225 protein-coding genes (2 of these 225 cut by a window edge) are annotated in these 226,785 nt (G+C 58.9%); 87 read left to right on the top strand and 138 right to left on the bottom strand.

Annotation, left to right across the window (positions count from 1 at the left end):
* Together ACZ500_RS16100 and ACZ500_RS16095 are read left to right on the top strand one after the other, a co-directional pair.
* Window positions 1–593, top strand: partial view of a PAS domain-containing protein gene (locus tag ACZ500_RS16100; protein ID WP_464228400.1) — the final stretch only. The gene continues 892 nt to the left of window position 1, outside the view; the window shows 593 of its 1,485 coding nt (coding positions 893–1,485); its start codon lies beyond the left edge, outside the window; its stop codon occupies window positions 591–593.
* Window positions 590–1,996, top strand: coding sequence for a sigma-54-dependent transcriptional regulator (locus ACZ500_RS16095; protein WP_464228399.1), 1,407 nt, complete (start codon window positions 590–592; stop codon window positions 1,994–1,996). The genes ACZ500_RS16100 and ACZ500_RS16095 overlap by 4 nt, the downstream gene beginning before the upstream one ends.
* 93 nt (window positions 1,997–2,089) lie before the next feature.
* On the opposite strand, the gene ACZ500_RS16090 is transcribed toward ACZ500_RS16095, so the two are convergent.
* Window positions 2,090–2,296: a type II toxin-antitoxin system RelE family toxin gene (locus ACZ500_RS16090; protein ID WP_464228398.1), complete on the bottom strand. Its 207-nt coding sequence runs from the start codon at window positions 2,294–2,296 to the stop codon at window positions 2,090–2,092.
* Between ACZ500_RS16090 and ACZ500_RS16085 the strand changes: the two genes are divergently transcribed.
* Window positions 2,280–2,600, top strand: a complete 321-nt coding sequence (locus ACZ500_RS16085; protein WP_464228397.1) for a hypothetical protein — start codon at window positions 2,280–2,282, stop codon at window positions 2,598–2,600. The genes ACZ500_RS16090 and ACZ500_RS16085 overlap by 17 nt on opposite strands.
* Window positions 2,601–2,697: 97 nt before the next feature.
* Here ACZ500_RS16085 and ACZ500_RS16080 read toward each other — a convergent pair whose 3' ends face one another.
* Window positions 2,698–2,931, bottom strand: coding sequence for a CopG family transcriptional regulator (locus ACZ500_RS16080; RefSeq protein WP_464228396.1), 234 nt, complete (start codon window positions 2,929–2,931; stop codon window positions 2,698–2,700).
* Window positions 2,932–3,008: 77 nt separating this feature from the next.
* Entirely contained in the window at window positions 3,009–3,311 is a 303-nt protein-coding gene (locus ACZ500_RS16075) for a hypothetical protein (protein WP_464228395.1), read from the bottom strand.
* Window positions 3,312–3,327: 16 nt separating this feature from the next.
* Between ACZ500_RS16075 and ACZ500_RS16070 the strand changes: the two genes are divergently transcribed.
* The 8 genes from ACZ500_RS16070 to ACZ500_RS16035 all read left to right on the top strand — a co-directional run bounded on the left by ACZ500_RS16070 (window position 3,328) and on the right by ACZ500_RS16035 (window position 12,361).
* Entirely contained in the window at window positions 3,328–4,329 is a 1,002-nt protein-coding gene (locus ACZ500_RS16070) for an FAD binding domain-containing protein (protein ID WP_464228394.1), read from the top strand.
* Between the two features lie 12 nt (window positions 4,330–4,341).
* Complete coding sequence (locus ACZ500_RS16065) at window positions 4,342–4,833, top strand: (2Fe-2S)-binding protein (protein WP_464228392.1); 492 nt, start codon at window positions 4,342–4,344, stop codon at window positions 4,831–4,833.
* A gap of 22 nt (window positions 4,834–4,855) precedes the next feature.
* Window positions 4,856–7,183, top strand: coding sequence for a xanthine dehydrogenase family protein molybdopterin-binding subunit (locus ACZ500_RS16060; RefSeq protein ID WP_464228391.1), 2,328 nt, complete (start codon window positions 4,856–4,858; stop codon window positions 7,181–7,183).
* Between the two features lie 112 nt (window positions 7,184–7,295).
* A complete protein-coding gene (locus ACZ500_RS16055) occupies window positions 7,296–8,618 on the top strand; it encodes a phenylacetate--CoA ligase family protein (protein ID WP_464228390.1) in 1,323 nt (440 codons plus the stop codon).
* 85 nt (window positions 8,619–8,703) lie between these two features.
* Complete coding sequence (locus ACZ500_RS16050; RefSeq protein WP_464228389.1) at window positions 8,704–9,792, top strand: TRAP transporter substrate-binding protein; 1,089 nt, start codon at window positions 8,704–8,706, stop codon at window positions 9,790–9,792.
* 208 nt (window positions 9,793–10,000) lie between these two features.
* Window positions 10,001–10,477, top strand: coding sequence for a TRAP transporter small permease (locus ACZ500_RS16045; protein WP_464228388.1), 477 nt, complete (start codon window positions 10,001–10,003; stop codon window positions 10,475–10,477).
* Window positions 10,470–11,774 (top strand): TRAP transporter large permease, encoded by a 1,305-nt coding sequence (locus ACZ500_RS16040; RefSeq protein WP_464228387.1) that lies wholly within the window; start codon window positions 10,470–10,472, stop codon window positions 11,772–11,774. Before ACZ500_RS16045 ends, ACZ500_RS16040 begins: the two co-directional genes overlap by 8 nt.
* Window positions 11,775–11,848: 74 nt before the next feature.
* Window positions 11,849–12,361 (top strand): response regulator, encoded by a 513-nt coding sequence (locus ACZ500_RS16035; RefSeq protein WP_464228386.1) that lies wholly within the window; start codon window positions 11,849–11,851, stop codon window positions 12,359–12,361.
* A 94-nt stretch (window positions 12,362–12,455) separates the two neighbouring features.
* Here the strand turns inward: ACZ500_RS16035 and ACZ500_RS16030 are convergent, their stop codons facing one another.
* The 5 genes from ACZ500_RS16030 to ACZ500_RS16010 form a co-directional block, all read right to left on the bottom strand.
* Window positions 12,456–12,782, bottom strand: coding sequence for a hypothetical protein (locus ACZ500_RS16030; RefSeq protein ID WP_464228385.1), 327 nt, complete (start codon window positions 12,780–12,782; stop codon window positions 12,456–12,458).
* Window positions 12,783–12,804: 22 nt separating this feature from the next.
* The gene (locus ACZ500_RS16025; protein WP_464228384.1) at window positions 12,805–14,088 is read right to left on the bottom strand and encodes a TRAP transporter large permease; all 1,284 of its coding nucleotides are present in this window, start codon (window positions 14,086–14,088) and stop codon (window positions 12,805–12,807) included.
* Window positions 14,085–14,588: a TRAP transporter small permease gene (locus tag ACZ500_RS16020; RefSeq protein WP_464228383.1), complete on the bottom strand. Its 504-nt coding sequence runs from the start codon at window positions 14,586–14,588 to the stop codon at window positions 14,085–14,087. Before ACZ500_RS16020 ends, ACZ500_RS16025 begins: the two co-directional genes overlap by 4 nt.
* A 20-nt stretch (window positions 14,589–14,608) precedes the next feature.
* On the bottom strand, window positions 14,609–15,703 hold the full coding sequence (gene dctP, locus ACZ500_RS16015) for a TRAP transporter substrate-binding protein DctP (RefSeq protein ID WP_464228380.1): 1,095 nt from the start codon (window positions 15,701–15,703) through the stop codon (window positions 14,609–14,611).
* A gap of 168 nt (window positions 15,704–15,871) precedes the next feature.
* Window positions 15,872–16,408 carry a hypothetical protein gene (locus ACZ500_RS16010; RefSeq protein WP_464228379.1) on the bottom strand — a complete coding sequence of 179 codons (537 nt, stop codon included), beginning with the start codon at window positions 16,406–16,408 and terminating at the stop codon, window positions 15,872–15,874.
* A gap of 429 nt (window positions 16,409–16,837) precedes the next feature.
* Here ACZ500_RS16010 and ACZ500_RS16005 point away from each other — a divergent pair, with 429 nt between their 5' ends.
* Window positions 16,838–17,737 (top strand): protoglobin domain-containing protein, encoded by a 900-nt coding sequence (locus ACZ500_RS16005; RefSeq protein ID WP_464228378.1) that lies wholly within the window; start codon window positions 16,838–16,840, stop codon window positions 17,735–17,737.
* 267 nt (window positions 17,738–18,004) lie between these two features.
* Here the strand turns inward: ACZ500_RS16005 and ligA are convergent, their stop codons facing one another.
* The 4 genes from ligA to ACZ500_RS15985 form a co-directional block, all read right to left on the bottom strand.
* Window positions 18,005–20,020: an NAD-dependent DNA ligase LigA gene (ligA, locus tag ACZ500_RS16000; protein WP_464228376.1), complete on the bottom strand. Its 2,016-nt coding sequence runs from the start codon at window positions 20,018–20,020 to the stop codon at window positions 18,005–18,007.
* A 58-nt stretch (window positions 20,021–20,078) separates the two neighbouring features.
* A complete protein-coding gene (locus ACZ500_RS15995) occupies window positions 20,079–20,216 on the bottom strand; it encodes an entericidin A/B family lipoprotein (RefSeq protein WP_464228375.1) in 138 nt (45 codons plus the stop codon).
* 480 nt (window positions 20,217–20,696) lie between these two features.
* Window positions 20,697–21,776, bottom strand: a complete 1,080-nt coding sequence (locus ACZ500_RS15990; RefSeq protein WP_464228374.1) for a DUF1786 family protein — start codon at window positions 21,774–21,776, stop codon at window positions 20,697–20,699.
* 25 nt (window positions 21,777–21,801) lie between these two features.
* Window positions 21,802–23,100 carry an MFS transporter gene (locus tag ACZ500_RS15985; RefSeq protein WP_464228373.1) on the bottom strand — a complete coding sequence of 433 codons (1,299 nt, stop codon included), beginning with the start codon at window positions 23,098–23,100 and terminating at the stop codon, window positions 21,802–21,804.
* Between the two features lie 95 nt (window positions 23,101–23,195).
* Between ACZ500_RS15985 and ACZ500_RS15980 the strand changes: the two genes are divergently transcribed.
* From ACZ500_RS15980 to ACZ500_RS15970, 3 genes are read left to right on the top strand one after another with little or no spacing between them, the layout of a single operon-like run.
* A complete protein-coding gene (locus tag ACZ500_RS15980) occupies window positions 23,196–23,501 on the top strand; it encodes a hypothetical protein (protein WP_464228372.1) in 306 nt (101 codons plus the stop codon).
* Window positions 23,498–23,950, top strand: coding sequence for a GNAT family N-acetyltransferase (locus tag ACZ500_RS15975; protein ID WP_464228371.1), 453 nt, complete (start codon window positions 23,498–23,500; stop codon window positions 23,948–23,950). Before ACZ500_RS15980 ends, ACZ500_RS15975 begins: the two co-directional genes overlap by 4 nt.
* A gap of 13 nt (window positions 23,951–23,963) precedes the next feature.
* Window positions 23,964–24,113 (top strand): hypothetical protein, encoded by a 150-nt coding sequence (locus ACZ500_RS15970; RefSeq protein WP_464228370.1) that lies wholly within the window; start codon window positions 23,964–23,966, stop codon window positions 24,111–24,113.
* Between the two features lie 69 nt (window positions 24,114–24,182).
* Here the strand turns inward: ACZ500_RS15970 and ACZ500_RS15965 are convergent, their stop codons facing one another.
* The 5 genes from ACZ500_RS15965 to ACZ500_RS15945 all read right to left on the bottom strand — a co-directional run bounded on the left by ACZ500_RS15965 (window position 24,183) and on the right by ACZ500_RS15945 (window position 30,309).
* Window positions 24,183–25,673: a helicase HerA-like domain-containing protein gene (locus ACZ500_RS15965; RefSeq protein WP_464228369.1), complete on the bottom strand. Its 1,491-nt coding sequence runs from the start codon at window positions 25,671–25,673 to the stop codon at window positions 24,183–24,185.
* 184 nt (window positions 25,674–25,857) lie between these two features.
* Complete coding sequence (locus ACZ500_RS15960; protein ID WP_464228368.1) at window positions 25,858–27,036, bottom strand: hypothetical protein; 1,179 nt, start codon at window positions 27,034–27,036, stop codon at window positions 25,858–25,860.
* 233 nt (window positions 27,037–27,269) lie between these two features.
* Window positions 27,270–28,454, bottom strand: a complete 1,185-nt coding sequence (locus ACZ500_RS15955) for a cation:proton antiporter (protein ID WP_464228367.1) — start codon at window positions 28,452–28,454, stop codon at window positions 27,270–27,272.
* Window positions 28,455–28,503: 49 nt separating this feature from the next.
* Complete coding sequence (locus ACZ500_RS15950) at window positions 28,504–28,986, bottom strand: cation:proton antiporter regulatory subunit (protein ID WP_464228366.1); 483 nt, start codon at window positions 28,984–28,986, stop codon at window positions 28,504–28,506.
* Between the two features lie 213 nt (window positions 28,987–29,199).
* Window positions 29,200–30,309, bottom strand: a complete 1,110-nt coding sequence (locus tag ACZ500_RS15945; protein WP_464228365.1) for a hypothetical protein — start codon at window positions 30,307–30,309, stop codon at window positions 29,200–29,202.
* A 122-nt stretch (window positions 30,310–30,431) separates the two neighbouring features.
* Between ACZ500_RS15945 and ACZ500_RS15940 the strand changes: the two genes are divergently transcribed.
* Complete coding sequence (locus ACZ500_RS15940; protein ID WP_464233068.1) at window positions 30,432–31,208, top strand: ADP-ribosylglycohydrolase family protein; 777 nt, start codon at window positions 30,432–30,434, stop codon at window positions 31,206–31,208.
* A 1-nt stretch (window position 31,209) separates the two neighbouring features.
* On the opposite strand, the gene ACZ500_RS15935 is transcribed toward ACZ500_RS15940, so the two are convergent.
* Window positions 31,210–31,362 (bottom strand): hypothetical protein, encoded by a 153-nt coding sequence (locus ACZ500_RS15935; RefSeq protein ID WP_464228363.1) that lies wholly within the window; start codon window positions 31,360–31,362, stop codon window positions 31,210–31,212.
* Between the two features lie 438 nt (window positions 31,363–31,800).
* On the opposite strand from ACZ500_RS15935, the gene ACZ500_RS15930 reads away from it, so the two are divergent.
* Entirely contained in the window at window positions 31,801–32,187 is a 387-nt protein-coding gene (locus ACZ500_RS15930; protein ID WP_464228362.1) for a RidA family protein, read from the top strand.
* A gap of 204 nt (window positions 32,188–32,391) precedes the next feature.
* Window positions 32,392–33,171 carry an enoyl-CoA hydratase/isomerase family protein gene (locus ACZ500_RS15925; protein ID WP_464228361.1) on the top strand — a complete coding sequence of 260 codons (780 nt, stop codon included), beginning with the start codon at window positions 32,392–32,394 and terminating at the stop codon, window positions 33,169–33,171.
* 92 nt (window positions 33,172–33,263) lie between these two features.
* Here ACZ500_RS15925 and ACZ500_RS15920 read toward each other — a convergent pair whose 3' ends face one another.
* Complete coding sequence (locus tag ACZ500_RS15920; protein WP_464228360.1) at window positions 33,264–34,193, bottom strand: cache domain-containing protein; 930 nt, start codon at window positions 34,191–34,193, stop codon at window positions 33,264–33,266.
* Window positions 34,194–34,408: 215 nt separating this feature from the next.
* Here ACZ500_RS15920 and ACZ500_RS15915 point away from each other — a divergent pair, with 215 nt between their 5' ends.
* The 5 genes from ACZ500_RS15915 (at window position 34,409) to lon (ending at window position 40,845) form a co-directional block, all read left to right on the top strand.
* The gene (locus ACZ500_RS15915; protein WP_464228359.1) at window positions 34,409–34,966 is read left to right on the top strand and encodes a class I SAM-dependent methyltransferase; all 558 of its coding nucleotides are present in this window, start codon (window positions 34,409–34,411) and stop codon (window positions 34,964–34,966) included.
* Window positions 34,967–35,023: 57 nt separating this feature from the next.
* Window positions 35,024–35,557 (top strand): LEA/WHy family protein, encoded by a 534-nt coding sequence (locus ACZ500_RS15910; protein ID WP_464228358.1) that lies wholly within the window; start codon window positions 35,024–35,026, stop codon window positions 35,555–35,557.
* On the top strand, window positions 35,554–36,099 hold the full coding sequence (locus ACZ500_RS15905; protein ID WP_464228357.1) for a shikimate kinase: 546 nt from the start codon (window positions 35,554–35,556) through the stop codon (window positions 36,097–36,099). The genes ACZ500_RS15910 and ACZ500_RS15905 overlap by 4 nt, the downstream gene beginning before the upstream one ends.
* Before the next feature lie 5 nt (window positions 36,100–36,104).
* Window positions 36,105–38,012: an ATP-binding cassette domain-containing protein gene (locus ACZ500_RS15900; RefSeq protein ID WP_464228356.1), complete on the top strand. Its 1,908-nt coding sequence runs from the start codon at window positions 36,105–36,107 to the stop codon at window positions 38,010–38,012.
* Between the two features lie 406 nt (window positions 38,013–38,418).
* Complete coding sequence (lon, locus tag ACZ500_RS15895; protein ID WP_464228355.1) at window positions 38,419–40,845, top strand: endopeptidase La; 2,427 nt, start codon at window positions 38,419–38,421, stop codon at window positions 40,843–40,845.
* An 82-nt stretch (window positions 40,846–40,927) separates the two neighbouring features.
* Here the strand turns inward: lon and uvrA are convergent, their stop codons facing one another.
* Window positions 40,928–46,243, bottom strand: coding sequence for an excinuclease ABC subunit UvrA (gene uvrA / locus ACZ500_RS15890; protein ID WP_464228354.1), 5,316 nt, complete (start codon window positions 46,241–46,243; stop codon window positions 40,928–40,930).
* 286 nt (window positions 46,244–46,529) lie between these two features.
* Window positions 46,530–47,366: a DnaJ domain-containing protein gene (locus tag ACZ500_RS15885; protein ID WP_464228353.1), complete on the bottom strand. Its 837-nt coding sequence runs from the start codon at window positions 47,364–47,366 to the stop codon at window positions 46,530–46,532.
* A gap of 264 nt (window positions 47,367–47,630) precedes the next feature.
* Between ACZ500_RS15885 and ACZ500_RS15880 the strand changes: the two genes are divergently transcribed.
* The 5 genes from ACZ500_RS15880 to ACZ500_RS15860 all read left to right on the top strand — a co-directional run bounded on the left by ACZ500_RS15880 (window position 47,631) and on the right by ACZ500_RS15860 (window position 49,715).
* On the top strand, window positions 47,631–47,981 hold the full coding sequence (locus ACZ500_RS15880; protein ID WP_464228352.1) for a hypothetical protein: 351 nt from the start codon (window positions 47,631–47,633) through the stop codon (window positions 47,979–47,981).
* Between the two features lie 13 nt (window positions 47,982–47,994).
* Window positions 47,995–48,189 carry a hypothetical protein gene (locus ACZ500_RS15875; RefSeq protein ID WP_464228350.1) on the top strand — a complete coding sequence of 65 codons (195 nt, stop codon included), beginning with the start codon at window positions 47,995–47,997 and terminating at the stop codon, window positions 48,187–48,189.
* A 141-nt stretch (window positions 48,190–48,330) separates the two neighbouring features.
* Window positions 48,331–49,053 carry a uracil-DNA glycosylase family protein gene (locus ACZ500_RS15870; protein ID WP_464233067.1) on the top strand — a complete coding sequence of 241 codons (723 nt, stop codon included), beginning with the start codon at window positions 48,331–48,333 and terminating at the stop codon, window positions 49,051–49,053.
* A gap of 88 nt (window positions 49,054–49,141) precedes the next feature.
* Window positions 49,142–49,312 (top strand): hypothetical protein, encoded by a 171-nt coding sequence (locus tag ACZ500_RS15865; protein WP_464228349.1) that lies wholly within the window; start codon window positions 49,142–49,144, stop codon window positions 49,310–49,312.
* Window positions 49,305–49,715: a thioesterase family protein gene (locus tag ACZ500_RS15860; protein WP_464228348.1), complete on the top strand. Its 411-nt coding sequence runs from the start codon at window positions 49,305–49,307 to the stop codon at window positions 49,713–49,715. Before ACZ500_RS15865 ends, ACZ500_RS15860 begins: the two co-directional genes overlap by 8 nt.
* A 36-nt stretch (window positions 49,716–49,751) precedes the next feature.
* On the opposite strand, the gene ACZ500_RS15855 is transcribed toward ACZ500_RS15860, so the two are convergent.
* The 11 genes from ACZ500_RS15855 to ACZ500_RS15805 all read right to left on the bottom strand — a co-directional run bounded on the left by ACZ500_RS15855 (window position 49,752) and on the right by ACZ500_RS15805 (window position 60,123).
* Complete coding sequence (locus ACZ500_RS15855) at window positions 49,752–50,252, bottom strand: tetratricopeptide repeat protein (RefSeq protein ID WP_464228347.1); 501 nt, start codon at window positions 50,250–50,252, stop codon at window positions 49,752–49,754.
* Entirely contained in the window at window positions 50,233–52,593 is a 2,361-nt protein-coding gene (locus ACZ500_RS15850) for a PBP1A family penicillin-binding protein (protein WP_464228346.1), read from the bottom strand. Before ACZ500_RS15850 ends, ACZ500_RS15855 begins: the two co-directional genes overlap by 20 nt.
* Window positions 52,594–52,803: 210 nt before the next feature.
* On the bottom strand, window positions 52,804–54,036 hold the full coding sequence (locus ACZ500_RS15845) for a 3-hydroxyacyl-CoA dehydrogenase (protein ID WP_464228345.1): 1,233 nt from the start codon (window positions 54,034–54,036) through the stop codon (window positions 52,804–52,806).
* Window positions 54,033–54,959: an ACP S-malonyltransferase gene (locus tag ACZ500_RS15840; RefSeq protein WP_464228343.1), complete on the bottom strand. Its 927-nt coding sequence runs from the start codon at window positions 54,957–54,959 to the stop codon at window positions 54,033–54,035. The genes ACZ500_RS15845 and ACZ500_RS15840 overlap by 4 nt, the downstream gene beginning before the upstream one ends.
* Complete coding sequence (locus tag ACZ500_RS15835) at window positions 54,952–55,392, bottom strand: acyl-CoA thioesterase (RefSeq protein WP_464228342.1); 441 nt, start codon at window positions 55,390–55,392, stop codon at window positions 54,952–54,954. Before ACZ500_RS15835 ends, ACZ500_RS15840 begins: the two co-directional genes overlap by 8 nt.
* A 186-nt stretch (window positions 55,393–55,578) precedes the next feature.
* Window positions 55,579–56,844 carry a beta-ketoacyl-[acyl-carrier-protein] synthase family protein gene (locus ACZ500_RS15830; RefSeq protein ID WP_464228341.1) on the bottom strand — a complete coding sequence of 422 codons (1,266 nt, stop codon included), beginning with the start codon at window positions 56,842–56,844 and terminating at the stop codon, window positions 55,579–55,581.
* A gap of 12 nt (window positions 56,845–56,856) precedes the next feature.
* Window positions 56,857–57,192, bottom strand: a complete 336-nt coding sequence (locus tag ACZ500_RS15825) for an acyl carrier protein (RefSeq protein ID WP_464228339.1) — start codon at window positions 57,190–57,192, stop codon at window positions 56,857–56,859.
* A gap of 105 nt (window positions 57,193–57,297) precedes the next feature.
* A complete protein-coding gene (locus ACZ500_RS15820) occupies window positions 57,298–57,945 on the bottom strand; it encodes a 4'-phosphopantetheinyl transferase family protein (RefSeq protein ID WP_464228337.1) in 648 nt (215 codons plus the stop codon).
* 54 nt (window positions 57,946–57,999) lie between these two features.
* Window positions 58,000–58,641 carry an enoyl-CoA hydratase/isomerase family protein gene (locus ACZ500_RS15815; RefSeq protein WP_464228336.1) on the bottom strand — a complete coding sequence of 214 codons (642 nt, stop codon included), beginning with the start codon at window positions 58,639–58,641 and terminating at the stop codon, window positions 58,000–58,002.
* Entirely contained in the window at window positions 58,619–58,759 is a 141-nt protein-coding gene (locus tag ACZ500_RS15810) for a hypothetical protein (protein WP_464228335.1), read from the bottom strand. Before ACZ500_RS15810 ends, ACZ500_RS15815 begins: the two co-directional genes overlap by 23 nt.
* A gap of 263 nt (window positions 58,760–59,022) precedes the next feature.
* Entirely contained in the window at window positions 59,023–60,123 is a 1,101-nt protein-coding gene (locus ACZ500_RS15805; RefSeq protein ID WP_464228334.1) for a hypothetical protein, read from the bottom strand.
* 53 nt (window positions 60,124–60,176) lie between these two features.
* On the opposite strand from ACZ500_RS15805, the gene ACZ500_RS15800 reads away from it, so the two are divergent.
* The gene (locus tag ACZ500_RS15800) at window positions 60,177–60,350 is read left to right on the top strand and encodes a hypothetical protein (RefSeq protein ID WP_464228333.1); all 174 of its coding nucleotides are present in this window, start codon (window positions 60,177–60,179) and stop codon (window positions 60,348–60,350) included.
* Here the strand turns inward: ACZ500_RS15800 and ACZ500_RS15795 are convergent.
* The 6 genes from ACZ500_RS15795 to ACZ500_RS15770 all read right to left on the bottom strand — a co-directional run bounded on the left by ACZ500_RS15795 (window position 60,342) and on the right by ACZ500_RS15770 (window position 65,008).
* Window positions 60,342–60,464 carry a hypothetical protein gene (locus ACZ500_RS15795; protein WP_464228332.1) on the bottom strand — a complete coding sequence of 41 codons (123 nt, stop codon included), beginning with the start codon at window positions 60,462–60,464 and terminating at the stop codon, window positions 60,342–60,344. The two genes, ACZ500_RS15800 and ACZ500_RS15795, sit on opposite strands and share 9 nt — an antisense overlap.
* A 6-nt stretch (window positions 60,465–60,470) precedes the next feature.
* Window positions 60,471–61,739: a beta-ketoacyl-[acyl-carrier-protein] synthase family protein gene (locus tag ACZ500_RS15790; RefSeq protein ID WP_464228331.1), complete on the bottom strand. Its 1,269-nt coding sequence runs from the start codon at window positions 61,737–61,739 to the stop codon at window positions 60,471–60,473.
* 6 nt (window positions 61,740–61,745) lie between these two features.
* Window positions 61,746–61,970 (bottom strand): hypothetical protein, encoded by a 225-nt coding sequence (locus ACZ500_RS15785; protein WP_464228330.1) that lies wholly within the window; start codon window positions 61,968–61,970, stop codon window positions 61,746–61,748.
* Window positions 61,970–62,218, bottom strand: coding sequence for a hypothetical protein (locus ACZ500_RS15780; RefSeq protein ID WP_464228328.1), 249 nt, complete (start codon window positions 62,216–62,218; stop codon window positions 61,970–61,972). Before ACZ500_RS15780 ends, ACZ500_RS15785 begins: the two co-directional genes overlap by 1 nt.
* Window positions 62,219–62,704: 486 nt before the next feature.
* Entirely contained in the window at window positions 62,705–63,973 is a 1,269-nt protein-coding gene (gene eno / locus ACZ500_RS15775) for a phosphopyruvate hydratase (RefSeq protein ID WP_464228327.1), read from the bottom strand.
* Window positions 63,974–64,078: 105 nt separating this feature from the next.
* Complete coding sequence (locus ACZ500_RS15770) at window positions 64,079–65,008, bottom strand: glycosyltransferase family 9 protein (protein ID WP_464228326.1); 930 nt, start codon at window positions 65,006–65,008, stop codon at window positions 64,079–64,081.
* Window positions 65,009–65,562: 554 nt separating this feature from the next.
* Here ACZ500_RS15770 and ACZ500_RS15765 point away from each other — a divergent pair.
* From ACZ500_RS15765 to ACZ500_RS15745, 5 genes are all read left to right on the top strand, one after another.
* A complete protein-coding gene (locus tag ACZ500_RS15765; protein ID WP_464228324.1) occupies window positions 65,563–66,858 on the top strand; it encodes a phosphoglycerate kinase in 1,296 nt (431 codons plus the stop codon).
* A 38-nt stretch (window positions 66,859–66,896) separates the two neighbouring features.
* Window positions 66,897–67,688 (top strand): formyltransferase family protein, encoded by a 792-nt coding sequence (locus tag ACZ500_RS15760; RefSeq protein WP_464228323.1) that lies wholly within the window; start codon window positions 66,897–66,899, stop codon window positions 67,686–67,688.
* A gap of 149 nt (window positions 67,689–67,837) precedes the next feature.
* Window positions 67,838–68,665 (top strand): enoyl-ACP reductase FabI, encoded by an 828-nt coding sequence (locus ACZ500_RS15755; RefSeq protein ID WP_464228322.1) that lies wholly within the window; start codon window positions 67,838–67,840, stop codon window positions 68,663–68,665.
* Window positions 68,658–69,524 (top strand): SDR family oxidoreductase, encoded by an 867-nt coding sequence (locus ACZ500_RS15750; RefSeq protein ID WP_464228320.1) that lies wholly within the window; start codon window positions 68,658–68,660, stop codon window positions 69,522–69,524. Before ACZ500_RS15755 ends, ACZ500_RS15750 begins: the two co-directional genes overlap by 8 nt.
* 126 nt (window positions 69,525–69,650) lie before the next feature.
* The gene (locus ACZ500_RS15745; protein ID WP_464228319.1) at window positions 69,651–70,487 is read left to right on the top strand and encodes a methyltransferase domain-containing protein; all 837 of its coding nucleotides are present in this window, start codon (window positions 69,651–69,653) and stop codon (window positions 70,485–70,487) included.
* Window positions 70,488–70,537: 50 nt separating this feature from the next.
* Here the strand turns inward: ACZ500_RS15745 and ACZ500_RS15740 are convergent, their stop codons facing one another.
* Window positions 70,538–71,500, bottom strand: a complete 963-nt coding sequence (locus ACZ500_RS15740) for a sulfotransferase (RefSeq protein WP_464233066.1) — start codon at window positions 71,498–71,500, stop codon at window positions 70,538–70,540.
* A 342-nt stretch (window positions 71,501–71,842) separates the two neighbouring features.
* Here ACZ500_RS15740 and ACZ500_RS15735 point away from each other — a divergent pair, with 342 nt between their 5' ends.
* On the top strand, window positions 71,843–72,058 hold the full coding sequence (locus ACZ500_RS15735) for a hypothetical protein (protein ID WP_464228318.1): 216 nt from the start codon (window positions 71,843–71,845) through the stop codon (window positions 72,056–72,058).
* Between the two features lie 84 nt (window positions 72,059–72,142).
* Window positions 72,143–74,050: a hypothetical protein gene (locus tag ACZ500_RS15730; RefSeq protein WP_464228317.1), complete on the top strand. Its 1,908-nt coding sequence runs from the start codon at window positions 72,143–72,145 to the stop codon at window positions 74,048–74,050.
* A 153-nt stretch (window positions 74,051–74,203) separates the two neighbouring features.
* Here ACZ500_RS15730 and ACZ500_RS15725 read toward each other — a convergent pair whose 3' ends face one another.
* A complete protein-coding gene (locus ACZ500_RS15725; protein ID WP_464228316.1) occupies window positions 74,204–74,683 on the bottom strand; it encodes a hypothetical protein in 480 nt (159 codons plus the stop codon).
* A gap of 347 nt (window positions 74,684–75,030) precedes the next feature.
* Complete coding sequence (locus tag ACZ500_RS15720; protein ID WP_464228315.1) at window positions 75,031–75,318, bottom strand: hypothetical protein; 288 nt, start codon at window positions 75,316–75,318, stop codon at window positions 75,031–75,033.
* 44 nt (window positions 75,319–75,362) lie between these two features.
* On the opposite strand from ACZ500_RS15720, the gene ACZ500_RS15715 reads away from it, so the two are divergent.
* The gene (locus tag ACZ500_RS15715; protein ID WP_464228314.1) at window positions 75,363–75,779 is read left to right on the top strand and encodes a hypothetical protein; all 417 of its coding nucleotides are present in this window, start codon (window positions 75,363–75,365) and stop codon (window positions 75,777–75,779) included.
* A complete protein-coding gene (locus ACZ500_RS15710) occupies window positions 75,769–76,650 on the top strand; it encodes an SDR family oxidoreductase (RefSeq protein ID WP_464228313.1) in 882 nt (293 codons plus the stop codon). Before ACZ500_RS15715 ends, ACZ500_RS15710 begins: the two co-directional genes overlap by 11 nt.
* A gap of 41 nt (window positions 76,651–76,691) precedes the next feature.
* Here the strand turns inward: ACZ500_RS15710 and ACZ500_RS15705 are convergent, their stop codons facing one another.
* From ACZ500_RS15705 to ACZ500_RS15675, 7 genes are all read right to left on the bottom strand, one after another.
* Window positions 76,692–77,594: a C1 family peptidase gene (locus tag ACZ500_RS15705; protein WP_464228311.1), complete on the bottom strand. Its 903-nt coding sequence runs from the start codon at window positions 77,592–77,594 to the stop codon at window positions 76,692–76,694.
* Between the two features lie 468 nt (window positions 77,595–78,062).
* The gene (locus tag ACZ500_RS15700) at window positions 78,063–79,814 is read right to left on the bottom strand and encodes a hypothetical protein (RefSeq protein ID WP_464228310.1); all 1,752 of its coding nucleotides are present in this window, start codon (window positions 79,812–79,814) and stop codon (window positions 78,063–78,065) included.
* 325 nt (window positions 79,815–80,139) lie between these two features.
* A complete protein-coding gene (locus tag ACZ500_RS15695; RefSeq protein WP_464228309.1) occupies window positions 80,140–80,874 on the bottom strand; it encodes an SDR family oxidoreductase in 735 nt (244 codons plus the stop codon).
* A gap of 2 nt (window positions 80,875–80,876) precedes the next feature.
* On the bottom strand, window positions 80,877–82,106 hold the full coding sequence (locus ACZ500_RS15690; RefSeq protein WP_464228308.1) for an FAD-binding oxidoreductase: 1,230 nt from the start codon (window positions 82,104–82,106) through the stop codon (window positions 80,877–80,879).
* A gap of 241 nt (window positions 82,107–82,347) precedes the next feature.
* The gene (locus ACZ500_RS15685) at window positions 82,348–82,497 is read right to left on the bottom strand and encodes a hypothetical protein (RefSeq protein WP_464228307.1); all 150 of its coding nucleotides are present in this window, start codon (window positions 82,495–82,497) and stop codon (window positions 82,348–82,350) included.
* Between the two features lie 281 nt (window positions 82,498–82,778).
* On the bottom strand, window positions 82,779–83,744 hold the full coding sequence (locus ACZ500_RS15680; RefSeq protein WP_464228306.1) for a decaprenyl-phosphate phosphoribosyltransferase: 966 nt from the start codon (window positions 83,742–83,744) through the stop codon (window positions 82,779–82,781).
* A gap of 207 nt (window positions 83,745–83,951) precedes the next feature.
* A complete protein-coding gene (locus ACZ500_RS15675; RefSeq protein WP_464228305.1) occupies window positions 83,952–84,131 on the bottom strand; it encodes a hypothetical protein in 180 nt (59 codons plus the stop codon).
* Between the two features lie 317 nt (window positions 84,132–84,448).
* Between ACZ500_RS15675 and ACZ500_RS15670 the strand changes: the two genes are divergently transcribed.
* Complete coding sequence (locus tag ACZ500_RS15670) at window positions 84,449–85,255, top strand: enoyl-CoA hydratase-related protein (protein ID WP_464228304.1); 807 nt, start codon at window positions 84,449–84,451, stop codon at window positions 85,253–85,255.
* Window positions 85,256–85,371: 116 nt separating this feature from the next.
* On the opposite strand, the gene ACZ500_RS15665 is transcribed toward ACZ500_RS15670, so the two are convergent.
* From ACZ500_RS15665 to ACZ500_RS15575, 19 genes are all read right to left on the bottom strand, one after another.
* Window positions 85,372–87,057, bottom strand: a complete 1,686-nt coding sequence (locus tag ACZ500_RS15665; RefSeq protein ID WP_464228303.1) for a L,D-transpeptidase family protein — start codon at window positions 87,055–87,057, stop codon at window positions 85,372–85,374.
* 28 nt (window positions 87,058–87,085) lie between these two features.
* Complete coding sequence (locus tag ACZ500_RS15660; RefSeq protein WP_464228302.1) at window positions 87,086–87,526, bottom strand: ATP-binding protein; 441 nt, start codon at window positions 87,524–87,526, stop codon at window positions 87,086–87,088.
* A 143-nt stretch (window positions 87,527–87,669) separates the two neighbouring features.
* Window positions 87,670–88,002, bottom strand: a complete 333-nt coding sequence (locus ACZ500_RS15655; RefSeq protein WP_464228300.1) for an STAS domain-containing protein — start codon at window positions 88,000–88,002, stop codon at window positions 87,670–87,672.
* Between the two features lie 147 nt (window positions 88,003–88,149).
* Window positions 88,150–88,368, bottom strand: a complete 219-nt coding sequence (locus tag ACZ500_RS15650; RefSeq protein WP_464228299.1) for a hypothetical protein — start codon at window positions 88,366–88,368, stop codon at window positions 88,150–88,152.
* Between the two features lie 178 nt (window positions 88,369–88,546).
* Window positions 88,547–89,281 (bottom strand): ABC transporter ATP-binding protein, encoded by a 735-nt coding sequence (locus tag ACZ500_RS15645; RefSeq protein ID WP_464228298.1) that lies wholly within the window; start codon window positions 89,279–89,281, stop codon window positions 88,547–88,549.
* Window positions 89,278–90,096: an ABC transporter ATP-binding protein gene (locus ACZ500_RS15640; RefSeq protein WP_464228297.1), complete on the bottom strand. Its 819-nt coding sequence runs from the start codon at window positions 90,094–90,096 to the stop codon at window positions 89,278–89,280. The genes ACZ500_RS15645 and ACZ500_RS15640 overlap by 4 nt, the downstream gene beginning before the upstream one ends.
* Window positions 90,093–91,073, bottom strand: a complete 981-nt coding sequence (locus ACZ500_RS15635) for a branched-chain amino acid ABC transporter permease (protein ID WP_464228296.1) — start codon at window positions 91,071–91,073, stop codon at window positions 90,093–90,095. The genes ACZ500_RS15640 and ACZ500_RS15635 overlap by 4 nt, the downstream gene beginning before the upstream one ends.
* Before the next feature lie 4 nt (window positions 91,074–91,077).
* The gene (locus ACZ500_RS15630) at window positions 91,078–92,004 is read right to left on the bottom strand and encodes a branched-chain amino acid ABC transporter permease (protein ID WP_464228295.1); all 927 of its coding nucleotides are present in this window, start codon (window positions 92,002–92,004) and stop codon (window positions 91,078–91,080) included.
* A gap of 15 nt (window positions 92,005–92,019) precedes the next feature.
* Complete coding sequence (locus tag ACZ500_RS15625) at window positions 92,020–93,180, bottom strand: branched-chain amino acid ABC transporter substrate-binding protein (protein WP_464228294.1); 1,161 nt, start codon at window positions 93,178–93,180, stop codon at window positions 92,020–92,022.
* A 253-nt stretch (window positions 93,181–93,433) separates the two neighbouring features.
* On the bottom strand, window positions 93,434–93,583 hold the full coding sequence (locus tag ACZ500_RS15620; RefSeq protein ID WP_464228293.1) for a hypothetical protein: 150 nt from the start codon (window positions 93,581–93,583) through the stop codon (window positions 93,434–93,436).
* Window positions 93,584–93,726: 143 nt separating this feature from the next.
* A complete protein-coding gene (locus ACZ500_RS15615) occupies window positions 93,727–94,509 on the bottom strand; it encodes an N-formylglutamate amidohydrolase (RefSeq protein ID WP_464228292.1) in 783 nt (260 codons plus the stop codon).
* A complete protein-coding gene (locus tag ACZ500_RS15610; protein WP_464228291.1) occupies window positions 94,506–95,948 on the bottom strand; it encodes an ATP-grasp domain-containing protein in 1,443 nt (480 codons plus the stop codon). The genes ACZ500_RS15615 and ACZ500_RS15610 overlap by 4 nt, the downstream gene beginning before the upstream one ends.
* Complete coding sequence (locus ACZ500_RS15605; RefSeq protein ID WP_464228290.1) at window positions 95,945–96,958, bottom strand: oligopeptide/dipeptide ABC transporter ATP-binding protein; 1,014 nt, start codon at window positions 96,956–96,958, stop codon at window positions 95,945–95,947. Before ACZ500_RS15605 ends, ACZ500_RS15610 begins: the two co-directional genes overlap by 4 nt.
* A 31-nt stretch (window positions 96,959–96,989) precedes the next feature.
* Window positions 96,990–97,946: an ABC transporter ATP-binding protein gene (locus tag ACZ500_RS15600; protein ID WP_464228289.1), complete on the bottom strand. Its 957-nt coding sequence runs from the start codon at window positions 97,944–97,946 to the stop codon at window positions 96,990–96,992.
* 1 nt (window position 97,947) lies between these two features.
* Complete coding sequence (locus ACZ500_RS15595; protein WP_464228288.1) at window positions 97,948–98,886, bottom strand: ABC transporter permease; 939 nt, start codon at window positions 98,884–98,886, stop codon at window positions 97,948–97,950.
* Between the two features lie 26 nt (window positions 98,887–98,912).
* Window positions 98,913–99,890, bottom strand: coding sequence for an ABC transporter permease (locus ACZ500_RS15590; protein WP_464228286.1), 978 nt, complete (start codon window positions 99,888–99,890; stop codon window positions 98,913–98,915).
* Between the two features lie 189 nt (window positions 99,891–100,079).
* Window positions 100,080–101,807: an ABC transporter substrate-binding protein gene (locus ACZ500_RS15585; protein WP_464228285.1), complete on the bottom strand. Its 1,728-nt coding sequence runs from the start codon at window positions 101,805–101,807 to the stop codon at window positions 100,080–100,082.
* A gap of 261 nt (window positions 101,808–102,068) precedes the next feature.
* Entirely contained in the window at window positions 102,069–103,067 is a 999-nt protein-coding gene (gene gshB, locus ACZ500_RS15580) for a glutathione synthase (protein ID WP_464228284.1), read from the bottom strand.
* On the bottom strand, window positions 103,067–103,909 hold the full coding sequence (locus ACZ500_RS15575) for an ATP-grasp domain-containing protein (protein ID WP_464228283.1): 843 nt from the start codon (window positions 103,907–103,909) through the stop codon (window positions 103,067–103,069). Before ACZ500_RS15575 ends, gshB begins: the two co-directional genes overlap by 1 nt.
* A 177-nt stretch (window positions 103,910–104,086) precedes the next feature.
* Between ACZ500_RS15575 and ACZ500_RS15570 the strand changes: the two genes are divergently transcribed.
* Window positions 104,087–106,366: a GNAT family N-acetyltransferase gene (locus ACZ500_RS15570; RefSeq protein WP_464228281.1), complete on the top strand. Its 2,280-nt coding sequence runs from the start codon at window positions 104,087–104,089 to the stop codon at window positions 106,364–106,366.
* Complete coding sequence (locus tag ACZ500_RS15565; RefSeq protein WP_464228280.1) at window positions 106,329–107,426, top strand: radical SAM protein; 1,098 nt, start codon at window positions 106,329–106,331, stop codon at window positions 107,424–107,426. The genes ACZ500_RS15570 and ACZ500_RS15565 overlap by 38 nt, the downstream gene beginning before the upstream one ends.
* A 91-nt stretch (window positions 107,427–107,517) precedes the next feature.
* On the opposite strand, the gene ACZ500_RS15560 is transcribed toward ACZ500_RS15565, so the two are convergent.
* The 6 genes from ACZ500_RS15560 to ACZ500_RS15535 form a co-directional block, all read right to left on the bottom strand.
* Window positions 107,518–110,748, bottom strand: a complete 3,231-nt coding sequence (locus ACZ500_RS15560) for an Npt1/Npt2 family nucleotide transporter (RefSeq protein ID WP_464228279.1) — start codon at window positions 110,746–110,748, stop codon at window positions 107,518–107,520.
* Window positions 110,749–110,825: 77 nt separating this feature from the next.
* Window positions 110,826–112,556 carry an adenylate/guanylate cyclase domain-containing protein gene (locus tag ACZ500_RS15555; RefSeq protein ID WP_464228278.1) on the bottom strand — a complete coding sequence of 577 codons (1,731 nt, stop codon included), beginning with the start codon at window positions 112,554–112,556 and terminating at the stop codon, window positions 110,826–110,828.
* A 112-nt stretch (window positions 112,557–112,668) separates the two neighbouring features.
* Window positions 112,669–113,991 (bottom strand): sigma-54-dependent transcriptional regulator, encoded by a 1,323-nt coding sequence (locus ACZ500_RS15550; RefSeq protein WP_464233065.1) that lies wholly within the window; start codon window positions 113,989–113,991, stop codon window positions 112,669–112,671.
* 164 nt (window positions 113,992–114,155) lie between these two features.
* Window positions 114,156–115,970: an ATP-binding protein gene (locus tag ACZ500_RS15545; protein ID WP_464228277.1), complete on the bottom strand. Its 1,815-nt coding sequence runs from the start codon at window positions 115,968–115,970 to the stop codon at window positions 114,156–114,158.
* Entirely contained in the window at window positions 115,971–116,252 is a 282-nt protein-coding gene (locus ACZ500_RS15540; protein ID WP_464228276.1) for a hypothetical protein, read from the bottom strand. It lies immediately after the preceding gene.
* 285 nt (window positions 116,253–116,537) lie between these two features.
* Entirely contained in the window at window positions 116,538–116,687 is a 150-nt protein-coding gene (locus ACZ500_RS15535; RefSeq protein ID WP_464228275.1) for a hypothetical protein, read from the bottom strand.
* Window positions 116,688–116,978: 291 nt separating this feature from the next.
* On the opposite strand from ACZ500_RS15535, the gene ACZ500_RS15530 reads away from it, so the two are divergent.
* A complete protein-coding gene (locus ACZ500_RS15530; protein WP_028321153.1) occupies window positions 116,979–117,323 on the top strand; it encodes a CGGC domain-containing protein in 345 nt (114 codons plus the stop codon).
* 353 nt (window positions 117,324–117,676) lie between these two features.
* Here ACZ500_RS15530 and ACZ500_RS15525 read toward each other — a convergent pair whose 3' ends face one another.
* Both ACZ500_RS15525 and ACZ500_RS15520 read right to left on the bottom strand, forming a co-directional pair.
* Window positions 117,677–118,591 (bottom strand): phosphoribosylanthranilate isomerase, encoded by a 915-nt coding sequence (locus ACZ500_RS15525; RefSeq protein ID WP_464228274.1) that lies wholly within the window; start codon window positions 118,589–118,591, stop codon window positions 117,677–117,679.
* The gene (locus ACZ500_RS15520) at window positions 118,588–118,902 is read right to left on the bottom strand and encodes a hypothetical protein (RefSeq protein WP_464228273.1); all 315 of its coding nucleotides are present in this window, start codon (window positions 118,900–118,902) and stop codon (window positions 118,588–118,590) included. The genes ACZ500_RS15525 and ACZ500_RS15520 overlap by 4 nt, the downstream gene beginning before the upstream one ends.
* Before the next feature lie 262 nt (window positions 118,903–119,164).
* Between ACZ500_RS15520 and ACZ500_RS15515 the strand changes: the two genes are divergently transcribed.
* The 4 genes from ACZ500_RS15515 (at window position 119,165) to ACZ500_RS15500 (ending at window position 123,672) form a co-directional block, all read left to right on the top strand.
* On the top strand, window positions 119,165–119,335 hold the full coding sequence (locus tag ACZ500_RS15515) for a hypothetical protein (RefSeq protein WP_464228272.1): 171 nt from the start codon (window positions 119,165–119,167) through the stop codon (window positions 119,333–119,335).
* 230 nt (window positions 119,336–119,565) lie between these two features.
* Window positions 119,566–121,398 (top strand): translational GTPase TypA, encoded by a 1,833-nt coding sequence (gene typA / locus ACZ500_RS15510; RefSeq protein WP_464228271.1) that lies wholly within the window; start codon window positions 119,566–119,568, stop codon window positions 121,396–121,398.
* A 153-nt stretch (window positions 121,399–121,551) separates the two neighbouring features.
* A complete protein-coding gene (locus ACZ500_RS15505; protein WP_464228270.1) occupies window positions 121,552–122,520 on the top strand; it encodes a rhomboid family intramembrane serine protease in 969 nt (322 codons plus the stop codon).
* Window positions 122,521–122,724: 204 nt separating this feature from the next.
* Window positions 122,725–123,672 (top strand): MBL fold metallo-hydrolase, encoded by a 948-nt coding sequence (locus ACZ500_RS15500; protein WP_464228269.1) that lies wholly within the window; start codon window positions 122,725–122,727, stop codon window positions 123,670–123,672.
* Between the two features lie 64 nt (window positions 123,673–123,736).
* On the opposite strand, the gene ACZ500_RS15495 is transcribed toward ACZ500_RS15500, so the two are convergent.
* The gene (locus ACZ500_RS15495) at window positions 123,737–124,312 is read right to left on the bottom strand and encodes an MBL fold metallo-hydrolase (protein ID WP_464228267.1); all 576 of its coding nucleotides are present in this window, start codon (window positions 124,310–124,312) and stop codon (window positions 123,737–123,739) included.
* A 347-nt stretch (window positions 124,313–124,659) separates the two neighbouring features.
* Complete coding sequence (locus tag ACZ500_RS15490) at window positions 124,660–124,815, bottom strand: hypothetical protein (protein WP_464228266.1); 156 nt, start codon at window positions 124,813–124,815, stop codon at window positions 124,660–124,662.
* Window positions 124,816–124,873: 58 nt separating this feature from the next.
* Between ACZ500_RS15490 and ACZ500_RS15485 the strand changes: the two genes are divergently transcribed.
* Window positions 124,874–125,677: a hypothetical protein gene (locus ACZ500_RS15485; protein WP_464228265.1), complete on the top strand. Its 804-nt coding sequence runs from the start codon at window positions 124,874–124,876 to the stop codon at window positions 125,675–125,677.
* A gap of 101 nt (window positions 125,678–125,778) precedes the next feature.
* A complete protein-coding gene (locus ACZ500_RS15480; protein WP_464228264.1) occupies window positions 125,779–125,943 on the top strand; it encodes a hypothetical protein in 165 nt (54 codons plus the stop codon).
* Here the strand turns inward: ACZ500_RS15480 and ACZ500_RS15475 are convergent.
* Window positions 125,940–126,107 carry a hypothetical protein gene (locus ACZ500_RS15475; RefSeq protein WP_464228263.1) on the bottom strand — a complete coding sequence of 56 codons (168 nt, stop codon included), beginning with the start codon at window positions 126,105–126,107 and terminating at the stop codon, window positions 125,940–125,942. The genes ACZ500_RS15480 and ACZ500_RS15475 overlap by 4 nt on opposite strands.
* Before the next feature lie 73 nt (window positions 126,108–126,180).
* On the opposite strand from ACZ500_RS15475, the gene tssJ reads away from it, so the two are divergent.
* Window positions 126,181–126,723: a type VI secretion system lipoprotein TssJ gene (tssJ, locus tag ACZ500_RS15470; RefSeq protein WP_464228262.1), complete on the top strand. Its 543-nt coding sequence runs from the start codon at window positions 126,181–126,183 to the stop codon at window positions 126,721–126,723.
* A gap of 39 nt (window positions 126,724–126,762) precedes the next feature.
* On the opposite strand, the gene ACZ500_RS15465 is transcribed toward tssJ, so the two are convergent.
* The 19 genes from ACZ500_RS15465 to ACZ500_RS15375 form a co-directional block, all read right to left on the bottom strand.
* Complete coding sequence (locus tag ACZ500_RS15465) at window positions 126,763–128,517, bottom strand: radical SAM protein (protein WP_464228261.1); 1,755 nt, start codon at window positions 128,515–128,517, stop codon at window positions 126,763–126,765.
* Window positions 128,518–128,562: 45 nt separating this feature from the next.
* The gene (ftsZ, locus tag ACZ500_RS15460) at window positions 128,563–129,828 is read right to left on the bottom strand and encodes a cell division protein FtsZ (RefSeq protein WP_464228260.1); all 1,266 of its coding nucleotides are present in this window, start codon (window positions 129,826–129,828) and stop codon (window positions 128,563–128,565) included.
* A 247-nt stretch (window positions 129,829–130,075) separates the two neighbouring features.
* Complete coding sequence (gene ftsA / locus ACZ500_RS15455) at window positions 130,076–131,299, bottom strand: cell division protein FtsA (RefSeq protein ID WP_464228259.1); 1,224 nt, start codon at window positions 131,297–131,299, stop codon at window positions 130,076–130,078.
* A gap of 29 nt (window positions 131,300–131,328) precedes the next feature.
* Window positions 131,329–132,129, bottom strand: a complete 801-nt coding sequence (locus tag ACZ500_RS15450; protein WP_464228258.1) for a cell division protein FtsQ/DivIB — start codon at window positions 132,127–132,129, stop codon at window positions 131,329–131,331.
* On the bottom strand, window positions 132,129–133,043 hold the full coding sequence (gene murB / locus ACZ500_RS15445; RefSeq protein ID WP_464228257.1) for a UDP-N-acetylmuramate dehydrogenase: 915 nt from the start codon (window positions 133,041–133,043) through the stop codon (window positions 132,129–132,131). The genes ACZ500_RS15450 and murB overlap by 1 nt, the downstream gene beginning before the upstream one ends.
* A 2-nt stretch (window positions 133,044–133,045) precedes the next feature.
* Window positions 133,046–134,434 carry a UDP-N-acetylmuramate--L-alanine ligase gene (gene murC, locus ACZ500_RS15440; RefSeq protein ID WP_464228255.1) on the bottom strand — a complete coding sequence of 463 codons (1,389 nt, stop codon included), beginning with the start codon at window positions 134,432–134,434 and terminating at the stop codon, window positions 133,046–133,048.
* 77 nt (window positions 134,435–134,511) lie between these two features.
* Entirely contained in the window at window positions 134,512–135,630 is a 1,119-nt protein-coding gene (gene murG / locus ACZ500_RS15435) for an undecaprenyldiphospho-muramoylpentapeptide beta-N-acetylglucosaminyltransferase (protein ID WP_464228254.1), read from the bottom strand.
* A gap of 21 nt (window positions 135,631–135,651) precedes the next feature.
* A complete protein-coding gene (ftsW, locus tag ACZ500_RS15430; RefSeq protein WP_464228253.1) occupies window positions 135,652–136,755 on the bottom strand; it encodes a putative lipid II flippase FtsW in 1,104 nt (367 codons plus the stop codon).
* Complete coding sequence (gene murD / locus ACZ500_RS15425) at window positions 136,748–138,190, bottom strand: UDP-N-acetylmuramoyl-L-alanine--D-glutamate ligase (protein ID WP_464228252.1); 1,443 nt, start codon at window positions 138,188–138,190, stop codon at window positions 136,748–136,750. The genes ftsW and murD overlap by 8 nt, the downstream gene beginning before the upstream one ends.
* Window positions 138,191–138,279: 89 nt before the next feature.
* Complete coding sequence (gene mraY / locus ACZ500_RS15420) at window positions 138,280–139,359, bottom strand: phospho-N-acetylmuramoyl-pentapeptide-transferase (protein WP_464233064.1); 1,080 nt, start codon at window positions 139,357–139,359, stop codon at window positions 138,280–138,282.
* A gap of 16 nt (window positions 139,360–139,375) precedes the next feature.
* On the bottom strand, window positions 139,376–139,792 hold the full coding sequence (locus tag ACZ500_RS15415; RefSeq protein ID WP_464228251.1) for a response regulator: 417 nt from the start codon (window positions 139,790–139,792) through the stop codon (window positions 139,376–139,378).
* The gene (locus ACZ500_RS15410) at window positions 139,789–141,216 is read right to left on the bottom strand and encodes a UDP-N-acetylmuramoyl-tripeptide--D-alanyl-D-alanine ligase (RefSeq protein ID WP_464228250.1); all 1,428 of its coding nucleotides are present in this window, start codon (window positions 141,214–141,216) and stop codon (window positions 139,789–139,791) included. The genes ACZ500_RS15415 and ACZ500_RS15410 overlap by 4 nt, the downstream gene beginning before the upstream one ends.
* A complete protein-coding gene (locus ACZ500_RS15405; RefSeq protein ID WP_464228249.1) occupies window positions 141,217–142,944 on the bottom strand; it encodes a UDP-N-acetylmuramoyl-L-alanyl-D-glutamate--2,6-diaminopimelate ligase in 1,728 nt (575 codons plus the stop codon). It lies immediately after the preceding gene.
* Between the two features lie 175 nt (window positions 142,945–143,119).
* The gene (locus ACZ500_RS15400; protein WP_464228247.1) at window positions 143,120–145,081 is read right to left on the bottom strand and encodes a penicillin-binding protein; all 1,962 of its coding nucleotides are present in this window, start codon (window positions 145,079–145,081) and stop codon (window positions 143,120–143,122) included.
* Window positions 145,078–145,446: a cell division protein FtsL gene (ftsL, locus tag ACZ500_RS15395; RefSeq protein ID WP_464228246.1), complete on the bottom strand. Its 369-nt coding sequence runs from the start codon at window positions 145,444–145,446 to the stop codon at window positions 145,078–145,080. The genes ACZ500_RS15400 and ftsL overlap by 4 nt, the downstream gene beginning before the upstream one ends.
* Window positions 145,443–146,384: a 16S rRNA (cytosine(1402)-N(4))-methyltransferase RsmH gene (gene rsmH, locus ACZ500_RS15390; RefSeq protein WP_464228245.1), complete on the bottom strand. Its 942-nt coding sequence runs from the start codon at window positions 146,382–146,384 to the stop codon at window positions 145,443–145,445. Before rsmH ends, ftsL begins: the two co-directional genes overlap by 4 nt.
* A 10-nt stretch (window positions 146,385–146,394) precedes the next feature.
* Complete coding sequence (gene mraZ / locus ACZ500_RS15385; RefSeq protein WP_464228243.1) at window positions 146,395–146,832, bottom strand: division/cell wall cluster transcriptional repressor MraZ; 438 nt, start codon at window positions 146,830–146,832, stop codon at window positions 146,395–146,397.
* 116 nt (window positions 146,833–146,948) lie between these two features.
* Entirely contained in the window at window positions 146,949–147,257 is a 309-nt protein-coding gene (locus ACZ500_RS15380; RefSeq protein ID WP_464228242.1) for a hypothetical protein, read from the bottom strand.
* A gap of 125 nt (window positions 147,258–147,382) precedes the next feature.
* Entirely contained in the window at window positions 147,383–147,838 is a 456-nt protein-coding gene (locus tag ACZ500_RS15375; protein ID WP_464228241.1) for a hypothetical protein, read from the bottom strand.
* 64 nt (window positions 147,839–147,902) lie between these two features.
* On the opposite strand from ACZ500_RS15375, the gene ACZ500_RS15370 reads away from it, so the two are divergent.
* The 13 genes from ACZ500_RS15370 to ACZ500_RS15310 all read left to right on the top strand — a co-directional run bounded on the left by ACZ500_RS15370 (window position 147,903) and on the right by ACZ500_RS15310 (window position 159,536).
* Window positions 147,903–148,046, top strand: coding sequence for a hypothetical protein (locus tag ACZ500_RS15370; protein WP_464228239.1), 144 nt, complete (start codon window positions 147,903–147,905; stop codon window positions 148,044–148,046).
* Window positions 148,047–148,466: 420 nt separating this feature from the next.
* The gene (gene coaBC, locus ACZ500_RS15365; protein ID WP_464228238.1) at window positions 148,467–149,708 is read left to right on the top strand and encodes a bifunctional phosphopantothenoylcysteine decarboxylase/phosphopantothenate--cysteine ligase CoaBC; all 1,242 of its coding nucleotides are present in this window, start codon (window positions 148,467–148,469) and stop codon (window positions 149,706–149,708) included.
* A gap of 54 nt (window positions 149,709–149,762) precedes the next feature.
* Window positions 149,763–150,494: a uracil-DNA glycosylase gene (locus tag ACZ500_RS15360; protein ID WP_464233063.1), complete on the top strand. Its 732-nt coding sequence runs from the start codon at window positions 149,763–149,765 to the stop codon at window positions 150,492–150,494.
* On the top strand, window positions 150,487–151,794 hold the full coding sequence (locus ACZ500_RS15355; RefSeq protein ID WP_464228237.1) for an NfeD family protein: 1,308 nt from the start codon (window positions 150,487–150,489) through the stop codon (window positions 151,792–151,794). The genes ACZ500_RS15360 and ACZ500_RS15355 overlap by 8 nt, the downstream gene beginning before the upstream one ends.
* Window positions 151,795–151,818: 24 nt before the next feature.
* Complete coding sequence (locus ACZ500_RS15350) at window positions 151,819–152,556, top strand: slipin family protein (protein WP_464228235.1); 738 nt, start codon at window positions 151,819–151,821, stop codon at window positions 152,554–152,556.
* Between the two features lie 65 nt (window positions 152,557–152,621).
* Entirely contained in the window at window positions 152,622–152,999 is a 378-nt protein-coding gene (locus ACZ500_RS15345; protein WP_464228234.1) for a transcription termination factor Rho, read from the top strand.
* A gap of 98 nt (window positions 153,000–153,097) precedes the next feature.
* Window positions 153,098–153,853, top strand: coding sequence for a 2-C-methyl-D-erythritol 4-phosphate cytidylyltransferase (gene ispD, locus ACZ500_RS15340; protein ID WP_464228232.1), 756 nt, complete (start codon window positions 153,098–153,100; stop codon window positions 153,851–153,853).
* A gap of 170 nt (window positions 153,854–154,023) precedes the next feature.
* Entirely contained in the window at window positions 154,024–154,968 is a 945-nt protein-coding gene (hemC, locus tag ACZ500_RS15335) for a hydroxymethylbilane synthase (protein ID WP_464228231.1), read from the top strand.
* A 31-nt stretch (window positions 154,969–154,999) separates the two neighbouring features.
* Window positions 155,000–156,553 (top strand): uroporphyrinogen-III C-methyltransferase, encoded by a 1,554-nt coding sequence (cobA, locus tag ACZ500_RS15330; RefSeq protein WP_464228230.1) that lies wholly within the window; start codon window positions 155,000–155,002, stop codon window positions 156,551–156,553.
* A gap of 111 nt (window positions 156,554–156,664) precedes the next feature.
* Window positions 156,665–156,919, top strand: coding sequence for a glutaredoxin family protein (locus ACZ500_RS15325; RefSeq protein WP_464228229.1), 255 nt, complete (start codon window positions 156,665–156,667; stop codon window positions 156,917–156,919).
* A 223-nt stretch (window positions 156,920–157,142) separates the two neighbouring features.
* Window positions 157,143–158,441, top strand: a complete 1,299-nt coding sequence (locus ACZ500_RS15320; protein ID WP_464228228.1) for a DUF401 family protein — start codon at window positions 157,143–157,145, stop codon at window positions 158,439–158,441.
* 96 nt (window positions 158,442–158,537) lie between these two features.
* Entirely contained in the window at window positions 158,538–158,807 is a 270-nt protein-coding gene (locus tag ACZ500_RS15315; protein ID WP_464228227.1) for a hypothetical protein, read from the top strand.
* A gap of 300 nt (window positions 158,808–159,107) precedes the next feature.
* A complete protein-coding gene (locus ACZ500_RS15310) occupies window positions 159,108–159,536 on the top strand; it encodes a hypothetical protein (protein ID WP_464233141.1) in 429 nt (142 codons plus the stop codon).
* On the opposite strand, the gene ACZ500_RS15305 is transcribed toward ACZ500_RS15310, so the two are convergent.
* Window positions 159,448–159,666 carry a zinc-ribbon domain containing protein gene (locus tag ACZ500_RS15305; RefSeq protein WP_464228226.1) on the bottom strand — a complete coding sequence of 73 codons (219 nt, stop codon included), beginning with the start codon at window positions 159,664–159,666 and terminating at the stop codon, window positions 159,448–159,450. The two genes, ACZ500_RS15310 and ACZ500_RS15305, sit on opposite strands and share 89 nt — an antisense overlap.
* Window positions 159,667–159,854: 188 nt before the next feature.
* Complete coding sequence (locus ACZ500_RS15300; protein ID WP_464228225.1) at window positions 159,855–161,246, bottom strand: sigma 54-interacting transcriptional regulator; 1,392 nt, start codon at window positions 161,244–161,246, stop codon at window positions 159,855–159,857.
* A gap of 967 nt (window positions 161,247–162,213) precedes the next feature.
* Between ACZ500_RS15300 and ACZ500_RS15295 the strand changes: the two genes are divergently transcribed.
* From ACZ500_RS15295 to ACZ500_RS15265, 7 genes are all read left to right on the top strand, one after another.
* On the top strand, window positions 162,214–162,477 hold the full coding sequence (locus ACZ500_RS15295; protein ID WP_464228224.1) for a hypothetical protein: 264 nt from the start codon (window positions 162,214–162,216) through the stop codon (window positions 162,475–162,477).
* Between the two features lie 23 nt (window positions 162,478–162,500).
* Window positions 162,501–163,814, top strand: coding sequence for a KamA family radical SAM protein (locus ACZ500_RS15290; protein WP_464228223.1), 1,314 nt, complete (start codon window positions 162,501–162,503; stop codon window positions 163,812–163,814).
* 9 nt (window positions 163,815–163,823) lie between these two features.
* Window positions 163,824–164,864 (top strand): D-alanine--D-alanine ligase family protein, encoded by a 1,041-nt coding sequence (locus ACZ500_RS15285; protein ID WP_464228222.1) that lies wholly within the window; start codon window positions 163,824–163,826, stop codon window positions 164,862–164,864.
* A 13-nt stretch (window positions 164,865–164,877) separates the two neighbouring features.
* Complete coding sequence (locus tag ACZ500_RS15280) at window positions 164,878–165,894, top strand: D-alanine--D-alanine ligase family protein (protein WP_464228221.1); 1,017 nt, start codon at window positions 164,878–164,880, stop codon at window positions 165,892–165,894.
* 197 nt (window positions 165,895–166,091) lie between these two features.
* A complete protein-coding gene (locus tag ACZ500_RS15275) occupies window positions 166,092–167,903 on the top strand; it encodes a GNAT family N-acetyltransferase (protein ID WP_464228220.1) in 1,812 nt (603 codons plus the stop codon).
* On the top strand, window positions 167,890–168,459 hold the full coding sequence (locus ACZ500_RS15270) for an N-acetyltransferase family protein (protein WP_464228219.1): 570 nt from the start codon (window positions 167,890–167,892) through the stop codon (window positions 168,457–168,459). The genes ACZ500_RS15275 and ACZ500_RS15270 overlap by 14 nt, the downstream gene beginning before the upstream one ends.
* Before the next feature lie 67 nt (window positions 168,460–168,526).
* A complete protein-coding gene (locus ACZ500_RS15265; protein WP_464228218.1) occupies window positions 168,527–169,402 on the top strand; it encodes a YitT family protein in 876 nt (291 codons plus the stop codon).
* Window positions 169,403–169,617: 215 nt separating this feature from the next.
* Here the strand turns inward: ACZ500_RS15265 and ACZ500_RS15260 are convergent, their stop codons facing one another.
* Window positions 169,618–169,920, bottom strand: a complete 303-nt coding sequence (locus ACZ500_RS15260) for a hypothetical protein (protein ID WP_464228217.1) — start codon at window positions 169,918–169,920, stop codon at window positions 169,618–169,620.
* Between the two features lie 63 nt (window positions 169,921–169,983).
* On the opposite strand from ACZ500_RS15260, the gene ACZ500_RS15255 reads away from it, so the two are divergent.
* Window positions 169,984–170,565, top strand: a complete 582-nt coding sequence (locus tag ACZ500_RS15255; protein ID WP_464228216.1) for an HD domain-containing protein — start codon at window positions 169,984–169,986, stop codon at window positions 170,563–170,565.
* A 50-nt stretch (window positions 170,566–170,615) separates the two neighbouring features.
* On the opposite strand, the gene ACZ500_RS15250 is transcribed toward ACZ500_RS15255, so the two are convergent.
* From ACZ500_RS15250 to ACZ500_RS15235, 4 genes are all read right to left on the bottom strand, one after another.
* Window positions 170,616–170,867 carry an FmdB family zinc ribbon protein gene (locus ACZ500_RS15250; RefSeq protein ID WP_464228215.1) on the bottom strand — a complete coding sequence of 84 codons (252 nt, stop codon included), beginning with the start codon at window positions 170,865–170,867 and terminating at the stop codon, window positions 170,616–170,618.
* Between the two features lie 91 nt (window positions 170,868–170,958).
* The gene (locus ACZ500_RS15245) at window positions 170,959–171,288 is read right to left on the bottom strand and encodes a hypothetical protein (protein WP_464228214.1); all 330 of its coding nucleotides are present in this window, start codon (window positions 171,286–171,288) and stop codon (window positions 170,959–170,961) included.
* Between the two features lie 112 nt (window positions 171,289–171,400).
* A complete protein-coding gene (locus ACZ500_RS15240; RefSeq protein ID WP_464228213.1) occupies window positions 171,401–171,859 on the bottom strand; it encodes a universal stress protein in 459 nt (152 codons plus the stop codon).
* A gap of 757 nt (window positions 171,860–172,616) precedes the next feature.
* Window positions 172,617–172,952 (bottom strand): hypothetical protein, encoded by a 336-nt coding sequence (locus ACZ500_RS15235; RefSeq protein ID WP_464228212.1) that lies wholly within the window; start codon window positions 172,950–172,952, stop codon window positions 172,617–172,619.
* On the opposite strand from ACZ500_RS15235, the gene ACZ500_RS15230 reads away from it, so the two are divergent.
* Together ACZ500_RS15230 and ACZ500_RS15225 are read left to right on the top strand one after the other, a co-directional pair.
* On the top strand, window positions 172,939–173,517 hold the full coding sequence (locus ACZ500_RS15230) for a YiaD family glycine zipper/OmpA-like lipoprotein (protein WP_464228211.1): 579 nt from the start codon (window positions 172,939–172,941) through the stop codon (window positions 173,515–173,517). The two genes, ACZ500_RS15235 and ACZ500_RS15230, sit on opposite strands and share 14 nt — an antisense overlap.
* Window positions 173,518–173,750: 233 nt before the next feature.
* A complete protein-coding gene (locus tag ACZ500_RS15225) occupies window positions 173,751–174,650 on the top strand; it encodes a universal stress protein (RefSeq protein ID WP_464228209.1) in 900 nt (299 codons plus the stop codon).
* A gap of 230 nt (window positions 174,651–174,880) precedes the next feature.
* Here ACZ500_RS15225 and cdaA read toward each other — a convergent pair whose 3' ends face one another.
* From cdaA to ACZ500_RS15200, 5 genes are all read right to left on the bottom strand, one after another.
* Window positions 174,881–176,083, bottom strand: coding sequence for a diadenylate cyclase CdaA (cdaA, locus tag ACZ500_RS15220; RefSeq protein ID WP_464228208.1), 1,203 nt, complete (start codon window positions 176,081–176,083; stop codon window positions 174,881–174,883).
* Window positions 176,084–176,473: 390 nt separating this feature from the next.
* Entirely contained in the window at window positions 176,474–177,955 is a 1,482-nt protein-coding gene (gene glgA / locus ACZ500_RS15215) for a glycogen synthase GlgA (protein ID WP_464228207.1), read from the bottom strand.
* Between the two features lie 73 nt (window positions 177,956–178,028).
* Window positions 178,029–178,178 carry a hypothetical protein gene (locus ACZ500_RS15210; RefSeq protein ID WP_464228206.1) on the bottom strand — a complete coding sequence of 50 codons (150 nt, stop codon included), beginning with the start codon at window positions 178,176–178,178 and terminating at the stop codon, window positions 178,029–178,031.
* 47 nt (window positions 178,179–178,225) lie between these two features.
* Entirely contained in the window at window positions 178,226–179,488 is a 1,263-nt protein-coding gene (locus ACZ500_RS15205) for a glycosyltransferase family protein (protein WP_464228205.1), read from the bottom strand.
* Between the two features lie 145 nt (window positions 179,489–179,633).
* Complete coding sequence (locus ACZ500_RS15200; protein WP_464228204.1) at window positions 179,634–180,875, bottom strand: glycosyltransferase; 1,242 nt, start codon at window positions 180,873–180,875, stop codon at window positions 179,634–179,636.
* Between the two features lie 177 nt (window positions 180,876–181,052).
* Between ACZ500_RS15200 and ACZ500_RS15195 the strand changes: the two genes are divergently transcribed.
* The 14 genes from ACZ500_RS15195 to glgC all read left to right on the top strand — a co-directional run bounded on the left by ACZ500_RS15195 (window position 181,053) and on the right by glgC (window position 191,508).
* Window positions 181,053–181,217, top strand: a complete 165-nt coding sequence (locus tag ACZ500_RS15195; RefSeq protein WP_464228203.1) for a hypothetical protein — start codon at window positions 181,053–181,055, stop codon at window positions 181,215–181,217.
* A gap of 54 nt (window positions 181,218–181,271) precedes the next feature.
* Window positions 181,272–181,493, top strand: a complete 222-nt coding sequence (locus tag ACZ500_RS15190; protein WP_464228201.1) for a LapA family protein — start codon at window positions 181,272–181,274, stop codon at window positions 181,491–181,493.
* 86 nt (window positions 181,494–181,579) lie between these two features.
* Complete coding sequence (gene atpD, locus ACZ500_RS15185) at window positions 181,580–183,007, top strand: F0F1 ATP synthase subunit beta (RefSeq protein WP_464233062.1); 1,428 nt, start codon at window positions 181,580–181,582, stop codon at window positions 183,005–183,007.
* A 26-nt stretch (window positions 183,008–183,033) separates the two neighbouring features.
* Window positions 183,034–183,438 (top strand): F0F1 ATP synthase subunit epsilon, encoded by a 405-nt coding sequence (locus tag ACZ500_RS15180; protein WP_464228200.1) that lies wholly within the window; start codon window positions 183,034–183,036, stop codon window positions 183,436–183,438.
* Complete coding sequence (locus tag ACZ500_RS15175; protein ID WP_464228199.1) at window positions 183,431–183,757, top strand: AtpZ/AtpI family protein; 327 nt, start codon at window positions 183,431–183,433, stop codon at window positions 183,755–183,757. The genes ACZ500_RS15180 and ACZ500_RS15175 overlap by 8 nt, the downstream gene beginning before the upstream one ends.
* Window positions 183,744–184,049 (top strand): N-ATPase subunit AtpR, encoded by a 306-nt coding sequence (locus ACZ500_RS15170; RefSeq protein ID WP_464228198.1) that lies wholly within the window; start codon window positions 183,744–183,746, stop codon window positions 184,047–184,049. Before ACZ500_RS15175 ends, ACZ500_RS15170 begins: the two co-directional genes overlap by 14 nt.
* On the top strand, window positions 184,033–184,719 hold the full coding sequence (locus ACZ500_RS15165) for a F0F1 ATP synthase subunit A (protein ID WP_464228197.1): 687 nt from the start codon (window positions 184,033–184,035) through the stop codon (window positions 184,717–184,719). Before ACZ500_RS15170 ends, ACZ500_RS15165 begins: the two co-directional genes overlap by 17 nt.
* A 2-nt stretch (window positions 184,720–184,721) precedes the next feature.
* Window positions 184,722–185,000: a F0F1 ATP synthase subunit C gene (locus ACZ500_RS15160; RefSeq protein WP_028321101.1), complete on the top strand. Its 279-nt coding sequence runs from the start codon at window positions 184,722–184,724 to the stop codon at window positions 184,998–185,000.
* 3 nt (window positions 185,001–185,003) lie between these two features.
* Window positions 185,004–185,750 carry a F0F1 ATP synthase subunit B gene (gene atpF / locus ACZ500_RS15155; RefSeq protein ID WP_464228196.1) on the top strand — a complete coding sequence of 249 codons (747 nt, stop codon included), beginning with the start codon at window positions 185,004–185,006 and terminating at the stop codon, window positions 185,748–185,750.
* Entirely contained in the window at window positions 185,747–187,294 is a 1,548-nt protein-coding gene (locus ACZ500_RS15150; protein WP_464228195.1) for an alternate F1F0 ATPase, F1 subunit alpha, read from the top strand. The genes atpF and ACZ500_RS15150 overlap by 4 nt, the downstream gene beginning before the upstream one ends.
* Complete coding sequence (locus tag ACZ500_RS15145; protein WP_464228194.1) at window positions 187,269–188,153, top strand: F0F1 ATP synthase subunit gamma; 885 nt, start codon at window positions 187,269–187,271, stop codon at window positions 188,151–188,153. The genes ACZ500_RS15150 and ACZ500_RS15145 overlap by 26 nt, the downstream gene beginning before the upstream one ends.
* A gap of 330 nt (window positions 188,154–188,483) precedes the next feature.
* Window positions 188,484–188,669 (top strand): hypothetical protein, encoded by a 186-nt coding sequence (locus ACZ500_RS15140; protein ID WP_464228193.1) that lies wholly within the window; start codon window positions 188,484–188,486, stop codon window positions 188,667–188,669.
* Entirely contained in the window at window positions 188,642–190,075 is a 1,434-nt protein-coding gene (gene cls, locus ACZ500_RS15135) for a cardiolipin synthase (protein WP_464228192.1), read from the top strand. The genes ACZ500_RS15140 and cls overlap by 28 nt, the downstream gene beginning before the upstream one ends.
* Before the next feature lie 146 nt (window positions 190,076–190,221).
* Window positions 190,222–191,508, top strand: coding sequence for a glucose-1-phosphate adenylyltransferase (gene glgC, locus ACZ500_RS15130; RefSeq protein ID WP_464228191.1), 1,287 nt, complete (start codon window positions 190,222–190,224; stop codon window positions 191,506–191,508).
* Between the two features lie 225 nt (window positions 191,509–191,733).
* Here glgC and ACZ500_RS15125 read toward each other — a convergent pair whose 3' ends face one another.
* Together ACZ500_RS15125 and ACZ500_RS15120 are read right to left on the bottom strand one after the other, a co-directional pair.
* A complete protein-coding gene (locus ACZ500_RS15125) occupies window positions 191,734–192,573 on the bottom strand; it encodes a histidinol-phosphatase HisJ family protein (protein ID WP_464228190.1) in 840 nt (279 codons plus the stop codon).
* 97 nt (window positions 192,574–192,670) lie between these two features.
* On the bottom strand, window positions 192,671–194,134 hold the full coding sequence (locus ACZ500_RS15120) for a 30S ribosomal protein S1 (protein ID WP_464228188.1): 1,464 nt from the start codon (window positions 194,132–194,134) through the stop codon (window positions 192,671–192,673).
* Between the two features lie 598 nt (window positions 194,135–194,732).
* Between ACZ500_RS15120 and ACZ500_RS15115 the strand changes: the two genes are divergently transcribed.
* Window positions 194,733–195,608 carry a universal stress protein gene (locus ACZ500_RS15115; protein WP_464228187.1) on the top strand — a complete coding sequence of 292 codons (876 nt, stop codon included), beginning with the start codon at window positions 194,733–194,735 and terminating at the stop codon, window positions 195,606–195,608.
* A 36-nt stretch (window positions 195,609–195,644) separates the two neighbouring features.
* Here ACZ500_RS15115 and ACZ500_RS15110 read toward each other — a convergent pair whose 3' ends face one another.
* From ACZ500_RS15110 to lpdA (ACZ500_RS14980), 27 genes are all read right to left on the bottom strand, one after another.
* Complete coding sequence (locus tag ACZ500_RS15110) at window positions 195,645–196,334, bottom strand: acetate--CoA ligase family protein (RefSeq protein ID WP_464228186.1); 690 nt, start codon at window positions 196,332–196,334, stop codon at window positions 195,645–195,647.
* The gene (locus ACZ500_RS15105; protein ID WP_464228185.1) at window positions 196,328–197,695 is read right to left on the bottom strand and encodes a CoA-binding protein; all 1,368 of its coding nucleotides are present in this window, start codon (window positions 197,693–197,695) and stop codon (window positions 196,328–196,330) included. Before ACZ500_RS15105 ends, ACZ500_RS15110 begins: the two co-directional genes overlap by 7 nt.
* 247 nt (window positions 197,696–197,942) lie before the next feature.
* Window positions 197,943–199,418 carry an acyl-CoA carboxylase subunit beta gene (locus ACZ500_RS15100; RefSeq protein ID WP_464228184.1) on the bottom strand — a complete coding sequence of 492 codons (1,476 nt, stop codon included), beginning with the start codon at window positions 199,416–199,418 and terminating at the stop codon, window positions 197,943–197,945.
* 117 nt (window positions 199,419–199,535) lie between these two features.
* On the bottom strand, window positions 199,536–199,685 hold the full coding sequence (locus ACZ500_RS15095) for a hypothetical protein (protein ID WP_464228183.1): 150 nt from the start codon (window positions 199,683–199,685) through the stop codon (window positions 199,536–199,538).
* Between the two features lie 17 nt (window positions 199,686–199,702).
* Window positions 199,703–201,232, bottom strand: coding sequence for a class I adenylate-forming enzyme family protein (locus ACZ500_RS15090; RefSeq protein WP_464228182.1), 1,530 nt, complete (start codon window positions 201,230–201,232; stop codon window positions 199,703–199,705).
* Between the two features lie 45 nt (window positions 201,233–201,277).
* The gene (locus ACZ500_RS15085; RefSeq protein ID WP_464228181.1) at window positions 201,278–202,354 is read right to left on the bottom strand and encodes an acyl-CoA dehydrogenase family protein; all 1,077 of its coding nucleotides are present in this window, start codon (window positions 202,352–202,354) and stop codon (window positions 201,278–201,280) included.
* A complete protein-coding gene (locus ACZ500_RS15080) occupies window positions 202,338–203,882 on the bottom strand; it encodes a long-chain-fatty-acid--CoA ligase (RefSeq protein ID WP_464228180.1) in 1,545 nt (514 codons plus the stop codon). Before ACZ500_RS15080 ends, ACZ500_RS15085 begins: the two co-directional genes overlap by 17 nt.
* Complete coding sequence (locus tag ACZ500_RS15075) at window positions 203,879–205,156, bottom strand: 3-hydroxyacyl-CoA dehydrogenase (RefSeq protein WP_464228179.1); 1,278 nt, start codon at window positions 205,154–205,156, stop codon at window positions 203,879–203,881. Before ACZ500_RS15075 ends, ACZ500_RS15080 begins: the two co-directional genes overlap by 4 nt.
* Window positions 205,153–205,839 (bottom strand): TetR/AcrR family transcriptional regulator, encoded by a 687-nt coding sequence (locus ACZ500_RS15070; protein WP_464228177.1) that lies wholly within the window; start codon window positions 205,837–205,839, stop codon window positions 205,153–205,155. Before ACZ500_RS15070 ends, ACZ500_RS15075 begins: the two co-directional genes overlap by 4 nt.
* A 22-nt stretch (window positions 205,840–205,861) precedes the next feature.
* Entirely contained in the window at window positions 205,862–206,548 is a 687-nt protein-coding gene (locus tag ACZ500_RS15065) for an ABC transporter ATP-binding protein (RefSeq protein WP_464233061.1), read from the bottom strand.
* 46 nt (window positions 206,549–206,594) lie between these two features.
* Window positions 206,595–207,362, bottom strand: coding sequence for an ABC transporter ATP-binding protein (locus ACZ500_RS15060; RefSeq protein WP_464228176.1), 768 nt, complete (start codon window positions 207,360–207,362; stop codon window positions 206,595–206,597).
* An 85-nt stretch (window positions 207,363–207,447) separates the two neighbouring features.
* Window positions 207,448–208,437, bottom strand: a complete 990-nt coding sequence (locus tag ACZ500_RS15055; protein ID WP_464228175.1) for a branched-chain amino acid ABC transporter permease — start codon at window positions 208,435–208,437, stop codon at window positions 207,448–207,450.
* A gap of 5 nt (window positions 208,438–208,442) precedes the next feature.
* On the bottom strand, window positions 208,443–209,318 hold the full coding sequence (locus tag ACZ500_RS15050) for a branched-chain amino acid ABC transporter permease (protein ID WP_464228174.1): 876 nt from the start codon (window positions 209,316–209,318) through the stop codon (window positions 208,443–208,445).
* Between the two features lie 138 nt (window positions 209,319–209,456).
* The gene (locus tag ACZ500_RS15045; protein ID WP_464228173.1) at window positions 209,457–210,602 is read right to left on the bottom strand and encodes an ABC transporter substrate-binding protein; all 1,146 of its coding nucleotides are present in this window, start codon (window positions 210,600–210,602) and stop codon (window positions 209,457–209,459) included.
* Between the two features lie 74 nt (window positions 210,603–210,676).
* Entirely contained in the window at window positions 210,677–211,858 is a 1,182-nt protein-coding gene (locus ACZ500_RS15040; RefSeq protein ID WP_464228171.1) for a thiolase family protein, read from the bottom strand.
* A 61-nt stretch (window positions 211,859–211,919) separates the two neighbouring features.
* Window positions 211,920–213,053, bottom strand: coding sequence for an acyl-CoA dehydrogenase family protein (locus ACZ500_RS15035; protein WP_464228169.1), 1,134 nt, complete (start codon window positions 213,051–213,053; stop codon window positions 211,920–211,922).
* A gap of 273 nt (window positions 213,054–213,326) precedes the next feature.
* Window positions 213,327–214,727 (bottom strand): dihydrolipoyl dehydrogenase, encoded by a 1,401-nt coding sequence (gene lpdA, locus ACZ500_RS15030; protein WP_464228168.1) that lies wholly within the window; start codon window positions 214,725–214,727, stop codon window positions 213,327–213,329.
* A 38-nt stretch (window positions 214,728–214,765) separates the two neighbouring features.
* Window positions 214,766–215,911 (bottom strand): dihydrolipoamide acetyltransferase family protein, encoded by a 1,146-nt coding sequence (locus ACZ500_RS15025; protein ID WP_464228167.1) that lies wholly within the window; start codon window positions 215,909–215,911, stop codon window positions 214,766–214,768.
* A 91-nt stretch (window positions 215,912–216,002) separates the two neighbouring features.
* Window positions 216,003–216,152 (bottom strand): hypothetical protein, encoded by a 150-nt coding sequence (locus tag ACZ500_RS15020; RefSeq protein ID WP_464228165.1) that lies wholly within the window; start codon window positions 216,150–216,152, stop codon window positions 216,003–216,005.
* A 13-nt stretch (window positions 216,153–216,165) separates the two neighbouring features.
* Window positions 216,166–217,632 (bottom strand): DUF1329 domain-containing protein, encoded by a 1,467-nt coding sequence (locus ACZ500_RS15015; RefSeq protein ID WP_464228164.1) that lies wholly within the window; start codon window positions 217,630–217,632, stop codon window positions 216,166–216,168.
* 87 nt (window positions 217,633–217,719) lie between these two features.
* Window positions 217,720–219,291 carry a DUF1302 family protein gene (locus tag ACZ500_RS15010; RefSeq protein WP_464228163.1) on the bottom strand — a complete coding sequence of 524 codons (1,572 nt, stop codon included), beginning with the start codon at window positions 219,289–219,291 and terminating at the stop codon, window positions 217,720–217,722.
* A 71-nt stretch (window positions 219,292–219,362) separates the two neighbouring features.
* The gene (locus tag ACZ500_RS15005) at window positions 219,363–219,818 is read right to left on the bottom strand and encodes a hypothetical protein (RefSeq protein WP_464228162.1); all 456 of its coding nucleotides are present in this window, start codon (window positions 219,816–219,818) and stop codon (window positions 219,363–219,365) included.
* Window positions 219,815–222,235 carry an efflux RND transporter permease subunit gene (locus ACZ500_RS15000; protein ID WP_464228161.1) on the bottom strand — a complete coding sequence of 807 codons (2,421 nt, stop codon included), beginning with the start codon at window positions 222,233–222,235 and terminating at the stop codon, window positions 219,815–219,817. The genes ACZ500_RS15005 and ACZ500_RS15000 overlap by 4 nt, the downstream gene beginning before the upstream one ends.
* A gap of 324 nt (window positions 222,236–222,559) precedes the next feature.
* A complete protein-coding gene (locus tag ACZ500_RS14995) occupies window positions 222,560–223,495 on the bottom strand; it encodes a WD40/YVTN/BNR-like repeat-containing protein (protein ID WP_464228159.1) in 936 nt (311 codons plus the stop codon).
* A 690-nt stretch (window positions 223,496–224,185) separates the two neighbouring features.
* Entirely contained in the window at window positions 224,186–225,064 is an 879-nt protein-coding gene (gene lipA, locus ACZ500_RS14990; RefSeq protein ID WP_464228157.1) for a lipoyl synthase, read from the bottom strand.
* A gap of 11 nt (window positions 225,065–225,075) precedes the next feature.
* Entirely contained in the window at window positions 225,076–225,729 is a 654-nt protein-coding gene (gene lipB, locus ACZ500_RS14985; protein WP_464228156.1) for a lipoyl(octanoyl) transferase LipB, read from the bottom strand.
* 34 nt (window positions 225,730–225,763) lie between these two features.
* Window positions 225,764–226,785: the 3' portion of a dihydrolipoyl dehydrogenase gene (gene lpdA, locus ACZ500_RS14980; protein ID WP_464228155.1), read on the bottom strand. It continues 382 nt past the right edge of the window; the window shows 1,022 of its 1,404 coding nt (coding positions 383–1,404); its start codon lies off the right edge, out of view; it ends in the stop codon at window positions 225,764–225,766.

The raw sequence follows: 226,785 nt of genomic DNA, 5'->3' as shown, positions 1-226,785 counted from the left end.
TGGCGCTCGAGGAACTCGTGGATATGGAAAACGATGCGCGCCGGTGCAAGAAAATCACGCAGAAGCTTCTGGACTTCTCCCGCAGTATTCCGGAAGAGCGGAAACCCCTCGGCATTACGAGGGTGATCGACGACAGCCTGATGCTCGTGCAGCGTCAAGCCGAGATCGAAAACATTGAAATCGTCAAGCGGTACCGGGAAAACCTCCCCTCCGTCAGGGGCAATTCCAACAGTCTTCAGCAGGTCATCATGAACGTCGTCAAGAACGCACGGGACGCGTTGATTCAAGGAGGGCGAATCACCATTTCAGCCGAGCCTTACCGGTTCCCTGGAGATGCCAGAAACTGGGTGCGTTTGTCCGTAGCCGACAATGGCCCCGGGATCCCTTCGGATCTGATGGATCGTGTCTTCAAACCGTTTTTCACCACCAAGCAGGACGGGAAGGGAACCGGTCTGGGGCTTGCGGTCAGCAAGAGGATCGTGGAAGAGCACGGAGGGCGGATGATGGTGGAAGACACGCGAGGCGGCGAGGGTTCCGTGTTCCGCATCCTCTTGCCGGCCCTGGAAGCAAGCAAGGAGGGAGGCATCCGTTGAAGGAGCATTTTCGCATACTGGTGGTGGACGACGAGGTGTCCATCCGCAAACGCTGCATCAGGCTGCTTTCGAGGCAGGGCTACCAGGTGATGGGGGCGTCGGACAGCACGGCTGCGTTGGATCTCATCGAGAAAAACGGGCATCTGTTCGACCTCCTGCTGGTGGATATACGGATGCCCGGGATGGACGGCATCACCCTGATGGGGAAGGTCAAGACGGTGAGCCCGGCACTGGAGATCATCATCATGACGGGCTATGCGACCGTGGAAACCGCTGTAAAGGCGATGAAATACGGCGCTTACGACTATCTTTCGAAACCCTTCGATGCAGATGAGCTGCTCCATGTGGTGGACAAGGTCCATGAGAAAAAGACGTTGCAGGAGGAGATCGAGGACCTTCGCAATCAGTTGAAGGACAGTCGGGAGCGGTCTTTCGTGTTCGGATCTTCCGTGGCCATGAACCGGGTCATGAATGCGATCGAAAAGATAGCGCCCGTCGACTGCAACCTTCTGATCTACGGCGAGAGCGGGACAGGTAAGGAACTGGCTGCAAAGGCCATCCACGACCGGAGCGGCCGCAGGGATCAGCCCTTTGTCGTAGCCGACTGCGCGGCCCTGTCAGCAGGTATCCTCGAGAGCGAGCTCTTCGGACACGTCAAAGGGGCCTTTACCGGGGCCCACACCGACCGTAAGGGCTTTTTCGAGAAGGCCCACAAAGGCACGCTTTTCCTGGACGAGGTGAGCGAAATCCCTATGGATCTTCAAGGCAAACTGCTGCGGGCCGTCCAGGAGCAGACCATCGTCAGGCTGGGATCCGTCGAACCCGTGAAGGTCAATGTCCGAATCATCGCCGCCACCAACCGCGATCTCGAAGAAAGGGTCAAGGAGAATGCATTCAGGCAGGATCTTTTTTTTCGCCTCAATGTCGTTGCCCTGATCATGCCGCCTCTGAGGGAGCGGTGCGAGGATATCCCCGTCCTGGCCGGCCATTTTCTGAAATATTACACGGCGCGGCTGAACCTCGACCAACGCCTTCATATCCCGGATGAGATCCTGAGCATGATGTGTGCGTACGATTGGCCCGGGAACGTAAGGGAACTCGAAAACGCCGTTCAGCGGGCAGCCGTACTGGCGGAAAACGGAAACATTCGAATCGAACATATCCTGCCGTCCGGGCTAATGAAAGCCGGATTTCCGCATGTTCAAGCGGACCAGGAGATCACTTTTCAGGAAATGCGCCGGAAGATTGTGGACGATTTCACCCGCCAGTATCTTGCCCGGTGCCTTGCGCTCAACGAGGGCAATATCACGAAAACCGCCCAGGCGATGAATATGCGCCGCACCTCTCTTCAACGGCTCATGAAGCAATTCGGGATATGCGGAAAATCGTTCAAAAGGGCATAACCAGCCCGCAGAGGCTGTCGAACGCCACGTTTAAGCTTGCAAGGAAAGAAGTCCAGCGGATTTGCCGATCTATCTTCAACCGCTTGGCCGCTATCAGCGATAGATATCCTTCCTGTGTCCGACTTTCACCACGGTGACAATGCGCTCTTCGTCCTGAACCGAGTATACCATGCGGTACCGCCCTTGTCGCAGTCGGTAGCGGTCCGGGCCAGTGAGTTTTTCGCATCCTGCAGGGCGCGGATTAGTAGCAAGGGATTCGATTCTACTTAGTTTCCATCCGGAAATGGTCTTTTTGGCCAATCTCGGCGTCAATCTGCACGTTTGCTTGTGCGGCGACCCACAGGTCGCCTCCGCGCAACCGCTTGATTTCCTTGATATTGGCCAAAAATCCTCATTTCCGGATTGGAAACTGGGTTCTATAGGGAAATCATTTCCGGATGGATACTACTTAGTTTCCATCCGGAAATGGTCTTTTTGGCCAATCTCGGCGTCAATCTGCACGTTTGCTTGTGCGGCGACCCACAGGTCGCCTCCGCGCAAACGCTTGATTTCCTTGATATTGACCAAAAATCCTCATTGCCGGATTGGAAACTGGGTTCTATAGGGAAATCATCTCCGGATGGACACTGCTTAGGATTCTCTTCAAATCCTTTCTGGGGATGCCATCGAGATCCTTTTGAACGGATTCCTTAAAAAAGAGACTATATTCGGCCATCTTTTCTGAGTCTCATGACCATTTCGTCGTAGGGGATAGCAGTCTCTTCCGCTCGCTCGTCAAAGGCGGCCAGGTCTTCGGCATCCTCGGCAAGCGCCTCTCTGACGGCATCGTTTACAAGCTCAGACAAGGATTGGTTTGTCTCTACGGCCTTAAGCCGCAGCGCCTTATGCAGATCGGGCTCGAAGTAGATGGTGGCTCTTTTGCTCAGTGCTGCCATAACGTTCCCTCCTTGTGTTAACCCGGGAACACTGTAACCACTTGTCGCTATAGCGTCAAAGCGTTCGTTCAACAAATTCAGTGTGCATCTGTTTCATCCAAGGAGACGTTCCTGCCTCTTATCAGGAGACATTTAATCAGCTTTTCATTAGGAAGAAACCCCAATTTCCCTGTGTTTTCAGCTAAATGATCCGCTGGAGATTTTTCGGCACGCCTCTTGCTCAAAATCCATCTCAAACTCCACCAACCAAAGATGCACGTGTGTGCATCCAATGCGCAACCCGCTTCAGAGAATCGATTGGGGGCGACCGCAGGTCCAGGTTCCATTTGGAGGGACGGGTCGTCCCGATGGTGCGTTTTTGCAGAGAAAACCTTTTTCATTCACGGAGGGATGGACATGTACCTTCCCAGATTTGCATTCGAGAAACCGGCCAGCTTTCAGGAGGCCTCGACCCTCTTGAGGGAAAACGCTGGCAAAAGTGCCCTGCTGGCCGGAGGAACGGATCTGCTGCCCCGCATGAAATACGGGGTGGCCGATCCAGAGCGCCTGATCAGCCTGAAAGGCCTCGGGGCTTCAGCTCCAAAGGTCCTCCCGGAAGGGGATTTGATCCTGGACGGCACCTTGACCCTGGCGGCCGTAGCATCCTCCCAAGAGGTGGCGGAAAAGGCGCCGCTTCTGGCCGCAGCCGCCGCCAAGGTGGCAACGCGGGAGATCAGGAATGTCGCCACCCTGGCGGGAAACCTCTGCCAGGATACCCGATGTCTCTATTTCAACCAGCGACACACCTTTCAGTTTGTAGAGCCCTGTTTCAAACGGGGAGGAGATTTCTGCTATTTCATACCGAAGGGAAAAAAGTGCTGGGCTGTTTACATGTCGGATACGGCACCGGCCCTCATTTGCCTAGGCGCGAAGATCCGGGTCGAAGGGGCCGGGGGCGGCGAGTTGCTGGATCTCGAAGCGCTTTATAGCGGCGATTCCCTGAGCCCTTTGGCAATCGACTCCGATGCGATCATTTCCGGCATCCGGGTGCCTCCGGCAGGAGGCACCCGGGGGTGGGCCTTCTCCAAACTGACCTTGAGGGACGGAATTGAATTTGGGGCCTTGAACGTGGCGGTGCTTCTGGAGACCGGCGAGGATTCGAGAACCTGCAGCCGGGCGCGGATTGCCGTTGGAGCGTTGTCTCCGGCCCCTGTACGGGCGCTGAAAAGCGAGGGATCGCTGGTGGGAGAGCGATTTTCGCCGCCGCTACTGGCCGAAACAGCGCGGCGCGTGGCAGAGGAGGTGACGGTGATCCCGCATCACGGTTATTCCAAATGGTATTTGACCGAGGCCCTCAAGGTCGAAACACTGAATGCTCTGACCCGCGCGGTTGATCAGTTTACAGGCGGCGGTCGATAACAGGAGTGCGTCATGAGAACGAAGCTATTGAGACGATTGTTGGAACTGACGGTCAATGGTGAGACCTATGAACTTGCCGTGGAGCCCCAGGAGACCCTGCTGGAAGTCCTGCGCAACCGGATCGGTTTGACGGGGGGCAAGGAGGGCTGCGGAACGGGCGAGTGCGGTTCCTGCACGGTGCTGGTGGAGGGGGAGCCGGTTCTTGGGTGTCTGCTGCTGGCCGTGGAATGCGAGAAAAAGCGGATCGAAACGATAGAGGGGCAGGCCCACGAAGGTGTTCTGACACCTGTCCAGCAGGCCTTTCTGGAAAAAGGCGCCGTTCAGTGCGGGTTTTGCACCCCGGGCATGGTTTTGGCCTCGACCGCCTTGCTCAAACGGAACCCCGCCCCGAGCGGGGAAGAGATCCAGGAGGCGCTGGAAGGTCATTTATGCCGGTGCACCGGCTACAACAAGATCATGGAGGCCGTGCTGCATGCGGCTTCTCTGCCGGCCGGCAAGTGCTGAGCCATCTCAAGGAGCATCAATCATGGGCGATCTGGAATATGTGGGAAAACGGATTCTAAGGAAGGACGGTCCGGAGAAAGTGACCGGACAGGCCGTTTATACGGTGGATCTTCAGCTGAAGAACATGCTGGTGGGGAGGATACTGAGGAGCCCTCATGCCCACGCGCGCATCCTCCATGTCGATACGACACGAGCACGGCAGGTCCCGGGGGTCAAGGCGATCATCACCGGGAAAGACACCCTGGGCATCAAACACGGCTTTGTGGAGACCCCCAGATATCCTGCGGACCAGTATCCCCTGGCCATGGATAAGGTGAGGTTTATCGGGGAGGAAGTCGCGGCGGTGGCGGCCACGGACGTCTACGCGGCGGACGAGGCCCTGAGGCTGATCGAGGTGGAATATGAGCCGCTTCCGGCGGTTTTCGATCCGGAGGAGGCGATGAAGTCCGGTGCGCCGGAGATTCACCCGACGCATCCGAAGGTGAAAGAGCCTCTGATGAACATCGGTGGAAAGACCACCTCGGAGTGGGGGGATATCGAAGCCGGTTTTCAGGAGGCGGACTATGTCCGGGAAGATCGGTTCGAAAGTCATCTTCGGACCCATGGGTATCTGGAGCCCCAGGCGACGGTCGCCAGCTTCGAGCCCGATGGGAAACTCAACGTCTGGACGTCGTCTCAGGGGCCTTTTCTCAAGCGGGCGAAACTCGCCAAGACCCTCGGGTTGCCTTTTTCGTCCGTGCGGGTCCTGAAGACTTACGTCGGAGGGGCCTTTGGCGGCAAGATCGATCTCTTCTCCCACGAATTCTGCGCGGCGCTCCTCTCCATGAAGGCCGCCAGGCCGGTCAAGATCGTGGCGACCAGGGAAGAGGTATTCACCGCGTTCAGGCACGGTCAGCCCCTGATCGTGACCGTGAAGACAGGCGTCAAGAAAGACGGGACCCTCGTGGCTCAGCAGTACCGCGTGATCAACAACGCCGGTGCCTACCGCGGCAGCGGTGTGGTGGTCATATTCCTGGCGTGGGGTTTTGCCATGGCACCTTACCGGGTCCCGCATTTCAAGTACGAGGGCTACTCGGTATTCACCAACAACCCGGTCAGAACCCCCCAGCGGGGGCATGGTGCGCCACAGCTGCGGTTCGCGGTGGAATCCCAGCTGGATATGATCGCGGAGGAACTGGGGATCGATCCCATCGAGATCCGCCTGATGAACTCCCGGGAATCCGGGGAGCAGCTTCCCAATGGGGACAATGTCCACAACTGCGGACTGAAGGACTGCATCAAGGAAATTGCGAAGCACACGGATTTCCATAATGCCCGGGGCAAGCGCGGAGGGAATTCCGGCCAGAGATACAAAAAGGGCATCGGGATCGGCGTCAGTTCTTACTTCGGGGGGTCTCTGATCTATCCGAACAGTTCCTCGGTCATCGTCAAGATGAACGATGACGGGAGTGTGACGCTCCTTACCGGTGCGCTGGATATCGGGCAGGGGGCCGAAACGATTCATTCTCAGATCGTGGCCGAGGAGTTGAAGATTCCGATGGAGGAGATCCAGGTGATCGCCGCGGACACGGAAACCACCCCTGTGGATATCGGCTCGTGGATCAGCGGCAATGCCTATGTGTGCGGCAATGCCACCCGGGTGGCCGCCGGCAATGTCCGGAAACAGCTGCTCGAACTGGCGTCGCAGGAGCTGGAGGCGAGCATCGACGACCTGGTGTTTAAAGACAAAAAAGTTTATGTCGCAGGGTCCCCCAGCAAGAGTCTGACTTACGGGGAACTGGTTGCGTTGAGCATCCGGACACGCAGGGGCGATCCGATCATCGGGGAAGGCCACTGGCGGACCATGCGGGACGAACCGACGCATCCGAGCCTTGCAACGACCAAGGGCAGATGGACCGAGAACTACGCCTTCGATACACAGACAGCGGAGGTGGAGGTGGATACCCAGACCGGAAAGATCAGGCTTCTGAGGGCGGTCACGGCCCACGATTGCGGGTTTCCGATCAACCCGCTCCTGGTGGAAGGCCAGATCGACGGGCAGGTATCCATGGCGCTCGGTCACGCCTTCATGGAAGAGATCATGATGGAAGAGGGGCGGACCCTCAACCCGAACTGGCTCGACTACCGTATGCCCTGCATCCGGAACCTCGCCCCCTCGGAGCATATCGACGTGATCACGGAGCAGTACAGGGTCGGACAGCCCTACCGCACCAAGGAGGTCGGGGAAGGCTATGTATCCGCCATATTGGCGGCTATCGCCAATGCCATTTACGATGCTGTGGGTGTCAGGCTCTTCTCTACACCGTTTACGCCCGAGAAGATTCTGAAAGGCCTCGGCAGGCTCGGCTAGGTTTTCATCCGGCCGGTTCCGGGAATGGACCCTGCCGGTGGAAAGGTCGCAATATGGTGCCGCGCCGGCAATCTCGGCGCGCACGGGGAAACATCAATCGGGGAGGCTCTGAATGGATCAGGTGAGCTATTGGAACAAGCCGTTGGAAACGCTGCCGCGCGACCAGCTTGGGGAACACCAGCTGAAGCGTTTCCAGGAGCGTATGGCTTATGTGTATGAACGAAGCCCCATGTACCGGAGAAAATTCGATGAAGCCGGTATTAAACCTGCAGATATCCGGAGCTTGGAGGATATCTCGAGAGTCCCGTTTACGGTCAAAGAGGAGCTGCGGGAGAGCCAGGCGCAACATCCCCCTTGGGGCGACTTCATGTGCGTGCCCCCGGAAGAGGGCGTACGCGTCTTCCAGACGACCGGCACCACCGGTATCCCGGTCAGGGTGATGCTCAACAAAAAGGACTGGACGGTTCACTTCTACGAGCAGTTCATGTATTTTATGCATGCCTACGGCATCAAGACCTCCGATATCCTTTTCGTTCCCTTCGGGTATAGTCTTTATATCGCCTGGTGGGGGTTTCAGGCGGCGCTGGAGCAGGCGGGGGTCATGATCGTCCCTGGTGGAGGTCAGTCTTCCAAGGACAGGGTCCGAAATATCTTCAACTGGGAGGCGACGGTGGTGTGCGGAACGCCCACCTATCTGCTCTACCTGGGTGAAACTGCGAAGAAGATGGGGGTGTCCCTGCGGGATTCGAAGGTTTCGATCGTTGTGGCGGCAGGCGAGCCCGGGGCCAACGTCCTGTCGACCAAGCAGGCTATCGAAGAGACCTGGGGTGCCAAATGCTATGACGACATCGGCTCGAGCGAGATCTCGAACTTCGGCTTCGAGTGCATTCGTCAGAAAGGCACCCATGTGAACGAGGCCATGTTCTATGCCGAGTGCCTTGATCCGGAGACACTGCAGCCGGTCGAGAACGGGCAGGTCGGTGAGCTGGTTTTGTCCAATTTGTGCTGCGAGACCATGCCCCTTCTCAGATATCGCATAAAGGACCTGGTAAAGTTCAACCGGGAGGGGTGCGATTGCGGCAGGACCTTTTTGAGGCTCGAAGGAGGGATCCTGGGACGTTCGGACGACATGTTCCAGTTTGCCGGGGTAAACGTATTTCCCTCGGCTATCGAAAACCTTATCAGGGAGGTGGACGCCTTCTCCAATGAGTACCAGATCGTGGTGCCGAAGATGGGAAGCGGAAAACGCATTCGGATCCGCGTCGAACCGGTCTCGGAAGGCATCTCGGAGGAAAAACTGAAACGGGCTGTCCATGATTTCATCGAGCACTTCAAATATGTCGTGACCTTTACACCGGACGTCGAGATTGTAGGCGTGGGGGAATTGCCCCGATTCGAGCTGAAAGCCAAAAGGGTCATCCGGGAGACGTCATAACGCGTGTCAATGGAACTCTGAAGTAAAAAGACGGGGTTCCACTTTCTTCAATATCGGTTTTTCAACAGAAAGGGAGGGGTTGGAGATGAAAAAGTTATCGATCGAGCGTCGGTTTTCGCTGGGTGCCGCGTTTTTGTGCCTGTCTTTCCTCGTCATGCTCCTGACGGGCTTTGTGATCCCGGGTGGGGCGGATGCCGAAGATGTCATCCACCTCACTTACAGTGGCTTCATGCCCCCTACCCACTCACAGAGCAAGGTGGAGGCGGCCTGGTGCAGAGAGGTCGAGAAAAGGACCGACGGACGGGTGAAGATCGCCCATTACCCAGGCCAGACCCTGACGGATGCCTCGCAGTGTTATCAGGGGGTGAAAGAGGGCCTTTCGGATATCGGGTGTTCCGTTTTGCAGTACACCAGGGGACGTTTCCCCCTCATGGACTTCATCAATCTGCCTTTAGGGTTCCCAAGCGGGCAGGTGGCCACGGCTATCATCAACGAGGTGTATGAGAAGTTCCAACCCACCGAACTGGATGAGGTGAAGCTGCTGTACCTCCACGCCCATGGGCCCGGCTTCATCCACACCAAGGACAAGCCCGTCCACAAGATGGAGGATCTCAAGGGATTGAAGATCCGTTCCCACGGCCCGACAGCCAGTATGATCCAGGCGCTTGGCGGGACACCGGCCGCTTTTCCCATGAACGAACTCTATCAGGCCCTTCAAAAGGGCGTGGTCGATGGTGGATTGTACCCGCTCGAATCCAACAAGGGCTGGAAGATGGCCGAGGTGACGAATTACGTCATCGCATGCTATCCGACCGCCTACTCCCTCGGGTTTTTCGTCGCCATGAACAAGGACAAATGGAATGCCCTTCCAGACGACATCAAGGCGATTATCGAGGAGATCGACGGCGAGTGGGTATTCAGGCATGGCAAGGCCTGGGAGGCGGGGGCCTTCGAAGGCATCAACTTTCTCCTGGATTACGGGAACACCATGATCGGCATCGGGCCGAAGGAATCGGCGCGGTGGACCAAGGCTGTCGAGCCGGTGCTGGACGAGTATATCACTGAAACCAAAGGGAAGAACCTTCCGGGAGACGAGGTGCTCGAATTCGTGCAGAAAAGGCTCGAAGACGCCAAAAAGGGAGAGTTCAAGAGCAAATATAAAGAGGCGGAATGAGGTTTAATGGAGGTTCGTGGGAAAACATCTGATAATTTTTTACAAGCGAGCCTTTTTCGAGTAGATCGACTAGTCCAAAAAATGTCATGACTGCCGAATATTACGATATATTCATGCACTTTTTAGAAACGTATTGAAATCTGAACGGCAACTAGCGGGGGGATCGAGAACTGTCTTTTCGATCCCCCACGAGTCAGGAGCGCGGTACATGAAGATCGCAAAAGCGCTTTCGGATTTTCTGGTTAAGTTGGGGGGAATTTGCCTCTTGGGAATGATGCTTCTCACGTGTGCAGATGTTGTAAGCAGTCTCTTCGGATATCCTCTGTTAGGTTCGGAGGAACTCGTCGGTATGATGGCCTTTCTGCTGCTGTCCTTTGCGTTGCCGTATACGGAGATCGAGAAAGGCCATGCAGGGGTGGATCTTCTCTATATGCGGTTTCCGAAAAAAGTCAAAAGGATCAATGACAGCGTGGTGACCTTGGTCACCACGCTGTTCTTTTGCCTGGTCGGATGGCAATGCTATTTGTATGCCCGCGAGATGGGCCAGGCGGGGCAGGTCTCCCCGACGCTTCAATTCCCTACGTTTTACCTCATTTACGGTGTCTCCTTCGCCTGCTTCAATTTGGCGTTGATCATGTTTATTGAATTTTTGGTGTTCGTAAGGGGAGGCGATCAGGATGAGTGATTTTACGCTTGTAGGAATCATCGGCATCGTGCTCCTGCTGTTCCTGTTTTTTACACGGATGGCAGTCGCGTACGTCATGGCCATTGTGGGGTTCCTCGGGTACAGTTATCTGACGAGCCTGAAGGCGGGAATGAAGCTTCTGGCCGTGGACGTCTTCAGCGTGTTTTCCTCTTACGGTCTCACCCTGATTCCCCTATTCGTCTTCATGGGGTATATCGCGTTTTATGCCGGGGTCAGCCGTTTCCTGTACGACGTGGCCTATAAATTCATCGGCAGGGTTCGGGGGGGGTTGGCCATGGCAACGGTCATGGCCTGCGCGGCCTTTGGAGCGGTCTGTGGATCGGCCACCGCCACTTCGGCCACTATGGGTACCATCGGCCTTCCGGAGATGAAACGATACGAATACGGCCCGCAGCTTGCGACCGGCTGTGTGGCTTCGGGCGGGGGTTTGGGTTCCCTGATCCCTCCGAGCGTGGTCCTGATCATCTATGGAATCTTGACCGAGCAGTCCATCGGGAGCCTGTTCATCGCAGGCATTGTACCCGGCATATTCCTCACGTTTCTTTTTATGGTCGCCATTTGGGTCTACTGTCTGTGGAAGCCGGAGCAAGGTCCCAAGGGGGAAAAGTTCAGCATCAAGGAGATGGTGTATTCCCTGAAGGACTTGTGGGAGACGGTCGCTGTCTTTACGTTCGTGATGGGAGGTCTGGTGATGGGCCTGTTTACCCCCACGAAATCCGGGGCCGTGGGTGCGATGCTGATTCTCACCATCGTGGTGGCGCAGAGGAAACTTTCATGGGAAAATTTTCTGAATTCCATTTACGGGACCTTGAAGATATCCTGTATGGTCATCATGTTGATTGCTGGAGCTACCATCTTCGGACACTTTCTGGCCTTGACCCGCATCCCGATGGATATGGCCACCTCCGTCGCCATGATCCACTGGCCCCCATGGGCCATCATGGCCTTGATATGCCTCATTTTTCTTGTTGGAGGCTTCTTCATCGACTCGATGGCGCTTATCATGCTGACGATACCCATCTTTTATCCCATTGTGGTGAATCTGGGATATGACCCGATCTGGTTCGGCATTGTCATCGTGCTCGTCACGCATATGGGCACCATCACCCCTCCGGTGGGCATATGTGTGTACATCGTGAGGGGTATTGCGGGGGACGTTCCCCTGATGACGATATTCAGGGGGTCGGTTCCTTTTCTCCTGGCCCTGATTGTGGGTACGGCGGTTATCATTGCGTTTCCCGCCATCGCGACCTTTTTGCCGGAGTTGATCGAGTAGAATTTGCGCGAAAAATCGTTGAGACAACATCTTCCTGTCTGAAAGGGTGCACATTTTTTATTGGAGATGAACCCATGGACAAAAAGGGGTCTGAGAACACCGGCAAGTCATCGAGATTGAAGGGTAAGAGGATCCTTATCGTCGATGACGAACCGGATGTGCTCGAAAGCCTGGAGGACCTGCTTCCCATGTCCTCCGTCACGGCCGCTTCCAGTTTCGATGAGGCCGCGGAGTTGCTGAATACCAGGCATTACGATCTGGCGGTCCTGGACATCATGGGGGTGGACGGCTTCAATCTGCTTCAAATTGCCAGAAGCAGAGGCGTGCCTGCCGTGATGCTCACGGCGCATGCCTTGTCTCCCGAAAACACCATGAAGTCTTTGCAGGAAGGCGCGGCATCCTATGTCCCCAAGGAAAAGCTGAGCGATATCGCCCTGTTTTTGGAGGATGTCCTGGAGGCTGCAGAAAAGGGTCGGAGTCCGTGGTGGCGCTGGCTCGATAGACTAGGTTCCTATTACGAGAGGAAGTTCGGAAAGGAGTGGAAAAGGGAGCACGAGGATTTTATCCATAAGCACATTTCATATTGAAGGGTGTCTCGCAGTTGCCCCTGATCGCCGAAGCACATGAGTGAATACCTGGGGACGCTGGTAATGGAGTAGATCAATTTCTCCGGGGATTCGTTCACTCCGTTATCAGCGTCCCCTGAAGGTCTCGCGAAAAGGGCTTCACGCGGCTGCTTAGCCGCCTGCAGCAAGGATGACCAGGCGGGTGGTTGACCAAGGATATTCGGTTGATTTCGTTGGCGTTTATCCTGGAATGATCGTTCAGCACGACCCGGTTTCCAATCCGGAAGTGATGCTTTATTCTTCGCACCCTTCGGGGGCTCAGTCCCACCGCTTTGCAGCGGGTCCCGGTATGGACAATGTCAATGAAATCAAGCGCTTGCGCGGAGGCGACCTGTGGGTCGCCGCACAAGCAAACGTGCAGATTGACGCCGAGATTGGCCAAAAAGACCCTTTCCGGATGGAAACTAGTTGGTGTAGCCGAGCAGGTGCGGCAGCCAAAGAGAAAGAGCGGGGAAATAGGTTACGAGCAGCAGGATGCCTATTTCGGCCGCAATGAACCAGCCTGCGTCCTTCATACAGGATTCGTAAGGGATGTGTGCGATGCGCGAAGCGGTCATCAGGCTCATCCCCATGGGCGGTGTGGCGTTGCCGATATTCAAGCCGAGCATCATGACCATCGCGAAGTGGATCGGGTCGATACCGAGCTGCGTCATGGCGGGCGAGAGCACCGGGCCCAGCACCAGAGCGGCTGGAATGACGTCGATGAACATGCAGACGATCAGGATGAATACATCCACGAGTGTCAGGACGACATAAGGGCTTGCATCCAGTGAAGCCACCCACCCGCCGGTCTTTTCCACAATGCCCGAAAGGGTGATGAACCAGCCAAGGGCCGCAGCCGCACCAATGAGAAGGAAGATCACGCCCGAAAGCACGACGGTGTTCTGCATGGCCGCCCAAATTTCCCGCAGACCCAGGGTCCGGTAACCCAGCCAGCCGAGAAGGATCGCATAAAGAACTCCGCCGGCGGCGGCCTCGGAGACATCCGTGATCCCGAAGAGGATGCAGCCGAGGATGAAGATCCCCACGCCCATGGGCGGGAAGGCGCTAATGGCCGTTTGGCAAACCGCCCGGAAGGGAGCGCGGTTCGATTGGGGGTAGTTGCGCCGCACGCTGAGGATCCAGCTCTGCACCAGAAGGCCCGCCCCGCAAAGGAGGCCGGGGATGAGGGCTGCGGCGAAAAGGGCCGGGACCGAAAGCCGCAGGATGCTGGCGTAGATCACCATCACGACGCTTGGGGGTATCACGGGGCCGATGACCGAGGACGCGGCGGTGACGGCGGCGGCGTAGCCGGCGGTGTAACCCTGTTTTTTCATGGCAGGGATGAGGATGCCGCCCACGGCTACGGTATCGGTGACCGCGGTGCCGGTCAAACCGGCAAACAGGATGCTGACGAAGATATTGACATGGCTCAGGCCACCGCGCAGATGACCGAAGAGGCTGTTGGCGAAGGCCACGAGCCTGGTGGTCATGCCGGAGCGGTTGAGGATCTCCGCAGTCAGAACGAAGAAGGGGATCGCTACGAGAATGTAGCTGGAGGTGCCGGAGTGGAGCGATGTGGCCACGGGCTCGAGGTATTCCCAGCCGCCCATCCGGAACAGGCCGACCAGGGAGGAAATCCCCATGATGTAGCCGATGGGGACTGCCAGAATCAGCAGCAGGAAGAAGAAGAGGAAGACGATCGTCATGGGCGGTCCTCGCCCCTTTGTTTCAAGGCTGTATCGATGATCGCGGGGCAGGCGAGGATGTGGATGAGTTGGACGGCGGCGCTGGCCGGCACGGCCGCCAGCCGCCACTTGAAGGAGATCTGGAGCTTCGACGAGATCATCATAAGCTGATCGGCCGCGGCGGTCGCGAGCCAGCCATGCCAGAGGACCACTGCCAGCCAGACACCCGTGACGCCATAACCGGCGATCCTGACATATCTTTCGTATTTCAGAGGCAGGGCACGAACGGCCCCTTCGACGGCAACGTGTTCACCCGCCTTGAGGGCGACACTGATCCCGAGGAGTGCGATCCAAACGAGCAGGATGCGTGAAATGGGCAGGGGCCAAGGCAGGGGATCGTTCAGGGCATAGCGGAAGAAGACTCCGTAGACATTGATGGCAAGCAGCACCGCCACCATGGCTCCGCAGACGCGGAGCACGATGCCGTTCAGTTTGTCGCTGAGGGAGACGAGCAAGTCCATGGCGGCGGGTACGGCTCGTGCTAAAGGCCCCACTTGTCGCGATATTCCCGGTCGAGCCCCTTGCTGATATCGTCTACCGTGGTCCAGACCTCGTTGAGCAGTTCCGGCGTCAGGCCAAAATCCTCTGTCGCCCACTTGAAAAAGGCCGGCCGCATGAGCTTTTTGAAGGCCTCTTTTTCCTGGCTGCTGGGGATGTAATGGCCCTTGTATTTCCGGGTGCCTTCCTTCCAGCCCAGGTAGCAGAGGTGGGCCGCGACCCCTCTGGCATACCCGACGGCCTGGCGAGCGGCGCGCAGGATGATTTGTTGATAATTTTCAGGGAGATTCTTGAACCACTGGTCGTTGACTACCCAGTTGCCGGTGTTGTAGATGTGGCCTGTCCAGGTGGTGTAATCGCAGGTGTCCCAGAAGCGCATGGCGGTGTTCAGGCCGGGCGCGTTGAACTGTCCGTCGGCGACCCCGGTCTGAAGGGCGGTCGGGACCTGCCCCCACTCGAGTGGAACGGCCTTTGCGCCGAGCGATTCCATCACTGCGATGTGGGCGGGGTTCTCTTCGACGCGGATTCTCAGCCCTTTCATGTCTTCAGGCGTCTTGATGAGGCGCTTGTCGTTGGTAAACGCCACGAACCCGCCGCCTTCGTCGAAGGTCCCCAGCCAGCGCAGGCCGGTCGCCTCCCGCATCTCGCGCATGAAGCGTGCATACCATTCGCTGTCGAAAAAGGCCCAGGCGGTGTTGTAGTCGTCGAAAAGGAAAGGCGTCGTAATGATCTGGTACTTCGGGAAAAAGGAGGAAAAGGCTCCGGAGGAGAGCACCGCCGCCTGTACGGTTTTGCCCTGCTGGACCTTGGCGGTGTATTCGACTTCCGTCCCCAGCTGCAATGCACCGAAGATCTTGACCTTCACCGCACCTCCGCTTTGGGTCTGGACGATGTCGGCGAACCGGACGAGGGCCGGATGCACCTCGTTGCTCTCCATGTCGGCAGGATACAGATGAGCGATCACCATGGAGTATTGGGCCTTTTCCGCCGAGACAGGGGCTGCCGCAAAGAAAAGCAGCACGGCCGACAAGAAGACCGGGAGGTGGTGGTGCAGGCATCGCAACGGGTTTTTCGTCATTACAGAGTTCTCCTTTGTGCGTAGTCATCCCTCCAGTCGTTCGCGCGGTTGGGGTGACTGGAGAGGACTGGAACGGGTTTGGCGGGGCGGGGTCCTTTCGCTGCCGAATGTGTCAGGGGACAAGATGAGGCAGGGCCTAGTACGCTGTCAAGTGGAAAGAATGAAGGATCAGTCTTCTTCGAGCCCGAAATCATGGATCTCGAGACGCACCTGATCGAACGTCGCTTTGGTTTTCCTTTCGTGTTGAAAGGCGACGAAGCCCCCGGGTGGTATCCGTTCGATTTGAGAGAAAAAAAAGCTCTCCTGCCGGACGGCGTCCTGCAGCAGGGTGGCCTTGATGCCATAACCGGTCAGGGTCCGGTCGCCCGAGTTGAGCACCCTGGCCGAAAGGGACACCCCCGCGTCCGTCTTCTCCCACACCACCGCTTCGAAAAGGAGGTGGCGCCGGTAGGCATCCTTTTCGGTGCGGTCGCGGTCGATCGCGATGGTTTCGAGCAGCACCATGAGCGTAAGCTTGTCCGTCGCAAAGTGCTCGCGCGCTTTCGCAGCGGCCTCATCGAAACGTCCGGCCTTTGCATCCTCCCGTATTTCCTGTTTCAGCCGTTCATCGTCGGAGCAGCCTGAAAACAGCGCCAGCCATGCCGCCGCAGCGATGCAGGCCAGGAACCGCCTGGTGATCTTTTTCCGGAAGGGGCGATTCTTCATGACGGAGGCCTTTCGGTGTTCAGGTCATGCTTTGCCCCGCGGCGCTGCGGTTTGCCTCGAATCGAGCGATTCGATGCCGCGGGCGGGGCCGAAAAACCGCTTTCCCGAATGGGGGCATCTGATGCGCCGAGCCTCTTTCCCAGCCGCCTGCTTTACTGCCGGCCCGTCCCGAAGGGGTGGACGGGCCATCCAGCGGTATGGCAGGCCTGGGTTGTGCCGGGAAATCATTTCCGGATGGAGACTGGCTAAGCCAATTTTTCCAATAGATGAATGCTCGCGCTGTCCATGATCCTGCCGCTTCTACCGCAAGAAGGAGGCCGGAAAGGGCTCGATCGGGCTTTGGGTTGACAATGAGAAAATAGCAAGTAGAATCCGATAGCGACCGTTTCCTCATGGTTGACCGGCAGATTGTGGGATGGAGACCGCTCGATGGAAAACATGCAGGATATTCGCAGGCACTACCGCTTTTCCTCTCTCGACGAGAAAAATCTTGAGGAACTTGCGGCGATCCTGCTGCCGTATGAAGACCAGCTGGCGGAGGATTTTTACGCCTATCTTCTGGAAAACCCCCAGACCGCCGCCTACTTCACCACGGAGGCGGCGGTCGCCAAGCGCAAGCACACCATCAAGACCTGGCTCCGGGATCTCTTCACGGCGGATTACGATCACCGCTATCTGCTCCGCCTCCAGCGGATCGGCAAGATCCATGTCAAGATTGGATTGAACGGGCATTATGTCAACGCCGCCATGAATTTCATCCGAACCTTTTGCGTCAGCCACCTCGTCGCCGGGGTGCAGGATGCCTCACGCCGCCAGGACCTGTTGGAGACGATGGACAAGGTCCTCGATATCAGTCTGGATGTCATGACGAGTTCCTATCGGGAGGCCGAACTCAAGAATGTGTTCATCTCGCACCGGGCTGAACTCTGGCTGGTGCGCTGGGCCGAGCGGCTGCTTCACGGCCTGAACCTGGTCCTCATGGTCGGTCTGGTGCTTATGGCCGCCGCTGTGGCGGGGCTCCTCGTCTCGGACATCCTTTATGCGCTCCGGGAGACCCTCGAGACGGGCATCATCCGCGCCCTCGGTTCGCTCCTGGTTCTCTGGATGATGATCGAACTCCTTCACACCCAGGTGGAGCACTTGCGCGGGGGGGTGTTCCGTGTCCAGGTCTTTGTGGAACTGGCGCTGGTCGCCTTCATCCGCAAGCTGTTCGTGGCGGCCATCGACGAGAAGGATGCCATCACCTTCGCTCTCTTGATCGGCGGCCTGCTGGTCCTCGGCATCGTCTTCTATCTGACGGCCAAGGTCGAGCCCCGCAGCCGGTCTTGAAGCATGCAGGCCTTCCCCTCCGACGGGCTTTCCCTGTAAAGGGCCTCCGGCTGTTGGAGGGGCTTTCGGGTCCTGGGGTGCACCGGCGGTTTTGTGTCGATGCCTTTCCAGGTGCACGTTTCCTTTCGTTTCTGCAGACACCGCTATGGGATGGCTGCAAATGGGAAGGATCATCTGCGGGGAAGCTTTCTCATCCATCCCTTCGGCCGGGGCACCTCCGCCCACTTACTCGGATCAAGCCACCAGGGCCGGAGTTCGCCGGGATTTTCAACCGCCTGTCATGTTGCGGAAGGCCGCTTCGTCCAGGATCGTGATCCCCAGCCGTTGCGCTTGGTCGTATTTCGAACCCGGGTCGCGTCCGACCACCACGTAATCCGTCTTGCGGCTGACCGATCCGGTCACCCTGCCGCCGAGCTTTTCGATCAGCTCCCGCGCCTCGTCCCGCGTGTACCCGTTCAAACCGCCAGTCAGTACGAAGGTCTTCCCGGCAAGGGATGCATTCCGTGACCCCGCATTTTCCACGGGAAAGGTCAGCCCGCCCCGCTCAAGTTTTTCGAGGAAGGCGATGTTTTTGGGGTTTTGAAAAAAGTTGGTGACGCTCAGGGCGATGATGGGCCCGATCTCGTGCACCTGCTCGAGATCTTCCTGGTTTTGCCGGGCGAGGTTTTCGATGGAATGGAAACGCTGGGCAAGCACACCGGCCAAATGCCTCCCGACGTTTCGGATCCCCAGGGCGTAAATGAGGCTCGTGAGCGTAGGATTCCGGCTGTTTTCAATGGCCGCCAGGAGGTTTTCAGCCAGTTTGTCCCCCATGCGGTCCATCTTCATGAGGTCCTCCCTGGTGAGGAAGTAAAGATCGGCCGGATCGGTGACAATCCCTCTGTCCACCATCTGCTCGATAAACTTGTAGCCGAGTCCTTCCATGTCCATGGCCCCTTTGGAGACGAAATGGGCCAGATGCTCTTTGATCTGCGCGGGGCAGGCAATGCCCGTGCAGCGATGGATCGCCTCTCCAGGCAGCCGCTCGACCTTGGAGCCGCATACCGGGCAGGTCTCCGGCATCGCAAAGGGCGGCGGGTCGCCCCGGCGTTTGGAGTGGATGACCTTCACCACCTCGGGGATGACATCCCCTGCCCTCTGGATGACCACCGTATCCCCCACCCGCACGTCTTTCTTGTGGACCTCGTCTTCGTTATGGAGGGTGGCGCGGCTCACCTCCACGCCGCCGACCCGGACCGGCTCGAGCAGTGCGACGGGTGTCAGTGCCCCGGTGCGCCCCACGCTGATGATGATGTCCCTCACCACGGTATGCTCCTGCTGCGGGGGAAACTTCCATGCGATGGCCCAGCGGGGGCTCCGGCTGAGTTCCCCGAGGCGCTGCTGAAAATCGAAGGCGTCGACCTTGATGACGATACCGTCGATTTCGTAGGGGAGGTTGTCGCGGGTTGCCAGGATTTCGTGATAGAAGGCTTGCACCTCGACGGCGCTCCTACAGAGGCGGATGTGAGGGCTGACCCTGAAACCCAGTTTTTTCAAGACCTCGAGCGTCTCCCACTGGGTCGCCGGCTGGTGAGATTTGATCCGGCCGATGCCGTAAGCGAACATCCCCAAGGGGCGGGAGGCGGTGATGCGCGGGTCCAGCTGTCGCACGGAGCCGGCCGCGGCGTTTCGCGGGTTGGCGAAAAGGGGTTCTCCGCGTTCCGCACGGTCGCGGTTGAGCGTTGCGAAATCCTCCTTGCTCATGATGATTTCACCCCGCACCTCGATCGCTGCGGGCACCGGGTTCCCCATGAGCCTCAGCGGGATCGACTTGACGGTCTTGAGGTTCTGCGTTACGTCTTCCCCCACCGTCCCGTCTCCGCGGGTGGCCCCGAGGGAATAGACCCCATTCTCGTACAGGACTTCGACCGCCAGTCCGTCGAATTTCGGCTCGACGGTGTAATGGATATCCGTTTCAGGGACCTTCAGGAGATCCTTGACCCGGCGGTGAAAATCCCGGAATTCGCCCTCGGAGGTGCACTTGTTGAGGCTGAGCATCGGGATGGTATGCCGGAGGGTCCTGAATTTTTCGAGCGGAGCCGCCCCCACCCGCTGGGTGGGGGAATCGGGACGGACCAGTTCGGGGTGCTTCGCCTCGAGCGCTGTCAGTTCATCGAAGAGCCGGTCGTATTCCGCGTCCGAGATTTCGGGATTGTCGAGGACGTAGTAGAGATGGTTGTGCCGCCGGATTTCGTCTCGCAAGTGCCTGACACGCTCGATTTCCCGGGGGGTGGGTTTGGTCATGACGCTGTCCTCGGGTTTTTCAGCCGATCGATTTTGCGCGATATTTCGGATATCCCGGCTATTTGGCGACGTCCTGAATGGTTTCTCCGGTCCGCTCGACGTCTCTTCCGAAGCCCTTGATGGTGTTGCAGGCGCTGACGGAAAAAAAAATGAGGCCGGCCAAGACCAAGATCAAAATCTTTTGCGTCGCAGACATGATTTTCTGACTCCTTCTCTGGCTGTGGTTTAAGCGCCTCATACCGGGTCCTGAAGGAAGGGCGGGGCTGTAAATCGAGGCGCAGGCTGCACACTGTCCGTTTAAACGATTTTTTATCATATCATATCCATTGTGATGGATACACCCTGGAAACCGGGTTGCGTTGGATAATGATTTCCGGATGGATCTAGATGATATCCATCCGGAAATGATTTCCCGGTAGAACCCAGTTTCCACCCCGGAAATGAGGATTTTTCTTTACACGCTGCGCGTGCTCAGTCCCACCCCTGCGGGGTGGGTCCCGGTTTCTTCACACCCTTCGGGTGCGCAGTCCCACCGCTTCGCGGAGGGTCCCTGTTTGTCAAATATCAATTAAATCAATATTTTAAGCGGTGTGCGGGCCGATTTGCGAATGGGCGCCCGTTCGTTTATTCGGCAGGGATTCTCCCGGGAAGCCTTCTGAAGCAACGCAGCGGTGCGTCAGACGATCCCGGCCGGATCGAGCCCCTGTCTGCGCCGGATGGCTTCGAGCAGCCCCCCGCAGCCGGTCATCATATTGTCCCCGAAAGGCGCCCCAAAGACGACGGAGAGGCTGGAATCCTTCAACAACGACCTTTTGGGGCCTGTGACGATGATCGCCTCGACGCTTTTATAGGGGAAACGCCGCCGGGTATAGGCCCCGTGCCCACCTTCGCGGAGGATTTCCTGGTGGGTGATCTTTCCCTCGGGCAGGTCCTGCAGCAGCCGTTCGAGCCTGCCGGCCGTGATGTCGCTCGTGTGGTACTCGAAAAATCCGGCGATCTCGTCTTTTTCGAGCGCAGCTCCCACGGTATGGGAGGTGGCCACGTCCAGCACCAGGATCCTTTCTTTACCGAAGGCGGCGCTGTCACGAGAGGCCCCCAGGATGGCCGCCATGCCGCTGTCCATGACGTAGATTCCTTCTGTCACCGGCAGCTTCCCAGCGGAGCCCGCAAGGGACTTCAAACGGTTCATGGCGTCCGGCACCTCTTCGGCACGGTAGAGAAGCGCGTAAGGGGATGGGTCGAGATCCAGGATCTCCCTGAAGTGGCGATGGCGGAAATCGAGGTGCGACACCCCTGGGGGCGCCATCCCGTGGTCCTGGGCACAGAGGCCGACGCAATCGAAGGCGAAGGGTACCCCGAAGCTCTCGATGAGCTTCCGGATGCGCTCCGGGTCGACGTCCGCCAGTTCGAGGTGTGTAAACCCGGGGTCTTCCGCCAGTTCCGCGGCTCGGGTTGCGTCCACGATCTCGATTCCCCAGGAGCGGACCTTTCCCGGGTCATGATTGAGGGTTGCAGCCGCCTGGGTGGTGATGACCACGCGGGCCGCACCGGCCTTCCGGCGCAGAATGCCTCCGAGAGCCCCGCCGCCCATCTCGCAGCCCGTTACGAGGATGTCCCCCTCGATGGCCGCCGCCTCCTCGGCCAGCCGCTGGACCGGTGACTTGACGACAGCCTTGTAGTGGATGCCGAGTGAGGCGTCATAGTAGAGCACGTCCATCGTGCCCGCGCCGACATCGATCAAGAGATAACGTCCCATATTCGGATTGTCTTCCTCCTCCTCGTCAATCGGTTTCACCCATGACCGGTTTTCTCACGAACGACACCAGGGCGACCGCCAGGACGGCCGTGAGGGTGCAGATCACGAAGGCCGAGTTGTACCGGCCGGTTGTGTCCCGCAGAAAGCCTGTCACCCAGTTGGCCACGATGGCCCCCAGCCCGTAAAACGGCGTCCACATCCCGATGACGCTCCCCATGTACTCCTTCGGAAAGTAATCGCCTGCCGATGCCCCGTAAATCGGAAAGGTGACGCCGTAAAAGACGGCCATCGTACCCACGAACAGATAGAGCCATTGCCACGAGGGGCCGCTCAACAGGATCCCTGCCAGGCTGGCGGCGATCATGCTGTTGGAGATGATGATCGTCCGTTTTCTGCCTAAATAGTCCGAAAGGGGCAGCATCGTAAGAACGCCGATCACCTGGCAGGATCCGTGCACCGTCGCGAGCAGACTCGCCTTTTCGATGGGCAGCCCGAGTTGGTCCTTGGCATAGTCCACCATGAAGGTGGTGATGCCGTAAAGGCCGTAGGAGGCGCAGAAGTAACTGCACCCGATGAGCCAGAAGTTCCGGTGTTTGAAGACCTTCCGGAGCGGGATCTTCCGCCTCGAATTCCCCGTCGTCAATGGGATGCCGATATCCTCGAGGCCCCAAGGCACGGCGCCTGCCGCCTCGGGGCTGCTCCGGAGGAGTCCACCGTTCAGAAAGACCATGCCAAGGGCCCCGGCGGCCATAAAATACCAGGCATGCCGCCAGGTGAAGTTGGCGACGATCCATGGGAAGGCCGCTCCCATGGTCGCAAATCCCAGGCCGTAGCCCGTCGAAAGGATTCCCAGGGCGAGTCCGCGCCGGTGAGGGGCGAACCAGCGCTGCACCACTGTGATGACCGGCGTCCACATGCCTGTCGCTCCGAGTCCCACGACGGCATAGGACAACATGACCGTCCAGAGCGAATGGGACCGTCCCATGGAGAAGAGCCCGGCCGCCAGGATGAAGGCGCAGGCGGTGATGATGCGTCTTGCCCCCAGGCGGTCGGTGAGATAACCCGTCAGGGGCGTGAGGGCGATATAGGCAAAAAGATAGGCATTGAAGATGGAGCCGCTCGCGGTGCGGCTGAGGTCCAGATCCTTGATGATTTCGGGTAAGACGACGCCGTAGCCGAGGCGGGCGGAGTAGTTGACGAAGAGGTCCAGGAAGCAGGTCCCCAGAATGACCCAGGCCCAGTGAAAGGATTGCCGTTTCAGCGCCGGTCCTCCCTGTATTGAAGGTTCCAGGTTTTTTCCCGGAAAGATATAGAATGCCCCCACTTTTACCAGAAATTCATGCTCCAGGCCAGAGGCTAATACAACATGGCCGATCGATCTTCCTGAAGCGCCGGGCCGTAAGGGACCTGGCGGAGGGTATGCAGACGTCAAATGAAGGAACTTTCTTCGGCTCAGGGCAACTGCGCGGCCAGAACTTGCGGGGTGATTCCCGCTCGAGGCTTGAACCGACAGGGTTGACTTTCAAGGAACCCTCAATGACATTGGAGCAACAGGGAGAGTGTGATATACTTTCACCTGAAGAGGCTGAAACCCTTTTCGAATCAGGAATTGGCTGTGAAGATACGGGAAGCGCTTGGGAGATGATCCGTCCGGTCTACAGCTTCAGGCCAAAAAAACGGGGAAAGCGACAGCAGACCATCTTGGCTAGAAATGAGACCTTATGAAAGACGATGCCATGAATATCAGACTCATGAAGGCCGATGACTTCGACGCCGTCGTCAGAATCGATGAAAAGGTCCTGAAGGATTCGCGTCACGATTACTATAAAGCGAAATTCGAAAAGCTCTTCGATTCGAAGGATTATGTCCCGGTGTCGCTGGTGGCCGAAAAAGAGGATGGCACCGTCGTCGGTTTTGTCATGGGGGAACTCTACATGGGGCAGTATGGCATCTTCCAGGAGGAGGCGACGCTGGACACCATCGGCGTCGACCCCGATTGTCAGCATCAGGGGATCGGTGCCCGGCTGATTACGGAATTTGTCGATCACCTGAAGCGGATGGGTGTCAAGAAAATCAACACGCTGGTTACCTGGAACGACTCCAGGTTGATCCAATTTTTCAGCGCCAACCGGTTTTATCCGTCCATGACGATCAACCTGGAGCGGAGTATTTAGGTTCCACCCGGAAATGGCCTTTTTGGCCAATCTCGGCGTCAGTCTGCACGTTTGCTTGTGCGGCAACCACCAAGTCCCCTCCTTGCAAACGCTTGATTTCCTTGATATTGGCCAAACCGGGACCCGCCGCGAAGCGGTGGGACTGAGCACCCGAAGGGTGTGAAGAAAAATCCTCATTTCCGGATTGGAAACTGGGCCGTGCTGGATAATCATTCCCGGATGGGCAGAGTATTTAGCGGCGGCTGGATCCGCCCAGAATGCCCCCCAACACGCCCCGGAGGATCTGTCGGCCGATCTGGCTTCCGATGGTGCGTGCAGCCTGTTTCGCCATGGTCTCCAGCATGCCCTGCCGCCGCTTGGTCCCCCACAGGAGCCCGCCGAGCCCGCTGCGGTCTTCACTGGGGGCTTCCGCCCGGCGCCCGGGAGTCTGCGGCTCGGATGCCTCTGTTGCAGCTGTCCGGCGGGCAAGGATCTCGTGGGCGGATTCGCGGTTCAGCCGCGTGTCGTACTTCCCGCCGAGCGGACTGCGCGCCCTTACAGTCAGACGTTCTTCAGGGGTGATCGCTCCCATGCGGCAGCGCGGCGGACAGATCAGGGTGCGCTCCACCGGCATGGGCAGCCCCTTTTCCTGAAGCGTCGAGACCAGGGCCTCTCCGACGCCAAGTTCGGAAATGACGCGGGCGACATCGAGCTTGGGATTGACGGCGAAGGTCTCGGCGGCTGAGCGAACCGCCTTCTGATCGCGCGGGGTAAAGGCCCGCAGGGTGTGCTGGATGCGGTTGCCGAGCTGGCCGAGGATGTCATTGGGCAGGTCGTCCGGGTACTGGGAGCAGAAATAGAGCCCCACGCCTTTGGAGCGGATGAGCCGGACGGCCTGTTCGACCCGGCGGCGCAGGACCGGAGGTGCATCGTCGAAGAGGAGATGAGCCTCGTCCAGGAAGCAGACCAGCTTCGGTCCGTCGAGGTCGCCTGCTTCGGGCAGGTTTTCGAACAGCTCCGACAGGATCCAGAGGAGCAGACTCGAGTAAAGGCGCGGTTTCAGGATCAGCCGGTCTGCGGTGAGGATGTGGATGATTCCGCGTCCGCTCAGGTCCGTGCGCATCAGATCCGGGAGTTCGAGGGCCGGTTCGCCGAAAAGGGCTTCCGCTTCCCGGTCGCCAAGGGAAAGGAGGGCGCGTTGAATGGCGGCCACGGATTGGGCGCTGACCAGGCCGTAAGCCGCCGAAACCTCTTTGCGGCTGGCTGCAACGAGCCCTAGCAGGGCCCGCAGGTCGTCCAGATCGAGCAGCAGCAGACCCTGCTCGTCCGCCAGCCTGAACACGATTTCGAGCACGCCCATCTGGACCTCGGTCAGTTCGAGGATCCGGCCGAGCAGGGTCGGTCCCATCTCGCTGATGGTCGCTTTGACCGGATGGCCGCACTGACCGTAGACATCCCAGAAAATGACGGGATTGCCTTCCTGCGTGTAATCGGAGATGCCGATCCGGTCAACGCGCTCCCGGATCTTTTCGTTCATCACTCCCGGCACGGCAAGACCGGCGATGTCGCCTTTGACGTCGGCGATGAAAACGGGCACGCCGAGGCGTGAAAAACCCTCTGCCAGCACGAGGAGCGAGACGCTCTTGCCGGTGCCTGTTGCGCCGGCCACGAGGCCGTGACGGTTGGCATAGCGTGTGAGCAGGTGAACGGGCCGCTCCCCCTTGCCGATCAAGATCCGATTCACGGATGACCTCCTTTCAGATCCCGGGATGGGCAACATGCCCCGAAACGGCCGCGTCCGCCGCCCGCCAGGAGCCGGTAAGTCGCCGTACAAGTAAATATATAGATCGAGGCCGGGATCGGGCAAAAAACCCCTTTTGGGATGGACGTCAGGTCGTCGACTGAACTATCAAGGGATCGGCAGAGCCCTAAATGTTCAGGTACCCATCCGGGGCCAGGCTTGTAGCGAGCATCACCCGGTTGATATCGAGATGTTCTTTCCATGTGAGGGTTTCCTGATGGGCGGGATCGAGCCAGAATCCCTCGATTTCTCTACCGAGCGGCGCGTATTTCATCAGGCGGTTGACCAGTCCCTGGAGTTTCCGGGTTTTGAGCGGCAGATCGGTTTCATGCAGCAACAGCCGTTCTGCACGCTCGAGCCCGTGCAGGCCGATGGAAAGACCCAACTCCCTGAAGGCCAGTCTTTGTTCGGCTGGTTGTTTCATCGGGGTGCTTTTGGTAAAAATCTTGAGGCCTTGGAGCGATGCATCCAGGATGGCCTCGAGCAGCCCGTTTCCCAGGAAATCCCCTCGGGCCGTCAGCTGGGCCAGGCGGAGGCTATCGCTCAGAAGCCCGCCGATCCCCAGTGGATCGTCGGTTGCCCAGTTTTTCGCGGCGCACAGGTCGGCCAGTTCGGCGATCTCGGTTTCGAGGTCGGGCCATTCGTCCCTGGCAGTCTGTCGACCGGGATTGGAATCGAGCTGCATGAAGGTGATGAAGCCATCCAGAGGGTCGTGGTGCCCCATGGCTTTTACGAGGGGATAGCAAAGATCGATGCTCATCTTCCAGTACATGCGTTTTTCCAGGCCATGCGCCGCGGCATAGGTAAATCGGGCGTAGGCGATCTTGGCCAGCTCCGCGGCCCATCTTCCGTAATGGTTTTCTTGGAGGAGACGGCCGGCGCGGTCGAGGGCGTGCATCCACTTGGTCAGATAATGGAAGTACTGTCCGTCCCGATTCCACTCCAGACGTTCGTCGAAGGGTGCGGATGGGCCTCTCTCGTTCAACTTCTTTCCGATGCGAAGTCCGCCCGCCGTAGGATGGTCTTCACCCTTCCGGTGGCTGAGACCGCTGATCCAGCCCTTACGGGAATCGTCCTCGCGGTGTCGGCCCAGGACGTGGTGAACCTGGTCGATCAGGTTCACGGCGAGCTGCCGGTGTGAGGGACTGCCGGTCGCCTGGTAAAGGCCCAGGAAATTGCACACGGCAAAGGCGTCCGTCCAGAGATAGCGCACCGGAGGGTGGTCGCCGGCAGGCGGGATCCCCGTTTCCGTGGCGAATTCCGCCATGGTCGCTCGCGCTTTTGCAACGGCTTCGGTTTCGGGCATGAGTGGTTCCATTCGAAAGAGGTGATTCCATTTGGGCGGATGCATATCCTGCGATTCGGACCGGATCCTACAGTATTTCTAACTCGTTATCAACCAGTTCGAACAGCTCCTGTCTCCATGTCCTGAAACGGAAGGTCTCGTTCGAGCCGAGTCATCGCTCTGGAGAGGGTTCCACAGGCTGCGCGGAGCTGTATTCCGGTAGCTCGTGTGGATCTGCCGTCGTGATCGGGGCTTCAAGGGGTTGCTCGAGGCCGGTCCTTGATCTCTTTTTTCTTGTCCGGCCAACGCTCCATGTACCAGTTGGCAGTGGCTGGCGCCTTCTGGAACAACACGACTCCGATGACTGCGGTTGCAAAGATGTAAATACCGCTGAAAATCCGCAGTTGGGGTAAGGCCAAGCTGGCAATGACGGCGGAAAACTCTCCGCGGTGGACCATGGAAAAGGCCGCTCGGCAGGCCGTTTTGCGGCTCAATCCGAAGAGGCGCCCCCCGAAAAAGGCGGTCAAGATCTTTCCTGCGACGGCCCACCATGTCATAGCCGCCATCAGGGCGATATACGGCACGCCCTCACCCAGCGTGATGGTGGTTCCGAACCAGAAAAAGAAGAAGGGAAGGGTGATGTCCCGGATGGGCGCGATCAGGTGCTCGAACTCGGTGGATTTCCCGGTTTCGGAAAGCATCATGCCGGCCAGAAAGGCCCCCAGAATTTCGGAAAGCCCCAAAGTCATGGCCACGCCGGCGTAGGCAAGTGCGATACCGGTGGCCAGGAGTGGCATGAAGTCCTGCTGCATGTGACTGGCCAGAAAGCCTTCCATCCGTTTGAAGGCATAATGGCCGATCAGGATGGCCCCCGTCATGAGCAGGATGATTTTGAGGAGGAGTGCTCCGAGAAAGCCGAGGGTCATTTCTTCGCCCGTCCGCGCAGCAGCGATGAAAGAGACCAGGATCGGGGAGACCAGGTCTTCGAAGATCAGCAGGGCCAGGATGAACTCCGTCTCCGGGTTGGCAAGGCGTTTCTGTTCCTCGAGCAGTTTAGCCGAGATGGAGGAACTGGTCGCATAGGCGACGGATCCCAACACGAAGGCCGCCAGAGGATTCAGTCCGAACAGGAGGGCCAGCAGCATGGCGCCGCCGATGTTCAGCAAGACATCCAGCATACCCGCCGGCCAGATCCGCTGGGAGATCTCGATCATACGGGCTAGCGGGAACTCGAGCCCGAGGATGAAGAACAGGAGGACGATCCCCACTTCGCCGGCCAGGTGGATGGCTTCGATTTGGCGGAAAAAAGACGTCAGTGCAATCCCGAGCACGATATAGATCAGAACGGACGGAAGGCGCAGCTTCTGAGAACTGAAACTGACGAGAAAAAAACTGCAGAGGATCAGTCCTGCGAGGAGCAGAAAGGGCAGTTGGGGCATGGCTTTCTCCCTACGGGACTGGGTGTCGTTGCGGCCTTGCAGGCTCCGCTCAGCCCTGACACAGGGACTCCAGGCTCTTGGTCTGGTCGCGCGTACCAATGGACATCAGGATATCCCCGGGCTGGATCACCTCGTCCACATCGGGGCTGCCGATCATCGTCTCGGCGCGCTGGATGGCAATGATGGTTGCGCCCGTTCGCTTCCGAACTTGAGACTGCAGGATCGACTTGCCTGCCAGGCAGCTCGCGGGGGCGACCTTGAGCCAGTCCACCCGCAGGTTTTTCATCAGGAATTCCATCCGGTCGTCGGTTATCGGCTGATAGTCCACTCCCAGGAGGATGGTCCCGAGCTGGCGGGCCTCCTCGTCGGTCAACAGGAACGTTTGATTGGGGTCGTCCTGGTCCGGGTCCTCGAAATAGTAAATCTCCCGGTTGCCCTGGTGATGGACGATAACAACCAGACGTGCACCTTCGGCTGTCTCGAAAGAATAGCTCTTGCCGATGCCCGGCAGCTCACTGGTTTTGACCTTCATAAGGGCTCCTTTCATTCAGGGGCATGGTGCGGGATAGCATACGCGCAAAAAAAACCGCTGCTGCACCGGTCAGGCCTTCATTCGGGCCAATGTCCGGGGCTGCTCACCGGCCGCCCATTTTGAGCGGGGGGTTCGGGCCGATGGAAAGCATAGACCTGATCTTCTCCACCGGAAGATAACATATGCGGGTGCCCTCGAAAACATGAAAACATCCTACTCGTTCCGGGTCCGCTCCTCCGGTTCCATCCACGCTTCGGCGACAGCCGCGCACGTCAGGCCGAAGGGCAGATACCCGGCATATCCGAGGACCGGCATGGCGAAGATCCTGGAACCCTGGACAAAAGGCACGGTGTATTCCCAGCGGGCAAGGCTTCCTACGTTCCACATCTCCCAAAAAAAACCACACAGAAGGGCGGCCAGGGCCCAGCTGACGACTTCCCGCCAGTTCCCCTTGGGGATCCCTTCGAGGGGGTGCCGGCTGCCCGTCAGGGACTGCAGGGCGACCATGATCAGGAGCGGTGCTACCCAGAGGCCCGCAAAGAGGATGTCCGGCCAGACGCCGATGCCGGCGAGAACAGCAGTGGACAGAAGCATCGTCGCTGCGGCGAGGCATGCAGGGTGTCGGGGTCGGATGGGCATGACTCCTTCAAAGGCCCTGCGGATCCATGGAAGGGTGCGCAGCCAGCGCTGTGTGGAGAGAACAGCCGGCAGAACGGTCGAAAAGGAGAGGGTGGCGTACAGGGCATAGCGCCAGGCGTCGTATTCGCTGCCGATATAATGCCAGTTCTGGACAAATCGGTTGAGGTATTCGAAAAACCACCAGAACACCGCACTCAGAAAGAAAAGGAGCAGAAACCGCCCGGGCCGCTCGCAAAACGGGCAGCGGCCTTCCTGCTTGAAGATCAGGGCGTTTATCGTGACAATAAAACCGAGCCAGAGGGGGAAGAAGGTATGCGGCTGAAAGGGCTCGAACCATGGGAAGCGCGTCCAGGCGAGCAGCCAGGTGACGGCTCCCCAGCCGATGCCCGCCCAGCCCCACCAGGGAAAGGGGCGTTTCGTAGAACGGGAGCGGGCCGAGCCGCTTCTGGACCGGGCCCACAGAAAGAGGATGAAGGCAAGCGCGGCCGTCCCGATGAGGGTGTAGACGCAGAAGACCATCCATGAAAAGGGTGCGTGCGCCACGAAATCCGTCCGCGGCGGGAAAGCGAGATAGGGCTCGATCGGATGCCCGGCCAGCATGACACCCGCCGGTGGAAGCCCCAGGAGCATACCGGCCCCCAGGGCCCATTTCAGTGTACGGAAGAGGGGTGATTGCGGTATCATGCCAAGACAGTACCGTAATTTTGAAACAGGGTCAATTCGCTCCGATCCGCTTGCGCAGCCAGGCGCGCCGGGGCATGACCGAGTTCGAGGATCATGCGGACTTCGGCCGGGAGGGGGAGGTCATGATCGGTGCCATAGCGGGTGATATCATAGGGTCGGTCTATGAGGGAACGCGCATGAAGACCAAGAACTTCGTTCTGTTTTCGGACCTGTGCGTCTACACCGACGATACGGTGCAGACCGTCGCTCTGGCAGACACGATCCTGACGGGAACGCCCTACGTGAAAAATCTGAAGACCTTCTACCGGTGGTATCCAGATGCCGGATACGGCGGAAGCTTCCATCGTTGGGCCCGGGGCGAAGACTCCGAGCCTTACGGCAGTTGGGGAAACGGGGCCGCCATGCGCATCAGCCCGGTCGGGTATGCCTGCGACGATCTGGCGACCGTTCTTGAAAAGGCACGTGGGTTTACGGCAGTGACCCACAACCACCCCGAAGGAATCAAGGGGGGGCAGGCAGTCGCCGCCGCGGTTTTCCTGGCTAGAACCGGGCGATCGAAGGAGGAAATCCGGACGTTTGTCGAGACGCGGTTCCAGTACGATCTGAGCCGGTCGACAGGCGAGATCCGCCCGGGCTACGCCTTCGACGTGTCGTGCCAGGGGACCGTTCCCCCTGCGATCCGGGCCTTCCTGGATTCCACGGACTTCGAGGACGCGATCCGGACGGCCGTCTCCCTCGGAGGCGATACCGATACACTGGCCTGTATCACGGGCGGCATCGCACAGGCCTTTTACGGCGGGGTCCCCGAGGCGCTCGAGAGAAAGGTTTACGCAATCCTCGATGAGCGGCTGGGAACGATCACCGGAACGTTCATGGGTCGCTATTGCGAATCCCGTTGATTTAAGGCCTTTGCGCGGGCACGTCGCTGGGTTCCATCCGGAAATGGCCTTTTGAGGCGATTTCGGCGTCGATCTGCCCATCTGTTTGTGCGCCGATCTGCAGACGCCCTAGCGCAAACGTTTGAGTTTCTTGATATTGGTCGAAAATCCTCATCTCCGGATTGGAAATTGGGTTGTGCTGGATAAGCTTCTGGATGGACACTTGATCGTGGCAAAGAATCCTCTTTTCGGTTCGAGATGGGTCGGGGTGAAGGTTTACGTTCCGATGCGCGTCTGAAAGATCAGGGGGAAAAGGCATATTGTGTTGCACTCTGTTTTCTGGCACATTACGCAGAAGTATCGAAGGCCTTGGTTCGACAGATGGATTCGATTCGGGAGGGGGGCGATAGGGAGGTAATCCTGTAGGGGTGAAGATGGGAGAAATGTTTTCCCGCCAACCGCTCGTTGCGCTGATGGATCTCCGGTGAAAGATGTGCCCGGGTGGTTCCGGCACGGCTACGGGAAGATGGTTTCAAGATGGATGCCACGCGAGTGGTCTGTTTGGCCTCCGGCCGTGCAGTGCGGGAGGGGCCGCCGAGAAAGTGGAGGATGCATGGAGAGGATTGCGACCGACAAGGCACCTGCGGCCGTGGGGCCTTACGCTCAGGCGGTGAGATCGGGGGGGCTGCTTTTCTGTTCGGGGCAGGTCGGGATCGACCCGCGCACGGGAAAGCTCGCCGGTGAGGACATCGAGGCGCAGGCGGAACAGGCGCTGAAAAACGTGGAAGAGGTCCTGCGGGCGGCAGGCCTGGGGATGAAGGACGTGTTGAAGACGACGGTCTTTCTTGTGGACATGCAGGAGTTTGCCGTGGTGAACGCCTTGTACGCCAGGGCGTTCGGGGACCACCGGCCGGCGCGCTCCACGGTGCAGGTCGCCGGACTGCCGCTCGGCGCCAGGATCGAGATCGAGTGCATCGCCGACGTCGGTCTTGCCGATTGACTGCCGGAATGAGCGGGATGATCCATTCATCCCGGGCTGATTTTCCGGCCTTGGCGGAAGAAGGCTCGAGGGCGACGGCCGCCGCCGAGCGTCTTTTTCCGCTATCGAGGGAATCAAGACGTCGGATAGACGCTGCGGGCCGCCCGTTTCATGCGGGCGGTGCCGATTGGGAACACGGGTTTCGATGGGGTAAGGAGCAGGGGCATGGGATACGGGACAATCATCGTGGAGATCGGGGATGATTTTGTCGCAGATGTGACGCTCAATCGTCCAGACAACCTCAACACCTTTAACGTGGCGCTTGCCACGGAACTCGGGCAGGCGCTTCAGGAACTGGATTCGGATCGGCGGGTGCGCGTGATTGTTGTGAAGGGCGCCGGAAAGGCCTTTTGTGCGGGCATCGATGTCGGTGATTTTCACGGCAAGAGCGCGCTCGAATACCGGGAGTGGATCGGGTGCATGGAGCGCCCCCTAGCCGCGATCAGCGGCATGTACAAGCCCGTCATCGCCCAGGTTCATGGAGTCGCTGCGGCGAACGGCGCGGGCCTGGTGGCTGCCGCCGACCTGGCTGTCGCGGGCGAGTCGGCGCGTTTTGGCTTGACGGCCATCAATGTCGGGCTGAACTGCATTGGGCCCGTTGTGCCGGTCGCACGGTCCGTCGGCAGGAAGCGGGCCCTCGAGATGCTTTTTTTCGGGGACCTCATCCCGGCGCGGGAGGCCCTGGCGATGGGGCTCGTAAACCGGGTCTACCCCGAAGAGGTCCTTGAAACGGAAACCCGCCGATGGGCCGCCGTTCTGGCCCAGAAAAGTCCGGTTGCCCTGCAGATCGCCAAAAAGGCCTTTTATACGGCGGAGGACATGGGATATCACCAGGCCTTCGAATACATGAACGAGGCGTTTGCCCGCCTGTGCTGCACCGAGGATGCCCCTGAAGGCATCCGGGCCTTCAAGGAGAAGCGGACGCCTGTCTGGAAAGGGAGATGACCGTTTGCCGGGGGTGGGCCGGGTGGCCTTGGGTTGCCCCCGGGCTCGTCGCCCGGGTTTTTGAAGAGGGCCGTTTCCGGATCGAGGCCGAATCAGCGATGCAGTTTGGGCCGGTGCACGGGGTTCAGGTTCGCATGGGCGATCCATTGCCAACTGGTGCCGCTTTGAAGCCAGACGCTCTGGCGCATCGAGGCCCGCCTGGGCTGGCGCTGGCCCCCGAGGGTTTCGCCCACGGCGGCCTTGTAGGAGACCACGATGACAGGGCCTGACCGGGTGACGGCAAATTCCGTCAGTTCGTATTCATCCAGGTCCAGTTTTCGGAGCAGGTCTTTTTCGTCCTCGGCCAGGCTGGCGCCGTCCTGGTGGACCGATTGGAAGGCCGCAGCGATTCGGGGATCGACCCGGTCCCAGCGTTCGTTCCGGATATCTTCCCACAGGGTCCGTTCGAGTTTTTCCCCAAGCGCGGCATCTTGCGCGGCGCCGCCTTCCGTGGGGGCCCCCTCGTACACACCGGTGCCGATGAAATAATCCGTCCCTGAGATCGGTTCAACGTAGCCCAGCTTCAGCTTGTCCCCCTCGGAGCCGGGCTTGATCCAGTGATAGGTGACGAATCCGCCGCCTTTCCGTGCCGCCTCGGCGAGCTCCCGGATCACGTACTTGCCTTTTGTATCCTGGTAGTCGTAGAGATTCCTGCCGACCAGATCCTTCTGGGTGGCGTGCGCGATGTTGCGGCAATCGAAATCATAGACGTAAAAATAGCCGGATCGATCCGGGTAGAATCGGATCGGCTCGATGTAAGTGCGGATCGAGGCGATGCGTTGTGCGGGATCTTCCTGGGCCCGGCAGAGCGCACCGAGCCCTTCGGCCGCGCAATGTACGGCGATTACCGCCCCCTGGGCCTCGCCGGTATCCGAGCGGTCGTCGGCTTTTGCCGTCCGCGTCATCGGAGCATGCATCAGGATGAGATACGTTAGCGCGATCAGGCACATAGGCAGCGGGATTTTTTTCTTTGCTGAGATCATTTCCGAAACCTCCCTCTTGAATGGTATACTAAAGACTGAAGTCTTTGCTTCGCATTAAAGGGCGGCCCTCCGCGCGATATCTTTTGACCAGCCGACTTGGGCTACGTAACATATTTCCAGGAAGAGGCCAAGGGTAAATCTGTTCTTTGCCTGGAAGCGTCACGAAGAGCCGCGCTTCGAAAGAAACCGGGCCGCGGCCTGATGGGAGGTTCATGATGGCTGGAAGAGTCTGTCCGCCTTTTATTGGTTATATCCTTTTGAATCCTCTGAGGCGCCTGATCGAGAACCCTGAAACGATGCTGGGCGGTCTCGTTCAGCAGGGGATGACCGTTCTCGAGCCCGGGTGCGCGATGGGGTATTTCACGCTTCCGCTTGCGCGCATGGTCGGCCCTACAGGCAGGGTCGTGGCAGTCGATATTCAGCCCAAAATGCTCTCGGCCCTCTCGCGGCGGGCCCGGAAGGCCGGGCTGGTGGGGCGGATCGACATCCGTCAGGGCGGACCCGGGGGGATGGGGCTTGCGGATCTCGCTGGAAAGGTGGACCGGGTGGCGGCGATTCATGTGGTCCATGAAGTGCCGGAGCCGGCGCGGTTTTTCGAAGAAGTGACAGCCGTCATGAAGCCGGGCGCGAAGATTCTGATCATCGAACCGAAGGGTCATGTTTCGGCGGCTCGGTTCCGCGAGACCGCCGCACTTGCCGAGGCCGCCGGTTTGGCGGCGGTCGAAGGTTTTCTGGATATTCGGGCGCGGAGGGCGCTGCTGCGCAAACCGTGAAAAGGTGCGGTTTACGTCAGTGAGCGGAGAGTGTTTAGAGGGGTGAAAACAATGCGGATGCTGCCAAAGTGGATAGGGTATGCGGTGTTTGCGGCCGCATCGATGTGCGGGTGTGCAGGGCTCCTGCGCTCCGTCGAGTCGCCGCGGATCACGCTTTCCGACCTTCGCATCCAGGAAATCCGGCATTTCGAGACCCTGTTGGAGGTGGATCTCAGGGTGGTGAATCCGAATGACTTTCCTTTGATTGTCCGGGGTGTTGCCTGCGATCTTGTATTGAACGGGCAGCATTTTGGTGCGGGTGTCGGCAAAGAAGAGGCGACCATCCCTGCTTTCGATACGGGGATAGTCTCGATCGTGGTCTACTCTTCGATGATCGATCTTTTCAGGGGATTTCTGAGAATGCCTGAGCGCGAGGAACTGGCCTACAGCGTGAAGGGTTCTGTACGCGTTGCCACGGAAGGCGATGGAACGGTGAAGGTCCCCTTTGAGAGCGAAGGCCGTTTCAGGATGCAGCCTTCTGCCTCCGAGAAGGTGCGTACGGAGCGTGGACTTTCCCGCAGCTCTTTTGAAGCGCGTCATTCTGCAGGATGAAAGAAGGCACCGACTGCATGGCACTGAACCAATCGAACCGGAATATCGTCCTCATCGGCATGCCTGGCGCCGGGAAGAGCACTGTGGGAGTTATTCTCGCCAAAATGACGGCTATGCGCTTCGTGGATACGGACGTCCTGCTGCAGGCCTCCGAGGGCCGGTCGCTCCAGGAGATCGTCGACAGCGAGGGGTTCATGGCGCTGCGAGCGATCGAGGAGCGGGTCCTGCTCGGACTCGACCTGCAGGGCCATGTCCTCGCTACGGGGGGAAGCGTGGTCTACAGCGCGGCCGCGATGGCGCATCTCAAGATGTCGGGGATTGTGGTGTTTCTCGATGCGGCGGCTGAGACGCTCGAGCGGCGCATCGGGGACCACGCGACGCGGGGGATCGCCAAGCGGCCGGATCAGAGCTTCACTGAACTGTACGGCGAGCGGCTCGCCCTCTACAACCGCTATGCAGACATCCGGATCGACTGCGCCGATTTGACGCAGGAAGCCGTCTGTGTTTGGATCATGAATGCCCTCGATGGGAGGAAGATGTGAGTCATATGAGGCCATCCCCTCTCGTCACGTTGACCCGGGTCACCCTCGCCTTCGGAGGGTTGCCGCTGCTTGCGGACGTGGATCTCCAGGTCGAGCGCGGCGAGCGGATCTGTCTGATCGGGCGCAACGGCACGGGGAAGTCGACGCTGCTCAGGCTGATCCACGAAGAGCTGCAGCCTGACAGCGGCACGACCACGCGCGCTTCGGGTCTCAGGACCGCGCTTCTTCCCCAGGAGGTGCCCCTGGACATGGAGGGAAGCGTCTATGACGTCGTCGCTTCCGGGCAGGGACCTCATGCGCCCCCGCTGCAGGAGTACCATCACCTCGCCCTTGCCCTGCGCGGACATCCGAAGGAAGTGGATTCCGCTCGCCTCGAACAGATCCGGCAGGCCCTGGAGGCTGAAGGCGCCTGGGAACGCCATCAGCGGGTGCAGGAGGTCATCTCGCGCATGGACCTCGATGAGGCGGCCGCCTGCGGGACGCTCTCAGCCGGGCTCAAACGGCGGGTCTATCTGGCTCGTGCCCTGGCGAACGACCCGGATATCCTGCTTCTGGACGAGCCCACCAATCATATGGATCTGGACGCCATCCTCTGGATGGAACAGTTTTTGCTTCGCTCGGTCAGGACGATGCTGTTCGTGACCCACGACAGGGTCTTCCTCGATCGTCTGGCCACCCGCATCGTCGAACTGGATCGGGGGATGCTTACGTCTTTTTCCGGCCGCTACGAGGATTACCTGAGCCGCAAGCAGACGGTGCTCGAGGTCGAGGCCAACCGGAACGCGGCTTTCGACAAACAGTTGAAACGTGAGGAGGAGTGGCTCAGGCAGGGGATCAAGGCCCGGAGGACCCGCAACGAAGGGCGGGTGCGGGCCCTCATGGAGATGCGGGGCGAAGTCGCCAGGAGGCGTTCCCTGAGCGGCTCTGTCCGCCTGGCTCAGAACGAGGCGGAGCGATCCGGTAAACTGGTCGTCGAGGCCCGCGGCGTCTCGTTCGGCTATGGGGGGGCTCCCGTGGTTCGGGACGTTTCCACCACCATCCTGAGGGGTGACAAGGTGGGGATCATCGGGCCCAACGGCTGCGGCAAGACGACCCTGCTCCGTATCCTGGTCGGGGATCTGGAACCCGAAGCCGGCCGGGTGCGTCAGGGGGTGAACCTCGATGTGGCCTATTTCGATCAACTGCGCGCCCAACTGGATCCGCACAAGACGGTCCAGCAGAATGTGGCCGGGGACAGCGACAAGGTCATCGTGGGCGGCAAGGTCCGGCACGTCATCGGATACCTGCAGGATTTCCTGTTCACCCCCGAGCAGGCGCGTGCGCCCATTACGCGGCTGTCCGGCGGGGAGCGGAATCGCCTGCTGCTGGCCAAACTCTTCACGCGCCCGGCCAACCTGCTGGTGCTGGACGAACCGACCAACGACCTGGACATCGAGACCCTCGAACTTTTGGAGGCGATGCTGGTGGAATTCCCCGGGACGGTGTTGATCGTGAGCCATGACCGGGCGTTCCTGAATCATGTCGTCACCTCCGTGCTGGCTTTCGAGGGTGGAGGAAGGGTGAGCGAGTATGTGGGCGGGTATGACGACTGGATGAGGCAGCGTCCCCAGGATGGGGCGGCCTCGGGCCCGGAGAAGGGGAAGCATCCGAAGCCCCGTCCACGCAAAGAGGGCCCGCGAAAGCTCACGTTCAAGGAGCAGCGTGAGCTGGAACTTCTGCCTGACCATATCGAAGGCCTCGAGGCGGAAAGGCGCGACCTCTTCGCCACCATGGCCGATCCCGAACTCTATCGATCGGCTGGGACCGAGGTGACGCGGCTCCAGTCCCGGCTCCACGCCCTCGAGGAGGAGATCGAGGCGGCCATGGCCCGGTGGGAGGAACTGGAGGAGGTGCATCTCCAATCGGATCAATGAGCCATTTTCCCTGAACGGGCCGTACGTGCAACCATGGCGGGAAAAGAGGCGCCCACAGCCGCCGTTGCTGGACAGATCGACCTTTCTGCACAGACCTCTTATACGCCCTGACTCTTGATCCGGGGCGGACAGCCGCCTGCCTGTTTGCCCCTTCTTCGGGCGATGATGATCCGATCGCGGCTAGCCGACCACCCCTTCTATCTTCCAACCGCCGGTCTTTACAAATCTTCGACAGGTCTTATTTTATAATCGTGATCTTCGTTGGGGTTCCTTCAGAAACAATGAACGAGCGCCGGCGGATCTCGGTTGGACAGGAAGAAGATTTACCGGATGCACTGGCCGATGCTTGCAGCATATCGGGCGGAGGACAGTCCTGAAACATTTGAATACAAGGAGTCTTGAAACGATGGAACATGAAAAGGAAAAACAGGGTGCGGTGAATCTGCCCCGCGAGCTTGCGATCCTGCCCTTGCGCAACACGGTCGCCTATCCTTTCATGGTGATTCCGTTGGTCGTTGGCATCAAACGCTCCGTGAAGCTGGTGGAAGACGCGCTGCAGGGGGACCGGATCATTGGTCTCGTCACTATGAAGGACGGCAATATCGAGGAGCCTCAGCCGGGCGAGATCTATGAGGTCGGGACCCTCGCGAAGATCGACCGGGTCCTGCGGGCGCCGAACGAGAACACCCTTCAGATTGTGGTGCAGGGGCTCGAGCGCTTCCGCGTGACCCAGTGGATCGGTTCGGACCCCTATCTTCGCGCCCAGGTGGAGTCGGCCTCCGACATCATCGAGAAGGATGTGGAGATGGATGCCCTGGAGCGCAGCCTGCGTGAACTGGCGCAGGAGGTGATCCATCTGTCCCCCAACCTGCCGAAGGAGGCCGCGGCGCTTCTGAATCAGGTTCATGACCCGCAATATTTGGGTTATCTCGTCGCGGGCAACCTGAGGCTGGAGGTTGCCGAGGGTCAGTTGGTCCTCGAACTGGATCGGGTCAAGGAGAAGTTCCGCCACCTGATCGCGTATCTGGCACGGGAGCGGGATATCCTGAGCCTAGGCAAGAAGATCAAGAACGACGCCCAGGAGGAGATGGACAAGGCCCAGCGTGATTATTACCTGCGCCAGCAGCTGAAAGCCATCCGCAAGGAACTGGGCGAAGACGAGGCCCCCGAATCGCCAGCTAACGAGTACCGGGAGAAGATCGATAAGGCCGGCCTCCCGGAGGAGGCCGAAAAAGAGGCCCTGAGGGAGCTGAAGCGGCTCTCCACCATGTCTCCCCACTCGGCCGAGTATCCCGTGATCCAGACCTACCTCGACTGGCTGTGTGATCTTCCCTGGAACGAGGTGAGCGTGGACGAGACGGATATCACGGGCGCGCGCCGGGTGCTGGACGACGACCATTACGACCTGGAGGAGGTCAAAGACCGGATCATTGAATACTTGGCCGTGCACCAGTTGGTGAAGGAACGCGGTGCGGGGTTCGATGCGGCGGAAGGGAAGGAAGGGTCGGACGGGACCGGGGTGATCCTCTGCTTTGCGGGGCCTCCGGGAGTCGGCAAGACGAGCCTCGGGCAGAGCATCGCGCGGGCCCTTGGCCGCAAGTTCACCCGCATGAGTCTTGGCGGTATGCGGGACGAGGCCGAGATCCGCGGCCATCGCAGGACCTACATCGGCGCCATGCCGGGGCGGATCATCCAGGCGATCAAGCGTGCCGGGACCCGGAACCCGGTCTTCATGCTGGACGAGGTGGACAAGATCGGCACCGATTGGCGCGGCGACCCGAGCAGCGCTTTGCTGGAGGTGCTCGATCCGGCGCAGAACCACGCCTTCCGGGACCATTACCTGGACCTGGACTTCGACCTGAGCGATGTCATCTTCATCACGACCGCGAATCAGCTCGAGACCATCCCGGGACCCCTGCGGGACCGCATGGAGATCCTCCACTTGGACGGCTACACGGAGTACGAAAAACTCCATATCGCCAAGCGGCACCTGGTGGACCGGCAGCTTCGGGCCAACGGACTGCGCCTGGAGGAGGTTACCTTCACGGACGAGGCCCTGTTGAAGATTATCCAGGACTACACCCGGGAGGCCGGTGTGAGGAACCTGGAGCGCCAGATCGGTGGGGTGTGTCGCAAGGCGGTGGTCCGGATCGCGGGCCGTGAGGCGGATCACATCACCATCACCCCGGAAATCGTCAGGCAATACCTGAAGAAGGAAAAGTTCGATTCTGAGACCTCGGAGATCATCGAGATCCCTGGTATCGCCACAGGCCTGGCGGTGACTGCCGTCGGCGGGGATATCCTCTTCATCGAGGCCACCCAGATGCGCGGGAAAGGGCAGCTGACCCTGACCGGCCAACTGGGTGACGTGATGCGGGAGAGCGCGCAGATCGCCCACAGCTTTGTGCGATCCAAGGCCGACCGCCTGGGGATCGCGCCGGAGCTGTTCGAGCAGACCGATGTGCATGTGCACGTGCCGGCAGGTGCCATCCCGAAGGACGGCCCCTCGGCTGGTGTCGCCATGGTGATGGCGATGGCGAGCCTCTTCAGCGGGCGGTCCGTCCGCGGGGATGTCGGTATGACCGGGGAGGTGACCCTGCGGGGCCGTGTCATGCCGGTCGGCGGGGTCAAGATGAAGGTCCTGGCTGCCCACAGGGCCGGCCTGAAAACGGTGATCCTTCCGAAGCGGAACGAACGTGATTTAGAGGAGCTTCCCGATGAAGTTCGCAAGGCCATGCGTTTCGTGTTGGTCGAGCGGATCGACGAGGCCCTGAGCGTTGGGCTTGAACCCGCGGAGGGCGCGGGAGAGGTGCAGCGGGCCGCCCACGCGTGAGGGTCGGATAGACGGTGATCATGGTTGACATGGGGCCGCCGCCCGGCAGGAAAACCCTGCCGGACGGCGGCCCCTCTCTTTTTCAAGAGGGATTCGTTTTGCGTCCGTCCAGATAGCGCTCGAGCCATGCGGCTGTGTGCGAGATCTCGGTATGGTCGAGGATCTCCAACGGAGAGCCCGCAGCCACGACCTGCCCCCCGGCCTCCCCGCCCTCCGGCCCGAGATCGATGATGTAGTCCGCCGCCGCGATGACCTCCATGTTGTGCTCGATCACGGCTACGGTGTTCCCCTGGTCTACCAGGGCCTGCAGGACCCCGACCAGGCGCTGGACGTCATGGAAGTGCAGCCCCGTGGTAGGCTCGTCCAGGATGTAGAGGGTGCGGCCGCGGGAGGCCTTGCCCAGCTCCTCGGCCAGCTTCATGCGCTGCGCCTCCCCGCCCGAAAGGGTGGGGCTCGCCTGGCCCAGCCTGAGATACCCGAGACCGATATCTTCCACCGCCTGGATGGCGCGTCGTATGGCGGGCACCGCCTCGAAGAAGGGTGTGGCCTCGCTGAACGTCAGGTCCAGGATCTCGGCGATATTTTTTCCCTTGTAAGTGATGTCGAGCGTTTCGGGTTCGAAGCGCCGTCCGCCGCAGACCTCGCAGTGCACATAGACGTCCGGCAGGAAGCTCATGACCACCTTGACGGAGCCCTGCCCCTTGCATGCCTCGCAGCGCCCTCCCTGTACGTTGAAGGAAAAACGGCCGGGGCCGTAGCCCCGGGCGCGCGCCTTGGGGGTCATGGAGAGCAGCCGCCGGATCTCGGTCAGGCACCCGATGTAGGAGGCGGGCACCGAACGCGGGGTTCTGCCGATCGGGGTGTGGTCCACTTCGAGGACGCGTTCGATCGCCTCCCAGCCTTCGATCCCGCGGCACAGCCCGCCGCCGCCCCCTTTGCCCTGCAGCCGGGCGTGCAGTTCACGGTGAAGCGTTTCCTTCAGGAGCGTGGACTTCCCCGATCCCGAGACCCCGGTGACGGCGATGAGCGTTCCCAGGGGAAACACGGCGTCGATGTGCTTGAGGTTGTTCGCGGAAGCCCCGCGGACGGTGAGTGCCGGTGCATCCCTGTAAGGCCGGAGGCGCGAGGTCAGCTCCCGCCTCCGGCCGCCGAAGGCCCGTCCGGTCAGGGACTCCGGGACGCGGTTCAATTCTGCCAGGGTCCCGCTCGCCACGATCCGCCCTCCCGCCTCTCCGCCGCCCGGCCCGAGGTCGATGATGTGGTCGGCGGCCCGGATGGTCTCCTCGTCGTGCTCCACGATCAGGATGGAGTTGCCGCGCCCCTTGAGGGAGTCCAGGGCGTCGAGCAGGAGACGGTTGTCTCGGGCATGGAGACCGATCGTCGGTTCGTCCAGGATGTAGCATACCCCGGTCAGGTTGGATCCCAGTTGCGCCGCGAGGCGAATCCGCTGAGCCTCGCCCCCTGAGAGGGTGTCGCCGCTCCGGCTGAGGGCCAGATAGCCGAGCCCGAGCCGGTCGAGGAAGGCGATGCGGGTGAGTACCTCCGCCATGATCGGGTCGGCGATCGGGGCTTCGGCCGACGAAAAGGAGAGCCCCTGCAGGAGGCTGCGGATCTCAGATGCCGGCCGCTGAACGATGTCCCAGATGGAAAGCCCCGCGATGCGGGCGCTCAGCGCCTCCGGTTTCAGGCGGCTCCCGCCGCAGTCGGGGCAGATTCGCCCCGCCGCCGTGTCTTCCCCGCCGATGGAGCCCAATCCGTCACAGCGGGGGCAGGCGCCCTGGGGGCTGTTGAAGGAGAAGAGCCTCGGGTCGGACTCCTGCAGCCCGATCCCGCAGGCCGGGCACACGCCCCGGCGGCTCAGGGTCTCCTCACGGCCGGCCCTGTCCACGATGATCAGGGTGCCGTTCCCCTCCTCCAGGGCCGTCAGGACGAGGGCTTCGAGGTTGGAATGGGGGATTTCGCCAACGACCAGTTCGATGGTATGTTCGTGGTAGCGGCTCAGGCTCAGACCGCGTTCGATGGGCGTGAAGCGGCCGTCGATGCGCGCCTCGCGGAAGCCCTTCTGGTAGGACCGTTCGAAGAGGATCTTGTGGAAACCTTTGCGGCCGAAGACCTTGGGCGCCAGGATCCTGGCGTGTGTACCGCCGAAGCGCCGTGCCATGGCGGCGATGATCTCTTCGAGTGCAAGGGCCTTGAGCTGCCGGCCGCAGGCGGGGCAGGACTGCCCGCCGAGTTTGCTGAAGAGCAGGCGCAGGAAATGGTAGACCTCCGTCAGGGTGGCGACGGTGGAGCGGCGGCTGCTCCGGCTGGTGCGCTGCTGGATGGCGACGGTGGGGGGAATGCCGGTGACGGCGTCGACGGCAGGCCGTTCGAGGATTTTCACGTATTGGCGCACGTACGGCGCAAGGCTTTCCAGGTAACGCCGCTGCCCTTCGGCAAAGACGATGTCGAAGACGAGCGTCGACTTCCCCGAGCCCGATACCCCTGTCACAACGACCATCTGCTGGCGCGGGATCTTCAGGTGCAAGTCTTTCAGGTTGTGCTCCCGGGCGCCGCGCACCTCGATGGCCCCGCCCCCGGGAGCGGGAGGGGCCTCCGCCCAGCGGGCGGCCTGTTCCCGGACGCCCGGGGTCAAGCGGTCGTGCCCGCCGAGGTACTCCGAGAGGAATCGGCCCGTGTGTGAATCCGGGCAGCCGGCCACGGCCTCGGGGGTCCCGGCGGCCACCACGCGCCCGCCCTCGGATCCACCTTCCGGCCCGAGGTCGATGACCCAGTCCGCGGCCTTGACGATGTCCATGTTATGTTCGATGACGAGGACGGTGTTGCCCGCGTTGACCACACGTCTCAACACCTTCAGCAGGGTGTCGATGTCCGCGAAGTGGAGGCCCGTGGTCGGTTCGTCGAAGATGAACAGTCGATGGCCGGACCCGGTTTCCTTCAGATGCCGGGAAAGCTTCAACCGCTGTGCCTCGCCGCCCGACAGGGTGTTGAGTGGCTGCCCGAGTTCCATGTAGCCGAGGCCCACCTCCTGAAGCGGTAGAAGCGCATCGGCGATGGCGGTGTGGCCCTGAAAGAAGACCAGGGCCTGATCGACAGTCATGCACAGGATGTCGTCAATGTTTTTCCCTTCATACGTGATCTCCAGGATCTCGGGTTTGAAGCGTTTGCCGCCGCACTCCGGGCACGAGACGAAGACATCCGACAGAAACTGCATCTCGACCTTTTCGAACCCGGCGCCCTGGCAGGTCTCGCACCGGCCCCCGGCGACATTGAAGGAGAAGTGGCGCGGTTCGAGGCGCGCCGCCTTCGCGCTGCGCGTCCTGGCGAGGAGGCTGCGGATGGGGTCCATGGCCTTCGTGTAGGTCAGGCAATTAGCCCGCGGCGTGCGTCCGATCGGCCTCTGGTCCACCAGCACGACATCGCTCACCCGATCGGCCCCTTGGATGGCGCGGTGGGCGCCGGGGCGGCCTTCCGACTGCCCCTTGAGGCGCTTTATCCCCTTGTAGAGGATCTCTTCCACCAGGGTGGATTTGCCGGACCCGGAAACCCCGGTCAGGCAGGTAAGGCAGTTGAGCGGGAGGCGGATATCGATGTCCTTCAGGTTGTTCTCCGCGGCGCCCTCCACGGTGAGCCAGCCGTTTTCGGTCGGGCGGCGCTTCGAAGGGAGGGGGATGAATCGCTCGCCTCTCAGGTATTGGGCGGTGGCGGTGTCACGGGCATCGGCGGTGGGTCCGAAATACATGATCTGCCCGCCATTTTTGCCGGCGCCCGGTCCGAGGTCCAGGAGAAAGTCACTGCGAGCGATGATTTCAGGGTCATGCTCGACCACGACGAGGGTGTTCCCGAGGTTTCTGAGCCGGTGGAGGATCCGTGACAGTCGGTGGTTGTCGCGGGGGTGGAGCCCGATGCTCGGTTCGTCCAGGACGTAGAGAGTGTTGACGAGGGACGAGCCCAAGGCCGATGTGAGGGCCACGCGCTGCACCTCCCCGCCCGACAAGGTGCGTGACTGCCGGTCGAGGGTGAGGTAGTCAAGCCCGACATCTTTCAGGTATTTCAATCGGCTACGGACTTCGCCGAGGACCATGAGCGCGGCCTTGTCTACGTCCGAAACGGGCAGGGCATCGAAAAAAACGGTGGATTCCTTGACAGAGAGGGCATAGATCTCCGCGATGCTCAGCCCGTTCAACCGGTATTGCAGGGCGGCTTCCTTGAAGCGCGTCCCGCCGCAGGCGGGGCAGGGAGTGTAGCTGCGGAAACGCGAGAGGTAGACGCGGACATGCATCTTGTAGGTTTTGGTCTCCAGCCAGTCGAAAAAGCCCCGGATGCCGTACCAGTCCTTGCCGCCCTCGACGATGAGGCGTTGCTGTGCGGGGCTGAGCGCCTCGAAGGGGACCGTCGTAGGAATCCGTTCCCTCAGGCAGAAGGCCATCAGGTCCTCGAACTCCATGCGGCCGTCCACCGCACGGCCCCAGGGTTTGATTGCTCCCTCCTCCAGGGACAGGCCGCGGTCCGGTATGATGAGGTCGAGATCGATGTCGATGATGCGCCCGAACCCGCGGCAGGTGTCGCAGGCGCCCAGAGGGCTGTTGAAGGAGAAGAGGTTGGGGGTGGGGGCGGGATAGGTGATGTTGCACTCCGGGCAGGTGAGCGAAGAGGCGAAGGGAAGCGGCCGCCCGCGTTCGACAACGACGCTCAGACGACCGCCGCCGAGGCGGAAGGCCTGCTCCACCGAATCGAGGACGCGCTGGCGCTCCGAGGCCTTGAAGGGAAGCCGGTCCCCGATGACGAAAAGCTCGGACTCCCCCGGCTGGGGCACCCATTCCTCGATGGGCAGGATCTCCTGGTTACGAAGGAAGCGCGTATACCCCATACGGCGGAGTTCGGCGGCCGCCTTGGCAGGGTCGCCGTTGTTCAGGAGGATCGGAAAGGCGACCAGTACCTCGCTCCCTGCCGGTGTTCCGGCGAGGGCTTGCCATACCTCCTCGGGGCTTTGGCTGTGCACCGGGCGGCCGCACACGCGGCAATGGAGGATGCCGAGGCGGCCGAAAAGGAGCTTGACGAGGTCGGTCAATTCCGTCATGGTGCCGACCGTGGAGCGTGAGGTTCGCACCGGGTCCTTCCGGTCGATGGCGATGGCCGGCGGGATGTTCTCGATCCGATCCACCAGCGGGCGGTCCATCCGGTCCATGAATTGCCGCGCGTACGGGGAAAACGTTTCCACGTAGCGCCGCTGTCCCTCGGCGTAGAGGGTGTCGAAGGCGAGGGACGACTTCCCGGACCCGCTCACGCCCGTTACCACGGTGATCCGGTTGAGGGGGATTTGGAGATCCAGATTTTTCAGGTTGTTCTGACGCGCGCCGAAGATCTGGAGGGTGGGTTGGCCGGATGCTCTCTGCAAGGGCGGTGATTTCTTCAAGGCACTCAGGGTTCAGGATCTCCCGGCCCTATCGGGCATGCGTCTAACCGTTTGATTTTTGCGGTCACGATCAACTGTTTGGCAAACAGAGCTTCGCAGGGTCTTGGCGTCGCGCGGTTCACGCCCTTCTGCTCTTCAGGGCGTCGCCGGTTTGACACCTCAAGGTCCCAAGGCCTGTTGGCGGATTGGTCCGGGCGAATGCCGCGGCTTTATCCTGAAAGGAGTTTCCGATGGCTCCAGGGCCTCGATGTAACAGCGCGACGGCTTTTTAAGACGTACCGTCTTTTGGGTTGATCGCGCCGAGGAAACGCTGGACTGCCCCGCTGATTTTTTGCATCAGGGGTTTTCTGAAACGGACCTTCAGGTAAAGGTCGCCCGGTTCGCCCCCGCCCTTGCCGAGGCCCCCCATGCCCTTGAGGCGCAGTTGCCCCCCTTCCGGAAAACCGGCGGGGATGTTGACCAGGAGCGTCTTGGAAAACTCTCTCAGGTTGTACGGTACCTTACTGCCGTGTTCAGCTTCCTCGGGTGGCAGGGTGATGGTGTCGTGGCGGTCAGGGCCGCGCTCGGGGATGTTGACCCCGAACGTTTTTCGAAGCCCGTAGGACAGCATTTTGCCGATCCCCCGGTTCAGCAGCGGCGATGAAGGTCCGCGGTTTCGCCCCGGCCGGGAGGTGAAGACATATCCCTTTCCGCGGTAGCCCGGGCCCCCGAATTCGAAACTGCGGCCGCCGGAATGGCTGAATTCCGTGAAAAGATCTTCAAAGCTCCGGTAGCCGAAGGTCCGGCTCATCTCATCGAAAATGGTTTGAATATCCGAACCGCGGAAGATGTCTTCCTGCGAATAGTGTTGACGGAACCGGCCGTAGGCCTCGGGGCCGAATCGGCTTCGGATCTCGTCGTATTCTTGGCGCTTCACCGGGTCCGAGAGGACCGCGTAGGCCTCGTTGACGGCCGCCATCCGAGAGGTCGCCTCCGGATTGTCCTGGTTCCGGTCCGGATGGTGCTCCAGGGCCAACCGACGAAAGGCCTCCTTGATCTGCTGCGAGGAGGCGCCGGGGTCGACTCCCAGGATCTTGTAGTAATCTCTGGATCCGTTCTGGTTCATCGGGATGTCGGGATGGGTTGCGTCGGTGTTGACAGGGGACTCGAGAGCAGGCGGCTTCGATCGGGCGGGTCGCGCTGATCGGGGACTGTTCAGAGAGCCTTATCATCAACGGTGAAAAAATACGATCTGTGTATCAGAATATAGAATAACGGGAGCGGCGGCAAGTGCAAAACCGGAGCGGGCCGGGGTTGGAAAAGCGTGCACGGCGGGAGATAGTCCAGGGGCTTGCAATGGGCCTGCATTTGAGATAGTTTCCATCCGGAAATGGTCTTTTTGGCCAATCTCGGCGTCAATCTGCACGTTTGCTTGTGCGGCGACCCACAGGTCGCCTCCGCGCAAACGCTGGATTTCCTTGATATTGGCCAAAAATCCTCATTTCCGGATTGGAAACTTAGTCGTGGCGGATGTTCTTTTTCGGATGGACACGAGATAGTTTCCATCCGGAAATGGTCTTTTTGGCCAATCTCGGCGTCAATCTGCACGTTTGCTTGTGCGGCGACCCACAGGTCGCCTCCGCGCAAACGCTGGATTTCCTTGATATTGGCCAAAAATCCTCATTTCCGAATTGGAAACTTAGTCGTGGCGGATGTTCTTTTTCGGATGGACATGAGATAGTTTCCATCGGGAAATGGTCTTTTTGGCCAATCTCGGCGTCAATCTGCACGTTTGCTTGTGCGGCGACCTACAGGTCGCCTCCGCGCAAACGCTGGATTTCCTTGATATTGGCCAAACCGGGACCCACCGCTTCGGGGCAGGTCACGGGTTCATTTCCGGATCAGCCGCATCCGTATGGAATGTACGGGGCGGCGCCCTGCCGGGTTGATTGGGATAAACGATGTCGTCATGACGTCGGATCGAGCGGGCTGCCGCGTTCCGGCAAATGTCGGCGGAGTGGTGCAGGTCCGGTGTTTCGGAGCGATAAAAGGAGAGAAAGGGGGGTAGGTTGCTCACTGGATCAGAGAAGATGCGGGGCGCCGAGGATTGGCGGAACCTGAACGATACACTGGTTTCAGCTCTGAGCGCCCTCCGGTTCAGCGCGCCGGTCACCCATGTATACAACCCGCTGGTCTATGCCAGGGCCCCCTACGACCTCTATCTGGAGCGCTACGGCATGGGGCTGAAGGAAGTGCTCCTGTTGGGGATGAATCCGGGGCCTTGGGGCATGGCCCAGACCGGCGTCCCGTTCGGAGAGGTGGGTGCAGTGCGGGATTGGCTGAAGATCCATGCGCCGGTTGGGCGGCCGCGGCTGGAGCATCCCAAACGTCCGGTTGAAGGCTTCGGCTGCAGGCGGAGCGAGGTGAGCGGGCGGAGGCTCTGGGGATGGGCACGCTCGCGCTTCGGCGAGCCCGAACTGTTTTTCAGTCGGTTTTTCGTGGCGAACTATTGTCCCTTGCTCTTTATGGAAGAGAGCGGCCGGAACCTCACGCCGGACAAGTTGCCCGCGGCGGAGCGGAAGCCCCTGCTGGCCGCCTGTGATCGTGCCCTGCGCGAGACGGTGGGCCTGGTTCGTCCGAGGTTCGTGATGGGTGTGGGCAAGTTTGCGGCGCACAGGGCCGGCGAGGCCCTGCGGGGAACGGCCGTTATCGTCGGCGCCCTGAGCCATCCGAGCCCCGCGAATCCGAAGGCGAACCGAGGTTGGGAAGCCCTGATCGAGGCGGAGCTGGCAGACATGGGAATCGGGTTGTGAAGCAGGCCGCAGGTTTGGCGATTCTGCAATGGGGTGGTGGTTGTTCGGCTTGCGGGATTCATGGTCGTGATGGTATGAGGTGGATGCGGTGCCCGAACCCGTGCCGTCGGGGCGGCAGGTGGGATGGCAGATATTCCGGAGACAGGAGGTGGACGCCCCGCTGCTCGGTTTCAAGGCCATGATGGAATGGTTTTTGGTCGATGGCGATCAGCCGGGCGGTGTTGTTTCAGGGGTTGAAAGGAGTACAGCCGATGATTGAGCCTGGTTTGAGGGGTTTTGCGGAGTTGGTGGTTTCAAGGCAGAATCTGGCTAGTTTCACCGGGAATCTGGGCGCCGAGGTCCTCTCCACTCATCAGGTCGTTCTGCTCATGGAGCAGGCCTCTCGCAACGCGATTGCCGGCCGTTTGCCGGAAGGCCGCATCAGTGTCGGGACGGAGATTCATGTGCACCATTTTGCGGCGACCCCCATCGGCGTGAGCGTGCGTGCCGAATCCGAGCTGACTGTCTTTGAAGAAGGCAGAATGGTTTTTCAGGTGGTGGTGCGGGACGAGTTCCAGAAGATCGCCGAGGGGGAAAACACCCAGATCCTGGTCTCGGTGAAATCCTTTCTGGACAGGGTCCGGCGCAAGATGAAACCGCAGCGGGACTGGGGGCCCGGCTGAGGATCCGATGTTTTTTTCTCAATACCCAGGGCGTTCTCACCGCTCTATACGCCGCCGCTGCGCGTCGACCCGCGCCCGCCATTCCCGGTCTTTTTGCAGATGGATGCCGGCCAGGCGGTTGAACGATTTGGCCTGCCGCCTGTTCCCTTTCACCATCCAGGCCTCCGCCAGGTAGTAGCAGGCCTGGCCGTTGCTCGGATTCAGATTGAGGGCCCGTTCGAGGACGGTGATGGCTTCGTCGGTCTGCCCGTCTTTTAGAAGCATGCGCCCCTCTTCCGTGATCTCGAGGGCGGCGACCGCCCTGGGATCGACTTTGGGGGTCGCTGTGGCCCGGGGCGGCGGAACGCTGTCGATCGAGCGTTGCTGCGGCGGAGGGGACGGGGCGCGAGGGGGCGCTTGGGCGGTCGGTGCCGGCTTAGGCACGGATGCCTTTACCGGTTTCGCCGCCGGCTGCGGGGCGGTTGCACAGGAGGTGATGAACAGCAGAAGGCCGCTCACCATCACGAGGATCCGTGTTTTAGAGGTTTTCGAATACATCTGTGAACCACTCCAGGATTCCGGTTTTTTTCTTGGGCGTGTGCAGCGGGCAGGTCTCTCGGGGGGTGTTTTCCACCAGGAAGATTTCGTCCTGCGGCGATGGACACGCGCCCGGCAGGGCAAGAAGCCCGCTTGCCGGGCAGATCTTTTTCGTCGTGACGCCCTCCGGGGGCGTGAACCAGTTGCCGGCCGCGAACTGCGGCAGGGATCGCATGAGATCGGCCCAGATAGGGAGGGCGATCGAAGACCCCGTCCCGTGCAGTGTGCCTCCTTCATCGAACCCCACCCAAACCAGGGCCAGGATATCCGGCGTATAGCCCACGAACCAGGCATCGCGTGAATCATTGGTCGTGCCGGTCTTGCCGGCTGTGGGAAACGGAATGCCGAGAGCAGGGAGTCTCCGGGCCGTGCCGTCCTGCACCACGCTTTGCAGGAGGGACGTCATGAGGTAGGCCTTCGCCGGGCTGGTGACCTCGGTGATGTCCATGTGGCGTCTTTCGAGCGTTTCCCCACCCTCGTCGATGACTTCCCGCAGGGAAAGCGGCTGGGGCAGGATGCCGTCCCCCGCGAAGACGCAGTAGGCGCGGGCCAGCTCCAGCGGGACGACCTCGGCGGCGCCCAGGGCGAGGGATGGATAGGGTGGAAGCGGGGTCGAAAACCCGAAGCGTTTCGCCGTTTCCACCACCTTGCTCAGACCGACCTGCATCGCCAGGTCCACGGAGGCCCGGTTGACGGATTTGGCGAGGGCCGTTCGCAGGGTGACCTGATCGGCCTGCAGCGGGGCGTAGTTTTTGGGCTCCCAGGCCTGACCGTCGATCGTGTAGGTCTTGGGCTGGTTCGATAGGAGACTGGCGGGTGTGAAACGGTCGAGGGCGCTCAGAAAAACGAACGGCTTGAAGGCACTGCCGGGTTGGCGCCGTGCATGGGTGATACGGTTGAACTGGCTGTCGCCGTAATGGCGTCCTCCGACCATGGCCAGGATGGACCCCGTGCGGGGCTGCATGACCACGATGGCGCCCTGGACCTGCCTTTCCGGGGAGGAGCGCTTCAAATCGGGATGGTGTGATTCGATCCGTTCAAGTCCCTTCTTGAGGGCCTTTTCGGCCGCCTCCTGGACCTGGGTGTCGAGGGTAGTCTGGATGGAGAGGCCGAGGCTCGCCAGGTCGTCCGGCGAATAGAGGGTTTTCAGCTGCGAGACGACGAAGTCCAGGAAATAGGGTGCGGTTCGACCGTAGGCCTGGTAGCCGATGGCATCGAGCGCTGTGCCTGAGGCCGAGGCCCTTTCGTCTTCGGAGATCCATCCCCGTTTGTGCATGGCCAGCAGGACGTGATTGCGCCGCTCCACGCAACGCTTCGGGTCTTTGTAGGGGGAGTAATGGTTGGGAGCACGGATCAGACCGGCGAGGGTGGCGGCCTCCGGAAGGGAAATCGCCTTGACCGGTTTCCCGAAATAGAACCAGGACGCCTCGCCGATGCCGTGGATGGCGACGGACCCCTTCTGCCCGAAGTAGATCTCGTTCAGGTAGATTTCGAGGATCTCGTCTTTGTCGTAAATCATCTCCATGGTGACGGCCAGCAGCCCTTCCTTGAGTTTGCGTTGAAAGGTCTTTTCAGGGGTCAGAAAATAATTTTTCGCCAGCTGCTGCGTGATCGTGGATCCCCCCTGGCGCAGTTCGCCGTGTTTGAGGTCTGTGTAGACCGCGCGCAGGATTCCCTTGATGTCCATGCCCGGATGGTCATAATAGCGGGCGTCCTCCGCGGCGAGCACGGCCTGGATGACGTGCAGCGGGATCTCGTCGATGGAGACGAGTTGACGGTCTTCGCGTTCGAGGCCGAAAAAGAGCATCAACTCTTCGGGTTCGAGTTCCAGGAACTTCAAAGCAGCGGGCTGATCCGTCCTCCGGATGGCGCTGATACGCCCTTTTTGGAGTTGGATCTCGACGGGATAGCCGGTTCTGACCCTGCCGGGGATGTCGATGTCGTGCAGGAAGATTCGCAGGGTCGTCCCGCTGAAGAACAGTTCGCCTTTTTGCCGGGGAGGTCGGTGCACCAGCCGGTATTGGAGACGCTTCAGCTTGTTCCTGAGGGCATCGAGGTTTATGGGTTCTCCGGGGTAGAGGAGGGTAGTGTCCGAATAGATCTTGGAAGGCACCGTCCAGCGACGACCTGAAAAGCGGTGCTGGATGTCCTGGGCCAGAAAAACCCCATAGAGGGCCAGGCCGGCGGCGATGAGCAGCAGGGCGGTGAAGCCCCAGGTGAGCAGGCGCCGCCTGACGGATTTTTTTCGTTCAATCCTTCGGCGCTTCGGGGTGGTTTTTTTTGGGCTGGTTTTCTTGCGCATGCTTAAAGTTGGCCTAACATATCGATCTTTATGGTGAATACAGTTCTGTGATCCGGAAAAGCCGCAAGAGGTTGAGGGGTGTCGAGAGCAGGGCCGAGAAATCGGTTCTGCTCGCGCGTAGCTCTACCACCATGGAAGCATAGACAATTCAGGGCGAGAGTGCAACGGCCTTCGGGCGCGATATCCAGCGTAAACGAGAGATAAACGCGCTCATCGTTGCGGAGCGTGAGAGAGGGCGAAGGTCAGCAGATCCAGGTCTGTGATCTCGAAGCGCTTTCCTACTCGGGTTGCCAGAAGAGAAAAGTCCCACAGGACCGTTTCCAGGCCCATCTCTTTCATCATTTCGAACGGGCCTTGCTTCATCAGCAGGACTTCCTTGACGGCAAGATCCAGGTCCTCGAGCGAGGCCTTTTTCTGCTGCAGGCTGTAAAGGGTGCCATTCAATACGGCATAAAGAAGTCTTTTGGCCAGCGGTTCATCCTGCGCAGGGTGTCCGGCCGCCGCTTCGGCGTCAGGCGGATGCCTATAAAAGCCTGGCGCGTCATCCAGGGCCCTGTGGCCGTCATAGAGGTATATCCCGCGCGAGACCTTCTTGCCGGTCCGTCCCTGAGAGAGCAGTCTTTCAAATAGTACCGGTGCCCGCAGTCCTTGTTTTTCGTACGGCAGGCGGCCTTGCCCGTCCCAATCGACCGGGAGCAGACTTCCCGGTTGACCGGCGCGTCGCATGGCGGCGAGAAGAAAATCGATACCGATGACGTCTATCGATTCACACGGGCCGACATAGAACAATGCGCGGGCAGCGGCATCCACCGCACTCGGCAGGGCCAGGCCTTCTTCCAGGATGTAAAGCGCCTCGAGGTAATAATAACTGAGGATGGCATTGACAACGGAACCTTGTGCATCCTTTGCGAGGATGGCGTTTTTGCCCAAATCGCGGCACCAGGACTTGAGGTAGGCGGGCAGTTCAGGGGATGTTTCAGGCCCTTCCAGGATTTCGATCAGATTGATCAGTTCGACGGGGTAAAAAAAATGCAGGCCGCAAAATCGCTCCGGATAGCGGAGGTGTTCGGCCAGAGAAGCAATGGAGATGGAAGACGTGTTGGATAGCAGCAGGGCCCTTGGTGAAAGAAAGGATTCCAGTTGTTTGAAGAGCGTTGTTTTGACCACAGGATCTTCGTAGATGGCTTCGACGACGACATCCGATCCGGCGAGATCTTGCACGCGCCAGGTGAAGCGGACGCATTCCTTACAGGTCTTGTAGGCCGCTTCGGTCAGTTGTCCGCTTCTTGAGGCCCGTTCGAGGCGTTTTGTGTGCTTCTTGCCGGCGGTGTGCGCCTCTGTTTCATCGATGCAGAGCACGGTTATGGGGTGCGGCGTTCCGGAAAGCAACCGGAAGATGGACGCGCCCATTTTGCCATAGCCTGCCAATCCGATTTTCATCATCGATCCTCCTTTTGGAAGGAATGGACGATCAGTTTCCGGTCGATGTAATTGGTCAGCCGCGCCATTGATTTCGGCGGTCCGGTTTCATGACAGGCTGAGACACCGTGAATCCGGACGGCGTTCTGAATGGCCCAATCGAAATGAAGAGGCGTATGTATCGACTGCACGACGACATCGGCTGCGTGTCCTCGATCGATTGGTCGGCCGTCGATCAAAGAGAGCACCGTTCTCTTCGGGGGGAGCATCCTGCAACCTTTGACGAATGCGATAAACTCACAGGCAATGGGCTGCAGGTGAGAGCTGTGATAGGGATGCGCCGTGTGAATCGGCCTTGTGCCCAGTGCCCCCAAGTGCAGCGCCTTTTCGAGACACGACTCGAGGGCGGCACGCTCACCCGCTATGACGAAGTTCCGCTTGCCATTGTGCATGGCAATCTCCAGCCGGCTTTCGGCCGTGGATAGGAGAAGGTCGCGGATTTCAGGAAGGGTCAAGCCCAGGATCAGGGTCATACCATAGGCTCTACCGCTCTTGAGGCACCATTCCGAGGCCAGTTCGTGGGCTTTTTCAAGGATGGAAAGGCCGGTTTCGAACGAGTAAAATCCGCCGTGGTAAAGGGCTGCATAAATCCCCATGCTGTATCCGATAACCAGTTCTGCGGTTATCCCTCGGGCGGCGTAAAGATCGCACATGGTGCAGTTGATGGCGTAGGAAAGCCTTTGGTTGTCGAGGGTGTCCATCAGCGCCGGGCCATGGTCTTCCGATTCGGGGTCCATTTGTTCGACGATCTGCGTGATGCGGGCTTTCTCGCAGTTTTCCCGGAAAAGCGGACTTTTCGAGACGAGCGGAAGGGCCTTCAGATAAGAGGTGCCGATGCCCGGAACGAGGATGCAGGCCCGACGATTTTGTGCCGTGGGATCAGTCATGATGATGTTGGGGTGCCGTTACATCGAGTTCCGATAATCGCTCTAGCAGGATTTCTGGAAGGGGTACCGGATAGCCCGCATTGCTGACGGCCGCAAGCGCGGAGCCTCCTTTGGCGATGACCCGGTCTTCCTTTTTGATCAGAAATAGAAAAGAAAGCCTGAATTTGTTCCATCTTTCTAAAATGATATGCACTTGGAGGAGATCGTCGAAAGTTGCCGGTGCGCGATAGGTGCAGGAGACCTCCGTGATCATGAGTTGGGTGTCCCCGCCTTCGATCCGGGTAAAAGGGCACCCGAGAGCGTCCAGCCAGGCCATACGCGCGACTTCCATGTAGCGGATGTAATTGGAATGGTGGACGACCCCCATCTTGTCCGTTTCATGGTACCTCACGCGGATGGGTACTTCCAGATCTGGAAAACAGGGTCCTTTCATCCCGTCATCCTTTCCAGGGATGTTCCGTCCCCGGCGCCCGCCTTTGGCAACCCTTCGGCTTGGGGTCTCGATGCGGCGCCTGATCGGTCGCGTGCTGCCTGCGAAACGGTTCTAGAAGAAAAGAAGAGACCGCCGTAAGTCCCGTATTTCGATTGCACCCGGTGGGCTGTTCCACAAGGTGGCCGCTCATTCCGGGGCCGTCTGATGGTGGCTCAGGACCGCCGCGGCGTTATGACCCCCGATACTGAATACGTTGACCATGGCACCTTCCACCCCGTTCAATTTTCGCATGACGTTCGGTATATAGTCGAGATCGCATGCCGGATCCGGAAAGGCATAGTTGATGGTTGGCGGCGCCATCTGGGTTTCGAGGGCCAGGGCGGTTGTGGATAACGCAATGAGACCCGAGGCGGCCATGGTGTGACCGATCATGGATTGGACGGCGCTGATGCCCAGTGCTTCGGCGTGGTCTCCGAAAACCTTTCGAATGGCCTGCGATTCAAGCGCATCGTCGATGACGGTCGATGTGGCGGAAGCGCTCAGATACCCAATGGATTCTTTGCCCATCCCGGAGTCCTGAAGGCCCATCTCCATCGTCCGAGCCATTTCCTTCTCTCCGGGTCGGGGTGCCGCATGGGGTTTGTAAGACTCCGAACAGGTGGCATATCCTTGTATCAACGCATAGATGTGCGCGTTTCGGGATTGGGCGTGGGGAAGAGATTCCAAGACGACGGCGCAGGCCCCGTCCGAGAGCAGACATCCGTCCCTCCTGGCATCGAAGGGGCGCAGGGCTTTTTCGGGTTCGGCGTTGCGGGTGGAGAGCATCTTGAAATAGTTGCCTTTGATGAGGCTGTTCTTTGTCAGAACAGTGTCTACGCCGCCGACAATGACCACATCCGCCCATCCATGACGGATGAGATCGACGCCTGCGGCCGCTGCGTAAATACCGGATGCGGCTGCGGCGGAAAGGGTGAAGGCCGGCCCTTTGAACCCGAACTCGATGCTGAGCCAGGCTGCCGGAGCGTTGGCCATATCTCGGATGATCCTGAAGCGTTCTGTTTCGGCATCCGCCAGGTCCAAAGGGCTTCCGACGCTTGAACCGCTGGTGCCGACGATGATGGCGCAACGGGTTGTATCCAGACCCCCGACGTCGACGCCGCTGTCCGCCATGGCGTCTTGAGCGCACAGACGTATCAGACGGCTGGGACGGATCGTCTGTTTGAAGAGCCGCTTTGGTGTCCGTGCCTTTTCTATCCGGGAGGCCGCCTCAGGGAGTTGCCCACCGATCGTCGTCGTGCAACCGGATGTATCGAATGCTGTGATGGGGTGAATACCGGACTTCCCTTGCAGCATGTTCTCCCAGCATTCATGAACCGTCACACCGAGCGGGCATATCATACCCATGCCGGTCACAGCGATCGGTGGGCGGGCGCTTGGCGAGATGGATGGCATACCCCGCAACGGCTAATCCCCGAGATTAAGTTCTTCCAACAGTTGTTCACCTTTTTCGATGATGGTGTAGATGGCCTTGATGGTTTCCCCGACGGTGTAGATGGGATTTTTCAGCATATATTGACCGATCGTTCTCACTTCAAGTTCAATATTATATTTTTCTTTAAACTCCTCGATCATTTCGAGGAATAAGATGGAGTCTCCACCCAGATCATCGATGATATTTGTATCAAGCGTGATTTCACCAACGTCAATTTCAAATTCATCAGCCAAAAAATCAAAAATTTCTTGTGAAATTTTCTTCTTTTCCTCATCGCTAAGCACCCGTGTCACGCCTTTTTCCTCCAATATTCCACTTTACGTCAACAAGTGATTAACACACAGGTCAAAGGGAACGCCCTTGCTCCCGGTCGCAATCATTATGCCCGCGCCGTTGGCAGAGTTTCCGCGAAATCAGGCTGATAAGGCATTCCTTTTCATAAGCGGGCGGCAGGAACGGCAACATACGACTACCGCATCTTCCAGATGCACAACCGTCCCTTCCATCTCTACCTGGCCGTTGAAATCGATGCGGATACGCCCTGCATCGTCGACCACGACGACCATTTTTTTGTAATCGACAAGAAGCCCCAGACCCAGGACCTTCGAGGCGGCCTCCTTGCAGCTCCAAAGCAGGGTATACCTCCTTTTGGCATCCTCGATGCCCGCCGCGCAATCCTTTTCGTGGATAAAGGCGCGGGCCAGCCGAACGGGTCTTTCGGAAACGGTCTCGATGTCGATTCCCACCGCCGTTACGCCGTCCTCTGCAAGGCAGACGGCGACCCTTCCCCCCTTGTGTGAGATCGAGCACCCGATGTCATGGCATATCCCCTGCTTGACCACCCGAACAGTGGGCCGACCATACCGATCCTTGACGATTTTCGCGTCGAGAGGGCGATCCGCCGATGCTGTCAGGGCTACCAGCGCTCTCAAAGCGGCCCGGGATGCCATCCACTCCCGTCTTCTTGTGCATGATTGCATCCGCCGAAGCACGGCCCATTCCTCGGGGTGCGGGAAAAGGGCATACTCCGAGATGGTGCCGACTTTGCCTAGCGCTGCCAAGATTGGATGCTGTGTCGTGCGGGTAAGGAATGGATAATAAACTATCAACATAGCCTATTTCGTTCTATTGCGCACCAAATTTGTGAAACGTCGAGCGGTTTCGAGAGTCTGCCTGGTGTTGGTCTGTTCGCGTAACCCCGCCGCGAGTTCAAGCACCGCGGCGATGGCTTCCTTTGAACCAGCGAGGATCGTCTTGGTGAAGAGGAGGACCCGTTCGAAAAAGGTTTCTTTCGGAAGGATGCGGTTGATGAGATTCCAGTCCAAGGCCCGTTCCGCGGAAATCATGTCCCCGAGCAGGACCATCTCGAGGGCCTTGGCTTCGCCTGCAAGCCGAATCAGTCGCTGCAGGCCGCCAAGTCCCGGCACCAGTCCGATGGAGGTTTCAGGCAGTCCAAGGCGGGTTTTCGGGACGGAGAGTCTCAAGTGACAAGCAAGGGCCAACTCGAGCCCCCCCCCAAGGCAGGCACCGTTGATGGCGGCGATGACAGGTTTGTCCAGACGCGAAATGGCATTGATGAGGTCATTCGCGAAAACAAGCCTTTCTTCACTCGATGCCGTTTCGTCGGCATGCATCTCCGTAAGATCGGCGCCTTTGGAGAAGACATTTCCTTCCCCGGTAAAGATCACGGCGCTGACCTCGGGTAAGATCATGCGCCGGTAATGATAGTCGAGTTCATTGAAGAAGGCTGGCGGCATGAGATTGTTCGGAGGGTTTGTGATAGTCAACACGAGGATGTTGTGCTGCATCGAGGAAACAATCAAATTTTTCGACTTCTCTGACATGGCGAACGGCGCTTTCGGTGGAGACAATCATGTTTCCGAATGTTGTAAAGGCCTTGAAAGGAAAATTACCAGGCAGTTCCTTCGCGGGTCCATCCTTTGGGCCGCGGTGTCTTCGATGCGGAGTGCAAAGGAAGGAGAAGGCCTGAAAACTCCATGGACCCCTTTCGGCAAACGCCGAGCTGTGATTGCCGATAAGCAGTTTTCTCGTGGAGCTTCTTCGAGATACGCGATAAAATGCTTAAGAACATAAAAATCACTGTCTGATGTCGACTTCCCGGTTTCTAAATGCAGCCTTCAGCAGTATTTCAATATGAATCCAGCATGCATCCACTTGCTCGATTCGGTTACGAAGCTGACGAGGGTGTCTCCGTGCTTGAGGTCTTCAGTCTGAAAATAATCATCCAGTGCGACGACGATAGCAGGGGCGCCCTGGTAGCCGCGTGTGCTCAACTTGGTATAGAAAGGGAGTTCGGCGCACCAGTGCTTTCGGAGGTAATTTATCGTGAGATCCATTAGATGTTTGGTTGGGATATTGACAAAAAAACACTTGACATCCCTTACATCGAGCCCCGTCCGATCGATCATTCGTTTGAAGCCCTTTTCGCCGAAAGCGGGGGCGAGTCTGGTGACGGTCATGAGATCCTGTTCGAGGTGGTGCCACCCGTTTTCAAAGACCTGCAAAGGATGGTAATGGACGGCTCCCATCATGACTCGCATGGGAGGTTCGTGTCCCATCCCTACCGATTCCAGATAGGTATCCACAACCTCCAACGCGGGGCGCGTGTTTTTTTCCGCGGTCAGAACCAGGGCCCCGGCACCGTCGCTCAGAAACCAGCGTAGCACAACCTGTTGCTCGGTCAGGACCTTCTGATTGAATATCTCCGCCTTGAGGAAAGGCGAGGACATCTGGGAAGCTACCAGCAGCGCGTTTTTGTATCGCCCGTTGGCGATCAGGTCACTGCCGACCTGCAGGGCCTTATAGATGGACGTGCAGTTGGAATGGATCGATATTTCTGCACAGCAAGGGATGTTCAGGGCATCTTGGACCAGAACACTCGATGGGGGGCAAAGATAATCGTAGAGGATGCCTGCATAGATGATCAGATCGACGTCGGCGGCCTCGATGCCGGCCATCTGCAGGGCCTTTTGGGCCGCTTTTACACTCATGGAAACATTGGTTTCCGTCGCTTTCCGCGTTGTTCGGTCGATGGCGTAATAGGAATACTCGATTCCCAGAAGGTCACGCATGACCTTGCGCATTCGGTCCAGGCGCTTCATCAATTTGGGTGGACCATCGGTAAGCGGGCCCAGAACTTCTTCGATTTCGTCAAAAGGGACCGGGTCTCCAGGAGAAAACGATCCAATTCCAGTGATGTAGACATTTCTCCCCTGCATGTTTCCTCCAACAAGAGTTTGAATCCCTATTACAAGTCAGTTTCCATCCGGAAATGGTCTTTTTGGCCAATCTCGGCGTCAATCTGCACGCTTGCTTGTGCGGCGACCCACAGGTCGCCTCCGCGCAAGCGCTTGATTTCCTTGATATTGGCCAAAAATCCTCATTTCCGGATTGGAAACTTTGCCGCGCCGGATGTTCTTTTTCGGATGGACACAAGTTAGCTTGATTCCATCCGGAAATGGTCTTTTTGGCCAATCTCGGCGTCAATCTGCACGTTTGCTTGTGCGGCGACCCACAGGTCGCCTCCGCGCAAACGCTTGATTTCCTTGATATTGACCAAGAATCCTCATTTCCGGATTGGAAACTGGGTTGTACCGGAAAAGGGTGCCGAATATCTTTCCAGGACGATACAGGAATTATGGCCGCCAAAGCCAAAAGAATTGCTGATGGCCGCTTCGAGACCCGTGACCTCTCTTGCTTGGTTGGGCACATAATCGAGATCACATTCGGGGTCCGGCTCTTCATAATTGATCGTCGGCGTCAAGATCCGATGCCGAAGGCTGAGCGCTGTCACAGCGAACTCGATGGCTCCAGCGGCGCCGATCGTATGGCCGATCATGGATTTCTGGGAGCTGACAGGGATTTGCCAGGCTCTTTTACCGAACAGCTTCTTGATAGCTCTGGTTTCAGCGCGATCGTTGTGCACCGTAGACGTTCCATGGGCGTTGATGTAGCCGATCCGGTCCTTCTCAATCCCTGCATTGACGAGGGCCTTCTCCATCGTTTCGGCCATCCCCAGACCGTCGGGTTCCGGGGCGATGATATTGAAAGCCTCTGAAGTCATTGCATGCCCCGACATAACCGCATAAATAGACGCAGCACGGTTGATGGCATGCGGCAGTGATTCCAGAATAACCGCGCAAGCACCCTCTGACAGGACAAAGCCCGTCCGTTTTCGGTCAAATGGACGGCTGGCTTTTTCCGGGGATTCGTTCAGCTCAGAAAGCGCCATCAGTCTGCTGAAACCCTGGAGGGTCTCCTCTGAAAGCATGGTGTCGACACCCACAGCGACACAGACCTCTCCATGACGTCGCACATAATCGTAACCCAGGCCCACGGCATAAGCGCCGGATGCGCAGGCCGTTGCAACATTGAAGGAAGGCCCTTTGAAGCCGAAGGTCATACGGATAGCGGCGGCGGGGGCATTCAGCATGCCATGAGCGAAAGGCTGCCGATTGCTGCCCTCATCGACCGGAGTCAGGGCATCGCCAACCGTCGAGCCGCCGCAGCCCGTAATGACTCCGACACGGTTCGCATCCAGCTTGGCCGGTTCCAACGCTGCATCTCTCAAGGCCTCCATGCTGCTGAGGAGGGCCAGACGGGTCGACACGGTCCCATGCCTGAAAAAGGGACGCGGCAGGCGGGCCCGTTCATAATCCGGGTAGGCCTCGGGCAACTGCCCTCCCATACGACTGAGGCAGCGGACAGGATCGAATTTCGTAATGGCTTTTATCCCGGCTGCACCTTGAAGCATATTTTTCCAGCACGTAGACGTGTCGACGCCCAATGGGCAAATCATACCGATCCCGGTGATGGCTACCGCATTCGGGTTCATCCTTCGTCATCTCCGATCAATGAAAAGGCCGTCCTTGGCTGTGATCCGAAAAGGTATCGTTGCTGTCCCTTGGAACCGGTCGGGATAATGCTCAGTGAAGGTAAGTTTCCGGTTTGCGCCGGAACGCATGCCTGATCTTCTGGTCGATATGAAGACCAGCAGGGCCAGGTTGGAAAATCGCCTGAATGAAAAACGCCATTCGTGCTGGATAGCAGACAGGATCTGCTGCATTATTGCTGGATGTAGACATTCAGTTTTTCCTGGATATCGTCGATGATTTCGCGAAGCCAGGCTACATCCTCCGCTGTCAGACGTCCCGATTTCATCGTTCCTTTGGTGCCGTCCCTTTTCGTGAAGGTTCGGGGCCCGATCTGCAGTTTGGGTTCACCATCTCCGTAGCGGTTGATCGATATGAGCAACCCCGTTTCTTCGTTTTCCCAGGTGTCGAGCACCTGATCCTTCGATGCGTCATAGGGCATAAAATAATCCTTCCTTACAGGGATTCTTCTGCATGGTTTCTGCTGAAGGGCGTTATATGAGAAGGACCTCCGCATTCAGGGGTAACTGTTTCCATAAGTCCGGACGGTCAATATCCTCAAGGAGAGAAATAGGACCGGTATGCAGGCTACCCTCCGGGCGCATTTCTGAAAAGATACGGACTGTTTTTCATGAAATGTGCAGACGCAGCGATGTCCCAACGAGGTGTGCCCTTCACTCTGTGGCGATAGCGGGTTGCGATGTGGTCCATGCGCGTTCGGACATCGCTTCATGGCGGCTGCGGAACGCTGTCAGAAGGATGACCTGCATGACACCTGCAGCCGATTCCTCAGAGCGACGGACAGGCCGACAAGATGTTCACTCAAAGAATCAAGCCTCGCTTGTATCCGGAAATCACCTCTGGATAGGCATGGGTGATGCCTATCCAGAAAAAGGTCATCAGGATGAGGGGTTTTCTTCCAAGACAACTAAACCGGCCAACCGAACCGGGCCATATCCTCGAGTTCCTCTTCGATGCGCAATAGCTGATTATACTTGCAGATCCGTTCGGACCGGCAGAGGGATCCGGTTTTGATCTGTCCTGTCCCAGCCGCGACCGCCAGATCGGCAATAAACGTATCCTCCGTTTCACCGGACCGATGGCTGATGACGGTGTTCCATCCGGCGCGATGGGCCATTTCAACGGCGTCGAGTGTTTCCGTAAGGGTGCCGATCTGATTGAGCTTGATCAGCACGGCGTTGGCGGCGTTTTCCTGGATACCTCGAGCAATGCGCTCGGTGTTCGTCACGAAGAGGTCATCGCCGACAATCTGGATCCGATCGCCTATTTGACTGTTCAGGCTGCGCCAGCCGTCCCAGTCGTCTTCGGCCAGCCCGTCTTCGATGGAGAAGATAGGATAGCGATTTACCCAGTCCTCGTAAAAAGTGACCATTTCTTCCGCGGTTCGCTCGGAATGGTCTGATTTGCTGAAGATATATTTACCCCCTTTGAAAAAAGACGAAGAGGCAGGGTCCAGGGCCAGAACCACATCCTCTCCTGGTTCATAGCCGGCCTTGCGGATACCGGCAAGCACCATCTCTATCGCTTCTTCGTTGTTTTTCAGATCGGGTGCGAAACCCCCTTCATCTCCGACGGCCGTAGAGAGGTTCTTTCCCTTGAGCACGTCCGCGAGGGCATGAAACACTTCGGCGCCCATCCGCAGGGCGTCGCGAAAGGTCCTTCCACCGACCGGCATGATCATGAATTCCTGAAAATCTACGTTGTTCGCGGCATGAACTCCTCCATTGAGGATGTTCATCATCGGCATGGGGAGACGCGAGGCATTGGTCCCGCCGATATAGCGGTACAACGGCATGTAGACCGAATCGGCGGCCGCCCTTGCCACGGCGAGAGAAACGCCCAAGATGGCGTTGGCTCCAAGGCGATTCTTGTTGGGGGTTCCATCCAGTTCGATCAACGTCTGATCCACGGCCCTCTGATCGAGGGCGTACATGCCTTCGAGTTCTGGCGCAATGATGTCGTTGACGTTTTGAACCGCTCTTTCAACGCCTTTGCCGCGATACCTGCGCTTGTCCTGATCGCGAAGTTCCACGGCCTCGAATTCGCCGGTGGAGGCGCCTGACGGGACCGCAGCACGGCCGAAGCTTCCATCCGTAAGGCCTACTTCCACTTCTACCGTAGGGTTGCCTCTTGAATCCAGTATCTCTCTGGCGACAATGACCTCGATCTGCTCCATGATATCTGCCCCCCGATTGTTCGGTGCATGTGCCCGGAACGATGTTAGTTCCCCACGCAGGGATAGGAAGTGAGACAATGAAATTGTTCTTATATAATGATCCGATCATGGCTGACAAGACAAAACAGGAAGTCCGGCTCTCGCTGACAGATCGGCAACCGCTTTGAGCGTTTTGGAAAGGAGGCATTTTTCTGAGGCCTCCTTCGAAAGGATGGTTACATAAGGCCCCAAAGGACGCCATAGAGTCAGGTTGGGCCATTGAAAGAAGGCCACGGTCGGTAGGCCCATCATAGCCGCCAGATGGGTAACTCCACTGTCGTGGCCCAAGTACAGGCATGCGCTTGAAAGGACCGCCTCCATAGGCTCAGAGTCGTGACACAAGATGGTTTCAATGCCGTCCGGGGGGGTACACAGGAAAGGGTGTCGGGCGGCGAATTCGGCCGGACCCAGAAGGCAGGCGGGTTTTGCGGCTTCAAAGGCCGGGAGAGACGACAGTTCTCTGGCAAGATCGACCCAAAAGGATAAAGGGAGATTCTTTTTGGGGCTTCCGGATCCGGGATGAAAAACGAGTCGCTTCCGAGCTTCGCCTGAAAGGGCCGGTTTGAGAAGGGCATGGCTCAGTGTACGTTCCATCGCGCGTGGCGGGTCGATCATCAGGCCCGCTTGCGCGAGGCACGTGGCTATATGTTCCGCTACGTGCATAGGGGCATTTTCGGGCGGTAAGGATGGCCTGATGCACAGATCCGCTTTCGGGAAATAGAACCGTAGGTTTTTCTCGAGACAGGGGTGGGGGTTGTTGAAAAGGGCGAGCACGAGATCGGGTTTCAGTTTCAACGGAAGCGCATCGTGGGAGGGGGTATCCGCGAAGAGTCGGTGCCATCCAGCCCCTTCCATATCCTGGATTTCAGATGCCCATCGCCTGACAAAAAAAAGCCCGGGGCCCCGCCCGGTCAAAGCGACTTCAGCCTTTCCGGACAGTTCGGTCAGCGCCGGTATCGTCAGGAGGGTGTCGCCGAGGGCCCCCGGCCGAATCATGAGGACTCTTTTCGGTGGTTGGCGGGAGGCATTTCCGTTTAATCTTGATTCAGGGGAAAACATAAGTTTATAAGATAAGGCCACCGAAGATACATTTTGCATGGTACGATCGGATTACCGTCAAATCATTTCCATCGGGAAAGGGTCTTCCTGGCCGATCTCGGCGTCGCCCGCACATTCGCTTGTGCGGCGGGCCTGCAGGTTGCCGCGGTGCAGCCGTTCGATTTTCTTGATATTGGCCGAAAAACCCTCCTGTCCGGATTGGAAACGCGGTTTTGCTCGATCCTCATTTCCGGATGGACACCAGGTAAGGCGATCGATCCCCAGCGGTTTAGGGCGCCGAAGATGTCCAGGTTGCCAGGCTTGGACGAAACACCGGATGGAAGCCAGGCGAGCCGGTCGGTCCTGTGCGCGATCGACCCTATTCTTGCCTGGTTTTTGAGAGGCGGCCGGTTTTTAGGCGGAACGGGATCGATGATCGCCGGAAACGGCGTAATATACTACCATGGAAAATCCGTGAAAGAAAGAACCTCACGAACGAAGGAGGGCAGGGTATGCGGACAGTAAAGTTGGATCCCGGGCTACGGATCCTGCAGAACGCCGAGATGAGCGGCAAGGTGGTCCTCTTGCGTGTAGACCACAATGTGGTGAAAAAAGGTGAAATAAAAGACCCCTATCGTATCGATGCCACCTTCCCGACCCTTTACGCCATTGCCGCAAGGGGAGGACGGCCGATTCTCATGACGCATGTGGGTCGTCCCAAAGACAAGAAGAGCGGGAAAATCGTCTGTCAGCAGGGCGATGCCGTCAATGCGATTGTGAAATACCTGGAGCAAAAACTGCCCGTCCGGATCCATGTGCCCGAGTTTCCGATCGATCCCGAAAGAGGGATCCTGCACCTCGACCGCGAGAGGGTTGCCCCGGCTGTCGAAGACCTGAAACGTGGGCGTTTCGACATGATCTATCTGCCGAACAGCCGATGGTTTGCCGGGGAGCAGGCGAAAGGAGAGGGTCGGGAAACCTTTGCTCAGGAAATGGCTTCGATTGCGGATCTCTATATCAATGATGCCTTCGGTTCCTGGCGTCCCCATGCAAGCACCTTCGATATCGCTGCACAACTACCCAGTTTCGCCGGCATCCTCCTGCAGCGCGAAATCAGCAACCTGCACCGGGCGCTGGAGCCTGAAAAGCCGTTTGTGGCCGTGGTTGCGGGCTCCAAGTACGACACGAAGATAGGCCCGATCAAGGCCCTGTACGATAAGGTCGACCATCTGATTCTGGGCGGGCTCATCTACAATACCTTCCTTGCAGCCAAGTACGGCGCGCGTATCGCCGGTGTTGCCGATGAGGATGTCGCTCTTGCCCGCGAACTCGTTGAGATGGACAGCGGGCAAGGCAGGATTGTGGAGATGCCTTTTCTGGTCGAGGTCGACACCATGGACGAAAACGGCCGCGAGGGGGCCCGGAAGGTGTCGATGGCCGATATCAGAAAGGGGGGTGCTTTCGGTTATATCGTCGATATTCATCCCGATTCACTGGCGCAGTCGGAGACGGTGAAGGTCATTGCCTCGGCGATGACGGTGTTCATCAACGCCGTCATGGGCTATATGCCTCTCTACCCCGAGGGTACGCGCGCATTGTATGAACTGATCGGGCGCAATCAGCAAAGTCAGAAGCTCTTTGCGGGCGGAGACACGCTGCAGGAATTGAGGAATCTTTGCCCCGGTGTGTATCTTTCGGGTTTGAACGATCCGGACACCTACTATTTCACGGGCGGCGGCACCGTCCTGACCGCCATTGAAATGGGCGGCGCCTATCGCCTGGAGCCGGTCTCCGCCCTGATGGGTTGATTTGGACCCCCGCTGGAATTCAGAGGTATGCTGTGGTGATGAGTCCGATATTCGATCCCCGAAAGGCTGGACGGCCGATGCGCGTGGCCGCTTTCATGTCCGGTTCGGGGACGAACATACGCCGTCTTCTCGAGTACGAAAAGCGCCTGCACGAAAAAGAGGGACTTTCACCTTACCAGGTAGTCTTTGTTTTCAGTGATCGTTCCGACGGGTGTGCCGCAGGGGAGAAAATCGCCCTGGAGCATGTGCTCCCCTATGTGAGCTACGATATCCGTGCGTACCATTCCGCAAAGGGGGCACGCCGCTCTGTCCGGACTCCGGAAGGTCTGGCCTTGAGACAGGCCTATGATCAGGTGGCAAAAAGACTCATGACTGCCTTTGAGGTCGACTTGATCGCGCTGGGAGGCTACATGAGTTTTATCACGTTACGAGGCTGTGTCAATGTCCATCCAGCGGATCTTTCCATCCTGGATGACGATGGTCGGCGCAAGTATGTAGGAGACGATGCCGTTCGTGATGCGATCCTCGGAGGTGAGACGCACCTGAGGGCTTCTACCCTGTGGACTGATCAAGGGGTGGACAGTGGGCCGCTTCTCATGGTTTCAGATCCGTTGCCGGTGGAATTGCCCGTGCCTGTCGAGGTTCTCAGAAAAGATCCCGCCTTGCTCGGTCAAGTGGCAAAAGTTCATCAGGAGCGGTTGAAAGAGATCGGTGACTGGAAGATTTTCCCGCGCACCATAGAGCTGATTGCCCGGGGGCGTTTCAGTTTCGATCATGCCGGGGGGGTGCATCTGGACGGAAGCCCGGTCCCCGCGGGTTTCCGGGAATAGCTCTGTTCCCGGAGGATTTATTGACGTGTTTACCGGATCACCCTTCGGGCAGGAAGACCCGTCAGTGATCTGGACAGCCCGTGAAGGTTCTTCAGGACTCTGCATTTATGGTGCAGTGAAAAATGGCTTTGAGGGAGGGAGACCGCTGAATGGGTTTATTGGATGGCAAGCTCGCACTTGTGTCGGGGATTACCAATCGCACCAGCATCGCATGGGGGATTGCAGAGGCCTTGCATCGACACGGGGCGCGGATTGTACTGACGTGCCTGGAGGGAAACCTGCGAAGAGTCAGAAAGCTTGCACCGCTGGTGCAGGCCGAGGGGATTCTTCCGTGCGACGTCCGAAACGAGGAAGAGGTCGAGGGGCTTTTTGCCAGGGTTGGCGAACTTTGTGAAGGAAGACTCGATATCCTGGTTCATTCTTTGGCCTATGCAGATTTTGCCGATCTGGGTGAGGCGTTCCTTCAATTGAGGCGGGAAGGTTGGCACACCGCCATCGATGTCAGCGCCTACTCCTTTGTGTCGATGAGCCGCCAGGCCTTCCCTTTGATGAAAGCCTCCGGTGGCGGTTCTATCATGACCCTGACCTATGCAGGCGGAGAGGTGGTGGCACCAGGCTACAATGTGATGGCTGTGGCCAAGGCCGCCTTGGAGATCAGTGTTCTTTATCTGGCGTATGAACTGGGTCCCGAGAAAATCCGTGTCAATGCCATATCGCCGGGCCCCATTGCCACGCCCTCGGCAATGGTCGTAGAGGATTTTGCCGCTGCTCTGAAGCGCTATGAAATAAGGTCGCCGCTTCTGCGTGGCATTACGCTTGAAGATATCGGTGGAACCGCCGTCTATCTGGCTTCCGAGTTGTCGAGCGGGGTCACCGGAACCATCCTGAAGGTTGATGGGGGGATGCACTGTGTCGCCCCCTTTGCGGATGTCCACAAGGCCGTCAGGAGATCGGACAAAGAGGGGCATGGTGTCTGACCGCATGAAAGGGGCTGTCTTGGTCACGGGCGCATCCAGCGGCATCGGGAAAGCGTGCGCCGTGCTTTTCAGCGAGAAGGGGTATCCGGTTTATGCCGGGGTCAGAACCCGCGAAGCGGAGATGCGTCTTGGCAGGGAGACGAAGGGCTCGGTCGAACCGATTCTGCTGGATATTACGCGTCGGGATCACATTCTGAGCGCGGTGAGGCTGATGGAGAAGTTTCCCCGGCATCCGCAGGGGATAAGCGTGTTGGTGAACAATGCCGGGATCGTTCTGGGGGGACCGCTCGAATACCTGCCGCTGCTGCATCTGAGACGGATCCTGGAGGTCAATGTGCTGGGCCAGATCGCGATGATCCAGGCCTTCTTGCCGATGCTGCGTCGATCGGGTGGGCGCATCGTCAATATTGGATCGCCGAGCGGATTTCTGGCTCCACCCTTTCTGGGACCTTATGCAGCCTCCAAGTTTGCCTTGGAGGCGGTGACGGATGCCCTTCGCCGTGAAATGGATGCCTCGGGAGTGCGGGTTTCTCTCATAGAGCCCGGGGCTGTTGAGACCGGCGTATGGGACAAGTCCATGAAGGAGGCCGAGCTGTGGGAGAGAAGTCTTCCCGGGGAGGCTAAACAACGCTATTCGGGCAGGATGCAAGACGTTTGGGCCCTTATGTCCCGTCTGCGCGAGAGGGCCATGCCCCCGGAGAAAGTGGCGCGGGTTGTGCTGCGTGCCGTTGAGTCCAGACACCCGAAGCCACGCTATTTTGTGGGTATGGACGCCTGGTTTCAGTGCGTGCTGGCCCGGTTTTGCCCCGCTTTCCTGACGGACCGGCTGCTGGACGGATGGATGTTTTCGAGATCCTGAAAATGAGCGGAAGGCTGTCGAGGGTTTGATTCCTCGTCGGGTGCCGGTTTTATGCAGGAGGCGCGGTATGGATTTCCTGAAAGGGAGGCAGAGGAGTCTTCCGCGGGGAGGAATATAGGAGGTAGGGTGAGAGACGCCAATCTTGTTTGTCCCCACTGCAAAAGGATGGGCGGGATCCTGCTCGATCCGGCGGCGGATCATATCCGCCAGGCAGTCTGCAGCATCTGCAGCCGGGAGTTGCCTGTAGTGGACGGTATTCCTGACTTTGCTCCACACGTGCCTATGGAGGATCCCGAACTCAGAACGGTTCAAAAAATGAACAGTTCTCCGGTGTTTGCCCGACTGTATGAATCTCTTATATGGCGGGGGTTTTTGACCCGCCTGGGTGCCGGTTTGAGCATGGGTCAGGAGGTTCGAGAGGTGCTGGAGGCCGGAGGCCTGCAGGCGCCGGCGACTATAGCGGATCTGGCTTGCGGGACCGGGCATTACGCCCGTGCTTACCGGACGGCCTATCCGGATGCCCGTGTTTATGGTCTGGATGTGTCCATGGCCATGCTGGTCAAGGCAAAAATCAAGGCGCGGCAAAGCGGCTGCGACGGGATATCCTTTCTTCGGGGGGACCTTTACGGGATCCCCTTCGGGGACGGCACCATGGATCTGCTGAACTGTTGCGGCGTGCTTCACCTCTTTTCAGATCTTGAGCCGGTGTGGAGGGAGGTGGAGAGGGTCCTCAGGCCCGGTGGCGTTTTCACGGGATGGACCTTGATTGCCCTTCCTCGATGGGGGGAGCGCAGGTTTCAGGAGAGGCTGATGAAACGGAGGGAAGCGACTTTTTTCCAACCGTCCCGCATGGAACTGGATTTCGAGCGCGCCGGTCTGTCACGATTCAAATGGGCCAAGAGGCGTGCCTGGCTGATTTTCCGTGTGCAGAAGCCGGATTGGGAAGCGGGTCGCGCTGGATGATCATTTCGGGAGGACACTGAACGATATGGACCGTCAGGTATTTCTGCGTATCATGCCTTTATATCGGCGGAGGGCGTTTCCGTAAAGGTTTTTTCGAATCCGAAAATATCGAATACCTCCCGAAACCTTTCCTCGATGATCTTGGAGGAAAGACCGAATTGCTCTAAAGAGTATTGATGTTCGCTCCGAAACGATGCGGCCTTGGATGTTTCACCCTTCAAAATTTCAGCTAAACCGGGCGTCAATGGCCATTCAATCTGCCGGTAGAGCGCACGAACGGTTCGGTCCGGATCGCGAATTAGATCATCGTATACCACAACCGCTTTTTGATTTTTAGGCAGCTTGTCCAATTTTTTGAGTGGATAAAGGTAGTAATCTTTCATCTGTTCGAGAATGAAATTTACAAAGTGTCTGTCCTTGGTCGCTGTTGGAAGTTTTTGATGAACATAATAGAATAGACTCAGATTCGAAGGAACGGATTCGAAAGGGGTCCTTGCTAGATAGATGAATGATGCATCAGTGAAAAAATGTTGTAGAGATTGTATCTTCATACTGAAGCCTGGATTTTTTGACAGGAACCGTTTGCCCTTGCCAAAGACGTACATATGGCGCTGCACGCATTGTTTGTAGAAATTCAGGATTTGGTAGCGCTCGAGCTTCGGAAGTTCGGTGTCGAAATAGATCAGAGGGCGGAATTCTTCCTCAAACGGAAAGAGAAAGATCAGAAAATGCCCTGAGCCAAAGATTCGCACTAGCAGCATTTCGTCTTCCTCCGGGTCGAACAGGCTGGTCCGATGCATGGGGCCCGATAGGAATCGTTCTTCGGCTGCGACTATCCGGCGGTAGGCAGGGTTGCCCCTGCGCCTGTCGATGCGCGCGAGGGCCAAAAAGAACTTTTTTTGCAGGATGGAGGGGGCGAAAAGAATCTCCCACAGGGCCAGAGAGGTGAACCGGTCGTCTTTGAAGAGCAGGCGGTGCAGAAAGGTCGTCCCGCTTCTGGGCGGTCCGACCATGAAGACCGGTTTTTCGATTGGCGTATTCCGGTAGTCCCTGAAAAGGAATTTGTCGAGTGTCAGGCAGATCCGGTTGACGGTTTCCAAAATCAAAATAAGCGGCAGGTCAACGGCCAGGAATCTGATGGATTTTCGATGGGATTGACCTGCGGCCCGGGAGGGTGCGGATCCCAGCCGGCGAAGCACCTGAAGCAGGATTTTGACGCGGAGCATGCTCATCTGATTACCGTTTTTCGGGAATTTAAGGTGAGGATGGATAGGATGGGCTGGACTTGGTTATACTCAGCCATTTTTCTAAATATTTTTCCGATGGCGTTTAACCTAGCCCGTTTCCCTTTGGAAATGGCCTTTTCGGCCAATCTCGGTGTCAATATGCACGTTTGCTTGTGTGGCGATCACCAGGTCGCCTCCGCGCAACCGGTTGATTCCCTTGACATTGGTCAAACCGGGACCCGCCGCGGAGCGGTGGGACTGAGCGGCGAAGCGGTGAAGAAAAATCCTCATTTCCGGATAGGAAACCGGGTTGTGCGGGATGAAGCATTTCGGGATAGATCCTAGCCCATATTCACCGTTTCGACAAGGGGCATCCCTCCGACTGTAGAGAACCTTTTATCATCCATTTGCGTTGCAGCTGATTCGTGTATGACTGATAACCAGCGTGTTTCCCTGTGCGTAAGGGTCGAAGACGGCCTCAGGGGCCATCGCGCACCGCTTTACATGGCTCTACTGGCGGTGATCTTGGGTGCGAGCGCCTTATGGGTGGGTTGGCAATGGGATGACTATGTCCTCCGTTTTTCGATCGACCCTCCTGAGCAATACCTTCAGCAGACCCCCCATCCCCTTCTGATGTTCTCATTTGCCGACGGCGATCCATCCAGGCTCAAAGAAATCATGGACTTGGGGTGGTTGCCCTGGTGGACATCGGAGGACTTCAAGATGGCTTTTTTTCGTCCTCTCACAGCGTTGACGCACTGGATCGATTTCCATTCTTGGCCGGAACATCCTTCTTTGATGCATTTGCAGAGCCTGTTATGGCTGGGCTTGTTGGTCGGAACGGCCGCTTTGGCTTACCGCGGCATCCTTGGATCCGGCGCGCACGCTGCACTGGCGGGGCTGCTTTTTGCGATCGATGATGCGCATGGTGTGCCGGCGGGATGGCTTGCCAACCGCAATGCGCTGGTCGCTTCCCTGTTTGGTTTACTTGCCGTTTTTTTTCATGACCGTTGGAGAAAAAGGGGCAAGGCTTCCTGGCTGCTTTTCTCCTGCATCTCTTTTTCTTTAGGCCTTTTAGGAGGCGAGATGGCGGTTGCGGCCGGGGGATATCTTCTGGCTTATGCGCTTTTCATCGAGAGGGGGGGCTGGAGGAGGCGTCTGGTTTCCTTGCTGCCCTCCGCCGGGATCGGCATCGGCTGGTTCGCCTTCTATCGCTGGATGGGGTTCGGCGCAAAGGGCTCGGCTTGGTATATCGACCCTTCGACTGAAATGGTCGCGTATTCGAAGGCGATCCTTGAAAGAGGGCCTATACTGCTTTTCGGCGAACTGGGTTTTTTGCCCTCCGATCTTTTCACACTGCTCTCTGACAAGGGCGTCATTTTTTTCTGGTTCCTTGCGGCCTCGTTTCTCTGTCTGTTCGGTCTTTTCACCGTTCCGGTTCTACGTTCCGACCGCACCAGCCGTTTTTTCGCTTTGGGAATGATCCTGTCTATCCTGCCCGTCGCGGCCACGTTTCCTTTTGACCGCCTTCTCGTCATGGCGGGGTTTGGCGGTGCGGGTTTGATGGCGCGGATCCTCCTCGATGCATCCGTTCTCATCAGGCGCCGTATTCTGCCGGTTCAAGCGGATGGTCAAAACCGGGTGTTCCTGCCCACCGGGAGGTGGTTTTCCCGGGGATTGAAAGGAATGGTCTGCCTGCTCGTGTTCAGCCACCTGGTGGCTGCACCGCTGATGATGCCGTTACGCGCGCTCAGCCCTGCTCTGCTCGGTGATGTGTTGAAGAAGACCTTCGATGAATTGCCGCTGAACGCCGGTCTGGCCGATCACACGTTGATATTCGTCAACGGTCCTTCGGCTGCCATTGGGGGGTTCCTTCTGCCTATGTTCATCATGGGGCAAGGGAAAGCGGCGCCCGACGGTACACATGTGCTGGCACCGAGCATCCACGGAATCGAACTGACCCGATTGGATCCACGGACCCTCGCGATCATACCCGATCATGGTTTTCTGGATAGCCCCGACGATGATGGCGCCGCGGGAGGGCCCTCTTCCGCTCTTCTGAGTCCGGCCTATATGCTTCAGCGCATGGATATGGGCCGGCGGTCATTCCGCCCGGGGGAACGGATCGATATCCCCACTTTCGGTGTGGAGGTGAAGGATGTAACGCCGGACGGTCGGCCTTCGATCGTATATTTTCGTTTTCGGGTCCCTCTCGAGGATGAATCCCTTAGATGGTTCGAATGGCGGGGACGGGGGTATGTTCCCTTCGTTCCTCCCGGCATCGGTGAAACCATCCGACTTCCCCCACCCTTCGGACCGAACGGATCCGAGCGTTGAGGGAGGAAGCCGCGGCGCTCTTCGATGCTCGTGCGAACCTCGCCCGGGCATCTTCCGTGGTCCGCTGTTTATAAGGGTTCCCATCTGAAAATGGACGCGTTTGGGGCCGTGCGGATCTTGGGCTGGTGCTGTTCCTGGAGTGGCGGAACGTTCTTAGCAGGTCTCGAGCCGCTGGATGATGTCAAACAGCAACGCCGATGCCTCCTTTTTGTCCATCACGAATTCCCTGAAAGACAGCGAGAAAAACATCGTGTTGCCAAAGCTTTGGACCTCCACCGTGCGGCGGCCGGCGAACAGGTTCTCCATCGTCCAAATAGCGCTCACGCGGTAGGAACCGTAGGCATCTTTTACCGCTAACCGGCCGATATTGCCGATAGTGAAGTCGTATCGGGCCGGGCGGGTCCCAAAGCGAGCGAGGGTTGGTGCGAGGTAGTCATCCGGGATGCTTGCGAGGACAGCAGACACCAGCAGGTGAAGGGTGAAAAGCTTGTTTTTGACCAGCCTGCGTTGGAGCTTTTCGTCGATCTTCCTGGCGGTTTGCCAGAAATCCTGATCTGGAGAGCGGTAGATATGGGCGTTGATGCGCGACAGGGAAAGCCCTAACTCGTTGGTTAGAGGGGGGGGGATAACCATGGTCTCATGTTGACTGGGCTGGCAAATCCGAGCTTTCTGAGATTTTTGCCTCGGAGACGTTTTGCCAGCGCCAGCAAACAGGCTGCAGAGATGGCCGAAAGGGTCGTACCCTTCTGGCTTTGCAGCTCGAGAGCAGCTTTTCTGCTCTCTCAGGAGGAATACTGGCGTGTATGACTCGAAAGTTGCGCGGGGAGCGTTCTTCTAAATCATGCCGGCTGGGAGGTTTTGGCGAAGGATTTATCCGACGACGCGCACCGAGCCATAGCCGGTAAAAGGGGGCAAAGAACCTGACAGCATTCAAACACAATGCCGTCCCAACATGTCTGGATGCTTCGGGAGGGACCAGATCATCGAAAGTAGGTGGAAAATCGGCCGTGAACGCGCCAGACAATGACCTCATTCAGCGGAAGCTTTTGCCCTGCCAGGTATACTGTGTGTTCGAGGGGACTCGATTTCCTGTGCATACTCAACTCGTGTCCATCCGGAAATGATTTCCCGGCACTACCCAGTTTCCAATCCGGAAATGAGGATTTTTTGTCAATATCAAGGAAATCAAGCGTTTGCGCGGAGGCGACCTGTAGGTCGCCGCACAAGCAAACGTGCAGATTGACGCCGAGATTGGCAAAAAAGACCATTTCCGGATGGAAACTAACTCGATCCTTTCACGTTCGGATCAGATATGAAGGGTTTTATCATCGGCGTCAATGCCGAAAAAATTGACGCATGCGGATTGGTCCCCGGACCGAAAATGGGGATTTTTCACCGAAATCAAGAGGTGTCGAGGCCTTTATTGGATCGGCCTGAGTATTCCCGAAAAAAAGCTCCCGCAAATAGACGCCGGGGTTCGTCAATGTCCATCAGGAAAGAAAAGGTTCAGCACGACCGAGTTTTCGATCCGGAAATGAGGATTCTTGGCCAAAAAGAGCCTTTCCGTATGGATCTAGTCAGAAACACCTTTGCCCAATGGAGAGAAATCTTGATTGGCTATGGTAGACATGTGGCCTGCGATGGTCAAGGCAATTGGTGCAGATGGAATCTCTGTGGTTGGGAAGGAAAGGAAATGGAGAGGGAGATTGGACCTATTCTTGAAAAATAATTTGGGGAAAAAAGTGCTTGTCACCGGTACTTCCACCGGGATCGGCCGTTGTGTGGCACACGCCTTGACAGAAAGCGGTTTCACGGTCTTTGCCGGGGTGAGGACGGATGCGGACCAGAAGGCGCTCCTGCAGACGCAGCCGGACTGTGGCAGGCTGCATACGCTTTTGCTTGACATCACGGACAATGAGCAGGTTCAGGCGGCTGTTGCCATGACGGAAGAACTCGTGGCCAAAGACGGCCTCTTCGCGCTGGTGAACAATGCCGGCATCAGTGTTCCCGGAGCGGTGGAATGTGTTCCACTCGATGAATTCAGACGGACGTTCGAGGTGAATCTGATCGGACAGCTCCGGGTTATCCAGGCCTTTCTGCCGCTCATTCGGAGAGGAAAAGGCCGAATTATACAGGTAAGTTCTGCCCTGGGTCGTCTTGCGATGCCGCTTTCAGGACCATATGCATCCTCCAAATATGCCCTGGAAGGCATGACGGATGCCTTGCGCCGCGAGCTGAGGCCATGGGGTATCCGGGTGTCCTTGATTGAACCGGGATCGGTCCGCTCAGCGATCTGGGACAAAATCGATGCGCAGGTCGAGGCCATCCAAAGTTCTCTGCCGGGGCAAATGCAAAAAATTTACGCCCCGTTGGCTGCACCTATGACGTCTATATGGAAGGAGGCGGAGCTGCGAGCTGTTTCTCCCGGGGTTGCAGCGCGGGCGGTTCTGCATGCCCTCAATTCACGACATCCCCGCACGCGCTATCTGGTCGGACGGGATGCCTGCGCGGTTGCAGCTCTTTCGATGTTGGTTCCGGCCCGGGTCATGGACAGGATCTTGAAAGGGTTTCTAAACAGGATACGTTCTTCAGCGCGCTGATTTCAGCGTGTCGCGGCGGCACGATAGACCTCCGGCAGGGTTTATGGCCCCGTCCAGAATTCCCCCATGAGTATCGCGCTGATTCCGAAAAAGACAGGATGGTTGACTTCCGAGTAGCCGATCCTGAAAAAACCCTCCTCCCCCCAATCTGTGCCCCAGCTGTTTTTGGCGACGAAGCATCGATCCGCATCATCCCAGCCGATGATCTGGATGGCGTGGCCCCCCTGCAGGTCTCCGGTGGTGTAGGTGTACACTCCGCTTTCGTAATGGTAAAAATCCTCATAGACGTAGAAACCTGCCGCAACAGGTGCCTGATAGACAGCAGCTTTCAGTGCATCGACGGTATGCGCGACGCCGACCCACCCGAGCGTGCCGGAGCGCGCCGTGCGCCATTCAGGGCATGGAGGGGGCCATTTGAAATCGTTTTCGCGGTAGGGCATGCAGTCTTCATCGACGGTTCCAATCCGCTTTAAAAAGATTGCCGAGGTCCAGAGCGAGCCGCCCCTGCATCCCTTGTCGAGGGGGGAGTAGGAAACGAGGAACTGCTCGGAAAAATCGGGTGCCGTCATTCCCTGCATGAGCGCGATGGATTCGAGAGTGGCCACCATGGAAAAGGCCCAGCAACTACCACAATTTCCCTGATCTTTGACAGGGCTGACTGCCCTTGCCTCACGCCAGTCGAAACGCTCAGGGAGCGTCTCCAACCAGTTGGTGAAAGGGGGAAGACCGCCCATATCCTGGTCAACGGCAAAACCAAGCCGGCTCAATCTTTCGCTGTTGCTGAGCCTGGTGATTGAATTGGGGCCGGCCTTCCAGCGGGCATTCCGTGACGCGATGGCCTCCTGGATGCCGGGCAGGTCAAGGGCCAGTGCGGGCAGGCTTCCGGCAAGGATCAGGAAGGCGCAAAGAGCCCAACAGTTCAGCCTCGCTTTGATACGTCTCATCATGCCCTCACGGAAAAGATGCCTGATTTGGAATATGCTTTAGCTATTAAAATGATACATCTTTTGTGGGAAAGCGCAAGGAAAAGCCGGGGAAAGTTAGTGTTGGTATCCCTATTGCCCTGCAAGCCGCTTCCGGATGGATACTCCCAGTGTTTACCCGGAAATGGTTTCCCGGTACAATCCAGTTTCCAATCCGGAAATGATGTTATCGTGTTCTAGCTTGTATCCATCCGGAAATGATTTCGCGGTAGAACTCAGTTTCCGATCCGGAAATGAGGATTTTTCTTCACCGCTTCGCCGCGCAGTTCCACCGCTCAGCGACGGGTCCCGGTTTGGCCAATATCAAGGAAATCAAACGCTTGCGCGGAGGCGACCTGGTGGTCGCCGCACAAGCAAACGTGAAGATTGACGCCGAGATTGGCCAAAAAGACCATTTCCGGATGGAATCTGCTCCTGGCAGGGTCTGGATCAAAATGGGTTGAGGGGGTGAAAGGACCCATCGCTATAAAAGAAAAACAGTTTGTCAGGGTTTTTAATCTCAGATTGGAAACGAAAGATGAACTGTCTCACGCCCCGAAGCCCGCGGGGTCCGGATGCGACGATTTCGGAGAGGGTAATCGTGTAGTCATCCGTTTTGAAAATGTTGCCGGCCTGGATGGTGCTTCGTTCAGTGGCTCCCATGGCGAAGGCCCCGCCCACAGCTGCGTAAGGACGTTCTATAGCGGTGATTTCAAGTGTGTAAGGGTCCAATTGGCGTATGCGGGAAGGCGTTCCGGCTCTCCGCCACTCCTGAGGGTGTACTGAAAGAAAATACAGTTTGAATGGATGTTCGGGCCAGAGCATCTCGAATCCAGCCTTGGGTGGGCCTGAGATGAAAGGAGAATCGATCAGATAGACCTTTTTTGCCGGGGGATGGGACTGCACCACGCCGGCTATCTGATAGAGCAGCCGTTTGGCATGCAGGGATCCCGATATATATAGCGCGTTCCCGACTTGGAGCGCCAGTGCGAAACTGATCAACAGGCCGTAGCAGAGGCGCTTGCGCCCCTTGCCGTGAGATGGATCGAGGACACGCCCGGGGATTGAAAGAATTTCCCATAGAATGAGGTAGAACAGCGTTACACCGGCCAGAGAGAAATAGAAATAGATCGGTGCGATCAGAATCGGTGCAGTGGGCAGCATGGGAAGAACCGCCCAGCACAGGGCAAACAAGGCTGCACGTCGAATCTGGTTATCCGGCTGTTGGCGAAGGATGAAAAACAGCTTCAGAGCGATCACGATCGCTCCCCCTGCGAGAAGCACCAGGATGAGGGGCTTTTGCTGGAGGATCATTTCGGCAGGGAAAACAAGGGGAAAATGCAAAAACAAATCATAAAATACCGCCGTCGCTTTTGCAAGGGCCCACAGGGCAAAGCCTGGTTCATCGAGGCTGTGATAATAGATGGATGACGGAGGAACCGGGAATCCATCCAGGATCTTGGCGCGTGCCGTCAAATAGGAGATCAGGAGAAGATAGTGGGGTAGAAGCCAAAGAAATGAGAAGTGGCGCCGGTTGGGACGAAATGTCCATGCCGCGGTCAGCAGGAGCGGCAAAACTACAGCCGTTTCTTTGGACAACAGCGCGAAAAGGCCTGCCGTCACTGAAAGGATGTAGTCCGTGAACCTGCGAGTACGGTCGAAGCGAAGAAAAGCCCACAGGGAAACCATGATTCCCAGGGCTGCCAGTATTTCGGTTCGTCCGGAGATCCACGCCACGCTCATGCCGTGATATGGCATGAGTCCATAAAATGCAGCTCCAAAAAGGGCCAGGGTGTCTTTCGAGGGGAGCCATTCGCGCAGAATACCGAACAGGGATCCTACAACCATGAGATGGAGCAGGATATTGGTCAGATGGTAGCCCCATGCTTTCAATCCCCAGACGGCGTGGTCCAAGAGGAGAGATAAGACAAACACCGGTCTGAAATAATGGAGGGTGAATTGGGAGAGGAAGGGAGGCGTCCAACCGTCCTGAAAACAATAGTTGTCGATCAAAAAACCTTGGGTGATATTATTTAGAGACCACCCGCCTCTTAACGCATTGTTAAGGTTGTAAAAATCATCGGCAAGAAAGAACCCGAACAGGGATGCGGCATGTCCTATCCCTACCAGGAGGAGAACGCCCGCCAGTTTCAAGCGAATTGGAGAGCGGTTCAATGGGGGAGAGAGCCTGGATGTCAGCATGAAACGATTCTGGAAAAGTGTCCTCGCTCCGCGCCTGGCCCTCCCCTTGGATACATTGCAGCCCTTGCGAGTTTCCCGGGTTGGCTGAAAGCGCTTCGTCTTTCAATGGTCGGCGTCGCTGTTTTACAGTCGGAGAAGGAGATGGCTCTGTTATTATCAATGCAGTAAGACATTATGAAACCTTGCATAGTATTTCAAAAAATAAGTCTGCTTTATCCTGCAGGGAATCGTTTCGCTGCTTTTCCATGACTTCGAAGAAAAGGCCGTTTCATGGCAGCGTCAATCCGGAAATGATTGTTCAGCACGGGCCGGAACGGCATGGAAATCACCCGATGGACAGCCTCTTGAACAGAAACTCCGGGATGGATTGAATGATCAGCATGATCCAGCGCCAATACCATTTGGTATAGACGATAGAACGTCCCTTTTTGTAAGCTCGGTAGATGTCGTTGGCGACCTCGTCGGTGCTGGCGGTCAACAGGCCTGGCAGATGCATGTGCTCCGTCATTTTGGTATCGACAAAGCCCGCCAGGACAGTTGTAACCTGAATGTGCTTCTTGCACAGTCTGTTTCGCAGACCGCTCAGATACAGGGTGACGGCCCCTTTCGCAGATCCATAAATGTAATTGCTGGCACGCCCCCTTTCTCCGGCGACCGAGCTTATCCCGATGATAAAACCGCGGTGGCGGGTTTCCATGTCTGCGGCTGCGATCTCGAGCAGGCTGACGGTGCCCAGGTAGTTCGTTTCGATGATCTTGCGCGCCTCCTGAAAGTCGTGCTGTGCCCGATCCTGCTCCCCCATATACCCGAACGCGGCGACGACGCCATCGGGCTTTGGTTCCAGATTTTTATAGAAGGCGGCGTGCGTGTCAAAATCGATGGCATCCAGCGGGAAGATTTCGGCGGTGACTTCATAGCGGTTGGCTAGGTCCAATGCCTGTTCCTCAAGCTGTTCCCTGTCCCTCGAAGCGAGATAGAAATCCGCCTTTTCCTCTTTGGCGAATGTCCTTGCGAGAGCGCGGGCGATGTCGGAATTGGCCCCCAAGATAAGGATATGCATGATCAGATCCCCAGACGTTTGGATTGCAGTGAATGGAATTTGCGGTTCATGCCGTAGCGTTCTCTCAACGCCCGGAAGCGGTCACAATTTTGGTACCCGGCTTGGAATACGTGCCGTGGCATACGCACATCTTTGCTCAGATACAGCCTGCCGCCGTGATCGAGGACGATGCGGTCCAGCTTTTCCAAAAAAGGAAAAAGCTTCTGTTCGATCTTGAAATCGAGCGCCAGGGTGTATCCTTCTATCGGAAAGGAGAGCATATTCGTGTTGGCAGGTCCAAGCAGCTTGAGTACGGCAAGGAACGAGCCGAGTCCTTCCTCTGCCGTTCTGTCCAGGATGGCTTTCAGTCCTTTCTTGCCGGTTTCCTTTGGCAGAACACACTGGTACTGGGTAAAACCGATCGATCCGTACAGACGGTTCCAGTTGTCGATCGAATCCAGAGGGTAAAAGAAGGCGTCGAAGCCGACGATCTTTTCGGTGGTTTGGGCGGGGCACTGATCGAAATAGTAGTGATTGAAGGTGGACACGGACAATCTGTTCATAAGGAAAGCCGGTATGGGAAAAGGCAGGGAACGTGTGCGCGGCTGCCGCACAGGTTTTTCAGCGTCCTCTCCGAGTGCATGTTCGCCGCACATGAGGATCGAGCGTCCCTGGCTGCGGCCCCGTGCGAGGCAATCGAGCCATGCCACCGAGTAGGTCGCGTTCCGGTTTTTGTCGAATCCTTCGAGAATGTCTTCAAGGCTGCTGCAACGAAACCGTTTCTCTGCGATATTGGGGCCAGGCACACGCTGGAGTTGCAGGGTGGCTTCCAGTATGACGCCCGTCAGACCCATCCCCCCGCAGGTCGCATGAAACAGTTCGGAATTCTCGGTACGGCTGCACGTCAAGATTTCACCACTTGGAATCAGCAGGCTGAAGGAAAGCACCCCTTGACTGAAACAGCCCTGAATGTGGTGGTTTTTGCCATGGACATCGCTCGCGATGGCTCCCCCTACGCTGATGGCCTTGGTCCCGGGGGTGACCTTCAAAAACCATTGCCGTGGGAGGAAAGCCTGAATGATTTCTGCGAGGGTCATGCCGCTCTGGCAGGTGACGATCCCACTGCCGGGATTGAAATCGAGGACTCTGTCGAATCGGTTCGTCAGCAGCACCTGGGAAGCCAGGGCGCTGTCGCCGTAGCTCCTTCCGCGGGCGAAGACAATACCACCCTCGAGGCGGTCCAGCTGATCCATCAGCTGCCTCCGGCTGTTGAACCGGAACGCCTGGCATTCGATGCGGGGGAATCTTCCCCATCCCGAAACCTTTTTCACGCATACCCCCAAGATGGCGATTTTTACCGGATGTGCGCTCGTTTTTCCAGCGGAAACGGTTTTTTCCCACATCTGCGGCTGACTTCGCCAGGCTGCTTAGCATCCATCCGGAAATGATTTCCCGGTAGAACCCAGTTTCCAATCCGGAAATGAGGATTTTTCTTTACACGCTGCGCGTGCTCAGTCCCACCGCTTCGCGGCGGGTCCCGGTTTGGCGAATATCAAGGAAATCAAGTATTTGCGCGGAGGCGACCTGGTGGTCGCCGCACAAACAAACGTGCAGATTGACGCCGAGATTGGGCAAAAAGACCATTTCCGGATGGAAACTGCTCAACGGATGCGCACACCTGTTTTTATTTTGGCAGGTGCAGTCGAAAAAAGCCAGATCCGATTTGGAAAACCATCCCCGCATGGGATCTTCCTGAATAAACCGGGGCGTGATGCGATTGGAGATCGCTGCGACTGCCAAAAGGCTTGAACGCTGCCTATCGGGCCTTGTAAAGGCCTTGGGATTTGCATTCTCAGGGTGATCGGCGAATTGAAAGAGCATGAACGAGCGTGTCACCTTACGGGAAATGTGTTTGCAACGTGTAATCAATGGCCGGTCAATACCTTGGATCCACCGCCATAGATCAACCAGTAAAAGGTGAAGATCCATCCGGAAATCACAATCCACAGAAAGTAGTCATGCAGCAGAATCGAAGTTGGTGCGCCGCCTTTTTTATGGACAAAGACGATCTGCATATAACGCAGAATTCCAAGAAGAACCCAGAAGGCTGTTAAATAAAGGTTTGCTGTATTGTATTTCTGCACGACTTCATTCGATACGCAGTATAGGATATATGAAACAACGACAACCGATGACATAAGTACCATGCTTAGGGAAATAAAATCCTGATTATATCCGCTCAGCGATTTCCTTATTTTTACTGATGAATCAGCAATCAGTAGGTCATCTCTTCGTTTCCCTAACGCTATCAAAATTGCAAGCAGAAAGGTCATGATGATGATCCAATGACTGACGGGAACACTTGATGCAGTAGCGCCCGCAACTACCCTCAAAACGAACCCGGTTGCGATGCAGAATATATCAATGATTGCAATGTTTTTTAGGTAGATAGAATAAAAAATATTGATAATGATATAGCATGCAATAATTAGTAAAAAAGGATATGGTAGAATCAATATTGATAATGAAAAGGAAATAAATATAAGTATAAAAAAAATGAAACAGGCTTCAGCGCTACTCAGTATGCCTTTCGCTAAAGGTCTTTCCCTTTTTACAGGATGGCTTCTATCGGATTCACGATCGATGATGTCATTTAGTACATAAACACTGCTTGCTACCAGGCAAAAAATAACAAAGGCATAGAATGTGTTTTGGATCGCAGTAAAATCGTTGAGTTTGTGAGCGAAAAAGACAGGAAGCCAGATAAAGCCGTTTTTCAGATATTGGTGCGGTCTCAGCAGGTGGATGATAGCCTTTGATTTCTGCAAGAGAAGGTTCCTTTCCGAATTCTTGTGCAGGGTGACCGGGAATCGTTCATAAAGAGTTTCCATCCGGAAATGGTCTTTTTTGCCAATCTCGGCGGCAATCAAAAATTCTTACCCCTACTCCGGGCAGGCAGCGCGTTTCCGAAAATCGCGCCCAGTGCCTGACGGCCTGACGCCTGCTTTGCAGCAGTTTGTCATGGGATGCATTCGCGGGTGGTCGTTTTCCCTCGGGGCTATCCTTGTATCCATCCGGAAATGATTTCGCGGTAGAACTCAGTTTCCGATCCGGAAATGAGGATTTTTCTTCACCGCTTCGCCGCTCAGTCCCACCGCTACGCGGCGGGTCCCGGTTTGGCCAATATCAAGGAAATCAAGCGTTTGTGCGGAGGCGACCTGGTGGTCGCCGCACAAGCAAACGTGCAGATTGACGCCGAGATTGGCCAAAAAGACCATTTCCGGATGGAAACTATCCTTACATATCCGATCGAGGAGATGAATGTCAAAGGCAGAACGATCTGCGCTTGCATGCCGCATCGCTTTTAGGGTATTTTCGGCGGCGAATGTTGCAGCCGTCCTTTCAGATCGTGGATTGTCCCGTTGAAGAGGTTTTTCGGGGCGGGGGTACCTGAAAAGGCGGGACTCTCGGTGTTTTGATGGGGTCGGCGATGTCCCGGCGGAGGCTTGTGGTCTTTTCCCGTTCGGGCTATTGACGGATCGCTGCGGAGAGAGGTCGGTGGAAGCGCTGCCGCAAGGAAATCAGGAGGTGTGAGGTGTCGGAAACCAAGTCGATCAGGATCGAAAGGCATCGTCATGTGGCATGGTTGATCATGGACAGGCCCGAAAAACGCAATGCGCTGGGGGCTGGATTTTTTGACGAGCTCGAGGAAACAGTGTGTGAGCTGGATCGCGATCCCGACGTCAGGGTGGTGGTCATACGCGCCGAGGGCAGGAGCTTTACGGCGGGGATCGATCTGGCGGATCTTTCGGGCATGCTGCAGGGTGGCGGGGCGTACGACCGTGAGGCCGTGCGCCGGATCATCGTCCATTTCCAGGAAAGCATCTCGTCGATCGAGCGCTCCCGCAAACCTTACATTGCGGCGATGCACGGCCATTGTATCGGCGGCGGGGTGGATCTCGCCTGCGCGTGCGATATCCGTATGGCCAGCCGGGATGCCGTTTTTTCGATTCGGGAGACCCGCATGGGCATTATCGCCGATCTGGGCACGCTGCAGCGGTTCCCATCCATCGTCGGCCGGGGCTGGTTCATGGATGCAGCTTTGACCGGAGGGGATTTCACCGCGGAGGAGGCCCTCCGGATGGGTTTTATCACCCGTCTGTGCGATGAGCAGGGGGGCCTTATCGAGGAGGCCTCCCGACTGGCCCAGCGTATTGCCGATCTGCCGCCTTTGGCAGTCCAAGGGGTTAAGGACGTGGCGCTTCACAGCAGGGATTTCGGCGTCCATTCCGGATTGCAGTATGTGGCGCAGAAAAATGCGGCCCAACTGCCCTCTGAAGACCTCATGGAAGCCATCCGGGCCTTCAGAGAGAAGCGACCGCCGCAGTTCAAAGGCAGGTGAGAGGGGCAATCTGACACAGAGAAGCACACCTGCCCCGGGCCCGGCAGGTTGCCTGGGTGTTGCGCACCCGAAGACCGGGCCCCGATTTGCCGGCCCGGTTTCACGGCGGGCGGTTTTTACCCCTCGGTGGCTGGACGCTTCCTGAGGGCTTCATCGAGGGCGGTGTCGCGGTCGTAAATGTCGTTGCAGAAACGGAGGCCCCCTTCTTCGTCGATCCAGGCGGTCCAGTAAAGCAGATGAACAGGTACGGGTTTGGGGAGTGGGACGGTGCGGGTCTCGGCGGAATCCACTTTTTCCTGTATCCGTTCGACCGTCCACCCGTTGGACTCTTTCAAGAGAAACAGCGCGAGTTCCAAGGGCTTCTCGACACGGATGCATCCTGAGCTGAAACCCCTGATGCTTCTATTGAAAAGGTAGCGTTTGGGTGTGTCGTGAAGGTAAACCGAGTACCTGTTCGGGAACATGAATTTGATCGACCCGAGTGCGTTGAGGGGGCCGGGCTCCTGCCGCATGCGGTATGGGAAATTGTGTTTCGTGACCTGTGACCAGTCTATCATGGCGGGGTTGACTTCCGTAGAGTCTCCCTCCCAACCGCTGAAAACCTTGATCCTCTGGCGCCTGAGATAGCTCGGATCCTTGCGCACCAGAGGGGCGATATCCTCGACGGCCAGTTTGTGGGGCACGTTCCAAAAAGGGTTGAAGACCAGGTAGGTCATTTCACTGCTGAAAACGGGCGTTTTTCTGTAAGGCTTGCCCACGACGACCCGCATTCGTTCCACCGTCTTCTCGTTTTCAACCAACTGCAGGCTGAAGTCCGCTATGTTTACAAGAATGTGGCGAGGCCCAAGTTCCCTGGGAATCCAGCGCCACCGCTCGAGATTGATCTTTATTTGGCGGATCCGGGCTTCAGGTGGAAGGTTCAAGGCGTGAAGGGTGTTCTTCCCGACCACGCCATCGACGGCGAGACCATAACGCGCCTGAAAGCCGGAGACAGCCTGTTTGAGAATGGCGTCAAAATAGGTAGGATCGGCCGTGTCGGGGAGGTGGTATCCCTCGGCGGCAACCCGCAGCCGTAAGGCTGAAACTCGAGGGTCCCGGTCGCCCATCCGCAATGTCGGTCCCGGGGGCACAACAGGGCACTCGGTTTTGGGCGCGTCCTCCCGGCGAGCCTCCAGAGCTTTCTTGAGGGCTTTGTACCCCGGATGGGGCGGCCGAAGGCGATCCAGCACCGCACCGATGGCCTTCTCTTCGATGGCCTTCGAAAGGATAGCGGACATATCGGCATTGTGCCGAAATGCCTTCCAGTCCGTGTGAATCGTTTCGGGGTTGACCCGCCCGCCGAGGAGATGGGAGCCGAACAGCAGAAATGCATCGGTCAGGAGCAGGTCTGCCTCGGCGAGGTCTTGAGGGGAAGGTGTGCCCCTTTCCCGGTAAGTTCTCTGGACGGCCTTCATCATCCGGTGCAGGTTGCCGAGGTGGTAATCGGAAGGGTTCAGCCCGTCGGCATCGGCATCCTGGATGGAAGAGAGCAGATCCTCGGCATTCCTGTAATCCTGTTCCTCGATCCCCCAAGCCGGGCGGTAGTCGCGGGCGCCATAAAAGTCTGGAATGAACAGGATTCCGCATACGATTTCACCGGAGCAGACAAGATCTTTTCCAGTTCGCTCTTTTTGGATCAATGCCTTGATCCGTGACTGAATGTCCAGAATGAGCAAGGGGGATTGGGCGGCCGATGGCCGCGTCGAGAAAGGATTCAGGATCATGAACAAGGCGATGAGGCTTGGCCCGATTTTCGAAGACACGTAGAGTTTCAAAAGGCTCCTTGTCCATTCAGAGGTTTGATGGAACGCTTCGAATCTTTTTGTAGAGACGCAGTATATTACGGTCAACGCGCCGTTCGTAGCGGGTTTCATCGACCATCTTTCTGGCCAGAAAGAGGCCAAGACCGCCGATCTCGCGTTGTTCGAGGGAAGCCGAGACATCCGGTAAGTCCGTTTGAAGCGGGTCGAAAGGCTTCCCTTCATCAGTTGTTTCTACAACGAACAGGCCTTCTGTATCCGTGCTGCACGTAACGGTGATATCCCCCGATGCTCCGCCGTAGGCGTAGGAGATGATGTTGGTCAGGATTTCGTCGGCGGCGAGTTCCATCTCCATGGTTTTCTGGGGATCTAAACCGGCTTTTTCAGCATTTTGGACGATGAACCGTTTGAAATCTTCCAGGTTTTCCAAAGTCGCAGGAAGTGTGATCCGCCCCTTTTCAGATGAGACCATACTTTGCCCCCCTTCTGTAATCGATGGAACGGTATCTTTGAGGCGGCCTCACGAGATTCGAAGTCATCCCTCAGGGAAAGAGGAAGTGCCTGCCGTTGGGCTCCAACAGACCGGTAGAAAGGATGGGAGCGAACTCCAGGATATCAGAGCTCTTTCCTGGCCTTCTGGACGTCTTCGCAGATGTTGAAAATGGAGCTGAATCCAGAGACGTCGAAGACCTCCTTGACGACGCCTTTCAGTCCGCACAATGCAAGGGTCCCCTGGTTCTGCTTCAGCTTCTTTGCCATGGAGAGCATGCTGCGCAGACCGGCACTGCTGATGTATTCCAGCTGGGAAAGATCGACGACAAAGCGTTTTTCCCCTTCCGAGATTTTCTGTTCGATCTGTTGGTCGAAACCAGGCGCGGTGACGGCGTCCATGCGGCCGATGATAGAGACGACGACGTCCTGGTTATCCTTTTCAATGCGAATCTCCATAGGTTCCTCCATATAAGATACATATCGTGATCGTATTTCCATCTGCAGGGCGCTTTCGCCGCCGGCCTTTGCCTCCGGTTTCTGTCCTGAAAGGGGCTTTTTCATTGCCGGGTCGGGCTCAGCTCTTCGGGTGGGGCCCCGGATTTTTCAACGGCTTCCCCTGATCAGCCTCAACCCTTCGATGCGGGTCGCGGTTCGGGCGAGCCCGGTGTCAATCTGTAAGCACGCCGGCGCCGCGGCCGCCAGGCCGCCTCCAGGCAAATACCCGATCCCCTCGATTTCGAACAGCACCCCCATTCCGGGGCAGAACACACACGCCGTCCCGGCTCTCACGCTTGGGCGCATATCGCCGCGATCGGCAGGCATCTGCGAAAACGGATTCCCTCCAAAGGAACGTTGCCCTGATTCTTGGCATAGGGGAGCCCGATGCGCAAGGTTCCTTAGCCGGCAAGACCATTGTGTTGGGCGAGCAGGGAGCAGTTCGGCAAAAAGGCCTTTCCTTGTTGCAAATTAACCCAAAAGGACTTTTTGTGCAAACATCTTGTCACACGCTGAGTTCTCCTCCCAGATAAAGACGCTGCACCCATTCATTGTCGCGGAGATTCTTCGAACTGTCCTCCAGGACGATCTCGCCGTTTTGGAGGACATAGCCCCGCGAGGTAATCTCGAGGGCCATGTTCGCTTTCTGTTCTACCAGGAGGACGCTGCACCCCTGCCGGTTGATCGTGGAGATGGTGTCGAAGATGATTTCAACCAGTAATGGGGCCAGCCCCATCGAGGGTTCGTCGAGGAGCAGCAGCCTGGGCCGTGTCATCAAGGCCCTTCCTATGGCGAGCATCTGCTGTTCGCCGCCGGAAAGGGTCCCGGCCGTCTGGTGACGTCTTTCGAAAAGGCGTGGAAAGAGCTGGAACAGATACGTCATGTCTTTCTTGACTTCGGGATGATCGTGCCGGATGAAGGCGCCGAGGTCCAGGTTTTCGAGGATTGTCAGCCGGCCGAAAATCTTGCGGCCTTCAGGTACCTGGGCAATGCCTGCCTTGACGATCCGGTGAGGAGGCAAGCCGTCGAGCCGCGCCTTCTCGAATAGGATTCGGCCTTTGCCGGGTTTGAGGAGGCCCGAGACGGTGTTCAGCAGGGTGGTTTTGCCGGCGCCGTTGCTTCCGATAAGGGTGATCAGCTCGCCGGTATGCACCGCGAGGGTGACGCCCTTCAGCGCGTGGATGCGGCCGTAGTAGGTGTGAATGCCGTCGATTTGGAGGAGGGGGAGAGGCGTGTTCATGGTCTTTGGTGCGGCTCCTCTCGGGATGTGCAGCGGGATTGGGCGCAGGCCCTGCCTCTTCCCAGGTAGGCCTCGATTACACGCGGGCGATTCTGTATGACGGAAGGAGGGCCTTCAGCGATGCGGACCCCGTGGTCCAGCACGATGACGTGATCCGAGAGCCCCATGACCACGCGCATGTCATGTTCGATCAGCAGGATCGTGAGCTTGAACTCGTCCCGCAGGGTACGGATGAGAGCTGTCAACTCGGCGGTTTCGCTGGGATTCATGCCGGCGGTTGGTTCATCCAGCAGCAGCAGCTTCGGGTCTGTTGCGAGGGCACGCCCGATTTCCAGGCGCCTTTGGGCTCCGTAGGCCAGGTTCTTGGCGGGGGTGTCCTGGAGCGCTTCCAGATCGAGGAGCCTCAGGATGTGGATCGAGGCGTCGGTATGTTCTCTCTCTTCGCGGCGGGTGCGTCGGTCGCGGCTGACCGCCCCCCAGACGCCCGCTCTCATCCGGCAGTGCCGTCCAACCAGGATGTTTTCGAAGGCGGTCATGTTTGGAAAAAGGCGGATATTTTGAAAGGTGCGCGCAATACCCAGGCGGGTGATCTGGTGGTTTTTGAGGCCACGGAGAGACCTGCTTTGGAACCGGATATCCCCGGAATTGAAGGGGGTGATACCGGTCAGGCAGTTGAAAAGGGTGGTCTTGCCTGCTCCATTGGGGCCGATCAGTCCCACGATCAGCTGCTCTTCGATCTCCAGATCGAGCGCGCTGAGGGCCGTGAGTCCGCCGAATGCCTTGGTCAGGTGAATGGTTTGAAGGATGAGGTTCATTCAAGGTCCCGTGGCGTCGCAGCTGTCGGATTGCGCCTGGAAGCGGTCAGGAAACCGGACGGACGGAAGATCATCATGATCACCAGAAGGGCTCCAAAGGCCAGCATCCGGTACTGTTCGATCCCGCGCAGCACCTCGGGCAGTCCGATCAGGACGACGGCGCCGAGGATGACCCCGGGGATGCTGCCCATTCCCCCGATGATGATCAGGCAAAGGACGTTGATGGAGACCATGAGCGAGAAGTTCTCGGGGAATATGGCGCCCTGCCGCGCTGCGAAGATGGCCCCGCCTGCGCCCGCAAAAGAAGCGCCGATCGTGAAGGCGAGCAGCTTGTATTTCAGGACATCGATGCCCATGACCGCGGCGGCGTCCTGGTCCTCGCGCATGGCGATCCATGCCCGGCCGATGCGGGAGTTGTTCAAGCGATCGGCGATGAAGGCGGCCAGTAGCACGCCGGCAAGGATCAGATAATACCATCGCTGCGGGTTGTCGATCGGGGTTGTGCCCAGGAAAGGCGGATCGATCCGCAGGAGACCGCGGGGGCCGTTGGTGACGGGATCGAGATTGTTCAGGACGACCCGGATGATTTCGCCGAAGCCGAGGGTGACGATTGCGAGGTAATCGCCGCGCAGGCGCAGAACCGGGACGCCAAGGAGGGCGCCGCCGGCCGCCGCCAGGGCGACGCACACGGGAAGCATCAACCAGAAGGGGATATGCATCCCGAACTGCGGGGATGCCATCAGCGCATACCCGTAGGCCCCGATCCCGAAAAAGGCGACATACCCGAGATCCAGCAGCCCCGCAAAGCCTACAACCACATTCAGTCCGATCCCGAGCATGATGTAAATCCCGATCTCGCCAAGGACCTGAGACCAGTAATTGCCGACCAGGGGCGGCAAAACAGCGGCGAGAAGGCTGCCGGCTGCCAGAAAGGCTGCCGGCGGAATCTCCTTGAGGGGTGTCGAAGAAAATCGCAACGGATTAGACCTTTTCCGAGACGACTTCGCCCAGGATCCCCCGCGGCCGGAAGATCAGGACCAGGACCAGAAGGGCGAAGGCAATGACGTCCTTGTATTGGGCCGGCATGAAGAGCACGCCGAAGGCCTCGGCCAGGCCCAGAAAAAGCCCTCCCAGCATGGCTCCCGGCACGTTGCCGATCCCCCCCAGGACAGCGGCCGTAAAAGCCTTGATGCCCGGGATGAACCCCATCATGTGGTTGATCTGGGTGTAGTACATGCCTACCATGACACCGGCTGCGGCCGCCAGCGCCGAGCCGATGACGAAAGTGATCATGATGATCCGGTTGACATCGATGCCCATCAGGGCGGCAGCCGATCTGTCTTCGGCAACGGCGCGCATCGCCCGGCCGATACGTGTCCGTTGAATGAAGCCGTAAAGCCCGGCCATGAGGAAAAGGGAACCGAGAATGATCATGATCTGAAAGTTGGAGATGCTGAACCAGCCGATTTCGTAGAAGGTCTCGGGCAACACATCCGGGTAGACCTGCATGCGTCCTTTGATGATGACCAGCATCAGGTTCTGGAGGAAGATGGATGCCCCGATGGCGCTGATAAGGGGAGCGAGACGCGAGGCCCTTCGCAGCGGCCGGTAGGCGACTCGTTCGAGGATGGTCCCCAGAAGCGCGGAGACAGCCATGGCCGCCAGAAAGGCCAAGACAATGCAGACCAGTGGATGTTGCTGCGTGAGGCCATATTGGAGCAGAAAGACGAGGGCTGCATAGCCCGCAAAAGAGCCGAACATGAAGATCTCACCATGAGCGAAATTGATCATGCAGAGGATGCCGTACACGAGGGTATAACCAAGGGCGATCAGGGCATAGATGCCACCGATGGTCAATCCATTGATCAACTGATCGACGAGGATCGCAGGGCTGAAAAGATGTTCCATCCGCTCTTGCCAGGGTTAGAAGGAGACTTTCCTGAAAAAACGTTTTCCTTCTTCTTCGATGACCTCGTAGACTGCGACGACCGACCCTGTTCTGTCTCCGTGGGGATCGAAGACGATTCTTCCGGTGATGCCCTCGTGGTCTGTGGCTGCCAGTGCATCACGCAACCGTTCCTTGTCGATCAGAAGGCTGTCGTCGGGCTGTTTTTCCGCCGCGGCTTCTACGGCCATCATGAGGATCGTCGCAGCGTCGTAGGCCTGGGGGGAAAAGGTCTGGCGCGGGCCGTAAATGGATTCGAAGTGCGCCACCCAGGCGGGGTCCGGCTCCTGGGCATAGGTGACAAAACACCCCGTGGTTGCGCGGCCGCCGGCCTGGATGAAGTCCTTCTCGATGAAACACCCGTCATCACTCATAAATTCCGCCTTGATGCCCACCCGCTGCATCTGGCGGACCAGGAGGACCCCTTCGGCCGACATCCCCCCGAAATAAATCAGCTGGGGGCGAAGGAGTTTGATCTTGGTCAAGACCGGCGAAAAATCTTTGTCCCCGCGGGTGATGCCCTCCACCGCCAGGACCTCGCCGCCACGGGTTTTGAGGTGCAGCGCGAAATCCTCGGCGAGGCTCTGTCCGTAATCGCTCTTGTCGTGGAGCACTGCCACGCGCTTCCAGCCTCTGGATGCAGCGAAATCCGCCGCCCGTTGAGCCTGGATACGGTCGTTCCAGCAGGTTCTGAAAAAAATGGGAATTTTTCGGGAGGTCAATTCAAGGGCCGTTGAAGAGGGGGAAACCATGACCACTTTATACTTGTTGTGGATGTCCGAGGCCGGCTTGCTCCCACCGCTGCACATGTAGCCTACGACGCCCGCCACGAGCGGGTCGTTGCAGAGCTTTTCCGCGATGACTACGGAAGGCGGCCCCGCGCAGCCGTCGTCTTCGGTCTGCAGAATCACCGGGTGCCCTAAAACACTGCCTTTCTCCTGCACCGCCATTTCGGCGCCGTGCATTATGTCGATCCCCATCCCGGCATAGTCGCCTGTCAGCATGGTTCCCATTCCGATTTTGACCGGTGAGCCGGGCGGGATGCGGATGGTTCCCCATCCACCGGCCGCGGCCGGGAGGGATAGAAGAACGAGCAGGATGGCGGTTGAGAGCAGCGAGAAGACGAATTTGCGGGGCATGCGGGACCTCCTTCCTGTGTGCAGGTGTTTCACTGGGGAATATAAGCTTTTCTGAACATTCGGTACAGAACTCGATCCCTTCTTGAAGGGACGGATCATTGCCGCGGCTCATGAAGTCGCAGCACGAACTTCCATGTGGATCGAGGCCGATGGGGGGCGAAAGGGCCGGGTACGGATTGGAATTAAATAGTATCCATCCGGAAATGATTTCGCGGTAGAACTCAGTTTCCAATCCGGAAATGAGGATTTTTCTTCACGCCCTTCGGGTGCTCAGTCCCACCGCTTCGCGGCGGGTCCCGGTTTGGCCAATATCAAGGAAATCAAGCGTTTGCGCGGAGGCGACCTGGTGGTCGCCGCACAAGCAAATACGCAGATTGACACCGAGATGGGCCAAAAAGACCATTTCCGGATGCAAACTAAATAGGCAAATCTCCGTGCGGTTGTCAAGCCGGAATCGACAGGCGTCTTTCCGCCGGCGAAGGATGCGATGATCGGGCGGGCTGGATCGGGGCCGAGAGGCGGCTAAATACCCAAACGGCTGCGCGTCTATCCGGGAAGGCGGCAGGAGGCGGCAATCCTCCGAAAGGCCTCCTCGATGCGGCTTCGGACATCCGCAGTGAGCTGGGCGTCGATCCTGTGCGTCGTTGGATCGAGCAGGAGGTTCTGGTTTATCTCGATCTGAACGGCGAAGCGGCCTTCCGTGACGAGCCGTTTTCCATAGTGGGTGGTGATGTATCCTCCTGCGTAGGGGTGGTTCAGGGCGACAGAAAAGCCCGCATCACGGAAGCAGGCGGCCATGCAGCGAAAGATCCCGGGCGGGCAGGTGGGGGCCCCGCGTCCGGCTCTGGGGTTCCCGCTGCCGTCGCCGTTGTTTCCGATGACGATGTCCCTGCGCGGTTCTCCGCTGTCGGGGGCCTCCCGCGGCCCGATGCTGTTCAGGGAATGGCAGTCGTACAGACCCGCGACCCCGGGGATGGTGAGTGCTGCCTCGATCCGGCGATGGAATGGGCGGTGGAAACGTTCGGTACGGTCGGCCCGTTCGATCGGGCCGATGCAGGCCTCGGGCGGGTAGACCTCGCGTCCGTTATAGTCGATCCGGGCGATGGCTCCCCGGTCGCCGGCATCGTAGGGGCTTCTGTTGACGTCCACCACCAGCCGATTCCATTCCGCGCACACGACAGCGAGCGCAGGAAGTCCGCCGAATACCTCCAGAGTACCGGTGTCGACCGAGTCCTCGATCTCCCGAGGGTGCAGTCTCATCGTCTTCAGAATCGCATCGGGGACCCTTACGGCGCCGTGCGGGAGGGAAAGGACGAAAGGGAGCCTCATGACGCCGGTTTGCCCCCGTCTTCGGGTCCGCAGCACCATCGAATCGCTTGGATCGCCTCGGGGCGCAGCTTCCCCTCAGGGGTCATGACGGGAAAGGAAAGAAGGATACGCCCGGACCGCGAAAGAGGATCCACAACGCCCGTAGGGGATGATAGGGCTGTCTCGCGGCCTTCGACAACCAGGAACTGGGAGGGGTCCTTCAAACGATCGACGTCGCAGGTCTGCCGAACCAGGGTGGCCTGTGAGCCGCCGTGGTCGAAGCGATAGAGTCCGGATGCCGGAGGCTTTGGTCCATGGGTTCCCCCGCAATCTCGATCGAAGAGGAGCACGTGGGACCCCTGGATGGGAAAGTCGAAGAGCGTATCGGCCTCTGCCTGCCTCAATCGGCAGGGTGCCCGGCTCAAGGCCGCAAGGTGGAAGGCCTCCATGGGCGGATGCCCGGCAGCCATGTGGAAGAGGGAAAGCGGTGGGAAGGCCCCGGTCAGCCTGGGATTGATTTCCAGCGGATGCACCTGGCCGGAGGGCGATACGATGACATCGATGCCCAGGATCCCGCGGTATCCGATCTTTTGGAGGACTCCGGCCAACAGGCGCCCCTGTCTGTGCGCTTCGGTTTCAACGGAGCGCGTCCATGGTTCATGGCCCCAGGTATGGCCGAAAAAGACTCCGTTTTCGGCCCGTTCGCCGAACGGGAGATCGATCAGTTGCTCCTGGAGTCTCGACTGTAAAATGACGTCTTCCATGATGGAGACCGCGAGGCTGGCGGGTTTCCCTTTCACGAAGCGCCGCAGGAGCGCCTGCGTGATTCGGGTTCCACGCCAGGTATGCGTGTAAAGCCTCGCAAGGAGCTCACGGTAATCATCGGCCGACCTGATGAAGAAGGTGCCCCGGCCCCCTCCTTGCGCGATATCGGTCAACTGGACGACAAAGGCGTCTCCCAACCCCTGCCGCCAATACCCATAGTCGCAGCGATGCAGTTCCTCTTCCGACACGATGGTTCCGGTGGGGGCTTCCAGTTCGAGCCGGTCGGCCAGATCCACGAAAAACCCCCGGTGAGCCAATCGCTGCCGCAGGCCGGGCGGGTTGGCGAGAAGCTGCCAGCCCTCGCAGCGAGCCAGATCTTCAATCTCCGGATAGCTTTGGTACAAAAAGAGAGATACAGGGGGAGGGAGGCTCCGCAAGTGCCGGATGACCGACGGATGCAAGAGGAGCCGGGCTGAGTTCATACCACTTTCCGGTAGAGGATCCGGGGTTTCCTCCTCCAGGCAGAAAACGGGGGTGCGCCTTCTGATCATGGACAGATCGCTGGTCTTCCGCAGGGCTACGATGCGGTAGTTCTCCAGGAAGTGGGAGGGGACGATGCGCGAAAAGGCCGTCATGCCCACACCGACCAGCGTCCCGGTCCGGGGGAACGGGCCGTTGGGGAAAAGCGCTTTCAAGGGGAAAGGTAACATGATTCACCAATAGTCGATCCCCCCCTGCGAAGCTCCGGGAAAAAGCAGGCCACCCAGTGATCCGGTGAAAAAAGCTGCAGATCGGGGATTTTCTGGCTGCAATGCAGCCTCTGAGCGACGGCGCAACGGGGGAGAAACGGGCACCCTGAGACGCTCTCGGCCAGTTCGCTGTCCAGCCGGAGGAGGGTGCCGTAGCGTTCGAGACCCGTACAGTCTCCGAATTTGGGGATGGCGTCGATCAGTGCCTGCGTGTAGGGATGGGCCGGGCGATGGATGATTTCATCGGCAGGACCCTGCTCCACGAGGTGCCCTCTGTAGAGGACTGCGATCCGGTTGCAGAGATATCGCGCGGCAGCTAGGCTGTGGGTTATGAACAGGAGGGTGACGTTTGTGGCCTCGCGCAGCTCCAGCAGGATATTGAAGATCTGCGCCGATATGGAGGCATCGAGCATAGAGGTGGGTTCATCGGCCACGACCACCTCCGGTTCGAGGATCATCGCACGGGCGATGGCTACGCGCTGCCGCTGTCCGCCGCTCAACTGATGGGGAAAGCGGAAGAGAAAATCCTCCGCGGGAGAGAGCCCCACTCGAACGAGGATGTCTTTCGCCACTTCCACACGGTCGCCTCGTTTCATTGCGGTGTGGATCAACAGGGGTTCGGAAACGGCATCCAGAATCGATATCTGGGGGTTCAGAGACTGGTAGGGGTCCTGGAAGATCATCTGCACCCGGCGGCGAAAAGCCCTGAGGGCCTTTCCCTTCAGCGCGCAGGTGTTTTGTCCGTCAAGAAGAATCCGCCCGCCGTCGGGCTCTTCGAGCCGCACGATCAGGCGGCCGGCGGTGGTCTTTCCGCTGCCGCTTTCACCGACCAGGCCGAAGATTTCACCATGATGGATGTCGAGATCCAGATGATCCAGGGCTACGACCTTTCCGCGCCCGCGTCCGAAAAGGCTTTCCTTGGTTTCGTATACCTTTCGGACTCCCTCCAGTTTCAAAATAGGCCGACAGTCGGATGCATTCATGAATTTACCGGCATTTGGCGCAAAGCGCATGATGTTCCGGCCCCACCGCCGCCCAGACGGGCGCCTCACGCCGGCAGGCCGCTGTCGCTCGAGGGCAGCGATCGCAGAAACGGCAGCCTTCGGGCGGGTTTATGAGGTTGGGCATTTCCCCGGGAATCGGTTTGAGGCGGCTTTTGGGCCCGGTCAAAGCGGGGTAGGAAGCCAGCAGTGCCTGGGTGTAAGGATGCACGGGATGGTCGAAGACCTCGGTCCGTGGTCCGTATTCCACGAGCTGTCCGGCGTACATGATTCCGATGTCATGGCAGACATCCGCCACGATGGCGATATCATGGGAGATGAAGATGATCGCGACACCGAACTCCTTTTGCAGGTTGCGGGTCTCTTCGAGGATCTGGTCTTGAACGATCACATCCAGGGCGGTGGTGGGTTCATCGGCGATGATCAGTTTGGGCCGGCAGGCCAGGGCCATGGCGATGATGGCCCGCTGTTTCATGCCCCCGCTGTACTGGTGGGGGTAATCGCGCATGCGGTTTTTCGGGATCCCCACCAGTTGAAACAGGGCCTCGACCTTTTGGGTGGCTTCAATCTTCTGCAGGCTGTGGCTATGGGCCATGATGGCCTCGGCGATCTGGTCAGCGACGCGGTGGACAGGATTGAGGGCGTTCATGGCGGCCTGGAAAATCATGGAGATCTTCTTCCAGCGGACTCCGCGCATTTCCTCTTCGAGCAGATCGAGCAGATCCGTACCCTCGAATGTCACGCGGCCCTTCGTGATCAGGGCATTGGGCGGCAGGAGCCTCATGAGCCCCATGCCAAGGGTTGTTTTGCCGCAGCCCGATTCCCCCACGAACCCGAGCGACCGGCCGGCGCCCAGGGAAAAAGAAACGCCTTCCACCGCCCTGCGAAACCCCTTGCGGGTGTGATAACCGATGCTGAGATCTTCAACCTCGAGGAGTGTCATCTTACTCGGCTTGCCCCTCCTTCCTGAGCCTCGGGTCGAGGACCTCGTCCATGGCGCGACCCAGCATGTAAAACGAAAGGGTGATCAGGGAGATGCACAGGCCGGGCGGCAGGAGCCAATAGGGGGCCTTGAACATATGCCCGGTCTTCCACACCCACTGAAGCATCATCCCCCAGCTGACGGTTCCCGGATCCCCGAAACCCAGAAAGGCGAGCGCGGCTTCAATGATGATGGCCGATGTCACCCGGAAAGTCATGTAAAGGAACGAGAGCGGCAGAACATTGGGCATGATGTGCCGGAAGACGATCCTCAGGTGCGAGGCGCCCGCCACACGGGCGGCCTCGATGAAAGGGCGGCTTTTCAGGGAAAGGGTCTGGGCCCGTATGACACGCGATACGCCCGGCCAGCGAAACAGGGCGATGATGAGGACGATGGTCCAGATGTTCAGCTGCCCGAAAAGAGAGGAGAGGATCAGCACGACCAGGAGGGTCGGCATCACCATGATAATGTCGGCCAGCCGCATCAGAAGGGTATCGACGAACCGGCCCGCGTATCCGGCGATCATCCCTATGGCGGTCCCGAGAAAGATGCTCATGAAGGCGGCGGACACACCGACCATAAAGGCCACCCTTGCACCGGCGAGGAGTTGGCTCAGGATGTCGCGCCCCATGAAATCGGTCCCCAGCCAGTGCTGTGCGCTCGGCCCGGTGGAGCTGATGATTTCGGGGTCGACGCCGGTCATGGGGTTGTACATGGGATCGATCAGCGGGGGGATGAAGCTTGTGACCGCCATCAGGCCGAAACAGACCAGCAGGATCAATCCGATCTTTCCGAGGAGGCTCTGCCTGAAGATGATCCAATTTTCGCGCAGACGATCACCCCAGCCTGAACGTATCCCCCCTGTTTCAAGTTGTCGATCCGGATGACTTCTTGTTCGCATTCCGTCCTCGCATAAAGGATCCTGGCTCAGTATCGGATCCGGGGGTCCAGATAGGCGTACAGCACATCGACCACGAGATTCGACAGGAGGACGACCATGGCGATGAGCAGAAAGGACGCCTGTGCCAGCGGATAATCATTGTGGCTGACGGAGAAGACGAGTTCCCGTCCGATGCCGGGCCAGGTGAAGACGGTTTCCGTCAAGGCCCCTCCGTTGATTGAAAAGGCCAGACTGAGGCCTACGCTGGTGACGACCGGCAGGGCGGCGTTCGGAGCCGCATGGTGGTTGCGGATGGTCTTCTCGGTGAGGCCCTTCGCGCGCGCGGTCAGAATGTAGTCTTCCTTCAGCGTCTCGAGCATGCTGCTGCGCATGATGAGGAGATAGCTGCCGAAATGGATCAGGAAGAGGGTTCCCATTGGAAGGATCATATGGTGAGCAATGTCGATGGCTTTGAACCAGAGGCCTGCATCCGGATCGAGCCAGACGTCTTCCGAGATCATTCCGTTGATGGGGAACCATCCCAGTTTGTAGGCAAACACCCAGATGAGGATCAGGGCCAGCCAAGGCAGAAAGAGGGTATGCGTCACCAGGGCTCCGAGCGTCATCGCGGTATCGAGCCTGCGGCCTTTGTGCCAGGAGGCGATTTTACCCAGAAAAACCCCGGCAAAGGCCGCCAGGATGATCGAGGTGGTGAACAGCAGGACGGTATTGGGCAGCCTGTCGGCGATGATGCGGATTACGGGTTGACCATAATGAAATGAAAATCCGAAATTTCCGGTGAGAAAATTCTTGATATAATAAAGATACTGCAACCCGAGGGGCTGGTCCAGCCCCAGTTGCTCCATGAGATGCCGCGCATCCTCGGCGGTCATGTCCGGGTCGATCATGCGGGAGACCGGATCGCCCGGGGCCAGGCGGAACAGCAGGAAGAGGATCGTCAGGATGACGAAAAAGATGATGATGATCTGAAAGAGCCTTTTGAAAATATACCGTCGCAGTTCCATGTCTGATCCGGATTTCCTCAGGTTTCCGCCCTGGAACGGTCTTTCTTGCGGAGGTTTTGCCCGCTCGAATTCACCCCTTTCGGGGCGGGTTCTGGTCTCTTAACGGGCTTTACCCCTCCGGCCGGCCCCTTCGGTTCAGGTTCCGGTCCGACCGGTCGCCGCATCCCATATTTACGGATTGGAACGCCCTCAGCGGGCTCTGACAAGGCAGAAGGACCAGTGATTTCCGATGCCTTCGATCATATCGACCCAACCCTCGAAGCTGTCGGTGCGCACCGCTTCGACAACCTTCGGGTTGTATATGGGGATATAAGGGACATCCTCCAGGATGATGGTTTGCATCTTCGACACGAGATCTCGACGTTTTTTCGGGTCCATGGTGGAGGCGGATTCTTCGGCGATCTGATCGAACTCAGGATTGCGATAGCCGCTCATGTTGCTCCCTTTGGGTTTGTCATTGCTGGAAGAGAAAAAGTTCCTGATGTAATCCGGGTCAAGTGAGAGCTTCCCATAGCCGAGGACGAAGGCATCGAAATCGTGCCGGCTCTTGACCTGGTCGATGAGCGCCCCAAACGCCATTGGCCTCGAAGTGGCCGGCATACCCAGTTGACGCAGCCATTCCTGGATGATCATGCCGGTCATCGCCCGGTTCGGATCGTAGTCGGCCGGAGGCGTCAGAATCGTGAAGTTGGGCATCGGTTTGCCGTCGGGGAGGCGCAGGCATTTGGCGCCGGTGATCTTCCCCTTCGGATCTACCGGCGGGGAATCCCAGGTGTACCCAGCGTTCTTGAGGATCTCGCAGGCGGTTTTGATCCGGTCGTTTCTTTCCAGTCCTCTGCCGTAGGATGGGACATTGGGTAAATGCCAGAAACGGTTGCCGGGAGGGACGATCGAGCCCATTTCTATGGCATAGCCCTGCAGAATTCGTGTAATGATGAAATCCTTGTCGATCAGCGTGGCGATGGCCCGGCGAAGGGCGGGATCGTCGAAAGGGGCCTTCCTGACATTGAATCCCAGGTAGTAGAGAGCGCTTTTGTCGTTTGTGTGGATCTCCACCGTCTTCTGCTTCTTGAGGTCTTCGATGTAGCCGGCTTGAATCCCCCACCAGAACATGTCTATGGTGCCCTTCTTCAGGGCGAGGATAGCGGCATCCGAGGTGCCGAAAATCTTGAAAATGATGCCGTCGATGTAGGGACCGAGCTTGTGGCCGGCGATGGTGAGATCCCGGCCGAAAAAGTCGGGGTTGTTCGTCATGAAGATATACGCGCCCTGTTGCCATTCTTTCAGGACAAACGGTCCACATCCGATCGGCTGATCCATCTTGACGTTGATGATTTCAGCCAGAGGTTTTTCTTTGCCCCGTATGACGTCCACAATAGGGGACCATTGCCTTTTCTGAACGATCGGGACCGTCAGGGTCCGACTGAGAAAAATGGCCTGGGGTTTCGCGAGGTGATACCTTACCGTCCTTTTGTCAAGGGCTTCCATCCTGGCAATGAATTTGAAATAGGAGGCGTATCGGGGAATCTTGAATTCCTGGATGAACTCTCCCGTAAAAATGACATCCTCAGCGGTGACTTCGGTGCCGTCGGACCATTTGGCCGGTCTGAGGGTTACGGTGTAGGAGAGATCGGCCTCGTTGTATATCGGATCGCTTTCCGCAAGCCATGGGATCAAATCCAGGTTCTGCGGTTCGCGGATGTAGAGGGGCTGGTAGATTTGGGAAAGAACCTTGCTGGACCATGTGTCGCTTGCCATCCAGATATTGAGCGTTTTGGGCTCCTCCAGAAGGCCGACCTTGAGAATGTCGCGTGCGCAGGCTGTCGAGGGGAAAATGGATGGGAAGGTGAAAAAGCCGACCAACAGAAAAATAAGCACCAGACCTCTCAGGGTCTTGGAACGGTGGATGTTTTTCATGAAAGTGATCCTTTCTATTCCGAAAGTGGTTTGTTGGATGGCCGTATTCCCCTATTTCTCCCTGGTTTCCATCCGGAAATGGTCTTTTTTACCAATCTCAGCGTCAATCTGCACGTTTGCTTGTGCGGCGACCACCAGGTCGCCTCCGCGCAAACGTTTGATTTCCTTGATATTGGCAAAAAATCCTCATTTCCGGATTGGAAACTGGGTTGTACCGGGAAATCCTTTCCGGATGGAGACTCCCCATGTTCTGTTCGCTCCCTATGGACGAGCCTTTTTCATTTTGTTGACTTCCGCCTCGATAAAGTCGATTACATCTCTTTCCAGACGGACGTTGTCGAGGCGGTTGATGCGTGGGATTCCGCCTGGACTGACACAGTTTACCTCGATGAGCTTGTCGCCGATAATATCGATGCCCACGAAATAGAGCCCGTCCTTCCTGAGCCGCTCGCTGATTGTAGCACAGATCTCTTTTTCACGGGGGGTGATATCGTGCTTATAGGCCCTTGCCCCCGCGTGGATGTTGGTCCTGAAATCCCCCGGGCGGGGTATGCGTCGCATCGCTCCGAGGATTTCCCCGTTCAGGAGCAGGATGCGCACGTCCCCTTGGCTCTTGACGACGTCCAGATACTCTTGGACCATGATCGGCTCCCGGTTGGGGTATGCCTGATAGGTCCGGACATAATAGTTGATGAGGGAGATCAGGTTCTCGCGGTCGCGGACGCTGACCTTGATGACGCCTTCGCCGCCGAAACGTTGCAGCGGTTTCACGACCATGGCGCCTCCGAAGTCATCGATGATCTTTTTGAGGCGGACAGGATCCCGCGAGATATGCGTCTGGGGGATGATATCCGGAAAATTCAGTGTGTAGAGCTTGCTGTTGGCGAGGATCTGGCCGCGCGTGCTGTTGATCATGAAGACGCGGTTGTCGACGGGCGCCAGGAACTCCATGGTCTGGTAAACCAGGGGCGGGTTTTTGCGGAGGAAGAGGGCGTCCAGTTCCGTGACGCTTTCGAAGATGAGTTCGTCCTTTTTCATGCAGTGGATGAGCGCTCTCCAGTAGCGGCGGATCGACAGGTCCGGTTGGACCGAGACGTTGCGCATGCGCGCCAGCACGGCGTTCTGTCGGACGTAAAGATCGTGGGGCTCGAGAAAGTAGACCGTATGGCCGCGCTGGTTGCACTCGTACATGAGGTGGCTGGTGGTCTCGTTGACAGGGTCGATGGAGTCCAGGCGATCCATCAGAAAGGCGATTTTCATCAGCGGTCTCCGTTCTTCCGTGCATGCACCCGTTCGACATAATGAATGATCTCGGCTGCGATGTCCAGCCCCGAAACCGCCTCGAGGCCCTTGAATCCCGGTGAATAGTTCACCTCGATCACCCACGGGTCTCCGCCCCGGTCGATGATGATGTCCACACCGGCGATGTCCAGGCCGAGGACTTTTTTGGCCCTGAGGGCGAGTTCCGCCAGCGCGGGTTCCGGATCCAGGGCGCGTGCAAGCCCGTTCTGGTGGATATTGGCGCGGAAATCTCCTTCCTGCGGGGTGAGGGCCAGGGCCGCGGGGATCCGATCTCCGACCGCAAGGAGACGGACATCCAGTCGGTTGGCCGGTGGAATGTATTCCTGCACCAGCAGGCCCCGGTTTCGTGCATCGAACCTGTCCAGGAGGTCCGCGGCCTCCGGGGGGTCTTCGAGCAGAAAAACCCCTTTACCCTGGCGGCTCCTGAGGGCCTTCACCACGACCGGACAGCCGCCGAGTTCATCGACGGCCCTCTCGAGATTACCGGGGTTGCTGACAAGTATCGACCGGGGAACGGGGATGCCGTCGGCCGCGAGGGTCTCCAGTCCCAGGAACTTGTCGCGCGTCAGGGCGATCGCCGAAAAACCGTTGATGACATCCGTCCCCGAGAACTCGAAATGCCTGATCAATGCGAGGGCATAATCATTGATGGTGGCGCCGATGCGCGGCAAAAGGGCGTCCGGCCCGGGGTCGGGCCCTTCGACTGTCATGCGGCCGTTTGCAAGGGTGGGGCGGCAGTGTTTCGGATGGATGAGGCGGGCCTCGTGGCCCCGTTTGCGGGAGGCCTCGAGGAGCCTCATGTTCGGATGGTATGTACGGTCTCTGGCACTCAGGATACCTATGATCATACGCCCCTTTTTGTCTTTGTCGATTCGGGCGGTTCAACGGGCCCGTGGGTAGGGGATCGCCGCACCTGCAGGGCTCCAAAAAAGCCTTGATTAAATACGTTGGCTCGCTATTCTAAAAGAATGCGTGATGTGAGGCAAATCAAAAGCGCTTCCGATGTCCTCCTGATGTTCCCGCCGGTGTGGACGCCTGTTACCCCTTTCCTGGCACTGCCCGCCCTGACGGCCTATCTGCGTCGTGCCGGTTTTGCGGTTCGGCAGGCCGACATCAGCCTCGATTTCTTCCTGGGTTATCTGTTGAGGGTGGAGCGGTTGGAAGGGCTGTTGGCGCAGGTTCGGGAAAGACCGGTGGAGGGTATGCCTGACGCGCAGAAGGCTCTGGCGCAAGATCTTCAAGATCGCCGGGGTGTGTGGATGGACCGCATCGCCCACGTGCGCCGATCCATCGACGATCTCAGGCAGGACGCCGGTTTTTTCGACCCCGAGCGGTGCATCCGCGCCCAGACCAATCTTTACCGGCTTCTGCGGATGGCGTCGCTTGCCTGGTTCCCCACATCCTTCACCTTCAATACCTTCCAGCATCCCGCCGCCGAGGATTACGCGGGGATGCTCCAATTCTGCGACGACCGGCAGGCCAATCCGTTCCTCGACTTTTACGAGCGGGTCATTCCGCATCTCATGGAGCGTGATGCTTCTCCCCTGGTGGGGATATCCGTTTCCACATCCCATCAGGCGGCCGGGGCTCTGACCCTGGCGAGGTTCCTCAAACGCCGCTTCCCGGACGTCCACGTCACGCTTGGCGGACGTCACGTTCTTCGCCTCCGAGACGCCTTCGAAAGAGAGCCGGGCTATCTCCCGGAGTTCGCGGACAGCGTGGTGCTGCAGGACGGGGAACGTCCGCTGGCCTTCCTTCTCGAGCGGCTTCTCTCGGGCCGGTCCTGGGAGGATGTTCCCAATCTCGGGTTTTCCCGCCGCGGGGCATGGATCGAGAACCCGATTTGCGGGCATGAGCCGTTGCCGGAACTGCCTACACCCGATTTTACAGATCTCGATCTCCGGAGCTACCTCTCGCCTGTACCCATCCTTCCGGTGCGTTTCTCCGAAGGGTGTTACTGGGGAAAATGCGCCTTCTGCTCGCGCTACGACAACCGCCGTTTCATGACGGTTGCCCCCGAGCGGGCGGTGGCCCACCTGGCGGAACTGCACTCCCGGCACGGGACCCCCTGTTTCACTGTCAATGACGATTGTCTCACGGCCCCCTACCTGGAGAAGGTCGCCCGGGGCATCCTCGACCGGCGGCTTTCCCTCGACATCTCCCTCTGGTGCAAGCCGGTCGGCGCCTTTACGGCGGATCGGCTGAACCTCCTGGCCCGGGCCGGGGTCCGGCTGGTCCGATGGGGGCTCGAAACGGGGCATCCCCGCATCCTGAAACTCATGAACAAGGGCACCCGGCTGCCGGAAACCCTGAGGGTCCTGGGAGACGCCTCCAGGGCGGGCATATGGAACCACGCCACGGTCATTTTCGGCTTTCCGGGCGAGACCCGCGAAGAGGCCCGCGAGACGCTGCGTTTCCTCGAGGAGAACATCGACAGGATCCATTCCTCGATATTTTTCCGTTTCGTGCTGCTCAAATACTCCCGCGTCATGCAGTGTCCGGAGGACTACGCCGTATCCGAAATCCGGGAAAGCCCGAGCCCTTTCGGCTCCGATCACCCCTTCGTCTGCCGGGAGGGCATGGACGAGGCGGCGCTCACGGCCTTTCTCGACAAGGCGCAGGCCTACAGACTGAAGGAGATGTACGGGCATCCTTTCTGGTACTATCTGCGCATCCGGGAATACCTGATGCTCTATGTGGCGCGTTACGGACTCGATGCAGTTTTGAACTGGAAAGTGGCGCCGGGCGATCTGACACGGTATGACAAGGGGTCCCGGATTCAGACCTTCTTCGAGCGTCCCGCGGATGTTCCCGAAAAGGTTCTGGAAGGCATCTGCCGCCTGGTCGAAGAGGGGGGCGAAGTCGGCCTCAGCTGGATCCGGGAGAATCTGAGAGAGGCCTGGCTGATCGGATATGCCGTCGAGGGGGAGCGGGTCGTTGCTACCATGACTCACAAGCGGCCTCTGGAAACGTATCGGCGCCGGATCGAAGAAAAAACGGGGTTGAACCTCGACGGTTATCTCGAAAGGGGTTATACGGCGGTGCGGCCCGAATACCGCTGGATGGGGCTCGGGGACCGGCTGCTCAAGGGCCTGGTGGCCCGCTCCCCGGGGTGGAAGATCTATGTCACGATCCGGATGGACAACGAGCCCGCGCTCCGTTTGACGGCGCGAAACGGCATGCGGCTTGCGGCCACCTATATGAACGAAAGGACAGGGCATGAAATCGGGGTCTTTGCGGCAGGCGCTGCGGCCTGACGAGGGGCGGCTTGCGGCGGCGTTGGCGGGGCCCCGACAGGACGAGGCCTATAGAGATGCGGAAGCCGTCTTCAAAGAGCTGCCGCTGCCCGGGAAAGTGAGGCTGGTAGAGGCCTTTCAGCCCACCATATTCCAGATCGAGAGCACCAGCCGGTGCAACCTCAATTGTCCGCTCTGCTCGACCCACCACCTGCGGCGAGGCTATACCGAGATGCCGCTCGAATGGGTGGAGGGGATCGCCGCGGACAACCCCGCCATGCATTATGCCTGCCTGCATCTGATGGGTGAACCGCTTTTGTCCGGGTCCGTCTTCGATATCGTGGCGAGCCTGAAGACAGGAGGGGTATACACCTATTTCGCCACCAACGGGATGCTCCTGGAGGAGAAGGCCGAGGCGGTCGTTCGAAGCGGCCTCGACAAGATCTCGATCTCCCTCGACGGGATGACGCAGGATGATCTGGGGACTTACCGCCGCGGGGCCGATCTCGAGCGGATCTTGAGGGGCATCGAGGCCCTCCGCCGGGAAAGACGCCGGCAGAAGCGGTCCACCCCTCTCATTCAGGTGCAGACTGTCATGTTCCCCTATAACGAAGCGAAGGAGGCAGCCCTGAAGCGATTTGTGCAGGGGCTTGGGGTCGATCGGATCAAGTTCAAAAAGCCCAGCTTCGAGAGCTTCGGGGGGCGGAACGAGGCATCCGGGGCATTCGGTCGGTTCGCGGCCTCTTTTCAAGGGAAATACTCGCGGCGGCGGGAGGGATACAAGACCTACCGGGAGACGGCCGTCTGCCGCCTGCTGTTTCAGGGGTTTGTGCTCTCGGACGGAGCGATGGTGCCCTGTTGCATCGATTATGACGGGCAATACGCCCTCGGCAGTCTCAAGAAAAATCGCTGGCGGGAGATCTGGACCTCCGATGCAAGGCGCCGCATGCTGGAGCGCTTTTTTGAAGGCCGGCTCGACATCTGCCGCACCTGCACCCTCGGGTATGACTACTCTACGACGGTATGGGAAAAAACCCCAGATGCCTCGATCCTGTCTGGGGCGCCCCGTCATGGACGGTGACGACCGTGCTTTCACCGGCGGCTGTCATGGCTTTTTGACGAGATTACGGGTGCCGATTCTTCTGAGCAGAAGATCTCTTACGGATGCACCGCTATCCCATCTTGACCTTGCTGTGCAGCTCCCTGATCCGCTGGCTCAATGCCCTGCAGATATGCAGCGCGATCTGGGGGTATTCTCGGACGATCTCGGTGAATTCGCGCTTGTGGAGGACCAGCAGCCGGCTTTTGTCCAGGGTGCGGATGGTGGCTGAGCGCGGGGCGTCCTCGAAAAGGGCCATTTCGCCGAAGTAGTCCCCGTCGCCGATCTGCGCGAGTTCGACGCCTTCTTTTCCTTCCACCTCTTCGGAATACCCCTTGAGGACCGCGACGCGTCCTTTGATGATGAGATACAGGGTGTCGCCGGGTTCGCCTTCCCGGATAACGATCTGGCCGGGTTCGACCACGATCTCTTCGGTTACGGATGCAATGGCAGCCAGTTCGTTGACGGAGAGGCCTTCGAAGATCTGGATGCCTTTGAGACGCAGAACCTTGTCCGGGATGGTGATTTCCTCTTCCATGTCATCCTTCCTTTCAGATCCGGCGCCTTCCAGGCGGCGCAGCGTCTGGCGCGCCATCCGCCGCACAAACGGGTTGTCCGCTTCGGTCAGTTCCTGGATACGTTCTTCCTCGACGATAGGCGTGTCTTGAACGGCGACGAGGCTCAGGGTGAACAGCACGTTGACCCAGTCGCCGGAGGTCAGCAGGTACCGGTAAAGATCCGACGGGTTCGACGGGCTGAAGCGCGGCAGCGTAAAATGTTTCCATCCGGTGTCCAGGGATTCGGAGACGGAAAGGCCTTCCAGCAAGGGCATCAGAATCTTCGACAGGGAGGCGTCGATGCGGCTGTCTAGGGCCTCGATGCTGTTGGATCGTTGGGTCTTGTTCGTTGACGAGATCCCCCGCCAGATCAACCGCATCTGACCGGATGTGTCCTGAGCGACGAGGAGCCGGATGATGTTTTCGACGAGGAGGTCCTTCTTCTGCCCCAGGTGGTCGGCGAGCATCCGGCCCTGCGCGGATTCGGGCTGCTTCAACAGGGCATCCCTGATGACCAGGCAGGTGTAGGCCTCCTGCAGCTGGCTGCGGGCGAAGCGAATGACGTCGAGATCTTTGATATCGAGCGTTTCGAGCACCCGAAAGAGCCCCTCCCGCACCCGGCGGTTCGGAGCGGTCAAGGATTCGAGAAAGAGTTCGATGTTCTGATAGGGGGCCTCCTGGAGTTTTTCCGCGGCGTATTCGTGGATAAGCTCGGACGGATTGTCGAGGAGGCGGATGACCCGCCGGCAGGCGGCATCGTCCTCGATGGCGTAGGCCTGCACGGCAGCCAGCCTCACCGCTTCATCCGGGTGGCCGAGGAAGGGTTCCGCCAGCGTGTTCATGTGGGGCGGGGCGAGCTTCCTGAGCGCCTCCAGGACAAGGACCAGCAGGGCCGGATCGTCTTCCTCCGCAAGCATTTTTTCAAGCCGGGGAAGATAGGTGATGTCTCCCGCGCCGCCGGCGGCGATGGCGGCGGCCTTTTTCCCTTCGAGGTCCTTGGATGCGAACCATCCCGCCACGATGGGGGCATAGCCGGAGGGTGTCTGCGGATAGAGGCCGGCGACGGCCCACGCCTGGATCAGGGGATCCTGCCAAGTGTTGAAGATCCGGTGGTTGAAATCTTTCGCGAGTCCGGCCGGCAGCCGGTTGGCTGCCTGAAGGATCGCCGCCATGAGTTCGGGCTCTGCCTCGGTGGACAGGGATTCGAAGACGGGAATGGCCTTTTCGCCGGCCTCGGGCGAGAGCATAGCGAGAAGGGCGATGCGGGTCTTATTATCCTGTTGGGGCAGGGCCGATAGGATGATTTCATCCAGGCCGCTGACGTCAAGGGATTGGAGGAGCTTTGCATACCAGAGGCAATCGTCGTTCCGGCTCGCCGTGCAGGCCTCGGTCAGTTCGTTCCGGACCTTCCGGTCGGTGAAGATCTGGGTCAGTTCCTTGCCTTCGATGGATTTCAGGTCGAGCATGTTGCGGGAGATGAGATCCAGGAGGATCTTGGGGTAATCCCGTTTGAGGACGAAGGTCGCCAGCAGCCAAATGCCTACGAAGGTACAGGCTATGACCGACAGGAAACGAGGGTGGATCAGCCCTTCACAGAGCATGATGATGCCGGAACCTGCCAGCGTGCCGATGCGGACGACCGTCCCTCGGAGGAAGGGCCGGATGACGGCGCGGTAGGCCGGGTGCACGAGGCCGACCAGAACGGCGCGCCCGGGATTGTTGATGGTGTTGCGGATGACGGTGGTCGAAATACGTGCGTACATGGCCGAGAGGATGTCGAATCGCAAGAGAAAGGCCAGGAACGCCAGGATGTAGTTGAAGGGGTGAAACATGAGGGCTACCGGGAGCCCCCACCGTCCGTATATGCGGCCTACGAAGAGCAGGATGACGAGGCTGATCACGTTCATCGCTCCCCGGAAGTAGCCGAAAAACAGAAGCATGCCGCTTTCGGTGGCGAATTGCTGGTCCGCCGCGAAGTTGAACTGGTAGTTGATGATCGGTATGACGATATTGGGCATCAGCGTCAGGACCACGAGGATCTTGACCAGCTTCGATTCCCTGATCATCGGACCGACCTTTTTGAACTCGTCGATCAGCGATGTGCGGTTCTTCTTTCCCTTCTCCTGGTCGGGGCTGTCGATGAAGAGAATGGCGGGGAAGCGTACCCCCATACGCTGGACCATGAAGGCCCCCAGCATCGAGACCGCCAGATAGATCCAAAGAAGATTGTCTATCGTGATGGCCTTGGCCAGAGAAGGCGTCGCAAAGCTGCCGATGACCCCTCCGAAGACACCGCCTGCAGTGATGAGCGGAAAGAGGCGCTTCGATTGGCGGGTATTGAACAGGTCGTTCGCGAGATTCCAGAAGATCAGCCCCAGGATGACTTCGTATTGGGCCTTGAGGATGAAGAAGACCGGATAGATGTAATCGAGACCCAGAGGGATGAGCAACCTCAGTCCGGCGACGCTGAGCCCGCAGAAGAGCTGCATGTAGGCTAGGAGGCGGCTGCCGGGGAGCTTGACCATGATCCCTGTCACGATCCCCATGAGGACAAAGGTCGCGATGGAGTTGACCATGTAGACGACAGGGAGGTATTCGACGCCGAAGCGTTTCAGAAAGGCGGTCTCGGCGAAGTTGTCGAAGAGGACGTTGCCGTTTCGGATCAGGAAAAGAAGCAGGGTTGACCAGATGAAAAGACCGAACTCTTCGGGGTATATTTTGAGCCATCTGCTCAAGAGGTTTCGCATTCGGTCCGCCTCGTTTTCGGTGCCTGCTGTGAGTGGAGATCGATGACAGGGAAGCGTAGCGTTTTGCGTGACTTGTGTCAAGGTGTTGCTTGGTGGATGACGCTCACCCTGACGGGGTCGGTGACCCCTTTGAGCTTGACGGCGACCGTTGTCCTGGGCGGGTGATCGGCGTAGATGTAGCGGCCCATCGCATCCGAGCAGGCGACCTGTCCGGGAAGGGCTTCGGCCTGGATCCTCTGGGTGAGGTTCACCGGCGCCCCCACGATCCCGTACTTGGCGCGGGCCTCGGATCCGATATTCCCGATGATGACCTCGCCGGCGTGCAGGCCGATGCCCATGTGGAGTTCGGGCAATCCGATGCGAGCCGCATCGTGGTTGAAAACGACCATGGCCTCCTGCATCTCGATGGCGCAGGCGGCGGCATGCTGCGCGGAGGATTCGACGGGGCCGTCGAGCGGATCGAAAAAAGTGAGGATGCCGTCGCCGAAAAAATCGACGATGATGCCGTGATGTTCCTGGATAATCGGGATGACGGCCGAAAGATAACGGTTGAGGATGCGGATGATCTCCTCGGGGCGGCGGGTTTCACATATGGGCGTGAAATGCCTCAGATCGGACATGAGGATGGCCACTTCCCGTTTTTCCCCTCCCATCCGGAGGGATTCCGGACGCTGCATGAGCTGCTTGGCGATGTCCGGGTCCATGTACCGCCCAAAGGTGTCCCGGATGAGGTCCCGTTCTTTGAGTCCTGCCACCATGGCGTTGAAACTCCGGATCAATTGTCCGATTTCGTCGGTGCCGGCATCGGGAAGGGTTTGGTATTCCCCGATCGCGATTTTCTCTGCGGCACGGGAGAGTTCGGCGATGTTTTTGACCGCGCGCCCTACCATGAAGCGGATGAACCCAATGAGGACCAGGATCGAAAGGAGCGCGGCTAGACCGTAATAGAGCCTGAACGTGAGGATGGGAGCCAGCACCTTGTTCCCGGGTGCGAAGAGGACGATGGTCCAGGGGGCCTCCTCGATATGATAATAGCCCCAAACGGTTTCCGGGGGGTGTCCCCGACCCATGATGGTGCCGTAGGGGTCGTTCTGGATCTGCAGGAGCAGTTCGAGTTCCAGCGGATCACCCGTCTCTCCGAGCCGCTTGCGCGTCAGGGGCGCCTGGGCGGTTTGCGAGATCAAGCGGCCCTGCCGGTCGACGAGGTAGGCGATGTCGCTCTGCCACCAGCTCAGCTTGAGGATATCCTGCATGATATAATCGAAGCTGATAGTGACGGTCAGGACCCCCAGGGTTTCACCGCTCTCGGCATTCAGCATGGACGTGAGAATCACGGACTGCTCCCCTGTCTGAGTATTGTAGGCGGGAGGACTGACATCGGCGATCCTGGCCTGCTGAAAACGCATCATCCCCATGCCGTTTCCGCCCCGTCCGCCCATCATGCCGCTGTGCCCCGATGGGCCGGGTACGGGCATGTACATTGGATCCAGCCAGTTCAGTGCGACGTTCAGGATCCCCGGCATCCGCCGCAGTTCATCGAGGATCCATTGCTGGGCCGCGCCGTCCTCGAGCGTTCCGGTGCGGTGAAACATCTCCATCCACTCGATGGGGGCCCGGAGGCGCATGTCGATGTGGTGGGCGGCCCGCTGCAGCTTGAGGATGGCTGCCTCACGCCACTCGTTCAACATGACTTCCTTCGCGAAAAAAAAGCCGAAAAACCCCAGTCCAAGCAGGGCGATGGTAAGCGGCAGGAGCAGGAAAACCGCGATTTTCTTCTGAAGGGTGTCCAGTCTTGGGCGTTTCAGCAATGGGTCCTCTTGTCCGATGAGGAATCTGTGTTTCCGGATGGCAGGCTTGTCCACGCTGGAGGCGGCCTTCGAGATGGAACCGAGACCGGGAGTGGCGAAGACCTGTGAAGGCCTACGGCATCACCCCGTATTTTTTCAGTTTCTGATGCAGCGTGCGCCGGGTGATTCCCAGCCGCCGGGCCGCTTCGCTCTTGTTTCCGCCCGCCGATTCCAAGGTTTTCAAAATGGTCATCCGCTCCACCTCTTCGAGGGGGATGTCCGCAGGGCCTCTCTCAATAGGATCGACCGCGCCGGCCGATTCCTCCGTCCCCGCGGGCGCGTTCTCCAGAAGGAGATCCTCTGCATCCAGATACTCGCTGCGGGCCAGGACGACCGCCCGTTCGATGACGTTCATCAGTTCGCGCACATTGCCCGGCCAGGGGTGGCGCAGCAGTCGGTCCATCGCCTGCGGCGTCAGCCCCTTGAGCATTTTGCGGTTTTTTTCCGAAAAATGCTTCAGAAAATGCTGGGCCAGCAGAGGGATATCCTCGCTTCTTTCCCGAAGCGGGGGGACCTCCAGTCCGACCACGTTCAGACGATAGTAGAGATCCTCCCTGAAGCGGCCGTTCCGGACGGCCTCCGACATGTCCCGGTTGGTGGCGGCGATGACGCGGACGTCGACCTTCAGCACCTGTTCGCCGCCTACACGGACGAGTTCGCGTTCCTGCAGTACCCGGAGGAGCTTGGCCTGCATGGACAGCGGCATTTCGCCGACTTCGTCGAGAAAGAGACTCCCTGCGTGTGCCTGTCGGAATTTTCCTTCCTTGAGGCGGTGTGCGCCGGTGAAGGCGCCCTTTTCATGCCCGAACAGCTCCGATTCGAGCAGGGTTTCGGTCAGGGCGGCGCAGTTCATCTTGACGAAGGGCCCGTCTTTGCGTGGGCTGTTGAAGTGGATGGCGGCGGCGATGAGTTCTTTCCCGGTCCCGGATTCTCCGCTGATCAGGACCGTAGCTTCGGAAGGTGCGACCCGGGCGACCGTTTGAAGCAGTTTCAGCATCGCAGGGCTCGAACCGATCATGCGCCGGGCATCGAAGGTCTCACCCAACGTTTCCTTGAGCCTCCGGTTTTCTTCCTTGAGCCGCAGATGCTCCATGGCCCTTCCCATGGTCAGCTGCAGCTCGTCGAAATCGAGCGGCTTCGTGAGATAGTCGTAGGCGCCCTGTTTCAGGGCGTGAACGGCCGTCTCGACGGATGCGTAGGCCGTCATGACGATGATGGGAATGGCTGGGTTGAAGGCCTTGATGGCGCTCAGGGCGTCGAGACCCGAGACCTTGAGCATTCGGATGTCCATCAGGATTAGATCGAAGGCCTGTTTGCGGGCCTTTGCGATGGCTTCATCGCCGTCGGAGGCTTCGACGGCGGCGTACCCCCATCCTTCGGTCAGCGTCGAGAGCATCGTCCGATGGGCCGTGTCATCATCGACGATCAGGATGGTCCCTTTTTGTTGCACGAAACGACTCCTTTCGATTTGCGGCCCATCGCCGCCGGCCGAAACGTCGGATGACGGCCGGGGTTCCCGGGCGGACCGATGCCGACAGGCAGCCTTCCGCTCGGGGGTTCTCAGGCCGGGGATCGCTCCTGCAGTGCGGCTGCAGGCAGCCGCACCGTCACGGTGGTGCCGACCCCCGGGGTGCTCTGAACCAGCGTTTCGCCTCCATGGGCTTCGACGATATTGTGCACGATGGCCAGTCCCAGTCCTGTGCCGGACGGTTTCGTCGTAAAGTAGGGATCGAAGATGTTTGGGAGATCTTGTGCCGCAATCCCTTTGCCGGTGTCGGCGACGCTGATGGCAAGGGCCCCGGAAGCCCCTTCCTGTTTGACGGCCACGCGCATCACCCCGCCCTCTTCCATCGCCTCCATCGCATTGAGAAACAGGTTGAGGAGCACCTGGCTGATGCGGTCACGGTCGAGGTTTATGGACAGGACCGTCGGGTCGAAGACCGTTTCGATGCGGATGCTCCGCTTTCCCGCCTGATCGCGCACCGTTTCGAGAGAGCGGAGCACCAGGGCCTCGAGGTTGGTCGACTCCCGATGCAGGACCGTTGGGCGCGCGAATTCCAGCAGTTGGGAAATGACGCGGTTCAGACGGTCGACCTCTTGGATCATGATGTCTGCGGTCTTGAGGTCCGCAGGGTCGTCGCGGTGCCGCTGTTTGAACCAGGTGGCGAACCCTTTGATGGAACTGAGTGGATTCCTGATCTCGTGCGCGACCCCGGCCGCCAGTTTGCCGACGGATGCCAGGCGCTGGCTCCTGGCGACCTCCTGTTTGAGGTGCCGAATTTCGGAGAGATCCCTGAGGATGATCAGGACGCCCATGGTGGTTCCGTCGTCTCTATGGAGCAGGGTCCCCATCACGTCGCAGGGCAGGGATCCGTCTTGCTTTCCGGGGAGCGTCACCTCTTTTTCAGCCGCCTGATGGGTTTCGGCGACGGCGTCGAGAACGGCCAATAGCGCAGACGGGAGATGCTCCCGGGCGGTTTTGCCGAGCAGGCCGTGGGATTGGAGGCCGAGCATACGCCCTGCGGTCTGATTGATGGAGGTGAACCGGCCCTCGGGGTCGACCGCTAAGAGGCCGACCGGCATCCGTTCGACGAGGTGCCCGGTGAAGGCCTGGACGCTCGACAGGGCTACGCGGGTGGATCGGTAGGCCTGCGCCAGAAACAGCAGGGATATCGCCGTCAGCCCGATGAGGAGAAGGATCGCGGCCGTGACAACCGTGTGCCGCAAGTCGTCCCGGCGGGCGGCCTCGATGGGGCCCATGTCGAGCCCTATAAAGATGATCTGGCGGTTTCCGGGATCCGGGTCGATGCCTTCCAGATGGGGCCGGCACCAGTCGGCGCGAGGGTCATCGGGGCGGGGCGGTCCGTCCCGTCCAAAACCCCGGCGAGGCATGTGTCCTCTTGCGGAGCGTGTCGGTGAGAAGGGGCGGAACACCTCGAAGACGGGGGCATCCTCTCCCTGGGAGTCCAGGCGGCGCCAGCGCAGCTCCTGCGAGGCGGTGATCGTCGCCAGATCCATTCCATTTCCATAGGTTTCCCCGATCCGAGCAGGATCGTTGTGGGCCAGGACACGCCCCGTTTCGTCCGTGACCATCAGATAGTGGATATCGGACTGCCGGGCGGTTTCGACCAGCAGTCGCTGGACTTGCAGGCCGCCCCATTGCTGGCCCATCATGCCGGTGCGGGCCCCTGCCTCGAAAGAACGGATAAGGGCCGCCCCTTTTTCCAGCAGGAGCTCCGTCGTCATCTCGTTTCGCCGATGGATGGTCTGAAGGGTCAAAAAGACGAAGAGCGGGGCCAGGATCAGCAGGACACCGAGTATGATCCAGGGAGGCGTGATCGCCCAAAGACCGCCTTTGGGGCGTTGGAATGCCATTCAAAAGCCTCGATCCGTTTCCATCCAAGAACAAGATGATTCGCCGATCGGTCGGGTGAACGTTGCCTTTCCGGTCTCACGGCCGCTTTGCCCCTGGATCTTCCGACTTCTGACAAATTCGTGTCTGTCCGGAAATGATTTCCCGGTACAACCCAGTTTCCAATCCGGAAATGAGCATTTTTTGCCAATATCAAGGAAATCAAGCGGTTGCGCGGAGGCGACCTGGTGGTCGCCGCACAAGCAAATGGGCAGATTGACGCCGAGATTGGCAAAAAAGACCATTTCCGGATGGAAACAAATTCAAGGCCAGCCTTCTGATCCCTCAAGAAAAATAGAATGCTTGTCGGCAACGAGAAAGAATTTTTTTCGCGCGAATGCGAATCCGCCAAAAAGGAATCTTTCTGGTCTGATACCGGTCCACAAGCCGGGGGAGGGTTGAAGAGAGTCTTGAGAAGATTTACCAAGGACACCGAAACCGGATAGGGACATTTCTCAGCCAGCCAGTGTCCATCCGGAAATGACGATCGAGCGCGACCTAATTTCCAATCCGAAAATGAGGATTTTTCTTCACCGGCTTCGCCGCTCAGTCCTACCGCTCCGCGGCGGGTCCCGGTTTGGCCAATGTCCAGGAAATCGAGCGTTTGCTTGTGCGGCGACCTGGTGGTCGCCGCACAAGCAAACGGGCAGATTGACGCCAAGATCGGCCAAAAAGACCATTTCCGGATGGAAACCAGTTACTGCGATCGATGGTATAGAAATCATCCGGTTTTTGCAAGGGCACAGGCGGGATGACGCAGATGCCGGCTTATATCTATCCCGGAAAAGGTTCGTTTTTTTGCTGCAGAAGCCGTTGATGGCTTTCCGGGTCTTCCCATAGTGTCCGCAAAGGCGTATAAGGGGGGGCGTAATTTTTATCCTCGGGACGGCGGGACAGCGGGACAGCATGTCGATGACGGCCTGCCGCTTCGAACGATCCCATAAACAGTATAATCAGATAGGAGGTCCATGATGAAAAAAGTGATGGTGGTTGGGTGTGGTGCATATATGGACAGCGGCTACGGCTGTCCCGGTGAGTGGCGCTGCCTGAAAGCCGCCGTTATGGGGGAAGGAAAATTCGATGAACCTTCGCAGGTGGTTGGGTTCGTCAAATGCGAGTGCCCCGGCCGCACGATCGTTCCGAATATCGGGATGGCCATGAAGCTCTCGGAAATCAAGCCGGATGAGATCTACCTGAGTTCGTGCCTGGTCAATGCCAAGCCGGGTTGTCCGTATGCGAGTGCCGAAGAGATGGCCGAGGCGATAAAGGGCAAAACCGGGATCCCCGTCAAGCTCGGGACGCACGAATATCATTAGCGGGTTTCCATGCTGAAACGGGTTTTTATGGGTCGATTCATCGTTACGCCTGCAGGTTCATCGCCCTGCGGACGGGTTTCTCCCCTCCGCTGCAAGCCGCGGGTATGGCGGTTTGCCGGCTGAGCGCCGTTTTTGTTCGGACCTGGACTCGGTAAAGAGGTGCTGAGAATCTTCGATCCCGGGTGTTTCGCGAACCGTGAAAATCGGCGACCGTCCGGTGGAAGCCGGGCGGTCTCTCCGTTTGGGCCGAATATGCCGCGCACTGCCTGTAAGATTCCCGGCAGGCGGCGGTCAGGCTTTTCTTCGAACACCCCTGAAGGCCTCTTTCGAGGGGTGCATCTCCGCCTGCCTGTTTAGAGGTGGCTGAATCTCAGCCCGTGCAGTTCGCGCTCCTTTGCTGCGATCTCCTCCTCGAGGTCCTCGATGGCAAGCAATTGATGGGGTCTCACGGAATGGGCAGGCAGGGCCCTTTCCCTTTCCTCCAACTCGCCTTTCAAGCGTCGCAGCTCTGTTTCGATCGCCGATTTCCTCTCCGCCAATTCGCAGCCGGCCCTCCGCACTTCCTGGACGAACCGCTGAACCTTTTCCAGATCCTTTCGAAATCGGACGGGTCGGTTGTCCGGACCGACGGCGTTGGTCAGGGTGCAGCTGTCGGCTCCTGCCGGGCTGACGCTCATAACGGCATCGTAAACGTTGTCGGGCGAGAGGCCGCCGGCAAGAATGACCGGTATGGCGCTTTGCCAGACGAGGTAGCGCGACATTTCCAGGTCCGGCATCCGCCCCGTGACGCCGATAAAGCCTTCGACCGGTTGTCGGCTGAGCCAGGTGTCTATGAGGAAGATGTCGGAGGATGACTCCAGTTCCCTGGCGATTTCGAGCGTGGGAAAATCCGCGGATCGCCCGGGCAAGGGAATGGGGATGGAACGGATGATCTCGACCTCTGGCGCATATTCTTTGATATGGGTCTGCAATTCGATCACGGGTCCGAGGGGGACAATCTCCAGGTTGGAATTTACCATGGCCTCACAGAAGTGAAGATAGTCGGGCTGGTAGTAATCGATGGTCCGCAGGAGGGTTTCTTCGTGGTCGAAAAGCGGGATGATGCTAATCTTGGCGCCCGCCGCCCTGGCGGTCCGAGCCACCTCCCGCAGGTCGGGGAGCTGGTAGTCTTCCCGGGAGAAAATGACAGAGCCGATGTGGTCGACACCGGCTGCGAGGCATCCTTCCGCCTCTGCAGGGGTCTGAATTTCGTAGATCTGGGTAATCATAACTGCAATACACCTCCTGAACACACGCTTGGTTTCCGGATTCCAACCTGTTTTCGGATCGGAATCGACTTGTGTCTGACAGCCTTTTCCTCACGAAAGCGAAACGGTCTCCGTCCGGAAATGGTCGCCCGGCAAGGGCAGGTTTTCAATCCGAAAACGAGCGTTTTTCTTCGCCGGCGCAGTCCTAGTCGTTCGGGGCGGGTCGCATTTTGGCCAATATCAAGGAAATCAAACGTTTGAGCGGAGGCGACCTGGTGGTCGCCGCACAAGCAAACGTGCAGATTGACGCCGAGATTGGCCAAAAAGACCATTTCCAGGAGAAGAGGAAACTGGCATCCATTCGGAAATAAGGATCCAACACGACGAGTTTCCAATCCGGAAATGAGGATTTTTGGCCAATATCAAGGAAATCAAACGTTTGAGCGGAGGCGACCTGGTGGTCGCCGCACAAGCAAACGTGCAGATTGACGCCGAGATTGGCCAAAAAGACCATTTCCAGGAGAAGAGGAAACTGGCATCCATTCGGAAATAAGGATCCAACACGACGAGTTTCCAATCCGGAAATGAGGATTTTTGGCCAATATCAAGGAAATCAAACGTTTGAGCGGAGGCGACCTGGTGGTCGCCGCACAAGCAAACGTGCAGATTGACGCCGAGATTGGCCAAAAAGACCATTTCCGGATGGAAACTAGCCTGTATCGATGCAGGAATCAAGCGCTAAACGTGCCCGGCGACAGGACATGATTTCGAATGCAGAGCGTATCTCCGATTCGTGTTTCCCATGGTAGGGTGTATACTGTGTATACTGTATCCGCACTCAAACGCCTTTCCCTGTTAGGGTTACGCGGTTTGGCGAGAAGGTCCGGATGAAACGCATTTTTTTATTGATATATATCTGAAAGGTAATAGTATAGATTATTTAATCTAATTTCGGACAAGCTCATTTAGAGGGCAACGAGGAATCGAGGACGGTTGTGAGAAACGAACGGATACGCAATGTAGCCATCATCGCCCACGTGGATCATGGCAAGACGACCTTGGTGGACGCCATGTTCAAGCAGAGCGGCCTTTTCCGGGAAGGGCAGCTTCTGGACGAGCGGATGATGGACACGATGGATCTCGAGCGGGAGCGTGGCATTACCATCGCCGCGAAGAATTGCTCCGTCGAGTGGAAGGGCGTGAAGGTCAACATCATCGACACCCCCGGCCATGCCGATTTCGGCGGAGAGGTGGAACGCGCCCTTTCGATGGCCGATGGGGCGCTTCTGCTGGTGGATGCCTCCGAAGGGCCGCTCCCACAGACGCGGTTTGTCCTCAAAAAGACCTTGGAGGCGGGGCTGAAAGTGATCGTGGTCATCAACAAGATAGACCGTAAGGATGCCCGGCCGAGAACTGTTCTGGATCAGATATACGACCTCTTTATCGACCTTGGGGCCAATGAGGAGCAGTTGGAATTTCCCCTCCTCTATGCGATCGGCCGGGAGGGAGTGGTCAAGGAACGGCTTGAAGAGGAGGCAAAAGATCTGTATATCCTCTTCGATACGATCTTGAGAGAGATCCCCGCTCCGACCCATGATGCCGGCCAACCTTTCCAGATGCTCGTTGCGGATCTCGGTTACTCGGATTATCTCGGCCGCCTCGCGGTAGGCAGGGTGGTGCACGGCGAGGTGCATCAGAAAGAGAGCCTGATCTGCATCGGTGAGGACGGAAAGGAGAAGGCGCTCAGGGTCGTGACGCTGCAAACCTATCAGGGAATAGGTTTCAAGGAGGCGGAGTCGGCCGAGGCGGGAGATATTATCGTTCTTTCGGGAATTGACGAAGTGAAGATCGGCGACACCATCTGCACCCGTGAATCGCCGAGGGCCCTGCCTCGTATCCGGGTGGACGAACCGACGGTGAGCATGAAATTCACCATCAACACCTCGCCCTTTTCGGGGCGGGAAGGGCGCTATGTCCAGTCCAGCAAGATCCGGGAACGCCTCCTCAAGGAAACATTGCGCAACGTCGCCATCCGGGTCGAAGAGACGGAGGACAGGGAAAGCTTCACCGTCAAGGGCCGCGGTGAATTCCAGATGGCCATCCTGATCGAGACTATGCGCCGGGAGGGATTCGAGTTCTGTGTCGGGCGCCCGGAGGTGATCTTCAAAACGGAGGGGGGGCAGCGGCTCGAACCCCTGGAGCGGCTCTTCATCGACTGCGACGAGGCGTATATCGGAGTCGTTACGGAAAAGTTGAACATCCGCAAGGGGCACCTCGTGGATCTCGCCAACGCGGGGCATGGCCGCGCACGGCTGGAATTCAGCGTCCCCTCGAGGTCCCTCATCGGTTACCGGGATGAATTCCTGACCGATACGAGAGGGACTGGCATCATGAACGCCTACTTCGATGGATACGGTCCTTATCGCGGTGTCTTTCCCACCCGTTTCACCGGCTCCATCGTCTCGGACCGGCAGGGCAGCTCGGTGGCCTATGCCTTGTTCAACCTCGATCCGCGCGGCCGGTTGTTCATCCCGCCCGGAATCGCGGTTTACGAAGGAATGATCATCGGAGAACACAACCGCGAGAACGATATCAACGTGAATCCGTGCAAGGAAAAAAAGCTTTCCAACGTACGTGCGGCGGGCAAGGACGAAAATATCATCCTGACGCCGCCCACCCCTATGCCGCTCGAAAGGGCCATCGATTTCATCCGGGAGGACGAACTGGTCGAGGTGACCCCCAAGTCCATCCGCCTCCGGAAATGGATGCTCTCGGCGCAGGATCGACATCTTGTCCGGGCGGCGGAGAAGAAGAACCGGGCCGCCTGAGGCCGGAAGCGAGCCCTTTCCGGGAGCCGATCTGCGGGCGAACCGGGAGTGCGGCCGGTTAGCCATCCACGAGAGAAGTCGCCCTTCAGCTTGTGAAAATGCATGGTCGGGCTTCGTCCGGCATGAGGCGTCTGTGGAGACCGGAGGCAGGGCATGATACCGATCAGGGACAACATCCGTTCCAAGACCTATCCGGTTGTCAACAGCCTGCTGATTGCGGCCAATGTGCTGCTGTATCTGGTCGAGATGGGTCAGGGACCGTGGCTCGATCGTTTTATCTTCCTGTACGGGCTCGTGCCGGCGCGCTACTCCGTGCCGGAGGTGAGCGCCCACTTCACCTTCGCCGAACAGGCCCTGCCCTTTGTCTCCTTCATGTTCCTTCACGGCGGCTTCTGGCACCTGCTCGGGAATATGTGGTTTCTGTATATCTTCGGGGACAACGTAGAGGACAGTCTGGGTCCGTTCCGTTACCTGGTGTTCTATCTTCTCTGCGGCCTTTCTTCGGGCCTGAGTCATCTCTTCATCAATTTCCATTCCCAGATTCCCACCATCGGTGCGAGCGGTGCGATAGCGGGTGTTATGGGGGCCTATTTTCTGCTCTTCCCGGCCTCGCGCATCCTGACGCTGATCCCGATTTTTTTTATTCCTTATTTCATTGAAATCCCGGCGTTTTTCTTTCTGGGCGTCTGGTTTCTGATCCAGTTCATCAGCGCGGCGGGGACGTCCGCGCACGGCGGGGGGATCGCCTGGTGGGCGCATATCGGCGGCTTTGTTTTCGGGATGATTTTGCTGAAACTTCTTCAGCGCGTGCCCACGACCGGGCTCAGCGAAGAGGTGCGCCGAAAGGCCGCGAAGCGGACCAGCCACCGTTTGCAGGTGATTCATCCGGTGGGTTCGGGAGAGGAGCCCCATCTCTACGGAACCATTCACATTACCGAGAAAGAGGCCGAAGAGGGGGCCCACAAGATCGTCAACATCCCCTGGGGGTATCAGAAGCGCCCGTTCAGGGTGACGATCCCACCGGGTGTTCGGGCCGGCACCTATCTGCGTCTTGGCGGTCTCGGGAAAAGGATCGATGCCGAGCGCCGCGGCGATCTCTTTCTGAAGGTCCAGATCGAGTGATTTCGAGGCGATGCGGGGAAGCGTCGGCATCATAGGGTTTGATGGCGCAGGATGTTGTCGGAAGCGGAGCCGGTGAAAAAACCGGGACCCGCCCCGAATGGGTGGGATTGAGCAGGAGCGGAGCCATCCTCATTTCCGGATTTGAAACTGGCAGGTAATGGACAACGATTTCAGCATGAAAACATTCTCTGGGCGGAGGGCATTGTGACGGATCTTTTCTTTCTCGGGACAGGGGGCGCCTGGAGAGTCCCGGAGCTGAACTGCGACTGCTTGATTTGCCGGGAGATGCGGCGGAGGGGGGAATCGCGGGCCCGGACGGCGCTGCTCCTGAAGGGGGAAGGGCGCCTGCTGATCGACTGCGGTCCGGACATCGCGGACCAGCTTTCACGCCATGAGATCGGGGGCGTGGATGCCGTATTGGTGACCCATGAGCATGGAGATCACTACATAGGCCTCGACGAGCTTTTTTCCTACAAGCGTACGGCTCCGAAGGGGCGTTCCCGTGCCATTCCCGTTTTCATGACGGCTCCCGCCTGGAAGGTTGTATCCCTGCGGTTCGGCTATCTCGTCGAAATGGAGGTCATCCGGCCGGTGATCGTGGAGCCGGGACGCTGGGAAGAGGCGGCGGGCTTCGGCATTTTTCCCTTCAGGACGGAGCACGGCGCCTTTGCTGCAGGATCTGTCGGGTATTTGATCGATGTGCCGGGTCGCGGCGGGCCGCCTCTGCGCATTGTTTATCCCTCCGATTTCATGACGCTCCCGGAGGTGCCGCGCGAGCTGATGCGCCCGGATTATCTGGTGATGCAGTCCTTCTGGCTTCACGAACCCAGCCGCAATCGCCCCCACCATATGAGTCTTCAAAGGGCTTTGGATTATATTCGGCTCCTCGATCCGCGACGGGAAACCTTCCTCGTGCACATCGGCGACGGAGACTGCGTGCCGGGTGATCCGGCCAACGATATGCTCAAGAAATATGCAGCGAAGGACCCGCTTCGCCCGCCGTGGGGCGGAGACCCATACCCTGTCCCACGCTGCCAGTCCGAGTGGCAGCAGGTCGTGGACAGCATTGCAGCGGATTACGGACTACCGTCCCGCGTGACCGTGGCTTTCGACGGCATGCACCGCCTGCTGGGAGGTGGCCAGGGAGGATAGGTGTGTGCAGGCCAACACCCTCACGCGCGATCGTGTGATTTTCCCCCCTTGTTATGCTGTTTTTTCATGCGTTTCTGAAGAAGGGATTGAAGCGTTTTTCCTGGCCGATGCTGGTATGTGGGCCGTGGCCCGGATAGACCCTGAGGTCGTCACCCAAAGGAAAGATCTTTACCGTGACGCCGTGGATCAGGCCGGCGTAGTCCCCGCCGGGAAAATCGGTTCGGCCGATGGAGCCGGCAAAAAGGGTGTCCCCTGTGAAAACGGCGCCGGGGGCCAGAAAACAGACCCCGCCGGGAGAATGACCGGGGGTATGGATCACCGAAAGCGTGAAAGTGCCCACCTCTATCCGTTGCCCTTCGTGGAGCGGGCTATCCGGCGGGAATTCGAGCGCGGGCGCGTCAGCAGGATGGATCAGGACAGGGGCCCCGGTGATCCTTTTGAGTTCCCTTGCCCCGCCTGTATGATCGAAATGTCCATGGGTCAGGAGGATTGCAGAGATCTTCAAAGCGCTCTCGGAAATTTCCTTCATAATCCTCAGAACCTCGTCTCCTGGATCGATAACAGCGCCTTGAAGTGTTTTTTTGCATCCGATGATGTAACAATTGGCCTGGTAGGCGCCGACCGGAATTTTTTTCAGCATAAGACCCCTTTCTGATCGCTCTGCGGCTTCGGTTGGAAATGATTATAAGGTTAGATTCGATCCGGAAATGGTCTTTTCGCCAATCTGGGCGTCGATCTGCACGTTTCCTTGATAGCGGCGAGACCGGGGCCCACCCCGAAGGGGTGTGACAGAGCCGCCGAAGGCTGTGAAGAAAAATCATTATGCCGGGATTGGAAACTTGGTCGTACTGAATAATGACTTCCAGATGAAAACCAATGACCAATGGGACCGGAAGCGGCCCATTAGCCGAGAACCCGCTTTCGCCGGTGCGTTTTCGGTGAAGAACCGGTTATCGTTCCCGGAGGAACCTCAAGGATCTCAAATGTTCATTTTATAAAAATATATCTTGAAGAGTTTAAATCAAGTGGAAATCCGGCTGGTTCGGAAGCGCCGTTTTCGCGTAGCTGAATCATTTCCCGGGAAAATCGGGAATGAGGGCTTCGCTTGGCGCTTTTACCCGCGCCGGTGAAGAAAATGCCCATTTCCGGATGGAAACTTGGTCGTGCTGGATAAATCATTTCCGGATGGAGACTAATGATCATGAAAAAGAAGACGCTGCAGATGAGAAGGCTCAGATCGGAAGAAATCGGCATTTTCCGAATGATGATGATGAACATGTTGAATAATTCTCCGGATCCTTATGCAACAATCATGTATCCAATTGACGTTGGTCCATTTGTGAGGTTGATAGATGAATTTAGAAAAACAGGGAAATCTATCAGCCTTCATGCAATATACAATAAAATGCTTTCTATTGTTATTTCTGAAAATCCAATCGCCAATCAAATAGTTTTCGGTAACAAGGTATACCAAAAAGAAGGCGTTCATATTGCAAACGGATTCCTGCTTCCTGGCAATAATGAAGTTTTAGCGCATTTAATTATGGAGAACTGCCAGTTAAAATCATTAGAGACCATCCAAAGAGAGTTCAAACGTAAGATGGTTTCCAAAGCGAGAGAATACTCAACGCCCCCTAAAAAAATAAATGTGCAGATAATGGGGCTCATGATCAGGTTGGGAATCACGAAATTGATCGGTGGAAAAAAATTGTTCGAGATGGGATTCGAAAGGGGCTTGGTTTCCAATATTATTTTTTTAAATCATACATTTAAAAAACCTTCGACATTCCTTTTCATTAAGCCGGTTATCGGCAATGTACCTGTTAGAATACATGCACATTCACCGATTCCGCATCTTTTTCTGGAAAATGGCCACGTAAAAGAAAAACATATCGCTTTGTTTAGTATGACGGTGGACCACCGGGTTGGACACGGGTTGCATATGCAAGAAATCGGCGAATCTCTTCAAAAAATTGCTGCCGAACCCGAAAAATTTCTTCTGTAAATGTCCCTTGGGCTTACCGTGAAACCGATGCCTCAGGTATGGTCCAAGGACGGGCGGTTGACTTGCCTTTGCAGGGGTGCTAGTCTCGTTTCCATCCGGAAATGGTCTTTTTGGCCAATCTCGGCGTCAATCTGCACGTTTGCTTGTGCGGCGACCTGCAGGTCGCCTCCGCTCAAACGTTTGATTTCCTTGATATTGGCCAAAAATCCTCATTTCCGGATTGGAAACTTTGCCGCGCTGGATGCTCTTTTCCGGATGGACACTAGTCTCGTCTCCATCCGGAGATGATTTCCCGGTACCACCCAGTTTCCAATCTGAAAGTGAGGGTTTTGCCAATGCCGAGGAAATCAAGTGCCCGCGCGGACGCGGCCTGGTGGTCGCTGCACAAGCAATCGTGCAGATTGACGCCGAGATTGGCAAAAGAGACCACTTCGGGATGGAAACTGATGAGCGATTTGCCTCCGTTGTTCGTCCGGGTTTCAGTCTGAAATCGTGAGAAGGCCATGAAAAAAAATCTGCTTGCCCCCATGACTGCTTGGTTCATTCTGGCCGCAGGCTGTGCCGCCCATGCACCTTTGCCGCCGGAATACGACTTCGGAAAGAATGCCATTGTCATCCACGTAAAGACCGAGATGGGAATCCTACCCGCACAGGAGCGTGCATCCCTCCTCAGCCTTTGCGTGCATCAGTTGAATGAAACCGGTGGGTTCGAGCGCTATGCCGATGAGCCTCATGGCCTCGAGACCCTGAAGAATTGCGTCGTCATGCCGCCCGGCGTAGTTTATGAGAAGAAGCTCGGCATTCGTCCCGGGCAGGACTACACCTTTGTCCTGGACCGGGCCGAAGGTGCGCGATACGTCGGGCTGGTGGCCGGTTATGCCGGTCTGGACAGGTCTGCGACGGTTCGATTGTTCCAGATCCCGCTGATCGAAATCAAAAAGGGCTGGATGCTTCGCAGGTCCCTTCAGGAGGCGGAGATGGTGGTCCGTCTGACGTTGGGGCCGCAGGGTATCGAGAAGGCCGAGGCCGCTCGCCAGGGTGATTGAGGCGCCGAGTGAAGGTCTGTCCGGGGCACAGCGGAGGGATCACTCGGACGCTCGGCATACACCGCAGCGGCGGCATTTGCCGACCTCGCAGATTTCGGATTCTTCCGCCGCCAGCGCCAGGTGATACTCCCTCAGCAAGTGTTCTTTCCTGATGCCATGTTCGATAAAGTCCCAGGGCAGGATTTCGTCGAAGGCCTTCGGCCGTGAGACGAAGAATTCCGGGTTGACCTCTGATTCTTTCAGGGCTTTTTTCCAGTTTCCCTCCGAGCGGTGGACAGCCGTCAGAATACGCGATACCCTGCGGTCTCCCAAGGCCAGCAGGGCCTGTATGTAAGCCCAGCGGGGTACATCGAACGTCGCCTTCACGCCTCCTTCCCGCGCAAAGGCCTGCCGCAGCCAAGCCTGCTTTTTTTTGAGTTCACGGACATCTTCGAGGCCGAACCATTGGAAGGGCGTGAACGGTTTGGGGACGAAGCAGTTGATGCTCAGTGTGATCGGGCGGAGCGTGCCCCGCGGCGCCGAGGCCTTGATCATCCGGTGCTTGATGGCCTTGACCAGTTGCACCATTTCGGAAAGGTCCTCCTGAGTTTCGGTCGGCAGACCGATTAGAAAATAGAGCCGTAAGGCGAAATCGGACGTTTCGGCGATCGATCGTGCAGCGTTGAGAATATCCTGCCGCGAGAGGTGCTTGTTGATTACCCGGCGCAGCCGCTCCGAGCCCGCTTCGGGGGCGATGGTCACCGTTTTCCGGCCCGCCGCCTCGAGGTGCTCGAGCAAGGTCGGGGTCAGTGCATCGGCACGCAGTGAGGAAGCGGAAAAAGAGCCCCCCTGTTCCAGGATAAACCCCGTGAGCACCTCGATCTCGGGCAGATCGTTGACGCATGGGGCCAGAAGCCCGAGCTCCGGATGATCTGCGAGCAGGCCCTCGATGCAGGTGCGGAGGGTCTCGATCGTGTGCCAGCGCGGGGGGCGGTAGATATAGCCCGCGGCGCAGAATCGGCAGGAGCGTCCACAGCCGCGGCCCAGTTCGACCAGCGGGCGTTCGCCGAATTCGGTTTCCGCTGTAATGATCTGCGAATGCGCGGGGGGCGGCGTGAGCGTCCGGCGCTTGCCAACGGGTATCTTGGCGGGGACGGTAGCATGCTTCGGGATGAATGCGGAGATCCGTCCGTCCTCGGCATAGGAGACGTGATAGAGCGAAGGGACGTAGAGGGACGGGACCTGTGCTGCGAGCTGCATGAGGGTTTCGACCCGGGCTGTCCCTCTGCGCAGCAAATCCACGAACAGGTCCAGGAAGGGCTGGAGTGTCTCCTCGGCCTCCCCGAGAAGGAAAAAATCGATGAAGTGGGTCAGAGGCTCGGGGTTGAGAAAGGTGGTGACCCCCCCGGCCATCACGAAAGGGTGGGTGTCACGTCGGTCCTCGGCGGCAAGGGGTACCTTGGCCAGATCGAGGACCTTCAGGATGTTCTGGTAGTCGTTCTCGAACGGGACGGAAAAGGCCAAAAGGTGGAAGTCTCCGACCGGTGATTGCGATTCGAGCGAGAGGAGCGGCCTGCCGGTCTGGAGATAAAGGGGCATCTCCGGGCCTCCCGGCAGGAAGACCCGTTCCGCCAAAACGTCCGGTCTCTGGTTCATCAGGCCGTAGACCGATTGAAACCCGAGGTTGGACATACCGAGACGGTAGGTATTGGGGAAGGCCAGAGCGACGGCGCAGCGTCCTCCCCACTCCTTTCCGACCCAGCCCTTTTCCCGTGCAAGCCTTTTGCGATAAAGGGAAATCAGCTGGTCTGCCACTGCGGTCTCTCACTCCTCATCATCTCTGATGGATCCCGGTCTGGATCAATCGGCTTTGACCCGCATAAAGGTCGGAATCTCCAGATTTTCCCTGAACCCCAGTTTGCTGAAGAGCCCTTTCCTCTTTTTCTGTCTCTCGGGGGCCATGTCATCCGGCTCGTCCGGAAGGGATTTCCCGATCCGTTGGAAGGTTGGTGTATCCAGATCCAATCTCTCTCCGTTCAAGCGCACCGTCCAGGTTTCGCCGGCTTCCTCGGGGCTGATATCCCGGATCTTGACCACATTGGCATACTCCCGTTTGCCGGGGGTAGGGCCGCTCCTTGGCAGGGCCTCTTCCTCCTCCTCCGGGGCACTGTCGATGCCCGTGGCAATGACGGTCACATGCACTTCTTCGCCGCAGTTTTCGTCGAAGACCACGCCGAAGAAGATGTCGGCATCGTCATTGACCTCGCCTTTAATGTACTTGGAGGCCTCGTCGATTTCGTCCATGGTCATGTCGTACGGGCCGGTGATGTTCATGAGTAGCCCCCTGGCTCCGCGGATGGACAGGTCCTCCAGGAGGGGGCTGTTGATGGCCATCTGAGAAGCTTCGATAGCGCGGTTTTCACCGGTTGCCCGGCCCATGCCCATAATGGCCGTGCCGTTCTGCTCCATGACCTTTTTGACATCCGCGAAGTCCAGGTTGATGAAGCCGGTGCTCATGATCAGGTCGGAGATGCCGCGCACGGCCTGCAGGAGGACGTCGTCGGCCCTGACGATCAGATCCTTGAAGCTCGCGCTTTTGCCGCCGAGGGCTTTCAGTCTTTCGTTCGGAATAACGATCAGGCTGTCGACCTCGTCTTTGAGTCTTTCAATCCCGTCAAGGGCACGGGTCATGCGTTTGCGCCCTTCGAATTCGAAAGGCTTCGAAACTACGGCGACCGTCAGGGCATGGGTGGTTTTACATTCCCGGGCCACGATCGGGGCAGCTCCGGTCCCTGTCCCCCCTCCCATTCCCGCGGTGATGAATACCATGTCGGCGCCTTCGACGGCCTCCCTGACCTCGTTGATGCTTTCCTCCGCGGATGCGGCCCCGATTTCGGGGTCGGCGCCCGCACCGAGGCCTTTGGTCGTCTCAGGACCCAATTGAATACGATACGGGCAGGTCGAACGGTCGAGATCTTGGCAGTCCGTATTGGCCGCTATGAGGTCGACGCCCCTCAATTTCGCGGCGATCATGTTGTTGATGGCGTTTCCGCCGGCGCCGCCGATGCCGACCACTTTGATTTTGGCCTGATACCGCTCTTTTTCCTCCACAAACTCAAATTTCATGGTGTCCCTCCTCTCTCCTCCAGGGTTGAATGGTGTCCATCCGGAAAAGGCCTTTCCGCCTCGTTTCGGCGCGAGGCTGCGCCTCCCCCTCGTAGGGCCGGCTGCACCCGGATGCTCGATTTTCTGAGCAGCGGCCGGCAACCTTCTCTTCCGGATCGAAACGGTATACATTTTCGTAATCCGCCTCGGGATCGAGGCAAAAGATTGCTTCTCGGGAAACGCTCGTTCCTATCATAGTGTCCTCAAACTAGATGATATCCTTGAACCACTTTTTCATCCTGGCCATGACACGGTTGAAGATGTTGTTGTCCCTGATCCGGAACTTCTTCTGCTTTTTTCTCGCCTTGGCCCCATAGATGACAAGGCCTACAGCCGTGGCGTACATCGGACGGTTGACGACCTCCACAAGGCCCTTGATGCCTTGAGGATATCCGATCCGAACCGGTGCATCGAAGACCTGTTCGGCCACTTCGACGATCCCGGGCAGTTCGGAGGAGCCGCCCGTAACGACAACGCCGGAGCGAATGTCGCCTTCATAACCCGAGTGAACCATCTCCCCGTAAATCAGTGAAAAGATCTCTTCGACCCGTGGTTCGAGGATTTCCCCCAGGATCTGACGTGAAAGTGTCCTCGGTTTTCTTCCCGCAACCCCGGGGATCTCGATGGTTTCATCGGGACCGATCAAGGATGAGAGGCTGCAGCCGTAACGGATCTTGATCTTTTCCGCATCGGCCTTGGCGGCACGCAACCCGACGGCGATATCGTAGGTCAGGTTGTCGCCGCCCAGGGGAAGGACGCTCGTGTGCTTGATGGTGCCCCCGGAAAAGATCGCCAGGTCGGTCGTTCCGCCTCCGAAGTCGATCAGGGCCGTTCCGAGGGTTCTCTCTTCCCGGCTCAGGACGGCCTCGCTCGAGGCGAGGGGCTGCAGGACGATATCGCACACGTCCAGGCCCGCCCGGTTCGCGCATTTGATCAGGTTCTGAGCGGAGGTCACGGAGCCGGTGACGATGTGCACCCTGGCCTCCAGGCGGACGCCGGACATGCCCAGAGGATCGATGATTCCACCTTGATCGTCGACGATGTATTCCTGCACCAGGGTGTGAATCACCTCACGATCCATAGGGATGGCCACCGCGCTGGCGGCCTCGATGACTCGGTCTATCTCCTTCTGAGTCACCTCCTTTTCCTTCAGCGCGATGACCCCCTGGCTGTTGAAGCCTTTGACATGACCGCCGGCGATGCCTATGTAGACGGAGCTGATTTCGCATCCGGCCATCGTTTCCGCTTCTTCGATGGCCTCCTTGATGGAATCGACGGTGTTTTCGATGTTGATGACGACGCCTTTTCTGAGGCCTTCGGATGGATGGCTGCCCATGCCGATGATTTCTATGCCGTCTGGCCTCACATCCCCCACCACGGCACAGATCTTGGTTGTTCCGATGTCCAGGCCTACAATGATGTCTCCTGCCATAGATCCTGTCTCCAATTCAGGGGCGCTGCTCAGCTTCTCTCAAAGGACGCCACCGCGCCTTCGGTGTAGTTCAGATTGATGCTTTTCAGTCGTTCCAGTTCACCCTTTTCCTGGATAAACGAGGTGACTTGCCTCAGTTTCCGTATGGCCTGGGCCAGAGTATCCGACGCGCACTCGATCCGGGCTTTCATGTGCGTGTAATATAGCGTGAGGGCCGATCCATCTTTGAGGTGGATCTCCGCGAGATGGTTCACAGCCCAGGGCGGTTGTTCAGCCTTTAGGGTATTCAGGATCTCGACCACGCGTGGAAGGAGGGTCGGCAGGTCCGGGGAATCCGCCGGAATTCCGGTGATGACCGGGAAATTGACCGGATCTACGGCAGTGACCCGCTTGAAAAGCTCCCCGTATCTGTTCATGAAATGGGTCTGATTCAGGACGACGATCGCCACGGGCTCTTGCTTTTCGACGCTGATGACCAGTGTGTGAGGGAAACGCCTTTCAATTTGTATACGGCGCACCCAAGGATGATCTTCCATGTCCAGCTTCAGTTTCCCAAGCTGGATCGCGGCGAGGCTCAATCCGCTGTGCAACTTTCCCATGGCCATAAGCTCTCGTTCGAGAACGGGGTCGGCCCCCTCGACCTGCACGATCTCGAGCCTGAGGAGCGGTGAGAGCAGGGCGAACTGATAGAGGGAAAGAAAAAAGGCGCTCAGGAGGCCGATGGCGCCGAGGACTCCCGCAATGCTCAGAGCCCCTTTCCCGAAACCGTTCAAGAAGTTGAGAACCCGACTGTGATCAGATCGGCGCCTGATGCGATTGCGTCTGGACATTACTCCTCACCTACGATCTGAATTTCCGGTTCGAGCAGGACGCCGTGCCGAGCACGGACCTTTTCGCGTGCAAGCGCCATGAGCGCCAGTACGTCGGCGGCCGTGGCCGTACCTGTATTGATGATAAAATTGGCGTGCCTTTCGGAGATCTCGGCTCCCCCTATCCGTTTCCCCTTCAATCCGACTTCTTCGATCAGGCGGCCCGCGAAGTCGCCGGGCGGATTCTTGAAGACGGACCCTGCACTGGCTGCCCCCCACGGCTGGCCGGCCTTGCGCCTTGCCAGAAAGGTCTGCAGGCGTGGGCGCACGGCCTCGGGATGGGAGGGCTCGACCCTCAGACAGACTTCCAAGATCACTGTCTCAGCGGGGAATTCGGTCTGCCGGTAGTGGAACCGCAGGTCCGGACGCTGCATGATTTTGACCTCGCCCGCCGTTGTCAGGATCTCCACAGAAACAAGGCTCGAAGCGATCTCTTTCCCGAAGGCCCCCGCGTTCATGGCGACCGCGCCCCCGACGGTTCCCGGGATCCCGGCGAGATACTCGAGCCCGGCAAAGCCGTCGGCAAGAGAGCGGCGCATGAGCGCTCGAATGGGCAAACCAGCCCCCGCCCTCACCAGAAACGGGTTCGAGGCGGATCGCTCGATCGATGCCAGGGTGCCTTTGAGCACGATGAGGGCGCCCGGCACTCCACCGTCCCGCACGAGAAGGTTGCTTCCGGCACCCAGGACCCTCCAGGGGATGGCCTCGCGGTGGAGAAATACCAGGACCCGTGAGAGTTCCTCGATATCCGGCGCCTCGTAGACCGCTTCGGCGGGGCCTCCGATATGGAAGGTCGTCCATCGATCCATCGGGGTGTTCCAGAGCACATGCCCTCCGGTCAATTCATCCATCCCGCGACGCTGCGCTTCCGTCATCCTCATGGCTTCCAATCGAGTTTTTCGAGGATCCTTTCCCCAGCGCGGTGGATGTCACCGGCCCCGAGGGTAATGAGGACATCGCCGCTTCGCAGGATGCCCATAGCCTTTTCGAGCGGGTCCTCATCCTCGGCACACAGGTGGACGTCCTTGTGCCCGTGCTCCTTGATTCCCTGCACCAGCCAGGCCGAATGCACCCCCGGGATGGGTCGCTCCCCCGCCGCGTAGATGGGTGCTACGAGGAGGACGTCGGCTTCGTTGAAGGCGATGACGAAGCGGTCGAAGAGGTCTTTCGTACGGCTGTAGCGGTGGGGCTGAAAAAGCACGACGATCCGGTTGTCGGGCCAGCAGTCGCGTGCGGTTTTCAGAACGGCCATGATCTCGGTCGGATGATGGCCGTAATCGTCGACCACCTGCACGCCGCCCGCTGTGCCCTTGCGTTGAAAACGCCGGGCGAGCCCCCCGAGGTTTTCGAGCCCCTTGCGAATGACCTCGATGCCGAGGTCGAGCTCGAGTGCGACGCCGATGGCGGCCAGGGCGTTCAGGACGTTGTGTTCGCCCGGCATGCCCACTGTGACGCGCCCGAGGGAGCGGTTCAGGTGGAGCACCTCGAAGCTGACGGCCATGGGGTGCTTTTCGAGATCCTTGGCGCGGAGGTCGGCCTGCGAGGTCATGCCGTAGGTCAGAGAGCGTTTCTTCAGGCGCGGCAGGATGTTCTGGATTTCCTCGTTGTCGAGGCACAGGACCGAGACGCCGTAAAAGGGGACCTTGTTGATGAACTGCACAAAGGTTTCATGGAGGGCCTCCAGGCTGCGGTAGTGGTCCATGTGCTCGCGGTCGATGTTGGTCACCACGGCGATGGTGGGGGAGAGGACCAGGAAGGACCCGTCACTCTCGTCGGCCTCGGCCACGAGGAAATGGCCCTGACCCAGCTTGGCGTTCGAGCCCCCCCAGATATCCAGACGCCCCCCGATGACCACGGTGGGATCCAGCCCGCCGTTCGTCAGGATCGATGCGACCATCGAGGTGGCGGTTGTCTTGCCGTGGGCGCCGGCTACGGCGATCCCGTATTTGAGGCGCATCAACTCCGCGAGCATCTCGGCCCGGGGGATGACCGGGACAGCCTGTTCCTTGGCCGCGATCAATTCCGGATTGTCGGGAACTACCGCCGAAGAAAAAACGACCACATCGGCCCCAAGGGTATGCTCGGCCCGGTGGCCCTCGAAGACGGCGGCGCCCAATGCGGCCAGTCGGCGGGTGACCTGCGAGCCTTTGAGATCGGAGCCGCTGACCTCATACCCGAGGTTGAGCAGTAGTTCGGCGATGCCGCTCATGCCGATGCCGCCGATCCCGACAAAGTGAATCCTTTTTGTCTTGCCGAATGGTCGCATGCCTTTGCGCTGCCTTTCTCGCTCTCTTTTTTGTCAGCCCGGGCTTTCCGGAATGGATAAACCCGGAAGGCCCATGTTCAACTGGGGTACGCGTCCCGCTCGTCCACGCATTGCAAAATGCCGTCGACTATCGCGCCGGCGGCGTTCGGACGGCTCAGCCGGGCGACGTTGCGCCCCATCTCATCGAGCAGTTCCGGGTGCTCTATCAGTCCGGCGAGAACCTCGGTCAACTTGTCGGCAGTCAGTTCCGACTGCCGAATCATGACGGCGCCCCCCGCATGGACAAGGCTCAGGGCATTGGATTCCTGATGGTTGTTGGCGGCATAGGGATAAGGCACCAGGACCGAGGGTTTCCCGATGGCCGCGAGTTCGAAGACCGTCGTTGCCCCGGCGCGCCCGACGACGAGATGCGCCTCCGCGTAGACCCTCGCCATATCATCGATGAACGGGGAGATTTCAGCCGGAAGGCCTCGTGCCTCGTATCCTCGACGGACGGCCTCGTAGTCGTCCTTCCCGGTCTGGTGGATGACCCTCAACACCTTTCCGTTCTGAACCAGGCCAGCGACAGCCGGTACCATCACCTCGTTGATGGCCTTGGCACCCTGGCTTCCACCGACCACGAGGAGGGTGAAAACTGCGCCGTCGGCAGGCTTCTTCGCCCGGACCGCAAGGATCTCCCGCCTGATCGGATTTCCTGTGAGCGTGATCTGTTCGCCCTTCAGGTAGGGCCGGCTCTCCTCGAATGAGATGAAGACGCGGTCTACCACCTTCGAAAGCCAACGATTCGTCAAACCGGGAAAGGAGTTCTGTTCGTGGATCGCCGTCGGGATGCCCATCCACCTGGCGGCAAGGCATGCTGGCCCCGCCGAGTATCCTCCCATGCCGATTACGGCTGCCGGCCGCCATTCTTTCAGGATGGCTCGGGACTGCCATAGGCTGCGCGGAATCATCACGGCGGCGGCGAATTTCCGGCGCCATCCCCGTCCCTGGAGACCCTCGATGTCGATGCTCCGGGTGATCTGGCCGTGGCGGGCCAGGATCTCGGCCTCCATCGGGCGCTGACCGATGACGAACAGGGTAACCGCCCCGGGGATGCGAAGCCGGATCTCCTCCGCCACGGCGATCCCCGGGAAAAGGTGCCCCCCGGTTCCGCCGCCGGCGATGATGAAGCAGGGTTTGTATGGTTTGTCCCGCATACGCTGCCTCTCGTCCGCTCGCTATTGTTTTGCCGAAATGCGCATCAGAATGCCGACCGCCATCAGATTCATCACCAGGGCCGAACCGCCGTAGCTGATAAAGGGCAGCGTCAGGCCTTTGGTCGGGAGGAGACCCATGACGACGCACATGTTGATCAGCACCTGGAGCCCCAGAAAGAAGCTGAGTCCGAAAGCCAGATAACTCGCATACAGATCGCGTGCGTTGAGGGCGATATAGATTCCCCGCATGATCAGGACCCCGAACAGGATGGTGATCAAGGCCACCCCGACGAAACCCATCTCCTCAGCGGCGATCGAAAGCGCAAAATCCGTGTGGGGTTCGGGAAGATAGAAGAGCTTTTGTTTACTGTTCCCGAGCCCGACACCCAGCAGGCCGCCTGATCCGAAGGCCAGGAAGGAATGGATGATCTGGAAACCGATCCCCTGAGGATCCTCCCAGGGGTCGAGGAATGCCATCAGTCGTTTGACGCGGTATTCCGTGTTCATGACCATATAGATCAGGGGGGGAATGGCGGCGGCCGCGAGGACCGCAAGCTGCCACAGGCGGGCGCCGCCTATGAAGAGCATCACGAAGGTCCAGGCCGCGATGATGACGGTTGTCCCGAGGTCCGGCTGGGACAAAATCAGCAGCATCAGGATGCCCGTCAGGACGATATGGGGGAGCACGCCTTTGGTGAAGGTGCTCATCTCCGGTCCTTTCTTGGCCATCGAGCAGGCCAGGAAGACCGCCAGTGAAAATTTGGCCAGTTCCGAGGGCTGGAAGGCCAATCCCCCCAGCCTCAGCCATCGGGTGGCGCCCCCGGCATGCAGACCCAGACCGGGAATGTGCAGGGCGAGCAGAAGCAGTAGACTCAGCCCCAGCAGGGGATAGGCCCCACGGTGCAGATACCTTTCCGGGACATTCCTGAGCGTGATCATCATCAGGAGCCCGAGGACACAGTAAAAGGCCTGCCTTTTCAGGAAATGGTACCCGTCGTTCAGGCGCAGGGCCGCCAGATTGGAGCTGGCGCTGTAAACGACGACGAGCCCGAGAGCGAGCAGGACGACCGTCGGGATCAGGAGCATGAGGTCGTAGCCGGAATGGACGTTCTGCTTTTCAGCCATGGCTGAGAGCCTCCACGGCCTCGCGGAATACCTTTCCACGGTGGGCATAATCCGAGAACATGTCGAAGCTCGAGCAGGCCGGGGCAAGCAGGACCGTGTCGCCTGGCTTCGCCCGCGCGGCCGCCTCCTCGACCGCCTCCTCGAGGGTTTGAGCCGTCGAAAGGGAGATCCTGCCTGAAAAGTCGGCCGCAATGAGCTCTCTGGCCTCTCCGATCAGGATGGCATGCCGGATGCGCTTTTCCCCGGCCTCGACGAGTGCGCGGTAATCGGAGCCCTTGTGTCTCCCCCCCGCGATCAGCACGATCGGAGCCGGGACGCTCTCGATGGAGCGCACGGCTGCATCCACGTTGGTGGCCTTGGAATCGTTGTAAAAGGAGACCCCGTTGTGTTCGCCGACTTTCTCCAGACGATTGGGCAAGGCCCGGAAACGGTCGACAGCCTTCTGGATGGCGGCTTCAGGAATGCCCACGGCAAGGGCGGTGAGGATGACGGCCATCACGTTTTCAAGGTTGTGCCTGCCTGGCAGGGCGAAAGATGCGAGCGAAAAGCGCGTGGAAATCCCGGAGGGCATGTGCAAGACCACGACCCTGTCACGGATGAAGGCATGGCGCCTTTCCGTTTCGTCGATGCCGTATCGGAGAATGGCGGGTCCGGCAGGCTCGAAATGGGCGAGATGCGGGTCCGCGTCATTCAGGATCAGGTGGTCCCCCGGCCCCTGGTTACGGGCGATGGTGTGCTTGGAGCGGATGTAGGCATTGAAGTCCGCGTAGCGGTCGAGGTGGTCGGGGGTGATGTTCAGAATGACCGCCGCCCTCGGCCGAAAACTGGGGCTGGTGTCCAGTTGGAAGCTGCTGACCTCCGCTACGACCCAGTCATCGGTTTGCGGGCCGATCGCGTAAGTCATGAGCGGGGTCCCGAGGTTTCCGCCGACGAAGGCCTTCAGCCCGGCGCCGCGAAGGAGTTCGCCCACGCACTCGGTGACCGTGGATTTTCCGTTGGTTCCGGTGATGGCGATGACAGGGGTGCGGAGGATGTGCGCGGCAAGCTCCATCTCGCCGATGACGGGGATTCCCTTTTCCCGTGCGCCCACGCACAGAGGCATGCCGAGGGGCACGCCGGGGCTGAGGACGATCAGATCGGCCTGAAAAAAGGTTTCCTTCAGGTGGCCGCCGGCCTCGATCGTTATTCCGGTGGACCGCAGTTCGGCGACGAGTTTCGGGTCGAACGCCTCCAGCGGACGGATTTCGCTGATGGTCACCTGTGCGCCGGCCTGCAGGAGCCAGCGGGCCGAGGCGATTCCTGATACGCCCAGACCAGCGACGGTCGCCTTGCGGCCCTGGACGTCCGGCGGGTGCCCGAGTTTCATCCGGACAGGGGTTTCTGATCGGTCTGTTTCAGAGGCGCGGTGTTCCTGCATGGTGGTTTCCATCTCCATTTCTTTGTTCGGATTTCTTTTGGCATCTCTGTCGGAGCTTGAAGTCATCGTGTCTTGACGCGGTATGTCTTCGTTTTCTTCACGCGCCCCTATCGGAGCTTCAGCGTACTGATGGACATCAGGGCCAGAATGATCGAGATGATCCAGAACCGGACGATGACTTTGGGCTCCGGCCAGCCCTTCAATTCAAAATGGTGATGAATCGGCGCCATGCGAAAGATGCGATGTCCGCCGGTCAGCTTGAAGTATCCCACCTGAAAGATTACCGAAAGCGCTTCGAAGACGAACAGCCCACCGACGAGGGCGAGCACGATCTCCTGCTTGGTCACGAGCGCGACCGCTCCCAGGCCGGCCCCGAGGGACAGGGAACCGACATCGCCCATGAAGATTTCCGCCGGATAGGCGTTGTACCAGAGAAAGCCCAGCCCGGCGCCCACGGCTGCCCCGCAGATCACCGAGATCTCGCCGGCCGCGCCGACGTAGGGGATTTGAAGGTACGCGGCGATTTTCACGTGTCCGGCCAGGTAGGCAAATATGACGTAGACGGTGAAGGCGATGGCGGTTGGACCTATGGCCAGCCCGTCGAGGCCGTCTGTCAGGTTGACGGCGTTCGATGCCCCGACGATGACGAAGACCGCGAAGGGGATGTAAAACAATCCGAGGTCAGGTGTGATGTTTTTCAAAAACGGGATGCTCAGCCGGGTGTCGAGGCCGTGGCAGACGTAGAGCACGACCGCCGTCAGGAGGGCGGCGGCGACCTGCAGAGAGAATTTGGCTGATGGACTGAGTCCCCGGTTGTTCTTCCGGACGGTCTTCAGATAATCGTCCGCAAAGCCGATGGCCCCGAACGATACCAGGACGAAGGTCACGATCCAGACGAGGAGGTTGGCCGGATCCGACCAGGCAAGAGAGGAGATCAGGATGGCGGGGATGATCAGGCACCCGCCCATGGTAGGGGTCCCGGCCTTGGGTTTGTGGCTTGCCGGCCCCTCTTCTCGGATATACTGTCCGATCTGCAAGGCGCGCAACCGGCCGATCACCCACGGTCCAAAGACGAAGCAGATGCAGAGGGCCGTGAGGGCGGCGAGGATCGTCCGGAACGTGATGTAGCGAAACACGTTCAGCCAGGTGACGTCCGCCTGAAAAAGCATGATGAGTTTGTAGATCATGGCCTTGCCGCTTTCCTCAGAGGGTCGAATGGCTCCATCGAAGGGCCGCCGCCAGCCGGCCGGAGGGGTCCGCCGCGGCATGAACGGCTGTCAAAAGGTGATCGAGCTGAAACGGTTTTTCGAAGTGCACCATGACGTCGGGCAGATCCTCCCGTGCCTCGGCAATCTCGGGGCAGGTCCCGGACATGACGATGATCCTCTCCCGGCGGTTGGCCTGCTTCATCCGCTTCAGCATTTCGATGCCATCGAGGATAGGCATGCGAATATCGGTGATGACCAAGTCGAATTCCTCGGATCCCATCCGTTCGAGCGATTCCAGGCCGTTTTTCGCAACGGAGACGTCGAAGCCCTGGGTGCGCAGGACCTCGGAAAGGAGGATGCGCATGTTGGGTTCATCGTCGACGACGAGTATCTTCAAGCCCTCTCTCATCATGAATGTTCTCCTTCGCCGAAGGTGTCATGCAGCCCCCTGCTGACGAGGTCGAGTCCCATCCTGCGGGAGCCTTTCAGGAAGACCAGATCGCCCTCCTGGAGCAGCGGGACGATCGTCTCCAGCATGGCCGCGGCGTCGGCGACCGCGCGTATGTGGTCCGGAGGCATCCCGGCTTCGATCGCGCCCGCTTGCATATCGGAGGCGTGGCGCCCCGCTGCCAGGAACCATTCCGCCCCGGTCTCCGTGACGCGCCGACCTGCTTCGCGATGCTCATGCGGCGCCTTGTCCCCCAGTTCGAGCATGTCGCCGAGGCCGATGACGATGCGCCTTCCTCCGGCCGCCAGCCCCTCGAGGGAGGTAAGCGTCGTTTCGAGGGCGAGCGGGTTTGCGTTGTAGGTGTCATCCACCAGCAGGATATTGTTTCCCAGGAAATGGATCTCGAAGCGTCCGTGCATGCCTTTGAACAGGCGCAGTCCTTCCGCGATCTGGTCCGGATGGGTGTTCAGGCAGAGGGCCGCCGCGGCCGCGCCCAGCGCGTTCCAGACATTCTGCAGCCCGGGGACGGAGACCGTCATGGTGTAAGTGTGTCCTCCATAAACGAGGTCGAAGGTGAATCCCTCGTGGCCGCGGGCCTTGATCCGATCGGCGCGGACCGTGTTGCCCGGGGCGAACCCGAAGGTGACCACGGGGCGGTTGAATCCCGCGACCGCTTCCATCAGAGGTTTGTTGTCGCCGTTGACGACCACGGAGGCCGTGCTTCTGATCCGCTCGATCAGCTCCACTTTGGCGGCCGCAACGCCCGCGAGCCCCCCGAGCCCTTCGGTGTGGGCCGGCCCCACGTTCGTGATCACCCCGACATCGGGGTCGGCGATCTCGGTCAGGGCGGCGATCTCACCCTTGCGGTTCATGCCCATTTCCAGGACGGCGCAGCGGTGGTCGCTCTCGAGCCTGAAAAGGGTCAGAGGGAGTCCGATCAGATTGTTGAGATTCCCCTCGTTCCAAAGGGTTTTTTCTCCAAGACTCAAGATGGTGGCGATCATCTCCTTGGTGGTCGTTTTTCCGGCGCTGCCCGTTACCGCGACGACCTTGAGGGGGATCTGATGCCGCCACCAGGCGGCCAGGGTGCCCAGGGCCTGCTGGGGATTTTCGACGGCCAGGACGACCATGTCCTCGCGCTTGAGCGGGGGCAGGATCCGCCCGGACTGGACGAGGAGGCCGGAAGCCCCCTTTGCGGCGGCCTGATCGAGAAAGTCATGGGCATCGAAGCGTTCGCCCTTCAAGGCCCAGAACAGCTTTCCATCACAGGCCTGACGGGAGTCCGTGGCGATCCCGTGAAAACGGACCTCCGGATCTCCCTGGATCCATTGGGCCTTCAAGGTGTCCGCTATGCGGCCTGCAGTCATCTCGTTCCAGATCAGTGCCACTCAATCCTCCTGCAGGGCGGCCTCGGCAGCCACCTTGCGGTCATCGAAAGGAAGCGTTTGCGCTCCGAGGATCTGATAATCCTCGTGCCCTTTCCCGGCGATCAGAACGACATCCCCGGGGCGGGCCATGCCGACGGCCCGGGCGATGGCATCCCTGCGGTTGTGCTCTACCAGGTACCCCCTGGAAGGTGCGTTGCGTTGCCCAGCGACCCAGGCCGCCGGCGTCTCAGGAATCCGTTCGCGGCCTGTGGACAAAACGCCCGCTTCGATCTGTGCGATGATCTCCTCCGGATTTTCGCTGCGCGGATTGTCGGAGGTGATGAGCGCCACATCGGAGAGGGCGGCTGCCACACGGCCCATTTCAGGCCGCTTGCCGGTGTCGCGGTCGCCGCCGCAGCCGAAAACGGTGATGAGCCGCCCCGATGTCAAGGGGCGCAGAGCGTCGAGGACCTTTTCGAGGGCGTCCGGGGTGTGCGCATAGTCCACCAGGATCGTCAATCCGCGGGTGTTCGGGACCGGTTCGAGGCGTCCAGGGACGCCGTGGAGCGTTTCGATTCCCGCCGCAATCGCCTCGCGTTCGAACCCGAGCGCAAGACCAGCGCCGGCCGCTGCCATGATGTTGTGCAGATTGAACGTCCCCACCAACGCCGAACGGACGGCGATGTCCCCATCCGGCGTATGGAGGAGGGCGGTAAGCCCGCCGCGGTGAAACCGGATCTGGTCGGCGGTTATATCGCAGCCCGACTCGCGGCCGTAGGTCAAAACGGCGGCAGAGGTCAGTGCTGCGAGCTTCAGCCCCGCGGGGTCATCCCGATTGATGACAGCCGTCGGTGAAACCCCGCCCGGTGCGCCGCATTGACCGAGGCTGCGGAAAAGAAGGCTCTTGGCCTCGAAATACTCCTCCATCGTTCTGTGGTAATCGAGGTGATCCCGCGACAGATTGGTGAAGACCGCGGCCGCGAACGGGCATCCCTCTACGCGGCGCTGCTTCAAGGCATGGGAGGAGACCTCCATGACCACGTGGGTGACGCCCGCATCGGCCATAGTCCTCAGGCTCTTCATGATCTCCAGGGATTCCGGGGTCGTCATGGGAACCCTCCACTCCTTGCCGGGGCAGCGATGGCTGATGGTGCCCATGACCCCGGGGGTGGCCCCGGCGGCCTTGATGATCGACTCGATCAGGTAGCTGGTCGTGGTCTTGCCGTTTGTTCCGGTGATGCCGATCAGTTTGAGATCGTGATAGGGTTCGCCGTAGAAACGCGCGGACAGGGTGGAAAGGGCGATCCGCGTGTCCGGGACGGAGATGAAAGGCACGCCGATCGCCGTCGATGGCGGCGTTTCACCGACGACAGCGGCGGCTCCCCGTGCTATGGCCTCATGAATGAAAAGGTGTCCGTCGGCCTTGAGGCCCCGCAGCGCGACGAAGAGGTATCCCGGTTGGACGGCCCGAGAGTCGTACGCCAGGCCCGTGATCCCGATGCCGGGGAAGCAGTCTGCGGCTCCGGCCGCTGCGGTCTCTGCCAGAAGCAGAGAAAGGGGCACCGCCGAGTCGCGGGTCAGTTGGGATTCGTGGGATTGCAGGTCACTCATATCCATTTTCTTCGCAGATGCGCTGTTGGTCCGCAGGCGGTTGTCGGTTTCGCGCTTTTTGTCTTCATTGGTCTCTATCCGGAGATGATTATCCGGTACAATCCGGTTTCCAACCCGGAAATAAGGATTTTTCTTCACAGCCTCCGGCCGATCAGTCCCATCCCTTCGGGATGGGTCCCAGCTTGGTCAATATCAAAAAAATAAAGCGTTTGTATGAAGGCGATCTCCCAGGTCGCTGCCCAGGCGAATGTGCAGGTCGATGCCGAGATCGGCCAAAAAGACCCTATCCGGATGAAAACCCAATAGGGCTTTCCTATCCGGCGGGAGGTTCGAAGAAGACGGTCACGGGGTGTGCCTGTTCCGCCTCGGTCCCAGCGGGCGGATCCTGTCGCACCGCGAAGCCGGTCCCGACCAACGAGGCCTCCAGGCCGAGAGAACGCGTTTCGATCAGAACCTCCCGCATCGTGAGGCCCCTGAAATCGGGAATCCCGGTCTCAGGCAACATCGGCCCCGGCTGTTCGGCAACGATCGTCTCGCCCGCCGATGCCTCATGGACGATCTCGATCTCCTTTTCCTCCCAACGGATCTGCGGCGGGATACGCAGGTGGTTCAGCGCCGCCTGGGCCACTTCCCGGAAGACGGGAGCCGCTACCACCCCGCCGTAGATGCTTTTCCTCGGTTCGTCGAGCACCACGGCCATCACAAGACGTGGTTTGTCCGAAGGGACGAAGCCGACGAAACTGGCGATGTACTTCCCTCTCGCGTACCCTTTTCCATTCGGATCGACTTTCTGGGCGGTTCCGGTTTTTCCTCCCACGTGAAAGCCTGGGATGGCCGCCTGTGTGGCGGTGCCCCCTTCCTGGGTGACGCCTTCCATAATGGAGGCCATGGTGCGGGCAGTCCGCTCCGAGATCACCCGCCGGACGGGTTGCGGGGAGGCGGTGAAGACCGGTGTGCCCATCGGGTCTTCGATGGTCTGGACGATGTACGGGCGCATCAGCGTACCCCCGTTCGCGATGGCGGCCATGGCCATGACCAACTGCAGTGTGGTCATGGTGAGCCCCTGTCCGAAATAGGCCGTGGCCTGGTCGATGGTCCTCGCTTTTTCCGGTGGACGAAGGAATCCGCTTCGTTCACCGGCAAGCTCGATGCCGGTCGTCTGCTCGAACCCGAACCGTTTCAGGTACCGGTGATAGGTTTGGTACCCGAGCCGCTGGCCGATTTTAGTCGCTCCGATGTTGCTCGACTGCACTACGATATCGGCTGCGGTGAGGATTCCGTGTTCATGGGTGTCATGGATCACCCGCCTCCCGATCGTATAGCTGCCCTGCTCGCAGTCGATGGCCGTGTAAGGTGTGACGACCCCTTCTTCCAGGGCGGACGACAGAAGAAAGGTTTTCGCTGTCGAACCCGGCTCGAACCAGTCGGTGATCGTGCGGTTGCGCCAGTGCTCCGGCCGGTGGGAACCGAAGGTGTTGGGATTGAACTCGGGATACACGGCCATGGCCAGGATTGCACCGGTGTTGGGGTCTACGCAGACCATATTGCCGGAAACGGCCCGGGAATCGATCACGGCATCCTTGAGGGTCTGCTGGGCCTTGTACTGAATATCCTTATCGATTGTGAGGACCAGGTCGTGGGGTTTCTGATCGGATGTCATGACCCGGTCGATGGCGAAGGGGCGCTTCAGGGCATCCCGCATCTGAACGAGCTGTCGTTCCGGCCCACGCAGCAAATGATCATAGGTCTTTTCCAAACCTTCCAGCCCTTGGAAATCGGTCCCGACAAAGCCGAGCACGTGCCCGCCAACCTCGTTGCAGGGATAGAAGCGGCTGGCCTCCGTCGTTGTCCCTACGCCCTGGATCTGCAGCTGACTGACCTTCGCGGCGATGTTCGGGGGAATGCGGCGCTGCAGCCAGACAAAACTCCGGTCCTTTTCGATCTGGGTCTGGATCTCTTTAGGATCGACCCCGAGTACGCGGCCCAGTTCGGCGGCTGCTTTCTCCTTGTCCTGGATCTGTCTGGGATGGGCGAAAACGGATCCCAGCTCCACGCTCAAGGCCAGTTCATGCCGCTGACGGTCATAGATCGTCCCCCGTTTGGGAGGGAGTTTGACGATGACGGTATAGCCCCCCCGAGCCACTTCAGAAAGGTGTTTACCCTGAAGGATCTGCAGCTGAAAGGCCCGGCCGAGAATAGTGCAAAGCCCGAGCAGGAAAAAGATGCTGACCAGGTGAACCTTCAAACGGGTCTTTTTCTTTTCGTTCAGGTTCATGGGATCACGACGATCTGCTCGGGAGACGGCTCCTTCAGCCCCAGTTTTTCGGTTGCCTGAGCCTGGAGGTTGCGGGGAGACTTGAGAAACGCCAGTTCGGCTCTCAGTTTGCGGTTGATCTCCCGGAGCTGAATCTCCTTGCGTTTGAGTTGGCTCAATTCGTACCCGATCTGCGTATTCTGGAAATTCGACCACACATACCCGATGCCGCTCAGCATGAAAACGGCGAGCAGCATGATGACCCAGAGGACCTGTCTGCGCGTCAGGGTCCATTTAGGCCGCCGCGCGGAGGCGTTTTTCACGCGCATCCCGGTTTTGGCGTTGCGCTCGATCAGCATTCGATGAACCTGCGCTGACCTGTTCATGTCGCGATCCTTTCAGCCACGCGCAATATGGCGCTTCGCGCCCGTGGATTCCCGGCGATCTCGGCCTCTGTCGGCCGGACAGGTTTCCTGAACAAGCGTTTGAAAAGGGGGGTACGCCCGCAGACGCAGACTGGAATACCCGGGGGACAGGTGCACACCTGCTCCCAATCGGTCATGGCCTGTTTCACCCGCCGGTCTTCGAGAGAGTGATAGGCCAGGATGACCAGTCTGCCACCGCCTGCCAAAAGCCAAGGGACCTCTTGCAGAAACCGGTCGAGTTGTTGCATTTCCTGGTTGACGGCTATTCTGAGGGCCTGAAAGGTTCGAGTGGCAGGATGCCTGTTCGAATGACCATGAGATGGTGGAACGATCGACCGCACCATCTCCGCCAGTTGGTGGGAGCTGAGGATTGGCTTTATTTTCCGCGTTCTTACGATGGCCTTCGCAATCGACCTGGCCCTTTTCTCTTCCCCGTATCGTCGCAGGATGTCTTCGATATCTGTCAAAGAATAGCTATTGACGATATCGCCCGCTTTCAGAGAACCGAGAGGATCCATACGCATATCCAGGGGTTCGTCTCGCTGGAAGCTGAATCCTCTGCCGGAATGCTCCAACTGGTAGGAAGACATCCCCAAGTCCAGCAGGATTCCGTCGACAGCCGCGATGCCGGCCTCGTGAAGGACTCTGCCGAGTTCGGCAAAACCGGCCCTGACCAGGGTGACCTGTCTGCCGAGAGGGGCGAGCCGGGCCTCCGAAATCCGGAGTGCTTCAGGGTCCCGATCGAGGCAAATCAGGCGCCCCTCGGGTGCCAGGCGTTTCCGTATCGCTTCGCTGTGCCCTGCGCTGCCCACCGTGCCATCGACATAAACTCCGCCCGGGTCGTGGACCAAAAATCGGACGACCTCGTCCAGCAGGACGGGTTCATGGGGGTATTCCACGCCGGATTCCTCAAATTCCCAGATCTGCGAGGGCTTGACTCACCTTGGGGAATACCGCCTTGGCCCGCTGGAATTCTTCTTCCCACCTTGGGCGGTCCCAAATCTCGAATCGTTTGAGGCCGCCGACGAGCACGACCTCTTTGTCGAGGCTGGCGGTTTTTCTCAGGTGCTGGGACAGGGTAACCCTACCGTTTTTGACAGCGCAGACCTCGGCGCCGGAGATGAAATACCTGATGTAAGATATGGCGGCCTGGTCGAATTGGGGCAAACTGGCGGCCTTTTCTTCGATGACGCTCCAGTCATCCCGCGTGAAGGCCCACAAACAGCCGTCCTGATTGGTGATGACAAGGGAATCCTCATTCTTTTGGTCGAGCACCTCTTTGAAGCGGGCGGGGATCGCCAAACGCCCTTTCTCGTCCAGATTGTGTTCGGACCTGCCCCTGAACATCTGAACCCCTTTGTGACACTATATTGCACCAATCGCCCACTTTGTGCCACCATGAAACGAAACTCTTCGTTTGTCAAGCAAAAAGGTTCGAGCAGAAAAGGGAAATATCGCTGAGATTACGGATAAAAAACATAGAGGAGAGAGAGGAAATAGACGATCAGGAAAAAGACATTCAGGAACAATCCGGCGTAGGCATAATCACGGTCCCCCCGTTTCTCGATGAGGGGGATGGATTTGAGGGAAGTGCAAAGACCCGCGAATAGAACCGCGGGGGGTGTAACAATATAAACTATTGAAAATGATAAAGAAACAAGGCGATCTTCAGAGAACAGCACCCATGCGCAAACCAGCGCGCAGGCGATGAAGGGCAGCAGAAACCCCGCGATGGCAAGATGGTTGGTCTGAATCGGTTTTTGATCGGGCATGGACTGTTCCCACTCCCAAAAAGGGTTCGGTGTCTGCCTGAAAATGCCCCCCTTCCCGGTGCAAGATGTCGATGCAACAAAATCAATCGGTTGAGCGGCCACTCGCGTATAAGGGCTGCAAACTCCTAAGAAAGCCTGCGCGCTATCTTGTTGTCGATGAAGTGGATTCCCCGGCGGAAGAGGTCGAGCCGTCTGAGGAAGATCTCTTCGGTCAGGCCCTCCGCCAGGATGTGATCCGCGAGCAGGACCTGTTCTTCCTGCAATCGAAGCAGCTTCCCGGCCAGGAGATTCCGGTTCAATTCGTCGATCTCTTCGTCTTCCAGAAAACCAGCTCCCACAGGCCCCAGGATGTAGGACTGGAGGGTTATGCAAACGCATGACTGTGATGGGAGCATGACACGGTAAGAGAAGACAGCCACAGCGGAAAATCCAAGCTGCACGATGAGATGGTCAGGCTGTTCGTCGAAAGGGAGTTTCTTGTCCTTCAACCAGCGGGCCACCTGAAGCTGCATCCCGAGTGAATGGGGTTCTCTGGGGAGCAGATTCTGGAAAGGCGAATGGTGCCCTTCGGGGAGTATCATTCCTGTATGGCCTCGATCTTTCAAAGAAATCCTTCTGCAAAAACGATTTAGTTTCCATCCGGAAATGGTCTTTTTGGCCAATCTCGGCGTCAATCTGTACGTTTGCTTGTGCGGCGACCCACAGGTCGCCTCCGCGCAAACGCTTGATTTCCTTGATATTGGCAAAAAATCTTCATTTCCGGGTTGGAAACCGGGTCGTGCTGGATAAAGCACACCCGGATGGACACGATTTAGCCGGGCCAACGCATCTCCGCCCGGCAGGCAAGAGAATTCAGCCCGAAGTTGAATCCTGACCGCATGCGCGAACCGAATCACACGGGGTTGATAAACCAGGCGTACCCATTCAAAAGCATATGTTGTGCAATGGCACTTAGCAGAGGAAAGGCCTCGTAGCAAGCAATTTTTCCGGGCCAAGGTTTCGGCGACAAGGCCCTTCTTTGTTTTCTGTTGTCAATGAAAGGATTTTGAGATTTAATAAGAAAGAATGTATTGAAAATCAAGATCAAAGGCTGATTTTGATACGGTTTGGGTCCGATTTTCGGTGGATGCCCGCTCTCAACGGGAGACTGTTGCTGCAGGGACCCGGTCTGATTCCGCAGAATATTTCATTGCAGAAAGAAGGGCAAGGTTGGTCCAGACTTCGGTCAGCAAAGCGGCCCCGTTCCGGGGGCGCCATGTAGTGGTGGGGGTGACGGGCGGCATCGCGGCCTATAAGGCGGCGGAGCTGGTGCGTCTGCTGGTTCGGGAGGAGACTCGGGTGCGTGTGGCCATGACCGAAAACGCGACCCGTTTCGTGGCGCCGTTGACCTTCGAGGCGCTGTCCGGGAACCGGGTGATCCGGTCGATGTGGGAGGAGGCCGGGACGGGGATAGAACATATCGCCTGGGGGCAGGAGACCGATCTGATCGTTGTCGCGCCGGCGACGGCCAATATTATCGGCAAGATGGCCTGCGGGATCGCCGACGATTTCCTGAGCACGATGCTCCTGGCCGCCACCGCGAAGATTCTCGTCTGCCCTTCCATGAACACCCGTATGTTCGACAACCCCGTCCTGCAGGAAAACCTCTTGCGGCTTCGTCAGAGACTCGTGTCCGTTCTGATGCCCGGGGAAGGGGCCCTCGCGTGCCGCACCGAAGGGCGGGGGCGGCTGCCGGAGCCGGAGGACATCGTGGAGGAGGCCCGTTTGCTTCTGACGCCGCAGGACCTGCAGGGCAGGAAGATACTCGTCACGGCGGGGGCCACGCGCGAACCGATCGATCCCGTTCGCTATGTGAGCAACCGTTCCAGCGGGAAGATGGGGTACGCGCTGGCGCGCGCGGCCAGACAAAGGGGCGCGGCCGCGGTGCTCGTCAGCGGGGGGACCATACTGAAGCCGCCCGCGGGGGTTGAAGTGGTGGAGGTCGTTACGGCGCGGGAGATGCGGGAGGCTGTGTTCGGGCGCCTCGATGGGTGCGATATGGTGATCAAGGCGGCTGCGGTTTCGGACTACCGGCCGAAGACGACCGCACCGCAAAAGGTCAAGAAGGGGGCCGAAGAGTTGAGCCTCGAGATGGTCAAGAATCCGGATATCTTGAGAGAACTCGGGATGTCCAGGGGAGATGATGGTCCTTTGCTGGTTGGGTTCGCCGCGGAGACGGAGGCCCTTTTGGAGCACGCGCGGGAAAAACTGCACAACAAAAACCTCGATATGATCGTGGCCAATGATGTCTCCGCCGCCGATGCCGGGTTTCAGACGGACACCAATCGGGTCAAGATGCTTTTCCGGGACGGCCGCGTGGAAGAGAGCGGCCTTCTTTCCAAGGACGCCGTGGCGCATCTGGTCCTGGACAGGGCGGTGGAGATCATGAACCGGCGGCGCAAGGACGCATGACGGGGAAAGAGGGGCTGCTGCTCGAGATCATCATAAGGGGATGGGTTGTCTGAAATGACACGGGACGCTCCAATCGAGGGCCTCATCGAACAGATGAAAGCGGCCCTCGCCTATTATCGCGAGTTGGGCTTCGACCCGCCGCCGATCAAGAGCCGCCGGGCGGTCCGGATGCTTGCCGCTGGGGCCGCGGCGCCGATCGAAAAGAAGGAGTCCGCCAAACCGTTTACGCTCGAAGACCTTCGGGAAGAGATCGGAGACTGCCGCCGGTGCAAACTCCACCTGGGCCGGAAGCACCTGGTTTTCGGCGAAGGCGCCCCCGATGCTTCCCTCGTCTTCGTCGGGGAGGGGCCGGGCCGTGACGAAGACCTGACCGGCCGGCCCTTCGTCGGTGCGGCGGGGGAACTCCTGACCCGGATCATCGCCGCCATGGGATTGACGCGGGAAGAGGTCTACATCTGCAACATCGTGAAGTGCCGTCCGCCCCGCAATCGCGATCCCGAGAAGGACGAGGTGGAAGCCTGCCTCCCTTTCCTCAGGCGGCAGCTCAGAATCCTTCGGCCTAAGGTGATTTGCGTCCTTGGGCGGGTGGCGGGCTGCAGCCTCCTTGGCGGGGCCTTCAAGATCAGCGTGGACAGGGGCCGCTGGTTCGACTTCGAAGGGACACCGCTCATGCCGACCTACCATCCTGCCTTTTTGCTGCGGAATCAGTCCGCCAAACGGCAGGTATGGGAGGATGTCCAGAAGATCATGGGGCGTCTGGGCCTGGAGGTGAAACGCAATGATTGAGGCGGACGCGTTGCGGGCATCGAGGCGGCTGAGCCGGATCACGTTCCTCCTGATGATGATGGTTTTCGGCCTGTGTCTCCTGTCTTGGGCGGAGGAGCCGGTTGTTTTCGTGATCGATCTGGAGGGGCCGATCAATCCCGGGACAGCGTTGTACGTCGAACGAGGGATCGAAGAGGCTTCCGAGGCCGGGGCGGTGCTCGCGGTCGTTCGCATCGATACCCCCGGGGGGTTGGCGACCTCCATGCGTTCGATCATCAAGGCCGTTGTCAATTCGCGGGTGCCTGTGGCCACCTTTGTCGGTCCGGGAGGGGCGGGCGCAGCCTCCGCCGGGGTCATGGTGACCGTTGCCGGGCATGTCGCCGCGATGGCTCCGGGAACGAACATCGGGGCGGCCCATCCTGTGGGTGCCGGTGGCCAGGACATCGACGAGACCATGTCGGAAAAGGTGGTCAACGATATGGTGGCCTATGCCCGAGGCATCGCGGAGGGCAACGGCAGAAACGGTGACTGGGTGGAGAAGGCGGTTCGCGAGAGCGTTTCCATCACGGCGGAGGAGGCCCTGAAGCTGAACGTGGTGGATCTGCTGGCCGAAAACGTTCCGCAGCTGCTGACGAAGATCGACGGCCGCAAGGTCAGGATGCCGCAGGGCGAGGTGGTGCTCCGCACGGCCGGGGCTCGGCTGCAGCCGTTCGAACCGGGCATCCGCGACCGGATCCTCAAGACCATCAGCGATCCGAACATCGCTTACCTCCTCATGATGATCGGCCTGGCCGGACTCTATTTCGAACTGGCCCATCCGGGAGCCATTTTCCCCGGGGTCATCGGCGGCATGAGCCTGATCCTGGCCTTTTTCGCTTTCCAGACTCTCCCAGTCAATTATGCGGGGCTCATGCTGATTGCCCTGGCGATCATCCTGTTCGTGATCGAGGTGAAGGTGACGAGCTACGGGCTGCTCTCCATCGGCGGCCTGATTGCCTTGACCTTGGGATCGGTCATGCTTTTCGAGGATCTCAGGGTGTCCCTGCGGTTCATGATGCCGACCGTCCTCTTGGTGGGCGGATTTTTCGTCGCTGTGGCCGGGTTGGCATTCAGGGCTTACCGGCGCAAGCCGATGGGCGGGGAGGAGGGGCTCGTCGGCGAGGTGGGGATGGTCAAGCGCGCCATCGATCCGGAAGGGTTGGTGTTTGTCCATGGCGAGTATTGGAACGCGCAGGCCCCCGAGCGCATCGAGGCCGGGGAGAAGGTGGAGGTCGAAAAGATCGAAGGCCTGACCCTGAGGGTCAAACGCCGCGTTCCCTGAACCTTTCGCGGGAGGATTCTGCTTATGTTCTATATTCTGTTTGTGGTGCTGGTCGTCCTTTTTCTCGTTTCGGCTATCAAGATCCTCAGGGAATACGAGCGCGGCGTGATTTTTCGCCTCGGCCGGGTGATCAAGACCAAAGGGCCCGGCCTCATCATCCTGATCCCGGTGATCGATAAGATGGTCAAGGTCAGCCTGCGGCTCGTGACGATGGATGTGCCTGCGCAGGACGTGATCACCCGTGACAACGTTTCAGTCAAGGTCAACGCCGTGGTTTACTTCAGGGTGATGGAGCCCACCAAGGCGACGGTGGAGGTGGAAAACTACCTCTTCGCCACGTCGCAGCTGGCGCAAACCACCCTGAGGAGCGTTTGCGGCCAGGTGGAGCTGGACGAACTCCTTTCGGAGAGGGACAAGATCAATACGGAGCTGCAGAGCATCCTGGACAAGCACACCGACCCCTGGGGCATCAAGGTGTCCACGGTCGAGCTGAAGCATATCGATCTGCCGCAGGAGATGCAGCGGGCCATGGCGCGTCAGGCCGAGGCCGAGCGCGAAAGACGCGCGAAGGTCATCAACGCCGAGGGTGAGTTCCAGGCGGCGAACCGGCTGGCGGAGGCTGCCGCCATCATCCAACAGCATCCTGAGGCGCTTCAGCTTCGCTACCTGCAGACGATCCGGGAGATCTCATCGGAGGGCAACACTACGACCTTCTTTCCATTGCCCATCGACCTGTTCAAACCTTTCATAAAAAAAGATTAGGATTAAAACCGCATCGTTGTTATGATAAAACATTAGAATTTCGATAAGGAGCAGAAAGAGAGACTATGGACGAAGAGATCAAAAAGGAAACTCCGCAGGAAGAAAAGAAACTCCCCGACAGACCGCTCGATAAAATGACCGCTCCCGAACTCCGGGATCTGGCTATGGAAATCCCGGGTGTCACCGGCGTGCATGCCATGAAGAAGGAGGAACTCCTCGCCATCATCAAAGAGTACCATGGCATCGAGGATGAGGAGGCGCCGAAGCAGAAAAAGGGGGTCAAAGCCGCCCTTCCGAGTCCCACAGAGCTAAAGGCGAAGATCGCCGGGCTCCGTGCTGCCAAAGACCGTGCGCGGGAGGCCAAAGACCGTAAGACCGTCGATATCGTGCGGCGGCGGCTCAACCGGCTCAAGAAGTTGACGCGCAAGGCCGTGCATGCCTGACCGTAAAGAGATGGAGGGCAGGCGACTCGTTTGGAGGTTGCCTGCCTTTTCTTTTTTTTGGAGGCAGGCGCAGATCCACGCTCGGATGTCAGGACAGCATGAGTGAAGAAGGTCGATGGGTGAGAGGGCGGAGGGCGGCAGCGATCATCCCGGCCGCCGGCGCCGGTCTCCGCATGGGTGCGGCGCGCCCGAAGCAGTATCTGCAGTTGGGCGGTCGCCCGATCCTGGCCGAGACACTGGAGGTGTTCGAGCGGTATCCGCGGGTAGATGCGGTCGTGCTCGTCGTTCCGCCCGATGATGTCGTCTGGTGCCGCACCGAGATCGTGGAGCGCTACGGGTTTCGGAAGGTCAGCCGCGTTGCTCCGGGCGGTGCGACGCGCCAGGAGTCGGTGCGGCTCGGGCTGGAAGCCGTGGTCGAGGAGCCCGAAATCGTTCTGATCCATGATGGTGTGCGGCCTTTCGTCGCTTCCGACATGCTGGACCGCCTCTTCGAAGCGCTCGCGGGGCACCGGGCGGTGGTGCCCGGGCTTGCGCCGGATGAGACCGTCAAGCGGGTCGGAGCGTCGGGGGACGTCGAGGAAACGCTCGACCGTTCGGTGCTGCGCCTGATCCAGACACCGCAGCTTTTCCGCTGGGTGGATATCCGCCTGGCGCATGAGCGGGCGCGCATCGCCGGGTGGACGGACGTCACCGACGACGCCATACTGCTCGAGCGTTCTGGAATCGGTGTGACGGTGGTCGAGGGCGCGCGGGAAAACATCAAGATCACCTCGCCCTTCGATCTCGAGCGGGCCAAGTTCCTGTATGGCCTTGGGCGCCCCGGGCATCGGGCCCTCAAGGCCGTTCCGGAATGATGCGGTCCACGGCCGGGGATGGATTTCTCCGCCGATCCCGGTATCGACATCCTATGGTTCAGGGGCTGCGGGCTGTTTGTCGGCCTTTCTCTGCAACGATGTGCGCGAAGCGATGAACGGGAGTGGTCCGGTTGCGGAATCGGGCCCCGCCTGTACTGGGTGATGATGGAATGGACGCAAAGGTTTTGAAGATTGGAACACGCGGCAGCCGCCTGGCCTTGGCCCAGACCGAGTGGGTCAAGGGCTGCATCGCGTCGCAGCATCCGGATATCCGTATTGAGTTGGTCAAGATCACCACCACAGGGGACAGGATCCTCGATTCACCCCTCAGCCGGATCGGGGGCAAGGGCCTGTTCGTCAAGGAGATCGAAGACGCCTTGCTCGATGGCAAGATCGATCTTGCGGTGCACAGTATGAAGGACGTTCCGGCCGAGCTGCCGCCGGAGCTTTGTCTGAGTGTTTTTCCGCTGCGTGAGGATGCGCGCGATTTCCTGATCACGGGGGGGCACAAGACGCTGCAAGATCTGCCCGAGGGGGCGCGGGTGGGAACGAGCAGCCTCCGCCGCTCCGCGCAGCTTCTGAATTTGCGGCCGGATTTCCGGATCCTGCCGCTGCGGGGCAATGTGGAGACGCGCCTCCGAAAACGGGACGAGGGGGTGTGCGAGGCGGTTGTATTGGCCTCGGCGGGTTTGCGCCGGTTGAATTTGGGCGTCCCCCCCGGCTTCCTGATCTCCCCCGAAGAGATGCTTTCGGCTGTCGGTCAGGGTGCGCTTGGCCTGGAGGTCCGCCGGTCTGATCAGGCCGTTATCGAACGTCTGGCCTTTCTGAACCATCCCGCGACGGAAACAGCCGTGAGGGCGGAGCGCGCCTTCCTGAAGCGTCTGGAGGGTGGATGTCAGGTGCCCATTGCGGGGTGGGCACGGGTGGAGGAGACCGGCCTGACGATGGATGGGCTTGTGGCTGAGCTGGACGGAAGCCGGATTATCCGCGACAGGGTCTTCGGCCGCCCCGAATATGCCGAGGCCGTCGGACGGGAATTGGCCGACCGGTTGCTGGCTGCAGGGGCGGACAAGATCTTGAGCCGGGTCTATGCCGAGGCCGGGGCGGGGCGATAGGGCCGGGCGTGTCCATTGAAAGGCTGGTTGAATGATGTCTGAGAAGGCCAAGGGCAAAGTTTATCTCGTCGGTGCGGGTCCAGGGGACCCGGGCCTGATGACGATTCGGGGGCGCGATTGCCTGGCACGGGCGGATGTCATCGTCTTCGATTATCTCGCTAATCCCCTTTTCCTCAGCTATGCCGCCCCCGAGGCCGAGCGGCTCTACGTCGGGAAGCAGGGCGGATGCCACACGATGAGCCAGGCGGAGATCAATGCGTTGATCGTTGCAAAGGCGGAGACGGGAAAGACAGTCGTCCGGCTGAAGGGCGGGGATCCCTTCATATTCGGCCGCGGTGGGGAAGAGGCCGGGGAGCTGGTCGAGGCGGGCATCCCTTTTGAAGTCGTTCCGGGGGTTACCTCGGCGATCGCGGTACCGGCTTACGCCGGCATCCCCTTGACCCACCGGGATTATACCTCCACGGTCGCTTTCGTAACCGGCCATGAAGACCCCACTAAGGGGAACTCGGAGATCGCGTGGGACAAGCTTGCCCTGGGGGCTGGGACCCTGGTTTTTCTGATGGGTGTGGGTAACATCGGTCTGATCGCTTCCCGACTCATGGCGAACGGTAGGCCGCCCGAGACGCCGGTTGCCGTGATCCGAAGGGGGACCCTGCCTGAGCAGAGGACGGTTGTAGGCACCCTCGGCGAGATTGCCGGGCAGGTCGAGAAGCAGAATCTGAAACCCCCGGCCGTCATCGTGGTGGGGGGAGTGGTGAATCTGCGTGGGATGCTCGAGTGGTATGAAAAACGGCCGCTTTTCGGGCGCAAGGTGGTTGTTACGCGCGCCAGGGAGCAGGCCAGCGAGTTTCTGGCGATCCTCCAGGAACTCGGGGCGGAGTGCATCGAATTCCCGACGATCGAGGTCGTGCCGCCTGAGACCTGGGAGCCGATGGACGCTGCGATCCGCTCGTTGGATTCTTATGACTGGGTGCTTTTCACCTCGGTCAATGGGGTGCGGTTTTTCCTCGAGCGACTGGCAGCCGCCGGAAAGGACGTGAGGGATCTCAAGGGGATTCAGATTGCGGCCATTGGCCCCAAGACGGCCCGGACATGGGTGAACTTCGGCATCGAGCCGGACTTGGTGCCAGACGAGTATCGGGCCGAAGCGGTGATCGCGGCTTTCAGGTCCAGGGCGGTTTCAGGAATGCGCATCCTGTTGCCGCGGGCGGAGAAGGCACGGGAAATCCTCCCCGAGGAACTCCAAAAGATGGGGGCGCAGGTCGATCTCGTTCCTGCCTATCGGACGCTCCGGCCGACGGGCGCAGTCGATCGCGTGCGCGGGCTCCTGGAGCGAGACGAGGTGGATCTGGTCACGTTCACGAGTTCTTCCACGGTGACCCATTTTCTCGAGATGTTCGACGGCGCCTACGGCGGGGAGCGGCCGCCCTGGCTTGGGCGGGTGCGGACCGGGTGCATCGGGCCGATTACGGCCGAGACGGCGCGAAAAAAAGGGTTCAGGGTCGACCTGATCCCTGAGCACTACACCATCGAGTCGTTTGTCGAAAGCATCGTGTCCTATTTCGAGTCGTTGCCGAAGCGCTGATCCGAGCGTGCGCGTCCATCGGTTCTTCGCATGTGATTCCTTGCCGTGGGCGGGTCCGCAGGCCTTATTCACTCAATTTTTGCAAGATGATCCAGGAGGGGTTTTGCCGTCATGGAACAATTGCCGATCCGGATTTACACGCTCAGCACCTGCAGCCACTGCAAAGCGACCAAGCGGTTCCTGGGGGAGTGCGGGCTGCAGTTCGATTTCACGGATGTCGATCTTCTGGAAGGGGAAGAGCGTGCGCTGATCCTCGAAGAGGTGCGCCGGTTCAACCCGAACTGTTCCTTTCCGACGATTGTCATCGGGGACAAGGTGATCGTGGGGCACAAAGAGGATGAGATCAAGGCGGCGCTCGGGCTGTAGCCGCTTCGAGAAAACGGCCGGCCTGCCGGGCGGCTGTTTCGATGATTCGTTGGAGGCTTCGCATCGAGGCCTTTCAATCAACGGTCGGCAGCGTTGCAGAGATCCGTTGTTCGGTTTTTGGGGTGCACGGGTCCGGTTGTTTTCTCCAACCGGGTCTGGTGGGTGTGCTCCGGATGCATGGCCGGCGATCCCCTTTTGAGGCGGCGCCGGAGAGGTTTGTGTGGTGGACGGTATACCGGTTCTCGTAAAAACCATCCTCGTTTTTTTCATGGTTTTGGCCCTGAGCAGGGTCCGGCTGAAGCTGAGCTACTGCCTCTTCGCCGGCGCCGTCGTGCTCGGGCTTTGGTCGGGCATGGAGCCCTACCCCCTCGGCAAAAGTCTGGCGTGCAATTTCGTACGGTTCGAGACGGTGAACCTGGTCCTGATCGTGGGATTGATCCTGGTGATCAGCCGCCTCATGAAGGACAGCGGGCAGATGGAGCGGATCGTGGACCGATTCGGAGCCCTGACGCAGGATCCGCGGACGGTGGGGGCCGTCATGCCTGCCCTGATCGGGCTGTTGCCGATGCCCGGGGGGGCCCTCTTTTCTGCCCCGATGGTGGAGACGGCTTTCTGCGAGGCCTCGCTTTCCCGGGAGAAAAAGACGGTCGTCAACTACTGGTTCCGGCATATGTGGGAGTACTGGTGGCCGCTTTATCCCGGGGTGGTCCTGGCTGTCGGGCTCCTGCACGTGGAGGTGTGGCGGTTTATCGCCGTCATGTTTCCGATGACGCTGATCACGGCCCTGGCAGGGGTGTTTTTTATCCTACGCCCTATGGGGATGAAGGCCCCCGAGGAAAAAAGGAGCCGGGACGGCAAGGCTGTCGGGGCGTTTCTCTGGGAGGTTATGCCGATCATCGTGGTGGTGGCGGTGATCGCCGTCATGGCGCTGCTCACCTTGCTGCTGAAGCTGTGGGGGATCGATTGGGCGCTCCCCGGCGGCGTGGCGATCCTGCCCGGCCTGCTGGCGGCCCTGATCTGGGTGATCCGGCTGAACCGTATCCCGCTGAAAGGGGTCTGGTCCGCGCTGACGGATAGAGACGTGCTGCCGATGATCCTGCTTGTGGCAGCCATTATGCTTTTCAAAGGCGTGATGACCGACAGCCAGGCGGTCACCCATATCAGGGACGAACTGGTTTCTTACCGCTTCCCCCTGATCTGGGTCATTCTCGTGATGCCCTTTCTCTCGGGGCTGATCACCGGGATCGCCATCGGGTTCGTGGGGGCCTCGTTCCCGCTCATTATCCCGTTGTTTCCCTCCGGTTCGCTTCTCGAATATCTCTCCTATGCCTGTCTGGCTTACTCGTTCGGGTATATGGGGATGATGCTTTCCCCGGTGCACCTGTGTTTCCTTGTGACCAAGGATTACTTCGGGGCCAGCCTCCTCAAGAGCTACCGACCGCTGATCCTGCCTGTGGGCACTGTCCTGGTGTTCGCTTGGCTTTATTTCATGGTGCTGACGAAGTGGGTCGCCGCCCCCTAATCCTTTTCCAAGGGGCGCCGGCAGGGTGGTCGTTGCCTGTTCCCCCTTGATGGTCACGGTTTCGTTTTCAGGACACCTCAATTTGCCGATCAGGAGTTGGTCGTCCTGCAGCAGCACCGTCACGTCCTCCTCGGCAGTGAGACAGGCGATTTCCTTCGCGTCGATGCGGATCATGCCGGCGTAGGAGGTTTCGAGTTGGAGCACGCCCTTTTCCATGCTGACAATGCGCCCGCTCAACTGATCCCCGTTTTTGAGCCGTACCTGATCGGCCAAGGCTCCCTCACTGGACAGTATGCAGAAACCGGCGGCGAGCGAAACGATCCATCTTTTACCGATTGCAGACATGAGCGGATTTCTCCTTCTTGAAAATGAAGTGGGGCGAACGCTTCAGGCAGTTTTTGGATTCTTGGACCAGCAGGGACACGGTAAGAAAACTGAAGGTTTTCACAGAGGGGACCTGCAGGATGCCGGAGAGGCGCCTCGACAGATCGAGCCGAGATCGACCGCACCAGGCCCGCCCGGAAGGAGTGGTATTCAGGCGGCGAAGCCCGTGAAGAAAAAGACTGTTGCCGGCTGAAAATCAATCCGGTCCAGGGTTTAGGCCAAACCGCCGACGAAAGCGACCCCTCTTGTAATGCCCAAAGGCAGTCCATCTGTAAAGGCTCAATGCGCGATAAATTGTCAGAGGATTCAGCGGAGAGGTGGAAGGGGCGTATAAAAAGCGGAATTGAAGTTTCTCTTTTCAGTTCAAAAGGAACTGTTTGTTCTTGGGTTGAGCTGAGTGAAACAGGGAGGCACGCCGCCATCTACATCCTGACACTGAAAATTTCCTCTGCGCCGATTTTCCTTCAGATCCACCGGGCAAATATGATGGCCAGACGGGTGCAGATGTCCGGTCCTCATGTGCGGATGCAAATGATTTCGTGTCCATCCGGAAATGATGATCCGGCATGGCCCCCTTGGATATGCGCTGCCTGTTGCAGGGGATCGTTCTGGAATGGAGAGTTCATTCTTCAACATTTTCGTCATATTTCATGTGAAAATGCTTTTTTTTATATTTATTATTCTTTCGTGACCTTATTTCAGATTCTTTGAACTTGTTTTTCCGGCAGGATGGGCAGCGCCTTGGGGGGTCGAATCCCATACTCAGAAAGTGCTCCTGCTCGGTCACAGTAAAAACAAAAGCATTGTTGCACTGAATACAGATCAGAACCTTGTCTCGCATGATCCTAAAAACTCCGAAGCCTGAGAAACGTCAGGACGTCCACAACGTGGATATGTCATCGGCTTTCCTTGTGGAAGCTGCATGATCGAGAAGAACCCGAGATATGAATCCTCCGTTTTTAGAAGGTAGAATGTTCGATATAGACCTGTTTGGATTTCCCCGTGTAAGAGGTCTACCGCGCACGAGTATCAGCTTACATGAAGTGCCTTGAATTCTTCTTTGTGGATGCCGTATTTGGTCATCAGTTTGTGTAGCTGTCGTGTTGTGATTCCAGCCGAATCCGCTGAATCCTTGATGCGCCCTCTATGGCGGGTAAGCAGCTGCCTGATGTAGATCTTTTCGATATCCTCCAGACCTTTTCGCCTGAATTGAGACAGTGTCATGGACGTGTCCGTCGAAATACCATCAGTCGGTGTTTGAGGTTCGACCATCTCCATCGGGAAACTTTCGGGCCGCAGCTCGGATTTCGTCTCGAGGATGTAGGCCCTCTCGACCAGATTTTCCAGTTCCCGGATATTCCCCGGCCAGGAGTGGTGCTTGAATTTTTCGATGACCAGCGGGTGAACGGTGAGGATATTCTTGGCGTAGAGTCCGTTCAATTTGCGCAGGAAACTGGCGACAAAGAGCGAAATGTCCTCGAGGCGTGCGCGCAGCGGCGGTATATGGATCGGGAACACATCCAGGCGGTAGAACAGATCCTTTCGAAACTGTCCTTCTTCACACATCTTTTCGAGGTCGGCGTTGGTTGCGGCGATGATCCGCACGTTGGCCTCGAGCACCTCTTCGCCGCCGATTCGTTCGAAGGTTCCATCCTGCAGGATCTGCAGGAGTTTGATTTGGGCGGCAGGGGTGATCGTCCCGATTTCGTCGAGGAAAACGGTGCCTCCTCGGGCCAGTTCGAACTTGCCGAGCTTCTTTCGCAAGGCACCGGTGAAGGCTCCCTTCTCGTGCCCGAACAACTCGCTCTCGAGCAGGGAATCCGGTATGGCGCCGCAATGAACGCTGATGAAAGGAGCTTCCCTCCGGTTGCTCATCTCATGGATGAGCCTCGCGAGGACCCCTTTGCCGGTCCCGGTTTCACCTACGAGCAGAACGGTGCTTTTCGTAGGGGCGACGGAGTGTATCTTTTCGAAGACCCCCTTCATGATGGGGTTTCGAGTGTCGATGATCGGGGAAAAGGCGGCATGGGCGACGATGTTCCGTTTGACTTCAGCCGTAGTTGAATGATCGGCGGGACTGAATCTCGCAGCCACCTGGTTGATCTTTTCAGAGGTGATGGGGAGTGTCATAAAGTAGTTTGCGCCGGCTCCGATAGCCTTCAGATCCTCACTGTTACGCAGGGCGGGTGACAGTACGACGATCACGGCCTGGGAGTCGATCTCGCTGAAGGGGGAGAGGATCCGGGCATAGTCTGCCGGTTGGTCCAGCTCATCCAGGATTCTGAGATCGACAAACACGTGCGTGTGCCGCCGTTTTCGGAATAGTTCCAACGCTGCAGCGTTTCCCTGCGCCAAATCGAGCCGACCTGCAATGGGCAGGCAGGAGCGCATCTGACGTCTGAGCGCCGGGTCTTTGGACATAAGGAGGTAAGATGGGATGTCACTCATGCCACTTACCGTGCTTCCACGAAATCAATGCCTTCATTATGAAGGATGCCGTTTGTTCATTCTGCCGGCCCGGCTCGATTTCCACAAGGGGACAGGTCTTGGCTCTGTAATCGGCCCGGTGCGTCAGAGGCCCTACAGCGGCGGTTGTCCGCATCTGCAAGGCTTATCATGGGCTCCCAGCCGCCCAGCGGCCAATCCAGGCAGGCGCCGAACCGCTGCGCTCCAATCCTCGAAATGAAACGCTCTCCAAGGGCCGTTTGAAAGAGTCCACCCACCCCAAAACAGAAATTTCCCGACACACTCGAAAAACCCGGAGAGACCGGATTTTCCTCGACGGGAAGCCAGCCGAGCATGCTATGTCATAGTGACCATTTTTCCGCAAATGTCAACGAGAAAGCAGGGGTGCTGCGGGCCGATTTCTCCAAAATTTTTACACGTAATTTCGATCTGTTAAGCTCGGCTTCTCCCGGTTTTTGCCGATGGATGGGGTTGAAAAATCATCAGTGAGGTACGTCCGGAAGCGATGATCGGGGAAAACCCGGCTTTCATCCGGAAATGACGATTTTTCTTCGCACCCTTCGGGTGCTCAGTCCCACCGCTTCGCGGCGGGTCCCGGTTTGGCCAATATAAAGGAAATCAGGCACTAGTGCGGAGGCGGCCTACAGGTCGCCGCACAAGCAAACGAGCGGATGGACGCAGAGATTGGCCAAAAAGCCCGTTTCCGGATGGAAACCAGTCGAGGGATGTGCAATCCCTCCGCACCCCCGCTCTGGAGAGATAGAGAATCTTGAATTCCGTTCTTGAGAGTCTTTGGGTGAAAAACATAGGATATCAATATCTTAAAATATGGCATCTTTTTTGCTTTGTGGCCGTAAAGACTGAGGTTATCCAGGCGCTTCAAGACCCCTGGACGCCGTCCACGCAATGGAGCAAGCCGCCGATGATAACAATGAGAGGAAAAGGTCTGATCATTCCCGTGGAATGGGATGAAAAGGGCAATGTGCTGAGGATCGCGATTTCAACACAGGGTGAAGGGGAATACCATATCGATCCCGATGAACAGGGTGAAGCCCTGAAGGCGCTGATCCGCAAAGAGGTGGATCTGACGGGCGAAGTCCGGATGATCGGAAGGAAAAAGGTTGTAAGGGTGAAGGCGTTTCACTTGGTTAAAGATTGGGATATTGTATATAAAACCACCCATTAGGATTCAGGAGGAAGTAAAGCGGAATGAAAAGTGAGATCGTGTTGCCGGAGGAGTTCGAGCCTCCCAGTTCCGGGCCGGCCGTGCCCAGGCTGGAAGCCGTGGGGCATAACCTTGCGCCGGCTGTTCATCTGAGGCGTGTACCGGACGCCTCGTCTAAAAGGCTGTTTCATGTACCCAGATTTCCGGAGAATCCCCGCACCAGGGCCTTCCGTCTGCGGTTTTTCCCGGATGTCGCCCCACAGGAGTGGAATGACTGGCGGTGGCAGATCCAGCACCGGTATCGCGATATCGAAGACCTGGAGCCTGTCGTCGACCTGATCAAAGAGGAGCGGGCGACCCAGATCCGCGGCGCACAGCTGCCGCTGGCCATTACACCCTACTATGCCAGTCTTCTCGATCCGCACGACCCCTCGCAGGGTATCAGACGCTCGGTCGTGCCTTTGAGGGCGGAGTGCGTCCGGTCGCCCGGCGAAGCCGAGGATCCGCTCGGGGAGGAGTCCGACAGTCCGGTGAAGGGGTTGGTACATCGCTATCCGGACCGGGTGCTTTTCCTGGTGACCGACTTCTGCTCCACCTATTGCCGTTATTGTACCCGATCGCGCATGGTAGGCCATCGGGACGGCTCCGGACTGCCGCAGTCTCAATGGGAAGAGGCTATCCGCTATATCGAAAAGACGAAGACGGTCCGCGACGTGCTGATCTCCGGCGGCGATCCTCTGACCCTCCCCGACGAAAAAATCGCCTGGCTCCTCAAACGCCTGCGCCGCATCCGCCATGTGGAGTTCCTGCGGATCGGCACCAAGGTGCCGGCTGTGCTTCCGCAGCGGGTTACCCCCGAACTGGTGCGTATGCTGAAGCGCTTCCATCCGCTCTGGATGAGCATCCATTTCACGCACCCGGCGGAGTTGACGTCCGAAACGGCCTGTGCATGCGAACGGCTCGCCAACGCAGGAATCCCTCTCGGCAGCCAGACGGTGCTGCTAAAGGGGATCAACGATCGGGTGGAGACGATGAAGGCCCTTTTTCAGGGACTCCTGCGGCTGCGGGTGCGTCCCTACTACCTCTACCAGTGCGATCCGATTCTCGGGTCGTCTCACTTCAGAACACCGGTGGAAAAAGGCCTCGAGATCATCGCCGGGCTGCGCGGCCACACCACGGGATATGCCGTTCCGACCTATGTCATCGACGCCCCCGGCGGCGGCGGAAAGATTCCGCTGCTGCCCGAGACGGTGGTTGGGTGGGAGAACGGCGATCTGGTCCTCAAAAATTACCAGTCGCGGCTGTTCCGTTATCCTGGCGGGGCCGGTGATCCCCCCGCGGAACATGCATCGTTGTAAGGAGGTTCTATGCTGATCGGAATGACTTACGATCTGCGCGATCGTTATCTGGGCCTGGGTTTGGGTGAGGAGGAGACGGCGGAGTTCGACTCCGAGGAAACGGTTGCAGCGATCGAATCGGGGCTTGGGATTCTTGGCTACGATACCGAGCGCGTCGGCAACCTGGACGATCTCGTCAGGGCGCTCGCCGGGGGGCGCCGCTGGGACATGGTTTTCAACATTGCCGAGGGGCTGCACGGCTTCGGCCGCGAGGCGCAGGTGCCGGCGCTGCTCGACGGCTACGGGATCCCCTACACCTTCTCCGATCCGCTGGTCCTTTCCTTGACCCTGCACAAGGGGATGACCAAGCGGGTGCTGAGGGATCTCGGGGTCCCGACCCCGGATTTCGCGATCGTCGGCGCGGAGGACGATCTGGAGCACGTCGGCCTGGAATACCCGCTTTTTGCCAAACCCGTTGCAGAGGGGACCGGCAAGGGGATCAGCGCACTGTCGCGCATCGAGACCCCGGCCCGGCTGCGCGCGGTTTGTCTAAGTCTGATCGAGGCCTTTCAGCAGCCCGTGCTCGTCGAGCGTTTTCTGCCGGGCCGCGAGTTCACCGTCGGGATTCTCGGGACCGGGGATGCGGCGCGCGTGCTGGGGGTGATGGAGGTGATCCTCGGAGGCGAGGCGGAGGCGGACGCTTATTCCTACGAGAACAAGCAGAAGTGGGAGGAGCGGGTCCGCTACCATCTGGCGGCGGACTCCACGGCCTTCCAGGCGGGTGAAACCGCCCTCAGGGCCTGGCGCGGATTGGGCTGCCGGGATGCGGGGCGCATCGACCTGCGGGCTGATGCGCAAGGCCGGCCGCACTTCATCGAGGTGAACCCTTTGGCAGGATTGCATCCCGGGCATTCCGACCTGCCGATCCTCTGCCGGTTGGCCGGTATGGACTACGGAGATCTCCTGAGCGGTATCATGGACTCGGCCGTGGAAAGGATTCAGAAGTCTGCTTCGGCAGCAACGTACACGGGTGTTCCGAAAGGCCGGACGGCCCGGGGTGGGGCTTTTTGAGGTGAGCAGGCCCATGTCTGATGCCGCCCGGCGGGTCATCATCCTGATCGACCGGCTGCCGCAGGGTTGCGCCCCGGATCAGCAGGATGCCCTGCGTCAAGCCGAAGCGGTCTCCGATGTCCTCTCATCCCTCGGGTACCAGCCGGAACTCGTCGAAGCGACGCTGAATCTCGAAAGGCTGAGGGAGGATCTTTCCCTGGCCGCCCCATCCTTTGTCTTCAACCTGGTCGAATCGCTCGAGGGCCGTGGGTGCTTCATCCACCTGGTTCCGGCCCTCCTGGACAGGCTGGAGATCCTCTATACGGGCGCGGGTGCGGATGCCGTGTATCTGACCTCGCACAAGGTCATAGCGAAAGGGATCATGGAGGCAGCCGGGATACCGACCCCTGCATATTTCACCCCTGACGGTCTCTTAGGCCTCGAAGACCTGGAAGCCGAGGCGTTCATCGTCAAATCGGTCTGGGAGCATGCGTCGATCGGGCTTGGGGACGATGCCGTGGTTTATCCTTGCGGGCCGCGGCATCTTCTCGACATCATGGATCGGCGCCGCATCGCTCTCGGCGGCATGTGTTTCGCCGAGCGGTACATCGAGGGCCGGGAGTTCAACCTTGCGCTTTTGGGCGGCGAGGACCGTCCCATGATTCTTCCGCCTGCCGAGATCCGGTTCGAGGATTATCCCCCGGGCAAGGCGAGGGTGGTGGACTACCGCGCGAAGTGGGACGAATCCTCCTTCGAGTATCAGCATACGCAGCGCTCCTTTACGTTTGACGATGCGGACGTCGGGCTGCTGGATCGCCTGGAGGCCATTGCGCATGCCTGTTGGGAGGCCTTCGGTCTCAAAGGGTACGCCCGGGTGGACTTCAGGGTCGACCGGGATGGCTGTCCCTGGGTGTTGGAGGTCAATGCGAATCCATGTCTTTCGCCCGATGCGGGTTTCGGGGCGGCAGCCGGCCGGGCCGGCCTCGAACTGGTCGATGTCGTGGGCAGGATTGTGGCGGACATCGGTGTGCGCGGGCTTGGTTTGCGATAGCGACGGCCGCGCCCGGGTTCGCCTGATCGGCTGCACCCCTTCGGGTCGGGTTCCAGTTTCGCCAACATCCAGGAAATCGGATGGTTGCGCGGAGCCGATCTGTAAGGTGCCTCAGGGGCAAACGCTCAGATTGACGCTGAGATTCGCAAATAAGACCATTTCCGGACAGAAACTGAATTCCCACAAAGGTTGAGCCGTTGTTTCAGATCCGCCGCATCTTCGACGATGTCATCCCCGTCGATCGCAAGGCCATACAGGACGTCCAGCAGATCCTCCGTGATCAGTTTCCGCTTTTGCCGGAGCGTGAAGTCGATGAACTGCCCGAGGCCTTGCGGGACCCGTTCAAACACCGTTTTCGATCGATCCTCTTCGTGGCCGTCGGTGCCCGCAGCAAGGTCAAAGGCTTTGCCCTGCTGCACCATGCGCCGGATCTCGCTTTCTGCTACCTAGACTTCATTTCTGTGGCGAAGCTGAGAACGGGCGGGGGAATTGGCGGCGCTCTTTATGAAAGGGTCCGCGAAGAGGCCGGGTCGCTCGGGGCGGCCGCGCTCCTGTTCGAGTGTCTGCCGGACAACCCCGAGGTCTGCCGTGACAGGACGATCCTCAAACAGAATGCCGCGCGCCTGCGTTTCTACGAGCGCTATGGGGCGCGCCCGGTCGCCCGTACGCTTTACGAGACACCGATCAGACCGGATGACCCCTGTCCGCCCTATCTCGTCTGCGACCTCCTGGGCAGAGAGCGCCCCTTGAGCCGGAGGCGCATGCGTTTCATCGTGAGGGCGATCCTCGAGCGGAAGTACGGCGACGTCTGTCCGGAAGGCTATATCGATCGCGTGGTCCGGTCGTTCGAGGATGATCCCGTTCGCCTCCGGGAGCCGAAATACACCCGCGGGGAGGAAGCGCCGCCCGCGCCGCCCGCTCAAGCGATGGAAAGGCGGATCGCTTTGGTGGTGAACGACCGCCATGCCATCCATCATGTACATGAGCGCGGCTACGTGGAGTCTCCGGTCAGGGTCCGGGCCATCCAAAGGGAGTTGGAGCGGCTGGGGATTTTTGACATGAAGCCGGTCCGGCACTTTTCCGAGAGGCACGTCCGGGCGGTCCACGATCCCGGTTTCATCCAGTATTTCAAGCGGGTCTGCACCCTGGTGCAGCCGGGGGAGTCGGTCTACCCCTATGTGTTTCCCATCCGCAACCGGGCTCGCCCGCCGAAGGAACTGCCGGTCAGGGCGGGGTATTATTGCATTGACACCTTTACACCCTTGAACCGGGAGGCCTACGATGCGGCCAAAAGGGCTGTGGATTGCGGGTTGAGCGCAGCCGAAGAAATCCTCAAAGGCTACCGGCTCGCCTATGCGCTTGTGCGCCCGCCGGGTCACCACGCGGAGAGGAGCGTCTTCGGCGGGTTCTGCTACTTCAACACCGCTGCGATCGCGGCGCATTACCTGAGTGCCTACGGGCGGACCGCGGTCCTCGACGTCGATTACCATCACGGCAACGGTACGCAGGATATCTTTTACCATCGTTCGGACGTCCTTACCGTTTCCATTCACGGACACCCGGCCTTTGCCTATCCGTATTTCAGCGGTTTCAAGGAGGAAAGGGGCGAAGGTGAGGGGGAGGGCTTCAACCTGAATTTCCCCCTCGAGGAGACTGTGGAAGGGGAGCGTTACCGGGCGGTTCTGGACCGGGCCCTCGCGGCCGTCACCAGATTCAAGCCCCAATTTCTGATCGTAGCCCTCGGACTCGACACCGCCAAAGGGGACCCCACAGGGACATGGCTTCTCGGGCGCAGGGATTTTTACCGGAACGGCAGGGCGATCGGGGCTTTGAGGCTGCCGACGATCGTCGTGCAGGAAGGGGGTTATCGGATCCGTTCCCTGGGGGCGAATGCACGCAGCTTCTTCCGCGGTCTCTGGGATGGGGCTTGTGCGGCGGAAAACGCGTCGGCGGGGGCCCTATCCGGCCGTCCTGTCCGGAAAGTGGGGGGTGAGCATGGCATTCCCTGATGTGACGTTCCGTATGGCCGTGAGGCCTGAAGATCGCGCCGCCGTCCGGCGCATCGTTCAGTCGTCGGGTTTTTTTTACCCGGATGAGGTGGCAATCGCCGTCGAATTGGTCGATGAGCATTTGCAGAAAGGGGATGCAAGCGGCTATCATTTTGTCTTTGGCGAGTTGGCGGGTGTCGTGGCGGGCTACGCCTGCTTCGGGCTTATTCCCGGTACGGGCGCGAGCTTCGATCTGTATTGGATCGCCTTGGCCAACGATCGCCGGGGGCGGGGGCTCGGAGGGGAGATCCTCCGTTGTGCCGAGGAGCGCATGCGCGCGATGGGCGGAGCACGGATCTACGCCGAGACCTCTTCCAGGCCGCAGTACGAACCGACCCGCCGGTTTTATGAAAAGCGAGGTTTCCACCTGGAAGCCCGTCTGGAGGCCTTCTACTATCCCGGGGATGACAAACTGATCTATGTCAAGCGTCTTGCGCCCGAGGCCGGGGAAAACATCCGGCAGTGCGCGTCTTTGCCGGGTCCGGACCCCGAGCCGATCTCCTCAGGCGGCATATAACGTTTGACATGCCTGCGAAATTATGGTTTCAGCAGGGGTGAATCCTGTCTGAAAGGTGGAAAAAGGCATGTCGGACAAAAAGGCGCTCTCCGTCCTGGGCAGCCCGCGCCAGATCCTTTGGAACCTGCTCCTGATCAGCGGCGGCAGTTTTTTGTGCGCCGTTTCCGTCAACGCAATCCTGATACCGCAGCAGTTCGTCGGGGCCGGTTTTACGGGTGTGGCGCTGGTGCTCCATTATCTTTTCCCTTCCCTTGAGGTCCCTGTTGTCTACTTCGCCATGAACATCCCGGTCTTCATCCTGGGATGGGCCTATGTCGGTCGCCGGTTTTTCATTTACAGCGTAGCCGGCATGCTGATCTTTTCCGCAGTGCTCAACTGGAGCCATGTCCCGGTTCCGGTCGAGAACAAGATTCTCGGCGCTTTGCTGGCGGGGATCATCATGGGGGTCGGCTCAGGCATCATTCTGCGGTCGTGGGGATCGGCCGGGGGGACGGATATCCTGTCCGTGATCCTGCTCAAGCGGTTTTCGATCCGCCTGGGAAGCACGGTGCTGGCGTTCAACGTCTGTGTGCTGGTGGCCGGCGGGCTTCTTTTTTCCTTGGAGAGCGCGCTCTACACCCTGGTATACCTCTATGTCAATTCCAATATGGTGAACCTCGTCGTGACCGGTTTGAGCCAGCGAAAGGCTGTTTACATCATTTCGCCCGCCTGGGAAGGCATTTCGCACGATATCCTGGAAAAGCTGAACAGGGGCGTCACGATCCTCGAAGGGCATGGAGGGTATTCCGGAAAGCCGGAAAAAATCCTCTTTGCGGTGATCACCTTCCGGGAACTGTCAAGGCTCAAGCGTCTCGTCCGTGAGGTGGATCCCAACGCCTTTATGGTGGTGTCGGACACCCTGGAGGTCATGGGGCACCGGATCGGCAACCAGCCGCACTGGTGATGCGCGTTCGGCGGTCCGGAGAGCCGTTCCGACAGGCCTGTCGCCTTGGCGGGGCTGCCTGCCCACATTGAAAAGTCGGCCGTCCGGACCTCCTTTTTAAAGTGCCTTTCCGGGCGGTTGGCAGCCGGTCTGAAAATGCCTCAACCGGTTTCCATCAGGAAATGAGGATCTATCCCTAAGATCGAGGAGACAGGCGATCCTGCAGGGGCGCCTTTTTAGGTTGTGTCCATCCGGAAATGATTTCCCTGTACAACCCAGTTTCCAATCCGGAAATGAGGATTTTTCTTCACCGCTTCGCCGCTCAGTCCCACCGCTACGCGGTGGGTCCCGGTTTGGCCAATATCAAGGAAATCAAGTGTTTGCGCGGAAGCGACCTGTAGGTCGCCGCACAAGCAAACGTGCAGATTGACGCTGAGATTGGCAAAAAAAGACCATTTCCGGATGGAAACTGGGTTGCCGCACAAGGCGATGTATGGATAGATGACGAGATTGGCTGAACCGGAGCCGCCCTGAAGCAATGCGAGCGAGCATTGAAGGAAAGGGTGGTCAGCGGATGAAAATGATCCGTTATCGGGGGTGAAATGGAGAATATGCAGCCGGTTTTTGAAAAGATCTGGCGGATGGCCCTGCCTTACCTGCAGACCCGGAACAACGAGTCGCATACCCGCATCGCGATGACGTTCGCCAAGGCGCTCCTCCAGGCGGAGGGCGGTGACGAGGACATCGTCATACCGGCGGTGATGCTGCATGACGTCGGCTGGAGCCGGGTTCCCGAGACGTTGCATCTCCAGGCATTCGGCCCAAGGGCGACCTTGCCGGAGGTCAACCGCGTGCATGAGACGGCCGGGGTGGAGATCGCAGCGGCGATCCTCGAAGCGGTGGGTTATCCGCCGGACAAGACGAAAGAAATCACCGCCATCATCGAAGGGCATGATTCACGGCCTGAAGGCCGTTCCCTCAACGATTCGCTCGTAAAAGACGCCGACAAACTCTGGCGCTATTCGGAGGATGGCATTACCGTCAATCGGTCTCGATTCGATTTTTCCTGGGAGGCGATGTGTTTCCGCCTCGAAAGCATGATCGATGAATGGTTTCTGACCCCCTCGGGCCGGTCGATGGCCCGGCAGGAACTGGTCAGGCGGCGGGCATCGGCCCCGGAATAAGGTCCCCCTTCAGGGAAAATGCCCTCTTCTTCTCCTGTCCGTCGATCTGCTCAGGCCTTTCCGCAGCAACTCCCCGGCCCGGCGCATCCGCGATGACCTGGGGTTCCACCGCAGCAGGTCGTATCGCCCATCCCGGGCAGGCTGTTGCGCCTCTTGCCGGAATAGGCGGCGGGCGCTGAGAGTCGTTTTTCTACGTTGGAACTCCCGCAGGAGAGGCAATCAGGCGCATTCCCGGTTGCGGCAGGCAGCAGGGCCTCGAAATCCGCACCGCAATCGTTGCAGTGAAAGTCATAAAGCGGCATGAAAATCCTCCACGATATCGATATGGATGATCACCTTCATCTTCAAACCGAAGCGGATGAGGCGAAGGGTAAGGTTCGTCGTTCTGCGTTTCTAATCGTCCGCTTTTCCTGTATCGGCTCCCTCCGTTTTTTCAGGGACCAGCTGAAAAGATGTCACCGAAAAGGTTCCCCGGCCGTCGCACTCACCGATGATCCCGGTTACGATCACCTGCTTGCCCTGATGTCGACCCAGCTGTACCGCAGCGTCGTTCGGGGTCAGAAACAGCTTTTGACCTTCGGATGTTACGATGTGCCCGTCATGGGAGACGCTCACCATCAGGATGGTGATGTCCTCCGCCTGAACGACGGGAGCGATCTGCATGAGCACTGCAAAGGCCAGGGCCAGAAAGCATAAGGCCTGGCGGGTGATGTTCCGGGTCATGGCGGCGCCTCCAAAAAAGGTCTTCGATCATCGGTCCGTCTGAAAGTCGACGGCGTGACCTGCATACTGCAAAACGCCCACCTATGTCGAAGGATATTTTTCAATGTGTGCGTCATTTCTTGAGGGTGTACGGGTTGATGGTCAGGACGGGGGCGGTGGACCTCCTCAGGACGTTCTCGGCGACGCTGCCGAAGATGGTATGTTCGAGCCCCTTTCGCCCATGTGTCGCCATGACGACCAGATCGATCCCTTCCTGTTCGATGGTCTTGAGGATCTCTGCGTCCGGATCGCCTACACTCAGGATTTTCTGGACGCTGGTGCAGCTCCGGAGCGCTTCGGAGCAAAACTGTTCCATCGCCTGCCGCGCCCCCTCGAGGGCTTCCTTCTTGAACGAATCCAGGGGCAGGTGTGGGACATAGGACCCGAAGCCCCAGCGTGTGATATCTTCGACGACGTGCATGAAATAGACGGTTGCATCGTATTTTTGCGCTAGAGAAATGACATGTGGGATAACCTTTGCGGCATTCTCGGTAAAGTCGTACGGTACGAGAATCTTCTTGATCTCGATCATGGGACTGAACCTCCTCTCAGATTGGATTTTTGTTTTGAAATGGTCCTTGTCGAATATTTCCAGAGTGATCTGCGGGGCGCCGCTCACCGTGCCCCGCGGATGCCCTCTTCAATCAACCGGCAATCGTCCGTCTCTGATGATGGGACTCAATATGAAAATTATCGTAGTTTTTCAGTTCGTTGTCAAGGAGAAGCCCCCGCGGGGTTATCATGATCGAGCGATCCTGGAACGGTTCTGCCCGATGCCAACAGGTCATTTCTCCCATTCTCGATGCTACAAGGGAAGATGGGTTGCCCAAGGGTTTGTGTGCATTTGAGGCGAAAGCGCAGCTAGGGGAGAGTGCCCGCAGCAGGGATTTTTTTGCTTCGGGATATGATGGCGCGCTTGATTTTGGCTTCGAAAAGGCATTAAACTGTTTTCGAGGGATCGAGAGGTGCGGGCGTTTCGAGGAGCCCTGTCCAGGTTTTGGCCAGCGGGCGCAATGTTTCGGCCTGAGCGAGGCGGGCTCTACGCAAGGCGGCTGTTGTCGGTAGAACGCCGGGTCCGTTGCGCTTAATGTCTGCAGGATGCGGTGCCAAGAGCTTTGGCGCGCCGGGTTCGCCGCCTTGGGGAACGAAGCGGAATGCTCCGTTTGCAGAAGGAGTTTGTGATAGGTTGTTTCCATCCGGATAGGGTTGTCGGGTGCGGCCAGGTCTCCAATCCGGAAATGAGGGTTTTTTTTCACTGGCTCCGCGGCGGGTCTTGGTTTAGCCAATAATTAGTCTCCATCCGGAAATGATTTCCCGGTACAACCCAGTTTCCAATCCGGAAATGAGGATTTTTTGCCAATATCAAGGAAATCAAGCGTTTGTGCGGAGGCGACCTTGGTGGTCGCCGCACAAGCAAACGTGCAGATTGACGCCGAGTTGGGCCAAAAAGGACCTTCCCGTATGGAAACCAGGTTGGATGTTCTGTTGTTTGGTTCCCGTTGTAACGAACGAATAGAGGGAGGATTTGTGATGAAGCGATGGAACGCGGTTTTGATGGTGCTGTGTGGCTGTCTCTTTTTCGTCGGTGGCTGCGCCCAGACACAGGAGGCCATGAAGACGAACACGGGTAAAGGGGTTGCGATCGGTGCCGCGACGGGCGCGTTGGCCGGCGCCATCATCGGCCACCAGTCCGGGCACAAAGGGGCGGGAGCGGCGATAGGGGCCGCCGCGGGCGCTGCGTTGGGTGGGGGCATCGGTTACAAGATGGATCAGCAGAAAAAGGAGCTGGAGCAGATACCGAACACAACGGTCGAGCAGAAGGAGGACCGGCTGGTGGTGACTATGTCGGACGCCATTTTGTTCGATGTCAATTCGACGGCGCTCAAAGCGGCATCGCAGTCGACGCTTGGACAGATGGCCGATGTGATGGTCCGATATCCAGACTCTGATATCATCGTCGCCGGGCATACGGACAGCACAGGGTCCGAGAAATATAACCAGGACCTGTCGGAGCGGCGTGCAACGGCCGTCAGGAACTACCTCATCACCAAAGGGGTCAGTGTGGGTAGAATCACGGCCATCGGATTCGGTGAAACGATGCCGGTCGCCTCCAACGACACCGCTGCGGGGAGGGAGCAGAACCGGCGTGTAGAGGTCGAGATAAAACCACGGCCGGAAGCCGCTTCCTGATGAGCGACTGCTGCCGCAGCGCCTCGGGTTCTTTCTGGCCGCGTTCGGTTGAATTGCTGCCGGGAGCCGGGTGTTTGCTGCAGAAACCCTTTCTCTGAAGCCGATTAGACCGGGGCGTTTTCTCGACCGTCTCGGGGGAGGAATGCCCCGACAGACAGCCCGTGTCGGGGAGAAAGGGATGGCGATGTGTCTTGAACGGGGCGCAACAGCTAGATCCGAAAGGACGATGGAAGATGACGGAAGAGTCTCGCAAGAAGGTGCTGGTTGGTGTGGACGGTTCTGATCGTGCGTCGCAGACGATCAGATACATAGGGGGGATCGCGCCATTTCAGCACATGCAGGTGGTGCTCTACAACGTGTTCAGCGCGGTGCCCGAAGCGTATTGGGATCTGCAGAAGCAGTCCCACGTGGGCAAGCGCGTCTCCGAGATCAAGGCCTGGGAGCTGCAGCGGCGCAAAGAGGCCGAACGGTTCATGGAGAAGGCGCGTAAGATGCTCCTCGGGATGGGGATACCCGATGAGGATATCGTCGTCAGGATCAGAGACCGTCAAGAGGGAATGGCCCGCGATCTGATCAAGGAGGCTGAAGGAGGCTACAGCGCGGTGGCGGTCGGACGGCGCGGCGCTGGATTCCTCAAGCATATCGTGCTGGGCAGCGTCGCGACGAAGCTGCTCGAGCGTCTGTCTTTTCTTCCGCTTGCGCTCGTGGGCAAAAAGGCCACCCCCGAAAAAGTCCTGGTGGCCATGGACAGCTCCGAGAACAGCCGGCGTGCATTGGGTGCGGTGGCGGATCTGTTTGCCGGGAGCCCGTGTACCATTGATATGGTGCATGTCATCCGCGCCAACGAAGCGGATTACGTCGCCGAGGTTTCTCGCGAGATGGCCGAGATCTTCAAGAATGCCGAGGAGGGTCTGATCCAGAAGGGGTACAAACCCGGGCAGATCGGTTCGAAGATCATCAGCGGTGCCAAGAGCCGGGCCGAAACGATCGTTGCGACGGCCAGAAGCGAAGGTTATGGAACGATCGTCGCCGGCCGCAGGGGCCTTTCCAAGGTGCAGGAATTCTTTATGGGGCGGGTGAGCAATAAGATCGTCTATCTTTCCAAAGGACTGGCGGTATGGGTCGTTCCCTGATGCTCCTTGAGTGGAGGAAATAGGCAACGCAGGCAAGAAAGCAAACAGGTTGAAGAATCCCAGGCAGGGGATGCCGTTAAAAGCGTGAATGAATCCCGTCCAGGATTTATGGGCTCTTTTACCAGCGTCCCCTGTTTGTTGGCGGCGGTCCTGACTGGATGGCAGAAGGCGCGAGAGGGCCGTGCGGATCGGTGCAAAGGTCACCCTGGGGTGCCCTTTTTCAACCGAACTCAGGATGCCGGCTTGGCCTCTTCTGCCTGGGGCGGTGGAGCGGCCCTGAAGGTGAAATCGATCCGTGAGGGCTCGATCCGCACCACCTGAACCCTGTCGTTCGGCAGGTAGACACGGTCTCTGGTGACCAGGAAAGCGCGCTTCCCGGCGCGGGCCAGCGAAAGATCCAACTCGGCCCTAATGTTGTTTTTGCCCAAAACGCTTGCATCCTTCCGCAGACCACGGACCGTGATCCTGATCTCAGGGTTGACAGGTTCGACGATCTCGACCGCAGCGGGCAGGCTTCTCAGGTCGAGGGGGACATTCAGGGAGACCTCGAAATCCTGCTGTCCTGCAAGCAAGAGCCAGAGACAGGAGACGACCACGAGCGTTCCCAATTTGGTCTGCCAGCGGTTGACCACCAGGTTGCGCAGCCGTTCGGGCCAGCTCCTGTCCTCTGCGGAGGGTGGGCGGAGTGCCTTGATGACCCATTGCGCAAGCTGCTTTTCATCCTCCACGCGGATCATCCGTCCGCCTTGGGCCAGCGATACATGGCCCCTTTCCTCCGACACCACGATCACCCAGGCATCGCAGCGCTCCGACAAACCGAGCGCGGCCCTGTGGCGTGTGCCCCATTCCTTGGGGAGGCCCTCGTCCGGGCTCAGTGGGAGATAGCACGCGACCCGGTTCAGCCGCCCGTCCTTGATCAAGACGGCGCCGTCGTGGAGGGGGGAATCCTTCTGAAAAATGCTCAGAATGAACTCCGGCGCCGGTTCGGCATCCAGCGACTGGCCGGCGGTGATGGACTCGGCGACGGAGTCGACCCGTTCGAGGATGATCAGGGCCCCGATCTTCTTGGCTGACATGGTGAAGACGGCCTTTACGAAGGCCGGGATCCAGTTCTCGGGGGCAGAGAGGCGTCTCAGACCGATGGCTTCCAGGGGGTTGACCCGTTCGAGCACCTGCCGGATTTCGGATTGAAAGAGGATGATCAGGAGGACGATGAACACCTGCCAGAGGATCTGGAAAGACCAGGTCGTCAGAAAGAGGCCCCACGAACGGGCGATGAGATAGACGATGCCGAGCACCATGAGCCCCACAAGGGCCTTGAAGGCCTTGGAGGCGCGGAACCATCGGTAGAGATAATAGGCTACGGCGGTAAGAAAAAGGATATCCAGTACATCTTGAATGCGCAGGTTCGTGATGATGGAGAAGAACTGCATCGGGATTCCTCGGGGTGATGACGTTGAGCCGGGGTTTCTGGTCGTTCACCGTCGCGATCCAGCGGGGACGGCCGGGATCGGGTGAAATGCACGGGGTGTTCTAGGTCGCTTTTCAGCCCGGCAGTGCGCCGCATGCCTGTTGAGAGCGGCATGCCTGTTGAGAGCGGCATGCCCTGCCATGAAGCATCATATTACTGCATATTGAGGGTGGCGCACAACACGGATTGTTTCCGCTTCAGAAACCCAAAACGGCGTAGTCTCCGGAGCCTGTGCTTCTTCCTGAATGTGCGGCCGAGGATGAGGGAGGGATTCAACCATCGGCGCCGATTCGGAAGGGACCGTGTATAGCCTTTTGAACCCTTTCGGGTTTCCCCGTTTCTTTTGGACCCGTCAACCCGCTTCCGGTTTTCCCAGGAGATCGGCGTAAAGCCTCAAATAGGCCTCGGCCGACCTCGCCCAGGAAAAATCGGCAGCCATCCCATTGGACTGGAGCCCAGTCCAATGGTCGCGCTCGCCATACAGGGAGATGGCCTGGAGGATCGCGTCGAAAAAGGCGTCCGGCGCATAGGCGGAAAAGGTGAAGCCGTTTCCGCGCCCGGTCACCCGTTCAAAGGAGGCAATGGTATCCTGCAGTCCGCCCGTCGCGCGGACGACGGGAAGCGTTCCGTACTTGAGGGCATACATCTGAGTGAGTCCGCAGGGTTCGTATCGCGAAGGGATGAGAAAGATGTCGGCCCCTGCCATGATGCGGTGGGCCAATGGGTCGTCAAAGCCGGTTCGAAGGGCCATTCGGCCGGGAAATCGCCCGACGGCCTGTTCCAAGGCCGCTTGGATATGCGGATCGCCCGAGCCGAGGATGATCAGGCCCGTATCTCTCACAAGCAGTTGATCGAGGATGGCGAGAAGCAGGTCGAGTCCTTTCTGATTGTCCAGCCTCGAGATCATGGCGAGGAGGGGCTTGTCGATCAGACCCCGGTCGAGCCCGGTCTCCTCGAGCAGGGCGGCTTTGCACACGGCCTTCCCGGATCGGTCCGTGATGTCGTAGTGCGCCGGCAGGTGGACATCGATCGAGGGGTCCCAGATCCGGTAATCCACGCCGTTCAGGATGCCGTGAAGGGCGTCGCGCCGTCGGCGGAGGATTCCTTCCATGCCGCGGCCGTATTCGGCCGTTTGGACCTCTTTGGCATAGGTGGGGCTCACGGTCGTCAGGGCATCCGCGTAGACGATGCCGGATTTGAGGAGGCTCAGGTTCCCCCAGTACTCCAGGCCCTCGGGGTGGTAAAACCGGTTCAGGGGCAATCCGGTGATGCGGAGTTTTGCCGGGGGGAAGAGCCCCTGGTAGCCGATATTGTGGATCGTGAAGACGGTCCTGGTCCGGCTGAAAAAGTCTTCTGCCCGGTAGGGGCCCTGGAGCAGCGCCGGCACGAGGCCGGTTTGCCAATCGTGACAATGGATGATGTCCGGCCTGAAAGAAAGGGTCTGGATGCCCTGCAGGGCGGCGTGCGCGAAAAAGGTAAAACGCTCGCAGTTGTCGTAATAATCCCCTTGGTTGTTGCCGTAGAGGTTCGGCCGGTCGAAGAGGTCCTCCCGCTCGATGAAATAGACCGGCACGCCTTGTGGGGTGCGGCTGCCGAGGACCCGGGTCTCCAGGAACGCATCCCCGAGCTGCAGCCAAAAGGAGGAATCGAAGCGTTCGAGGTCGTGCTGCTTTTCGAGCACTGCGCGGTAGCAGGGGAGGATCAACCTGACGTCGATCCCCATCTGATGAAGGGCCTCGGGAAGCGCCCCGGCCACATCGGCAAGCCCGCCTGTCTTCGCAAACGGTACGGCCTCCGGCGTAAGATAAAGGACTTTCAGCCTGTCTCCATCCATCGCTTACCTGGTCTCCATCCGGAAATGACTTTCCGGCAGAACTCAGTTTCCATCCGGAAATGAGGATTTTTCTTTACACCCTTCGGGTGCTCAGTCCCACCGCTTCGCGGCGGGTCCCGGTTTGGCCAATATCAAGGAAATCAAGCGGTTGCGCGGAGGCGACCTGTAGGTCGCCGCACAAGCAATCGTGCAGATTGACGCCGAGATTGGCCAAAAAGACCATTTCCGGATGGAAACTACCTATCCTTTTGCCTCGATTACGGCGGTCGTTCAGCGGTTATCGGCCTCCACCGCTTCCAGCAGGCGACGGTGGATCTCCGGGACGCTGAAACTCACCCGGTTCCAGGAAGGAATCAGGCTGCTTTCGTAAGGCCCCTTGCTCTGCTCCCAGGCGGTCCAGAGAAAACCCCGGAAGTATTGCACCGTCAGCTCTTCCTGGTAGCGGTCGAAATGGAGGTCGTTCACCTGGGCGTCATCCCCGTAGCTCTTGATAAAATCGAGGGCCCGCTGGTAATAGGTGTGCAGGATCATATCCACGAAGGCATCGTCGAGCGGGATGCCGTGGGAGCGCATGTAGGTGAGATAGAACTTTGCAATGTCGACGACCATGCGGTGCAGCCCCTTGGATTTGTCTTCGGGCGAAAGCTCCTGGTGTTTGTGTTCATAATTCGGGACCAGATCGATCTGGGCGACCTTGCGCAGGATAAGGCGGTGGTAGACCTCGGACAGCGTGGCCACCTCCAGCCCCCAGTCGTAGGCGACATTGATCCCCCGGGCGATGCTGGCGGTGAAGCTGAATTCCCCCGCCAGCGGATAGTTGAACGTCCGGTGATACCTGAAGAACCGCTCCATCGCCATGTAGCCGCGCTCCCGCATGATGCGCGCCATGGCATCGACAAACGGGGTCACGAAGAGGCGGGTCACCCTTCCTTTCATGGTACGTTCGGTGGGGGAGATCCGGGCGTAGAACCCTTTGCAGAATTCGAAATCGGTGTTGAGGTTGGCGATCGGTTCGATCAGGCGCGCCAGGAGCAGACGGTCGTAAGTCACGATATCGCAGTCGTGCAGGGCGATCACGTCCGACGTTTCCTTCGCGAAAAGGTACCCCAGGGTGATCCAGACGGATTGCCCTTTCCCTTGCACCCCCGTCCGGATGGCGCGTGCTTCTATTTCCTGAAGGACGTTTTGGATGCGAGGCCCATCGACCCAGACCAGCTTGACGTCACGATCGGGCGCGGCCAACCGCCCGAAATATTCGCGCGCTTCACGGAACTGCTTTTCCTCCGGTGCACCCCCGAGCGCGACCACGATGTTGCGCAGATAGCGGACCTTGCTGATTTCGTCGATGATGTTGTCCAAAACGGGCGGGTTCTGGATTTCTGAATAGAGAGAGGGCAGCAGCAGGCTGATCCGGACATGCTGCGCAAACTCTTCGAGTTTTTCCTCCATGCTGGACAGATACGCCTCGCGGTCAAAGGCTTCGTATAGGCCATGGAGTGTTGTGATCATGCCCTCTTGATGAAAATCAGCCATGATGCCTCCCTTCTTCGGTGTGGAGCGTGTTATAAGGCCGGCGGAACGGGTAAACCGGGGGGGTGTGTTGCCTTGCTGCCGGCATGGTGAGCCGGGGCACCCGGATGCGAACGGGTCTGCCAGGCCGTCTATCTGACTCATGGGCTCACGCGGACTTTTCGTCCCATAAACGGATCAGGTAATCCTTTTGTTCCTCGAACTTAAGGGCCTGTTCCTCGACCAGGATTTCGGCTTTATCCGAGGACATGTCCCAGCTTTCTCTCACAAAAGAGGCTACCCTCGCAAAATAGAGCGGGGTCATGAGGTCGAGCAGTTTGGAGCGGTTGATGGTCCATGCGTGGAACGTCGCGGCGAGTTCATAAAGGATCCGGACCCAGACGTCGGTCGGCAGGTGAAAGTGGAGGGAATCCATCTTTGAGGCGTTGGTGATTTCTTCGAAAGACGGCTCACTCAGAATATCCTTCCAGAGAGAGGAAAACTGTGCATATCCCGTTTTGAAAAGCTCGATCAACCCATCCAGATTGACCTGAACCGGCTCTGGTTCGAATTTTTCCTGGAAGCCGAAGATCTCGAGGGGCTCGCTTCCCTTGATCTGCTTCCAGAAGGTCGTGTTCTGTTCCATGCTCGAAAAGAGGGCGGAAAGGACCTGGCGGAACATGGGTCCAAGGTGTTGCCCCGGGTCCTTCGCGTCATGGATCTTGACGCCCAGATTGGACTGGCAGATCCTGAATCCGCGGGTCACGGCGCTCACGGTCATCCAGATGTCGACCCCGAAGCGGGCGACATCCGTGTCCCAGACATCCTGATCGATATAGTATTTGGCGACGTCGCGTGACAGAGCGAAATCACCTCCGATGGGCTGCCGGATGCGTTTCCCGTAAAGCGCCCGGGTCAGGTTGTAGACGATGTTGTTGGTGATGGTGCCGTCCCACTTGTGCCGCACATAAACGGGGGCGACGAACTGATAGCCTTTTTCGAGCACGGGATCGATCAGGTATTTGACCCAGCCCGGCGTGATGCTTCTCAGATCCGAGTCCACCATGGCGCAGGCCTTGACCTTGAGCCGGTAGGCGGCTTCGAAGAGCGATCTGAGGGCGGAGCCCTTGCCCCCCGGGCCGCGATAGATGGAGACGATCTTTTCCTGCCAGGGTTTGATCTCGAACTCCCGCGCGACATCGCGGCTGTCGTCCGTGGAGCCGCCGTCCGCAATGAAAATGACACTGCGCGTATTCTGGTAGTGGGCGGCCAATCCGTGGGTGACCATCTGGATGACATGCCCGATCGTTTTTTCATTGTTGAAGCAGGGAATCCCCACAAGGATATCAGCCGAGCCGATCTCTTCGATACGCTTGGCGGTATAGGCCCTGAGAGCCGTATTGTAATGCATGCGGTGGTCTCCTTTCGTTGTATTCCATGGGAAGAAACAATATCATCATATCAGAATTCTTCTCATATCTCAATCCGATGCCTCAAATGGACATTTCGCAGTCCGGGCCAGGCTCATCGGGCGGGAACTTCTTTACAAGAAGCGGATGAAAGTTTTAATCTAGTTTCCAATCCGGAAATGGTCTTTTTTGCCGATCTCAGCGTCAATCTGCACGTTTGCTTGTGCGGCGACCTACAGGTCGCCTCCGCGCAAACGCTTGATTTCCTTGATATTGGCAAAAAATCCTCATTTCCGGATTGGAAACTGGGTTGTACAGGGAAATCATTTCCGGATGGAGACTAATCTAAAACACAGTGTCTTGAAAAACGGATCAAGGTAAATACCGGGGGAGAAAGTATGAAACCCAAGTGGATTGTGGCCATTGTCCTGGCGGTCCTCGTGCTCGTTTTCCTGTTCCAGAATACGCAGGTGATCACCCTGCGCCTGTATTTCTGGGAGGTCTCCATGTCCCAGATCCTGCTGCTGCCGCTCGTGCTTCTGATAGGGTTCGGCCTCGGATATGCCGCTGCGGCGTGGAATCAGAAGAGAAAATCGGGCCGGAGCACCGACGTGCTCTAGATTGCCGGCGAAGCTGGCTTTCCGGGCGTTTTCCGCTGGGATGGTCAGGCATGGCCGGGACCACCGACGGGGGCATGGATGGAGTCATGAGCGTATCCGATCGAGACCAGCAGGATCAGGCGATTCAGGGCACCATCGCGGCGGTGCGGGGAAGTGTGGTGGACGTGTTTTTCCCCGAGGCCCTGCCGGCGATCAGGAGCCACATCCTGGCCGGGGCGGAGGGGAAGGTCTCCGTCGAGGCGGCGGCGCATCTGGACGTGCACACCCTGCGCGGGATCGCCCTTCATCCGACAGCCGGACTGAGCCGCGGCGACCCGGCCACAACCTCAGGCGAACCGTTGAAGACGCCGGTCGGCAAGGAGCTTCTGGGGCGTATGCTGAACGTTTTCGGCGATCCGATGGATGGCCTCGAGATGCCCGGCGGGCTCGAACGCCGTTCGATCCATCATCGGCCCATCCCGCTTTCGGAGCGGGTGAGCAGCGACGATGTCTTTTTCACCGGTGTGAAGGCCCTGGATCTCCTGGCGCCTCTCGAGCGGGGCGGGAAGGCCGGTCTTTTCGGCGGCGCCGGTGTAGGCAAGACCGTCGTGATCACGGAGCTCATCCACAACATGGTGGGCAAGCACAGGGGAATGAGCATCTTCTGCGGCATCGGGGAGCGCTGCCGTGAGGGAGAGGAACTGTACCGGGAGATGAAGGCCGCCGGCGTGCTGCCGAATACGGTGATGGTCTTCGGTCAGATGAACGAGTCCCCCGGCGCCCGTTTCCGGGTGGGGCACACCGCCCTGACTATGGCGGAATTTTTTCGAGACGACCTCGAGCAGGATGTCCTCCTCCTGGTGGACAATATTTTCCGTTTCATCCAGGCGGGCTCGGAGCTTTCAGGCCTCCTCGGGCGGCTTCCCTCCCGCATGGGATATCAGCCGACGCTCGCGACGGAGCTGGCCGAACTCGAAGAGCGAATCGCAAGCACCCGCAAGGCGGCCATTACCTCCATTCAGGCGGTCTATGTGCCGGCGGACGATCTGACGGACCCCTCGGCCGTGCACACGTTCGCGCACCTCTCGGCTTCCATCGTTTTAAGCCGTAAACGGGCAAGCGAAGGCTTCTACCCGGCCGTCGACCCGCTTCAGTCCCGCTCCACCATGCTTCAGACCCGGGTTGTAGGGGAGCGCCACTATCATGTCGCCCGCGAGGTTCGCAAGACCCTCGCTACCTACGAGGAGCTGAAGGACATCATCGCCATGCTCGGCCTGGAGGAACTCTCCCGCGAGGATCGAAGGACGGTCTCCCGGGCGAGGAGGCTCGAGCGTTTTCTGACGCAGCCTTTTTTCACGACCAAACAGTTCACCGGCCTCGATGGAAAGATGGTCGACATCGAAGAGACGTTAACGGGGTGCGAGCGGATCCTGAATGATGCCTTTGCGGATCAGCCCGAAAGCATCTTCTACATGATCGGCGCCATCGGCGAAGCCGAGGCGCGCGAGCGGGACGGCGGTAAGGACAAGGGTTGAGGGCGCGGGGGTGTGAAGAGTGAATCATGGTTGAGGGAAAGGGCATGCGCTTGAGGATCCACGAACCGAACGGTCTTTTCCTCGACACGGTTGTCAGGAGGATCACGGCCGAAGGGCCCAACGGGGCCTTCGGCATCCTGCCTCGCCATCTGGACCTGGCGGCGGTTCTGGTGCCCGGGATCTTCTCGTACGAGGCTGACGGGGGGCGACCGGTCTATCTGGCCGTCGATGAGGGGATCCTGGTGAAGCAGGGTCCCGAGGTGCAGGTCGCCACCCGGATGGCGGTCAAGGGCGAATTGGGGGCCTTGAGGCAGTCGGTCGAGGAGATGATTGCGGTGGTGGACGACCGGGAGCGCAAGACCCGCTCCGCGGTGGCGCGCCTCGAGGCCGATCTTGTGCGAAGGTTTGTGACGTTCGGAAAAAATGTCTGATCCTGTGGAAAAAGGGCCGCGGCGTTTCCCGGATGAAGTCGGACTCCGGGAGAAACGCAAGCTGAGGGCGGAGAAGCACCGCCCGCAGGGGGTGTGGTTTGGCCTGGGGATGTTCGGCATCGTGGGCTGGTCGGTGTCCGTTCCCACGGTGGTGTTCGTCTTCCTTGGGATCTGGATCGATCTCAAATGGCCCGGACCCTACTCGTGGACCCTGATGCTCCTGGTGATCGGTTTGATCGTTGGATGCCTGAACGCCTGGTTCTGGATCAATCGCGAACGGAAGGCCATCAACGAAGAGAGGAAAAATGGCCTCGGTTGACCTTTTTGCCGTGGTAGTCTGGCTCCTCTGGGGCTGGGTGGTCGGCCTGTTCTATTTCGGAGCCCTCTACTGGACCCTGCGCCGGCTGCCGCGGAGGTCGAGCCCGAAGATTTTTCTAGGACTGAGCTACGGGGTCCGCCTGAGCATCGCCCTCCTGGCCTTCTGGCTGGTGCTGCGGCGCAGCTTCATCGGTTTTCTGATCACGTTCGTCGGCTTTTTCATCGCGCGGTTCCTGGTCACCCGCTGGGTCTACACGTCCATTGAAAAGGGAAGCCATGGAAATCAGTCCTGACCTGGTCGTGATGCTGCGGATGGGGGGGGTCGAGGTAAATGCCACCCTGCTTTACACCTGGCTGGTGATGCTGGTGCTTACGCTCGGCTCGTGGCTGGTGACGCGGAACCTGAGCACCGGCGAACGGATCCCCCGCTGGCAGAATCTCCTGGAAACCGTGGTCTCGGGCGTCAGGCAGCAGCTCGATGACATCAGTCCCCGCCGGCCGCGGGGGTTCCTGCCCTTCGTGGGGACCCTGTTTCTCTTCATCGCGCTCTGCAATGTGCTGAGCGTCGTGCCGGGATTCAGGCCCCCGACGGGGTCTCTTTCCACGACGGCTGCCCTGGCCCTGCTGGTTTTTGTGGCCGTTCCAGGTTACGGCATCGGCCGCGTGGGCCTCGGCCGCTACCTTGCCAATTACCTCCAGCCGACCTTTTTCATGCTGCCTTTCAACGTGATCGGCGAGTTGAGCCGCACCTTGGCCCTGGCGGTCCGGCTCTTCGGCAACATCATGAGCGGGACCATGATCGGGGCAATCCTCCTGGCGATCGCCCCGTTGATTTTTCCGGTTCTGATGCAGCTTCTGGGGCTTTTGACGGGCCTCGTGCAGGCCTATATCTTCAGCGTGCTGGCCGCGGTCTACATCGCGGCGGCCATGGAAAACGAGGACCAACAGCGAGAGGAGACGTAAGCATGGAGATTTTGGGCTGGGTGGCAGTGGCCTCGATTGTTTCGGCGGGTATCTGCATGGGCATCGGCGCGGTCGGCCCCGCTCTCGGAGAGGGCCGAGCGCTGGCCCAGGCGTTGAGCTCCATCGCCCAGCAGCCTGACGAAACGAATACCATCACCCGCACCCTGTTTGTCGGAATGGCCATGGTGGAATCGACCGCCATCTACTGCTTCGTCGTGGCCATGATCCTGATCTTCGCGAATCCTTTCTGGGGCTTTTTTCTCGAGAAGGCCGGGGGGTAAGCCGTGCTGTTCGATTGGTTTACGATCATCGCCCAGATCGTGAACTTCCTGATCCTGGTCCTCCTGCTCAAGCGCTTCTTGTACGGGCCCATCATCCGGGCCATGGATGCACGGGAGGCGAGGATCGCGGAGAACCTGGCCGGCGCCGAAAAGGCGCGGGAAGAGGCGCGGGAGCGGGAGGCGCGGGCGCGCGAAGAGGAGCGCCGCGCCGCCGAGCGGCGGGCCGAAATCATGGCCGAGGCCCAGAGGGAGGTTCATGAGTGGCGCGAACGGACTCTCGCGGAGGCGCGGCAGGAGGTCGAACACCTGAAGCAGGCCTGGTTGGACCACCTGGACGAGCAGCGGGAGGCCTTTTTGGAGAGGCTCAAGATCCGCATCGCGGAGCAGTTGCTGGCGGTGGGGGACAAGGTCCTTCGGGATCTGGCGCACGCCGGGCTGCAGGAGGAGGTCCTGGAGGTGTTTCTCCGCAAGATCGAGGAGGAGAAGGACGCCCTCTCCCTGGTCGAAGATGGGAAGCCGGTGAACGTCAGATCGGGGTTCGAACTCACCGGGGAAATGGCCGAAAGGCTCCGCCGCAGGGTCGTGCCGCTGCTGCCGCCCGGGACGGAGATCGAAACGGCAACGGACAAGGATATGGGGATCGGCATTGAGTGGGTCAGCGGGGACCGGAAGATCAGCTGGACCCTGGAGCGTTATCTTGAAGGATTGGAGCATAGGATCCTGGCCGAACTCCCGCGGGAACGATCATGAAAGACACGCATCTTGACGCTGCGCTCGACGATGTGACGCGCGCCGTGGAAAAGGGGCTTGCCGGCTACCAGCCCAGGCCGAAGAGCGAGGAAGTGGGCCTTATCCGGTCGGTTGGCCAGGGGATCGTCTGGGTCGAGGGTCTGGGAGGAGTCAAGTCCGAGGAGGTGGTGCTCTTCGACGACGGCATAGAGGGGTTGGTGCTGGACATCCTGCCTGACCGGGTCGGGGTCGTGCTGTTCGGTCCGAGCGAAGAACTGCGGGCCGGCATGGAGGTCCGGCGGAGCGGGCGCATCCTGGATCTGGCGGTGGGCCCCGAGTTCTTGGGGCGGGTGGTGGACCCCCTCGGGCAGGCGATGGACGGCCGCGGCCCGGTTTCGTCGACTACGAGGTGGCCGGTCATGCGCGAGGCGCCGCGCATCCTGGATCGCGCCCCGGTCGAAAGGCCTCTCGAGACCGGGCTCAAGGTCGTGGATGCCCTGATCCCCGTCGGCCGCGGCCAGCGGGAGCTGATCCTCGGTGATCGCCAGACCGGCAAGACAGCGATTGCCCTTGACACGATGATCAACCAGCACGACAAGGATGTCCTATGCGTCTACTGCGCCATCGGGCAGCGGAGCAGCAGCATCGCCAAGGCGATCGACGCCCTCGGGCGGGTGGGGGCGATGGATTACAGCGTCGTCGTGGTGGTCGAAGGGGACGACCCTCCTGGTCTGCAATACATCGCCCCCTATGCGGCGACGACCCTTGCCGAATCGTTCATGGAGGCGGGGCGTGACGTCCTGATCGTCTACGACGACTTGACGCGGCATGCATTGGCCTACCGGCAGATCTCCCTGCTTATGCGGCGCCCCCCCGGGCGCGAGGCCTTTCCGGGCGATATATTCTACATTCACTCCCGCCTGCTCGAGCGATCGACGCACCTCAGGCCGGAGAAGGGCGGCGGCTCCCTGACGGCGCTGCCCATCATCGAGACCGAGGCCCAGAACATCTCCGCTTACATCCCGACCAATCTCATCTCCATCACGGACGGGCAAATCTACCTGTCGCCCGACCTCTTCCAGAAGGGTCTCATGCCGGCGGTAGACGTGGGTAAGTCCGTTTCCCGCGTCGGCGGGAAGGCGCAGTTGAACGCCTACCGGAGGGTGGCGGGGGACCTGCGTCTTTCCTACAGCCAGTTCCAGGAACTCGAATCATTTTCGCGTTTCGGGACGCGGCTCGAGGAGGGAACGCGCAGGGCGCTCGAGCACGGCCGGCGGGTGCGTGAAGTGCTCAAACAGGGGCAGTTTTCGCCGCTGTCCGCCGGTGCGCAGATCCTGATCCTCTTCGCTGTGGCCCAGGGCCTGCTCGACGGCGTGCCTCTCGGGAAGATCACTGCCGCGGAGAAGGTTCTGCTTGGCCGATTGGAGGAGCACATGCCGGATGTCGAGGAGCGGGTGATCGCATCGGCCAGGGACGATGCCTTCTGGGCCGATCTGCCGAAGATGATGGAGGAGGCCCTTCAGGGCTTGACGGTGGAGCATGCAGACGCTCGAGAAGCTGAATAGGAAGATTGCGACGGCGCAGGATCTCCTGGCGGTCGTCCAGACCATGAAGAGTCTGGCCGCCGTCAACATCCGGCAATTCGAGCGGGCCGCCGAGACCATGGACGCCTTTCGGGATGTCGTGGACATGGGGTGGCAGGTCTTCCTGCGGGGTGGCACGGCTCTGCCTTCCGGCTTTCGCATCCGCCGCGCCGTCTGCCTGATGGTGGGGTCGGACCAGGGGATGTGCGGTCCATTCAATGAGGTGATCGTGCGCCACACCCTCGAGCGGATCGAAGGGCTCGAATCCGAGGGCTTCGGGGTCAGCTGCTGGTCGGCGGGGGAAAAGGTCGTCGTCGGCCTCGAAGATGCCGGCCGCAAAGACGAGGCGTCCTTCCGCCTGCCCGGGAGTCTTTCGGCCATCGCCCACACCGTGCAGGGGGTTATCCAGCGCCTGGACGAGTGGCGGCGCGACCGGGGGGCGGCCTTTTTTTATGTCGGTCACAATATCCTTTCGCCGGGCACCTATACGCCGTCCTTCCACCGTCTGCTGCCGCTCGATGCCGAATGGGCCAGGGCGTATCGGGCGCGCAAATGGCCGAACCGCTCCATCCCCATGCTGGCAGCGTCCCGTGAAAACATGTTTACGGGCCTTTTCCACCAGTATCTTTTCGTTTCCATTTACCGGGTTTTCGCGCAGTCCCTGGCGGCGGAGAATGCCGGGCGCCTGACGGCCATGCAGGCCGCTGAAAAGAACATCCTCGAGATGGAGGACGAACTTCAGGCGCTCTACCGGGAGCAGCGGCAGGCACAGATCACCGACGAACTGATCGACATCATCTCCGGTTTCGAGGCCCTGCGCGAGGACGAGCACGCGGTCTGAGCGGTCGGCGTTTATGATTGCGGAAGAGAGCGGGTGATCATATGTCCAAGGGGTCGTTCGCGCCCGGTACCTGTGCTTCGAATAACGTTTCGTTGATTGACATCGGTGTGTGTCGGGGTGTCCTCCGCCCGCGGTCGGGCAGATTATGCGGGAATGAGAGGCCGCTTTGATCGATTTTGCCCGCCGATCTACAAAAAACTGGCTTTCAGACTCGAACCATTCTGTGGCACAGGCTCCAGCGCCCCGGAGAGGGTTTGAAATAGCCTGATGCTCCAAAGTTAGTGTCTATCCGGAATTGATTCCCCGGTACAGCCCGGTTTCCATCCGGAAATGGTCTTTTTTGCCAATCTCGGCGTCAATCTGCGCATTTGCTTGTGCGGCGACCACCAGGTCGCCTCCGCGCAAATGCTGGATTTCCTTGATGTTGGCAAAAAATGCTCATTTCCGGATGGAAACAAGTCAAGTTCAAGTGGGAGGTCATTTAGCCTTTGGAATGGATTCACTGGGTGCTGCTGATCCTCGGCGCCGCCCTGGCCTTGGCGGCTGCCGGCCATGCCCTCCTCCACAAACGCGACCCTCGGGCGGCACTTGGTTGGGCGACGGTCTGCCTGGCCTTTCCCCCACTCGGACCGGTCCTGTATTTTCTCTTCGGTTTCAATCGGGTGCAGACGCGGGCGAAAAAGCTCTCTTTGCCCGAAGAGCCTGAGGCCGCGGATGCGTGTCCGGCCCCAGCCTGCCATGGGACGGCGCCGTCTGAGAATGCATCCCTGCCGCGTAGCTGGAGGGACGTCATGCAGGTGTCCGAGGCGATCACGGGCCGCCGGCCGAGTGCAGGCAACCGCTTCATGATGTTTCACAATGGAGAAGAGACCTATCCGGCCATGCTTGCGGCTATCGAACGGGCGCAGCATTCCGTTTTTCTGTCGACGTACATCTTCGAGTCCAACCGTACGGGCCGAACCTTCATCCAGCGCCTGGCGGAGGTATCCGGGCGCGGTGTGGACGTCCGTGTGCTGCTGGACGGCGTCGGGGAGTGGTACAGTCTGCCGAGGGCCGGCACCCTGCTGAAAAAGGCCGGGGTGCGGATGACTCGTTTTCTGTCCCCCCGGATCATCCCGCCGAGTTTCAGCATCAATCTCAGAAATCACCGCAAGGTCCTCGTCGTGGATGGGCAGGAGGCCTTCCTGGGCGGCATGAACATCGGCGACCGGCACCTGGCGCTGGGCGCGAAAAGGCGAACGCGGGTCATCGATGCGCACTTCCGGGTCGAAGGGCCAGTGGCCGCGCGGCTCGAACAGGCCTTCCTTCATGACTGGTCCTTCTGCACCGGCGAGCCGCTGACGGGCCCCGGAAAGGCGCTGCCGGCTGCGGGGGATGTGGTTTGCCAGGTCATCCTGGACGGGCCCGATGAAGATCTGGACAAGCTCGGGATGATTCTGGTGGCCGCGGTCTCGGCGGCGCGGGAGCGCGTCTGGATCATGACGCCGTATTTCCTCCCCCCCAGGGATCTGATCGGAGCGCTTCAGACGGCTGCCCTCAAAGGGGTGGACGTGAGGATCATCCTGCCGGGCTGCAACAACCTTCCCTTCGTGCACTGGGCGACACGCAACATGCTTTGGGAACTGCTGCGCCGACAGGTGCGCGTGTATTACCAGCCGCCCCCTTTCGTGCACAGCAAGCTCCTCGTCGTGGATGATTTCTATGCCCAGGTGGGCTCGGCGAACATCGATCCGAGAAGCCTGCGCCTCAATTTCGAGCTGACCCTGGAGATCTACAGCCCGACAACCGCGGCGGTCATAGCGGGCCACATGGCCGAAAGCCTTGCATGGTCCGAGGAGTATACCCTGGCGGATCTGGAGAGGCGCTCCTTCCCCATCAGGCTGCGCGACGCCCTGGCATGGGTCTTTTCCCCGTATCTCTAGACTGCGTGAGGCCGTTGACCGACGAGCCTTCTTGACAGGACAGGTCTTCCGACCGTAAGGTGGATGACAAGCTCCGGGGCGGCGAAACGGCGCATGTCCCGGCATGCCCCTATCAATGACCGCTCTCGAGCTTGGGGGATAAACCCATGAAAGATACGATTGCCTTCATCATGGCGGGAGGGCGCGGCGAGCGGCTCATGCCGCTTACCCTGGACCGCTGCAAGCCGGCGGTGCCCTTTGGGGGCATCTACCGCCTGATCGATTTTACACTGAGCAACTGCGTCAATTCGCAGATCTACAAAATCGTGGTGCTTCCCCAGTACAAGTCCCAGTCCCTGAACGAGCACCTGGAGGCGGGGTGGAACATCTTCAACCAGAAGATCGGCCAATTTCTCAAGGTCGTGCCGCCCCAGCAGCGCACAGGGCCCGAGTGGTATCAGGGGACGGCGGATTCCATCCGTCAGAACCTCTACCTGATCCGGCGCTACAAACCCCGCCACATCCTGATCCTTTCGGGAGACCACATCTACAAGATGGACTACTCCCGTTTCCAGCGGTATCACCAGGAGCACGATGCGGATATCTCGATCTCGCTGCTGGAGGTGGACAAGTCCCTTGCCCATCAGTTCGGGGTGGCGGTCGTCGACGAGAACTACCGGATCACGGGCTTTCAGGAAAAGCCCAAACAGGAAGCGCAGACCATCCCCGGCGATCCGCAGCATGTCCTCGCCTCCATGGGGATCTACCTCTTCCGCGCCGAGACCCTGCTCGACATCCTCGATTCCACCGAAGCCTACGATTTCGGCGGCGAGATTATCCCAAGCCTGGTCGAAAGTCACCGTATCTATGCCTATCCCTACCGCAGCCAGAATGCCATCGAAGACTACATCTATGTCACCCTCGAAAACGGCGAGCGTCAGCTCCGCAGGGAGCCGCGCACCCGCGATTCGTCCTACTGGCGTGATGTCGGCACGCTCGATGCCTACTGGAACGCCAACATGGACCTGACCGGAGTGGACCCGTATTTCAACCTCTACGGGAGGAACTGGCCGATCCACACCTACCAGATCCCGGCGCCGCCCGCCAAGTTCATCTTCGCCGACGAGCGCTCGAGCGAGCAGCGGGCGGGCAAGGCTCTCAATTCCATCGTCGCGCCGGGCTGCATCGTGAGCGGGATCGTGCGGGACTCCGTTCTTTCCTACAACGTGGTCGTCCGCAGTTGGGCGACGGTCGAGGAATCCGTGATCCTGGACGATGTCGTGATCGGGCGCCACTGCAAGATCAAGAAGGCGATCGTCGACAAGCTCAACAACATCCCGGACCATACCGAAATCGGCTACCATCCCGAGGAGGACCGACAGCGCTTCCCCGTCACTTCGCGCGGCATCGTGGTGGTGCCGAAGGGCTACTTCAAGAAAGAAGAGGCCGCTTGACCGTTTTTCAGGCAGGTTCGTCGGCCCTGAAGGCGGAAGCCCGGTTGTCCGATCGATGTTGCTGCGGTGATTTGTAGCCCCGAAAAGGGTGCCCCGATGATCATAGCGGTTTTAAAAGGAAGCCAGGCGGGTTCCCTGAGATGGGGCTGCACGATCCCCCCTCGGGGATCGCGGCCCGTGCAGGTACGCCTGGAAGGTACCGGGTCCCGCTGGGCCGCGGAAAAGTCAGGAAAGCGGTGATGGGCGCGGCGGCAGGGGGAGGAGCGTCTTACGGCGTTGCCTGATCCGGAAATACTCGGTGTAGCCGGCGGCATAGGCCAGCTCCAAGGCCTTGGGGAAGCCCTCGCCCACGTCGTCCGGTTGATGGGCGTCAGACCCGAAGCAGATGGGGATGCCGCGTCCGCGGGCCCAGGTGAGCAGCGCCAGGGAAGGATAGATCTCTCCAACCGGCTTTCGAAGCCCGGCCGTGTTCAGTTCGATCCCCATCCCGGCCTCCGCGATCCGGTCGAGGGCCGGTCCGGCCATTTCCTCGAGGGCCGCGTCGGAGGGGCGGTAATCGAATTTCTTCGGCAGGTCGAGATGGCCGACGATGTCGAAGAGGCGTGTCTTGGCCAATCTGCAGATCAGGTCGAAATAGCGCCGCCAGGTGGCAGTCACGTCCACGGCGTCCCACACGTGGCGTTCGTCCGGGTTGTCGAAGCCCCAGGCGGCGATGAAGTGGACCGAGCCGATGACCAGGTCGAAGGGTTGCCGGGGCAGCCATCGCTCCAGAAAGGCCTCACAGCCCGCGTAATAATCCGCCTCCACCCCGAAAAGCACCTCGGGAGGCCCCGGCGTCCGGATGTCCGCGATCATGCCGCAGTAGGCCGGAAACTCGCCAAGCGCCATGCGGTGGGCCGGGTCGTAGTCCGTGTCGGTGGGCGCGTGATCGGTGAAACAGATCTCCGGGATCCCCTTTGCGGCCGCTGCGGCCTTGTATTCCTCCGGCGCGCCGACGGCGTGGTGGCAGAGCGGGGTGTGGATGTGGTAATCGGGCAGATCGAGAGATGCCCCAAGGCTTGTCATGGCGAGTGTGCTCCGCGATGAAGGGCTGGGCGGCCGAAGAATGGCTTGTCCGGTCCCCCGGCGCGGGATGCCTTGCCCGCGCCGGTTGAAATGAGCTTCAGGCGTGCTTCTTGGGCCTCAGGGCCTTCTCGAGTTCAGCCCCGAGGGACCCGAACGACCCTTTGTCGCTCTGGCTGAAGCTTCGCCAGCTGTCCTCCTCCTGCTCGGCCTTTGCGGAGGGCAACAGGGTGATTTTTCGCTCCGCCGGGTTGATTTCCCCCACGGTCGCCTCGATGGCTTCGCCCTCTTTCAGCCGGTCCAGGGCGGAATCATCCGCCGAGGCCTTCATTTTCGATTTCGGCAGCAATCCGGTGATGCCCGGCTCCAGGTTGATGAAGAGCCCGAAGGGGCCCCTCTTTTCGATGATCCCGGTTACGATTTTCCCCACCGGATATTTCTGGTCGACCAAGGCCCACGGATCGCCTTCGGCGTCTTTCATGCTCAGGGAGATGCGGCGGTTTTCCGGATCGACCCGTTTGACCACGACCCTGACCGGATCCCCGGGTACGACCAGATCTTCGGGCTTCGCCACGCGCCGGGTGTAGCTCATCTCGCTGATGTGGACCAGGCCTTCGATGCCGGCCACGATCTCTACGAAGGCGCCGAAAGGCGCACAGCGGACCACACGCCCGGTGAGGTGCTGGCCTTCCTGGACAGTTTCCTGGACATGGTTCCAGGGGTCGCCGCTCAACTGTTTGATGGAGAGGGAGATCTTGGCTTGGCGGGAGTTGTCCGCCCGTCCAATCGCGATTACCTTGACATTGAGCCGTTCCCCCGCCCGCAAAATTTCTTCCGGCTTCTCGACGCGCGACCAGCTCAGCTCCGAGATGTGCGCCATCCCTTCCACGCCCGGAGCGATCCGGACAAAGGCGCCGTAAGGCATCAGTTTGACGACCTCGCCCTCGATGACGGCGCCGACCTCCAGGGTTTCCATGAATTCGGCGCGGGTCTTCTCCAGTTCGCGGTTGAGAAGTTCGCGGCGGGAGACGACGATATTCCGTTCTTCCAGTCGCGTGATCAGAAATTCGAGGCCTTCTCCTACGTACTGCTCGGGATGTTCCACGTATCTCAGGTCGATCTGGCTGACGGGACAAAAGGCCCGGCGGTTCATGACCTCCACATTGAAGCCGCCCTTGCAGATCCCGCGCACCTTCCCGAGGACAGGCAGCCGGTTTTCGAAGGCCTCCTGTAGGATCTCGAACCCTCCCGCTCCGGACAGGGCGCGTGAGAGGCGGATTTCGTTGGTGCTGACGGAAACCGCGTACAGCGTCAGGATGTCGCCCACCTTGCACGTCAGGCCGCCTTCTTCGTCCAGCAGTTCGGCGCGCTCGACGACACCGTCGATCTTTGTACCCGTATCGACGAAAACCGCATCGTCGCCGATGGCGATGATCTTCGCTTCGATCCGGTCGCCGACCTGCAGGTCTTCGTTCATTCCCGTATCATAGGCGGCCAGAAGGTCGGCAAAGCTCTCCTCGGCCTCTTCCATGCCCTCGTCTTTCTCATCAAACTCGATCGTCATCTTTTTCTGCTCCTGAAGGTTCTCATCCAGTCGATCAACTGAAGCCGTTTCATACAGAAAAGGGAGCTTGTCTTCCGCCGATGTGCCAGGGTGCATCCGTCCGTGCCCCCTTCCTCCGGGTGTGGGGTTTCTGGGATGGACCTCGCCGCTGATGCATCACGCAGCAGGCAGAGCGCGCGCTTCCCGATCCGCAGGGACCCGAAAGTCCATCATCGACGGCGGTTACCGACATCTTCGATGGGACCCGAATACGTTCCGATGAATGGAGCCTTTTCTGAATGGCCGTGAAAAAGAGTACCCTTATGTTTACCCCCTGACGGGTCGGCGCCGCCGAAAAAGGGGCAGCCGGTCGAACCTCGCCGCGAAGGCCCTCGGTCCGGAGGGTGGGTCTCTTCACCACAAGCGATCTATTATGCCGAAGTCTGTCAAGAAATCCAGAAAAAAAGAGCGGACTCGAGAATGCTGCCGCAAAGGGCCGGCGCCCGAAGGCGATTGCTTGGCCCAAAGCCTCCGGCGGCTGTCCAGGAAAGCTTTGTGCTGAGCGCAGGAGTACGGTAAAATAAAATATACTGTTCATTTTTTATTGGAGGAGGGTCTGGTGGAAAAGCATCTGCTCGTTGCGGTCAGTGAGGACAAGAGGGCCCTTTACGGGGCGCGCTTTGTGGGCCATTTTTTCAAAAACAAGGAGGGAATGAAGATCACCCTCTTCTATACGACGCCGAAGCCCCCGCAGCTCTGGGAAAACGAGCGTTCGCACGAAACCGTGGCCCAGCAGCAGGAGCAGGCCCGGCAGTCTGAGAAAAAGGGGCGCCGGGCGATCGAGGCGGGCCGGTCGGAGCTACGCGCGCACGGCTTCAAGGACGAACAGTTGGATTCGAAGCTTCTGGCCCGCCGGTATTCCAAGGTCATGGATATTGTCCAGGAGGCCCATATGGGCCTATACGACGCCGTGGTCATGGGGCGCCGGGGCCTGTCCTGGATCGAAGAGGCCTTCGAGGAGAGCGTCACCAAAGGGATCCTGGAGCAGGAGTTCGCCTTTCCCATCTGGATGTGCCGCCAGCACGATCTGGAGCGCCGCAACGTCCTGGTCTGCGTCGACGGGTCTGACCAGTCCTACCGGATTGTGGATCACGTGGGTTTCATGCTGCAGGATGAGCCGGACCACGAGGTGACCCTGTTGATGGTCGATACCGGGAAGAGCGCAGAGGGGAAAGACCCGGAAACCGTCCTGGCCAAGTCGCGGGAGACCCTCCTTGCGAACGGGCTTTCCCCTGAGCGGGTGCGCGACCTGGTCCTCGAAGGGAACTCCGTCATCAAGACGATCAAGAAGGAGGCGGAGGAGGGCCGCTATGCGGTCGTCGCTGTGGGTCGGACCGGGACGGGGCAGGGATTTCTCCAGAAAATCTTCATGGGGTCGGTGAGCTGGGGCCTCTTCCGGGAACTGGAAGGCCTGACGCTCTGGGTATCCCGCTGAAAACGGAACGCAGCCGCCGCGGGCCCCTGGCCTCTTTCATGCGCTTTCGAAGGACGGGAGCATGATGCGGGCATCCGCGGCGACGCAGCCCTTGCTCGAGCAGAAGAGCGGGTTGATGTCGATCGAGCTGATCCGCTCTTCGAGGGTCATGACCAGCTCCGAGAAGTCCAGCAGAAAACGGGTCAGTGCCTTCCGGTCGACCAGATCCCGGCCGCGGTAGCCTTCCAGGAGGGGCCGCCCCTGAAGGCCGGTCAGCATTGCCTCCACGTCTTTTTCCGCGAGGGGCGCCATCCGCAGGACCGAATCCTTGTAGATTTCCACGCCGGTGCCGCCGATCCCGAGGAGGATCACGGGGCCGAACTGGTAGTCGATCTTCGCGCCGACGATCAACTCGAGCCCTGCCGCCATTTCCTCCACCAATACGCCCGCAAAGCCCGGCAGCTTCCCGAACCGTGCGAAGACCTCTTCCAACTCTTCCCGGTTGCCGATTCCTGCTGCGACCCCTTTGACGTCCGATTTATGGACGACCTCGGGCGAGACGACCTTCGCTGCCACCGGGTAGCCGATCTCCCCGGCGAAGCGGCGCGCTTCGTCAATTTCCCGCGCCCACGTGTACCGAGGAACCGGCAGCCCCCAGAGGGAAAAGAGGCGCTTGGCCTCCGGTTCGAGGACCCACCCCCACTGCCTGGCGTCCGCCAAAATCGCACGCATCGCTTCTGTCAGCATGGTTTGCACCTCCGCATGGCCTCGGCCATCAGGACCGCGCCTTCGATGGAAGGGGACACAGGCACACCGTTCAGCTCGAAGCCTTCGATCAGCATCCGATATTTCTCGACGCGCGGCACATAGGCGACGAGGGGTTTGCCTTCCTTGAGATAGAGCCGGCTCAGACGGGCGCTGAGGTCCGAGGTGATGCCGGGGAGGTAGGGCAGCAGCAGGACGATCAGGCAGTCGATGTCGGGGGACCGGCTGAGGAATTCGGCGGTCTGGTAAAAATCCTCGTCGAGGGCGCTGCCGGTCAGATCGATTGGATTTCCCAGCGCGGCGATCGACCGGATCGAGCGGGAGAGGCGCTCCCGGAGTTGCTTTTGCTCGGTTTCCGACAGGGTGGGCACCGCGAGCTTCTGGGCGGCGCAGGCGTCGACCGCCAGGGCTCCGTGCCCCCCGCTGCCGGTGATGATGGCGATTTTTCCCGTGATGCTTCTTGGATAGCGGCTGAGGGATTCGCAGAAGGAAAGCAACTCGAATTCGCTCCGGGCCTCGACAACGCCGTGCTGCACCAGAACGGACGAAAAGACGGCGTAGTCGCCCGCCAGCGAGGCCGTATGGCTGGAAACCGCCCGTTCGCCCAGAGCCGACTTCCCGGCCTTGAGGACGATCACGGGCTTGGGGCACCGCGCCGCCGCCTCGACGAAGGCGCGGCCCTCGCGTTTCCCGAACCCCTCCACGTAAAAGGCGATGACTTTGGTTCGCTCGTCCCTGCCGAATTCTTCGAGCAGTTCGATCTCGCCGACGAGGGCCTTGTTTCCGATGCTGACGCCTACCGAGAGGCCGACGCCTTCCTGGGCGAACTTGACCATCTGATCCACCAGGATGCCCCCGCTCTGGCTGATGACAGCGACTGGCCCCGGTTCGGGGCGCACGAAGCGCTCGCTCGGCAGAAAAAAACTGTCGATGCATCCGGGCACATACAGACCGAGGCAGTTCGGCCCGATAAAGGGAAAGTCGGCCTCCCGGGCGATCGCGGTCAGCTGGTCCTGCAGGTCCCGCCGTCCGCTCTCGGCAAACCCGCCGGAGATGATTGCCGCGCCGCCCACGCAGCTGTTGATGCAGTCAGCGAGGATGTCCGGCACGAACTCCGCCCTGACGGCGATGACCGCGAGATCGACGGCCTTCGGGATCTCGGCCACCCGCGAATAAACGGTTTCTCCCTGCAGGCGGCCCCCTTTTGGGTTGACGGCGAAGACCTCCACAGGGTAGCGCAGGTGGTTCTTGTGATAGACCACGTTGGCGGGGTGGCGGTCGTTGTCGAGGGAGACGCCGATCACGGCCAGCGTCTTCGGTTCGAACAGTCTCTGGTAGTTCATGCGGCTCCTCCCCGGAGCAAAGCGAGGCAAGCCCGCTCCTTCAGCAGCGGATGCCGGTATACTCGCCTGAAACGGTGTGATCCGATCGGTTCATCCGATAGACGGCATTCTGCCACGTCCCGCACCCGCCCGCAACCGGATTCGAGGGTTTTTCTGCTCCTATTTTCAAAAGTTCAAGAGCGGCCTTGCCCCGCGGGTTGGGTGGGGCCTGACGGCCGCGGAGTCCTCCCTATGATCAAGACCGATCCTAGGCGAAAAAATCCAGAGCCTGACAAAGGATTCTCCTTGTCTCCTCGGGTCGAATGACTGTGTCGATCCAGTACTCGTAGGCGGAGTCCCAGACGGAGGCGCTTTTCGCCAGGTCGGCTTTCGCTCGCTGCAGGGCCTCGGCCTTGTCCGCAGGTTCCGCGTGTTTGGTCAGGATCGCCGCCCCCATCTCCGGGGCGATGAAACTGATTTCGGCGTTGGGCCAGGCCGCCACGAACTGGGCGCCGGTGGCCGCCATTCCCATGAAATAGTACGCCGCCCCGTAAGACTTGCGTATGATGAGGGTCACCATCGGTACATCTACCCTGTCCATGGTGCCGGAGTGGGCCGCAATGGCGTTGACCATGCCGTCCTTCTCGACCTGCGAGCCGATCAGGAAGCCGGGAATGTCTTGAATCACCAGGAGAGGAATCTTTCTTCTCGAGGCAAGCTCCATGAATGCGGCTGACTTTCTGAGGCTCTTTGCATCCACGGCCCCCCCCGCGCTCAGGGGTTGACTGGCCATGATGCCTACCGCACGTCCTCCGATCCTCCCTAGACCGACGATAAGACCTTTGCCGAATTTCGGTTTGAGTTCGATCCATTCCCCGTGGTCACAGACGCGGTCGACGACCTTCCTCATATCGTAGACCTGCCGGTTGTTGTGAGGAACGATCGTTTCGAGGTCGTGAATGAGCCTGTCGGATGGATCCGATGAAGATTCGGGGGGCCGGAGGATGTGAAGGATGCTCCTGAGGGTCTTGATGCAGTCTTCTTCCGTGCTGACAACGAGGTCGACGGTTCCGGTCGACGTCTCGTGCATGTGCGGGCCGCCCAGATCCCGGTCCGTGATGGTTTCGTTGATGGCCATCTGCAGCAGGGGAGGGCTGGACACAGCCACGGAGGAGTCCTCCACCATCAGCGTGATATCCGCCATTCCGGCCCTGAAGGCCGGGTCCCCGTAGGTGTAGCCGAAAACCCCGCAGAGAAGCAGAGGCCGCCGATCGTGGTTGGCGAGCCAACTGAGGGACTTCACGGTTTCCAGACCGCTCAGCCGTGTGAAACCGGACCCGATTCCATCGGGGATCCTGACGCCTCCTCCCTCGGAAAGGGACAGGATGGGAAAACGGTTGCGTGTGGCGATATCGATGATCCGGTCTACCTTTCTTACACTGACAAAGGACTGGGTGCCGCCCAGCACTGTGACATCGTCACCGAGAACGGCCACCGTCCGGCCATGGATCTTGCCGAGGCCCGTCATGACGCCGTCCCTGGGCGACCGCTCCTTGAAACCCGGCTCCACCGAACGGGCAAATTCCCCGTATTCCAGCCAGCTTCCTTCATCCACGAGCAGGGCGATCCGCTGGGAGACATGGAGTTTGCCCTTGGCCCGGTGCCGTTCCATTCGCGGCGGATTGCCCCTCTGGACCCACGCGCGTTCGCGCTCGAAACGCCTTCGTCCCTCATCGTAATCCATATCAACCCCTGATCATTTCAATCGGAAGGCGGCACTCTCCTGAGACAACCTGAGTATCCAACCGGAAATGATCGCTCGGCGCGATCCGGTTTCCAATCCGGAAATGCGGATTTTTCTTCACACCCTCTGGGTGTTCAGTCCCACCCCTCCCGGGCGGGTTCCAGTTTCTATAACATAAATGAAAACAATCACTTGCATGAAAATGGCCTGTAGGTCGCCGCACAAGTAAACGTGCAGATTGACGCCGAGATTGGCCAAAAAGACCATTTCCGGATGGAAACAAGTTAGTGGATCCTCCGGCTGAATCCTTCCCAATAGGGCTCCCTCAATATGTTCTTACGGATCTTGCCCGAAGGGGTCCGGGGCAGCGGATCGACGAAGACAACGGTCTTGGGGCACTTGTATTTCGCCAACCGCTTCTGGCAGTAGGAGACGATGTCTTCTTCGGCGGCGGTTGCACCCTGCTTCAGATGCAAGAGGGCCATCACCCTTTCCCCCCACTTTTCATCCGGCACGCCGATCACCGCCGCCTCCAGCACCCCCGCTATTTCGGTCAGGACATTCTCCACTTCGACCGGATAGACGTTCTCCCCTCCGGTGACGATCATGTCCTTCTTGCGGTCCCTCAGGAAGATGTAGCCCCGTTCGTCCCGGACCGCAATATCCCCCGTCTCGAAGAACTCTCCCTTGATCACGGCCGCCGTCTCCTCCGGCGCCTCCCAGTACCCCGAAGTCACGTTGTCCCCGCCGGCGACGATCTGGCCGATCTCGCCCGGCTTCGTTTCACGGCCTTCCTCGCCCACGATTCGCACTCGGCATCCGTACATCTCCCGCCCGCCGGAGGTCAGCAGTTCCGGGTCCTGATGGTCCTCCCGGGTCAGGCAGGTGAGGACGCTGGTCTCGGTAAGGCCGTAGATCTGAAAAAAGACGTTCCCCAGGCGCTCGAGGGCCTTCTTGAGGAGTTCCTCGGGCATGGGGGCGCCGGCGTAAACGACCAGGCGCAAGGCGCTCAGATCGGCGTTCTCCTGCCCGGGGAGGTTCAGGAGGGCGCCGATCATGGCCGGGACGAGCAGGGTGACGCTTGCCCGGGTCTTTTCGAGGGCTTCGAGCGTGGCCTTGGGTTCGAAGGCCGGAAGGATGTTCACCGTACACCCTCTTGCGATGTGGGCCATGTAGGTGTGGCAGCCTGCGACGTGAAAGAACGGGGCAACCATGAGGCCCGAGTCTGCGGGGGTGAGACCGAGTTCCACGAGAAGCGAAACCAGCGTCGAGGCGGTGTTGGCGTGGGTCAGTTTCACGCCTTTGGGAACCCCGGTTGTGCCGCTCGTGTAGAGGAGCGTGGCGAGATCTCCGGGCATGGGCCTCTGGAGTGCGGCCGGCTCGGCATGGGCCATGAGTTGCCTCAGATCGAGGCTCCCGGGCGCTTGTTCCGTGCAGATACGGGCTTTCAGGAAGGGCAGATCAGGGGCCAGGGCGGCTACGGTCTGTTCGAAGGGGGGTGAATAGATCAGTGCAGAGGCCCGCGCATTGTGGATGATCCCCAGCAGTTCGTCCTTGGAAAGCCGCGTGTTCAAAGGAAGCGTGACCAGCGAACATGCCGGGAGTCCGAAGTGGGCGACAGCCAGCTCGATGCTGTTGTGGTCCAAAACGGCCACCCTGTCACCGGGGCTGAGTCCGAGCCCGTAAAGGGCTGAGCCCAGCCGCTCCGCCGTGTCCAGAAATTCTTTGTATGTCAGGGACCCTTTGGCCGAGGTGACCGCCGTCTTATCCCCATTCAGGCGGACCGAATGCTCGAGAATGCGATACAAGTCCATTTCCCGCTATTTCCTCCTGTTTTTTGGGTGAATCACTGCCGTGGTTTACCAACAAACGGTTTTTGACAGGGAGGTCCAAACGGCCTCTATGCTGGAGGATGCGGGCTCGGAGAGCAGGTCCAGCATCACGGCATCCCTGTAGAACATCGCTATTTTCATCTCCTCGAAGTATCCGTATCCCCCATGGAGTTGAAGCGCCTCGTCGGCGGTTTCGTTGCCGAGTTCCACGGCCATGGCCTCTGCCGAGCGGGCAGCCAGAGAAACATCCAGACCTTTGTCCCAGTCGGCTGCAGCCTTGTAGACCAGGAGTCGAAGGGCCTGAAGCCGCTGCCACGTCTTGAAGAATTTGGCCCTGGTCGCCTCGAAATCGGAGAGGTTTCGTTCGAAGATCTGTCTGCCCCGCGCATAGGCGAGCGCCAGGAGCGCGGCGCCCCTGGACAGCCCGACGCCGAGCGCGGACGACCGGATGGCCTTCGCCTGCCTCGATCGTTCGACGACCCGCGGACGTTTATAAAAGCACTCCTCCGAAAGGGCGGCGCCCCGCAGCTCCAACCGGGCACCCGGCCAGCACCGCAGCCCGACCTTGTCTTCGAGAGGCAGGATATCGAGACCGGGGAAATCGCGCCCCAGAAAGAAGAGACCTTCTTCTCCATCGAGAAAACCCGGGATCAGGAATATCTCGGCGTCTCCATGAACGGGCGAGAAGGTCGAGGAGACACCGGCGCACGCCTCCGCCCTGAAAGGATTTCCGTCCGCCGGATGGGCCAGTCCGAACATCGGCCGATCGCTGGTCTTATCCACCAACGGGGGAGGCAAATCGCCGGTGTGAGAAAGAAGTTCGCATCCCCAGCCGGCTTCGAGGATCGCCCTGGCGCCTCCGGGACTGACGACGGCGAACTCCTCCGCCACCAGGCAGTCTTCGAGGAGCCCCAGCCCGGCCCCGCCTTGCGCTTCCGGAAGGGTCATTCCGACGAAGCCGAGTTCAACGGCCTCTTCCATGATCTCTGAAGGCATCCGGCCGGCCGCATCCCATTCCTGTGCATGGTCAGCCATTTCACCGGATGCGAAGTCGGCCGCGGCCTTTCTTATCTGGACCTGTTCCTTGTCAAGGCTCAGAAACATGATGAAGATTCTCCCGGCCAGGCGCTCTGTCCCTCAAGAGTCTTTTGAGGACCTTGCCCGCCGAATTCCTGGGAAGTTCATTGACGAATTCCACCTTTTTCGGGATCTTGTAAGCCGCCAACCTTTCGCGGCAGAATCGGAGGATCTCTCCTTCGCTTGCAGCGGGCCCTCCTCTTGGAACCAGGAAGGCGACGGAGATCTCCCCCTTCTCCTCATCCGGCAGGCCGACGACGGCGGCTTCGCTCACCGACGGGTGCTGATGAAGGACCTCCTCTATTTCCCTGGGGTAGATGTTGAATCCGCCGGTCAGCACCATGTCCTTCTTGCGGTCCACGATAAAGAGGTATCCATCCTCGTCCACGCGGGCGAGGTCGCCGGTATGCAGCCACCCGCCCCGCAGCGCCTCCGCCGTGGCTTCGGGCTGGTTGAGGTATCCTGTCATGACATTGGGGCCGCGGACGAGGAGTTCGCCTATGGATCCCGCGGGCACATCCCTGTCCTGTTCATCGGCGATCCGGATCGAGATGCCCGGCAGGGGAAGTCCGACGCTGCCGATCTTTTTCCGGCCGTGGAGCGGGTTGTGGGCTACGACCGGTCCGGCCTCGCTGAGTCCATACCCCTCCGTGATGGCGACCCCGTATTCCTTCGAGACGGTCTCGTACAGGGCCTGGGGCATCGGGGCCGCGCCGACGATCAGCGCCCTGAGGGTGTCGACCGCAAAGTCCCTTTGGCCGGGGTGGTTTACGATCTGGTGATACATCGTGGGGACGCCCACGAATACGCTGGCGCGATGTTCCGACACCGCCGCGATGGCCTCGTCGGCCGAGAACCTCGGCATCAGGTAGACCGCCGCCCCCCGGGAAAACCCCGCGTTCATGACGTTGGTTTGACCGGAGGAGTGGAAGAGGGGCATCCCGAAAACGATGACGTCTTCCTCCGTGTACCCGTAGGCCTCTCCCGTTACAAGGGCGTTGCTGCAAAGATTCGCATGGGTGAGCATGGCTCCCTTGGGGCGGCCCGTCGTCCCCGAGGTGTAGAAGATGACCGCCACGTCCCCGGGATGCACTTCCGGCAGCGGAGATTCCCGCGGCTCCGCCAGGAATTCCTCGAAGCAGGGTATCCCCGGGCGGAATGTGGTGATGCAAAAGACCTCTTCCAGCGGCTCGATCGCCGGCCCGGCGCGGAGCAGATTCTCGATGAAGGGCTCCTGGCTGACGGCGAATCGGAGGGCGCAGTCCTTGCCGATGTAGGCAAGCTCGGTCTCCTTGAGCATGACATTCAGCGGTACGACCTGTCCCCCCGCCTTTAGAATCCCGTAATAGGCGTATACAAACGCCGGGATGTTGGCCAGATGCAGCCCGACCCTGTCTCCGGGCCTGAGCCCTCTCTTGAGCAGACCTTCGGCTACGGACAGCGATTTTGTTTCGATTCCCGCAAAGGTATCCGATCCGCCCCGCCAGATCATTGCCGTCTTGTTCTCCCGCAGCGGGAGGTTTGCATCCAGTAAGGCGCATAGAGTATCATTCATCGGGTTTCCCCCGGGTCTCTGATGGAGGCATCGTCCGCGCCGCCGTCGTTCCCTTCAGCCGATTCTCGAGGGTAAGCCCCTGCCAGCCCTCGACCGGCTTTCACGCCGTTGTACCCGGACATGGCGTAGATTCTGAGAACAGGGGAGGGCAGGAAGCGTTCGCCGAATTCTCCGGTCAGCTCCAGCAGCAGGTCCGACACTTCCTGGAGGCCGGTCTCGTCCGCCCACGCAAGGGGGCCCATTGGGAGCCCAGCGCCAAGCACCAGGGCATCATCGATTTCGCGCGCGCCGGCCACCCCCTCATCCAGGCAGCGGATGCTTTCGGCCCACATCGCGGCGAGCAGCTGCCGCTTCGCTCTGTCCGCGGCCCGGCCGTCCAGCTTCCGGGAAGCGGGCACGATGTCTTCGGTCGCTGCAGGCGGCCGGGAGCGGTGCTCGAGCAGGCCTCGCCCCGTCTTCAGGCCCAGTCTGTTCTCGCGGGTCAGCCGGTCGAGAAGGGGCGGGATCTCGAAGCGGGAGCCGTAATAGGTCCTGAGGGTCTCGTTGGATGCCCGGATGATATCCCAGCCGACCATTTCTCCCAGGGTGACCGGCCCCATGGGCAGCCGCAGATCCTTCGCCATTGTCTCCGCGTCGGCGATGCCGATGCGCTCTCCGAGAAGCCACATGACTTCGTTCATGTAGGCCCCCAGAACCCGGTTCACCAGAAACCCCGGGCAATCCTTGATGCGGATGGGTTTCTTTCCCTCTGCAGTCAGAAAGGCCAAGGCCCTCTCGACGCTTTCTCCGGCCGTATCCACACCCTTGACGACCTCGACAAGGGGCATGATCTGCGCGGGATTGAAGAAGTGGGTGCCTAGAAAACGTTCCGGCCGCTTGAGACTGGCCCCCAGGGCCGTGATGGGCAGGGCGCTGGTGTTGCTGGCAAGGATCGTTCCGGGTGCGACCGCATCTTCGGCTTCGCGGAGTATCCGCCTTTTCAGATCGAAGTGCTCCGGTGCGGCTTCAATCACAAAATCCGCCCCTTTCAGGCAGGAAAGGCCGGCAGCCGCCTCGAACCGCTCGATGCAGAGCCGGAAATCCTCCGGAGGCAACCTGCCTTTGTCCAAATCCCTGCGCAGGTGGGCATGGATCTTTCGGGTGCATTCTTCGGCGAGCGCCTCGCGGGCCTCCGCTACCACGACGTGAAAGCCACGGGGAAGAAGCCATTGGACCAGGCCCGTACCCATGATCCCTCCGCCAATGATGCCTATCTTATCGATCGTGCCGGTCATTTTTCCTTGACCTCCCCCGTTGCGGTGCGTGGGTCGGATGCCCCCTTTTTCGGATGGATGATCCGGGCCCCTGCGGAGATGCCGCCCAGCGTGATCTGCCTCAGCGCCCAGGCCACCTGATGCCCGTCCAGATGCCTGTCGAATGCCAGCAGCTGAAGGACGATCCCATCGTGCACGGCAAGGATGATGGAGGTGATGATCTCCGCCTTGAGATCCTCGCGAACGAAATGTTTTGCCTGGGCCTCCCGGATGATTTCGGTGATGAAGCTGCGCTGCTGTTCGAACACATCCAAGAGCGCCTTCGCGTTGCCGCCTTCGAGGGACTGCATCTCCAGGGAAAGGGTTCTCAGGCAGTGGATCAGGGTGGGGTGTTCGACCGCGAAGCGGGAGTTGAACTTGAACATATGCCAGAGTTTGTCCATGGGCGAATCGCCTGCGCCCCTGGTCTCCTCGATGAACCGGTTCAGGTAGGATTCCTGCAGTTCCTGGATGATCGCCCCCAGCAGATCGGCCTTGCTGTCGAAATGCCAATAAAGGGCTCCCCGTGTAACGCCTGCGGCCTTGGTGATATCATCGACCGTGGTGCCGTGGTATCCCCTCATTCCGAAGAGTTCTTTGGCGGCCTGGATCAGTTTTTCACGGCCTTGTGGTTTTCCCCGGGCAGTCTGTTTCTGTTTGATCATGGAATCTTTCCTTTTTTGCAGTCTATCCGGTGACTCCGGCGTGAGTGAACCCTGCCGCATTGAGATACTCCAGGAGTTCCAGGGATCCGTCTTCTCTGACGAGTCGCCCCCTCTCGAGAAGATATCCGCGATTCACGGTCTTCAATGCCAGCCGGGTGTTCTGTTCCACCAGCAGGAGGTTCAGGTTCATGTCCAGGATGAGGGTCCTGAGGATCCTGAAGATTTCCTTCACAACGAGCGGCGCGAGCCCCGTCGAGGGCTCGTCCAGCAGAAGCAGTCTCGGCTGGCTCATGAGGGCGCGCCCTATGGCCAGCATCTGCTGCTCTCCCCCGGACAGGGTGCCTGCCGCCTGGCGCAGGCGCCTCGAGAAGACGGGGAAGATTTCCGTCATCCTTTGCAGATCCTTCTGGATGTCCGGATCTCCGCCTTTTCTGATCCTCAGGTAGGCACCGAGTCTGAGGTTGGCCAGCACGCTCTGTCTGGCGAATATCTCCCGCGACTCCGGGACATGGGCGATGCCGAGGCCCACCCTTTTTTCCGGAGGGACTTTCGAGATATCTGCTCCCAGGAACCGGATCGACCCCGCCGTCGGGCGGAGGAAGCCCGAGACGACTTTGAGGAAGGTCGTCTTCCCGCTCCCGTTCGTCCCCACGAGGGCGACCGATTCGCCTTCCCTGACCAAGAGGTCCAGCCCGGCGAGGATGTTCATCTTTCCGTAGCCGGCGTTGAGCGCCTTCACTTCCAGGACCGGGATGTCAGTCGGCGTCTTCTTCACCAAGATAGGCCTCCAGGACCTGCTTGTCCTGCTGGATCTCCAAAGGGGTGCCGCTCGCAATGACCTTGCCGTAGTTCAGCACGATGATCCGGGTGCACAGGTTCACCATGAAACCGATGTCGTGCTCGATGACCATCAGGGTGACGCCCCTGTTGTGGACGTCCCTCAGAAGGGCTCCCAGTTCGTCCCGCTCCTGCTCGTCGAGGCCGGCGCCGGGTTCATCCAGCAGGAGAAGCTCAGGGTCGGTGGCCAGGGCGCGGGCCAGCTCCATCCTTCGCGCCTGGGAGAGGGTGAGTTCGTCGGCCGGCTTGTCGGCCTGATCGGCAAGCCGCACGGCCTCCAGCAGCGTCATCGCCTGCTCCGCCTCTCGCCGGTCTTCCCGGACCGCGCCGGGCAGGCGGATCATATCGACCAGCAGGTTGCTCCGGGAATGGAGATGCAGCCCCACCATGACGTTTTCCCTGACCGTCAGTCGTTTGAACACCCGGGTCGTCTGGAAGGTCCGGACGATCCCCCGTTTGACCACCTGGTGCGGCGTCAGCCGGGTGATGTCATGCCCGCGGTGAAGGATGCTGCCCTCCGTGGCGTAGTCGAGGCCGCTCAGACAGTTGAAAAGCGTGGTTTTACCCGCTCCGTTGGGCCCGATCACGCCGGCGATCTCCCCCTCCCTCACAGCGAAGGACACGCCGTAGAGCGCCCACAGCCCCCCGAATTTCCTGCTCAGCCGTTTCGCAGACAGAAGATCCACTTGTCCCCCGTTAGACCTCGACGGTTTTTCCCGGTCTGTCGATCCGCCCGGATGGCACCCGGATGCCTGAAAATCGGAGTCATGTTCAGGCCCCCCCAGTCCCGAACCTGCTTCGCAGCGCCGAACATATTCTCACGACACCGGTGGATAGGCCTCCCCATAATCCGCCCGGGGCCGCCACGACGATCACCATCAGGATCATTCCGAAAAAAAGAAGCCGGTACTCCTCGTAGCTTCGCATCAATTCCGGGAGAACAGCCATGAGGAGAGCACCAAGGATGGCTCCGACCGGACTCCCCAGCCCGCCGATGACCACGATGATCAGAAACTCCAGGGAGGCCCCGACCCCGAACAACTCGGGCCCGACATAGTGGGTGTGCACCGCGTAGACGCCGCCGGCAAGCCCGGCCGCCACGGCCGAGATGGCAAAGGCCTGCACCTTGTAGACAGCGGTGGGAACTCCCACGGACTCCGCGGCGATCGGGTCGTCGCGCAGTGCGGCCAGGACCCTGCCCGACCCCAGGTGGGTCAGGTTGTTGAGCAGCCAGTATATGAGCAGCACGAGGAACCAGGACAGGTGGAACGTTTTGAAAAGGGCGTCCCTGCCGTTGTCGATCGCGTGCCCCAGGATGCCGGCATAGGGGATGTTGGCGATGCCTGCCGCTCCACCCGTGAGGAACGGGAATTCCAGAAAGAAGATGTGCATGATCAAGCCGAAGCACAGCGTGATCATGGCGAGATAATGCCCCTGAAAGCGCAGGGCCAGGTAGCCCAGCGCCGCGCCGATCAGCCCGGCCAGCGCGCCGCCCGCCGGCATGGCGAGCCAGAAAGAGACCCCCGCTCCCGTCATCAGACGCGCCGTGGCGTAGGCGCCGATGCCGACGAAGGCGGCCTGTCCCAGGGAGATCTGCCCGGCGGTGCCCAGCACGAGATTCAACCCGATCGCTACGGCGGCGTTGATGCCCGCCAGCGTCAGGATCTGGAGGGTGTAGGTGCCCAGGCCGGAAAAAGGCAGAACGCCTACGGCGATCACGGCCAGCAGCCAAAACGGTTGGATTCCTGCAGTTTTTTTCATATCTCTCAGACTTTTTCCCGCTTCCTGCCGCCCAGGAGGCCTTCCGGGCGAAAGGCAAGAATCGCGATGAGGAGCCCGAAACTGATGGCGTCCTTGAAGGCGCTGGAGAGGTACCCGGTGGTGAGGCTTTCTATGACGCCGAGCAGCAGTCCACCGACGATGGCGCCCATCGAATGGGTGATGCCTCCGAGGATGACCGCCACAAATCCCTTGATGCCCATTTCGGTCGACAGGCTTCCTCCCGCGAAGGTGATCGGCGCGATGAGGATGCCGGCGAGCCCGGAAAGCCCGGTGGCCAGGGCCCAGGCCATCGACGTCATGCTTTTGACGTCGATCCCGACGATCCTTGCGGCTTCCGGCTTTTCCGCCGCGGCCATGATGGCGGAGCCGTAGATGGTCCGGGTGAAGAACAGCCAGAGCAGCAGGAAGAGCCCCACGGCGATCGCCATGATCCAGACGGCCTGCGGCAGGATCATCACGCCGCCGATGTTGAGGGGAGTTTCGCCGGAGATCGGCGGGAACAGCAGTTCGTCCTTGGTCCAGAAGACGTAGATGATCTGCTCGAAGAAGATGAAGCCCCCCACCGTCATGAGGATGCTGGAGAGCACTCCGGTGCGTCCGGCTGGAGAGACCAGCAGCACTTTGAACAGCGTGCCGATCACGGCCGTTGCGAAGAAGGTCAGAAAGAACACGAAGAGGTAGGGGATCCGCCAGGTGAGGAGCAGGCTCAACGCTATGATCCCCCCCAGTTGGACCAGGGCCCCCTGGGCGAAATTGATCACGTGGGTCGAGATGAAGATCAGGTAGTAGCCCATGGCGATGAGGGCGTAGACGCTTCCAATGGTGAGCCCGCTGACCATGAACTGGCAGAAATCGATCATGTCACGTCACCTGTCCGGTTTCGCCCGGGATTCCCTGTTTCGTCCGGCGGATATTCCACCTCCCGCAGGACCGGAACGAATCCCCGCCCGAGCCCCTGTCGAGGTGGAGTCGGCAGTCCTGCGGTGCATGGTGGCCCGCTATCTGGGGTAGACCTTTTCCGCGGGGTAGTAATCCTGGTTCTTGACCACCGCCATCACGTAGCATCCCGGCAGGAGGCCGTTGCAGCGGTTCTCCGAGAAATCGAAGGTCCCCTGCACCCCCTGGAAGCCCCGGATGCCGGATACGGCGTCGGCCAGCCGGTCGGCATCCCCGGCGGCGGTTTTCAGGGCCTCTGCCAACAGGTACGCCGCGTCATACCCCACGGCGGCGAAGGTCGGCGGGATGGCCCCGAATTTCTTTTTGTAGTGGTCGATGAAGGCCTGTTCCCGCTCATTGGGCGCCCCGTAGTTCAGGACCGTGTTGAAGAGAAGGCCTTCCCCGGCTTCTCCCAGCGATTCGATCATCTTGTGGGACCCCATGCCGGCTCCGCCCATCAGCCGGATGTCCTTCATCCCGAGCTGGTGCCAGTTCTTGACAATGACCGCCGGCGCAAAACCCACGCCCCAGATGACGATGCACCGGGACCCGGCGTTCTTGAGGTTGATGAGCTGCGCGCTCATGTCACGGTCGGAGGACTGATATTTCTCGACGCCCGCGATCTTGATGCCGGGGGCGCGCTTGCCGATCAGTTCCAGAAACGACTCCGTCGAACGGGTCCCATATTCGTTGGCGTCGTGGATGATCCCGATCACGTTCAGCTTGAGGTTGTCCTTGATAAAGTCGATCATGCCTTCGGCATCCAGTTCATCGGCGGGAGCGGCGTTGAACACCCACTTTTTCCCTTTGCACAGGGCGGAGTTCCCCGAGATGTAAAACATCGGGATGCCGGCTTTTTCCACCGCGGTAGCCGCGACATTGATGGTCCCGGACGTGGAGGCCCCGACAATTCCCACCACCAGGTCATTGCTGATGAGGCGGTCAATGAGGTTGGCCGCCTTGCCGGGGTTTCCTTCGTCATCGTAGGAGACAAGCTCGATCTGCTTCCCGAGGACCCCCCCGGCGGCATTGATCTCCTCGAAGGCCAGCTCGACCCCCTTTTGCTCAGGGTCTCCAAGGAAGGCGAAACGCCCGCTTGTCGAGAGCAGCGTACCGATCTTCACCTTCTCGGCGGAAAGGCCGAGGCCCGTGTGAAGCGCAAATATGCCAAACAACAGGACGGCCACGATACATCTTCCTCTCTTCATCTTTCCAACCTCCTTGCATGATTGGCGATCCGACCGATCAACCCCTTGCCAAAACGCTTGCTTACGTTCGATGCTCAGCCAAAATCCCTTCGAAGGAGGATGGCGTACCCCATCCCACCGCCGGCGCAAAGGCTTGCCAGCCCGAGAGGGGTGTCCCTGCGCATCATCTCGTGAAGAAGCGTCACCACCAGCCGGGTCCCTGTGGCGCCCACCGGGTGCCCGAGGGAGATCCCGCTGCCATTGACGTTCACCTTTTCCCGGTCCAGCCCGAGGTCCCTCTCGCAGGCGATATAATAGGAGGCGAAGGCCTCGTTGATCTCCACCAGGTCGATGTCCGAAAGCCCCAGCCCGGCCGACTCCGCAACCTCGCGGATGGCCGGCACGGGCGCGATCCCGGTGAGCCGTGGCTCCGTCGCCTTGATGGACCAGGGGCCGATCTTTGCGAGGCGTTCGAGCCCGTATGCTTTGCAGGCGTCCCCTGTGGCAAGCACAACGGCCGAGGCCCCGTCGTTCAAGGCGCTGGCATTGCCGGCCGTCACGGTGCCCTGGGCTGAAAAGGCCGGCTGGAGCCTTGCCAGGTCTTCGATGCCGAGCTCGGCCCTCGGGTGCTCGTCCGCATCGATCGTCCTGGACCGCCTTCCGTCTTTGACCTCGATCGGGACGATCTCCCGCGCGAAATACCCGTTCACCCTGGCCGAGGCCGCCCTCCGGTGGGAGGACAAGGCCAGTTCGTCCTGCTCTTCCCGGCTGATGCGGTACCGCTCCGCCAGGAAGTCGGCCGCCGCCCCCATGCCGCCCATGATGGGATCCTCCTGCATGCCCCACCACAGGAGGTCCACCGCCCGTGCGTGCCTGAGGCGCTGCCCCCAGCGGGTGCTCGGCAGGAGGTAGGGCGCATTGCTCATGGATTCCACTCCCCCCACCAGGGCGATTCGGGCTTCCCCCAGCATGAGCGCGGAAACCCCGCTGATCAGCGCCTGCATCGCACTGGCGCAGGCGCAATGAATCGAGAAGGCCGGTGTCTGCGGGGGGATTCCGCAGGTGATGGCTGCCCCGCGGGCGATATTGGGGGTGAGCGGTGAAAGGGTGTTTCCCAGGATGACCTTCTCAATGGCTTCCTTGGGCACTCCCGCACGGGCCGCGGCGGCTTCGATCACGGGAGCAACCAGTTCAATGGCGGGGAGGGGCCTGAACCCTCCTCCGAAATCCCCGATGGCCGACCGGGCCGCTGAGACCAGGTAGACGTCTGTGTTCATCGATGAAAGCCTCCTAAATGGAAAACCAGCACATCGAGAGGGTTTAGGGCGAAAGCGAACCCTATCCCCTGGGTCTTTTGAGGACCTGCCTCGCGATGGTCAGCTTCTCGAGATCCTTGGCGCCCTCGTAGATTTCCACGATCTTTGCGTCCCTGTAAAACCGGGAAAGGCGCCTTGTCTTCTCCCCCGCATAGACGCCCACGATCCCGAGGGCATCCCTGGCGACGCGCACTCCGGTCTCGCCGGCGAGGAGCTTGGCCATGGCGACCTCGGCCGGGTCGATGTCCCCCTGGTCGATCTTCCATCCGGCCGAATAATACGCCGACCGGGCCGCCAGAACCGATGCCAGCATCTCGGCAAGCCGGAATTGGGTCGTCTGCTTCCCGGCTTGAAGCGGATTCTCCCTCAGGTGGTCGATTGCAAGGTCGACGGCCCCCTGAGCCACCCCGACCCCCTGACCGCAGGCGAAGACACGGTTGATATTGAACAGATGCATCACTTGGGAAAAGCCCTCGCCCGCGGCTTCACCCAGAAGGTGCGATTCCGGGACGAAAAGGTCCCTGAAAACGAGCTCCGCCGTGTCCGAAGCCCGGATACCGAGTTTGCCCTTCATCTTTTCTCTGGAGATGCCTGCGGAGTCCTTTTCGGCTACGAAGAAGGAAAAGCGCCCGGACGTTTGCCCGGGATCGCTCACAGCCAGGATGAGAATAACGTCGGCGAGGGTTCCGCCCGTGATGAATTGTTTGGTTCCATCGAGGCGCCATCCGCCCTTGGAGGGGATGGCGGAGGTTGCGACGGAGAAGATGTCGCTCCCCGCGTTCGGTTCGGTGATGGCGCAGCAGCTGATCGCGCGGCCTTCGGCGAGGGGCGGCAGCCACCGGCGTTTCAGTTTGTCGCTGCCGTAGAACATCAGCAGCTCCGAGCCGAAGATGCCAAGGAGAATGTTTCCGATACCCGGGTCCACCCGCCAGAACTCTTCCATGATCAGGGTATGTCCAAAGAAGCCGATCCCGAGACCGCCGAACTCCTTCGGGATGTAGGCCCCGAGCAGCCCGGCTGAGCCCGCAGCCTGGTGAATCGCCGCAGGAAAGGTCTCTTCCTTGTCGAGCCGGTATCCGTCGGTGAAACGCTCGCGTGCAAACTCCCTTGCCTGGACCATCAACCCCAGCTTTTCGGGATTCAGCCTCGGATCCATCCCTCGACCCCCAGAGCCCTGACCCTACGGGCGACGCTCTTGAACGAATCAACGCATGATTTTTTACCAAACTAAATGTTTAGTATGGTGCTTGTCAAGAAAATTACTTTGTTTTTTGCTCCAGCGAAATTTTTGCACTGAGCGTCATGCTTCTGTGCTGATAATGAATTTTGACTCTTCAGAAGAGGAATACCCGGTACAGAGCGTGCCCCTTCCGGAGGCCGTTTTTTCATCTGGCCAATCCGTTCCGGCTTGCTACCCGGATAACGGCGCTTAGGCAGTCTTTTCCATCAGCATGTGGATGGCCCTTCCCGAAGAGGCGAGCGCTGCTTCGAAGAATGATTCGGATAGGGTTAGATGAGGCATGACCGTGCTTGCGATCTCTTTGATGGTTAGGCCGTTTTGAATGGCCATGACAGCAAGAGAGATGAGCTCGGTTGCCCGGGGCCCCATGATGTGGACACCCAAAACGGCGCCGCTTCTTTTTTCGGAGACCAGCAGAATCAGTCCTTCGTTCCGGCCCATCGTGGCGGCGCGGCCGTTGGCGGCGAGGTAAAATTCACCGGTCTCCGCTTCGATGCCTGCCTTCTTGGCATCATAATCCGTCAAGCCGATGGATGCGATTTCGGGGTCGCCGTAAATGCAGTTGGGGACAGGCGGCGGATCTTGAGGCGGCGTCCTCCCGAGGATGTGCTCGATGGCCGCTATCCCCTGAGCGATGGCTTTATGCGCCAGGTAAGGGCCTCCGGCGACATCTCCGACGACATGGATGCCGGGGATCTTTGTTCCCATCCCGGGGCCGAAGGCAAGCACACCGTCTACCGGCGCAAGACCAGCCTTTTCTAAATCGAGACCCTGATAAACGGGCTGTCTTGGAAGGGTGAGGAGGACTTGGTCGACCCGAGCTTCCGTGGGGCCATCGGAGGTTTCCATTCTCAGCATGACGCTGTCAGGAGCGGGTGCGGCACTTGCCAGACGCGTCTGAGTCAGAATCTTCATGCCGCGGTCGGACAGGATCTTTTTGTACCGCTTGGAGATCGAGCGGTGCTCCCGGGGCAAGATCCGCTTTTGCTGTTCGATAAGCACGACCTTTACCCCGAGGTTCAGGTAGATGTTGGCAAATTCAACGCCTCGATTCCCGGCGCCGACAACGGCCAGGGTCCGGGGAATGGGGTCGAGTCTGAGTGCATCGTCGGTTCCCAGGATCTTTTCCCCATCCACCGTAAAACCTTCGTACGAAACCCCCGCGCCTGTCGCGAGGATAATGTGTTCGGCGGCGATCTTCAAAGTGGACCCATCGGGCTGGGTCACTGCCATGTGGTGCGGGTCCAGGAATGCCGCTGCCCCTTCCACGATCTGCACGCGGTTGCCTTTGAGGATCCCGCCGATTCCTGCGCGGGAGCCCTGGACCACTGCGTCTTTCCGTGCCGTGATCCGTTGGCGGTTGATTTTCATCTCTCCGCTGAGAAAAGGGCAGCTCCGCACGGACGCGATGAGAAGCGAGTCCTCCATCAGGGTTTTGGTCGGCAGGCAGCCCCGGTTGAGGCACGTGCCTCCTAGGAGGTTCCTTTCCACCAGGATCGTTTTGAGTCCGCTCTGGGCTCCTTGGATGGCCGCCGTATAGCCTCCCGGCCCACCCCCCACCACCACAAGTTGACAAACACGATCGATCATGAGTTTACGTTCTCCTCGATGGGTCCTTGTAGCGCGACCTAAAGCAGAATTTTTCTGAAGAGCTCGGGTGTTTGGATGATTTCCTTCAGACGGCCGAGAAAAAGCGATGCCGAGACCCCGTCGATGTTCCTGTGATCGTGAGTCAGACAGAGGTATGCCGTGGTTCGCACCGCCAGTTCGCCCCTGTAAACGGTCGCTCGCGGAGCGATCTTTCCCATGGCCAAGATGGCGCTTTCAGGCGGGTTGATGATGGGTGTGATGATGTCCGTTTCGGCCTTAGTAGCGCCGCTGGCCAGCGTAAAAGTCCCCCCATGTTGGTCCTCCGGCCTCAGTTCCCCGTTGCGGGCCTTCTTGGCGAGAGCGTCGATTTCCCGGCTGACCCAATCGAGTCCCTTCTTGTCCACATCCTTCAATACTGGGACTACCAACCCTTCGTCCACAGCTATGCCGATCCCGATGTTATATTCAGCCCAGCAGATGATTTCGTCCCCTGAGATGGTGGAATTGACGATCGGGTATTCCTTCAGGGGCGCGGGCAGGATCTTTACGATGAGGTCGACCAACGTGATCTTCGTATCGGGGTAGGTTGATGCAAGACCTTCGCGAAAACGATTCAACTCCGTCAAATCTGTCTCGGCGACGATGGTGAGTTGCGCTCCCATGTGCAGACTTTTGACCAGATTGTTGGCGACGGTGCGGCGCATGCCGATAAAGGGGATGCTTTTCTCTTTCCGGCGGCCGGTCAAATCCAGCGTCGGGGGCGGGGCCGAGTGCGGCGTTGGAAGGTGTGCGGGCCTGCTATCTTCATCATCGAAGGAAACTCGCACTCCTCGCGTCTCCTCTTCATCGTCTTCGAAAAAATGGCCTGCTACCTTGCTGGGGTCCGCTTCAGAAGAGCTTTCTGAGGCCGGATGAGAGACGGGTTTCAGGTAGGCCTTGAATTCTTCTTCAGTATCGGCCACGATAGCGAGAACATCACCGATATCCACCTTGTCGCTGACCCGTTTGAGGTAGAAAACCAGGCCCGAGCCCGGGGCCCTGACCTCGTAACTCACTTTGGCTGTTTCGATGACCATCACCACATCGTCCACTTCCACCGGGCCGCCATGAGGGTGCGTCAACTCGATTACCGTGATTTCGGCTTGGGTCATCCCCAGCTCAGGCACATATACTTCCGTTGCCATTTGTGATGTCTATCCTTTCCTGGTTGGTGTCCATCCGGAAATGGTTATCCGGCCCGACCCAGTTTCCAATCCGGAAATGAGGATTTTTTCTTCACACCCTTCGGGTGCTCAGTTCCACCCCTGCGGGGCGGGTCCCGGTTTTTCCAATATCAAGAAAATCAATCGATTGTGCGGCGGCGACCTGTTGGTCGCCGCACAAGCAAACGTGCAGATTGACATCGAGATTGGCCAAAAAGCCCATGTCCGGATGGAAACTATTTGGCTTTTCGCAACATCCCCGCCATGCTGATGTCCTCCCTGGTCCAGAAGCTCGGCAACTGATAGGGCTGCTGGGCAGTGGAATGGAGATCGATATGGTCAGCGAGAAGAACCAGCATGCCGCTCCAGGTGATGCTTCCCATCTCTGGAAAAAAGGAGTATGTTCCGTCCCATGTTCTGTATAGTCTGCCTTTCTGGTCATAGTTCTCGACGTGGTAGTAAACGAAGGTCTCCTTGTCGATGTAGAGAATCCGATAGCTGTAAACGTAATTTGGGTCCTGCTGGGTCATTTTGACGACATAAAGAGGACGGCGTTCAAACTCGAGATTCCTGAATTCGAAACCATCCTTGCCAATGTAGCAGGAGCCATCCAGCGTGGCGGCGGGAAGCAGGTATTCCCTTTCTTCGAGGACTTCGAAGGTGTAGGGATAGCGGGTGGGGGAGAGCTTTTGCATCCAGCCTTCGTTGTCGTCGTAGATCTGGTCCTGTCCCATGATAGGATCCTGGGTATCTGTCGCACTCATTTTCCTGACCCTGCGCAGGGAAGGTAGAAAGATCATGAGTTGATCCATGGCATTGGGATCCAGGTAATAAAGCGCTGATTGTGCAGCTCCAGCTATATCGCGCGGTGCGAGAAAATTCAGGATGAACATTTTCGCTTCGCCGCGCTCCCTGGCACGCTTGTCCATCCACCCATAAGGCGGCAACAGAACCCGGCCGGCGAGTCTGACGTGGTTGACGTCATAGGCTCCGTCGAAGTCCGTCTTGAGGTCCTTGTTGAGGCCCAAAACCCGGCTGGCAAGGTACATGTTGCCGCCCCAGGCGAGATATCGTTTTTCCACGTTCGCCATGATCTGCTGCGCCTTGAAGGGGCCTTCGGGTTTCGGAAAGGGGTATCCTGAAATCCAGGTCTCCGGTATCAGGTAACCGTCTTTGTCCAGTTGTGTTTTCCCGGCGTTCTCCTTGGTGGCCCGAGCGACGGGAAGGCTCCAATAATACTGCCGCGTAGGCACCACGGTGAACTCCGGAATGCACCCGGCGTGGGGAGGGCCGCCTGGTTTGATGCGGTTGTAAAGCCTGGGCCACATCAGTTCTTTAAAAGCAGGGTTGTTTTTCACATCCTCGTGAGTGTATTTCCCGGGTTTGATTTCTGGGGCGATTTTCCCAACCAAATCAGTGGCTTTAAACCCTACAATCTCCGCCCACTCCTTTTTCATAGCCTCGATGTCATAGGTCAGCTTCTCGTAGAGCTCTGGGGGAAGGACCTGTTTCGGACCGAATTCCACTAAATAGGGCCGCGGGTCATCGAAAATGGCTTTGTGTTGCTCGACAGTCGCCAGGTCGGGAACGTATGTCTTGGGGTTTGGCAAGGCATCTTCTCCGTTTGCCACCTGCAGTGCGCACAATGTGACTGCCAGGGCCAACAGCACGAGCAAAGAATTCCTGAACTCAGAACATTTCATCGAAGGACCTCCATTCTATGTTTCTGTAGCGGATCACGAACCTATTCCAAGAGGGCGAAAGACTGTCAGGGCACGCCAAGCTTACGTCTAAAAGCGATAACTTGCGGTGAAATAGACATGGTCCTTGTAACGCAAGGGTTCGAAACCCTTTCCCGACGCATCTGCATCCCCGTATAGGAAAATGGCCCCCAGTGTGAAGTCCCAGTTGGAGCTGTACTCGTACTTCAGTTGCGGGCGAATGAACCCCGAACGGCCGTAGGTCCAGTCTCCCAGCCAGAAGATCGAGGGTTGCAGTTTATTGTGGAAATAAGTGGTGTTAATCATGAGGGATGTCTGGTAATTGTTTTCCTTGACTGCTGTGCTGGCGGTCGCCGTGAGAGTTTGCCCAGCATCAGGGTAATCGACGACGTAGCGGTGATAGAATTGCGGCGAAATCATGAAATAGGCGCGCGGGTTGAGCCAATCGACCTTCACTTTCCAATCCACGCCAATGGCCCAGCGGATTTCGTCATGCGTCTCGAAGGTGTTCTTCTGGTCGTTGGTAAAGGTATTGCTGAAGGCGTAGAACCCTTCCAGCCGCAGAACGGGAGCCACGCCGCCCAGAGCGCTCGAACTGATGTTCGGGAAATCTTTTGTAAAAGTTGCGCCGCCGAACCTGAAAAGCGGATAGTAGCCTTCGACGTATGGATGGATGATGAGCATGTTGTCCCACGGGCTGACTTCGATATCCGGCATCATGGGAGCATTTTTCGTTATCGGGCTGTTGTCGAGGCCGTAGAAGTAATTAAGGGTCAAGATCGCATCTCTTACAACAGAACGTACCCTTAGACCGTATTCGAATCCGTCCGAGTCCCATGTGTCAGGCTCCTTCAGGTCATAATTCAAAGATCCTAAATGGGCATCTGTCCCAGGCCCCAGTGGCACGAGAACGTTGGGTGCCCAAATGCCGGCCACGTCGTTTCCAGGGACGATGTCGCGGTTTTTCTCGAAATCGGCGTTGGGGTTGAAGACGAACTCGAACCCCAGATCCTGCAGCCAGGTGCTTTGAGGCTGGAAAAAGCACTGCGCCCTAAGCAGCCAGGTGGGGAGTACCGTGCTTTCGAACTCGACGTCTGTGATCCCCCGGCGCTGGTCCAGCGGATTGATCTGGTCCATGATGCGAAAACCGTCCGTTTCGCCCCACACCACGATCTGTTTACCCGCGCGCAGATAGAAGTTTCCTGGTGTCCAGGTCACATGAGCCTCCTGGAGCAGGTCTCGCAGCACCGTGTCATGGGCGAGTTCATCACGGGAGTTGACGAAAGCCTTCTTTTCCCATTCCGAATCACCGGAAAGAAATTCGTAGGCCCAATCGCCGGTCAACATGCCCGAACCGAAAAACCTAAGGTTAGGAGACACTTCAAGTTCCATCTCAAGCAGGACGTTATAGTAGGCTGACTGAGGTCCTTCTTTGGTGTCATAATGCTCATCACCTGTGATTCCATAGCCTAATCCCTGGTTGATGTAGCCCATTATGGTTAGCGGCATGTCGCCCATTTTTGTAATGAATGCACCGGATGGAGTCGCGGAACCGAATACGGCTAAGAGCGACAGCGCAGCAAAAAATAGTGGAAACATACGACGGAATGAACAACGATCCGTCTCTATATTTTTATTCATGGTGCTCTCTCCCCCTAATTGATTCATATTGAAAGCGAATTCTGACTTGTCAATGTCTCTATAGACTCGATTCAGCATGGCGGATATTCTGGTTGACTAGCAACGATAATGGCACCTTTTAATTTTCTGTTTTTATTTACAAACAGGATTGCGTACTCGTATACGCCGATGTTCTTGAACACAGCGCTTGTTGTACCACCTGGAGGGATGGTTTTATCCGTTATGTAACAGCTCTTATTCATCTTCCAGCCGAGTGTACCGTAAGTGGATAGTTCGCACTCTTTACCATGGAGAAAGATCACTTGAATTTCACTGTCCGACTCGTTGGCCCAGATGACCCGAGTATCCCTCCCCACACTGGCTTTTATCGGTTCCAGCGAGCATTCGATCTGATCCCCTTGTTCACTGCCGTAGACATAGATCATACGGTCCCCCCTGGCCCAGCCCTGGCCTTGTCCTGATAGACACACGCTCAGGACAATCAGACCGATGGCCGCATACCACTTTAGTGTCCCCATCTTCTTCATCTTTCCCCTCCTTGGCTTTGAAGTTCGTGGTGTTCCGATCTCGATTTACCGACCAATGCCGGGGTCCCTTGAGTCATGAACCGCGGCTTGATGATGAGGATCAAGAGCGGATGGAGTGTCAACGCAGCGACCATGTTGGTGAAAAGCAGCATCGCCAGAAAGAAGCCCATCTGCGCCTGAAACTTCAGCGCTGATATGAAAGCCCATGGGAGGATCGGCAGAATCAGGGTCAAGCCTGTAAAGACGATACCCTTGCCGGCGGTTCGAACGGCGGTCAAAACTGTCTGCTGCCAGTCATGACTTTTGGGAAATTCCTCCATACAGCGGCTGTAAAGATAGATCGCAAAATCCACTCCTACGCCGACACCCACCGCCGAGCATGGGAGAGTGTTAGTGGAAAGACCTATGTTATTGATGGACATGTAGGAGAAAGCAACGAGGTTCGAAAGGATTAGGGGCGCGGCCAGCATGGCGCCGGCTACGAAACTTCTGAAGGCCAGCATGCACATGAGAAAGATGACAATCAGGACCAAAGTGTCCATGAGGGCGTGAGTCCTCCGCATCTCTTCGTTGACGGCGATTTCCATTCCGATGGAACCACCTGCAAGGAGAAAGCGCCCCCTGTCTGTTTCCATGCGGTTGTCTTCGAAGAAATTATAAGCTGCATCGCGTATCCTGAGCATGTTGTCCGAAGTGTGATCGGAAAAATAGACCGTGATCTGGGCGCGTTTCAACGTTGGGTCCATGTAGCGTCCCAGTGTGTTGCGATCGATGTTGTTCCGGATGTAGCCCAACAAGCCGGTCACCTGTTCCGCCTGGCTCGGCATCTGGAACCAGATCTGGTCCCCATCGTGGAAGGTCAAGTTGAGCATTTTGGCCATATCCGTGATGGCGGAAGAGGACTTGTATATGTCCGGCAGGTGCTTTGCCATGTAACGGTCAAATGCCTCGAAGGTTTTCATGACGAAAGGATCGTAGACGGAACCAGCATCGCCCTCATAGTAGAGCATCAGGTCCTCCGACGAGACGTCGAAGGTCTGGTTGATGAACGCCTGATCCTGATTGTAGGGGTGGTCCGGCCATAATATCGACGATCCCGGCGTGGGATCCCCAACTTTCAACTTCGTGGTTTGCCAGACGCCAAAAACCACAATGGTGATGGCCCCAACGCCGATGATCCATTTGCCGCTCCCAATGGAGAACCTGGAGATACCGATGGTGACCCTGTCAAACCACGTCTCTTTCTTGATGGCGTCTGGTTTCACCGTGGTTAGGCGTGGAAGGCTGCAGCATATGAGGGGAACCAGAAAGCCTGAAAGGGCGATGGTGATCATCCAGAAGCTCATGAGGATGGCCAGCTGTTGCATGAGCACGATCTTGGCCAGGGCAAGTACAAGGAATCCGGCAGCGTCGGTAGCGACGGCGGCAGCGTTCGGCATCAGCATGGCCCCCATGGTGTTGCAGCCGGCGACGCGGCGCGGCCCATCGAGGCAGCAGTTCACCTGGTACTCGTATATGTACCGGTGGGTGATCTGGACGGCGTTGCTCAGCATGCGCGCGCCGACGAGGAAGGCAAGCACATAGAGCAGGGGACTGAAATTGATCCCTGTCCAGCCGATAAATCCGAGGCCCAGGCCCGTACAGATGAGGGCCATGGCAATGGGAGCGATCATGCCAACAAAGTTCCTGAAAATCAGGAAGAGGATCAGGACCATGAGGGCCACGCTGATGCCGAACACCCAGTACATCTGGGTTTTGTAACTGTAAATCCACCCCATGAGCATGGGATAACCTACGATATGAATGGATGTCTCTCCGTCGCTGTACCTGGCCTGCAGATCGCGAAAGAGAGCGAAGGCCTTTTCATAGGAGATGAATTCCTTTAACTGTGTGAGTACGAGAACTCCTTCACCGTCTCTTGACACCAGTGTCCCGTTGTAGGATGGATTCGAGAAGATGTGTTTTTTTAGAAGTTCTATTTCTTGTGCGGTCTTGGGAACTTCAGGAAACATCAGGGTATCGATGACGATTTCACCCTTTGCTTTGGTTTTCACCACTTTTACGGAGTTGCTGGCGATGGAAATGGTCAGAACACGATAAACCTCATCCCAAAGAACCAGTTCATCGGTGATGTCCTTAATCTTGGTGAGTGTTTTCTGGTTGAAGATGTCGCCATCTTCAGCCTTGACGGCAATGACGACGCCATAGCCGCCCCCCCCGAAGATTTCAGCGAAGCGCGCATGCAGTTTTAAATAGGGATGATCATAGGGAAACAGATCTCTCAGGATGACTTCCGTCTTGATGCGTGTCGCGCCTGACGTGAAGGCTATCCAGAAGATCAGAAATGCGATGAGTACCTTATAGCGATTTTGGACAAGAAAGCTGCTGATGCGATCGATGTATCGATTGGAAGCCATCGAGGTTCCCCTTCCATCCCTGGCGAAAAAGTTGGTATTGGGTAGTGAAGCACGCTACCGACTACATCCTGTTGCGGCAATTTGCTGTAAAGGGCTTCTGGTCCCTATCCAGTCCAACTGCGCATACTCAAGGGTGATGGAGCGGCACTATGTGCGCTATATATCCAGCATTCCCAGCTTCGGGTGATTTCTCCGGCGAGGGACGCAAGCGATTTCCCATGGAATTTCAGGGTAGAGCGATGTTCGGTGAAAATTCTGCGTTCAAGTCGTTTCTGCAAGATTGCTGCAGCAGGTTATGGATGATACCGCCGTTTTGGGATGGACTTAGTGACGGGGTTGCCACGCAGACGCCACCGAATCGGTTCGATAGATCCATCCCTCTTTGCCCACAGCCACGAAGCCGTCTGCCCCCACTGACGTTAGGTCATAGAGCCATCCATACTTGAGCTGGGGGTGGTGGGCTGCACGCTCGATATGTCCGCACGCATCCGGGCTGGTGTAGAGTGCATCAGCGCCCGCGATGGCGAGGACACCATCCGCTTTGACCTCGATGGCGAAGAGGTGTGTTCTTGGGAGACGTCCCTCGATTCTGTTCCAGGTATGACCAGCATCGATGGTTTGGGCGACATAGCCGTCAATCCCGACCACCCAGGCCGTTTGCGGGTCGACGGCGTCGACATCGAACAGGAAATTCCCGCCGATGATTTCACCTGTTTCTTCAGAAAAGCCAAATTCTCCAGCCTGGCGCTCCCAAGTTTCTCCGCCGTCGGTGGTATGGTAGGTGAAGCCGTATTCGCCAACGGCCCAGCCGTTTCGGTCATCGCAGAAGGAGACGCGCTTGAGGATGAAATCCTCGTCTTGGAACTGGACCTCCCACGTTTGCCCGCCGTCCCGGGTGTGCAAAATCGTCGTTCTTTCGCCTACGATCCAACCCTGGCGGACGTCGGTGAAGTACAACCCCATAAGAAAGAAGGGAACCGGACTCTCCTGATGCTTCCAACTCTTCCCCCCGTCGGTTGTGTGAATGATGGTCCCGCCATCCCCAACTGCCCATCCCTCACGGGGAGTGGCGAAAAAGACGCCCGACAGGGTGTAATCTGTTCCGCTTTCCTGCATTTTCCAGGTCTGCCCGGCATCTTCGCTGTGGAGAACCGTCCCCCAACGGCCGCAGGCCCAACCCTCCTTTTCGTTGCAGAAGGATACGGAAAAGAGATCATCCGAGAGCGCGCTGTTGGCAATGACGGTATTGGGCGCGCCCAAGTTCGGAAGAAGGCTGATGATGAGGAGACAAAAGAGGTATGCCCTGAATTGATGTGGAATTTTGGTAGGATTCACAGACATTGCAAAGACTCCCTTCATCGCGGGCTTTGGCGATCCTCTTGGGCTGCCGAACACCGCCCCAGAAGAATGTGATCTCCAGTTATCCTGGGCCTTCCATGACTCCTGCATCGGTCCTGGGAATGGACAGGTCCAACTTTCGCATCGCAAGACAAAAGAATCAATAGCAGGATCCCGTCATTTTGCGATGGCATCTTCCGGTCAGGCGCATGTGAATACCCATGAAGGCATTCACCGGACCGCCAGAATTCAGCCTGTACGAGCCCCCATGAATCGTTTTCCCCTCCGTCGAAATTGGCCCCTGTTCCGCTGCCGGCGGCACGCGGGCCGAGATTCGCACCCAATGCGCAATCTGCTTTCCGTCAGGCCTTCCAAAAAAGTGGACCCTTTTCGATAGACCATCCACCATAATGGAAGCATCGTAACGAGAAGAAACACTGCATCTGCAGTTCGATTTCATCGGGGTGAGTATTGCAGCGAAGTTCTCAAACGGCAGCGGTGAGCGGCTGGCAGGGTTTTGCGAACGGTGAAATCGCGCAGGAGGTTTTCGTCAGATCAGGAGGGAGCGGCCGGGGAGGGGATCTCATACCTCCAAACGCAGATAGGGCAGGTTCAATGGGGGCTCAATAAAAGCCTTGCAGTACGGTAAAGTTCAGCCGCCCTGTAGGAACTCCTGACAAGCGGGGCTGAAGCGACAGCTCTGAATCCTATATCCAGCCCTAGCCGTTCATATTCGGCGAATTGTTCTGGTGTAAGAAATTCAACCACGGGGTGATGCTGCGGCGAAGGCTGAAGGTACTGACCGATGGTGAGGATGTCACACTTGTGGTCGATAAGGGCGCGCATAACTTCTATGATTTCATCTTTCGTTTCACCTAATCCAACCATGAGGCCGGATTTCAAAACAATTCTTGGATCAAGCATTTTCACTTCAGAAAGGAGTCTAAGGGACCGGTAGAAATCCGCAATAGGCCTGACATGTTTGTACAAACGCGGAATGGTTTCAATATTGTGGTTGATAACTTCGGGATGTGTTTTGACAACCATGTTCAGTGCTGTGATTGATCCGCAAAAATCCGGGATAAGGACTTCCACTAGGATGCCTGCCTCGTCCTGATGTAGTAGATCCGTAGTTCTGGCGAACTGAAAAGCACCACCATCAGGCAAATCATCCCGGGTTACCGAGGTGATAACCACATAGCGCAGCCCTAGCAACTTCACGGCCTCAAGGATATGGAATGGCTCCATTTCATCGACTGTGGTCGGACTACCCTTTTTGATTGCACAAAAAGTACAGCGTCGCGTACATGTGTCGCCGAGAATCATAAAAGTCGCTGTATGGCGAGAAAAACATTCTCCCATATTCGGGCAAAGGGCACTCTCGCAGACGGTGTGCAAACTCTTTTCTCTAAGCAGCCGGTCCATGTGATGAATGACTTCCGGAACAGGTATCTTTTGCGTAAGCCATGAAGGAAGACGTCTATGGGTCATTAAGCACTTCCTCAATTAGTTGTTTTCAAATCAAAAGGAAAATCAAAAATATCAGAGAAATGCAAAACTAAACGCTCTTTGACCGCATCTGGCCGGAATGACTCTCCAAGGAGTTTGGACATGGAAGTTGCCTCTCTGTCTTTGAAGCCGCATGGGTTAATAAAGGAAAAATGTGCCATGTTAGGATTTACATTAATTGCGAACCCATGCATAGTGATCCATCTCCGGATAGCAAGCCCAATTGCGGCGAGTTCTTTCCCGTCAACCCACACGCCGGGATGGGTGATATCCCGCCCCGCCCTGATGGAAAAATCATTCGCCATCCGGATAATCACTTCTTCAATATCATGAACAAATCTACGGATATCTTTCTGCCTTTGCTTCAGATCCATAATGGGATAACCGACGATTTGGCCTGGCCCATGATAAGTCACATCGCCACCCCTATCTATGAAAAAAAGAGAAACACCTTTTTCCCGGAGTGTTTCTCTAGGGACAAGAACATTCTCGATTCTACCCGATTTACCGATGGTGATGGTTGGCGGATGCTCCAGAAGAAGGAGCGTATCAGGTATCTCCTCCATTAACCTCTGCCGGTGAAGCTTACGCTGCAACTCCCATGCTTTGGCATACTCGACTAATCCCAATTCCCATACAATACTCATTGGTTCTTCATCTCCCTGCCTCAGCCAGAGAAAACTATTTTCTTTGTCTGAATGAATGAATCGCTTCGCCGTTGACGTCCCTTGCGGCTTCCCACAGGGCCTCCGACAGAGAAGGGTGCGCATGAAGTGTTGCGCCAATGTCTTCCGGTGTTACATCGAGCCGTATGGCGAGGGCAGCCCCGGAGATGAGATCTGTAGCACCCGGACCAACGATATGAACTCCAAGGATCTGATGGTACTGCTCATCGACGACAAGCTTCACCATGCCTGTTTTCTTATGCAGAATAGTCGCCATACCGTTTGCAGCAAAAGGGAACTTCCCAATCTGTATCGCATATCCCTTCGCAACGGCCTCATCTTCGGTCATGCCTACGGAGGCTACTTCAGGGACCGTACTAATCCAGTAAGGTATTGCCGTATAGTTGACTTCCGTTTTTAAACCCATTGCATTTTCCGCCGCGGTGATTCCCTCGACGTAGGCAACAGGTGCCCACATATGCTCCATCGTAACATCGCCTGCAACAAATATGGCCGAGATGTTTGACTCCATTCTTTTGTTCACAGCGATACCACCCCTATCGTTGAGCTGAATTCCTGCTTGTTCTAGGCGGATTTCATCAATGTTTGGTTCTCTTGCCTCCGCCATGAGAACATACTCTGTAGAGACGGTAAACGGTTGCCCCTTTGCCTTAATATCAACATGCAAATCACCGCGAGCATCATCTATCTTGACTATATGGGCATCTGTAAAGGTCTTGATCCCGTTGCTGCTGAGTTCCCTTGCAAAAATAGTGACAATTTCACTATCGATATGTTGCAAAATGTGAGAAGTTGCTTCGATAAGATTTACTGCTACGCCCAGCTTTGATAATATTATAGCAAAAGTAACGCCAATAAACCCTCCCCCAACAACCATCATAGATTTTGGCAATTGAGTAAGACGGAGGGCTTGTGTCGTATTGATGACTTTTGTCAATCTGGTCTGAATAGGCAAGTTTTTACACCTTGATCCGGTAGCTATAATGACTTTGCGTGCGGTGAAAATCTTTTTTGTTT

The organism is Desulfatiglans parachlorophenolica, assembly GCF_055394735.1.
This window is presented reverse-complemented; position numbering and strand designations above follow the sequence as displayed.

Coding starts and splice junctions, on each gene's coding strand:
- ACZ500_RS16085 (WP_464228397.1), top strand. CDS start 2,280: ATGGTCTTTTTGGCCAATCTCGGCGTCAATCTGCACGTTTGCTTGTGC.
- ACZ500_RS16080 (WP_464228396.1), bottom strand. CDS start 2,931: ATGGCAGCACTGAGCAAAAGAGCCACCATCTACTTCGAGCCCGATCTG.
- ACZ500_RS16075 (WP_464228395.1), bottom strand. CDS start 3,311: ATGAAAAAGGTTTTCTCTGCAAAAACGCACCATCGGGACGACCCGTCC.
- ACZ500_RS16070 (WP_464228394.1), top strand. CDS start 3,328: ATGTACCTTCCCAGATTTGCATTCGAGAAACCGGCCAGCTTTCAGGAG.
- ACZ500_RS16065 (WP_464228392.1), top strand. CDS start 4,342: ATGAGAACGAAGCTATTGAGACGATTGTTGGAACTGACGGTCAATGGT.
- ACZ500_RS16060 (WP_464228391.1), top strand. CDS start 4,856: ATGGGCGATCTGGAATATGTGGGAAAACGGATTCTAAGGAAGGACGGT.
- ACZ500_RS16055 (WP_464228390.1), top strand. CDS start 7,296: ATGGATCAGGTGAGCTATTGGAACAAGCCGTTGGAAACGCTGCCGCGC.
- ACZ500_RS16050 (WP_464228389.1), top strand. CDS start 8,704: ATGAAAAAGTTATCGATCGAGCGTCGGTTTTCGCTGGGTGCCGCGTTT.
- ACZ500_RS16045 (WP_464228388.1), top strand. CDS start 10,001: ATGAAGATCGCAAAAGCGCTTTCGGATTTTCTGGTTAAGTTGGGGGGA.
- ACZ500_RS16040 (WP_464228387.1), top strand. CDS start 10,470: ATGAGTGATTTTACGCTTGTAGGAATCATCGGCATCGTGCTCCTGCTG.
- ACZ500_RS16035 (WP_464228386.1), top strand. CDS start 11,849: ATGGACAAAAAGGGGTCTGAGAACACCGGCAAGTCATCGAGATTGAAG.
- ACZ500_RS16025 (WP_464228384.1), bottom strand. CDS start 14,088: ATGACGATCGTCTTCCTCTTCTTCTTCCTGCTGCTGATTCTGGCAGTC.
- ACZ500_RS16020 (WP_464228383.1), bottom strand. CDS start 14,588: ATGGACTTGCTCGTCTCCCTCAGCGACAAACTGAACGGCATCGTGCTC.
- dctP (WP_464228380.1), bottom strand. CDS start 15,703: ATGACGAAAAACCCGTTGCGATGCCTGCACCACCACCTCCCGGTCTTC.
- ACZ500_RS16010 (WP_464228379.1), bottom strand. CDS start 16,408: ATGAAGAATCGCCCCTTCCGGAAAAAGATCACCAGGCGGTTCCTGGCC.
- ACZ500_RS16005 (WP_464228378.1), top strand. CDS start 16,838: ATGGAAAACATGCAGGATATTCGCAGGCACTACCGCTTTTCCTCTCTC.
- ligA (WP_464228376.1), bottom strand. CDS start 20,020: ATGACCAAACCCACCCCCCGGGAAATCGAGCGTGTCAGGCACTTGCGA.
- ACZ500_RS15995 (WP_464228375.1), bottom strand. CDS start 20,216: ATGTCTGCGACGCAAAAGATTTTGATCTTGGTCTTGGCCGGCCTCATT.
- ACZ500_RS15990 (WP_464228374.1), bottom strand. CDS start 21,776: ATGGGACGTTATCTCTTGATCGATGTCGGCGCGGGCACGATGGACGTG.
- ACZ500_RS15980 (WP_464228372.1), top strand. CDS start 23,196: ATGCAGACGTCAAATGAAGGAACTTTCTTCGGCTCAGGGCAACTGCGC.
- ACZ500_RS15975 (WP_464228371.1), top strand. CDS start 23,498: ATGAAAGACGATGCCATGAATATCAGACTCATGAAGGCCGATGACTTC.
- ACZ500_RS15970 (WP_464228370.1), top strand. CDS start 23,964: ATGGCCTTTTTGGCCAATCTCGGCGTCAGTCTGCACGTTTGCTTGTGC.
- ACZ500_RS15960 (WP_464228368.1), bottom strand. CDS start 27,036: ATGCCCGAAACCGAAGCCGTTGCAAAAGCGCGAGCGACCATGGCGGAA.
- ACZ500_RS15955 (WP_464228367.1), bottom strand. CDS start 28,454: ATGCCCCAACTGCCCTTTCTGCTCCTCGCAGGACTGATCCTCTGCAGT.
- ACZ500_RS15950 (WP_464228366.1), bottom strand. CDS start 28,986: ATGAAGGTCAAAACCAGTGAGCTGCCGGGCATCGGCAAGAGCTATTCT.
- ACZ500_RS15945 (WP_464228365.1), bottom strand. CDS start 30,309: ATGATACCGCAATCACCCCTCTTCCGTACACTGAAATGGGCCCTGGGG.
- ACZ500_RS15940 (WP_464233068.1), top strand. CDS start 30,432: ATGATCGGTGCCATAGCGGGTGATATCATAGGGTCGGTCTATGAGGGA.
- ACZ500_RS15935 (WP_464228363.1), bottom strand. CDS start 31,362: ATGAGGATTTTCGACCAATATCAAGAAACTCAAACGTTTGCGCTAGGG.
- ACZ500_RS15930 (WP_464228362.1), top strand. CDS start 31,801: ATGGAGAGGATTGCGACCGACAAGGCACCTGCGGCCGTGGGGCCTTAC.
- ACZ500_RS15925 (WP_464228361.1), top strand. CDS start 32,392: ATGGGATACGGGACAATCATCGTGGAGATCGGGGATGATTTTGTCGCA.
- ACZ500_RS15920 (WP_464228360.1), bottom strand. CDS start 34,193: ATGATCTCAGCAAAGAAAAAAATCCCGCTGCCTATGTGCCTGATCGCG.
- ACZ500_RS15915 (WP_464228359.1), top strand. CDS start 34,409: ATGGCTGGAAGAGTCTGTCCGCCTTTTATTGGTTATATCCTTTTGAAT.
- ACZ500_RS15910 (WP_464228358.1), top strand. CDS start 35,024: ATGCTGCCAAAGTGGATAGGGTATGCGGTGTTTGCGGCCGCATCGATG.
- ACZ500_RS15905 (WP_464228357.1), top strand. CDS start 35,554: ATGAAAGAAGGCACCGACTGCATGGCACTGAACCAATCGAACCGGAAT.
- ACZ500_RS15900 (WP_464228356.1), top strand. CDS start 36,105: ATGAGGCCATCCCCTCTCGTCACGTTGACCCGGGTCACCCTCGCCTTC.
- lon (WP_464228355.1), top strand. CDS start 38,419: ATGGAACATGAAAAGGAAAAACAGGGTGCGGTGAATCTGCCCCGCGAG.
- ACZ500_RS15885 (WP_464228353.1), bottom strand. CDS start 47,366: ATGAACCAGAACGGATCCAGAGATTACTACAAGATCCTGGGAGTCGAC.
- ACZ500_RS15880 (WP_464228352.1), top strand. CDS start 47,631: ATGGTCTTTTTGGCCAATCTCGGCGTCAATCTGCACGTTTGCTTGTGC.
- ACZ500_RS15875 (WP_464228350.1), top strand. CDS start 47,995: ATGGTCTTTTTGGCCAATCTCGGCGTCAATCTGCACGTTTGCTTGTGC.
- ACZ500_RS15870 (WP_464233067.1), top strand. CDS start 48,331: ATGCGGGGCGCCGAGGATTGGCGGAACCTGAACGATACACTGGTTTCA.
- ACZ500_RS15860 (WP_464228348.1), top strand. CDS start 49,305: ATGATTGAGCCTGGTTTGAGGGGTTTTGCGGAGTTGGTGGTTTCAAGG.
- ACZ500_RS15855 (WP_464228347.1), bottom strand. CDS start 50,252: ATGTATTCGAAAACCTCTAAAACACGGATCCTCGTGATGGTGAGCGGC.
- ACZ500_RS15850 (WP_464228346.1), bottom strand. CDS start 52,593: ATGCGCAAGAAAACCAGCCCAAAAAAAACCACCCCGAAGCGCCGAAGG.
- ACZ500_RS15845 (WP_464228345.1), bottom strand. CDS start 54,036: ATGATGAAAATCGGATTGGCAGGCTATGGCAAAATGGGCGCGTCCATC.
- ACZ500_RS15840 (WP_464228343.1), bottom strand. CDS start 54,959: ATGACTGATCCCACGGCACAAAATCGTCGGGCCTGCATCCTCGTTCCG.
- ACZ500_RS15835 (WP_464228342.1), bottom strand. CDS start 55,392: ATGAAAGGACCCTGTTTTCCAGATCTGGAAGTACCCATCCGCGTGAGG.
- ACZ500_RS15830 (WP_464228341.1), bottom strand. CDS start 56,844: ATGCCATCCATCTCGCCAAGCGCCCGCCCACCGATCGCTGTGACCGGC.
- ACZ500_RS15815 (WP_464228336.1), bottom strand. CDS start 58,641: ATGCCGCCAGCCTTCTTCAATGAACTCGACTATCATTACCGGCGCATG.
- ACZ500_RS15810 (WP_464228335.1), bottom strand. CDS start 58,759: ATGATTGTCTCCACCGAAAGCGCCGTTCGCCATGTCAGAGAAGTCGAA.
- ACZ500_RS15805 (WP_464228334.1), bottom strand. CDS start 60,123: ATGCAGGGGAGAAATGTCTACATCACTGGAATTGGATCGTTTTCTCCT.
- ACZ500_RS15800 (WP_464228333.1), top strand. CDS start 60,177: ATGGTCTTTTTGGCCAATCTCGGCGTCAATCTGCACGCTTGCTTGTGC.
- ACZ500_RS15790 (WP_464228331.1), bottom strand. CDS start 61,739: ATGAACCCGAATGCGGTAGCCATCACCGGGATCGGTATGATTTGCCCA.
- ACZ500_RS15785 (WP_464228330.1), bottom strand. CDS start 61,970: ATGCAGCAGATCCTGTCTGCTATCCAGCACGAATGGCGTTTTTCATTC.
- ACZ500_RS15780 (WP_464228328.1), bottom strand. CDS start 62,218: ATGCCCTATGACGCATCGAAGGATCAGGTGCTCGACACCTGGGAAAAC.
- eno (WP_464228327.1), bottom strand. CDS start 63,973: ATGGAGCAGATCGAGGTCATTGTCGCCAGAGAGATACTGGATTCAAGA.
- ACZ500_RS15770 (WP_464228326.1), bottom strand. CDS start 65,008: ATGATTCGGCCGGGGGCCCTCGGCGACACCCTCCTGACGATACCGGCG.
- ACZ500_RS15765 (WP_464228324.1), top strand. CDS start 65,563: ATGCGGACAGTAAAGTTGGATCCCGGGCTACGGATCCTGCAGAACGCC.
- ACZ500_RS15760 (WP_464228323.1), top strand. CDS start 66,897: ATGAGTCCGATATTCGATCCCCGAAAGGCTGGACGGCCGATGCGCGTG.
- ACZ500_RS15755 (WP_464228322.1), top strand. CDS start 67,838: ATGGGTTTATTGGATGGCAAGCTCGCACTTGTGTCGGGGATTACCAAT.
- ACZ500_RS15740 (WP_464233066.1), bottom strand. CDS start 71,500: ATGGTCGGACCGCCCAGAAGCGGGACGACCTTTCTGCACCGCCTGCTC.
- ACZ500_RS15735 (WP_464228318.1), top strand. CDS start 71,843: ATGGCCTTTTCGGCCAATCTCGGTGTCAATATGCACGTTTGCTTGTGT.
- ACZ500_RS15730 (WP_464228317.1), top strand. CDS start 72,143: ATGACTGATAACCAGCGTGTTTCCCTGTGCGTAAGGGTCGAAGACGGC.
- ACZ500_RS15725 (WP_464228316.1), bottom strand. CDS start 74,683: ATGGTTATCCCCCCCCCTCTAACCAACGAGTTAGGGCTTTCCCTGTCG.
- ACZ500_RS15720 (WP_464228315.1), bottom strand. CDS start 75,318: ATGGTCTTTTTTGCCAATCTCGGCGTCAATCTGCACGTTTGCTTGTGC.
- ACZ500_RS15715 (WP_464228314.1), top strand. CDS start 75,363: ATGAAGGGTTTTATCATCGGCGTCAATGCCGAAAAAATTGACGCATGC.
- ACZ500_RS15705 (WP_464228311.1), bottom strand. CDS start 77,594: ATGAGACGTATCAAAGCGAGGCTGAACTGTTGGGCTCTTTGCGCCTTC.
- ACZ500_RS15700 (WP_464228310.1), bottom strand. CDS start 79,814: ATGCTGACATCCAGGCTCTCTCCCCCATTGAACCGCTCTCCAATTCGC.
- ACZ500_RS15695 (WP_464228309.1), bottom strand. CDS start 80,874: ATGCATATCCTTATCTTGGGGGCCAATTCCGACATCGCCCGCGCTCTC.
- ACZ500_RS15690 (WP_464228308.1), bottom strand. CDS start 82,106: ATGGATCAGCTGGACCGCCTCGAGGGTGGTATTGTCTTCGCCCGCGGA.
- ACZ500_RS15685 (WP_464228307.1), bottom strand. CDS start 82,497: ATGGTCTTTTTGCCCAATCTCGGCGTCAATCTGCACGTTTGTTTGTGC.
- ACZ500_RS15680 (WP_464228306.1), bottom strand. CDS start 83,744: ATGGAAACTCTTTATGAACGATTCCCGGTCACCCTGCACAAGAATTCG.
- ACZ500_RS15675 (WP_464228305.1), bottom strand. CDS start 84,131: ATGGTCTTTTTGGCCAATCTCGGCGTCAATCTGCACGTTTGCTTGTGC.
- ACZ500_RS15660 (WP_464228302.1), bottom strand. CDS start 87,526: ATGGTCTCATCTGAAAAGGGGCGGATCACACTTCCTGCGACTTTGGAA.
- ACZ500_RS15655 (WP_464228300.1), bottom strand. CDS start 88,002: ATGGAGATTCGCATTGAAAAGGATAACCAGGACGTCGTCGTCTCTATC.
- ACZ500_RS15650 (WP_464228299.1), bottom strand. CDS start 88,368: ATGCCTGCCGATCGCGGCGATATGCGCCCAAGCGTGAGAGCCGGGACG.
- ACZ500_RS15645 (WP_464228298.1), bottom strand. CDS start 89,281: ATGAACACGCCTCTCCCCCTCCTCCAAATCGACGGCATTCACACCTAC.
- ACZ500_RS15640 (WP_464228297.1), bottom strand. CDS start 90,096: ATGAACCTCATCCTTCAAACCATTCACCTGACCAAGGCATTCGGCGGA.
- ACZ500_RS15630 (WP_464228295.1), bottom strand. CDS start 92,004: ATGGAACATCTTTTCAGCCCTGCGATCCTCGTCGATCAGTTGATCAAT.
- ACZ500_RS15625 (WP_464228294.1), bottom strand. CDS start 93,180: ATGCCCCGCAAATTCGTCTTCTCGCTGCTCTCAACCGCCATCCTGCTC.
- ACZ500_RS15620 (WP_464228293.1), bottom strand. CDS start 93,583: ATGGTCTTTTTGGCCCATCTCGGTGTCAATCTGCGTATTTGCTTGTGC.
- ACZ500_RS15615 (WP_464228292.1), bottom strand. CDS start 94,509: ATGAGGCTCCCTTTCGTCCTTTCCCTCCCGCACGGCGCCGTAAGGGTC.
- ACZ500_RS15600 (WP_464228289.1), bottom strand. CDS start 97,946: ATGACACTCCTCGAGGTTGAAGATCTCAGCATCGGTTATCACACCCGC.
- ACZ500_RS15595 (WP_464228288.1), bottom strand. CDS start 98,886: ATGCGAACAAGAAGTCATCCGGATCGACAACTTGAAACAGGGGGGATA.
- ACZ500_RS15590 (WP_464228286.1), bottom strand. CDS start 99,890: ATGGAACTGCGACGGTATATTTTCAAAAGGCTCTTTCAGATCATCATC.
- ACZ500_RS15585 (WP_464228285.1), bottom strand. CDS start 101,807: ATGAAAAACATCCACCGTTCCAAGACCCTGAGAGGTCTGGTGCTTATT.
- gshB (WP_464228284.1), bottom strand. CDS start 103,067: ATGAAAATCGCCTTTCTGATGGATCGCCTGGACTCCATCGACCCTGTC.
- ACZ500_RS15575 (WP_464228283.1), bottom strand. CDS start 103,909: ATGAGGCTCCTCGAGGCCTCCCGCAAACGGGGCCACGAGGCCCGCCTC.
- ACZ500_RS15565 (WP_464228280.1), top strand. CDS start 106,329: ATGAAATCGGGGTCTTTGCGGCAGGCGCTGCGGCCTGACGAGGGGCGG.
- ACZ500_RS15560 (WP_464228279.1), bottom strand. CDS start 110,748: ATGCGAAACCTCTTGAGCAGATGGCTCAAAATATACCCCGAAGAGTTC.
- ACZ500_RS15550 (WP_464233065.1), bottom strand. CDS start 113,991: ATGCTCTCGACGCTGACCGAAGGATGGGGGTACGCCGCCGTCGAAGCC.
- ACZ500_RS15545 (WP_464228277.1), bottom strand. CDS start 115,970: ATGGCATTCCAACGCCCCAAAGGCGGTCTTTGGGCGATCACGCCTCCC.
- ACZ500_RS15540 (WP_464228276.1), bottom strand. CDS start 116,252: ATGGTCTTTTTTGCCAATCTCGGCGTCAATCTGCCCATTTGCTTGTGC.
- ACZ500_RS15535 (WP_464228275.1), bottom strand. CDS start 116,687: ATGGTCTTTTTGGCCGATCTTGGCGTCAATCTGCCCGTTTGCTTGTGC.
- ACZ500_RS15530 (WP_028321153.1), top strand. CDS start 116,979: ATGAAAAAAGTGATGGTGGTTGGGTGTGGTGCATATATGGACAGCGGC.
- ACZ500_RS15525 (WP_464228274.1), bottom strand. CDS start 118,591: ATGATTACCCAGATCTACGAAATTCAGACCCCTGCAGAGGCGGAAGGA.
- ACZ500_RS15520 (WP_464228273.1), bottom strand. CDS start 118,902: ATGGTCTTTTTGGCCAATCTCGGCGTCAATCTGCACGTTTGCTTGTGC.
- ACZ500_RS15505 (WP_464228270.1), top strand. CDS start 121,552: ATGATACCGATCAGGGACAACATCCGTTCCAAGACCTATCCGGTTGTC.
- ACZ500_RS15495 (WP_464228267.1), bottom strand. CDS start 124,312: ATGCTGAAAAAAATTCCGGTCGGCGCCTACCAGGCCAATTGTTACATC.
- ACZ500_RS15490 (WP_464228266.1), bottom strand. CDS start 124,815: ATGGGCATTTTCTTCACCGGCGCGGGTAAAAGCGCCAAGCGAAGCCCT.
- ACZ500_RS15485 (WP_464228265.1), top strand. CDS start 124,874: ATGAAAAAGAAGACGCTGCAGATGAGAAGGCTCAGATCGGAAGAAATC.
- ACZ500_RS15480 (WP_464228264.1), top strand. CDS start 125,779: ATGGTCTTTTTGGCCAATCTCGGCGTCAATCTGCACGTTTGCTTGTGC.
- tssJ (WP_464228262.1), top strand. CDS start 126,181: ATGAAAAAAAATCTGCTTGCCCCCATGACTGCTTGGTTCATTCTGGCC.
- ftsZ (WP_464228260.1), bottom strand. CDS start 129,828: ATGAAATTTGAGTTTGTGGAGGAAAAAGAGCGGTATCAGGCCAAAATC.
- ftsA (WP_464228259.1), bottom strand. CDS start 131,299: ATGGCAGGAGACATCATTGTAGGCCTGGACATCGGAACAACCAAGATC.
- ACZ500_RS15450 (WP_464228258.1), bottom strand. CDS start 132,129: ATGTCCAGACGCAATCGCATCAGGCGCCGATCTGATCACAGTCGGGTT.
- murB (WP_464228257.1), bottom strand. CDS start 133,043: ATGACGGAAGCGCAGCGTCGCGGGATGGATGAATTGACCGGAGGGCAT.
- murC (WP_464228255.1), bottom strand. CDS start 134,434: ATGCGACCATTCGGCAAGACAAAAAGGATTCACTTTGTCGGGATCGGC.
- murG (WP_464228254.1), bottom strand. CDS start 135,630: ATGCGGGACAAACCATACAAACCCTGCTTCATCATCGCCGGCGGCGGA.
- ftsW (WP_464228253.1), bottom strand. CDS start 136,755: ATGGCTGAAAAGCAGAACGTCCATTCCGGCTACGACCTCATGCTCCTG.
- murD (WP_464228252.1), bottom strand. CDS start 138,190: ATGGAGATGGAAACCACCATGCAGGAACACCGCGCCTCTGAAACAGAC.
- mraY (WP_464233064.1), bottom strand. CDS start 139,359: ATGATCTACAAACTCATCATGCTTTTTCAGGCGGACGTCACCTGGCTG.
- ACZ500_RS15415 (WP_464228251.1), bottom strand. CDS start 139,792: ATGATGAGAGAGGGCTTGAAGATACTCGTCGTCGACGATGAACCCAAC.
- ACZ500_RS15400 (WP_464228247.1), bottom strand. CDS start 145,081: ATGAACCTGAACGAAAAGAAAAAGACCCGTTTGAAGGTTCACCTGGTC.
- ftsL (WP_464228246.1), bottom strand. CDS start 145,446: ATGAACAGGTCAGCGCAGGTTCATCGAATGCTGATCGAGCGCAACGCC.
- mraZ (WP_464228243.1), bottom strand. CDS start 146,832: ATGTTCAGGGGCAGGTCCGAACACAATCTGGACGAGAAAGGGCGTTTG.
- ACZ500_RS15380 (WP_464228242.1), bottom strand. CDS start 147,257: ATGCCCGATCAAAAACCGATTCAGACCAACCATCTTGCCATCGCGGGG.
- ACZ500_RS15375 (WP_464228241.1), bottom strand. CDS start 147,838: ATGATACTCCCCGAAGGGCACCATTCGCCTTTCCAGAATCTGCTCCCC.
- ACZ500_RS15370 (WP_464228239.1), top strand. CDS start 147,903: ATGGTCTTTTTGGCCAATCTCGGCGTCAATCTGTACGTTTGCTTGTGC.
- ACZ500_RS15360 (WP_464233063.1), top strand. CDS start 149,763: ATGACACGGGACGCTCCAATCGAGGGCCTCATCGAACAGATGAAAGCG.
- ACZ500_RS15355 (WP_464228237.1), top strand. CDS start 150,487: ATGATTGAGGCGGACGCGTTGCGGGCATCGAGGCGGCTGAGCCGGATC.
- ACZ500_RS15350 (WP_464228235.1), top strand. CDS start 151,819: ATGTTCTATATTCTGTTTGTGGTGCTGGTCGTCCTTTTTCTCGTTTCG.
- ACZ500_RS15345 (WP_464228234.1), top strand. CDS start 152,622: ATGGACGAAGAGATCAAAAAGGAAACTCCGCAGGAAGAAAAGAAACTC.
- ispD (WP_464228232.1), top strand. CDS start 153,098: ATGAGTGAAGAAGGTCGATGGGTGAGAGGGCGGAGGGCGGCAGCGATC.
- hemC (WP_464228231.1), top strand. CDS start 154,024: ATGGACGCAAAGGTTTTGAAGATTGGAACACGCGGCAGCCGCCTGGCC.
- cobA (WP_464228230.1), top strand. CDS start 155,000: ATGATGTCTGAGAAGGCCAAGGGCAAAGTTTATCTCGTCGGTGCGGGT.
- ACZ500_RS15325 (WP_464228229.1), top strand. CDS start 156,665: ATGGAACAATTGCCGATCCGGATTTACACGCTCAGCACCTGCAGCCAC.
- ACZ500_RS15310 (WP_464233141.1), top strand. CDS start 159,108: ATGCGCGATAAATTGTCAGAGGATTCAGCGGAGAGGTGGAAGGGGCGT.
- ACZ500_RS15305 (WP_464228226.1), bottom strand. CDS start 159,666: ATGCGAGACAAGGTTCTGATCTGTATTCAGTGCAACAATGCTTTTGTT.
- ACZ500_RS15300 (WP_464228225.1), bottom strand. CDS start 161,246: ATGTCCAAAGACCCGGCGCTCAGACGTCAGATGCGCTCCTGCCTGCCC.
- ACZ500_RS15295 (WP_464228224.1), top strand. CDS start 162,214: ATGATAACAATGAGAGGAAAAGGTCTGATCATTCCCGTGGAATGGGAT.
- ACZ500_RS15290 (WP_464228223.1), top strand. CDS start 162,501: ATGAAAAGTGAGATCGTGTTGCCGGAGGAGTTCGAGCCTCCCAGTTCC.
- ACZ500_RS15285 (WP_464228222.1), top strand. CDS start 163,824: ATGCTGATCGGAATGACTTACGATCTGCGCGATCGTTATCTGGGCCTG.
- ACZ500_RS15280 (WP_464228221.1), top strand. CDS start 164,878: ATGTCTGATGCCGCCCGGCGGGTCATCATCCTGATCGACCGGCTGCCG.
- ACZ500_RS15270 (WP_464228219.1), top strand. CDS start 167,890: ATGGCATTCCCTGATGTGACGTTCCGTATGGCCGTGAGGCCTGAAGAT.
- ACZ500_RS15265 (WP_464228218.1), top strand. CDS start 168,527: ATGTCGGACAAAAAGGCGCTCTCCGTCCTGGGCAGCCCGCGCCAGATC.
- ACZ500_RS15255 (WP_464228216.1), top strand. CDS start 169,984: ATGGAGAATATGCAGCCGGTTTTTGAAAAGATCTGGCGGATGGCCCTG.
- ACZ500_RS15250 (WP_464228215.1), bottom strand. CDS start 170,867: ATGCCGCTTTATGACTTTCACTGCAACGATTGCGGTGCGGATTTCGAG.
- ACZ500_RS15245 (WP_464228214.1), bottom strand. CDS start 171,288: ATGACCCGGAACATCACCCGCCAGGCCTTATGCTTTCTGGCCCTGGCC.
- ACZ500_RS15240 (WP_464228213.1), bottom strand. CDS start 171,859: ATGATCGAGATCAAGAAGATTCTCGTACCGTACGACTTTACCGAGAAT.
- ACZ500_RS15230 (WP_464228211.1), top strand. CDS start 172,939: ATGAAGACGAACACGGGTAAAGGGGTTGCGATCGGTGCCGCGACGGGC.
- ACZ500_RS15225 (WP_464228209.1), top strand. CDS start 173,751: ATGACGGAAGAGTCTCGCAAGAAGGTGCTGGTTGGTGTGGACGGTTCT.
- cdaA (WP_464228208.1), bottom strand. CDS start 176,083: ATGCAGTTCTTCTCCATCATCACGAACCTGCGCATTCAAGATGTACTG.
- glgA (WP_464228207.1), bottom strand. CDS start 177,955: ATGGATGGAGACAGGCTGAAAGTCCTTTATCTTACGCCGGAGGCCGTA.
- ACZ500_RS15210 (WP_464228206.1), bottom strand. CDS start 178,178: ATGGTCTTTTTGGCCAATCTCGGCGTCAATCTGCACGATTGCTTGTGC.
- ACZ500_RS15205 (WP_464228205.1), bottom strand. CDS start 179,488: ATGGCTGATTTTCATCAAGAGGGCATGATCACAACACTCCATGGCCTA.
- ACZ500_RS15200 (WP_464228204.1), bottom strand. CDS start 180,875: ATGCATTACAATACGGCTCTCAGGGCCTATACCGCCAAGCGTATCGAA.
- ACZ500_RS15195 (WP_464228203.1), top strand. CDS start 181,053: ATGGTCTTTTTTGCCGATCTCAGCGTCAATCTGCACGTTTGCTTGTGC.
- ACZ500_RS15190 (WP_464228201.1), top strand. CDS start 181,272: ATGAAACCCAAGTGGATTGTGGCCATTGTCCTGGCGGTCCTCGTGCTC.
- atpD (WP_464233062.1), top strand. CDS start 181,580: ATGAGCGTATCCGATCGAGACCAGCAGGATCAGGCGATTCAGGGCACC.
- ACZ500_RS15180 (WP_464228200.1), top strand. CDS start 183,034: ATGGTTGAGGGAAAGGGCATGCGCTTGAGGATCCACGAACCGAACGGT.
- ACZ500_RS15175 (WP_464228199.1), top strand. CDS start 183,431: ATGTCTGATCCTGTGGAAAAAGGGCCGCGGCGTTTCCCGGATGAAGTC.
- ACZ500_RS15170 (WP_464228198.1), top strand. CDS start 183,744: ATGGCCTCGGTTGACCTTTTTGCCGTGGTAGTCTGGCTCCTCTGGGGC.
- ACZ500_RS15165 (WP_464228197.1), top strand. CDS start 184,033: ATGGAAATCAGTCCTGACCTGGTCGTGATGCTGCGGATGGGGGGGGTC.
- ACZ500_RS15160 (WP_028321101.1), top strand. CDS start 184,722: ATGGAGATTTTGGGCTGGGTGGCAGTGGCCTCGATTGTTTCGGCGGGT.
- ACZ500_RS15150 (WP_464228195.1), top strand. CDS start 185,747: ATGAAAGACACGCATCTTGACGCTGCGCTCGACGATGTGACGCGCGCC.
- ACZ500_RS15145 (WP_464228194.1), top strand. CDS start 187,269: ATGCAGACGCTCGAGAAGCTGAATAGGAAGATTGCGACGGCGCAGGAT.
- ACZ500_RS15140 (WP_464228193.1), top strand. CDS start 188,484: ATGGTCTTTTTTGCCAATCTCGGCGTCAATCTGCGCATTTGCTTGTGC.
- glgC (WP_464228191.1), top strand. CDS start 190,222: ATGAAAGATACGATTGCCTTCATCATGGCGGGAGGGCGCGGCGAGCGG.
- ACZ500_RS15125 (WP_464228190.1), bottom strand. CDS start 192,573: ATGACAAGCCTTGGGGCATCTCTCGATCTGCCCGATTACCACATCCAC.
- ACZ500_RS15120 (WP_464228188.1), bottom strand. CDS start 194,134: ATGACGATCGAGTTTGATGAGAAAGACGAGGGCATGGAAGAGGCCGAG.
- ACZ500_RS15110 (WP_464228186.1), bottom strand. CDS start 196,334: ATGCTGACAGAAGCGATGCGTGCGATTTTGGCGGACGCCAGGCAGTGG.
- ACZ500_RS15105 (WP_464228185.1), bottom strand. CDS start 197,695: ATGAACTACCAGAGACTGTTCGAACCGAAGACGCTGGCCGTGATCGGC.
- ACZ500_RS15100 (WP_464228184.1), bottom strand. CDS start 199,418: ATGGATTACGATGAGGGACGAAGGCGTTTCGAGCGCGAACGCGCGTGG.
- ACZ500_RS15095 (WP_464228183.1), bottom strand. CDS start 199,685: ATGGTCTTTTTGGCCAATCTCGGCGTCAATCTGCACGTTTACTTGTGC.
- ACZ500_RS15090 (WP_464228182.1), bottom strand. CDS start 201,232: ATGGACTTGTATCGCATTCTCGAGCATTCGGTCCGCCTGAATGGGGAT.
- ACZ500_RS15085 (WP_464228181.1), bottom strand. CDS start 202,354: ATGTTTCTGAGCCTTGACAAGGAACAGGTCCAGATAAGAAAGGCCGCG.
- ACZ500_RS15080 (WP_464228180.1), bottom strand. CDS start 203,882: ATGAATGATACTCTATGCGCCTTACTGGATGCAAACCTCCCGCTGCGG.
- ACZ500_RS15075 (WP_464228179.1), bottom strand. CDS start 205,156: ATGACCGGCACGATCGATAAGATAGGCATCATTGGCGGAGGGATCATG.
- ACZ500_RS15070 (WP_464228177.1), bottom strand. CDS start 205,839: ATGATCAAACAGAAACAGACTGCCCGGGGAAAACCACAAGGCCGTGAA.
- ACZ500_RS15065 (WP_464233061.1), bottom strand. CDS start 206,548: ATGAACATCCTCGCCGGGCTGGACCTCTTGGTCAGGGAAGGCGAATCG.
- ACZ500_RS15055 (WP_464228175.1), bottom strand. CDS start 208,437: ATGAAAAAAACTGCAGGAATCCAACCGTTTTGGCTGCTGGCCGTGATC.
- ACZ500_RS15050 (WP_464228174.1), bottom strand. CDS start 209,318: ATGATCGATTTCTGCCAGTTCATGGTCAGCGGGCTCACCATTGGAAGC.
- ACZ500_RS15045 (WP_464228173.1), bottom strand. CDS start 210,602: ATGAAGAGAGGAAGATGTATCGTGGCCGTCCTGTTGTTTGGCATATTT.
- ACZ500_RS15040 (WP_464228171.1), bottom strand. CDS start 211,858: ATGAACACAGACGTCTACCTGGTCTCAGCGGCCCGGTCGGCCATCGGG.
- ACZ500_RS15035 (WP_464228169.1), bottom strand. CDS start 213,053: ATGGATCCGAGGCTGAATCCCGAAAAGCTGGGGTTGATGGTCCAGGCA.
- lpdA (WP_464228168.1), bottom strand. CDS start 214,727: ATGATCGATCGTGTTTGTCAACTTGTGGTGGTGGGGGGTGGGCCGGGA.
- ACZ500_RS15025 (WP_464228167.1), bottom strand. CDS start 215,911: ATGGCAACGGAAGTATATGTGCCTGAGCTGGGGATGACCCAAGCCGAA.
- ACZ500_RS15020 (WP_464228165.1), bottom strand. CDS start 216,152: ATGGGCTTTTTGGCCAATCTCGATGTCAATCTGCACGTTTGCTTGTGC.
- ACZ500_RS15015 (WP_464228164.1), bottom strand. CDS start 217,632: ATGAAATGTTCTGAGTTCAGGAATTCTTTGCTCGTGCTGTTGGCCCTG.
- ACZ500_RS15010 (WP_464228163.1), bottom strand. CDS start 219,291: ATGAATAAAAATATAGAGACGGATCGTTGTTCATTCCGTCGTATGTTT.
- ACZ500_RS15005 (WP_464228162.1), bottom strand. CDS start 219,818: ATGAAGAAGATGGGGACACTAAAGTGGTATGCGGCCATCGGTCTGATT.
- ACZ500_RS15000 (WP_464228161.1), bottom strand. CDS start 222,235: ATGGCTTCCAATCGATACATCGATCGCATCAGCAGCTTTCTTGTCCAA.
- lipA (WP_464228157.1), bottom strand. CDS start 225,064: ATGACCCATAGACGTCTTCCTTCATGGCTTACGCAAAAGATACCTGTT.
- lipB (WP_464228156.1), bottom strand. CDS start 225,729: ATGAGTATTGTATGGGAATTGGGATTAGTCGAGTATGCCAAAGCATGG.